We start from the raw sequence: 225820 nt of genomic DNA on the forward strand, positions 1-225820 counted from the left end.
ACGGAGCGGTTCTCGTTCCGTCCACCAGCGGAGGTACGAAGACCTCAATCCACATCACTCCAGACCGCCAACTCGTAGCCATCCAGATCGCGGAACTGGAAGCGGCGGCCACCAGGGAACGCGAACACCGCCTGCACCACCTCGCCCCCAGCGGCAGTCACACGCTGCTGTGCATCGGCCAGGTCCGCGCAGTAGAGGATCACCAGCGGCCCGCCGTGGGCACGCACCGGCGCGTCGGCCACGAAGCCGCCTTTCAGGCGGCCATCGTCGAACTCGGTGTAGGCCGGCCCGTAGTCGGTGAAGTGCCAACCGAACACCTCGCCGTAGAAGCGTTTGCTGCGGGCAATGTCGGCGACGTTGAATTCGATGTTGTCGATGCGGCATTCGGCATCGTGGGGTGCGACGTGGCTCATGGCGTGGCTCCGTGGTGGGAGCCCCAGCTTCAATCAGCGCGGTATCGAGGTCTTGAACGAAACGGCCATCATTGACCCCACTCCAGACGCAGTTCGCGTGCGGTCATGCCACCCAGCTCACGCGCCTCGCGACTGAGATGGGCCTGGTCGGCATAGCCGGCCTCGGCGGCCAGCATCGCCAGCGAGTGCTGTGGCAGCGCGCGGCTGTGGCGAAGAAAACGTTGCAGGCGCAGGATCCGCTCCAGCGTCTTCGCCCCATAGCCGAACTGCGACTGGCTGAAGCGCCGCAGGCTGCGCGGACTCAGGCTCAGGCGTGCCGCCAGCGTATCCAGCGTGGCGTCACCAATGGCGAGCGCCTGAAACAGGGCATGTGCACGCTGCGCCGGGGTATCGAGCGCGGACGCACCCATATGCAGTTGCAGGCAGTGCGCCATCCGCTGCAGGCGCTGTGCAGGCGCGGTGTCACCAATGGAGGCCGCCGCCTTGCTCGCCCACGCGCCCTTCAGATCGGCCAGTGGCACGGCCTGGCCGATGATCTCGGCCAGGGGCAGGCCCAGCGCGGCCAATGCCTGGCCGGGACGGAAGCGTGCCCCCAGCACCTGCGCACCGGGTGCCAGCGCCGGGTGCGCGGCCACGCGGTCCGGGCCGACCACGAACAACGCACCGTCGCGCCAGAGGATATCCACGCAACCATCGGGCAGTACGGTGATGTGCCCATCGGCATCGTCACGAAGCTGGCTCTGCCACAGCTGACCAAAGTGGCCGCGCAGCGGCGCAGGCGCCGGATGCTCCTGGTAGGCCGTGCCAGTACCTGCGAGGGGGGAAGAGTCGCCCATGCCGCATTGTCGCGCTACAGGGCCCATAAAAGTGAAGCCCGGCGCGAGGCCGGGCTTCGGTTGGCGTGTGGGAGAGAGAGAGAGTCACACGCCAGCACAACACGCACTAACGACAGGCGTTTGTTACCAGGTGAAGCGCGGGCCCACGAACCACTCGCGGTCGCCAGCCTTGGCCAGCTTCACTTCGCCGCTCAGGCCCCAGTTCTGGTTGAACTTGGCGGTGGCGCCGACACGGCCGTAGAACTCGCCGTCCGGGTTGTAACCGTGCTTCTTGCTGAAATCTTCGTAGCCGGCCATCACGTAGCCTTCCACGTACGGGTTGAACGCGGTGCGCACGCCCACTTCAGTGGAGTAGCCGTTGAAGTCCAGGCCGCGCTTCTCGTCGTACTTCTGGTACGCAACACGGGCCACCAGATCGGTGTTCGGTGCGATGCCGTAGTTGTAGCCGACACCCAGGCGCCACTGGTCGACGTCATTCTTGAACTTGTCGGTTTCCTGGGCGCTGTAGTCGCCAAAGACGTGGAAGTTCGGGTGCACCGCAACGGAACCCTTCACCTTCCAGCCATCGGCGTCGCCGCCCTTGGCATCGGTGTTCACGTAGCCGCCTTCAACGTAGTTGTACGACAGGCCATCGGTTGCCGATGCAGCGAACGGCAGGGCAGCCAGAAGACCCAGGGCAAGCAGCGAATTCTTGTTCATCGGGACACACCTTTAATTATTTTGGTTTCGTCGACCGCCTCCCGGGAGGGGGAGAGAAAGGAGGCGGTCGACAGGTGTGAATTATCCGTTAGGGGGTCTAATCAACCCTGAATATTGAACTGACTGGTGTATAAATAAGGCTGGCGTTCAGGGAACTCTGCATGGCACCGCTGCCGGCTTCTTATACGCACCACGCTCGATGCTTGATGTGGGCACTGATCCTGATCGCCTCGCCGGTCGCGCTGCTGCAGGCACAGGCGGCTGAGCGCATCGTTTCTGCCGGGCACATCGTCGTGCAGACAGACGATGTCACGCGCTTCTTCAAGGTGATGGACGCCAACCAAGGGCGCCCAAGCGCCGATGAACTGCAACACGGCTATCTGGATGCGGGTACGGATGCCCTGCGCAGCTTCACCGACAGCCGTATCGGCTCGATGGAGCGGCTGGCCAGTGCCATCCAGGACAAGTCGGCATTGTTTGCGAAAGCGGGAACCTGCGCGACAGCATTGCCATCGATCCGCACGCGCGTCGCCGCTGCCGTCGATCAGCTGGGCGCCTTGTTGCCGTCTGCGCGCTTTCCCCCGGTCACCGTACTGGTGGGCCGCGGCAACAGTGGTGGCGTTACCACCGAAGCAGGCGTGGTCATCGGCCTGGAAGCGCTGTGCAACGCCGACTGGATGCAGGCCGATGTGAGTGACCGCTTCGTGCATCTGATCGCCCATGAGTATGTGCACGTGCAACAGCCTGGTGCACGCGTGGAGGTCGAGCAGCCCACCCTGCTCTATCAGACGCTGCTGGAAGGCGGCGCCGAGTACGTGGCCGAACGGATCTCCGGGCAACCGGCCAACGCGCATCTGCAGCGTTGGACGCAGGGTCGTGAGTGTGCGCTGGAGCGCGCGTTCCTGCAGGACAGCATGGGCACCGATCTTTCGAGGTGGCTGTACAACGGCCCCGGCGACGATGCGCGCCGTGGAGATCTCGGCTACTGGATCGGCTACCGCATTGCCCATGCCTACGTTGCGCGCGCGCCCGACACGCGCAACGCCATCGCCGAACTGCTGAATGTCCAGCCTGGAAACGCTGCAGCGCTGCTGGAAGCAAGTGGATGGCAGCCTGCGTGCGGAGCAGGCGAAAGCGCGCAGGCGCAGATACCGTGATGCCGGCTTCATGCTGGTGAATGGGTGATATTGAACAGGCACAAGGCGCTTGACCGGCGCAGATCAGCTCGCCTGATCCCGCTTGTTAAGGTTTGTTGATTTACAGGCCTTCACAGCCCATCCACGTACTCAAATTCCAGCTGAAAGCGCTTGGTAGCGACGGGAACAAACGCCGCTATATTCCAGCTTCCCCAGACGAAGGAGGGAGTGCAATGAACCTGAACCCGCAACACATGAAGACGGCCCGCGCACTTGCTGTAGCGCTCATCGCCACCGTCAGCCTTGGCGCCTGCGCCTCTTACAAGAACGAGTTTGCAACCATCAACTCGCGTCTCGATCAGCTCGACGTCAAGGTGCAGGGTGCTGCGCAGAGTGCGGAATCCGCCAACCAGTCCGCACAGCAGGCCAACCAGCGTCTGGACCAGATCGAAGGCCGCGTGCAGCAGCTTGAAAGGGCACCGGCCGGCCGCAAGCCGCGCGGGTAATCGCTCCCTCACTGCTTGAATTGATCCATCTCTGTATCGGGAACCAGTGGCCTTCGCCGGCCACTGGCGTCCTTCCACCCAAGACTGCATTGCAAGGAGCCGTCCCATTCGTACCTACTCCTCCCCTGCACGCCGTGCCCTCCATGCCGCACTGGCCATGGCACTGGTCGTTGCGTGCAGCGGCGTAGCCAACGCCAGGGACAAGGACGCACCTGCATCACCGGTAGCCGCCGTTGATGAACTTCCGGCTGACCAGAGCGTGTCCGAAACGGTGATCGAACTGGCCGGCTGGGTCGTCGCCAGCAAGGACAACCAGGGCTATCCGTTTGCAGTCATGGACAAGGCGGCGGCGCAGGTTCTGATCTTCAGCGGTGACGGCAAGCTGCGTGGCGCGGCACCGGCGCTGTTCGGTTCGGCTATCGGCGATCATTCCGCACCCGGCGTCGCCAAGCTCGCACTGAGCGCGATTCCCGGCCACGACCGCACCACGCCGGCCGGCCGCTTCATCGGTGGCTACGGCCCCTCCGACGATGCCGGGCGCGTGCTGTGGGTGGATTACGATTCCGCGGTTTCAATGCACCCGCTGCCGCCGGGCAGCCCGAAGGAAAAGCGTGCCGAACGACTGGCATCGCCCACGCCGGACGACAACCGCGTCACCCACGGTTGCATCAATGTCTCGCCCGCGTTCTACGGGCAGATCGTGCAGCCCATGTTCGAGAAGGGCGGCGTGTTCTACATCCTGCCGGACAAGGATTCGATCGCGAAGACCTTCCCGGAGTTCGCGCAGAGCCGCGGGGATGCGAAGGACGAAGATGAGAAGGGCGCGCGGCGCGCAAGCAAGTAATACGCTCGTCGGCAGATTGGAATTCAGGAAGCCGCAGCCCCTGCGGCCCGCGCCAATACCGCGGCATGCGCGTCGCCCTTCCGCTCGCTGTAGCGGTCCACCAGGTAGTCCGACCGCCCTCGCGTCAGCAGCGTGAACTTCACAAGCTCCTCCATCACATCCACCACGCGGTCGTAGTACGGCGAGGGCTTCATGCGCCCATCGTCATCGAATTCCTGCCAGGCCTTGGCCACCGATGACTGGTTGGGGATGGTCAGCATGCGCATCCACCGGCCGAGCACGCGTAGCGTATTGACGGTGTTGAACGACTGCGAGCCGCCGCTCACCTGCATCACCGCCAGCGTCCTGCCCTGCGTGGGCCGCACGCTGCCATCTTCCAGCGGCAACCAGTCGATCTGGTTCTTGAACACGCCGGTGACCGTGCCATGCCGCTCGGGGCTGACCCAGACCTGGCCTTCCGACCACTGCGACCACGCACGCAACCGCTGCACTTCGGGGTGGCTCGTGTCCACGCTGTCCAGCATGGGCAGCGCATGCGGATCGAACATGCGGGTTTCGCACCCCAGGTGGCGCAGCAATCGCTCGGCTTCCAGCGCCAGCTTGCGGCTGAACGACTGCGGCCGCAGCGAGCCGTAGAGCAGGAGGATGCGTGGTGGCCCCAGATCTGCGGCGGCAAGCTGGCGGTGATCGGGCTGGGGCAGCGAGGCGTCTACCAGGTTCGGCAGGTGGGCACTTGTGATTGGCTTATTCATTCGACTATTCTAGAAATATGAAAACGTCGAATGCAATCGCCGCCCTCACCGCCCTCGGCCATGCCACCCGCCTGGCTGCCTTCCGCCTGCTGGTGGAGGCTGGCCCGGCAGGGCGCATGGCAGGCGACATCGCCACGGCCCTGCGCGTGCCGCCGGCCACGCTCAGCTTCCACCTGAAGGAGCTGGTGCAGGCCGGGCTGGTGGAGAGTGAAAGCCAGGGCCGCCATGTCTGCTATCGGGCCAACTTCGATGCCATGAACGGCTTGATCGAGTACCTGACGCACAACTGCTGCGCGGGCTCGCCGGACGAGCGGTGCGCGGTGAGCGAACCGGCATGCAGGTGCTGAGATGAAGCCAGACCCCGTGATTCGTGCCGGCACACGCGACGACCTGTCCTCCATCCGGGACCTTCTGCAGCAGGCGCAGTTACCCGTGGCCGATCTGGAAAGCAGCAAGGTCGTGTTTTTCGTCGCAGACCTCGACGGCGTCCCCGTGGGCGCCGTTGGATTGCAGGTTTTCGGCGCCTCGGCGCTGCTCCGCTCCCTGGTGGTGTCTGATGACCGACGCAATACCGGCCTTGGGCGCGCATTGCTGGCAGCGGCCGAAGAGGTGGCCTGCCGTATGCAGGTCAGGGAACTGGTGCTGCTGACAACATCGGCAGGCACGTGGTTCGCGCGGCACGGCTATGCCGGATGTGATCGCGCGCAGATAGCGGAGGCGATCCGCAGCTCTGCCGAGTTCACTCGTCTCTGCCCGGCCAGCGCGCTTTGCATGTCCAAACCGCTCACTGACCATGGAAGCCACATGACCCGCAATGTCCTCTTCCTCTGCACCGGCAACAGCGCCCGCAGCGTGCTTGCTGAAGCCACCCTGCGCGCCTGGGGCGGCGATCGCTTCAGCGCATTCAGTGCGGGCAGCCAGCCCACTGGCCAGATCAACCCCTTCGCGCTGGCCCAGTTGCAGGCCGAAGGAATGCCCATTGAAGGGCTGCGCAGCAAGTCGTGGGATGAGTTCGTGGATGCAGCCCCGATGGACCTGGTGATCACCGTATGCGATTCAGCCGCAGCGGAGGCCTGCCCGGTGGTGTTCGGTGACTTCATCCGCAGCCACTGGGGCCTGCCCGATCCGGCGGCCGTCGCGGGTAGCGATGCCGACAAGGCCGCAGCATTCGCGCAGGCCCATGCCATCGTGAAGCTGCGACTGCGTGCATTGCTCGCGCTGCCCGAATCGTTGTGGTCCGACCGCACGACGCTGCAGCACGCGCTGGACCGGATCGGCCGGCTGCTGCCGACCGACGGCGCGCAGTGACGGTGCCACTGCCATGAGCCTGTTCGAGCGACACCTGACGCTGTGGGTTGTGCTGTGCATCGCGGCTGGCACCCTGCTGGGCCACTTCCTGCCCGGCGCTTTTGCCGCGCTGGCATCCGCAGAGATCGCCAAGGTCAACCTGCCGGTTGCGGTACTGATCTGGCTGATGATCATCCCGATGCTGCTGAAGGTCGACTTCACTGCGATGCGCCAGTTGCAGCAGCACTGGAAGGGCATCGGCGTAACGCTGTTCATCAACTGGGCGGTGAAGCCATTCTCGATGGCACTGCTGGGCTGGCTGTTCCTGCGCCACGCCTTCGCCGACTGGTTGCCCGCAGCACAGATCGACAGCTACATCGCCGGGCTGATCCTGCTGGCGGCCGCGCCCTGCACCGCCATGGTGTTCGTGTGGAGCAACCTGTGCCGTGGCGATGCCAACTTCACCCTGAGCCAGGTGGCGTTGAACGACGCGATCATGGTGGTGGCCTACGCGCCGGTGGTTGCACTGCTGCTGGGCTTGTCGGCGATCACCGTGCCGTGGGATACCCTGCTGCTGTCGGTGGGCCTCTACATCGCGGTGCCGGTGCTGGTGGCGGCGTTGCTGCGGCGCTGGATACTGATGCGTCGTGGCGAGGCGGCGTTGCAGCGGGTGCTTCGCAAGCTTGGGCCCGTCTCGCTGTGTGCGCTGCTGCTCACACTGGTCCTGCTGTTCGGCTTCCAGGGCCAGCAGATCGTGAAGCAGCCGCTGGTGATCGCACTGATTGCGGTGCCGATCCTGATCCAGGTCTATTTCACTTCCGGCCTGGCCTACCTGCTCAATCGTCGTTTTGGCGTAGCACATTGCGTGGCCGGCCCTTCAGCGCTGATTGGCGCCAGCAATTTCTTCGAACTGGCGGTGGCGACAGCGGTGGGGCTGTTCGGCGTGCAGTCGGGGGCGGCGCTGGCGACCGTGGTAGGCGTGCTGATCGAGGTGCCGGTCATGTTGTCCGTGGTGCGGATCGTGAACCGTACTCAAGCCTGGTACGAGAGACGCGAAGAGCACTGACAGACCGGAGTGCGTCGAAGTCGATTTACGTTCTTCGCCCCGCACTGTCGTCATCGGCCTGGCGGGGTACCCGTACGCCTCGTCATCAACTTCGACCCATGATGGAAAGGACGAAGACGAGAAAGGTGCGCGGCGCGCGAGCAGGTAACGGCGCCGGCGTACACTCTAAACTGGGAAACCCTCTTTGCGGGCTGGCTTGGTTCAGGTGTTACGTCTGCATGTCCGTTTTCGAATTCAAAGCACGGTGGAAGGAAGAGCTGGTCTGCACAGGCCCGCATGGCTCGTTCGTTCTTGAGCTGCCAATGGGCAGGTTAACGGCCTACCTGCCTTCCGAAGAAGCATTCCGAAGCAACGCCCCCTCGTGGGCGGCCGATCTCTGGCCTCAACTCAGAGACGAGCTTGAACTGTGGTGCGTGAACCATCAGGCAGCGTTGGTCGTGGATCCCACGGCCCGGATCTACTGACTGAAGGCAGTCGCTCGAGCAGTCCGAAACATCACTGCCGTCTCCTTGGCATAGGCAGTGGCGCCGGGCATGCGGATTTTTCTCAGATAGTTTCTTAGATCTGGGCCCTCGCCACGGTGCAACCAGTACTCGATCAGATGACCGATGGGCATGTGCAGGTTTGCGGGCTCATTGACAATATTGTCTGGGCCTCCTTCCGCTTCCATGTATGCGGTAAGTTTCTGCGCAATGTATCTGAAGGTCTGAATGCGTTCCGCTTCAATCAAGCCTAGCAGCGCTTCAGGTGTTACCTCGGCGTACCCCATCCATTCTTCATGCAAGCGGACAACAACAGCCCTAATGGGCGCGTCTTGGTTGAAAGGGTGGCCGATCAGATGCGATTCCAGTTCAGATAAGTAGTCGCGATAGGCAGCAGAGACCAACAGATCCCTCAGATTCATGGTGCGCAGTCGTGGAGAGGAAGAGACGCTTATAGCGAACAGACTCTTACTCCGCAAAGTGCGAATTGCGACACCATTGCGATAGAAGCGTATTCCACCGCTGTGCTCCAGTAGGCACAACACCGTCTGCGCCTGCTCCGAAAGCAGGCAGCCCTTCTGCTGAAGCGCAATTTTGTGGACGATCAGGGTCGTTCAATAGTCCACCATGGCGATCTTCCTGCCTCCCCCCTACCTTGTCGTCATCGGCCCGCTGACGTGGCAGAGCGGAGCACCCTCAACTTCGATCCGTGTCGCATATTGCCAAAGCCGCTGCGACCATTGCGGCGCCTCGATCTGCGGCTGCTTAACAACATGCAAGAATGCTGAAAGCGTCTTCGATCGAACGCTGTTTGCAACTTGTCTGATTGGCGTTGCGCAGCGACGGCGGTACAGATGACGTGCCACCGGAAAAGGGTGGCCGGGACTCGAAAACCCGTCAGATCACGAACGTTGTTTTGCGCTTGCCGGCCGGCGTCACCTTGTGTGGCGCCGGTCGGTAATCCGTCTGCCGGCTATGGCGGGCGGAGCGTGGAGGCCTTGCGCCTGCCGGTCTTGTTCGTGATCTCCCGGTTTTCGAGCCACGTCTCCGCCCGCCACCTCTATGTGGCGGTTACCGTCTGTCCTGCACGGAGCCCTTGCCATGAGCACACCCGAATCCTCCCGCCTGCGCGCGCAGTACGTGCCCGCCAACGCGGACGCGCCCTCGGAAGCACTGCACCCGCACGATCCGCACGGTTTCATCGCCACGCTCGACCGCATCGGCAAGGGCGCGGCCGCCGACGGCCAGCCCTGGCCCGAACGTCATCAGATGCCAGGGCGCCGCATGGCGCTGGCCGACGCGGACTGTGCGTTGGCCGGGCTGCGCGTGGCGCTGGAAATGCTGCTGGCTGCCGAGCGCGTACGCCAGAACGGGCCCGAGGAGGAATACGTGGGCGACCGCGTGATGGAGGGCCTGATGATGGCCAGTCTGTCGCTGGCCGCACAGGTCAGCGCACGCATGCGGCCGGAAGGGTGATACGGGGAACAACGCTCACTGCAGCGCCGGGCACGGCCCGGCGCTGCAGAGCGCGCCACATCACTCGCAGAGCACGCTGTCTTCCTTCAACGCGGCATCCTGCAGTGGCTGGCGCTGTTCGATCTGCGCACGCTGTTCCACCGTCGGCTCGCCCAGCCACCACACACGGCAGCGCGCGGTAAGACGGCCGACCAGCTTCGACTGATCGGGCGAGTACAACATCGCCAACGCGGTGCCGGGGCAATCGTGGGCCTGGCAGGCGGTGTAGAACCACCACGGCTCGCCCTGCAGCACCAGCAGCTCGCCAGGGCCACTGGGTCCGCTCAACAGGCGCTTGCGCAGCGACGGAATGTCCTTGTCGCTGGATTCGGCGTCCTGCGTGCCCTTCATCAGCGCATCGAACGCGGCCAGCACCTTCGGGTCCTTGCGGCCGCAGTCATCCACGGTGTTGCCGCCCACCAGAGTAAAGAAGTGGGTCGCCAGCGGATTGTCCGCGCAGGTGAGCTCGCCGCCGGCGGCCGGGTCTTCCGGTTCGCCTTCGTTGTCCCATACCGCGGGATCCACGCCGTCTTCGACGGAGGATTCCTTCTCGACCACGGTGGCCGTGGCGGCCGGTGCTTCGGTGGTCGGCGCTGGCGCCGCAGCAGGTGCAGCCCCGCCAGTCTTCTCCGGTGCCTGTCCGCAGGCTGCCAACAGCGCGGCCATCATCGCCATCCCTGTGATTCGCATCTTCATTCCGTGTCCTTGTCTGATCTGCGCTGCATCCGCCGAATCTGCGGCCGCGTGATTCTAACCAGCACCGCGCTAGGATGCGTTCGCAGCTTCCCGTCATCGCCTGGAGCCGGACGCATGCGCCGTAGACCACTCGCCATGATCTTCTGCAGTGCCCTGCTGCTGGCAACGCCGGCAATTGCCCACGATGCAGAAGGCACGACGTCTGCGCGCCTGCCCGATACCCCCCTGCCCGCACCGCTGGATCGCGTATTGCGCGACTACGAGCAGGCGTGGCGCACCGGTGATGCCAAGGCACTGGCTGCACTGTTCGCCGAAGATGGCTTTGTGCTGCAGAGCAACCAGCCGCCGGTGCGCGGCCGCAGCGTGATCGAGGCGGCGTATGCCGGCCAGGGCGGCAGCCCATTGCGGCTGCGTGCGTTGGCGTACGCGGTGGAGGGGAACACGGGCTACGTCATCGGTGCGTACAGCTACGGCAACAAGGTGGGGGATACCGGCAAGTTCACGCTCACGTTGAAGCGCGTGGGTGATGGGCCGTGGTTGATCTTCTCGGACATGGACAACAGCAACGCGCGGCCGCGCGCGGTGATGAATGCCGCCGGGCATGGCCCGGCGCTACCGGGCACCAACCAAGGTTGGCAGCTACCAGAAGCGGGTTCCGTCCTAGATCCACGCTATGCGTGGATGGGGCGCGCACAAAAAACCCCGGCGCGTGGCCGGGGTTTTCGATTCACTTGAACAGCGTGTCCGGGTATTCCGGTTTCTGTTCCCGCGCCAGCAGTGCGCGCAGGCCTTCCTCCGGCGTCTGCTCGCCGTGCAGCACGGCGCGCACGCGGTCGGAGATCGGCAGGTCGATGCCATGGCGGCGTGCCTGTCGCATCACTTCGTCGGCGGTCTGCACCGACTCGACCACCTGGCCGATTTCGCGCACGGCATCCTGCAGCGTCTGGCCACGGCCCAGGGCCAGGCCCAGGCGGCGGTTGCGCGACAGGTCGCCGGTGCAGGTCAGCACCAGATCGCCCAGGCCAGCCAGGCCCATCAGCGTTTCCGGCTTGGCGCCGATGGCAGCGGCCAGGCGCAGCATCTCGTTGAGGCCACGCGTGATCAGGCCGGCACGAGCGTTCAGGCCCAGCTGCATGCCATCGGCCACGCCGGTGGCAACGGCCAGCACGTTCTTCATCGCACCGCCCAGCTCGGCACCGACCATGTCGTCGCCGGTGTAGGCGCGGAACGCTGGGCCATGCATCGCTTCGGCCACCGTCTGCGCGAACTCGGGCACGTCGCCGTGCACGGTGATCGCGGTCGGCAGGCCCTGGGTCACTTCCTTGGCGAACGACGGGCCGGTGACCACGGCCAGCGGCACGTCCTCACCCAGCACTTCGCGCGCTACTTCATGCAGGAAGCGGCCCGAACCGGGCTCGAAGCCCTTGGTGGCCCAGGCCACGCCGGCACCGGCCGGGCGCAGCGGCGCCAGCGCACGCACGGTTTCACCGAAGGCGTGCGACGGGGTCACCACCAGGATCCAGGCCGCGCCCTCCACCGCCGACGCCAGGTCGGTGGTGGCACGCAGGCTGTCCGGCAACGGGATGCCCGGCAGGTAACGCGGGTTCTCGTGGCGCTGGTCGATGGCTTCGACCACGGCAGCGTCGCGCCCCCACAGCACGGTCGGGTGACCGTGCCGTGCGAGCAGGCTGGCCAGTGCGGTTCCCCAGGAACCGGCGCCAAGCACGGCGATCTTGTCAGCGGGAGTGCTCATCCGTGACGTCGCGGCAGGAATCAGGCGTTGCCAGCCGGCTCGGAGTCAGCCAGCGACGGTGCGTCGCCCTGCTCCTGGCGCTGGCGCAGGGTTTCTGCGTACAGGCCTTCGAAGTTGATCGGCTGCAGGAAGAACGGCGGGAAGCCGCCGGCCTGGATCAGGTCGCTGACCAGCTGGCGCACGTACGGGAACAGGATGTTCGGGCACTGGGTGCCGAGCAGCACGTCGATCGACTGCGGGTCCAGGCCGACCAGGCCGAACACGCCGGCCTGCTTCACTTCGGCCACGTAGGCGGTGCGCTCACCGGCCTGGCAGGTCAGGGTCACGGCCAGCACGACTTCGAAGGCGTTCTCACCCAGGCGCTGCACCTGCTGGTTCAGGTTCAGCTGCAGCTCCGGCTGCACCTGGTCATTGAAGATGGTCGGAGCGTTCGGCGACTCGAAGGAGACGTCCTTGACGTAGATCTTCTCGACGGTGAAAGCGGGGCCGGTGGCGGCATCGACCGGCGCAGCGGCGCCGTTGGTGATCTCTTCGGACATTTCCAGTAACTCCAATGAATGCAATGAAAACGATGGTCGAACTACTGCGATGGGGGCGGGATCAGGCCCATACAAGGCCGGATCCGCCACCTGCGGCAATCAGTTGCGGCCCTTGACCAGCGGCAGCTCGGCCTGCTGCCAGGCGGGAATGCCGCCGTCGAGCACGTAGACCTTCTCGAAACCGGCCTTCTTCAGCGCCTTGGCGGCGGTTTCCGAAGCGTTGCCGCTGCGGCACACCAGCACCACCGGCGACTGCTTGGCGTTGGCCACCAGCTTGTTGTCCGGGCCGAAGGCACTGGCCTGGGCGTTGCGGCTGCCGGCAATGTGGCCCTTCTCGAAGTCACCGCTGGCCGACAGGTCGACCACCACCGTGCCGCCCGCGTTCATCAGCTGGGTCAGTTCGGCGGGCTTGATGCCCTTGAAGCCCCGGAACAGGCGGCGGATCTCGGTGACGATGATGGCCACGGTCAGGCCGACCAGGGCCGCGGACAGCATCGGGTTTCGGCCTGCAAAGGCCAGCAACTCTTCGTAATTCACTCAGGTCACGGGTCGATTAAGCGGGCGCCGATTGTCGCACAAGCCGGACGCGGCCCGTCACTGCCCCTTCCACAGGTCCGGCAGGCCGGCCGTCTGCCACCAGCGCTTGGCCTCTGCATCCCAGCGCCAGCGCTCGACCACCACCACGGTGCGTTCGGCCTGGGTGTTCTGGTTGATCACCCCGATTTCGACCCGGCGCTCGACCAGGCCACCGTCCAGCGAGGCGCTGCTGCGCTCGCGGTAGGACGACACGCGCAGCTGCGCGTAGCGGTTGAGCTCGAACTCGGTGGGCGGCTTTTCCTTGCGCAGCTTGGGGTCCAGATAGCCGATCGCATCGTCCATGCTGCCCCAGCGGATGGTGGCGCCGTAGGCGATCTGGGTCTCTTCCAGCAGCTTGCGCTGCTTGCGGCTGAGGTCGTCGGCCGACGCCACGGCGCTGACCAGCAGCAGGGAACACATCAGGAACTGGATGAGGCGGCGCATCGGTGGTTTCCCCAGAACGTCAGCCTGCCATCCTACCCTTTGGCGAAGGCAACGAAGCGACCGCTGAACTCTGCGGCAGGCTTGCCATCGGCACCGGGCTGGGTGGCGATGATGCTGATGCGGGCCTTGCGGCGCTGCCGGAAGGTGTTCAGGAAAGCATCCCAGCCGGTAACCTCGGCCGCTTCGGCATGGGCGTGCAGGTCTTCGTAGACCGGCGCCAGGTAGCGCAGGTTGCTGTCGGCCACGTAGACCTCGGCATCGTGGCCGGCCAGGCGCAGGCGCAGGCTGACCAGCGCCCAGCCAGACAGGGTCAGCACCGAGGCCAGGCTGCCACCGAAGGCGTTGCCCTTGTCGTTGACGTTGGCGGCCAGCGGCGCGGTGATGCGCAGCACGCCATCGGCATAGCCGTCGAGCTGGATCTGCATGGCGCGGACCGCCGGCATGCAGTCCAGCACGTCCTGCAGGGCGGCCAGCGAGGAAGTCAGAGCATCAACGGACATCGGAGCAGAGACCACGACAACGAAGGGCCCGCATAATGCAGGCAATGGCCGACCATACGATACCCACTGGCGCCGCCGGTTCCGAGCCGGGCTGGACCTTCATTTCGCTGCGACCGCAGGGCCAGAATTCCGCGCTGCGCCGCGCCGTTGCTGGGCTGGGCGGGCATGTGGTGGCCCTGCCGCCCTGGCGTCTGCAGCGCCTGAACGGCACGCCAGTGGTGCGTCAGCTGCAACGCACGCTGAACTGCGATCGGGTGGTGTTTACCAGTCCGGCCGCCGTTACTGCGGCCGCCACCCTGCTGCCACTGGCCGAAGCACAACGCAGCCCGTGGCTGACCGTGGGCGAAGGCACCGCGCGCGCGCTGCGGGCGCAGGGCGTCGCCGAGGTGCATGCACCGCAGCGGATGGACAGCGAGGGGCTGCTGGCGCTGCCGGTGCTGGCCAACGTACAGGGCCTGTGCGTCGGCCTGGTCACCGCCCCTGGCGGGCGCGGCCTGATTGCCGCGCAACTGCAGGCGGCGGGCGCCACGATCGAACGCGCCGACGTCTACCAGCGCCGATTGCTGCGCCTGCCGCCCCGCACATTGGCTCGATTGGCGCATTCAGCGCAGCCGTGGGTGCTGGCGGTGAGCAGTGGCGAAGCGCTGCAGCATTTCTGGCAGCAGCTTCCGCCGGCATTGCAGCAACGCTTTCAGGCGCACGCCACCGTCGTCGTGGCCAGCGAACGGCTCGGCGAACAGGCGCACGCATTGGGGCTGCAACGCGTGGTGCGCGCGGCCGGGCCCACCACGGCACAACTGGTGGCCGCTGCACACGCCACGCTCACCGTCCCGGCAGCGACCTGAACAGGGACGTGGGTCACGCTTGCCGCTGTGGTCGGCAACAGTGATGCTGTGCACAACGCGGCCTGCCGGAACCTGACCGGCGACGTTGCCGACAAGGAAGCCCCATGAACGAGACTCCGCCCGTTTCCCCGCCCCGTCGACCTGTGCGCTGGCTGTTGCCGCTGGCCGGGGTGGTCGTGCTTGGCGTGGGCGGCTATGCCGGTTGGTACGTCTGGCAACAGCAACAGCACGAACAGGAAGCGCAGGCACAGACCACGGCCGTGCAGCTGCAGGGCCTGCAGGCGACGCTGGATGCATTGCGCCGCGACCAGCGCGCGACCAGCCAGCGCCTGCAGGATGCGGCGACCACCAACCGCGTGCTGCGCGACGAGATGCTGGGCCTTTCGCAGCGCAGTGCATTGCTGGAAGAGAACCTGGCCAAGCTGGCCGACAGCGCCAACCAGGGCCGCCAGGCGGTACAGCGCGATGAGGCCGAGCTGCTGTTGACCCAGGCGGCACAGCGACTGAACTACGCCGACGACGTGGAAGGCGCACGCCGCCTGTATGCACAGGCCGCCACCGCGTTGGCCGATCTGCCCGACAGCGACGGCCTGAATCTGCGCCAGGCCCTGGTGCAGGAGCGCGATGCACTGGATTCCCTTGGTGCCGGCCCGCGCGCGCAATCGCTGCAGCGCCTGGATAGCCTGGCCAAAGCCCTGCAGGGCCTGCCCTCGCAGGTAACAGGCGACAGCGCGCCCGGCGCCGGCAAGACCTGGTGGCAGGCCACGCTGGCCCCGTTCGTGGACATCAGCCCCAGCCGCCAGAACGGTCCGCTGACCGCCGCCGAGCGCCGCAATGCAGACGATGCACTGCAACTGGAACTGACCCTGGCGCGCGCCGCGATCGAACGTGGCGACCGCACCGGCCGCGATACTGCGCTGGCACGCGTGGAGCATTGGGCGCAACGGCGCTGGCCGGATTCACCGGCCCTGCGCGCGCAACGTGCTGAACTGAAGGCCTTGCGCGAGCTTCCGCTGCAGGCCAGCAACGCTGTTCTTGGCAGCACCCTGCAGCAGCTGCGTACCCAGACCGACCGGAGGTAATCCCACATGAAACCCCTGCAATCCCTGGTCGTGCTGTTGCTGGCCGTGGCCATCGGCGTGGTTGCCGCGCAATGGCTCGGCGCCGATGACCTCAACCGCTTCGGCGAAGTGACTCTGCGCTACGGCGGCTACGACTACCACAGCAACCTGCCCAAGGTGGCGCTGCTGTCGGTGATCGCGGTGCTGGTACTGTGGCTGCTGTGGAGCCTGATCGCTGCACCGTTCCGCGCCTGGGGCCGCTACCGCCGCAAGCAGGGCCGGGTGCGCCTGATCGACGGCCTGCAGGCCTATGAGCACGGCCAGTGGCAGCGTGCCGAGAAGCTGCTGGACGGCGCCGCCAAGGATCCGGAAGTGAGCGCGGTGGCGCTGGCCAACGCCGTGCGCAGTGCGCAGGCGCGTGCCGACGGCCCCGCCGGTGAAGCGCTGCTGCAGCGCCTGGGCGAAAGCGATGCCACCCTGCAGGCGCTGCTGCGCGCCGAACAGCTGCTGGCGCGCGATCTGCCGGTGGATGCAATCAACGCATTGGACGTGGCGGCGATCCAGCCGCTGCCGCCGCGCGGCCTGTGGCTGCGCACCGAAGCACTGGCACAGGCGGGCCGCGCCCACGAGGCGTATGGCCAGCTGGGTGCACTGCGCCAGAGCAAGGTGCTGCCGGCCGACGCCAACAGCGAACTGGAAGCACGCCTGGCCGCACAGGCGCTGCTGGAAGCGGCCGACGTCAACGCGCTGGCCGCGCAGTGGGAAGCCACGCCGAAGGCGCTGCGCCCCACCCCGGACGTGGTCGGCGCGTATGCCAGCCGCGCGGTGGCCCTGAACTGGGATGAGCCGGCGCTGCTGGCGCTGGAACAGGCCCTGGACCATCGCTGGGACGACGAACTGGTGGCGCTGTATGGCCGCCTGCCGGCCGAGCGCCTGGCCACCCGCCAGAGCAACCTGGCGCGCTGGCGCAACGTGCATGACGAGTCGGCCGCGCTGCGCCTGGCACAGGGCCGCGTGGCCCTGGCCCAGCAGCAGTGGGATGCCGCCGATGCGTTCATGCATGAGGCCATCGCCGCCGGCGCTGGTGCTCCTGCGTGGGAAGCACTGGGTGAGCTGTTCGCGCAGCGTGGCGAGCACGCGCTGGCCGCGCAATGCCTGGCCAATGCGCTGCGACTGCAGCGCGGCGAGGACAGCGTGGAGCTGGTGCGCGGCATTGAAGCACCTGCACGGGCCACGGTGGAAGAGCAGCCCATCACGGTGCAGCCGCCGGTGTATGACGCCAACGAAGAGCGCGACGAATTCGGTAATCCGCGGTTGCCGTGAAGCGTGCCGACCAACGGTCGGCACTCACCAGAGCAAGAAAAAACGCCGCCCATTGGGCGACGTTTTCATGTGTGGAACCCGGTAGTCGCCAACCTTGGTTGGCGTGCGGTCGCAACAATCAGCGTTCGACGATCGCCACCACGCCCATGCCGCCGGCGGTGCAGATGGACACCAGCGCGCGGCCGCCGCCGCGTTCGGCCAGCTGCTTGGCGGCCGTAGCAATCACGCGGGCACCGGTGGCAGCGAACGGGTGGCCGGTGGCCAGCGACGAACCCAGCAGGTTGATCTTGTCCGGGTCGATGCGGCCCATCGGTGCATCCAGGCCCAGGCGGTTGCGGCAGTAATCCTCGCTCTCCCACGCACGCAGGGTGCACAGCACCTGCGCGGCGAAGGCTTCGTGGATCTCGTAGATGTCGAAGTCCTGCAGGGTCAGGCCATTGCGCTTGAGCATCTCCGGCACAGCCACGGTCGGTGCCATCAGCAGGCCTTCACCATGCACGAAATCAACGGCCGAGACGTGGGCATCACGCAGGTACGCCTGCGGTTCGTGGCCGTGTGCGCGGGCCCATTCCTCGCTGGCCAGCAGCACCGCGGCAGCGCCATCGGTGAGCGGGGTGGAATTGGCTGCGGTCAGGGTGCCGCGGCCGGAGACCTTGTCGAAGGCCGGCTTCAGCGTGGCGAGCTTTTCCAGCGAGGTATCCGGGCGCAGGATGTTGTCGCGCTCGACGCCACGGAACGGTGCGATCAGGTCGTTGAAGAAGCCACGCTCATAGGCGGCAGCCAGCTTCTTGTGCGACGACACCGCCCACTCGTCCTGCGAGTCGCGCGAGATGTTCCATTCCTTGGCCATGTCCTCGCAATGGTCACCCATGCTCTTGCCGGTGCGCGGCTCGGCCACGCCCGGGAACTCGGGCTTCAGTTCGGAGAACTTGAAGCCGGCGGTCAACGCGCGGATCTTGTCGCCGGTGCTCTTGGCACGGTTGGCGGCCAGCAGGCGCGCGCGCAGCTTCTTGCCGTAGACGATCGGCACGTCGGAGGTGGTGTCCGAACCACCGCCGATGCCCGATTCGATCTGGCCCAGCGCGATCTTGTTGGCGACGGTGATGATGCTGTCCAGCGAGGTGCCGCAGGCGCGCTGCAGGGTGATGCCCGGGGTCAGCGGCGACAGGCCGGAGGACAGCGTGGCTTCGCGGCCCAGGTTCCAGTCGCTGGAGTGCTTGATCACCGCACCCATCGCCACTTCACCCAGCTGCTGGCCGTGCAGGCCGAACCGTTCGACCAGCGCGCCCAGCGTACGGACCGACATGCCGAGGTTGCCGACATCCGAATACGCGGTGTTCTGGCGGCAGAACGGAATGCGGACGCCACCGAGGATGGCGACGGGACGAGCGTTGGGCATGGAGATACCTGGCATGGATGAGGGTGTCTGCAACATGGCCTGCACGACGGAGCAGGCATAATGGAGCCAAGTGTAGCTGCCGCCCTGTGATGGGCCAACCGTGGAACCATGAGCAAACCCGACCCCGCGATGAATGCCCTTGGCGTGCTGGCCCTGGAACTGGCCGGCGGCGAAATCCCCCGCCAGGCGGTGCTCAGCGCTGAACAGGCCGGTGAACTGGCCGATCGCGTCGGCCGCGACCTGTCCAAGCTGGTGCCGCAGGTGGCCGAGCTGGACCTGGTGTTCGCCGCCGCCCATTTCGACCCGGCCGAAGTGCTGCGCCCGGGCTGGCCGATCCATCGCCGGCTGGAAGAACTGCAGATGCGTGCACCGGGCCGCAACCAGGGCCCGCGCCTGCTGGCCTTCGGTACCGACGCCCAGGGTGACGTGCCACTGCCGTTCCAGGCCGATGCCAGCCTGGTGGGCGGTGGCCTGCGTGTGGTGCCGTTCCTGCTGACCGGCAGTGACGTGGCCACCACCAATGCGGTGGCCGAGGCGCTGGAAGAGACGCTGCTGGCCAACGGCATGGCGCATGCCGACACCGCGTTGATGGCGCAGAACACCTTCGGTGCGCGCATCGAGCACGCGCGCTATTTCACCGTGAACGACCTGGCCGCGATGATGTCGATGCAGTACGACAACCAGGGCCTGGCCGCGCTGTGGCCGCTGATCGAGACCGCGATCATGGCGCCGGGTGAGGACGAGTGGCTCAACGCCGCACCCGAGCCGCTGCTGCGCTATACCCATGGCGAAGCACGCATGGCGCTGTTCGACCCGGCCGGCTGGTGCGCGCACTACGATCATGGCAAGAACGACTGCGACCGCCTGAAGGGCATCTACGAGCAGTTCCTGATGCGCCAGCGGCAGATGGCCGCCGTGCTGGAAGCGCACGGCGTGCCGGTGTTGTTCGTGCACTGCGAGGCCGGGCAGGACGCGCGCGAGCTGCTGGCGCGCTGACAGGAAACGGGCGCCGCGTGTTGTAGAGCCGAGCGTGGGCTCGGCTCTACAGAAAGCGATGCAAAGAAAAACGCCGGCTTGCGCCGGCGTTTTCCGTTCCCAGCAGGATCGCAATTACGGGGCCTTCTGGATCACCGCACATGCCAGGCGCGCGCCGGCGTTGCCGGTCGGCTGGGTCTTGTAGTCGTCCGCGTCGGCGTGGACGATCAGGCCACGGCCGATGATGTCGAAGTCATCACCCTTGCCGATGTTGACGTTGCTCGACACCGGGCCGTCGATGGTGGCCACGCCCTTGTCGTCGGCCTTGATGTTGGGCATGTCGCCACCGTGGTGCGGATCAGCGGACACGCTGCCGTGATCCTGCTTGCCCGGGTTGAAGTGGCCACCGGCGCTCATGCCGTCCGGGGCGCTGCAGTCGCCCTTCTCGTGGATGTGGAAGCCGTGCTCGCTGCCCGGCTTCAGGCCGCTGATCTGGCCGGTCACGTGGACCTTGCCGTCAACCACCTTGAAGGTGACGCTGCCCTTGGTCTCGTTACCCTGGGTCGGTGCCAGTTCGGCGGTGGCGGTGGCATCGGTGGCCGCTGCAGCGGCCGGCGCCGGCGTTGCGGCCGGTTCGGTGGTGGCGCCGTCGGCCGGTGCGGCCGGCGGGGTTTCAGCCTGCGGCGCGGCCGGCTGCTGGCTGCAGGCCGCCAGGCCCAGTGCAGCAATGGCTGCGAACAGCGACGTGTGGATCAAACGCATGGAATCTCTCCCTGGATGATGCCTGCAGTGATCAGCGGACAACCCGGATCACGCCACAGGCGATGCGGACGCCGGCATTGCCGGCGGGCTGGCTGCGATAGTCGTCGGCGTTGGCATGCACGACCAGTGCACGTCCGGCGATATCGGTGGCGGCGCCTCCGCCAAGGGTAACGCCCTTGAGGTGGATATCGACGTTGGCGCGGCCCTGGGCGTCGGCACGCAGATTGTCCATGTCGCCCAGGTGGTGCTTGCCGGTGCCGGCGCGGCCATGCGCAGCGCCACCGGGATTGAAGTGATTGCCGGCACTGCTGGCATCCACCGCGCTGCAGTCGCCACGCTCATGGATGTGGAAGCCGGCCTGCTGCATCGGCTGCAGGCCACCGATCAGGCCGGTGATGTGGAGGCCACCGGGCTCCACCATCAGCGCGATGCGACCACTGACGATACTGGCCGAGGCCGGCGAGAGATTGGCCTCGGCCTGTTTCGCGGCGCTGACCACGGTCGGTGGTGGCGGGGTGGGCTCGGCCTTCTTCGGCGCGCTGCCACAGGCAGACAGCAGCACGGCGGCGGACAACGGCAGGATGGCAAAGGACAGACGCATCGAAGACTCCTTGCAGGTGACACTACGGACGGCATCGTCCATGAACGATCAACGGTTCGGCAAGCGGGCGCGAGGATCGCGTGCAGGGACCGTTCAATGGCCCCCGCGGCGGCGGCCAGCGCCCAGCTTGCGGGTAAGGGTATTGCGGCCCAGGCCCAGGCGGGCAGCGGCTTCGGCACGACGGCCATGGGTGATCTGGAGCGCGGCCTCCAGCAGGGCATGGTCGACCCGCTCACGCACCTGCGCGTGCAACCCTTCCACGCCTTCGGCCAGCTGACGGCGTGCCCATTCGGCCAGCAGCGCTTCCCACTGGCCGGGATCGGCACCGCTGGTGCTGCCGCGACGGCCGCGCGTGCGGTTCAGCGCGGTATCGACGTCGGCCACGCCGATGGTGTCGGCGGCGGCCAACGCCGCCATCCGCCAGCACACGTTTTCCAGTTCGCGCACGTTGCCCGGCCAGTCGTGTTCGCGCAGCGCCTGCAGTGCGGCAGCGGTCAGGCGCTTCGGCGGCGTATCCAGCTTGCGCGCGGCGGCGGCCAGGAAGGTGCTGGCCAGTTGCGCGATGTCCTCGCGGCGCTCACGCAGCGGCGGCAGCTGCAGGCGCACCACGTCCAGGCGGTGCAGCAGGTCGGCGCGGAACTTTCCCTGTGCAACCAGGCCTTCCAGATCCTGGTGGGTGGCGGCGACCACGCGCACATCGACGCGGATCAGTTCGCGGCCACCCACGCGGAAGAACTCGCCCTGCGCCAGCACGCGCAGCAGGCGCGTCTGCAGCGGCAGCGGCATGTCGCCGATCTCATCGAGGAACAGCGTGCCGCCGTCGGCCTGTTCGAAGCGGCCGATATGGCGGCGCTGCGCGCCGGTGAAGGCACCAGCCTCGTGGCCGAACAACTCGCTTTCCAGCAGCTCGGACGGGATTGCAGCGGTATTGAGCGCGACGAACGGCCCCTGCGCGCGCGGCGATTCGCGATGCAGCGCATTGGCCACCAGCTCCTTGCCGGTGCCGGTCTCGCCGGTGATCAGCACCGCCAGCGGCGCCTGCGCCAGGCGGCCGATGGCACGGAACAGCGCGCGCATCGGCGGGGTATCGCCCACCAGTTGCGGCGGTTGGTCGCTATGCGCTTCCGCCGCAGGTGTGGGCGCCGCCAGTGCCGGCGCAATTGCCGGCAGCACACGCTGCGCCAGCGCCACCGCGTCGTCCAGGTCGAACGGTTTGGACAGGAATTCATGCGCGCCACCACGGAACGCACCGGCCGTGCTGGCCACATCGGTATAGGCCGACATCACCACCACCGGCAGCTGCGGCAATGCGGCTTTCAGCTTGTCCAGCAGCACCAGGCCGTCGTCGCCGGGCATGCGCACGTCGGTGAACAGCAGCGCCGGCGGTGGGCCCTCGTTCAACGCCTGCAACGCGGGCGCAGCGCTGTCGAAATCGACGACCTGGTAGCCCGCCTCGCGCAGCGCGGTGCACAGCACGAAGCGCACGGCACGATCGTCATCGACCACCCAGATGCGCTGCGGGGACGAAGAAGACTCAGACATCGCGCGGGGCCTCCTCGGCCGGGGCGGTGCCACTGACGATCGGCAGCAGCAGGGTGAACACGGTATGGCCCGGGCGCGAGCGGTAGGTCAGCGTGCCGCGGTGCTCGCGCGCCACCTGCTGGGCCAGCGCCAGGCCCAGGCCAGTGCCTTCGGCACGGCCACTGACCAGCGGCAGGAACAGGTGCTCGGCCAGTTCCTCGGGTACACCACGGCCGTCGTCGGCAATTTCCAGGCGCAACGCCAGCGTGTGCAGCTGCTCGGCGATGCGCACGCCATGCTCCACGCGGGTACGCAGGGTGATGTTGCCGGCACCGGCCTGGATCGCGTTGCGCACCAGGTTCCACACCGCCTGGGTGAGGCGGTCGGCGTCGCCATGGAATTCGGGAATGCTGGGGTCGTAGTCGCGCTGCAGGCGTACCGCCCAGCCGGCCTCGTTCTCGGCCAGTCGCAGCACGCGCTCAAGCGCGGCATGGATGTTCAGTTCGGCATGCGGCGCGGCCGGGGCCGGCGACAGCAGCTGGTCGAGCAGGCCGTTGAGGCGCTCGATCTCCGAGCCGATCAGTTCGATCAGCTCGCGTTCGCTGGCATCGCGCTGGGCCGCGCGGCGGGCCAGCAGCTGGGCCGCGCCCTTCAGCCCGGCCAGCGGGTTGCGCAGCTCGTGGGCCAGCCCCTTCAGCGCTGCACTGAGCGCGCTGGGCAGGGCCTGGGTCGGGTCCAGCCCGGGGAATTCATCGACCGGATGCGCCTCCAGCAGCCAGCCGCCATCGTCGCGGCGGCTCATCCAGCCCTCGGCGAAGCGCGGGGCCTCGCCGGGCACCGCCAGCGCCAGCCGGTTAAGGCGCAGGCTGTCGCGTTCATCGCGGGCCAGGAAATGGGCCAGTGCCTCGCCCTGCACTTCCAGTGCGGCCAGCGGCCGACCCAACAGGCGCCGGACGCTGACGCCCAGCCAGCGGGCGAACGCCGGATTGCAGCCGGCAATGCAGCCATCGGCCCCGGCCCAGGCCAGCGGCGTGCCGAGGGCATCGAGGGACGGCGGGGGTGCGGGGTCGGACATTGCACCAATGTAGTGCAAAACGTGGGTTCGGGGTCGAGCAGGCTCGACCACTACCGGGTGCGTGGCCGATTACAGCTTCATGTTCAGGCCGACGAACACGCTGCGGCCCGGGGCAGGCGAGAACATCGGGCGGGCGCTGTCCCAGAAGAAGCTGTCGTACCAGGCGTAGGCGTACTCGCGGCCGGTGACGTTCTTCAGCTGCAGGTCCATGCTCCAGCGCGGGTTGATCTGGTACGCGGCGCTGAGGTCGAGCACGGCGAAGCCTCCGAACTTGCCGGCCGCGTTGCGCTCTTCCAGGTAGTAATCGCCCTGTGCACGCGCCTGCAGGCCCAGCCGCAGCGCATCAGTGGCGCGGTAGTCCACGCCCAGATTGCTGATGTGGCGCGGGGTGGCGGCCACTTCGCGGCCCTGCAGGGAAACGCTGGCATCGCGGTCGTCGCGGGTGATCTTCGCTTCCTGGTAGGCATGCGAGGCCCAGACCGTCCAGTCGTCGCCCATCTGCAGGCTCAGCTGCGCATCCACGCCGCGTCGGCGGGTCTTGCCCAAGGTGACCGTCGTACCGGTAGCCGGCATGTTGGATACCTCGTTCTCCGCATCCTGCTGCCACACCGCCAGGCGTGCCTGGCTGCCGGCAAACGGCTGGAATTTCAGGCCCAGCTCCGTGCCGGTGTTGGTGGACGGCTGCATCGGCGCCTGCCCCGGGGTGAGGTAGGCCGGTGCGGTGGAGCCGGTCAGTACCTGGAAGGTGCGGCCCCAGTTCGCGTAGACGTGGGTGGTCTGGCCCAGGCTGTGGATGACGCTCAGCTTGGGCTGGCCGATCGTGCCGTAGTCCTGCAGGCGGGCGCTGATCCCGCTCATCAGGTGCGTGCTACCACTGAAGCGGTCGATACGGTAGGCCGGCACGATCTTCCACGCCTCGCCGGGCTGGTAGATGGCCTGCACGTAGGCACCCCAGTTGTCGAAGCTGTGGCGGTCGTTGTTCTGCACGCGCGCCGGTGCCTGGCTGAAATCGGTGGGTTCGGCGTAGGCGTAGCGCTCGCGGACGTAGCCGTTGTCCTGCTGCTCGTAGTTCAGGCCGCCTTCGACGGTAAGCGAGGGGCTGGCCTGCCAGGTGAGCGTGCTGAGCAGGCCGGTCTGGCGCTCATCCCACACGCGGCGCTGGCGCGGCAGGTTGCCGGTGGGCAGGTCGCTGAATGTCACGCGGCGGTCGTCTTCGTAGCGGTTGTAGTACAGCCGCGTGCCGAAGGTGAGCGCGTCGGACAGCTTCAGGTCCACGTGCGCGGCGATCTGCCGCATGTCGCGGTCATCGCCATCGTTGCCGTTGCGCAGGTCGCTGCCACGTCGATGCGTGCGCAGTTCGTCGGCCGTCATGAAGCCGGGTTCGTCCGCTTCGTGGTGGTAGGCGCGCGCGCTCAGGCCCACGCGCAGGCCGTCGTCCAGCGACCCGTAGAACCATTTGCCACCCAGCGAATACTTCTTCGAGGTGTCGTGGTCGCGGTACCCATCGCTGGCCTGGGTGCCGACGAAGTAGTTCTGCGCGAAGCCATTGCTTTCGCGGCCGATCGCCAGCTGCGCATCGCGGGTGTTGTAGCTGCCGTAGGCCAGCCGCGCATCGGTGTAGTCGCCGCCCTGGCGCGTACCGAAGTTCACGTTGCCGCCGATGTTGTGCAGGCCGTAGCGCGGGTCGTTGGTTCCGCGCACCACTTCGATGTAGCTGATCTCCAGCGGGAACAGCATGTCGATGAAGCGCTGGTTGCCGCTGTTGACGTTGCTGGGGATGCCGTCGATGAGGGTCTTGATGGCGTTGAGGTAGCCCTCGCCGTTGAAGGCGCGGAAGCTGACCTTGCCCGATTCGGCCCCCTGCCGGGTTTCGGTGAGCTGGATGCCGGGCATCTGCCCCAGCAGTTCCCAGCTGTGCGAGACGTTGCGGTCTTCGATCTGGTCCGCGCCCAGCACGTCCACCGAGGTCAGCACCTGGTGTGCGCTGAGCTGGCCTTCGCCATGCTGGTGCACCTGCACCTTGCCGAGGGTGAGCGCGGCATCGGCGGACTGTGCGAAAGCTTCAGGGGCGAACGGAGCGGCCGCGAGGGCGGCCACCAGCGTGGAGGTCTTCATGGGGGGGAAGGGCGCGGATGAAATGTAATCATATAACATTTCACGCGCCTGCCATGTAGAGTCCAGCCATGCTCGGCGGCTACTGGCAAACAGCAGTCGAGCATGGCTCGACTCTACACAGCGGGGTGGAGCGGTGCTTACACCGGGTAGCCGGTGGCTTCCCTGGCCTTCTTCCAGGCGCTTTCGAATTCGCGCGCGGAGATTTCGTCGTCCTCGTCGAAATCCAGGAACGACACCGGCTGCTCGGCCAGCAGGAAGCGGTCGTCGCTGTGGGCATGCTCGTCGGCCCAGACCATCTTGGTGCCGTAGATTTCCACCTGGCGCACGATCTTCTCGCCGCGTGCTTCCATCAGCACGTTGCCCTTGCCCAGGCCCGATTCGGCCCAGTGCTTGTAGTACTTCTTTGCGGCGGATTTCGCGCCGGATCTTGCGTTGTGCTTTGCGTAGGTCATTGCGGAGGTCCTGGCCGCAGACGCGGCCGGAAAGTTCGGAATGGCGCCATTATCGCCCGACCTTGCAGCACGCAGGTGAGCGCTTCATTGGGCCGGCGCCGGCAACGCCACGCCCTTCGGCCACAGCATCCAGATGTTGCCCTTCTGCTTCATGTCACCGGCCAGCTTGCCGGCGGCATCGCCGCTGCCCCAGTACAGGTCGGCGCGCACTTCACCGGCGATGGCACCGCCGGTGTCCTGCGCGGCCACCGGGCGCACCACCGGGCTGCCGTCCGGGCGCGTGGTGGACAGCCACAGCAGGCTGCCCAGCGGCACCACGGTGCGGTCCACTGCCACGCTGTAACCGGCGGTGAGCGGCACGTTCAGTGAACCGCGTGGACCTTCCGGGCTGTCCGGGTTGCGCACGAAAAACACGTAGCTGGGATTGCTGCGCAGCAGTTCCGGCACGCGTGCGGGATTGGCTCGGGCCCAGGTGCGGATGGCGTCCATGGTGACGTCTTCCTTCTTCAGCTGGCCCTGGTCCACCAGCCAGCGACCGATGGCGCGGTACGGGTGGCCATTCTGTTCTGCATAGGCCAGCCGCACCTGCGTGCCATCGCCCAGTCGCACCCGGCCGGATCCCTGGATCTGCAGCAGCTGCAGGTCCATCGGATCAGTCAGCCAGGCCAGCACCGGCGCCTTGGCGCCCTTGGCCGCGATGGTACCGGCGTCGTCATAGGGCTTGAGCACCTTGCCTTCGACGCGCCCGCGCAAACGCTTGCCCTTCAGTTCCGGGTAGAGGCTCTCCAGCTGCACCACCACCAGATCATCCGGCGTGCCGTACACCGGCACCGTGGCAGTGGCCGTGCGGGTGAGGCTGCCGGGATAGATCGGTTCGTAGTAGCCGGTAATGAGCCCGTCGGCCTGGTGGCCGCCGGCACGCAGTGCATAGACATCCAAATCGCGCTGCAGGAACTGGCGGATCGCGGCCGGGTCCTTGTCCGCCACCGTCGCGGCGGTGGCGCAGGGTCTGGCCCAGACTGCATCGTTCTTCAGGCGGGTGCAGCTGCTGCGCCAGGCAACGAAGCCGGCCTGCAGATCGCTGTCGGAGACCGGCGGCAGTGCGCTCCATGCGACCTTGGCGTAGGTGGCCGCCGGCGGTGTGACGGCCGTCGGCACTTCGGATCCGGTGCGGGGGGCGGTGGTGGAGCAGCCGGCGAGCACGGCCGCTGCCAGCAGGATGCAGTGCTTGCGCTTGAAGAAGGTGGCGGAATCGATCATGCCGCCATGGTGGAGTGCCGGCCGCTGGGCGGCAACCCAGCGCGGGGTCAAGCGTTCATGCGCGGGGTCACGGCATCTGCAGCAGCAGCGAATGCAGGATGCGGGCGTCCTCGGCATCCAGCGTCTTCGGCAGGTCGTCGCGGCCACGGAAACGGCGATGGAAGGCGGCGACGGTGGCCTCGCGGTTGTCCAGCGGATAGCCGAAGCGGGCCAGCGCATTCCACGCATCGAAGCCTTCCGGTGCGGCACCATCGGCGGCGCGCGGCCACGCCCCGAAGCCGGCTTCGGCCAGCTGCTGCCACGGGAAGAAGCGGCTCGGATCCTGCTTGCGCGTCGGTGCCAGGTCGGCGTGGGCGATCACCTGGCGCGGCGGGATGTTCAGGCGCGTGGTGAGGTCACGCAGCAGCACGATCAGCGATTCGATCTGCGCCGCACTGAACGGGCTGCGGCCATCGTTGTCGAGTTCGATGCCGATCGAGGCCGAATTGAGATCGGTGATGGTGCCCCAGCGTCCGGCCCCCGCATGCCAGGCGCGGCGCACATCGGCCACCAGCTGGTAGCGATGGCCATCGGCGCCGATCAGGTAGTGCGCGCTGACCGGTCCACCACTGTTGGCCGTGCGCAGCGTGTGCAGGCTCTGCTGCACCGATTTCTGCTCGGTGTGGTGGATGACGATGATGACCGGCGTGCGCGCGTTCTGGTTGGGCGACGGCACCCAGGTGGCGAGCGGGTTGTGCGTCTCCCGTGGCGCGGAGGCACAGGCGGCCAGCAACAGGCAGGCCGAGAGCATGAAGGCAGTGCGGATCGGGCGCATGGCCTGATTGTGCGTGATCGGGCGCGATGATGCATGCCGCCGTGCCGAGCAAGCTTGGCACCCACCAGAGAGGATGCGGTAGATCCACGCCATGCGTGGATGGGCTACCGGCTGTGCCGACCAACGGTCGGCACCCACCAGAGCAGACCCAGACCCCGTGCCAAGCAAGCTTGGCACCTACCAGAACGAGGACAGTGGAAGTGCCGACCAACGGTCGGCACCCACCCCGTCCATGCACCGCTACTTCAGGCCTCGTAGGCCGATTCGCCGTGCGAGGTCACATCCAGGCCGGTGCGCTCTGCCTCTTCGGTCACGCGCAGGCCGACCACGACCTTGACCACCAGCAGGATGACCGCGGTCACCACGGCCGACCACACCACGGTGAGACCGACACTGACCACCTGCACCCAGACCTGGTGCGCGATATCCAGATCGGCCTTGGTGCCACCCAGCGACTGTGCACTGAACACGCCGGTAAGGATCGCGCCGACGATGCCGCCGACGCCATGCACACCGAACACGTCGGCGGTGTCGTCCACCTTCAGCAGGCGCTTGAGGCCGGTCACGCCCCACACGCAGACCACGCCGGCGACGAAGCCGATGACGATCGCGCCGAGCGGACCGACGGTGCCGCAGGCCGGGGTGATGCCGACCAGGCCGGCCACCGCGCCCGAGGCGGCGCCCAGTGCCGACGGCTTGCCCTTGCTGATCGCTTCCACCAGCGTCCAGCCGAGTACAGCCGCAGCCGTGGCCAGCACGGTGTTGAGGAAGGCCAGTGAAGCTACGGTATCGGCCGCGGCGGCGGAGCCGGCGTTGAAGCCGAACCAACCCACCCACAGCAGCATCGCGCCGATATAGGTGAACGGCACGTTGTGCGGCTTCAGCGCGGTCTGGCCATAGCCCAGGCGCTTGCCGACGAACCATGCGGCCACCAGGCCGGCAACGCCTGCGTTGATGTGGACCACGGTGCCACCGGCGAAATCGATCGCGCCCATCTCACCCAGGTAGCCGCCCCCCCAGACGATGTGCGCCATCGGGATGTAGCTGAGGGTGAACCACAGCGCCGAGAACAGCAGCACCGCACGGAACTTGATGCGTTCGGCGAAGGCACCGACGATCAGCGCAGTGGTGATGCCCGCGAAGGTCGACTGGAAGGCGACGAACAGGTAATCCGGCAGGCCCTTGATCGGCGTGTTGCCGACCGACTCCGGAGTGAAGCCCTTGAGGAAGGCGAATTCGGTGAACGAGCCGAAGAATGGGTTGCCGGCGCTGAATACCGCACTGTAGCCGTACGCCACCCACAGCAGCAGCACCAGCGAGAACACCACCAGGATCTGGCTGAGTACCGACAGCACGTTCTTCGAACGCACCAGGCCGCCGTAGAACAGGGCAAGGCCCGGCACCACCATCAGCAGCACCAGCAGGGTGGAAGTGAGCATCCAGGCCACGTCACCGTGGTCGAACGCCGGGGCCGTTGCTTCGGCAGCGGCAGGTGCTGCGGCCACCGGGGCCTGCAACGGTTCAACCGCTACGGTTTCGCTCGGCAGCGGCGACACCTGTGCCTGGGCATGGGCGCTGCCCGGCCACGCACCGGCGGCGAACGCGCTGAGCAGCATCAACAGCCACACGACATGGAACCGGGCTTGCCACCCGGTGAGAAGGCGCATCTTCATGGGGGAGTCTCCGGAAGGGGGTTACAGCGCGTCGGCACCGATTTCGCCGGTGCGGATGCGGATGACCTGTTCGACGGCGGTGACGAAGATCTTGCCGTCACCGATCTTGCCGGTGCCTGCCGACGACTGGATCGCTTCGATCACCGCGTCGGCACGCTCGTCGGTGACCACGGTTTCGATCTTGATCTTGGGCAGGAAATCGACGACGTACTCGGCGCCGCGATACAGCTCGGTGTGGCCCTTCTGGCGACCGAAGCCTTTCACTTCGGTCACGGTGATGCCCGACACGCCTGCGTCGGACAGGGCCTCGCGGACCTCGTCGAGCTTGAACGGCCGGATGATGGCGGAGATCAGTTTCATGCGCATGTCCCGATGGTGGATGGGGCCAGCGCGCAGACGCGCGTTGGCATCAGGCAACCCGCGGCCATCAGATGATGGCCGTGGCTGTTGCACCGGACACATACAGGGCCGGGACGGCCGTGCCTCTCTCCTTGCACGACCGACGCGGGAGGGAGGGCGGCCCTGGTCGCGTATCCGGTCTTTCTCTTGCCCCTGGATAAGCGGGCCAAAGGCCCGCGTTCCAATGCAGCGGACCGACAGTCCGCTCTACAACGGCGGGCCTGCGCCCGCCTTGCGGCTCCCCAGCCGCGAGAACGGAAGCGATGGCGGCGGGTGGGAGGGGAAGCCCACCGCCATCGCATCCGGTCAGCTGGCGTAGTACAGCTGGTATTCCAGCGGGTGGGTGGCCGCGCGGAACTTGGTCACTTCCTGCATCTTCAGCGCGATGTAGCCGTCGATGAAGTCATCGCTCATCACGCCACCGGCCTTCAGGAACTCGCGGTCCTTGTCCAGCGCTTCCAGCGCCTGGTCCAGCGAGGAGCAGACCTGCGGGATCAGCTTCTCTTCTTCCGGCGGCAGGTCGTACAGGTCCTTGTCGCTCGGTGCGCCCGGGTCGATCTGGTTCTTGATGCCGTCCAGGCCGGCCATCATCAGCGCGGTGAAGGTCAGGTAGCCGGACTGGATCGGATCCGGGAAGCGCATTTCGATGCGGCGCGCCTTCGGGTTGGAGACCCACGGAATGCGGCACGAGGCCGAACGGTTGCGGGCCGAGTAGGCCAGCATCACCGGCGCTTCGAAGCCCGGCACCAGGCGCTTGTAGCTGTTGGTGCCCGAGTTGGCGAAGGCATTGATGGCCTTGGCGTGCTTGAAGATGCCGCCGATGTACCACAGCGCCAGCTGGCTCAGGCCACCGTAGCCGTCACCGGAGAACAGGTTGGTGCCGCCCTTGGACAGCGACTGGTGCACGTGCATGCCGCTGCCGTTGTCGCCGACGATCGGCTTGGGCATGAAGGTGACGGTCTTGCCATTGCGGTGCGCGACGTTCTTGATGACGTACTTCATGCGCAGCAGTTCGTCGGCCTTCTGCACCAGGGTGCTGAACTTGGTGCCGATCTCGCACTGGCCTGCGGTGGCCACTTCGTGGTGCTGCACTTCCACTTCGATGCCGACCTGTTCCAGGGTCTTGCACATCTCGGCGCGCAGGTCGTGCAGGGTGTCGGTCGGCGGCACGGGGAAGTAGCCACCCTTCACGCCCGGACGGTAGCCGCTGTTGGCGCCGTCGTACTTGGCACCGCTGTTCCAGGCGGCTTCTTCGGAATCGACCTTGAAGAAGGTATTGCCCATTTCATTGGCGAAACGGACCGAGTCGAAGATGAAGAATTCCGGCTCCGGGCCGAAGAACGCGGTTTCGGCGATGCCGGAGGACTTCAGGTAAGCCTCGGCGCGCTTGGCGATGCCGCGCGGGCAACGACCATACGGCTGCATGGTGGCCGGGTCCAGGATGTCGCAGCTGATCACGATGGTCGGATCGGCGTAGAACGGGTCGACGTAGGCGCTGGCAGTATCCGGCAGCAGCACCATGTCCGACTCGTTGATGCCCTTCCAGCCGGCGATCGAGCTGCCGTCGAACATCTTGCCTTCTTCGAACAGCGACGGCTCGATGATGCTGACCGGGAAGGTCACGTGCTGCTCGACACCACGCATGTCGACAAAGCGCAGATCGACGAACTCGATCTGGTTGTCCTTGATCAGCTTCTCAACGTTTTCCACGGACATCGGTACGACCTCGGATGGGGATGAATGCCTGCTGAGGTAGAGCAACGACCGTGCCAACTTTTCGCAGGCTGCAAGTCATTGATTTCAAAAAGGGTGCTCTGGACCGGTGCAAATCGGTGCGCACCAATTGGGTGCATCCAGCACCAGACGCACCCGTTTGGTGCAGCAGGGATCGTCTATCCTCTCGACCTTCTTCCTTCCTGCCGCGCGTGCCCGCACTGTCCATGTCCGACCTGCTCTCCGCCCTGCTGCTGGGCATCCTCGAAGGCTTGACCGAATTCCTGCCGATCTCCAGCACCGGCCACCTGCTCATCGCCCAGCACTGGCTGGGTGCCCGCTCGGACTTCTTCAACATCGTCATCCAGGCCGGCGCGATCGTGGCCGTGGTGCTGGTGTTCCGCCAGCGCCTGCTGCAGCTGGCCACCGGCTTGAACCAGCGCGAGAACCGCGAGTACGTGTTCAAGCTGGGCGCGGCCTTCCTGGTCACCGCCGTGGTCGGCCTGGTGGTGCGCAAGGCCGGCTGGTCGCTGCCGGAGACGGTCAGCCCGGTGGCCTGGGCACTGATCATCGGTGGCCTCTGGATGCTGCTGGTGGAGGCCTATACCGCGCGCCTGCCCGACCGCGACCAGGTGACCTGGACAGTGGCGATCGGTGTGGGCCTGGCGCAGGTGGTGGCCGGCGTGTTCCCCGGCACCTCGCGCTCGGCCTCGGCGATCTTCCTGGCCATGCTGCTAGGCCTGAGCCGCCGCGCCGCCGCCGCCGAGTTCGTGTTCCTGGTCGGCATTCCCACCATGTTCGCCGCCAGCGCCTACACCTTCCTGGAGATGGCCAAGGCCGGGCAGCTGGGCAGCGAGAACTGGGCCGACGTGGGCGTGGCCTTCCTTGCCGCGGCCGTCACCGGCTTCGTCGTAGTGAAGTGGCTGATGGGCTACATCAAGTCGCACCGGTTCACCGCCTTCGCCATTTACCGCATCGCGCTGGGCGCGGCGCTGCTGCTGTGGTTGCCGTCCGGCAGCTGAACAGCGCCGGGGCACGGTAACCCCGATGCCGGCCCCACCCCGTTTCCCCCACGGTTCCCCAAGGAGAATCACCATGAACCGCAAGCTCACCCTGCTCCTCCCGCTGGCCCTGATGGCCGCCTGCAGCCAGACCCCGGCCCCGGCCGGCACCGGCGGCGACGACGTGGCCCCGGCCGCGGCAAAGGCAGCAGACCAGCAGACGCTGGCGCACCTGGACGCGCAGCGCCTGCAGAGCCAGCACTGGCGGCTGCAGCAGGCCACCGCCGCCGACGGCAAGCGCATCGACGCGCTGTTCGCCCGCGAAGACAAGCCGGTCACCCTGGACTTCGCTGATGGCCGCCTGTCGGTCAGCAACGCCTGCAACCACATGGGTGGCGGCTACACACTGGCCGACGGCAAGCTGACGGTCAGTGCGATGGCCTCGACCATGATGGCCTGCACCGACAAGGCGCTGATGGCGCTGGACGAGGCCGTGTCGAGCCGCCTGCAGGGCGAGCTGAAGGCCGAGCAGGATGCCGATGGCAAGCTGACCCTGACCACCGCCAAGGGCGACGTGCTGGTGTTCAACCCGGAACCGACCGCTGAAACCCGCTATGGCGGCGCCGGCGAAACCGTGTTCCTGGAAGTGGCCGCGAAGACCGAGAAGTGCTCGCACCCGCTGATCCCGGACTACCAGTGCCTGCAGGTGCGTGAGGTCAAGTTCGACGACAAGGGCCTGAAGCAGGGTGAGCCGGGCAAGTTCGAGAACTTCTACGGCAACATCGAGGGCTACACCCACGAAGACGGCGTGCGCAACGTGGTGCGCGTGAAGCGCTACGAAGTGAAGAACCCGCCGGCTGATGCGCCGTCGCAGGCGTACGTGCTGGACATGGTGGTCGAGTCGGCCATCGAGAAGAAGTAAAACGACAGAAGGGCGGCCGAAAGGCCGCCCTTCTTCATTGTGCGTTGTAGAGCCGAGCTCATGCTCGGCTGCTGTCTATCGGGAAAAGCAGCCGAGCATGGGCTCGGCTCTACAACGCACATTGCCCGCTCAGGCCAATGCGGGGTTCAAGGTGTAGGTACCGTGCAGCGTCGCTTCGGCCAGCACGTGGCCGTGCATGGCGCGATACGCGTCTGCGGCGGTGAAGCGTGCCGGAAGCTCCAACGAGGCCACGTCCAGCGCAAACACGCGGAAGAAGTAGCGGTGCACGCGTTCGTCGTTGAACGGCGGATACGGGCCGTCGTAGCCCAGATAGTCACCGGCCATGTCCGGATTGCCGGCAAACCAGCCGGTGAAGTCGTTCAGGCCCTGGCGGCTGCCGGCCGGGCCCGCCGGTGCGGTCTTGCCCTTCACCACGAAGCCATCGCTGCAGCTGCCGGCGGCGATCTCCTGCACCGAGGCCGGGATATCGGCCATCACCCAATGCACGAAGTCGCAGCGCGGCTGGTCGCGCGGCACGGTCATGTCGCTGCGGCCGACCATTTCCGCAACGGTCGGCACATCCGGGTCCACGCACACCAGCAGGAACGAACGCGTGCCTTCCGGCGCGCCGTTCCAGGCCAGGTGAGGGTTGCGGTCCGGCGCGAAGCCGGCGGCATCGCCGGCGGCGAACTCGCGGTCGATCGGCGCGCCGTTGGTCAGGCTGTGGCTGCTCAGTTGCATCGGCTTCTCCTTACTCTTCCGGGTAACCCAGGCGCACCGCAATCGGGGTGAGCTTGGCAAAGGCGGCGCTCATCACGTCGCGATAGTTGCGCCAGTGGCCCGGCGGGAAGCGCGGTGCGCCCAGCTGTGCGGCCGGCGGCATCTGCCGCTCGAACAGGCGTCCCAGCAGCTCGGCCATCGCATGCGGATCGTTGCCGATCTGGTCGATGCGCAGCAGCACGTGCGGGTACAGATCTTCCTCGTGCAGGGTGGCAACCTGCGCCAGCGCGCGTGCCAGCCATTCGCTGGCTTCAGCCAGCGAGGTCATCGCCAGCGGTGCGGCGGCGCCGTAGGCCACCCAGTCCAGCAGCATGTCGCGCGGATCACGCAGCACCAGCACCAGGCGCCCCTGTGGCAGCTGCGGGCGCAGCGCCCACAGCAGTGCATTGTCCCACCACAGCAGCCAGTCGATGACGGCATCACCCTGCACGCCGCGCACGGGCAGCTGCTCGCGCCAGCGCTGCACCAGGCGCTCCGGGGTCAGCACGCCGGAGGCGAGGTCCTGCAGCGTGTGGTAGTTCTGGAATGCATCATCCGGCGGATTGCTGGTGTAACGGTCGCTGCGCAGCACCGGGCTGGCGGCGGCCAGGCCGGTCGCAACCCGCTCCACGCCCGAACCCGGCGCGCCCCACAGGAAGATCGGCGCGGAGCTGGCATCAGCGTCGATCTCGCCCTTGTCCGGCCAGCTCGGCGGCGCCTTGGCCTGCGGCGGCAGCGGCAGGCGCTGCGGCGCCTGGTCGGCCTGCAGCGCCATCCACGTCTGCAACGCCTGTTCCGGCTGGCCAGCGCGATCCTGGATTTCACCCAGCCAGGTACGCAGGTCGGCGCGATGGCCGTCCGGCGCCCTGTCGATCAGCGCCTGCACGCGGGCGATCGCGGCGACCGGATCACGCTGCAACAGGCCTTCAACCAGGCGGGTTTCGCCGCTGACGCGGCCCGGTTCGAGGCTGACGATACGCCCGGCAATGGCTTCAGCCTGTTCGTGTTCGCCCACCATGTCATGCAGGCGCAGGCGCGCTTCCAGGGCCGGCAGATGACCCGGCATCGCGTCCATCCAGCGTTCCACGGTCGCGGCGGCGGTCGGGCTGCCCACTTCTTCCACGGCCAGGCGCGCCAGCCACAGGTCGTGCAGCTGCGGGTGCTGCTCCAGGGCAGCGTCCAGGCGCGCGCGCGCCTCGTCTTCGCGGCCCAGGCGCTGCCAGGACATCAGCAGCAGCTGCAGCACCTGGCGGTCGTCGGGGATCGATTCCAGCAACGGCAGCAGGTGGTCCAGCGCCTGCAGCGGCTGGCCACCACGCAGCGACAGTTCACCGGCCAGGCGGCGCATCGACGGCGTATCCATGCCTTCCTGCTGCAGGGCGATCTGCATCGCTTCGGCAGCCGCCTCCAGGTTGCCCTGGCGCAGCGCCAGCTGCACCACCAGGCCATGCAGCGAGCTGATGGCCGGGTTCAGTTCCAGCACGCGGCGGAACGCCTGCTCGGCGAAGGCCAGCATGTCCTTGCCCAGATAGGCGAAGCCGAGTGCGTACAGCACGCGGGTGTCGTTGGGCTGCGCCTGGTTGGCCGCCGACAGCAGCGTCAGCGCACGATCCGGATCGTCACGGCGCAGCGCGATCATGCCGTCGATGGTCAGCAGTTCCGGGTGATCCGGCTCAACGCGCGAGGCCAGCGTGGACAGGCGCTGGGCTTCATCGAAGTCGTTGCGGCCGATCGCCAGGTGCGCCTGCATCAGGTAGGCGGAGAAGGAGTTCGGGTCGAGCCCGGTGGTGCGCGCCAGCGCTTCGTCGGCGCCTTCGTACTGGCGCAGGGCCAGCAGCAGGCCAGCATGCTGCAGGTGCAGCTGGGCGTCGTCCGGTGCCAGCTGCAACGCCTGCTGCAGGGCTTCCATGGCATCTTCGGCCTTGCCCTGCTGCTGCAGCGCAAGCGCCAGCCAGCGGTGGGCGCCGGCCTGGCCGGGTTCATCACGGGTCCATGCCTGGGCCAGCTGCACGGCCTGGTCAGCCTGGTTCTGGCGCAACGCTTGGATGATCTGGTCTTGCATGGCGGTCCGGTTCAAGTGCAAACCCGCATTGTAGCGGTCCACGCACCGGTGCCGGTTCAGCCCGCCAGCACCCGCTGCAGGCGCTGCGCCACCCAGCGCTCGGAGAAGCCGTCACCCCGCCAGTTTTCCAGGAAGCCGCAGTGGCCTCCCCAGCAGGCGGTTTCCAGGTGCGCCTGGCGCGGCAGCTGCCAATCGCTGAAGGTCGCGTACGGGATCACCGGGTCGTCCTGCGCCATCAGGATGTCGGCCGGCACCTGCAGGGTGGACAGGCGGTCACCGGCAATCGAGTAGCCATCGAAATAGGCCTGCAGCGAGCCGAAGGTGGTGTGCCGTTCGACCAGCCAGGCGGTCAGTGCACGGATGTCCAGTTTCAGCACGCGGTCGTCGCAGTCGCTCAGCTCGGGGAACAGATCGCGCTTGCGGCGCAGCGAGCCGGCCCACTTGCGGCGGAAGTACCAGTCGTACATCGCCGGGCCGTTCTCGATGTTCTCCATGGTCAACGCCGGATCCAGCACCGGGCACACCGAGGCCACGCGCAGCAGCGGCACGCCGGCGGCCGGTGCACGCAGAGCCAGGCGCAGCACGAAGTTGCCACCCAGCGAATAGCCGGCGGCCACCAGCGGCAGCTGCGGCCAGCGCTGGGCGATGTCGCCTGCGGCGTGCACCACTTCATCGATGAGATTGGAGTGGAAGATGCCGGGATTGAGATGATGGGTGTTGCCGTGGTCGCGGAAGTTCAGCCGCACCACGTCGAAACCCTGCTCGATCATGCGCGCGGCGGCCATGCGCATGTAACTGGATTCGGCACTGCCTTCCCAGCCATGCAGCAGCAGCGCGACACCCTTCGGCTCGCGGCCTTCGACATGACTGTGCCAGCCCTGCAGGCGCACGCCATCACCGCCATCGAGGATCAGCTCTTCGCTGACTGCACCGGTGGCCGCCAGCAGCAGCAGGCCGCGCTGCAGGCGCATGCGGCTGGAACTGAGCATCGACTGCAGGTGCGGATTGCGCAGCCAACGCGGCGGCTGATAGTCAGCCGCATGCAGCGTCGGCGTACCGGCGTCCAGGACAGGTGGCGGTATCAGGGCCACCGCACCCTCACTGCGTGCTCATGGCCGCCACGATGCGCGCGCGCGAGGTTTCCGCGATGCGTCGACGGCCTTCCAGGTCCTGGGTACCGATCGGCTCCAGGAAATGCACTTCGGTATGCCGCGCCGGCTCACCCAGCAGGCGCAGGAAATTGGCGGCGAAACTCTCGCCCGGGCCGAACGCGACGATGGTCTGTGCGTCGCCCTTCATCCCGTACACCAGCGCCACCGGCTGCACCGGCACGCCGGTTTCAACCGCGGCCTGGAAGATGCGGGCATGGAACGGCCCCACTTCGTGGCCACCGCGGGTGCGCCCTTCCGGGAACACACCGACCGCCTTGCCGGCACGCAGGCGATCGGCCATCACCTGCATCACCCCACCGAGCGATTCGGTGTTGCCACGCTGATGGAAGATGGTCTGGCCGCGCGCGGCGAGCCAACCCACCAACGGCCAGCTGGCGATCTCGCGCTTGGCAACGAAGCCCATCATGCGCTGGCTGTGCAGGATGGAGATGTCGACCCAGCTGACGTGGTTGGCGACGAACAGAACGGCACCGGGCAAGGGCTGGCCCACCCGTGACAGGCGGAAGCCGAAGATCCACATCAGCCCGCCCTGCCACCAGTTCACCACCTTCGCGCCGAAGGTATCCTCGCCCACGCGCAGCTCGCCCCACGGCGGAAGCATGCCGATCAGGATCAGCGGCAGGAACACGGTGATGTGGACCAACAGCAGCGGTACGCGGTACAGGTAACGGCACACACGCGCCACGCCGCCACGGGGGGCCGGAGTGGGGGAAGTCATCCGCGCACGATACCGGAGCGCCGCGGCAGCTGCCAGCCGATTTAGGCCATAACCGCCATTGACCGGGGCAATCGGCGGGGAACGCTGGGTTCTGCCGCCGTCAACACGCCCGACGGGGGCTCAACCGTGGCCGGCGGCCACCACCGCCAGGGTCAGCCGCGAGATGCACACCAGCCGGCCCTGCTCGTCCTCGATGCGGATTTCCCACAACTGGGTACTGCGGCCCACGTGCAGCGCGCGCGCGGTGCCGGTGACAGTCCCCGAGCGCACCGCACGCACATGGTTGGCGTTGATTTCCAGGCCCACGCAGATCTGCTTTGCGGTATCCACGCACAGGTTGCCGGCGCTGCTGCCCAGGGTCTCGGCCAGCACCACCGAGGCACCGCCGTGCAGGATGCCGTAGGGCTGCCGGGTGCGCTCGTCCACCGGCATGGTGGCCTGCAGCCAGTCTTCGCCCGCGGCGCTGAAGACGATGCCCAGCGACTCGATCGCCGTGTTGCGGCTGAGCGCATTGAGCTGCTCGATGGAAACAGCTTCGCGGAACACCTGGGTCATGCGGGCACCTTCAGAGAATGGGAACGAGGCCGGCACCGAATGCGGTCAGCATGCGCACCAGCAGCCACTTCGGGCCGACGTTGACTTCGGGGAAGTCGCCGACGGCAACGTAGCAGCGATGGAAATCCGGGTCCTGCCGTGGCAGCGGCTGCGGGCAGTCCGGGCCGGGCTTGAACTCGTAGTCGGTGGCATAGCGCCACGGCCAGAAGTCGAGAATCGGCAGCGCTTCGGAGGCCTTGCCGACGCTGTAGTTCAGGCCCGACAGCACCGGCGGCTTGGCCCGCGGCGCCACCGTCCACGAGTTCTGCGGATGGGTATCGCGCAGGATGCTCTCGGCCAGCTGCTCGGCGAAGACCGGATCGTCGATGATCACCGCGCCTTCGGTGTTGTAGTTCTCGCTGCGCGGATCGAAGTTGTGGGTGCCGACCACGCCGATGCGGCGGTCGACCACCAGCGACTTGGCGTGCAGGCCCATGCGGGCACCCTTGCGGGTGACCGGCAACGGCTTGTTGACCGCCTTGCTGCCCAGGAACGACGGACGCGTCTCGGTACGCAGCAGGCGCGTTTCCACTTCGCTGCCAGCGGCACGACGGCGTTCGCGGGCGTTCTGGTAGGCGCTGCCGGTACGCGGATGGTTCACCGGTACCTGCCTACGGGTCGCGGCCAGATCCCCATCGCTGCCACCGCCGGCATTGCTGCCAGCGGCGCTGCCGCCAATCAGCGGATTGCGCCCGCCGTCGTCGTCGCCCGCGGGCGCGGCGACCGGATCAGGCAGCAGGTTGCGGTAGTCGACCGGTGCATCCAGCGGGAACGGCTTGTATTCGAAGATGTTGAAGCCCAGTTCGCGCATGTTGCGCCGCTTGTACTTGTACGACAGCGCATACACGATCGGGTTGTCGGTGGCCGCCAGGCTGTTGCTCGACACCACCACGCGCGGCGGCTGCGGGCGCTTGCGCAGCTCACGGAACAGCTTCTGCGCCGGCTTGGACAGCACCAGGTACGGGGTCTGCAGGATCACTTCCTTCTGCGCACCGGCAATGAGCGCATCCAGCTGTGGCTCGGTCACGTGCTGGCCGGCCAGCGGGGTATCGGCTTTCTCGCGGCGGTGCTTGCGCGGCAGGTCGGCGACGTAGCGCACCGAAGCCACCGGCAGCGCGGTATCCACGAAGGAACGGGTGACGAAGTCCATGTCATTGGCTTCGGCGCTGACCCGCTGCACCCGCTCGGGGCGGCGGAAGGTGGCCGGTGGCAGCACCGGCACGCCCTCGCGCAGCAGGGTGCGGCCCACGTCATTCAGGCGCTCGGCTGGCACGCTGCGGTGGGCGCGCCAGAACGCATCGAAGTTGGCCGCCATCGCGCGCGCTTCCGGGCCGGCGATCATGACGTCGCGGTCGCGGAAGTTGTACTCGCGGTCCCAGTCGTAATAGTCGTCCTGGTAGTTGCGGCCGCCGACCACACCGATCGCATCGTCGATCACCAGCAGCTTGTTGTGCATGCGCTGGTTGAACCGGCGGAAGCAGCACAGCACGCTGCCGGCGTAGTCGAAGTAGTTCAGCCGGGCCTTGCCGAAGGTCGGGTTGTAGACCCGCAGCTGGAAGTTCTGGTGGGCACCGGACAACGCGCCAAGGATCTGCAGGTCGGAAATCGCCGAGAGCTGGTCGATCAGCACCCGCACCTTCACCCCGCGCCGCGACGCGGCCAGCAGTTCGTCGATGACCAGCCGTGCGCTGTCGTCCTTGTCGAAGATGTAGGTCTGCAGGTCGATGCTGCGGGTGGCACTGCGCAGCAGGTTCAGGCGCGCCACCAGGGCGCCCTCCCCCTCATCCAGCAGGGTGGCGTAGTGGCGCGGCTGCTCCGGGGTGGATTCGGTGAACGCCCGGCCGGCCAGCGCACGCAGCGGCGAGTCCTGCGCGCAGCGGTCGGCGCGCTGGCAGTCGACCTGGGTCGATCGCGCCTGCACGGCGATGGCCTCGGCACGGTCGCGCTCGGCAGTGGACAGCGATGCACAACCGCTGCCCAGCAACACGGTTGCCAGCGCCAGTACACGCAGCAGGAGGTTCACGGTTTCGGCGCCTCGCTCAGGCGCGCTCGCAATACGAAGGTCACTCGGTCACTCAAGGCAAGCTGCCAGCTGTCCATTCCATACCGGCCTCGCTGCACGGTACCGCGGCTGACGACGTCGCAATCATAGCCGGGTCGGGCGCACTCCGCCTTCTCGACCTTCAGTGTCTCGGGGTGGCTGATCCCGCGCAGGGTCAGCCGCCCGTTGATGTCGCCCCCGTCTTCCACGGTCTCCGGCCAGTACGGCAGCGAGTCGAACTCGACCACCGGGTGGCGGCCCGCGTCGAAGAACTCCTCGCCGCGCATCCAGCCGGTGTAGCGCGCCTTGCCGGGGATTTCGACCGAGCGCGTGAACATCTTCAGGTGCACCTGGTGGCGGCCATCGGAGAGGACCTCGATGCGACCTTCGAAGTGCGGGAACAGGCCTTCGATGCGCTGCCCGAAGCGGGTGCGCACCTCGAAACCGATCTGCGAGCGTTGGGTATCCAGGCGCAGGACCCGGTGCGCCTCGGCGACCACCGGCGGCAGGGGCGTTGGCGGTGGCGCGGCAGCCCAGGCCGCGCCGGAAACCAGCAGCACGGGCAGCAGAAAGCGGCTGCGCCGCGCCAGGCTCATTGGATCACGGCCACCAGAACGCGTTCAGGCTGGCCACGCCCGGCTCGATCGAGGCCTCGCGCGGGAACCCGAGCACGGCAATGCCAGCCGGCGGCATGCCGCGATAGTCGCTGCTGGTGCCTTCCGTCATCAACGCCACCAGGCGCTCCAGGCCGGGGTTATGGCCGACGATCAGCACCCGGTCGAGATCACGGCGGTCGTCCACCAGCGCAGCGAGGGTGCCGGGGGTAGCCTCGTAGATACGGTCTTCCAGGCGCTTCTCGACGTAGCCGATGGTGCCGAGCACGGCTTCCAGGGTTTCCCGGGTGCGCCGCGCCGGTGAGCACAGCACGCAGTCCGGCAGCAGGTTGTTCTCCTTCAGCCACTTGCCGGCGGCTTCGGCTTCGGCGAGCCCCACCGGCGACAACGGCCGGTCGAGGTCGGCCTGGCCGGGGGTCGCCGGTTCGGCATGGGCATGGCGCAGCAGGATCAATTCACGCATCGCGGGTTTCCATGAAGAAGAGGATGCAGCAGAAAGAGTGATGCAGGCATCAAAGCTTGAGCCAGGACAGCAGCGGCTCCCAGTCGGCCTGGTGCTCGCGCACCTGGGCCGAGCGGTAGTCGAACAGGCTGCGGCCAAGGCCGGTCATGACCACGTAGCTCTGGCTGTCGCGCAGCTGCGCGACCACCGGGTACGGCCATTCACCCAGCATCTGCAGCGCCTGCTGCGAGGTCTGGGTCCATGGCTTGGTACGGTTGAGCACCAGCCCCACCGGCAGCTTGCGGCTGTGCACGCGCGGGTTCTGGGCCAGGCTGTTGAGGAAGCCGACGATCGCTTCGATGTCCAGCGCCGAGGGCAGCACCGGTACCACCACCGCGTCGGCAGCGTCGAGGAAATGGGGAATATCGTCAGCCAGGGCACCGGCCGGCGCGTCGATGATGACGGTGTCGGTGCCATCGGGCAGCTTCTGCGCCCACTGCTTCTTCCGATACACATCGATCGGCAGCACCGCGCTTTCCAGCCCGGCACGGCGTTGTGCCCAGCGGGTGCTGGAGCCCTGCGGGTCGGCATCGGCAATCACCGTGGCCTTGCCCTGCAATGCCGCGTACGCGGCCAGGTGGGTGGCGACGGTGGTCTTGCCCACCCCGCCCTTGGAACCGGCCACCAGGATCGTCTTCATGCCAGCCTCGCTTCCGGGTACGTGCCCCGAGCGTACACCGGCGATGGTGACGGGAGGTAGCGTCGTGCTGAACCAGCGGCCATCGCCTTTGCTATCGTGGCGCCCCCGAAGGATCGAACCGGCATGAGCGAACTGCAGGATCTGAGCGCGTTGATCCGCGCCAACACCCCACTGATCGTCATCGAGACCCAGGACGAGGGTCGCATCGTCGAGCTGTTCCGGCAGACGCTGATGCACGTATGGCGGGCGCTGCACCGCTGGTCGATCACCGAGGGCCTGCGCCGGATCGACCTGGACAGCGAAGACCCCCCGGTCGGGCCGCCCGACGCCAGCGCGGCCCTGCAGATGATCCGCCAGGCGGAGCAGCGCGGGGTCTACCTGCTGCTCGATTTCCATCCCTACCTGGGCTATGCCAGTCACCAGCGCGCCCTGCGCGACCTGATCCAGCGCCGCCACAGCGAGCCGCATGTGCTGGTGCTGATTGGTGCCAAGGTGGAGCTGCCGGCCGAGCTGGAAGCACTGGCGGTGCGCTTCAACCCGCGCCTGCCCGATGCCAACGCCCTGTTGAAGATGCTGCGCGAAGAGGCCGACGCCTATGCGCGTGAGCATGGCGGCCGCCGGGTTGAAGTCGACAGCGAGGCGGTGAAGAAGATCCTGAAGAACCTGCAGGGCCTGAGCCTGGTCGATGCCCGGCGCATCGCCCGCCAGCTGATCTACGCCGATGGCGCGCTGCGCGACGACGACCTGCCACAGCTGGCACGGCTGAAGTTCGAGCTGCTCAACCGCAGCGGCCACCTGTTCTTCGAGCACGACAGCGCGCGCTTCGGCGATGTGGCCGGTGCCAACCGGCTCAAGCGCTGGATCAACCAGCGCCGCGTGGCCTTCATTGCCGGTTCGGCCCCGGCCGGGCTGGACCCGCCGCGCGGCATGCTGCTGCTGGGCGTACAGGGCTGCGGCAAGTCGATGCTGGCCAAGGCCACCGCCGCCGGCTTCGGCGTACCACTGCTGCGCCTGGACGTGGGCGCGCTGTACAACAAGTACCACGGCGAGACCGAGGCGAACCTGCGCCAGGCGCTGGCCTCGGCCGAGCAGCTGGCGCCCTGCGTGCTGTGGATGGACGAGATCGAGAAGGGCCTGGCCAGCGGTGGCGAGGACGGCGGCGTGTCACGCCGCGTGCTCGGTTACCTGCTGACCTGGATGGCCGAGCGCAAGGCGCCGGTGTTCATCGTCGCCACTGCCAACCAGGTGCACGAGCTGCCTGCCGAACTGCTGCGCAAGGGCCGCTTCGACGAGATCTTCTTCGTCGACCTGCCCTCGCCTGACGTGCGCGTGGAACTGCTGCGGCTGCACCTGGGCCGGCGCCAGCTCAACGCCGACGACTTCGCACTGCCCGCGCTGGCGGCGGCCGCCAATGGGTTCTCCGGCGCCGAGATCGAGCAGGCGATCGTCGCCGGCCTGTATGCGGCGCATGCCGAGGGCCGGCCGCTGGACACCGAGCTGCTGATGAACGAGATCCGTGCGACGCGGCCGCTGTCGGTGCTGATGGCCGAGCAGGTGGAGGCACTACGGGCGTGGGCGTCGGGGCGGACAGTTTCCGCGGACGATTGAGTTTCCAGCGAACGGCGCAGCCCCTCGTGGTTGTTCGCTGAAGGCGAATGCCGGGTGGGGCCGGGCGGGCAGGCCGCGCAGGGGACGCTGCAAGTACGTCCATGTAAGCTCGATCGCCGCATCCATGCGGCTCACGCCCCTGCGCAGCCTACCCACCCGGCCTCTGCCAGTTTCCGTTGGCGATCAGCCACGTAGAAGAAAGAAGAAGAGCAAAAGTAAAAGCGCTTGGCCGGCCGCTCTTTGTAGAGCCGAGCCCACGCTCGGCTGCATTTCGATCAGATTTCGAATATTCGATTCCGATGCAGATTCATCCACGCATGGCGTGGATCTACCGTGTCGACCAAGGTCGACACCTACCCACAGCTGCGAAAATCTGTCGAAGGCGGGGCACTGTGGGTTTGCGGGGTGTGAGCCGCATGGATGCGGCGACCAAGCCCCCATGGATGGGTTTACGGCGTCCCCGCAAACCCACAGTGCCCCGCCATCCCACCGGAAGACCGCTGTTGCTGTTGCTGTTGCTTTGGCTTTGGCTGTTGCCTCTGCGGGTGCCGGGTGCAACCCGGCCGAACCGCTCCCTCAGGGCCAGGCAGGCGGCGCGGCAACCCACGCCTGCTGCACTTCGGCCAGCGATGCGCGCTCGTCCTCCCGCCACTGCGGCAGCAATTGCGCATGGTGGGCACTGGTACTCCACTGCGTCGGCTCGGTACGCACAGCAGCGGCATACCACTGCACCGCTTCCTGTTTCTGCCCCATCCGCCACAGCGCCAGCGCATAGGTCGGCGGTACCCAGCTGGGCTTGCTGCGCGCATTGCCGGCCGAAGCCAGCCACTGTTCCAGCGCTGCCTCCGGCTTGCCCTGGCGCAGCAGGTCCCAGCCGTAGTTCCAGCGCACGCTGCGGCCACTGCTGCTCTGCGCCGGGGCCTCTTTCAGAGCTTCGCCGTACAGCTGCTCGGCCAGTTCACCGCGACCCTGCGCCCCGGCCACCGATGCCAGCTGTACCGTCGCCTCGACCGCGCGGCGGCCGCGTTCACGCAGCTTGACCAGCTGGGCCACCAGGTCATCGCCCTCGCCGTGCACCGCCACCATCGGCGTGGCCGCCGGGTCGTTGTCGAAGTAGAACTCCTGTGGTGCCGGCACGACCGGCGCGGCCCACGCAGTGACCACTCCCGAGGCCAGCAGCATGCTGGCCAGGATCTTTCCTGGAACTGACATCCCTTCTCCCCAGGCCGCAACTGCAGCCTCCCTCTCTCTTCCCGATCCTAACCCCAGCACCGCCACGGGCGCGAGTGCCGGGGCCTGCGCGGCCCCGCTGCTACAATTCGCGCCTTTCCCGCCGCGTGCCTGCACGCGGCCGGTGCCAGCCGATCCTACCGGGCCAGCCATGACCAGTACCGCGCAACTCACTTCGCCCTCTTCCGCCGACCTGATCGACCGTGACTACACGCTCGACCACAAGTACACCCGCAACGAGGGGCGGATCTACCTGAGTGGCGTGCAGGCGCTGGTGCGGCTGCCGCTGATGCAGCGCCTGCGCGATGCCGCCGAAGGCATCGACAGCGCCGGCTTCGTCAGCGGCTATCGTGGCAGCCCGCTGGGTGGCTTCGATCTGGAGCTGTGGCGCGCGCGCAAGCATCTTGAGGCCGCCAAGGTGAAGTTCACCCCCGGCCTGAACGAGGACCTGGGCGCCACCATGGTGTGGGGCACGCAGCAGACCAACCTGTTCCCCGGCGCCAACGTGCAGGGCGTGTTCGGCATGTGGTACGGCAAGGGCCCGGGCGTGGACCGCTGCGGCGACGTGTTCAAGCATGCCAATGCTGCGGGTACCTCGCGCTACGGCGGCGTGCTGGCGCTGGCCGCCGATGACCATGCCTGCCGCAGTTCGACCCTGCCGCACGGCAGCGAAGACGAATTCGTCAGCGCGATGATGCCGGTGCTGAACCCGGCCGGCGTGCAGGACATCCTGGACATGGGCCTGCTGGGCTGGGCGATGAGCCGTTACACCGGCCGTTGGGTCGGCTTCAAGACGATCGCCGAGACGGTGGAATCGTCGGCCTCGGTGGAGGTCGATCCGCTGGCACGCCGCATCGTGCTGCCGGAAGACTTCGAGATGCCCTCGGGCGGCCTCAACATCCGCTGGCCGGACCCGCCGCTGGACCAGGAAATGCGCCTGCACCGCTACGCGGTGAAGGCCGCGCAGGCCTTCGCCCGCGCCAACGCCGTCGACAAGGTGGTGATGGACGCGCCGCGCGCGCGGCTGGGCATCGTCACCACCGGCAAGAGCTACCTGGACGTGCTGCAGGCGCTGGAATACCTGGGCCTGGATGAAGCCGCATGCGCTGACATCGGCATCCGCGTGTACAAGGTCGGCATGACCTGGCCGCTGGAGCCGGAAGGCATCGCCCGCTTCGCGCAGGGCCTGGAAGACATCATCGTTGTGGAGGAGAAGCGTGCCTTCATCGAGCGCCAGATGAAGGAACAGTTCTTCAACTGGCCGGCCAGCTGGGGCCAGCGCCCGTCCATCGTTGGCAAGTACGACGAGAGCGGCGAATGGATCCTGCCGTCCACCGGTGAACTGACGCCGGCCACCATCGCCGGCGTGATCGGCCGCCGCATCCAGAAGTTCTTCAACAACGAATCGATCGAGCAGCGCCTGCAGTGGATGCAGGAGAAGGAAGCCGAGCTTGCGCTGCCGCGCGCCAGCTTCCCACGCGTACCGCATTACTGCTCGGGCTGCCCGCACAACACCTCCACCCAGGTGCCGGAAGGCTCGCGTGCGCTGGCCGGCATCGGTTGCCATTACATGGTGACCTGGATGGACCGCAGCACCGATACCTTCACCCACATGGGCGGCGAAGGCGTGACCTGGGCCGGGCAGGCGCCGTTTACCGACACCCCTCACGTGTTCCAGAACCTGGGCGACGGCACCTACTTCCACAGCGGTTCGCTGGCGATCCGCCAGGCGGTCGCCGCCGGCGTCAACATCACCTACAAGATCCTCTACAACGATGCGGTGGCGATGACCGGCGGCCAGCCGGTGGACGGCCCGCTGAGCGTGCCGGACATCGCAAAGCAGATGCGCGCCGAAGGCATCCACACCATCGTGGTGCTGTCGGACAACATCGGCAAGTGGACCGGCCAGCGCGAGCACTTCCCCAGCGATGTCGAGTTCCACGACCGCAGCGAACTGGACGAAGTGCAGAAGCGCCTGCGTGAAGTGAAGGGTGTTTCGATCCTGATCTACGAACAGACCTGCGCCACCGAGAAGCGCCGCCGCCGCAAGCGCGGCAAGCTGGAAGACCCGCAGAAGCGCGTGCTGATCAACTCGCTGGTCTGCGAAGGCTGCGGCGACTGCGGCAAGAAGAGCTTCTGCGTGTCGGTGCTGCCGAAGGAAACCGAGTTCGGGCGCAAGCGCGAGATCGACCAGTCCAACTGCAACAAGGACTATTCCTGCGTGAACGGGTTCTGCCCGAGCTTCGTCACCGTGCACGGTGGCCAGCCGCGCAAGGGCAGCAAGCGCGATGCCTCCACCCTGCTGGACAACCTGCCGGCGCCGACCATCCGCGGCACCCTGGAACAGCCCTGGAACATCCTGATCACCGGCGTGGGCGGTACCGGCGTGGTGACTATCGGCGCGCTGCTGGGCATGGCCGGCCACCTGGAAGGCAAGGGCGCGACCGTGCTCGACCAGACCGGCCTGGCGCAGAAGGGTGGCGCGGTGACCACGCACATCCGCATCGCCCGCCGACCGGACGACATCCACGCCGTGCGCATCGCCGCCGGTGAAGCCGACCTGGTGCTGGGCTGCGACATGGTGGTGGTCAACGACTACTGGGCGCTGTCGAAGGTGCGTGCCGGCCGTTCGCAGGTGGTGCTGAACACCTACGAAGCGATGCCGGGCACCTTCACCACCCGCCCGGACATGCAGTTCCCCGCCGCCGACATCGTGGCCGGTGTGCGCGTGGCGCTGGGGGGCGAGGAACCGCTGCTGCTCGATGCCACCCAATTGGCCACCGCGCTCCTGGGCGACGCCATCGCCGCCAATCTGTTCATCCTCGGCTATGCGTGGCAGCAGGGCCTGGTACCGTTGTCGTTCGAGTCGCTGATGCGCGCCATCGAACTCAACGGCGCCGCCGTGGCGATGAACCAGCAGGCCTTCGCCTGGGGTCGCCTGGCCGTGGTCGACCCGCAGGCCGTGCAGCAGGCGGCCGGCCTGGTGCGCAACCGCCACACCGATACCGAATCCACCCCGGGCCCGCTGCACCCGCTGCCGCCGGGCGAGTGGGAAGGCAACGAATGGGGTGCCACCGCCGCACCGCGCAACACCGGCGACGAACGCGAACTGCGTGGCCTGCCCTCGCATGGCGGCGACGTGGCCTTCCTGCCGCTGGACGACGCGCGCCTGTCGCGTTCGCTGGACGAAATGATCGAGCGTCGCGCCGCCTTCCTGGTCGAGTACCAGGATGCCGCCTATGCCAACCGCTACCGCAGCCTGGTCGAGCGCGTGCGCGCCGCCGAAGCCGACCGCATCGGTGGCTCCACCGCGCTGACCGAAACCGTGGCCCGCTACCTGTTCAAGCTGATGGCCTACAAGGACGAGTACGAAGTTGCCCGCCTGTACACCAGCGGCGACTTCCAGCGCCGCCTGCAGCAGCAGTTCGAGGGCGACTACCAGCTGCGTTTCCACTTGGCACCGCCGCTGTTCGCCAAGAAGGACGAGCAGGGCCGGTTGCTGAAGAAGGAATACGGCCCGTGGATGTTCAAGGCCTTCGGGCTGCTGGCGAAGCTGAAGTTCCTGCGTGGCGGCCGACTCGACGTGTTCGGCCGCACCGAGGAACGCCGCATGGAGCGCAAACTGATCGGGGATTACGAGGCGACCGTGCAGCTGCTGCTGGATGGCCTCGATGACGACCGCCTGGCGCTGGCGGTGGAGATCGCCAGCGTGCCCGAGCACATCCGCGGCTTCGGCCACGTCAAGGAAGCGCATTTCGCGCAGGCCAAGGCACGGGAAGCGGCGCTGCTGGCGCAGTGGCGCAATCCGAAGGCGCTGCATATCGTGCAGGTGGCTTGACGCGGCACTGCGTAACGTAAAGGCAACCCATAGGTTGCATAACGGAATTGCAATCGATAGGTTGCCTCCCCAACAAGAAAGCGATAGGTTGCTTGTCGTAAAGCAACCTATCCTTTGCGTACGCGTTGGCGTACGGTCATCTTTCCTGGGGGACTGCCGGTATGGACAGGCCGCTGCACACAGTGAGGACAGCCCAACAACTTGCGCCCCTGATGCGTGCTTTCCGGCGTCAAGCGGGCCTGAGCCAGGCTCAGTTGGCGGAGCAACTTGGCATCAGCCGCCAGGCAGTGGGCGCGCTGGAACGCGACCCTGCATCAGCAAGCTTTGAACGCCTGATGCGGATCTGGGCTGTGCTGGGTCTGGAGGTCAGCCTGCAACAACGAAGTCCCCAGGAGAACCTGTCGTCATTGGAGTGGTGAGCCATGGGTACGCTGCAGGTCTGGATGAATGGTGTAGAGGTCGCACTATGGGATGACGTCCGGAATGGGTCATCCCGGTTGTCGTACGTCAGCCAATGGGTCAGCTCGCCCCAGTCCCGACCGTTGTCGCTCTCGCTCCCCCTACTCCCAGAGGGCGAGAGCCATCGGGGCAACGTCGTCAACGACTACTTCGATAACCTTCTCCCCGACAACGTCACCATACGCAACCGGATCCGCGACCGGTTCGCCACGCGCAGCAGCGATACGTTCGATCTTCTTGAAGCCATTGGTCGGGATTGTGTGGGCGCAGTGCAATTGCTGCCGCCTGCGCATCCACCCGGGGACGTCCAGCAGATTCCAGCGGTTTGACCGTCGATTGTCTGCGGATCGCCGGTGGTGGCTGCGCCTGCCACAGGAAGACATGTGCCAGGTCTTTGGTCTGCCCGCTGCCAGAAAGTATGAATCCGATGGCGGCCCTGGCATCGTCCCGATCATGGATCTGCTTCGACAGTCCGAACACCCCGAGGATCGCGCGATCTTCTTCAAGACGCAGATTCTTTTCTGGATGCTGGCCGCAACCGACGGCCACGCCAAGAATTTCAGTGTTCACCTGGAAGCCGGCGGACGCTTCCGACTGACGCCCGTCTACGACGTGCTGTCGGTGTATCCCATCCTCGGTAGAGGACCCAATCAACTCGACCCACGAAACGCACAGCTCGCCATGGCCGTGCAGGGCAAGAACCGCCACCGGAAACTGCACCTTGTGCGACGCCGGCACTGGAACGAAACCGCGCGCGCCTGCGGTGTTGCCGATGGTGCAGAACCGTGGATCGAAGCACTGATTGCAGCCGTCGAACCCGCCATCGAGCACGTCACCCATCAGCTCCCAAGCAACTTCCCAGCGAGCGTGTCCGAACCGATTTTCAACGGACTACGTGCTGCAGCCGCTCGACTTTCCAGCATGGCCTCCGACGCATGATCACCCCAGCCGCCACAGCAGCAGCCGGTTGTTGGCCGGCATCGCCACGTCGCGCAGGCGGGTGAAGCCATTGTCCGCAGCCAGCGCATGCACGGCTTCCACATCGCGGATGCCGCTACGCGGATCACGCGCCTTCAGCCAGGCATCGAACTGCGCATTGCTGTCACTGGTGTAGCGGCCACCGTAGTTGAACGGCCCGTAGACCGCCAGCAGCGCACCGTGACGCAACAGTGGCGGCAGCGCGCCGAACAGTACCTGCACGTACTCCCAGCCCATGATGTGCAACGTGTTGGCGCTGAATGCGGCATCGAACGAGCTGCCCTCCGGCAGGGTCAGGCCCGCTGCCGGCGGCAGTTCCACCTGCAGCGCCACGGGCGGCAGCAGGTTGAGCAGCGCCGCCTCGGCGCGCCACGCCTCGATGCCAGGCAGATGGTCCGGATGATCGCTGGGCTGCCAGCGCAGCCACGGCCAGCGCTCGGCGAAGAAGGCGGCGTGCTGGCCGGTGCCGCTGCCGATCTCCAGCACCCGGTGCCGGTCGCCCATCCAGGGGTCGAGTGCGGTGGCGATCGGTTCGCGGTTGCGCTCGCAGGCTTCTGAATACGGCTTGTTCGACATCAGGGACGGTGTCCAGGCGGGGTCAGCCCCATTGTGCACGAGGGGGTGTTGCTCGACAGGGCGGCGCCCTGCACCCGCCGAAGCAACGGCAACAGCAACAGCGGGCTTCCTGTGGGATTGCGGGGTGGGTCCGGTTGCGGGGGACGCCGTAAATCCGTCCATGGAGGCTCGGTCGCCGCATCCATGCGGCTCACGCCCCCGCAACCGGACCCACCCCGCCTTCGACGGTTTCCTGCGGTCTGTTGGAACGGCTCTTGGGGTCAGATCCGTTTTCCACAGGAAAACGGATCTGACCCCGGATACATTTCGATATCTGACAGATTGTGTCGACCAAGGTCGACACCCACCAACAGCACACGAAATCTGTCGAAGGTGGGGCGGTGTCGGAGTGCGGGGTGTCAGCCGCATGGATGCGGCTGCCAAGCCTCCATGGACGGATTCACGGCGTCCCCGCACTCCGACACCGCCCCACCCACCCACGGAATGCCCGCTTTTGACGTTGACGTTGCCCTGGCTTGAAGCAGGTGCAGGGCTGCAAGCCCTGCCGAAACCCCCACCAACCATGACTGCAGTCACTTGCCCGGACGCGCCGCGCTGGCGAAAGTCGAGGAGTTGACGTGATCGGTCCGGCCCGTTGCCAACCGCACGCAAGCGAGAGAGAGAAACGCTGTGCAACGACGTGAGTTCCTGGCTTTTTCCGGTCTGGGCCTGGCGGGCCTGCTGCTGCCGCATTCCCGTGCCATCGCCGCCGAGCAGCTGCTCGCACCGGTCGATACCGCCCAGCGCCGGCGCCTGGCGGACGTGGCGCTCGCCGCCGCGCGCACCGCCAAGGCCAGCTACTGCGATGTCCGCATCGGCCGCTATCTCAACCAGTCGGTCATCACCCGCGAACACCAGGTCGGCAACGTGACCAACCGCGAATCGTCCGGCGTGGGCGTGCGGGTGATCGTCAACGGCGCCTGGGGCTTCGCTGCAACCCATCAGCAGACCGAGGCCGCCGTGCGCGCTGCGGTCGAGCAGGCGGCGGCGATCGCCCGCGCCAACGCCGGCATCCAGACCCGGCCGGTGCAGCTGGCGCCGACGCCGTCGGTGGGTGAGGTCCGCTGGCAGACGCCGGTCCGCAGGAACGCGATGGCGGTGCCGATCCAGGACAAGGTCGAGCTGCTGCTGGCGCTCAACGCCGCCGCGCTGAATGCGGGCGCCGACTACATCAATTCCACCCTGTTCCTGGTCAACGAACAGAAGTACTTCGCCTCCAGCGACGGTTCTTTCATCGACCAGGATATCCATCGCATCTGGCTGCCATTCACCGCCACTGCCATCGACAAGGCCAGCGGCAGGTTCCGTACCCGCGCCGGCCTCTCCTCGCCGATGGGCATGGGCTACGAGTTCCTGGATGGCGATGCGAGTGGCAAGGTCCAGCTGCCCGGCGGCATCACCGCCTACCGCGATTCCTACGACCCGGTCGAAGACGCCATCGCCGCCGCACGCCACGCGCGCGAGAAACTGAAGGCGCCGTCGGTGAAGCCCGGCAAGTACGACCTGGTGCTGGACCCGTCCAACCTGTTCCTGACCATCCACGAGAACGTCGGCCACCCGTTGGAGCTGGACCGCGTGCTCGGCTACGAAGCCAACTACGCCGGCACCAGCTTCGCCACGCTGGACAAGCGCGATGCCGGCTTCCGCTGGGGCAGCGACATTGTCACTTTCTTCGCCGACAAGACCCAGCCGGGCAGCCTCGGTGCGGTCGGCTACGACGATGAAGGGGTGAAGACCCAGCGCTGGGACCTGGTGCGCGACGGCATCCTGGTCGATTACCAGGCCACCCGCGATGAAGCCCACATCCTCGGACGCGATGCGTCGCACGGCTGCAGCTATGCCGATTCCTGGTCCAGCGTGCAGTTCCAGCGCATGGCCAATGTCTCGCTGGCGCCGGGCAAACAGCCACTCAGCGTCGAGGACATGGTCAAGGACGTGGAGAACGGCATCTACATCCACGGCCGTGGCTCCTATTCCATCGACCAGCAGCGCTACAACGCACAGTTCGGCGGCCAGCTGTACTACCAGATCAGGAACGGAAAGATCACCGGCATGGTCGAGGATGCGGCCTACCAGATCCGCACGCCGGAGTTCTGGAACGCCTGCACCGCCATCTGCGATGAACGCGATTTCCGCCTCGGCGGTTCGTTCTTCGACGGCAAGGGCCAGCCCGGCCAGGTGTCAGCGGTCTCGCACGGTTCGTCCACCACCCGTTTCAACGGCATCAACATCATCAACACCGCGCGCAGTCTCGGCGCTTGAGCCACCCGTCCTTCATGGAGAGCAGCCTTGCACAGACGTGACTTCCTGGCCCTGACCGGGCTTACCGCTGGCGGCCTGATCGTGCCGTCGTTCTTCGGCAAGGCGATCGCCGCCGAGCAACTGCAGTCCAGCCTCGACCCTGCGCTGAAAAAGCGCCTGGCCGACGCCGCCCTGCAGGCCGCACGCAGCGCCGGCGCCACCTACTGCGACGTGCGCATCGGCCGCTACCTGCGGCAGTTCGTGATCACCCGCGAAGACAAGGTGCAGAACGTGGTCAACACCGAGTCCACCGGTGTGGGCATCCGCGTGATCGTCAACGGCGCCTGGGGCTTTGCCGCCACCAATGCGCTCAGCACTGCCGACGTAGCCCGTGCCGCGCAGCAGGCGGCGGCCATCGCCAAGGCCAACGCGGGCGTGCAGACCGCGCCGGTGCAGCTGGCCAAGGCGCCGGGCGTGGGCGAAGTCAGTTGGAAGACGCCGATCCGCAAGAATGCGATGGAGGTGCCGATCAAGGAGAAGGTCGACCTGCTGCTGGACGTCAACGCTGCGGCGATGGGCGCTGGCGCCAGCTTCGTCAATTCGATGCTGTTCCTGGTGAACGAGCAGAAGTACTTCGCCTCCACCGATGGCTCCTACATCGACCAGGACGTGCACCGCATCTGGGCACCGATGACGATCACCGCCATCGACAAGGCCAGCGGCAAGTTCCGCACCCGCGAAGGGCTGTCCGCGCCGATGGGCCTGGGCTATGAGTATCTGGATGGCGCCGCTGCCGGCAAGGTGCTGACGCCCAACGGCGTGGTCAACTACGGCTCGTCCTACGACATGAAGGAAGATGCCATCGCAGCGGCCAAGCAGGCGCAGGAGAAGCTGAAGGCGCCGTCGGTGAAGCCTGGCAAGTACGACCTGGTCCTGGATCCGTCGCACACCTGGCTGACCATCCACGAGTCGATCGGCCATCCGCTGGAACTGGACCGCGTGCTCGGCTACGAAGCCAACTATGCCGGTACCAGCTTCGCCACCCTGGACAAGCGCGAGCAGCACTTCCAGTACGGCAGCGAACACGTGAACATCTTCGCCGACAAGACCCAGCCGGGCAGCCTCGGCGCGGTGGCGTACGACGATGAAGGCGTGAAGTGCAAGCGCTGGGACCTGATCAGCAACGGCAAGCTGGTGGACTACCAGACCATCCGTGACCAGGCCCACATCCTCGGCAAGACCGAATCCGATGGCTGCTGCTACGCCGACTCGTGGTCCAGCGTGCAGTTCCAGCGCATGGCCAACGTGTCGATGGCGCCGGGCAAGTCGCCGCTGAGCGTGTCGGACATGATCAAGGACGTGGAGAACGGCATCTACATCATCGGTGACGGTTCGTTCTCGATCGACCAGCAGCGCTACAACGCGCAGTTCGGCGGCCAGCTGTTCTACGAGATCAAGAACGGCAAGATCACCCGCATGCTTGAGGACGTGGCCTACCAGATCCGCACACCGGAGTTCTGGAATGCCTGCAGCGCCGTCGCCGACGAGCGCGATTACCGCCTGGGCGGTTCGTTCTTCGACGGCAAGGGCCAGCCCGGCCAGGTCTCGGCGGTCTCGCACGGGTCTTCGACCGCGCGCTTCAACGGCATCAACGTCATCAACACCGCACGCAGCCTCGGCTGATCGGTCAGGAGCCCTTACACCATGAGTATCTTCACCGAAGCCCAGGCCAAGGCCATCCTCGACAAGGTCATCGCCCTGTCCAAGGCCGACGAGTGCACCGCCGTACTGGCCGGGTCGATCAACGGCAACATCCGTTTTGCCCTGAACAATGTGTCCACCAGCGGCATCGTCGACAACACCGAACTGGCCGTTACCGTGGCCTTCGGCAAGCGCGTGGGTACCGCTTCGATCAACGAGTTCGACGACGCCGCGCTGCAGCGCGTGGTCCGCCGCGCCGAAGACCTGGCCCGGCTTGCCCCGGAGAACCCGGAGTTCATGCCGGCCATCGGCAAGCAGAGCTATCGCGCCAGCCCGACCTTCAGCGAATCCACTGCCGCCATCGATCCGGCCTTCCGCGCCAAGGTCGCCGCCGATTCGATCGCGCCGTGCCGAGGCAACGGGCTGATCGCTGCAGGCTTCCTCGAAGACGGCCAGGGCTTCTACGCTACGGCCAACAGCAACGGCAACTTCGGCTACCAGCGCACCACCAACTTCGACTACACCTGCACCGTGCGCACCGAAGACGGCCGTGGTTCGGGCTGGGTGGGTCGCAACCTGAAGGACGCGGCCGACTTCAAGGCCGACCAGGACATCCGCATCGCGATGCGCAAGGCGACCGAGTCGCAGGAAGCCAAAGCACTGGAACCCGGCAAGTACACGGTGATCCTGGAGCCGGCCGCGGCCGCGGGCCTGATCAGCTTCATGATGAACTTCTTCAGCGCGCGCTCGGCCGATGAAGGCCGCAGTTTCCTGTCGAAGAAGGGCGGCGGCAACAAGCTGGGCGAGCAGGTCTACGATCCGCGCGTGAACATGCATGCCGACCCGTGGCACCCGGAAGCGCCGGTGCTGCCGTGGGATGGCGAAGGCATGCCGCGCGACCGCATCGCCATCATCGAGAACGGCAAGATCGCCAACCTCGACTATTCGCGCTTCTGGGCGCAGAAGCAGGGCAAGACCGCGAAGGCCACGCCCGGCAACCTGCTGATGAGCGGTGGCGAGAAGAACACCGCCGAGCTGGTGCGCGGTACCCAGAAGGGCATCCTGGTCACCCGCACCTGGTACATCCGCATGGTCGATCCGCAGACCGTGCTGCTGACCGGCCTGACCCGCGATGGCACCTTCTACATCGAGAACGGGCAGATCAAGTACCCGGTGAAGAACTTCCGCTTCAACGAATCGCCGGTGATCATGCTCAACAACATCGAAGAGCTGGGCAAGCCGGTGCGCGTGGCCGGTGACGAATCCAGCTTCGTGATGATGATCCCGCCGATGAGGCTGCGCGATTTCACCTTTACCTCGTTGTCCGACGCGGTCTGATGGATCGCCGGGCCTGCCTGCGCTGGTTGGCCGCTGCCGCTTCGGCGGCAGCGCTGCCGGCCTTCGCGCAGGCGGGCCCGCGCAGTTCGCGCTACGACTTCTGGTTCACCCGCCTGCAGTACGACTCCGGTGACTGGGACGTGGACGCGCGCATGCCGTCCAACCTGATCACCTCACTGATCGACTACACCTCGCTGCGCGTGGACCCGCAGGAACACGTGGTGGCGCTGGCCGACCCGCGCATGCTGGAGGCGCCGTTCTGCTACCTGGCGGGGCACACGCTGGTGGAGTTCAACGCCGCCGAACGGCAGAACTTCGTGCGCTATGTTCGCAATGGCGGCTTCGTCTTCGTCGACGACTGCAACCATGACATCGACGGCCTGTTCGCCACCTCATTCGAGGCGCAGATGGGTCGCCTGTTTGGTCCGAAGGCACTGCAGAAGCTGCCCAACAGCCACGCGCTGTACCGTAGCTTCTTCCGCTTCCCCGATGGCCCGCCCGCCACCAGCTTCGAACTCAACGGCTGGGGCGACGACCTGGTGCACGACTACCTGAAGGGCATCGAGGTCGATGGCCGCCTGGGGCTGCTCTACAGCAACAAGGACTACGGCTGCGAGTGGGACTACGACTGGCGCAACAAGCGCTTCCTGGCCGAGGACAACACCCGCTTCGGCGTCAACATCGTGATGTACGCGTTGAACAATTGATAGGACCTGCACGCCCATGACCTCCCCCGACCTCGATTCCCTGCTGCCGCGCCTGGATGCGCTGCGCGCCGCGCTTGCACGCGCGGTGGTTGGCCAGAACACCGTGGTCGAACAGCTGCTGATCGGCCTGCTGGCCGGCGGCCATTGCCTGCTGGAAGGTGCGCCCGGGCTCGGCAAGACCCTGCTGGTGCGCTCCCTGGGCCAGGCGCTGGAACTGCAGTTCCGGCGCGTGCAGTTCACCCCGGACCTGATGCCCAGCGACATCCTCGGCACCGAGCTGCTGGAAGAAGACCACGGCACCGGCCATCGCCATTTCCGTTTCCAGCAGGGCCCGATCTTCACCCACCTGCTGCTGGCCGACGAGCTCAACCGTACCCCGCCCAAGACCCAGGCCGCGCTGCTGGAAGCCATGCAGGAACGCACGGTCAGCTACGCCGGCACCACCTACGCGCTGCCGGCGCCGTTCTTCGTGCTGGCCACGCAGAATCCGATCGAGCAGGCCGGCACCTACCCGCTGCCGGAAGCACAGCTGGACCGCTTCCTGCTGCACGTGCTGGTGGATTACCCCAGCGAAGACGAGGAGCGGCAGATCCTGGAACAGACCACCGGCGGTGCCACCGACGCGGTGCCGAGGGTGATGGATGCCGAAGCGGTCATCGCACTGCAGGCCGCGGTGCGCCAGGTGCACGTCAGCCCCGATGTGCTGGCCTGGATCACCCGCCTGGTACGCGCCAGCCGTCCGGGCGACGGCGCGCCGGCCGCCATCAACCAATGGGTGAAATGGGGCGCCGGCCCGCGTGCCGGGCAGTCGCTGGTGCTGGCCGCCAAGGCCCGTGCGCTGCTGCAGGGCCGGTTTGCCGCCACCCGTGAGGATGTGCAGGCGCTGGCCGCACCGGTGATGCGCCATCGCCTGCTGCTGTCGTTCGCCGCCGAGGCCGAGCAGAAGCGTGCCGACGACGTGGTCGCTGCGCTGCTGCAGGCCGTGCCGTTCCCGGGTTGAGCCACGCGTGAACGCAGGTACACCGTTGACCCTGCCACCGGAACTGCGTGCGCGCCTGCGCCTGCTGCGGTTGCGGCCGCGCCTGGCCAGCGGGGCGAGCGGCATCGGCCAGCACGCCAGCCGCAGCCGCGGTGCCGGTCTCGAATTCGCTCAGTACCGAGCCTACGAGCCCGGGGACGAACTGCGCCAGATCGACTGGAAGCTGTACGCGCGCTCGGACCGCTTTTTCGTGCGCGAATCCGAACGCGAAAGCCCGATCACGGTCTGGCTGCTGCTCGATGCCACCGCCTCGGCCGGCCAGGCCGATCGCGCGGCGCCGCAACGCACGCGCCTGGACCACATGTGCGGCGTGGCCGCATGCCTGGTCGAACTGGCCCTGCAACAGGGCGACCGCTTTGGCCTGCTGGCAATCAGTGGCGATGGCCTGCAGCTGGTACCCGCAGCGAACGGCGCGCGCCAGCGCGACCGTGTGCATCTGCAACTGAACGCCCTACAGGCCCGCGGTGGGTGGCCTGCGGCCGAACGCCTGCGCCCGCTGTGGGAACGCGTGCGCCCGGGCGACCTGCTGCTGGCAATCGGTGATGGCTTCGACGACGCCGGCATCGTGTTGCTCGAACAGCTGGCCAGCGCACGCCGCGAAGTGGCACTGCTGCAGATCCTGACCGCCGACGAGCGCGACTTCCCGTTCGACGCCGGCCACCGCTTCCGCGACCCGGAAACCGGCGAGGAACTGTTGGGCGACGGCGCGGCGATCCGCGCCGATTACCTGCAGCGCTTCGCTGACGCACGCAGCGCATTACGTGCGCGCCTGCAGGCCAGCGGCATCGCCAGTGCCACCGGCTGGCTCGACCAACCGTTGGACCAACCGCTGCAGGCGCTGTTCGGCCGTGGGGGCGCTGCATGACCCTGCTGTTCCCGCTCGGCCTGGCCGCGCTCGCCGCAGGGCTGCTGCCGCTGCTGATCCACCTGGCCCGGCGCCATCCGTACACGCCACTGGATTTCGCTGCACTGCGCTGGCTGCGTGCACAGATCCGGCCGCGCCAGCGCATCCGCTTCGATGACTGGCCGTTGCTGCTGGTGCGTCTGCTGCTGCTGGCCGCCCTGGCCCTGCTGTTGGCACGACCTGCGTTGACCGGCCCCTCTCCCGCCTCCGATGCGTGGACGGTGGTGGCCCCTGGGCTGGACGCTGCTGCACTGCGTGGTACCGCTGCGGACCGCAACTGGCACTGGCTGGCACCTGGCTTCCCCGCCATCGAACAGGCGCCACCCGCAGCCAGGGCCTCCCTGCCCAGCCTGTTGCGCGAACTGGACGCACAGCTGCCCGCGGGCACCGCGTTGGTCGTGCACGTTCCCGATCCCCTGCCCGGCCTGGATGGCGCCCGCCTGCAGCTGTCGCGCGACGTGCAATGGCACACGCAGCCGATGCCGGTCACACCGCCGCAGACTGCAGCGGCATCGCCGCAGCTGCGCGCGCACGGCGAGGCATCCGCCACTGCCCAGCACTGGTTGAACGCACTGCAGCGCGCGTGGGGCGTGCAGGCACCGCTCGCTCCGCTGTCGGTGGATGCCCTGCCCGAACGCGGCGAGATCGGCGTGTGGAGCCGCAGCGATGCACTGCCGGCGAACTGGCAGGCGTGGCTGCGCGACGGCGGTCGTGTCATCACCGCCGGCAAGCCCGCTGCCGACGCCCGCATCCTGCTGCGCGACGCGGAGGGCGCACCGCTGCTGTGGCAACAACGCGTCGGCCACGGCTATCTGCTGGCGCTGCCGGGCGACTGGAATACCACGAGCAACGCCGCGCTGCGCGATCCGAAGTTGCCGCGTGCCCTGCTGCTGGCGCTGCAGCCACCCACGGCTCCGCGCCTGGGCGATGCACGTGACCAGGCACCGCAGCGGGCCGCATTGCCTGCTGCAACACCACCGCTGCGTGAGCCGACGCCTTGGCTGTTGCTGGCTATCGTGCTGCTGTTCGCGCTGGAACGCTGGATGGCCAGCAGCGCCCGCCGCAGGGTGGCCGCATGAATACCTTGCAGCACGCCTGGCAACGTGCGCGCCGGCGCCGTGCGCTCATCACCCTGCTGCTGGGCCTGCCATGGGCGCTGGCTGCGGCGGTGCTGGCCCTGCGTCTGGCAGGTTTCGATATCGCCTGCGTCGTCGGTACGATCAGCCTGCTCGCGTGTGCGGGCTTCGCCACTGCGCATGCCCGCCAACTGGACCGGCAGTGGCTGCAACGCCACCTTGATGGCAGCGGTGCCAGCGAGGACAGTGCCGATCTGCTGTTCGCCGATGCCGCCACGCTCAATCCGCTGCAGCAGCGCCAGCGTGCGCATGTGCTGGCCACGCTGGAACGCGCGATGCCGGAGCTGCGTCCGCGCTGGCCACGTGGTGCATTGGCGCTGTGCTGGATCGCAGGGCTGGCCATTGTTGTGCTGGCACTGGGCTGGCCACGTTCGAACCCCGGTTCCGCGCCTACCCGCACGTCGGCGCCAGGCAGCACGGCCGCCGCAGGCCCGCTACGCCTGCAGTCCACCCGCCTGCGCATCGACGCACCGGTCTATACCGGCCAGGCCACGCTTACCCAGAATGCGCTGGACGCCAAGGTCGCCGCCGACAGCCGGCTGTCCTGGTCGCTACGCTTCGACCGTGCACCGGACAAGGCATGGCTGCAGTTCCACGATGGTCGCAGGTTGCCGCTGAGCGAGCACGAAGGACAGTGGCAGGCGCAGGATGTGGCACGCGCGCCGGTGCTGTACCGCGTGGTGAGCGAACCGGCACTGGCAGAGACCCGCCTGCATCGGCTGGATGTGGTGGCCGACCGTGCACCCCGCGTGCGCGTACTGGAGCCCACGGCCAGCCTGGTGCTGGGCACGCCGGGGCAACGACAGTGGGCACTGCGCTTCGAAGCCAACGACGATTACGGTGTCGCGGCGCAGGCAACGCTGTCGATCACCACTACCCAGGGCAGCGGTGAGAACATCACCTTCGTGAAGCGCAGCGTCACGCTTGCCGGCAGCGGCGAAGCCACCGCGCGGCGTTTCGCCCACACCCTGGATCTGGCGTCACTGGGCGCGCAGCCCGGCAACGATGTGATCGCCCAGCTGGAGGTGCGCGATAATCATGCACCCACGCCGCAGACCGGGCGCAGCAGCAGCGTGATCCTGCGCCTGCCCAGCGCCGAAGTCGCGCTTGGTGCAGAGCTCGAGGGCCGCATCAAGAAGACCCTGCCTGCGTACTTCCGCAGCCAGCGGCAGATCATCATCGATGCCGAAGCCCTGATCCGGCAGCGACGCAGCCTGGCCGCCGAGGACTTCGTGAAGCGCAGCGATGCGATCGGTGTCGACCAGCGCATCCTGCGCCTGCGCTACGGCCAGTTCCTGGGCGAGGAAAGCGAAGGTGCACCGAAGCCACCGCCGACCAGCGACCTGCCCACCAGCGATACGCCGGCCGCAGACGACCACGACCACGACCATGACGACGAGCACGATCACGACCATGGCGCCGATGCAGGCGCGCACGACGCGCATGGCCACGACCACGGCGGCAAGCCGGCCAATGCCGATACGCCACCGGTGTTCGGCAGCGACACCGACGTGCTCTCCGAGTATGGCCACACCCATGACCACGCCGAGGCGGCGACTCTGCTCGATCCGCAGACCCGCGCCACGTTGAAGGCCGCGCTGGACCAGATGTGGTCGGCCGAAGGCGAGCTGCGCCAGGGCCGTCCGGAACAGGCATTGCCCTTCGCGTACAAGGCGCTGGGCTTCATCAAGCAGGTGCAGCAGGCCGAACGCATTTATCTGGCCCGGGTCGGGCCGGAGCTGCCACCGATTGATGAAGGCCGTCGACTCGGCGGTGATCGCGCCGGACTGGCCAGTCGTGAACTGCCGTTGGCCGCGCGCACGCCGCCGGACCCGGCCATTGTTGAAGCCTGGCAACGCCTCGGCGATGACAACGGCGCACCGGATCTCGATGCGCTCGCGACCTGGCAGCAGCGCAACGCCGCCTACCTGCCCGATGCACTGGATCTGGCCGCCGCCATCGAGCAGCTGCGCATCGAGCCCGGTTGCCACGACTGCCGCCTGCGCCTGCGCGCACAGCTGTGGCGGGCACTGCAACGTCCACTGCCGCAGACGATGCGGCGCAGTGCGGCCGATGCGATGGGCCAGCGCTACCTCGACGCGCTGGAGGCGCAGCCATGACCCCCTCCAGCCCGAACCTGTGGATTGCGCTGGCACTTGCTGTGGTCGTGATCATCGCCAGCGTGCGCCAGTTGCGTGGAAGCACAGCGCACCGAGGTCGCCGCTGGATCGGCATCGCACTGCAGATCGCCGCTGCCATGCTGCTGTATGTCTGCCTCGTACCCCCCAATCGCCAGCAGCCCGCAGGCGGGTTGGTCGTGCTGGGAATCGATGCCGACCGGGCTGGCGCACTCCCGGCCAGCGAAGGCCCACTGCTGCTGTTACCCGAAGCTGCCGATGTGCCCGGCGCACAGCGCGTACCCGACCTGGCCACCGCGCTGCGCCAGCATCCAGCCTCCACGCTGACGCTGGTCGGTGCGGGCCTGGCCGCACGGGACCGCGACGCGCTGCTGCCACCGGATGTACGTTGGCAGGCTGCACCGGAGCCGCGCGGCTGGATCGCGCTGCAACCACCGGCCGATGTGGCTCCCGGTGCACGCTTCGAAGTAGTGGCCCAGGCGCGTGGCGCGGCAAAGGCGAAAGCAGAACTGCTCGACCCGGCCGACAGCGTGGTCGATCGCACGGACGTTGCCGACGACGGCCGCGTGCAGCTGAGCGGCATCGCCCGCGCCGAAGGCCGCAGCGTGTTCAAGCTGCGCCTGCTCGATGCCGACGGCCATGTGGTGGACAGCGTACCGGTGCCGCAGCAGACCCTGCCGGCCGCACCGCTGCGCCTGCTGGTGCGCGCCAGTGCGCCGGGCCCAGAGCTGAAGTACCTGCGCCGCTGGGCGGCCGATGCCGGCATCCGTGTGCAGGTGCAGGCGGATACCGGGGCCGGACTCAGCGTTGGCGATGGCCCGGTGTTGATCGATGCAGCATCGCTGACGCGCAGCGATCTGCTGCTGCTGGACGAACGCAGCCTGGCGGCATTGAGTGCGGGCCAGCTGGCCGCCGTGCGCCAGGCCCTGCGCGATGGATTGGGCGTGCTGGTCCGCAGCGCGGGCGCACCTTCGGCCAGTGCGCGCCAGCGTCTCCGCGATCTGGGCCTGCCCGTGCAGGGCGATGGCAGCAGCCGCACCCTCGAGCTTCCCGGCGATGGCGAAAGCGCGATCCTCGCCGCACGACGTGGCCCGCTTGCCGCCGGCACGTTGCCGACCGGCTACGGCGAAGAGGCCGATCGCAGCTCGCACAGTGCCGCGCTGCCTTCGCTGGAAGCACTGGCGTTGCAGCCGCCGGGCAGCAGCGCGCTGCTGCACGATCGTGCCGGCAATGCCATCGGTGGCTGGCGCGCGGTTGGCAGGGGCCGCATTGGCCTGCTGCCGCTGACCGACAGCTGGCGCTGGGTGCTGGCCGGGCGCGAAGACCGCCATGGCGAACTCTGGAGCAGCGTGGTGGCCACGCTGGCGCGCGCACAGAGCAGCGATGATGCGCTGTGGTCACCGCAGCCGATCAGCTGGGCAGGCGAACGGCAGGCGCTGTGTGGCGTGCAAGCGCCGCTGCAGGTCTTCAACAAACGTGGTGACGCTGTACCCCTGATTGTCGATGGCGCGACATCGGCGCTGCGCTGCGCCGGCTGGTGGCCCCGTGAGGCAGGCTGGCAGCGCCTGCCGCATGGCGACAGCGTTGTCTGGCGCTATGTGTTCGACCCGAAGGATGCACCGACGCTGCATCGGCAGGCGATGATCGATGCGACCACGCAGGCGTTGGCTGCCAGCACGCCTGCAGACGCGTCGGTGATGCACCCCGTGCCCGGCTCGCGCTGGCCGTGGTGGCTGGCGTTCGTGCTGTGCGCATCGCTACTGTGGTGGCTGGAGCGACGGCGCTGAGCCTGGGGTCGGATCCCCTTCGTTCGCGAAAGGGCTCTGACCCCACCGATTGGATCGCGAGCCCGCACCCACGCGTGGCGTGGATCTACTGGCCCCATCCCTCATGCGCCCTTCAACGTTTTCCGGCGCGCCGGTACACACCGTTGAAACGCACGTTCATGCCACCGCATTCGCTGTTGTCGGCCACGATCAGCACCTCACCCAGCGAATGCACTCGCACCCTGCAGGTGTCCTCGACGAATTCCACATCAGCACCACGCGGCGTCGCCCGCGCTTCCACCTGGCCCATGTTCGGCCCGTAGGGACGCTGTTCCGGTGTGGGGTTGGCTGAGGGCCAGTAGGCGTCACCCTCCACATGAAGTTGCCCGCCCTGCACGCGGATCTTCAGGCCGTTGTCGCCATCCTTCCACTCGCCCGCCCAATCCTGCAGCGCTGGCACGACCACCGGCAACGCCTGCAGCTTGCTGCGGTCGACCCAACCGGCGCTGCCACCCACCTTGTTCGGGAAGAACGCGCAGCGATAGCGGCCCAGGTCGCGCCCGGTCACCACGGTATCGCCATTGACCACATAGCTGCGCTGGCGGCAGGCCGGCTCGCCCTTGGCCGGGCAGCCATCCATGTCGCCAAGCAGGTACAGACGTGGTGCATCGACCACCCGCGCCAGGGCGAACCGGCTCTGTTCGGAGGGAAACGCGCCATTGCGGCAGGCGCCATCATCGGCAATGCCATCCGCGAAGGCGGAGACCGGCAGCAATGCGGCCAACAGGCAGATCGAACGCAGGAACATGGCAGCCCTACCGGTGGGGGAGCCAGCAGGATATACCGGTCTACTTCACCGGCGGTGCATCACCGGCATCCTGCTCCTGGGAGAACCGCAGCGCACGCTGCTGCTGCTCGGCACTGAGCTCGGGCGGTGGCCGCGCCACGGCGGCCTGGATCTGCGCAGGTCCGCCGGTGAGTTTGTTGATCCCCTTGGCCGCCGCCATCACCCCCTTGACCACGCCCATCATGATGTAGCCGCCGCCCATGCTGACCTGCTCCGGCGAGGGCGGTTCGCTCCAGTCGCGGCTGAAGCGGTTGTCGCCGAACTTCACCGGATTCTTGAAGCGGTACAGGTCCAGCGGCTCGTCTTCCGGCTTGAGCGCACGCACTTCGCCGAGGGTGGTGACATTGTCCTGCGGCAGGGTGGTGGAGATCGGCGCGGCAGGTGCTGCCGGGGCATCAGCAGGGGGAGCGGGCACAGGATCGGACACCGCTACCGGCGCTGCCTGCTGCGCCTGCGCGACGCCCGCCAGCAACAGGCTGGCCAGCAGTACTCCCTGCGTTCCACGTCGTGCCACAGCCATCCACCCTGTTGGTTGCGTCCAGTGAACAAGGATACGGATGCGGGCTTCAGATTTCGTTGGCATCGGAGGGGGCATTCAGGGTGTGTCACGCATCATCGCTGCGCGGCCTGGGCGCCGAAGTTTGCAACGAACTTCATTCCCCTCGGGGCGCGGGGACGGCATCCTGCGATTTTCCCGGTAAGGCCCATCCCTGATGACAGCTCCCTCCACACGCCCGCCGCGTCGGCCAGTCGCCTGCTGATGTCGCGCGCGGCAGTACTGGTGGGTCTGGCGGTCGTGTGCCTGGTGGTCACCGCGACCGCCGCCGAATGGACATCGCGTGTCCGCGCCGGCATCGCCTCGCTGCGCCGCAGCAGCACGCTGCGGACGCTGGGCGCGGACGAACACATGGCACTGGCACCGGTGCGCGCGTTGACCGGCTGCGACCACGACGACCAGGTAAAGCGGCTGCATGGCGCCTTCACCGGTGGGGCGTGGCGGAACAGCTTCCCGGTCGGTGACGGCTTCCTGGGTGGCATTCCCGTGCTGGTGCCAAGACAGGCATGGCCCTACCTCTCGGAAGACAATGAAGCTGACGTGGTACTGGGTGATCACGTGGCCATGGTGGTGCGTCTCAATGGCTTCAGCATCGCTGCTGCACGGCCGGATGCAGCCACCAGCCGCGTCTGTGGCGAGCGCCTGGAGACACCCGAAGAAGTCTCGATGCGACGGGGTCCCGGCCTGCGCCCGTCCCCGCTGCTGATTGCCGCACTGGCGCTGTGGGCCGCCACCGGCGTCCCGGGCCTGCTCGCCATGCCTTTGCTCGCCATCGCCGGTCTTGCGGCCTGGCTGGGCTTCCCTCGCCGCAACGGCCCTGCGACAGCGCAGCGCGTGCTGCGGGTACGCGGGCGCCTGCGCGCGTACCAGCGTACTGCCCAGACATCACGGGTGTGGTTGCTGGGCAATGACCGGCGTGTGCAGCTTCCAGAGAATTGGGAGCATGCTGCGGCATTCTCCCGCGGGCGCTCGATGCTGCTGGATGTGCGCGCCTGTGACGGCGCAGTGCTGGGCGCTGGCACGGCGTGGTGCCTGGCCAGCGACCGACGGCGCTATCCGCGCACGGGAGCGTTCTGGCAACTGGCGTGGCTGGGCCTGCTGTTGTGCGTGCTGGTCTTCGGCGCCGCCTGGATGCCGTGGTCGCAGCGCCTGGAGCCGGGCTGGCCGCTTGCGTCTGGCTGGCAGGCGGTGGCATTGCTGGCGTTGGGCTGGCACGCGGTGCGGTTTGTGGTCTGCATGGTGCAGTTCCTCCGCCGCAGCGAGGCGCTTGACGCGGACATCGCGCAGCGTCCGGACCCGTGGCACTGAACGGTTCACGCCCTTCGCGCGCGATGTCTCACATCCTGAGACGTGGATGTGGTGCCATGTGACCCCTCGCAATCCGTCCCGGCTCCACTTTCCATGGCCTACGAACTCGCCAAGCGCACCGCCGACGCCGAGCAGAAGCTCGCTACCCGCGACGGCCTGCCCGCCCGCGACGGCGCCCTGCTCAGCGCGCGCCTGCAGCGCCGCTACCAGGACCGCATCACCGGCAGCTTCGCCATTCCCGGCCGCGAAGGCCGCTACGCGCCCATTCCCGGGTCGGTGCCGCCGGCGCTGGCCGCCGCGCTGAAGGCACGTGGCATCGAGCAGCTTTACAGCCACCAGGCCGAAGCGTGGGAGGCCAGCCAGCGCGGCGAACACGTCGCCATCGTCACCCCCACCGCCAGCGGCAAGTCGCTGTGCTACACCCTGCCGGTGGTCAGTGCGGCCATGCAGGACAAAGCCAAGGCGCTGTACCTGTTCCCGACCAAGGCACTGGCCCAGGACCAGGTGGCCGAGCTGCTGGAACTCAACCGCGCTGGCGACCTCGGGGTGAAGGCCTTCACCTTCGACGGCGACACCCCCGGCGATGCACGCCAGGCCATCCGCCTGCACGGCGACATCGTGGTCTCCAACCCGGACATGCTGCACCAGGCGATCCTGCCGCATCACACCAAGTGGGCGCAGTTCTTCGAGAACCTGCGCTACATCGTCATCGACGAAGTGCACACCTACCGCGGCGTGTTCGGCAGCCATGTCAGCAATGTACTGCGGCGGCTCAAGCGCATCTGCGCGTTCTATGGTGTGCAACCGCAGTTCATCCTGTGCTCGGCCACCATCGGCAACCCGCAGGCACATGCCGAGGCGCTGATCGAAGCGCCGGTCACCGCCATCACCGAATCCGGTGCGCCCAGCGGGCCGAAGCAGGTGCTGCTGTGGAACCCGCCGGTGATCAATCCGGACCTGGGCCTGCGCGCCTCGGCGCGATCGCAGAGCAACCGCATCGCGCGCATCGCGATCAAGTCCGGGCTGAAGACCCTGGTGTTCGCGCAGACACGCCTGATGGTGGAAGTGCTGACCAAGTACCTGAAGGATATTTTCGACCACGACCCGCGCAAGCCGCCGCGCATCCGCGCCTACCGCGGTGGCTACCTGCCCACCGAGCGGCGTGAGACCGAGCGCGCGATGCGTGCCGGCAACATCGACGGCATCGTCAGCACCTCGGCGCTGGAACTGGGCGTGGATATCGGCAGCCTGGACGTGGTCATCCTCAACGGCTACCCCGGCAGCGTGGCCGCCACCTGGCAGCGCTTCGGCCGCGCCGGTCGCCGCCAGCAGCCCGCGCTGGGGGTGATGGTGGCCAGTTCGCAGCCGCTGGACCAGTACGTGGTGCGCCATCCGGACTTCTTCGCCGAGGCCTCGCCCGAGCACGCGCGCATCGCGCCGGACCAGCCGCTGATCCTGTTCGACCACATCCGCTGCGCGGCGTTCGAGCTGCCGTTCCGCGTAGGTGATGGCTTCGGCCCGATCGACCCGGAAGTGTTCCTGGAAGCGCTGGCCGAAACCGAAGTCATCCACCGCGAAGGCGAGCGCTGGGAATGGATCGCCGACAGTTATCCGGCCAACGCGGTCAGCCTGCGTGCGGTGGCCGACGGCAACTTCGTGGTGGTCGACCGCAGCGATGGCCGCCAGCAGATCATCGCCGAAGTCGACTATTCCGCCGCCGCGCTCACCTTGTACGAAGGCGCCATCCACATGGTGCAGTCCACCCCCTACCAGGTGGAGACGCTGGACTGGGACGGCCGCAAGGCCTATGTCACCCGCACGCATGTGGATTACTACACCGACAGCATCGACTTCACCAAGCTCAAGGTGCTCGACCGTTTCGACGGTGGCGTGGCCGGCCGTGGCGATTCGCATCATGGCGAAGTGCACGTGGTGCGTCGCGTGGCCGGCTACAAGAAGATCCGCTACTACACCCACGAGAACATCGGCTACGGGCCGGTGAACCTGCCCGACCAGGAACTGCACACCACGGCGGTGTGGTGGCAGCTGCCGCAGGCACTGCTGCTGCGCGCGTTCGCCAGCAAGCAGGATGCGCTGGATGGCTTCCTCGGCGCAGCGTATGCGCTGCACATCGTCGCCACCGTGGCGGTGATGGCCGATGCGCGCGACCTGCAGAAGTCGGTCGGCAACGGCGATGGTTCCTGGTTCGCGATCGCCGACCAGAGCGGCCGTGGCCAGCTGCGTGGCAGCGAGGGTGATCCTGGCGTTGTCGAGCTATTGCAGGAGTTCGTGCCCACCGTGTACCTGTACGACAACTTCCCCGGTGGCGTGGGCCTCAGCGAACCGCTGTGGCAGCGCCAGGCCGAACTGGTGCAGCGCGCGCGCGAACTGGTGCAGCGCTGCGACTGCAAGGCCGGCTGCCCGGCCTGTGTCGGCCCCGTCCTGGCCGCGCAGGAAGAGGATGAGACTTCGCCGCGCGCGCTGGCACTGCGCGTGCTCGACCTGTTCGATGCCGATGCCTGCCAGCATGTACCCGACGTGGTGGTGCCCGTGCGCGATCCGATGGAGCTGCTGGCGCCGTGAGCCTGAGCCTGGACAAGCTGCGCCTGCTGCGCAGGCAGGCCGGCGACCCGAAGGCGAGCACACCGGCTGCGGCCGACGTGCCCCCTGCGCCACCGGCACCCGTGGCCGCCAACGATGCGCGGCAACCACCGGCCGAGCGTTCGGTGTTCGCCTGGGTCGAGCAGGAGATCCGCCACAAGCCGACCGGCGCTGCGGCACCTGCCACGGCGCCGTCCGCGCTGCGTCGGCCCGAAGTGGGCAGCCTGCATCGCCTGCTCGGCCTGCGCACGCGCGGCGGCCCCGCACCTGCTCGCGCCAGCGCACAGGACCGTCAGTTGCCAGGTGAGGAGATCGCACCGGGCCTGTTCCTGATCGAATCGCTGCAGCCGCAGGCGATCCCGGCACAGCCGCTGTCGCTGGATTTCGCCCGTCGCGACGGCGAGCACGTGGCCGCGCGCGACCTGCTGTTCTTCGATACCGAGACCACCGGCCTGGCCGGCGGCACCGGCACCCGCGCCTTCATGATCGGCGCTGCGGACTGGCATGTGTGCCCACAGCGTGGCGAAGGCCTGCGCATCCGCCAGCTGCTGATGGCCACGATGGCCGCCGAGGACGCGATGCTGGCCACTTTCGCCGGCTGGCTGCAACCGTCCACCGTGTTCTGCAGCTACAACGGCCGCAGCTATGACGCACCGCTGCTGAAAGCGCGTTACCGGCTGGCCCGGCAACGTTGCCCGATCACCGCACTGGATCACGTCGACCTGCTCTATCCCACGCGCCGCCGCTATCGCGGCACGTGGGAGAACTGCAAGCTGTCCACCATCGAACGCCAGCTCCTGCGCGTGGTGCGCGAGGACGACCTGCCGGGCTCGGAAGCCCCGGGCGCATGGCTGCGTTTCCTGCGTGGCGGCGATGCGGTGAACCTGCGGCGGGTCGCCGACCACAATCACCAGGACGTGGTGACGCTGGCCCTGCTGCTGCAGCGGCTGGTGCGCGAGGAACAACGCGAACGCGAGACGCTGGCGCTGGTCGGGCAGTAGGCGTTGACGCGGCCTGACGGTGGCAGCGGTGACACTGCCGCCACCATCCACGCTTGGAGCCCGACCATGCGCCTCAGTCCCCTCGCCCTGCTCGCCATCCTGCCGCTGGCCGCCTGCAGCCATGCCGGCAGCAGCACCGCACACGAGAGCACACCACCGCCCGCTGCCGAGGGCGGGCACGAGTGCAAGCCGGACACGCTGGACGCTTTCACCGGCAAGACCGCCGACGAAGCCACCGTGAAGCAGCTGGTGAGCGCCAGCGGCGCGCGCAATGCGCGGGTGGTCAAACCGGGCATGGCGGTGACCATGGACTTCCGCCAGGACCGCGTGACCGTGCAGGTGGACGCGCAGAACAGGATCGAGCGCGCCAGCTGCGGTTGATGTTCCGCCGGGCAGCGCCGGGCCATGCCCGGCGCCTTCCCTCTTCAGGTGTGCCGCTGCGCTCGCCGGGCATGGCCCGGCGCTGCCGCCGTTTTCAGAGGCGCTCGGCCTTGCCGCTGGCCAATGCGCGGGCGATCACCAGCTGCGCCTGCTGTGCCGCCCGCGCGTGCACCTGCGCCTGGCGTTCGCCCAGCGCGGCCTGCTGGCTGCCCAGCGCCGCCTGGCGGCTGGCCAGTTCGGCCTGCTGGCTGGCCAAGCGGTTCATGTCGCGGGTGCGGCTGGACTGTGCGGCCTGGCTGCGGGCTTCCTGCATCGCGCGACGTGCCTCGGCGGCCGCCTCACGGGCGGCTTCACGCGCAACTTCGGCGTCGCTGGTCGCCCCGCGTGCCGCCTTCGCGGCTTCGGCGGCGGCTTCGCGATTGATGTCGTGCGCGCTCATCGCACTGCGCGCAGCCTCGACCGCCACCAACGCGATACGGCGCGCCTCCTCACCCTGCAGCCGGCCCATCTCGCCCATCTGCTTGTGGAGTGCGCTCTGCTGGCGACCAAGCGCGCTCTGCTGGCGGCCCAGTGCGCTCTGCTGCTGCCCCAGGTCGGACGCACCCGCGTAGGCACGCTGCAACGACTGGATCAGCATTGGGTCACGCACGATGTAGCGCTCACTGCCCTGGCGGAACCACAGCGCCGGTCCCTTGCCGAGCTGCTTGCGGGCCAGCGTCACGTCGTCGATGCCGCCGTTGGCAAAGGTTGAATCACCATCGACCAGCACGAACGCCTGCGGCGGCGACGTGCCCAGATCCAGCCGCCCGTAGGTGGTGATGGAGGAACTGCGCGAGGTGCTGCGGCCGCCGTCGATGCCGGGGTCGACGTCGACATCCACGTCGACTGCCACATCCGCATCGTCCGGGCCGGACAGCTCCTCGACGTCGGCGGGCTCGGCGGGCGGTGCAGGGGCCACCGGCACCGCCGGCGCGCGCGCCGACATCGGCGGTGCAGGCGGAACCTTCGGCGCCGGCGGCGTGGGCACCACGGCCTTCGGCGCAGCCGGCGGCGCGGACGGTGCAGGCGGCACCGGCGCTGCGACCAGCCGCATCGGCGCCACGCCCACCACCACCACGATGGCCGTCAGGGCCACCGCCAACAGGCGCGGGCAGGACCGGCGCGACTGCAGCGAGAGCAGGCGACGCTTGAGGCTGGTGGCGCTCGGTGCGGCACTGGCCACACCCAGGTGCGGCTGCGGGGCCACGCCCAGCTGCAGCAGCAGGCGGCCATAAGCCTGGCGGCTCGCGCCGTGCTGGCCGACCACGGCCGCATCCACCGCTTCCTCGCGGGCCTGTGCGTATTCGCGCACCGACAGGCGCAGCAGCGGGTGGAAGAAGAACAGGTGCTGCGCCAACGCGGGCAGCAGGCCCCACTGCAGGTCACGCCGCTGCAGGTGCTGCAGTTCGTGGGTCAGGGCCAGGTCCAGCGCGTCACCCTGCAGGGCGTTGTCGCCGGCCGGCAGCAGCAGCACCGGGCGGAACGGCCCGACCAGCTGGGGCGAGTCCACCTGCGTGCTCATCCACAACCGCGGTGCCGGGCGCACGCCGTGCGCATCGGAGGCCAACTGCAGCGCCTGCACCAGCGCCTCGTCGTTGCAGGGATGGGCCGCAGCGAGCAACGCGCGGCAGCGGCGCCACTCACCGAAGGTACGCAGCGCCATCAGCAGCACACCCGAAGCCCACAGCGCGGCCAGGGCAACCGCCCACCACGCCACTGCCGGCACGTCCGGTGCAGTCATCGGCATTGTCGCCAGCAGCTGCGCCGAGGCTTCCGGCGCCAGCGGGTAGACCAGATCAGCGGCAACGTCGGTGGCGGTCATCGCCACCGCCTGCGGTGCCGGCAGCCAGGCCAGCTGCAGCGGCTGGCTCCAGAACAGGCCGAGCACGGCCTGCAGCGAGACCAGCCACCACAGGCGGCAGCGGGTGGCCGCCGACAGCGACGGCAGCGCGCGGCACAGGCCATACACCAGGGCCACCAGCAGCACGGTCTGCAGGCTGGTCCAGCCCAGCCGTTCCAGCATCGGGATCAGCATCGTGGTGTCCATGGCTCAGCCCTCGTGGCGACGCGATTGGAGTTGGGCAACCAGCGCTTCCAGCTCGGCCAGCTCGTTGTCGCTGACCTGCTGGCGCTGCGACAGGTAGGCCACGAACGGCGACACCGACCCCTGCAGGGTGTTGTCGACGAACTGGGCCACGGCACCCTGCAGCACGCTCTGCGGGCCCCGGGTGGCCTGGTAGCGGTAGACGCCGTCCTGCTGCCAGCGCTGAAGATACCCCTTCGCCCGCAGCCGCTCCATCATCGTCAGCACGGTAGAGCGGGCCAGGCCACGGGCCTCGCCGTAGCCGCTGGCGACCTCGCCGACGCTGGCCGGCGCATGTTCATCGATGTACTGCAGCAGGGCCAGTTCCTGGTCCCCGATGGTCTTGCCACGCATGACACCACTCCCTTGACTACACGTGTCGTCACTGTCAGCTTGACGACAACTGTAGTCAACCCCCCGGAAGTCATGGGCCGACGAACGGTAGGACCATCCGGGGCGGCTAAACCTTTTCCGCCGCCGGTGCATCCGACCCTCGACGCCTTTCCGGAATCCCGCATGTTCCGCCCAACGCTTCGAGTCGTGCTCATGCTCATCAGTGCCCTGCCCTTCGCCGCGGTGTCTGCCAACCAGGACCAGGCCAACGACCAGACCCGCCGGCTGATCCGCCAGATCATGCTGGACGAGCGCATCCCCGGGCTGCAGCTGGCCGTGGTCAAGGACGGCCAGATCGTGCTCTCCGAAACCTATGGCTTGGCCAACGTGGAGAACGGCGTGCTCGCCTCGCGTGACACCCGCTTCCCGCTCAATTCAGCCACCAAGGCTTTCACCGGAGTCGCCATCGCACAGCTGGCGGAGCAGGGGCGACTGGAACTGGATGCACCCGCCTCGCGCTACCTGCACGATCTTCCAGCGGCATGGAAGGATGTACGCGTGCGCCAGCTGCTCGACCATACCTCGGGCCTGCCGGACATCCTCGATGCGAATGGCCTGCTGGGCGGTGGGTCCGAAGCGCAGGCATGGGCGGCGGTCACCGTGCGCCCTGTCGAAGCGCCACCCGGGCAGCGCTTTGCCTACAACCAGACCAACTACGTGCTGCTGGCGCGGATCATCGCGCAGCAATCGGGCATGTCCTACGAGCGCTTCCTCACCACGGGCCAGTTCAGCGGCGCACGCATGGCGCGCACGACCTTCGGCGACAGCTACGACCTGATTCCGGATGTGGCGACGATGTACAGCCTGGCGCCGCGCGCGACCGATGCCGCCGACGCTGCGCCGCGCCTGTCGCACTGGTTCTACGACATCCCGCCGAGCCTATGGGCCGGCGGCGGCATCCTCACCACCGCCGACGACACCGCACGCTGGCTGGTCGCGCTGACCGAAGGCCGCCTGCTGCAGGACCACTCACGGCGGCGGATGTGGTCGGTCGAGCCTCTGGCCGATGGCCGCGCCGGTCCGTGGGCCGGCGGCTGGCCGGTGCTGCAGGCAGCGCCCGACCTGCAGGTGGCCGGCATCGGCGGCGCGCGCTCGGCCTTCGTGGTCTACCCCGCGCGAGGCGTGGCGGTGGTGGTGCTGACCAACCTGGTCGGTGCCAATCCGCAGCGCTTCATTCCACGCATCGCCGATTTCTACACGCCTGCCGCAACGGCTGCGGGCCTCATCCCCGCGGCCCGCCCATCACCGGCAGGATCACCCCGCTGATGTAACTGGCACAGACCGGCGAAGCCAGGAACACATAGGCGGGCGACAGTTCTTCGGGCTGTGCGGGCCGCCCCATGTCACTGTCCTTGCCGAACTCCGCAACATCTTCGGCCTGCTTGTCGGCGGGGTTCAACGGCGTCCACACCGGCCCCGGCGCCACGCAGTTGACCCGGATGCCACGTGGCAGCAGCTGGCTGGCCAGCGCCTTGGTGAACGCATGGATCGCGCCCTTGGTGGCCGAGTAGTCGATCAGCGCCTTGCTGCCGAAGATTCCCGTTTCCGATCCTGTGTTGATGATGCTGGCACCCTCGCCCAAGTGCGGCAGCACCGCGCGCGCCATCTGGATGTAACCGCCGATGTTGGTCTGCAGGGTTTCCTGCAGATGCGCGTCTTCCAGGTCTTCCAGCCGCTCGCAATGCAGCTGGAACGCGGCGTTGTTGACCAGGATGTCGATGCCGCCGAACGCCTTGGCCACCTGCTTGACCGCCTTGTTGCAGAAGCGCGGATCGCGCACGTCACCGGCGATCACCACGCAGCGGCCGCCTTCGCGCTCCACGTGCTGGCGGGTGATGTTCGCGTCCTCGGCCTCGTCCAGGTGCAGTACCGCCACATCGGCGCCTTCGCGGGCGAACAGTACTGCCACCGCACGGCCGATACCAGAATCGCCACCGGTGATGATCGCGCGCATCCCCTGCAGCTTGCCGCTGCCGGCGTAGTCCGGTGCAAGGAAACGCGGCGCCAGCACCAGTTCGTGTTCATGCCCAGGCTTGGCCAGCTGCTGCGCCGGCATCGCCTCCGGTTGCCGGCGCGCACCGGCCTGGGTCGCGGTCTTCTTCGTTGCTTTTTTTGCCGCGCGCACGTCCTTGGCCTTTTCTTGATCCTGCAGGCGCCGCTGCCGGGCCGCGACGCGCGCTGCGCGTGGATCGCTGGCGGCCGCCTTGCGGGTGGCAGTCTTCACCACGCGCGGGCGATCGGGGGCGGCGACAGTCTTGCTTGCGGTGCTGCCTTTGCGCACCTTGGGCGAGGCTTTGCGGCGGACGGGGGCTTTCTTGGTGGTGGCCATGCAGGTCTCCTCGGGAGGGAAAGGGGCTGCCGGCCAGCGGCCGGCACTACCGGGGGCGGCCCTTGCCGCTCCTGCAGTGTCTCCACCCACGCTGTTGGCGGCGGTGAGCGCGCCGTGTCCACGATGTGCACGGCATTCATTCCGCCACCACGTCTGACGTCGCACCCTGCACGCAATCAAACAAGGAACGCCTCCATGAAACTTGCCATCGCCACCGCCGCCGCCTGCTTTGCCCTTGCCGCCTGCAGCAGCACGCCAATGGCCCAGGTGCAGCCGATCGACGGCGTCATTTCCGGGCAGTGCCACAGCGACATGGTGCGCGGCGCACTCGGCCTGGCCGCTTCGGACGCCACCGTGGCCCGCGCACGCGTGGACAGCGACAGCCTGCACGTGCGGGTGCTGCGCCATGATGGTCCGCGGGTGCCGCCGGCCAGCGAAGGCGGCGACCGCCTGACCATCGAGAAGGGCCGCACCAACAACATCACCGCGATCTACTGCGGCTGAGCCGGCGCGCCCTGCGCAGCACGCGCAGGGTAGCCTGTTCCCACTGGCGCGGCCCGCGCAGGCCGGCCAGTTTCGCCAGTTCACCGCGCTCCCAGCCGGCAAACACGCAAGGGTCGATGTAGGCCTTGCGGCACACCGCAGGCGTGTTGCCCAGCAGCGCTGCCACCTCGCACACCACCGCGCGCTGCGCCTGCGCCAGCGCGCGCTGGCTGGCCGGTTCCGGCAGCTCGGTCGCGGCAAACGCCTGCACCGCCGCCACCGTGCCGCCCCAGGTGCGGAAGTCCTTGGCAGTGAAGTCCTCGCCCATCACCTCGCGCAGGTAGTCGTTCACCGCGCCGGAATCCACCGGCTGCAGCGCACCGTCGTCATCGCGGTACTGGAACAGCGCCTGCCCCGGCAACTGCTGCAGGCGCCGCACCAGCAGCCCCAGCCTGCGGTCGCCCACGGTCACCTCCTGCAGCTGCCCGGACTTGCCGCGGAAGCGCATGCGCACCCGGCCCCCCTGCAGCAGCTCCAGATGGCGGTTGCGCAGTGTGGTCAGACCAAACGAACGGTTCTGCTGCGCATAGGTTTCATTGCCGACCCGCACCAGCGTGTCGGCCAACAGCGCGACCACCATGGCCAGCACTTTTTCCTTCGGGAACCCCGGCCGTTTCAGATCCCGCGACAACCGCCGCCGCAGCGTGGGCAAGGCCTCGCCAAAGGCGATGATGCGGTCGAACTTGCCGGCATCGCGCTCCTTCGCCCAGTCGGGGTGGTAGCGGTACTGCTTGCGCCCGCGTGCATCGCGGCCGGTGGCCTGCAGGTGGCCGTTGGCGTGGGCGCAGATCCACACCGCAGTGTAGGCCGGTGGAATCGCCAGTGCGCGGATGCGTTGCAGAGTGGTGGCATCGCGTATCGCGTGGCCATCAGCATCGCGGTAACTGAAACCCTTGCCGGCGCGGCGCCGGCTGATGCCCGGCTGGGTGTCGTCGACATAGCGCAGGCCGGCCGCGCGCGCGGCCTGTCGTTCGGGGGTGGAGGGGGTTGGCATGCCTGGAGTGTCGCCGTCGCCATGCCGCGATCCTGTCGATAACACAAGACAAACACGTGAGGGCCGGTTCGCCGCTATGCTCGGGTCTTCACAACCCCTTCCGGAGTCATGATGTCGTTCCCGATTCGCGCCCGTTCGCTCTCCGCCCTGTTGCTGCCGGCCGTGCTGGCCCTGACCGCCTGCCAGGCACCGGCGCTGGATGAACAGGATTCGGCCACGGCCCATGCCCAGCAGGCCGCCGAAGCCGCCAAGGCGCCGGCCGACGAAGCTGGCAAGGCCACCGAGGCGCCGCCGGTCGGCACCTGCGATGCCAGCCAGGTGCAGAGCCTGGTCGGCCAGGCCTACACCGATGCACTGGGCAAGCAGGCACAGGAAGATGCAGGTGCCAGCCAGGTGCGCGTACTGAAGCCCAACGACATGGCCACGATGGAGTTCCTCGGCGACCGCCTGAACATCGAAGTGGACGCCAAGGGCGCCGTCAGCGGCGCGCGCTGCGGCTGACTCCGGCCCCGCGCCGGCACTGGGTTGCCGGCGCGTTCTGTTGCACCTGCAACCGTGTATTGCGGCGTTGCAGCAACCTGTGATCTAGTCGAGGCATCCGGTGGCCTCACGATGCGCTCCAGGGAATGAGCGGGGACGAGTGTCGCCGCCAACCCTATACGCATCGAGGTAGAGATGGCCCCCCGCAACCGCCAAGGGCTTTACGACCCGCGCTCCGAGCGCGATGCCTGTGGATTTGGCATGGTCGCCCAACTCGACGATCAACCATCGCGCCTGTTGGTTGATACCGCCATCGCCGCGCTTTCGCGCATGACCCACCGTGGCGGTGTCGCCGCCGATGGCCTGACCGGTGATGGCTGTGGCCTGCTGCTGCGCCGCCCCGATGCCTTCCTGAAACTGCTGGCCAGCGAAGCCGGTATCGCGGTCTCCGCACGCTTCGCCGCCGGCCTGGTCTTCCTGCCGCACGACGCCGACGCGGCGCAGGCCTGCCGCGCGCAGCTGCAGGCGCAGGTGGAAGCGGTGGGCTGCAAGGTTGCCGGCTGGCGCGAGGTACCGACCGACGACAGCGTCTGCGGCCAGCTGGCGCGCGACACGCTGCCGCGCATCGAACAGGTGTTCGTCGACGCCGGCGTCGGCCAGGATGATGCCGGCTTCGCGCTGGCGCTGTTCCTGGCCCGTCGCCGCAGCGAGCAGCTGCTGCGCGAACACACCGACTTCTACGTCACCACCCTCACCCCGGATGCGATCAGCTACAAGGGCATGGTGCTGCCGGACAAGCTCAGCCGCTTCTTCCCGGACCTGCAGCGCCGCGAACTGGCCTCCAGCGCCATCGTGTTCCACCAGCGCTTCTCCACCAACACGCTGCCGCGCTGGCCGCTGGCCCACCCGTTCCGCATGCTCGCCCACAACGGCGAGATCAACACCATCGAAGGCAACCGGCGCTGGGCGCAGGCGCGCAGCAAGGTGTGGAAGACCCCGCGCTTCGACATCGCCGAATTCGATCCGGTCATCTCCATGCACGGTTCGGATTCGCAGAGCCTGGACAACATGCTGGAGCTGATGGTCGCCGGTGGCATGGAGCTGATCCAGGCGCTGCGCATCCTGGTGCCGCCGGCCACGCAGTCGCTGGAATTCAAGGACCCGGACCTGGCCGCGTTCTACGAATTCCATGGCCTCAACAGCGAGCCGTGGGACGGCCCGGCCGGCATCGTCGCCTGCGACAGCCGCTACGCCGTGTGTACCCTCGACCGCAACGGCCTGCGTCCGGCGCGCTGGATGCTGACCGCCGACCGCCACTTCCTGGTCGCCTCCGAAGCGGGCGTGTGGGAAGTGCCGACCGAGCGCGTGGTGCGCAAGGGCAAGCTCGGCCCAGGCGAAATGGTGGCCATCGACCTCAAGCGTGGTGACCTGCTCGACTCCGACGCGGTGGACCGCATCAACCGTGGTCGCGCGCCGTACAAGCAGTGGTTGCAGCAGGGCGTGACCTACCTGCAGACCGAACTGATCGACCCCTCGCTTGTGGAAGAGCCCTTCGACGAAGGCACCCTGCGCAGCTACCACAAGCTGTACCAGCTCAGCAGCGAGGAAGTGGAACAGGTACTGCGGCCGCTGGCCGAGACCGAGCAGGAAGCCACCGGCTCGATGGGCGACGACACGCCAATGGCGGTGCTGAGCCAGCGCAGCCGACCGCTGTACGACTATTTCCGCCAGGCCTTCGCGCAGGTCACCAACCCGCCGATCGATCCGCTGCGCGAAGACTGCGCGATGTCCCTGTCCACCCAGCTCGGCAAGGAGACCAACATCTTCCATGCCGGCCCGGAGACGGTGAACCACGTCATCCTCAACTCGCCGGTGCTGAGCCAGCGCAAGCTGCGCCAGCTGCTGAAGATGGACCAGTACGTGCAGGCCAATCGCCTGCTCGACCTGTCCTACAGCGAAGACGAGGGCCTGCGTGCCGGCATCGAGCGCATCTGCGCCGAAGCCGAGCAGGCCGCACGCGACGGCATGGTGATGCTGTTGCTGTCCGACCGCTACCCGGTGGCCGGGCGGCCGATGGTGCATGCCCTGCTCGCCACCAGCGCCATCCACCACCACCTCTCGCGCCTGGGCCTGCGCTGCGACGTGAACTTGATCGTCGAGACCGGCACCGCGCGCGACCCGCACCACATGGCCTGCCTGCTCGGCTTCGGCGCCACCGCGGTGTATCCGTACCTGGCCTACCAGACCCTGTTCGATCTGGGCCGCCGCGGCATCCTCAAGCTGAGCAAGGGCGGTGAGCAGTCGCAGATCGGCCGCCGTTACCGCAAGGGCGTCTACAAGGGCCTGTCGAAGATCATCTCGAAGATGGGCATCTGCACCGTGGCCAGCTACCGCGGCGCGCAGCTGTTCGAGATCATCGGCCTGGAACCGGACGTGGTGGACCTGTGCTTCCCGGATACCGCCTCGCGCATTGGCGGCGCCGGCTTCGCCCGCCTGGACGCCGACGCGCGTGAGCTGTGCGCGCAGGCCTGGGACGCACAGCAGGACGTGGATGTTGGCGGCCTGCTGAAGTACGTGCACGGCGGCGAGTACCACATGTACAACCCGGACGTGGTGACCACCCTGCAGCGCGCGGCGCGCAGCGGCGACCCGCGTGCGTGGCAGCAGTACTGCGATGCCGTGCATGCACGGCCGCCGTCGGCGCTGCGCGACCTGCTGGAACTGGTTCCAGCGGCCACGCCCGTGCCGCTGGACGAGGTCGCCCCGGCCAGTACCCTGTTCCCGCGCTTCGATACTGCTGCGATCAGCCTGGGCGCACTGTCGCCGGAAGCGCACGAGGCGCTGGCCATTGCCATGAACCGCCTCGGTGGCCGCAGCAATTCCGGCGAAGGCGGTGAGGATCCCGCCCGCTATGGCACCGCAAAGCGCAGCAAGATCAAGCAGGTGGCCTCGGGCCGCTTCGGTGTCACCGCTGAGTACCTGGTCAACGCCGAGGTGCTGCAGATCAAGGTCGCGCAGGGCGCCAAGCCCGGCGAAGGCGGCCAGCTGCCCGGCCACAAGGTCAACGAGCTGATCGCCCGCCTGCGCTATGCCAGGCCGGGCATCGGCCTGATCTCACCGCCGCCGCACCACGACATCTATTCCATCGAAGACCTGGCCCAGCTGATCTACGACCTCAAGCAGGTCAACCCAACCGCGCTGGTCTCGGTGAAGCTGGTCAGCCATGCCGGCGTCGGCACGATTGCCGCGGGCGTGGTCAAGGCCGGCGCGGACCTGATCACCATTTCCGGCCATGACGGCGGCACCGGTGCCTCGCCGGTCAGCTCCATCCGCTATGCCGGCGTGCCGTGGGAACTGGGCGTGGCCGAAGCGCACCAGGCGCTGCTGGCCAACGACCTGCGTGGGCGCACCCTGCTGCAGACCGACGGCGGCCTGAAGACAGGCCTGGACGTGGTCAAGGCCGCACTGCTGGGTGCCGACAGCTTCGGCTTCGGCACTGCGCCGATGATCGTGCTGGGCTGCAAGTACCTGCGCATCTGCCACCTCAACAACTGCGCCACCGGCGTGGCCACCCAGGACGAACGCCTGCGCGAGAACCACTTCACCGGCCAGCCCGAGCGCGTGGAGAACTTCTTCCGCCTGCTGGCCGAAGAAGTGCGCGGCTGGCTGTCGTACCTGGGCGCGCGTTCGCTGGAAGAAGTCGTCGGCCGCACCGACCTGCTGCGGCAGATCGAGGCAGCGCCCCGTGATGGCGTGCGCGTGGACCTGTCACGCCTGCTGGCCGACAGCCGCTACGAGGGCAGCCATTGCGCCGCGCAGCGGCTGTACGAATCGCCGGACAGCCTGGCCACGCAGATGGATGGCCTGCTGGCCCCGGCCATCGAGCACAAGCGCGGCGGCGAACACCGCTTCCTGATCCACAACACCGACCGCAGCATCGGCACCCGCCTGGCCGGTGCAGTGGCGCGCGCGCACGGCAACCAGGGCATGGCCGAGGCGCCGCTGGAACTGCGCTTCCGCGGCAGCGCCGGGCAGAGCTTTGGCGCGTTCAACGTCGGTGGCCTGCACCTGGAAGTGGAAGGCGAAGCCAACGACTACGTCGGCAAGGGCATGGCCGGTGGCCGCCTGGTGGTGCGCCCGCCACGTGGCGCCCGCTTCGAGGCACGCAGCACCGCGATCATCGGCAACACCTGCCTGTATGGCGCCACCGGTGGCGAGCTGTTCGCCGCCGGCCGCGCGGGCGAGCGCTTCGCGGTGCGCAATTCCGGCGCGCTGGCGGTGGTCGAGGGCGCCGGTGATCACTGCTGCGAGTACATGACCGACGGCGTGGTGCTGGTGCTGGGCAAGGTCGGCCTGAACTTCGGTGCCGGCTTCACCGGCGGCCTGGCCTACGTGCTGGACGTGGACCGCGATTTCGTCGATCGCTACAACCACGAGCTGATCGACATCCATCGCGTCTCCGCCGAGGGCTTCGAGAACTACCGCCAGCATCTGCATCGCCTGATCGGCCGCCATCGCGAGCTGACCGGCAGCATCTGGGCGCAGCAGATCCTGGACGAGTTCCGCGATTACATCGGCAAGTTCTGGCTGGTCAAACCGAAGGCCGCCAGCATCGAGTCGCTGACCGAAACCCTGCGACGCGCTGCGTGATGTTTTCCGGTAGTGCCGGCCGCTGGCCGGCAACGTTCCCCCTCGCATTCCAGAGCCCGCCATGAGCCGCAAGCACGCCTTCCAGTTCCTCGACCTGCCCCGCACCATGCCGCAGCGCATTCCGGTGGAACTGCGCACGTCCGGCGACTGGGGCGAGCTGTACGGCAAGTTCGGCAAGGAAGATGCCCAGTACCAGGCCGGCCGCTGCCTGGACTGCGGCAATCCTTACTGCAGCTGGAAGTGCCCGGTGCACAACGCCATTCCGCAGTGGCTGCAGCTGGTGCAGGAAAACCGCATCCACGAGGCGGCCACGCTGTGCCACAGCACCAATCCGCTGCCGGAAGTGTGCGGCCGGGTGTGCCCGCAGGACCGGCTGTGCGAAGGCAGCTGCACGCTGGAAGAGTTCGGTGCGGTGACCATTGGCGCGGTGGAGAAGTACATCGTCGATACCGCGCTGGCCAGCGGCTGGCGCCCGGACCTGGGCGCGGTACAGCCGACCGGCCACAGCGTGGCGGTGATCGGCGCCGGCCCGGCCGGGCTGGCCTGTGCCGACCGCCTGGCACGCGCTGGCATCACCGCCGTGGTCTACGACCGCTACGAACAGATCGGCGGCCTGCTGCAGTTCGGCATTCCCAGCTTCAAGCTGGACAAGGACGTGATCCATCGCCGCCGCGAAGTGCTCGAAGGCATGGGCGTGCAGTTCCGCCTCGGCGTGGAGATCGGCCGCGATGTCAGCGTGCAGCAGCTGCTGGACAGCCACGACGCCGTGTTCGTCGGCACCGGCGCCTACCGCTACACCGATGGCGGCCTCGACGGCCAGGACCTGAAGGGCGTGCTGCCGGCGCTGCCGTTCCTGGTGCAGAACAGCCGCATCGTCAGTGGCGATGACCCTGAGGGCCGGCCGATCGCCGGCTGGGAAGACACCATCGCCCTGCCCGATCTCAACGGCAAGCGCGTGGTGGTGCTCGGTGGCGGCGATACCGGCATGGACTGCGTGCGCAGCGCCGTGCGGCTGGGCGCAGCCAAGGTCACCTGCGCCTACCGCCGTGACGAAGCGAACATGCCGGGCAGCGCGCGCGAAGTGGCCAATGCACGCGAGGAAGGCGTGCGCTTCCTGTTCAACCGCCAGCCGCTGTCGATCGAGGCCGGTGCTGATGACGAAGTGATCGGCGTGACCGTGGTCGAGACCCGGCTGGGCGAACCGGATGCCAACGGCCGCCAGAACGCGGTGCCGATCGAGGGCAGCGAATCGCTGCTGGAAGCGGACGTGGTGATCATCGCCTTCGGCTTCTCGCCGACCTTGCCGGCATGGCTGTCCGAGCATGGCGTGGAAGGCCAGTCCAACGGCCGCATCGTGGCCGGCGGCAAGGACCGCCTGCCGTTCCAGACCGCGCATCCGCGCCTGTTCGCCGGTGGTGATGCAGTGCGCGGTGCCGATCTGGTAGTGACCGCCGTGGCCGAGGGCCGCGACGCCGCCGCCAGCATCGTGCGGCTACTGGCCCACTGAGTCCGGCACCAGCAGTACCGCCAGCAGCGCACGCAATACGTGCGGCTCCACCGGCTTGGCCAGGAAGTGGTCGATGCCAGCCACACGACAGGCTTCGCGGGTGCTTTCCATCACGCTGGCCGTGAGCGCGATGATCGGCACCTGCGCGCGCGCCGGGCAGGCATCGGCGCGGATCGCCCGCGCCAGCGCAAAGCCGTCCATGCCCGGCATGTGGCAGTCGGTAATCACCAGCTCGAACGGCTGCGCCTGCCATGCTGCAAGCGCCGACCGTCCGTCGGTACAGGCGTGGACCTGCAGCCCGAGCGCACACAGGCGTTGCTCCAGCAGATGCAGGTTGGTGGGATGGTCTTCAGCCACCAGCACGCGCGACGCCGGCAATGGACGCTCGTCCGCAACCGCCGCCGAAGGTGCAGCCACGGGTGCCTCGCAGGCATCCAGGTCCAGATCCAGCCAGACCGTGGTGCCTTTCCCGGGTGAGCTGCGCAGCTGCAGCTCCGCGCCCATCGAGGTCGCCAGCTCGCGGCAGATCGCCAGGCCCAGCCCACTGCCGCCAAAGCGCCGTGTGGTCGAGCGCTCCGCCTGGGTATAGGCGGCGAACACCGCCTGCTGGCGTTCCTCGCTGATGCCCACGCCGCTGTCGCTCACCTGCAGGCGCAGCCGCTGGCCGCCGTCACGCTGCTGCAGTACCTGCACCTGCAGTTCCACGTGGCCCTGCCGGGTGAACTTCAATGCGTTGCCGGCCAGGTTGAACAGGATCTGGCGCAGGCGCAGGCCGTCGGCCAGCGATCCCGGCTGCATCTCCGGATCCAGCACCACCTGCAGGTGCAGGCCGCGGCTGGCGGCCACCGGCATCAGCAGTTGCTGCACCGCGCGCACCAGTGCCGCCAGATCGATGGGCCGCAGCTGCAGTGGTGCGCCCTGCAGGCGCTGGCTGTGCAGGACATCGTCGAGGATCTGCCGCAACATCCGCGCGGCATCATCGACCGTGGCCAGCACCTGCTGCTGGCGCGCCTCCAGCCTGCTGCCCGCCAGCCGTTCGAGCATGCCCAGCAAGGTGCTCATCGGGGTGCGGATCTCGTGGCTCATCGTTGCCAGGAAGTGCGCCTTGGCCTGTGCTGCCTGTTCGGCCTGGCGGCGCGCGTCGGCCAGCGCGCGGGTACGTGACTGCACCTCGCTGACGTCGATCCAATAGCCGCTCCACTCGACGTCGCTGTCGTCGCAGGGCAACGGCCGCCCATGCGAACGCACCCATCGCCACCCTTGTGGCGAACGGGTGCGGAAAGTGACGTCGATCGGGCCACGCGCCAATGCAGCCGTCTCGACACAGGCCATCACCTGGCTGCGGTCATCCGGATGGACCGCGGCCAACAACCGCTGGTGATCGATCCGCGCGGTCTCCACGCTGATTCCGAACAGGGCCTGCACGTCACCGGCGATCTGCGGAAAGCTGTAATGGCCGCCCGCCGACCGACGCGCCTGGTAGACCACCGCCGGCAGGTTCGCAGTCACCTCCTGCAGGCGCTGCTCCACTACTCGGCGGCGCACGCTTTCGCGATGCACCCGCCAGTAACCGTAGGCATGTACCAGCGCCAGGGCGAGCAGGATCAACGAGGCCGGCACCAGCCAGCGCAGGGGCGACGATGACGGGGAATTACGCGGCCGGTCCGGCAGCCAGTCCGCGCGGATCTGTTCGCGCTCGGTATCGGTCAGCTGCGACAGCGCGTGCTCGAAGCCGACGATGACATCGGCGCAGGCGGGCGTGGTCGCCAGCACCAGGGCATCATCGAAACCGGCCGGCGCAGCGATCAGCAGTGCATCGCCCTGGTAGCGGCGCAACGCGGCCTCGACGTCGCCGAGGTTGGCGACGACCGCATCGATCAATCCGGTGCCCAGCAGCGGGAGCGCATCGTCCAGCGCTGCCGGTGGCAGCAGCTGTGCACCCGCTGCCTGCTCGGCCAGCAGCCCCTGCAGCGGCATCCGGCTGGGGCTGGCCACGGTGCGTCCACGCAGATCTTCCAGGCCCAGCACCGGCGGCGTACCCTCCCGGCGGACGATCACCTGTGGCAGCTGCAGGTAGGGCGTGCTGGCCACCCACCCGGCGGGCAGCTGCGAGCGTGGCCACCCCAGCAGCGCCTGGGTGCCGGCCGGCAGCTCATCCCGGTCCACGCTGGCGGCCGGCACGGGCAGCAGCTGCAGTGGCCGTTGCCGGCCCAACAGCTCCAGGTACACCGCGCCGAGCCCCCGTGCCTCACCCTGTTCGCTGGACGACAAGGGTGCGCGGTCGGAAGGCCAGGCGATGCGCAGCGGTGTCCTGCAGCCCGTGGCGGAGGCCGTGGCAGGCAGCAGCAGGCTGGCCATGACAGCAATGGCTGCCGGGAAGCCGGCGACATTCACGGTAGGCATCCTCATCTCGCGGGCGGAAGGAACGGCCGCGCTGCGGTACCGCTGCCTGCCACGCTATCGACGTGCGGACCGACGGCAATGAAGAAAGTTGTAAAAGCATCCAGATAGGGGAATGCCGACATACACTGCCGCCTTCACCCGTAACTGCGGAGCGTTCGATGCGCATCGGCCTGGCTGCCAACCGTCTTCATCACCACGACGCGCGCGCCGCGCTGTTCCGTTGGCTGCGCAGCAGCGAGGCCGGCCTGCGCGAGCTGGGCGTGTCGCTGCATGCGGTCGGTCGCACCCATGACGCGATCGAACGACAGGGCTTCCTGGCCGGGTACGCGGGCCTGCACCGTTATCCCTACGGTCGCGAGGGTGGGCTGATGAAGCTGGTCGCCGAAGTCGTTGGCATGGGTCCGGATCGGACACTGGATGGCGCGATCTACCTGATCGACCCGGTCGATCCGTCCTCGGTATTTCCGGAAGCCACGGCGCTGAAGCGCCAGTGCGTGATTCACGGCAAGCCGTTCATTTCGACCGTGGCCACCGCACGCGACTGGGTCGAAGTGGAGCGCGTCCACGCCGGGCTGGCGGCAGACGGCGGCGCCGACGACCTGCATGCGTTCGAAGGCCAGACGCTGGCGCTGATCGCGCACGATGCGATGAAGCCGGCGATGCTGGCCTTCGCCGATGAGCACTTCGATGTGCTGGTCCGGTTCGGTGAGCGGGTGGCGACGGGCACCACCGGCCAGCGTTTGAACGAACTGGCCTGGAGCCGGGGCTGGCCACGTGATACGCCGTGGGTGACGCGCTACCAGAGCGGCCCGATGGGCGGTGATGCGCAGATTGCCGACCGGGTGCTGGAGGGGCGCTGCCAGCGTGCGATTTTCTTCGAGGATCCGCACGTGGCCCGCCAACATGAGGCGGATATCCAGCTGCTGGAGCGCGCGGTGACGACGGTGACCGATCAGGCGGTGTGCATTACGGCGCCGCGGGTGGCGGCGCGGTGGGCGACGGCGGCGGCGCTGCGGGCGGGGTAAGGGTTTCGGCCAACGGCTGAGCCCTTCGTGGTCGGTGGGGTCTGCACGATCATGAGGTTGGCCGGGATGGGTGGAATTGCGGGGGACGCCGTAAACCCGTCCCTGGGGGCTTGGCCGCGGCATCCATGCCGCGGACACCCCCGCAATCCCACCCATCCCGTCCTTCGACAGTTTCCGGTGTGCCCACCACGGAAGAAAGAAAGAAGAGCAGGAGCGGGGCGCGCGCTGCGCGAGCTCCATGGCGCGTTGCAGAAGAATGCGTGGGCAACTGCTGTAGCGCTGGCGCTACAGCAGTTGCCTGAGCATGGCCTTCAGGCGTCGCCCTTCCAGCTGGAAGTAGTCGCGCTGCTCGCGCCAGGCGGGGAAGCGTTGTTCCACTTCGTGCCAGAACGCGGGCGAGTGGTTGGGCTGGATCAGGTGGCAGAGTTCATGCACCAGCACGTATTCGAACGCTTCCGAGCGGCCCAGCACCAAGGCCAGGTCCAGTGCCATGCTGCCGTCGGGGGCCAGTGAGCCCCATTGCGAGGACATCACCTTCAGCCGCAGGCGGCTGGGTGCGCGCGGCAGGGTGGGCAGGTACTTCGGCAGCCAGCGCCCGACGTCGGCGCGGGTCTGGGCTTCGTAGAACTCGCGCAGCAGACGGCGCAGGGTGGCGTCACCACCACGGGTGGGCCACTGCACGCAGGCGCCGTGCGCGTCGATCTCCAGGCGCGCATAGCGGCCTTCCTGCCAGCGCAGTGGCAGCAGTTCGCCGCGCAGGGGCAGCACGCCGTCTTCGCCGGGCTGCAGCGGCGCCGGCAGGCCCTGGCCCTGGTACTGGCGCAGCTGCAGTGCAAGCCAGTCGCGGTGCTGTTCCAGGAAGCGTTCGCCCATCACCAGGCTTGCGCGCGGCGGCAGGGTCAGGCGCGCGCCGCGCTCGTCCACGCTCAGCTTGATGCGCCGTGCACGCGGATCACGCACGCGCAGTACCTCGATCTCGGCATCCTCCAGGCGCAGGCGAACGGTGTCGCGCTGTACGGTGGCGGGCGGGGTCGGGCTGATCAGGCGGCGCAACAGACGGCTCATGCACCCAGCATAGCGCTGCTTCGGGCCGCCGGATGACCGGCGGCCGTCGGGCTGCCTGTTCAGTCAGCCTTGCTGAGCTTGAAGGCTTCTTCCAGCAACAGGAACAGGCGGCGGATCTCGGCGCTCTGCAGGGCGAAGCGGGCGTCGAACTCGGCGCGGCGGCCATCTTCGTCGGCATGCTCCAGCTGGTCCAGGGCACCGTCGAGGAACTTCAGCTTGCGCACGATCAGGTCGTCGCCGATCACGAAGGACAGGTTGTCCTCGAAGATCAGCGCCAGCTTGGTCACCTGCTTGCCGGCGTCCAGGTGCTTGTCGATCTCGTCGCAGCGCAGCTCCTGGTGCTGGCACTTGACCACCGCGCCACCTTCCACCGGGTCCTTCATCTCGCACTCTTCGCCCAGGCTCAGCCCGGTCGGCAGCGGCTCGCCGGCGATCCAGCCGGTCAGGATCGAGCGCGGCGCGACTTCGGCGTTCAGCGGCATCGCCGGGAAGCTGCCGAGCAGGCCGCGGATGTCGGACATGAAGTATTCGCCGGTCTTGCGGCTGGAGGTATCCACTGCCACGTAGCCGTGCTGCAGGTCGATGAAGGCGTCGTTGCGCGAGGACTTCACGAAGGCGCGCGGCAGCAGTTCATGCAGCAGGTCGTCCTTCATGCGCTTGCGCTCGCGGCCACCCGGGCGGCGGCCTTCCTTCTCCTCGATCTCCTCCAGCTTGCGCTCGAGCAGGTCGTTGACCACCGCCGCCGGCAGGATCTTGTCCTCCCCGCCCACGGTCAGCCACAGGTGCTCGGCGATGCGGTGGGAGAGCAGCTCCTTCTCCTCGCGGCCGAACGGTGAGATGAAACCGCGCGAGTTCATTTCCAGCGCGCCGACCGGCTTCAGCAGGGCGTGCGGCAGCAGGGTGTCGACTTCGGAAAAATCGGTGGTGGTCGGGAAACGGAAGAACGTCAGGTTGCGAAAGAACATGGAATTCCGGATGGCAAAGAGGAAGGGCGGCCGACCTTAAACGGCGGGCGTCTCGGGATCTGCGTCGGCGTCGGCCGGGGAACCGGCCAGCCAGGCATGGGCGTCGGGCAGCGGCGCGTCGTCGCGACGGCCCAGCGCCATGAAATCGAACAGGGTGGTGTCAGCCAGCTGCGAGGGCCGGACTTCGCCCATGGCACGCGCGATCTGCTCGATGCGGCCCGGGTGGTCCTTTTCCCATTGCTTCAGCATCAGGCCGACCTGGCGGCGCTGCAGGTTCTCCTGGCTGCCGCACAGGTTGCAGGGAATGATCGGGAACTGGCGCGCCTGCGCGTACTCGACGATGTCACTCTCGCGCACGTAGGCCAGCGGCCGGATCACCACATGCTTGCCATCATCGCTGCGCAGCTTCGGCGGCATGCCCGACAGCTTGGCGTGGTGGAACAGGTTCATGAAGAACGTGGCCACCATGTCGTCGCGGTGGTGGCCCAGCGCGATCTTGGTGAAGCCATGGATTTCGGCGTAGTTGTACAGCGCACCACGACGCAGCCGCGAGCACAGCGAGCACATCGTCTTGCCTTCCGGAATGACCCGGCTGACCACCGAATAGGTGTCCTGCTCGATGATGTGGTACGGCACGCCCAGCCCTGCCAGGTACTCCGGCAGCACGTGCTCGGGGAAGTCCGGCTGCTTCTGGTCCAGGTTCACCGCCACCAGCTCGAACGGCACCGGCGCCTTCTTCTGCAGCTGCAGCAGCACGTCCAGCAGGGTGTAGCTGTCCTTGCCGCCGGACAGGCAGACCATGACCTTGTCGCCGGCCTCGATCATGCCGAAGTCGGCAATCGCCTCACCGACCTGGCGGCGCAGGCGCTTGGCCAGCTTGTGCTGCTCGCGCTCGGCCACGCGCGGATCGCGGGCGGCGCGCGGCTGGGAACGCGGCAGGGGATCGGGAAGGGAAATCACGGCACTCATGGGTTCCATTCTAACGGCTCGGAGCGGCCACGGCCGGGGGTCGGGATTCCCCTCTCCCGGCAGTCATCAACGCTGTGTATGCTCGGAGGCTGTGGACACCTACAGCCCCGCCGAGATCGTCGAGCACCTCGCCGCCCTGCGCGCCGAGCATCGCCTGCTGGATGAACAGATCACCCGCATGGCCGCCAATGGCGAGGACGAACTGGAAGCCAAGCGCCTGAAGCGGCGCAAGCTGCAGTTGAAGGACTGCATCGCCAGGCTGGAAAGCCTGCAGATTCCCGACGAGCCGGCCTGAGCGGTGGCCCATCCACGCATGGCGTGGATCTACTGCTTCGCCCTTGGTAGATGCCAACCTTGGTTGGCATGCCGTTCGCCGGGCATGGCCATGCCCGGCGCTACCTTCAATCCTGCGGCGCCGGCTCGTCCGGGCGTGCCGCTTCCGGGCTGACCCGTTCGATGGTGTGGCGCAGCTCGCGGCCGAGGATGAACTTGGCGTCCTTGGCCCAGGCATCCAGGCGCTCGTCGAACAGCAGCTTGCTGTTCTCGTCCGGCCACACCAGGCGCAGCTCGCGCAGCTTCTGGATGAAGCCACGGAACAGGGTGCGGTCGAAGAACTCCGGCGCGGCCGGTGCATAGAGCAGGCTCAGACGCTGCGCCGCCTGCTGGCACAGGCTTTCCAGCTCGGCCGCACCCAGCACGCCCGGGCCGTTCTTCACCAGCACCGAAATGGCGATGTAGTAGCGCTCGAATGCCTGCTGTAGTGAATGGCCAATCGCACGCAGGCGGAACACCTCGTCGGTCTGCCCGGTGTTGCGCGCCAGGATTCCACCGTCGTCATCGTTGACGTTCTGCAGCAGGCCCTCGCGCACGAACACGTCGATGGTCTGGTCGATGCGCTGGGCGAACTCGTCCTCGCTCCACGGCAGGAACAGTTCGGCCTGCAGGAACGGGTACACCGTGCGGCCCAGCTGGACCAGGCCGGTGCGGCTCATGCGGCGGTTGTTCTGGAAGCAGCAGGCCACCCACGACGAGGCGGTGAACAGGTGCAGCACGTTGTTGCGGAAGTAGCTCAGCAGCACCGCGGTATCGCCGCTGACGCTGAGCACATCGCCCAGGGGGTGCTTGACGCGGGTGAGGACGTTGATTTCCTCGGCATGGGCGATGATCCGCTCCGGCGAATGCGGGGTCACCGTCACCCGGTCCGAATACGGCATCTCGACCAGCAGCGTCTTGCACAGCTCGATCTGCGCGATCAGGTCGGCCTCACCCATCGCGTGCTTCGGCGTGGACAGCAGGGCCAGCGCCAGCAGGTTGATCGGGTTGACGTCGGCGGCGCCGTTGATGCGCACCTGGATGCGTTCGGCCAGCGTATCCACCGTGGTCGACAGCCACGCCGGCTTCTCGTCCTCGGACACCGCCTCGCCCTTCCACTCCGGGGCCTTCTCGGCCAGCACGTCGTTCAGCGCGATCGGCTCGCCGAAGTTCACCACCACCTGGCCGTAGTTCTGCTTGAGCACCTTGGGGATGCCCCACAGCAGCGACCAGATCGATTCCTTCTCCTTCGGCCGGCCGGACAGTTCGTCCAGGTAGCTGCCGCCCTCCATCAGCTTCTCGTAGCCGATGTAGATGGGCTGGAACAGCACCGGCTTGCGCGGCTGGCGCAGGAACGCACGCAGCGTCATCGAGATCATGCCGCCCTTGGGCTGCAGCAGGCGGCCGGTACGCGAGCGGCCGCCTTCGACGAAGTACTCCAGCGAGTAGCCGCCGGCCACCAGCTGCGCGACGTACTCACTGAGCACGGCCGAGTACAGCGCGTTGCCGCGGATCGAGCGGCGGATGAAGAACGCACCGCCCTTGCGCAGCAGGGTGCCGACCACCGGCAGGTTCAGGTTGATGCCGGCCACGATGTGCGGCGGCACGATGCCACGGTCGTACAGCAGGTAGGACAGCAGCAGGTAGTCCATGTGGCTGCGGTGGCTGGGCACGTAGACCACTTCGTGGCCCGGCGCGGCGGCCTTGAACTTGTCCAGGTGGTGCACCAGCACGCCCGCATAGATGCGGTTCCACACGTGGCTGAGCATGAAGCTGGCCGAGCGCACCACCGGGCTGGAGTAGTCCGCGGCGATTTCCCAGGCGTAGGCATGCGCCTTCTTCCAGGCGTCGGCCGGCTTCGAGTTGTCGCGCTTGGCCTGCGAGGCGATCGCTTCGCGCACCGGTTCGGCCGCCAGCACCTGGTCCACCAGCAGGCGGCGGGTCGACAGGTCAGGGCCGATCACCGATTCACGGATGCGGCGGAAGTGCGTACGCAGCACGCGCTGCAGCTTGCGTACCGTGCGCTCCGGCTCCAGGCCTTCGTCCACGGTGCTGCGCAGCGAGATCGGCGGGGCGAAGCGGACGATGGTACTGCGGCCGTTGAGCAGCACCGCCAGCAGGCGGCGGAAGCGGCCCACCAGCGCCCAGTTTTCCGAGAACAGCACCGCGAACCAGCCGCTCTGCTTGTCCGGCGCGCGGCCGACGAAGATCGATACCGGCACCAGATGCACGTCCAGGTCATCGCGCACGCGATGGGCCTGCAGCACCTTGGCCAGCGAATCGGAATGGGTCTTGGCGCCGCGCTGCTCGGGGATCAGCGAGTTGCTGGAGCTGCGCCGCGACAGCGCCAGGTAGGCGCGCTTGCGGCCGGTCGGATCACCGGCCAGCGGCACCAGCGGCGACGGCAGCCCAGCCTGGCGGCAGGCCTTGTCCAGGATCAGCGCGTTGGACAGGCCGTAGTCTTCCAGCACATACATGACCGGGCGGCCATCGTTGTACTGGCCCGGGTCTTCCGGCTCGATCTTCAGCGACAGCCACGGCTCGACCAGGCGGCCCAGCAACCGTGCCCACAGCGGGCGGCGGCCGGCCGGACGCGCATGCGCGGGCGGCGGTACCGGGTTCGGGCCGGTACCGGTCGAGGGGGACGCCGGCACCGTATCGGCGGGCGTCGACTGGGATTCTTCGCCGGGGAACGGCAGCGGGTTCTGTTTCGACATCGGCGCCATTATGGCTTAGGCGGCGGCGTTGCCGCTTCCCCACCCTCGGCGGGGGCTTCAACCGGGGCGGGGGCCGCCGCAGCGCGGGCCGCATCGGCCTTGCGCAGCAACGCGTCGGTGTCGGCCAGGGTGCGGGTCAGGTACCAGTGGCCCTCGCGACGGCTCAGCGGTAGCTGCAGGGTCATTTCGCGGCCAGCCAGGTCGTAGTGCAGGCGTACCAGCGCATTGTCACCCTCCACCGAGAGCAGCTCACCGCGCACGCTGCGCAGCGCATCGTCCACGCCCAGCCCGTAGCTGCCCAGCACCGCCTTGAGGGTGTGGATGAACGGCGCGAGCTGCTGCAGGCTGCCTTCCATGCCCGCGGCCTGCATGTCGGCCTCATCCTCGAAGCCGACCTTGCTGGCTGCGCCGACCAGCGCGGCGATGGTGCTGCGCGCGCGGGCGCGGTCACTGATCGGTGCCCCCTGCGCCCAGCTGGCGAGGGTTTCGACGAGGGCGATGTAATGCGCCTGCTGGCCCGGTGTGTAGCCCTTCTGATGGCGCAGGTACTGCACACCGAAGTTGCCCATCGACTGCGCGGCCTGGCGCACGGCACCGGCCTGGCCTGCCAGCTGGCGGTCGAAGCTGCGTTGCAGTTCGGCGCTGGCATTGGGCGCGCGCAGCGCGGCCAGCATCGGCAGCAGCTGGTCACCCAGCGGCAGCTCGGTCAGCGGCCACTGGCTGCGGCCCTCGGCCCAAGCCTGCTGCAGGCGCTGGTACTGGCTCGGCGGTACCGACAGCTTTGCATAGCCGACCAGATCGTCTTCGGCCAGGCGCAGGGCCATCGCCTGCACCGCCGCAACCGGTTCGGCCGCCGGCCTGGCCGGATCGTTGGCCGATTCACGACACGCGGCCACCGCCAGCAGCAGCATGGCTGCCAGCCCCCATCCACGCGCAGACCTTCCTCGCACTGCCACGCTCATGCACTCGGACTCCCCGGACCGGTCCGCATCTTGCGGCCTGCGACGTGACAGCGGCAAGCCGGGACGTCACGGTTTCCGCTGTTGCTTGTGCAAGTCACTGATCAGAATAAAAAAAGAGCCGGGATCACGGGGATCACAGGCTCTTCAAGCCGGCGCGGGGCCGGTGGACAGTGTTGTGGCACATGTCCGGTCCGAGGACCGGATGGCGGCGATCCTACGCTGCCGCTCAAGTTAAGGCAACACTTCACGTAGTTACGTATAAATCATTGATTTTATTGATCAAACCGACGCTTCGCATGGAGGCCATGAAATCTACGGCAGGTTTTGCGGCGATTCGGGCACAACCGCTGGTGGACGGATGCAAAAACGCCATCCCGCGCGGGTCGGGATGGCGTTCGGGCCTGCAGCCTGCGCAGCGGAATCTCAGCGCGCAGCCAGCGCCGAGGTGATTTCCTGCTGGATGGCCCGGGCCGCGGCCTGCGGATCGGCCGCCAGGCGGATCGGGCGACCGACCACGATGGCATCGGCGCCATCGGCAAAGGCCTGGGCCACGCCAACGGTACGCTTCTGGTCATCGCCGACCGGGCCACCGGGGCGGATGCCCGGGCAGACGATCGAGAACCCGGCGCCGGTAGCGGCACGGATCGGGCCGGCTTCCTGGCCCGAGGCGATCACGCCATCGATGCCGGCCGCCTGCGCGGCCAGCGCGCGCTCGACCACCACGTCCACCGGCTCACGGTCGATGCCCATCTGGGCCAGGTCCGGGCGGCCCATCGAGGTCAGCACGGTCACCGCCAGCAGGCGCATGTCGCTGCTGTTGGCGGCGGCGCAGGCTTCCATCATCGCCGGGTGCCAGCCATGGATGGTGGCGTAGCTGACCGGCCACTGCGACAGGCGCTTGATCACCGCCGCGGCGGTGGCCGGGATGTCGAAGAACTTCAGGTCGACGAACACGCGCTTGTCGCGGCGGGCCAGCTCGTCCAGCACCTGGAAGTACTCGCCGGAGGCGAGCAGTTCCATGCCGATCTTGTAGAACGCCACGCTGTCGCCAAGGCGGTCGACCCACTCAAGCGCCTGCACGCGGTCAGGCACGTCCAGCGCGAAGATCAGGCGCTCGTCGTCGCGCAGCGGCAGCGGCGCGCGGCTCACGGTGCGTAGTCCAGGGCAGCGCGCTTGGCGTCGTGGCGGGCCTGGCGCGACTGGCTGTAGTCGTTGTTGAACTGCGCCGGCTCGAAGCCACCGTAGGTCGGGTTCGGCAGCATCCACCAGCGCTCGCCGAACCAGTCGTGGTACTGCTGCAGCAGCGCGTCACGGCCGTCGTTGGTGTTGGCGGTCACTTCGACGAAATCGCCCAGCTGGTCGCCGAACTGCATCAGCACGCGGTATTTCTGCCCGGCCAGGCGGCGGCGGCAGTTCTTCTCGCTGCCGGCCTGCTCGCAGCCTTCGACCACGGTGCCCAGGCCGAGGAACACGCTGTCGTCGGCCACCGGCAGGCCCTGCTCGCGCAGGTTGGCCAAGGTCGCGTCCTTCAGGTGCACGGCGCGGTTGGAGATGTACAGCAGGGTCACGCCCTTGGCGTTGGCGGCCTTGGCGAAATCGACCACGCCCGGAATGGCCTTGGCCTTCTTCTCGGCCACCCACTGGTCCCAGCTCAGCTCGTCGTACTCCTTGCCATCGCGCACCAGGCGCGCCTGGTAGGGCGAGTTGTCCAGCACGGTCTCGTCCACGTCCAGCACCACGGCCGGCTTCAGGCCCTTGGCCTCGTTGCCGCGTTCTTCCGGCACCAGCGCATCCCAGTGGGCTTCCTTCAGCGCGGCGTCCAGGTGGTCGGCGGCGGCGCGGTAGGTCTGCTCGGTGATCGCCTTGTACTCCTGCGCGCGCTGCATCCACAGCACTGCATTGAGGTTGTCATTGGCAGTGGCATCGAGCGCACCGTCGGCCTTGGCAGCGGCGGCCGGGGCCTCCGGCGCAACGGCTTCAGCGGCAGGCGCATCCACGCGCTTGCAGGCGGACAGGCCCAGCGCCGCAGTGGCGAGCAGGGTCAGGGACAGGGAAACGGGACGACGCATGGATTCACCGGCAATCAGATATACCCGCGCATTTTACCGGCAAAGGCGGTCCCGGGACGGCTATGCTTGGCGGTTGACCCGTTGCCCTTCCGGAGGCCGCCATGACCGATTCCACCCAGACCCCCGACGTCCCCCTGCTCGACGCCGTGCAGGCCCGCCTGCTGGGCTGCCTGGTGGAGAAGGAGGCGACCACCCCGGACACCTATCCACTGACCGTCAATGCCGCCCAATCGGGTGCCAACCAGAAGACTGCCCGCGAGCCGGTGATGAACATCGACGCCGGCAGCGTGCAGCACGCGCTGCGCCAGCTGGAGGCGTTGGGCCTGGCCCGCCAGCACTTCTCCTCGCGCGCGGACCGCTACGAGCACCGCCTGCAGGCCGCGCTGGACCTGACCCGGCAGCAGACCGTGCTGCTGGCGCTGCTGCTGCTGCGTGGGCCGCAGACCCTGGGCGAACTGATCACGCGCAGCGAACGCCTGCACCGCTTCGCCGACACCGACGAGGCCCGCCACGCCATCGATCGCCTGCAGCAGCGCGCGCTGCTGGTGGTGCTGCCGCGCGCCAGCGGCCAGCGCGAAGACCGCTACATGCACCTGCTGTGCGGCGAAGTGGACGGCGCGGCGCTGGCGGCGAAGTACGCCAGCAGCGGCGGTGGCAGCAGCGATGCGGCCGACCCGGGCCTGGCCGAGCGCGTGGCCCAGCTGGAAGCGGCGGTGGCCGAACTGCAGGCACAGTTGGCCGAACTGCGCGGTTGAGGGGGTGGGTGCCGACCGTTGGTCGGCACTGCATCTGAATAGTGCCGACCAACGGTCGGCACCCACCTTCAGCCGCTACTGTGCCGGCCAGCGGCCGGCACCTACCAACATGAGGGGTCAGACCTGCGCCGCACCGGGCGTTGCATACAACCGGCTCGGGCTGTCCACGCCCGGCAACTGGATCACCCCGCGCGTCTGCATACCCAGGCCCTGCAGGATCTTCCCGGACACCACGTTGTCCAGATCGGTGATGCCATACAGATCGTGCAGGCCCAGCGCTCCACGCGCATGCGCGAACACCGCGCGTGCCGCCTCACCGGCATAGCCCTGCCCGGCGAATTCCGACAGCACCGCATAGCCGATGTCCGGCCCCGGCAGGCCATCCCGCCGCACCAGCCCGGCGTTGCCCAGCCAGGCACCATCGGACAACCGCTCGATGGCATACATGCCGAAGCCATTCAACGCATAGCTGTGCAGCACCCGCAGCGCAATGTACTCGCGTGCCTGTTCTTCGTCGCGCACGTTGCGGTCACCGATGAAACGCACGAAGCCCGGATCGTTGAGCAGGGCCAGCATCGGTGCCGCATCACGGTCCGGTTCAATGGCCCGCAGCCGCAGGCGCTCACTCTCGATCGGTTGCACAGGCAGACCTCCAGCCGAAACCCCGATTCTGCCTCAACCGCCGGCTGTTGCTTTTGATTTCCTCTGCATTGCCGTGGAAGGAAGCGCCCGGAATCTGTCAGAGGCCGGTCGGGGTGGGTTCGCGGGGGTATCCGCGCCATGGATGGCGCGGCTAAGCCCCCAAGGACGGGTTCACGGCGTCCCCCGCGAACCCACCCCGACCGGCCACACTGCGGAACCAACGCGCGCTCCACCACGGAGGGGCGGCGCCGTTGGAGCGCCCTAGTCGAACAGCGCCTCAATCGCCGCCAACCCCGCGCTCGCCCGTTCCTTCTTGCGCGCCGCATCGGCCACCGGGTCCGCGCCATCGCGCTGGATCTCCTCGGCCGGAATCTCCTCGAAGAACCGGCTCGGCTTCAACCGCACATGTTCGCCAAACTTGCGCGTCAGCTTGCTGTAGCTCATCCACAGCTGGATCTTGGCGCGGGTGATGCCCACGTACAGCAGGCGACGTTCTTCCTGCAGGTTGCCCTCGTCCAGGCTGACCTGGTGCGGCAGCACGCCGTCCTCGCAGCCGACGATGAAGACATAGGGGAATTCCAGGCCCTTGGACGCATGCAGGGTCATCATGCGCACCTGATTGCCGCCCTCGTCCTTGTCGCTGCGCGACAGCAGCGCCAGCTGGCCGGCCAGGTCGGCGGCGGTGGCACCGCGCGGGCCGCCCTCGAACCACTGCGCCAGTTCCTCGATGTTGTTCGCCCGGCGCTGGTAGCTGGCCTCTTCCTTGGCCTGCTGGCGCAGCTCGCTGAGCAAGCCCGATTCCTTGGCCACCTTGCGGATCATGTCGCCGGACGTCACCTGGCGCATCTGCGCCCGCAGGTCGCGCAGGATGTCGGTGAAGCGCGCCAGGCTGTTGGCCGCGCGCGGCGGCAACTGCTGCAGGGCGCCGATGGTCTCGGCCACATGCGCCATCGGCATGTCCTTTTCCTGCGCCAGCTCGGCCAGCCTGGCCAGCGTACCGGCACCCACGTCGCGCTTGGGCGACTGCACCGCCCGCATGAACGCGGTGTCGTCGTCCGGGTTCACCAGCAGGCGCAGCCAGGCCAGCGTGTCCTTCACTTCCTGGCGTTCCAGGAACATGGTGCCGCCGGTCAGGTGGTAGGGAATGCGCAGCAGCTGCATCGCCTTTTCCAGCGGGCGCGACTGGAAGTTGCCACGGAACAGGATGCAGAAATCACTCCACGGCACGTTGCGCGACTGCGCCACGAAGGCGATTTCGGCGGCGACCTTTTCCGCTTCGTGTTCGCTGTTGCGGCATTCCCACACGCGGATGCGTTCGCCGTCGGCCTGGTCGCTCCACAGCTTCTTCAGGTGTTCGTGCGGGTTGTTGGCGATCAGCGCGTTGGCCGCGCGCAGCACGCGGTTGGAGCAGCGGTAGTTCTGCTCCAGCTTGATGATTTCCAGCGTGGGGTAATCGCGCCCCATCTGCTGCAGGTTTTCCGGGTTGGCGCCGCGCCAGGCGTAGATCGACTGATCGTCATCGCCCACGCAGGTGAAGTTGCCCTTGTCACCGGCCAACTGCTTGAGCAGCCGGTACTGCGCGTCGTTGGTGTCCTGGCATTCGTCCACCAGCAGGTAGCCGATGCGCTCACGCCAGGCCAGCGCGATCTCCGGATTTTCCTCCAGGATCTGCACCGGCAAACGGATCAGGTCATCGAAGTCGACCGCGTTGAACGCCGTCAGGCGCAGCTGGTAACGCTCGTAGACACTGGCCGCTTCTTTCTCGCGGTTGCTGCGCGCGGCGGCCATCGCCTGTTCGGGCGACAGGCCGGCGTTCTTGGCGCGCGACACCAGGTTCTTCATGTCCTCGATGTCGTCGGGCTTGGCCCCGTACATCAGGTCCTTGATCTGCGCAGCAGCATCGTCGGCATCGAAGATCGAGAATCCACGCTTCAGGCCCACGGCGGCGTGTTCGATCTGCAGGAACTTCAGGCCCAGGGCGTGGAAGGTGCAGATGGTCACCTCGTCGGCATCCTGCTCGCGCAGGCGCTTGGCGACGCGCTCGCGCATTTCCTTGGCCGACTTGTTGGTGAAGGTGATCGCCGCAATGCGGCGCGCGGGATAGCGCCCGCAGCCGATAAGGTGAGCGATCTTCTCGACGATCACGCGCGTCTTGCCACTGCCTGCACCGGCGAGCACCAGCAGGGGGCCCTCGATGTGCAGGACGGCGGCGGCTTGGGGAGGATTGAGACCGTGCATTGGAGGGGGATTGTAGCGGGCCCGGGTGACGGCCACAGCCGCCGGCCGATGGGGATGCTGAACGGCTTCGGCGGAGCGGAGCTGCGGCGTACAATCCGTCGATGGCCAAGCTCTACTTCTACTATTCGGCGATGAACGCCGGCAAGACCACCACCCTGCTGCAGAGCGCTCACAACTACCGCGAGCGCGGCATGCGGGTGGCGATCCTGACCCCGCGCCTGGACGATCGTGCCGGCGCCGGCGTGGTCGCCTCGCGGATCGGCCTGCGCGCCGAGGGCATGGCCTTCGATCGTGACACCGACCTGCAACGCTGGGTCGAGCAGGACCTGGCGACGAACGGGCCGATGGGCTGTGTGCTGGTGGACGAGGCGCAGTTCCTGACCCGCGCCCAGGTCTGGCAGCTCAGCGAGGTGGTCGACCAGCTGCGCATTCCGGTGCTGTGCTACGGCCTGCGCACCGACTTCCGCGGCGAGCTGTTCGAAGGCAGCCAGTACCTGCTGGCCTGGGCCGACGAGATGCAGGAGATCAAGACCATCTGCCACAGCGGCAAGAAGGCGACGATGACCGTGCGCGTGGACGAGCATGGCCACGCGGTACAGGACGGCCCGCAGGTGGAGATCGGCGGCAACGACCGCTACGTGTCGGTCAGTCGCGCCGAGTTCAAGAAGATCACCCGCGGTGAAGGGCGTATCGATCCGGCGCAGGCCCCGCTGCCGTTGTAGCAGGCGCGCCGGTGCGCCATGACCTCCAGCGGTTTACAAGCAAGCGCTGTCGCGCCTAGGCTGCGGCACTCCTGCTGCCGAACTGGAAGTCCGACATGCGTTCCGCCCTCCTGCTGCTGCCGCTGCTGCTCCTGCTGCCTCCGCTGGTCATCGCGGCCGAACGCCCGTCCGGTGAAGACGATGCGGCGGTGATCGGCGCCGGTTTCATGGACAGCCACCCGGACATGATGTACCGGCAATGGGGCGTCAACGCGCTGCGTCGCAACGATGTCAACGGCGCGATGGACAACTTCCGGCTGGCCGCGCGGTACGCGGACAAGCCTGCCCAGGGCTACCTCGGCGAGATGTACTGGTACGGGGTAGAGCAGCCGCGCAATCCGGTCATGGCTTATGCCTGGATGGAGGTGGCCGCCGAACGTGGCTATCCGTTGTTCGTCGAGCTGCGCAACGAGTACTGGGCCACGCTGCCGCTGGAGCAGCATGATGCGGCGCGTGCGCAGGCAAGCGCGCTGCGCGCCGAGTATGGCGACGAGGTCGCGCGCCCACGCATGGCCGAAGTGCTCAGAAAGGGGCGCCGCGAGATGACCGGCAGCCGCGTCGGCTCGATGTCCAACAACGTCGACATCGTATACATGGACGGCGGAATCTCCCGCACCATCAAGGCCGACCGTCTGTACGACCCCAAGTACTGGGATCCGAAGCAGTACGAGCGCTGGCAGGACGAAACCTGGATGAAGATCCGCCGGGGCACGGTGGAAGTGGGTGTGCCGACCCAGTCGCACGCCACCGACAGCAAGCCTTGAAGCAACGGTGCCGGCGTGTGGCCGGCACCGAGCCGCATCCATTCAGTACAGCGTGCGCTCCGGCGCGCCCGCCGGCGGCGGGGTGTACTGGTACAGCCAGGTCTCGGTGAGGGTCTTGCCGCCACTGCGCAGGAACAGGCGGATGTCGATCTGCTCGGTGCTGCCTTCCGGCGGCACCAGGTCGAACATCGCGCGGTAGCCGTTGATCTCGCGCAGCGGGCGCGCCGACACGATCTCGACCCGGCCACGGCTGGCTTCCACCACCGCCTCGACCTCGCCCTTGTCGATCAGCTTGGCCAGTTCGCCGCCTTCGAAGTCCACCGCAAAGCGCCAGCTGAAGTACTCGCGCTTCTTGCCGACCACGCCGCCCAGGCCGGTGCGGCTGGCCACGCAGTGCGCCAGCGGCGGCCGTGCCGGCGGTTCGGCGCCCCAGTACAGGCGATAGCCGACCAGCAGCTCCTGGCCCGGCTGCGGCTTTTCCTTCGGGTTCCAGAACGCCACGATGTTGTCGAAGGTCTCGTCCACGGTGGGAATCTCCACCAACTGCACCGAGCCCTCGCCCCACTCGCCCTTCGGCTCCACCCACAGGCACGGGCGCTTCTCGTAGAACACGCCGTCGTCCTGGTAGTGGTCGAAGTTGCGGTCACGCTGCAGCAGGCCAAAGCCGCGCGGGTTGCGGTCCACGAACATGTTGAAACGCAGATTGCGCGGGTTCAGCAGCGGCCGCCAGATCCACTCGCCGGCACCTGTCCACAGCGACAGGCCGTCGGTATCGTGGATCTCCGGGCGCCAGTCCCATGCCATGCGACGGTCGTTCTCACCCACCTGGTACATGCTGGTGCACGGGGCGATGCCCAACCGCTCGATCGCCTTGCGCGGGTACAGCGCACTGTCGATGTCCATCAGCAGCACGTCGCCATTGGTGATCGCGAAGCGGTAGGCGCCGGCCACGCTGGGCGAATCCAGCAGGCCGTAGACCACGATCGTCTCCGAATCGGCCGACGGCTGCTCCAGGTAATAGGCGATGAAGTCCGGGAATTCCTCCGGCTTGCCCATGCCGGTGTCGATCGCCAGGCCACGCGCGGACTGGCCGTACTGGCCTTCCTTGCCGACGGCGCGGAAGTAGCTGGCGCCGAGGAAGGCAGCGAAGTCGCGGTCGGTGTCCTTGCGCGTGTTCAGGCGGAACCCGGCGAAGCCCAGATCGGCCGGCAGCTCGCCGTCCTTGATGCCGCTCTTGCCGTAGTTGAACGCCGCGCCGTCATAGGCCAGCTCCTGCGCCTTGCCGTCGACCACGTCGAACATGCGCACCGGCGAGTGGAAGTACAGGCCCAGATGGAAGAACTTGGCCTGGAACTTGCCCGGCTGGTCGGCCCACAGCGCATGGTCCTGGCGGTAACCGATCGACTGGTACTGGTCCCAGTCCAGGCCTTCCAGGCGGCCCGGCAGCACCCGCTTGTGGCTCTTGTAGGGCGCCTGTGCCAGCGCGCGCGCCTGGCCCTTCAGGGTGGCGAAGTCGAACGGCTGCGGCTGGCCGAGCCGGCGCAGGCCCATCTGGCCGCTCCTGCTGGCCGCGCACGCGGGCAGGGACGGCAGGCCGAATGCAGCCAGGGCGAGGGAGGCATTGCGGATGAAGTCGCGTCGTTGCATGCAGGCGCGTCAGGCACAGAGGGAAGGTCGGCCATCATAGGCAGACAAACGTTAACGGGCAGCGGAGACGTCCCCTGCCCGTTCAGCTGCCGCTGGCCGCCCGGCTCAGCGCTGGCAGTGGCTGCACCAGACACTGGCGCGCTGGCCGATGGTGGCGTGCTTCAGCGCGCGGCCACAGTTCGGGCACGGCAGGCCATCGCGGCCGTATACCAGCAGCTCCTGCTCGAAGTAGCCCGGCGCGCCATCCGGGCTGATGAAGTCGCGCAGCGTGGTGCCACCACGGGTGATGGCGTAGCCGAGGATCTCCTTCACCGCGTCGGCCAGCCGCTGGTAGCGCTCGCGCGAGACCTTCCCGGCCTCGCGCAGCGGGCTGATACCGGCCTTGAACAGGCTTTCGGCGGCGTAGATGTTGCCCACGCCCACCACCACCGCCTGGTCCATCAGGAAGGTTTTCACCGGCGCACTGCGGCCCCGGCTGCGGGCGAACAGGTAGTCGCCGTCAAACACGTCGTCCAGCGGTTCCGGGCCCAGCCCCTGCAGCAGCGGGTGGACTTCGCCGGCCGGCTGCCAGAGCAGGCTGCCGAACCGACGCGGGTCGTTGAAGCGCAGCAGGCGGCCGTTGTCCAGGCTGATGTCGACGTGGTCGTGGGCGCGCAGCGGGGTATCTCCAGGCAGCACGCGCAGGCTGCCGGACATGCCCAGGTGCAGCACCGCGCTGCCGACGGCGGTGTCCAGCAGCAGGTACTTGGCGCGGCGACGGATCTCCTCGATGCGCTGGCCCGGCAGCAGCTCGGCCACTTCCGGCGGAATCGGCCAGCGCAGATCGGCCCGGCGCAGGATCACGCCATGCACGCGACGACCCTGCAGGTGCGGCGCCAGGCCGCGGCGGGTGGTTTCTACTTCGGGCAGTTCAGGCATGAGCCGATTCTACGCCCGCTCAGCGTGGCGGCGCCGCCAGTTCACGGGCATCCAGGACGCCATCACCGTTGGCATCCTGCGTGTGGAAGCGCTTCACGATCACCTGCCGCTGCTGCTCGCGGCTGATCGCCCTGCCCTTGCCACCGGGCAGCTCCTCGGCCGTCAGCACGCCATCACCATTGCGGTCCATGCGGTCGAAGGCATACAGCATCCACTGCACGTACTCGGATTCACTCACCCGGCCGTCGCCATCGCTGTCCATCCGCTGCAGATAGCTGGCGGTATCGGTGACCTGGGCCAGCGCCGCACCCGGCAACAGCGCCACCAGCAGAAGTCGGTACCTTGCCCTCACGCGCCCACCAGGCTGTAGCCCTTCAATCGCGCGGCGTAGGCCTGCAGCGCGGCAATGCCACTTTCCTCGGCCTCGCGGCACCAGGCCTGCAGCTGATGCAGGCGCTCGGCCGCATCGTGGCCGCGCGCTTCCAGCAGCGCGGCCAGGCGCCCCCGGTACTCGACCAGGGTGCGGATGCGCGGCCGTTGTGCCACCCATGCGCTGAGCTGGGCGCGGCTGTCCGGCTTCAACCAGCGGCCATCATTGACCAGGCCACGGCGCAGACGGCGCGGCAGCAGGCGGCGCAGCTTGGCCCCGGCGTGAGCGGCTTCCTCGCGCAGGGCCGGCATGAACACATTGCGCTGGTAATCGGTCATCGCCTGGAAGCGGTGCGACAGCAGCGCCTTCAGGGTTTCGGCATCGGGCACCGCGATGTTCGGGCGTACGTCCATGGCCGGTGCAACGCGAAGCACCTTGGCCAGGCGCAGCGCCTGCAGCAGGCGGATCGCGCTCCAGCCAATGTCGAACTCCCAGCGCCGCATCGCGAAGCGCGCCGAACTGGGGAAGGCATGGTGATTGTTGTGCAGCTCCTCGCCACCGATCCAGAACCCCCACGGCGTGAGATTGGTGGAGGTATCGGCGGACTCGTAGTTGCGGTAGCCCCACCAGTGGCCCAGGCCATTGACCACGCCGGCTGCCCAGAACGGGATCCACGCCATCTGGACCGCCCACAGGGCCACGCCGGGCAGGCCAAACAACACGGTATTGATCGCGAACAACAGCACCGGCCCCAGCGTGGCATGCGGGGTATACAGGCGGCGCTCGATCGCATCATCCGGGGTGCCGCGCCCGTACTGCTCGATGTCCGCGCGCTGGCCGCGCGCTTCGCGGTACAGCTCCACGCCATGCCAGAACACCTTACCGATGCCACGGGTGACCGGGCTGTGCGGATCGTCCTCGGTCTCCACCTTGGCGTGGTGCTTGCGGTGGATGGCCACCCATTCGCGGGTGATCATCGAGGTGGTCAGCCACAGCCAGAAACGGAACACATGGGCCAGCGCCGGGTGGAAGTCGACCCCGCGATGGGCCTGGCTGCGATGCAGGTACAGGGTCACCGAGAAGATGGTGATCTGGGTGAAGACCAGCAGCACCGCCAGCATCGCCCACCAGCCCAGGCCGAGCATACCACCGGTCAACAGGGACATCAGGGCATCAGGCATGGCGGCTCTCCGGATCGACGCGGGGATGGCAGACATCATGGGCGCTTGCGTTGCAAACTGCATCCCTGCGGCGGTGCTTCGCATCGCCATCCGTGGCACCGTTCACAGTTGGGGACCTGAGTTGTCGAGCCTTGATCCACGCGCCAGCACCATGACTGCGGCCCCGCCCATCGCGGAGCTGCCCCCGTTGATCGAACTGGACCGCGCCACCGTGGTGCGCGGCCAGGTGAAGGTGCTGCACGGGCTCAGCCTGCGCATTGCACAGGGCCAGCACACCGCCCTGCTCGGCCCCAACGGCTGCGGCAAGTCGACCTTCATCAAACTGATCACCCGCGAGCTGTACCCGCTGGCGCAGGGCGACGGCTCGGTGGCAGTGAAGGTGCTGGGCCAGAACCGCTGGCAGGTGGACCGGCTGCGCTCGCAGCTGGGCATCGTCACCGGCGACCTCAGCAGCAACCTCGCCGACATGCCGGGGCTGACCGTGGAGCAGGCCGTGCTGTCCGGCTTCTTTGCCAGCTACGTGGTGCCCGCCTTCCGCGAGGTGACCGCCGACATGCGTGCACGCGTCGGCGAGACACTGGCGATGACCGGCGCGCTATCCTTGCGTGAACGTGCCTACGCCGAGCTGTCGGCCGGCGAGACCCGCCGCGTGCTGATCGCCCGCGCGCTGGTCAATCGGCCACAGGCACTGCTGCTGGACGAACCGTCCACCGGGCTGGACCTGGTCGCTCGCGAACAACTGGTGGCGACCATGCGGGTGCTGGCGCAGCAGGGCATCACCCTGGTGCTGGTGACCCACCACATCGAAGAGATCATTCCCGAAATCGAGCGGGTGGTGCTGCTGCGCGATGGCCGTGTGCTGGCCGATGGCACCCGCGCCGAGCTGCTGCGCAACGAACCGCTGTCGGCGGTGTTCGGCGGCGCGATCACCGTCTGCGAGCAGGAAGGCCGGCTGACCGCGTACGCGGGATAATCGACATGCCACTGTAGAGCCGAGCCTAGGCTCGGCTGCTCCTGGCCGCGGGGAACGGCAGCCGAGCATAGGCTCGGCTCTACAGAAAACGGTACAGCGGGCCGGAACCCGGCCCGCTGCACCCTTGCTCAGAACTTCAACGCCAGCGCGCGCGACTCGATCGGTGCCATCCGGCTCTGGTCCTGCAGCTGCAGGTCGCGCAGCTCGTACGGCGCACCAAAACCAGCCGGCAATGCGGCCTGGCCGAACGGCAGCACCAGCTGGCCTGCGCCCGGGCCATCGAACCACGCCGCCGCGTGCGCCTGTGCAACCGGCTTCAGCTGGCCATCGCGGGCAGTGGCATACAGCGTGCCACGCGCTTCGTAGCGGCCCGCTGCAGCCACCTGCAGCGGCAGCGCCACCTGGCGGTTGACCGCATCCGGTGCCGCTTGGCCGCTGAAGCGCGCGGTCGGCCGTGCCACCGCGAAGGCCACCTTGCCATCGCGCAGCACGCCATCGGCCTGGGCGAACACCTGCAGTTCCCACAGCCCCTGCACGGTGCCGACGTCTGCGGGGATCCGCACCTGCGCGCGCAGCGCGCCGTCGGTGGTACGCAGCAGTCGCTGCGGCCAGCTGCGTCCATCGGGTGCGACCAGCAGGGCTTCACCGCCCAGGCTGCCGCGGCGCGAGGCCATCTGCGCGGTGGTGGCACCGTCTTCCAGCAAGCGTGCCTGCAGCTGCACGTTGCCACCGGCCAGCACCTGCGCCTGGTTGGCCTGCACTTCCAGCCGCAGCGGGCTGTTCGGCTCCAGCACCTGCACCACGTAGCGGCCCTGCGCCTGCGCGCTCTGCAGGGTGTAAGCACCGGCCGCACTGGTCGCGCCGGTGCGCAGCATGCTGCTGCCATCACCCACCGGCATGCCGGCATCCTGCAGCGCGCGCGCATCGACACTGCGCGCCACGCTGCTGCGGCCGGCCGGGTCGCGCAGCTGCAGGGTGTTGGCTGGCACTGCACGCGCGCCTTCGGCCGGGCTCAGTTGGATCACCGCGTCGGCAGCCGTCAGCGGTAGATCGACGCCACGTTGCAGCTGCGCGCCATCGACCTGCTGCCAGTAGCTGCGGCTGACCGAGGCATACGGCGTGGCCGCCTGCAGCCGTTGTGCCGGGTCCAACGCCCAGGCAAAGGACAGCGGCGCGTGTTCGCTTTCATCGGCGGGCAGCGGCGCGGCCACCAGGGCGGCAGGCACCTGGTCGCCTGCACGGGCGGCCTGCAGCGGCTGCGCGGCCTGCGCTGCGGAAAGGGACAGCACTGCCAGGACGGCGCCGGCCAGCAGGGTGGATTGAATCGTCATGGTCGTCTCCCTCACTGGGTCAGGTCGTTGCGCAGCAGGGTGCCGAGGCCGAAGCACTCGCGGCGGCTCTGGTTGTGGCTGAGCGGTTCCGCGCCCTGGGTACGCGCCTTGTCGGTGAACCAGGTGGTGCCGGCGGCCTTCTGGCTGCTGCACTCCAGGAAGCCGTCGGAGCAGGACGACAGCCAGTTCTGGGTGAACTCCAGGCCGACATTGGCGGCGTAGCCGCCGCAATAGCTGTTGCTGTCCCACACCGCCGATTCCACGTCGCTGCCGACCACCGCACGGAACGGCTTGGGCAGGGCGGGACGGCCTGCGGTGCCGTACAGGTTCTGCGCGTTGTAGGTGGCCATGCTCGCCACCTGCTGCTGGCGCACCGCGTCGTTCTTGTAGCCCAGCAGCCAGCCCAGCGAGGTTTCGAAGGTGTTGCCGTTGAGCACCGCATCGGCCAGCGGCGTGCCGGCCGAGGACGGCGCCAGCGCGGTGACCTTGCGCACCGTGCGGATGATCTTCGGGTAGCGGCTGTCGTAGGTCGGGTTGGACAGGATCCAGCGCACCACGTTGCCGCCGTTGGAATGGGTGATCACCACCAGCTGGGTGATGCCGCGGCTGTCGATGAAGCGGGTCAGCTGGTTGGCCAGGCAGCCGGCGGCCTCCGGCTTCCACATGTACTGGGTGAAGTCGCAGTTGATGACCACATAGTTGCTGCTGTTCGGCAGGCCCTGGCGCACGGTGTCGATGATCGCCGGCTGCCAGTAGTCCTGGGTGGCGTTGGTCTGCGCGCCGGTGCCATGCACGAAGGCCACGCCGACCACGTCGGCGGCCTGCGCCGGGGCGGCTGCCAGCCCGAGGAGCAGGGCCAGGACGGTACTTCCTGTTGCGGTGCTGCGCATCGCTTCTCTCCCTCTGTCTGCGGATCCCCCCGACCCGGCTGGAACTGGACGGCTCCTGGTGCGTGCCGTTGTGCCGATGCTCGCGGCGCAGCCGCGTGAAAGTCCGTGCGCTGCGCCCGGATTCAGGAGACTGACCTCCATCGATGACGCTTTCCCTATCGCCGCAATGACCATGCCGGGTCTGGCCATATGACCGATGGCCACTGCGGTGTCGTATTCGGGCTGCGATCATGGCGCGTTGTTTTCTCTCCCGGAGCCTGTCCATGTCGCTGATTTCCCACCCTGCCCGCCCGCTGCTCGGCCTTGCCGTCATCGCGGCCCTGGCCGGTTGTGCCGCCACCGCCGCCAAGCCGACCGCCGTCGAAGCCAACATCACCACCAAGGCGGTGGGCTATCTGGACAAGAGCGCGGTACCGGCCAGCCTCGACCTGGTGCCGGCACCGCCGGTGGCCGGTTCGGCCGCCCTCGCCCTGGACGAACAGGTCAGCCGTGAAGCCCGCGCGCTGCGTGGCAGCCCGCGCTTCGCCCAGGCCGGTGTCGATGCGGAACTCGGCTTCCCCGAAGGCGCCAACCACTTCTCCTGCGCCGCCGACATCGACGTCGATGCGGTGAAGACTCCGGCGCTGTACCGACTGCTGGAGCGCAGCCGGATCGACGCCAGCGCGGCGACCAAGGCTGCCAAGAATCACTACCAGCGCCCGCGCCCATTCATGGTCAATGGTGAGCCGACCTGCTCGCCGAAGGACGAGGACGGCCTGCGCAAGAACGGCTCCTACCCGTCCGGCCATACTTCGATCGGCTGGGCCTGGGCCCTGATCCTGTCGGAGATCGCACCGGACCACGCCGATGCCATCCAGGCCCGCGGCCGCAACTACGGCGAGAGCCGCCTGGTGTGCAACGTGCACTGGCAGAGCGACATCCTCGAAGGCCGCTTCATGGGCGCCGCCGCCGTGGCCCGCCTGCACGACAACGCTGCGTTCAACAAGGACCTGCTGGCCGCACGCAAGGAGATCGAAGCGGCGCGCAAGGCTGGTCGGCACTCCAGCCGCGACTGCGCCACCGAGAATGCGGTGCTGAAGGTGCGCCCGCAGAGCGCGCTGTAAGCCATTGTAGAGCCGAGCCATGCTCGGCTCAGAGCAGCCGAGCGCAGGCTCGGCTCTACATGAAGCAGGAAACAGAAGGGCCGGCATTGCGCCGGCCCTTCTTCATTGCATTACCGCAGTCACCGCATCAGAACTTCGCGGTGAACTCCACGCCCCAGGTCCGCGGCTCGTTGAGGAAGCCGGTCAGGTTGTTGAAGTCGATCGCACCGACCACGCGGGTCTGGTTGGTCAGGTTGCGGCCGAACACCGCAACGTCGTACTGGCCGTAATCCCAGTTGTAGCCCAGGCGCAGGCCGCCTTCCAGCGAACTACGGCCGCGGAACTCCGGCGACTCGTAGATGAAGAAGTTCACCGCGCTGCGGTAGGCCCAGTCGGTGTAGGCATACAGCTCACTGCCATCGCTGAGCGGGAAGCCCACGCGCAGGGTCGCGTTGTGGATCCACTTCGGCGCCTGCGGCAGCGGATTGCCGTTCACCAGCGCATAGGGCTTGCCGCCGATCATGGTGATCGGGTCGGTAACAGTGCAGCCACCACCACAGACCGCCACCGCCAGATCCTTGTCCTTGATCTCGGTGTCGTTGTAGCTGCTGCCGAAGGTCAGCAGGACGTTGTCGGCCAGGTAGGCTTCCAGGTCCAGTTCCACGCCCTGGCCGATGGTCTTGTCGGCGTTGAGCAGGGTGGCGGTGTTGTTGGTGCCGCCCACGGCGATCAGCTGCTGGCCGTCAACGTTGTAGCGGAACACGCTCAGGCCCAGGCGCGCGCGCCGCTCGAACAGGTCGGCCTTGATGCCGGCTTCATACGAGATCACCTTCTCCGAATCGGCCTGCGACAGGCCGGGCGCGAAGGCCAGGCGGCCCTGGATCGACGGCGCGCGGAAGCCCTTGGCCACGCGGGCGTAGGCATTCACGTTGTCGGTCAGCTTGTAGACGCCGCTGACATCCCAGCTGACGTCGTTGACGTCGGTGTTGGCCACATACGGGCCACTGACCGGGGTACCGAACGGCACGGCCTGCAGCACGCTGGCGTTGAAGTCCTTCTTGTCCTGGGTGTAGCGCACACCGGCACGCAGCTTGAAGCGGTCGGTGACATCGAAGTCACCCGAGGCAAACACCGCCCATGCCTTGTTGCGCTGGTTCTGCACCACATGGCCGGTCTGCGGGTTGCCCGGCTTCAGCGAGTTGTAGTTGAAGTTGTTGATGGTCACGTCTTCGTCGAAGTAGAAGACACCGGCCTGCCAGTCGAAGCGGCCCCATTCGTTGGATTCGACGCGGAACTCCTGCGTCCACTGGCGGTGGTGCGGCAGGCCGTCGGCCGACTCGGACGAGAACGGGATGAAGCCCGGCCCATAGTTGCCAGCGCCCAGTGATGCCTCGCCGTAGCCACCGTCAATGTCGCCGCGGTTGAGCGATTCAGCGGTTTCATAACCGGTGATCGAATGCAGGGTCACCGAACCGAGGTTCCACTGCAGGCGCGCGCTGCCGCCCCAGGTTTCCAGATCGGAGAAGTTGACGCCGTCGTTGGCCACCTTGTCGCGGTCGAAGTTCTCGACCAGGCCGTTGCCACCCTTCTGGATGATGTTGGCGCGGAACAGGCGGGCGGTACCGTTGAGCTTGCGCTTGTGCAGGTTGAACAGCGCTTCGAAGTCATCGCCTTCGTACAGGAACTGCACGCGGCCGGCGGCTTCGTCATAGCCTTCGAAACCGCTGTTCGGCGCACCGGCGCGGGTGTTGTCGACCCAGTCATCGCGGCGCTGGTAGATGGCCGAGACGCGTGCCGACCAGCGATCGGTCAGCGGGCCGCCGTAGGCACCCTGCACGTTCCAGCTGTTGTAGCTGCCATAGCCCACGCGCACGTAACCGTCGGCATCCTGCGACGGGCGCGCCGAATCGAACTTGACCACGCCGGCCGGGGTATTGCGGCCGAACAGCGTGCCCTGCGGGCCGCGCAGCACTTCCACGTTGGCCAGGTCGAACAGCGGGAAGCCCTTCAGCAGCGGGCTTTCCTGCACCACGTCGTCGTACACCAGCGACACCGGCTGCGACGCATTGAGGTCGAAATCGGTGTTGCCCAGGCCGCGGATGTAGAAGCGCGGGAAGGCACGGCCGTAGGACGACTCGATGTTGAGGCTGGGCACGCGCGCGGCCAGGAAGCGGATGTCATCGCCCGCAGAACCCAACACATCGAGCTTCTCGCCCTGGATCGCGCTGATCGCGACCGGCACGTCCTTGGCGTTCTCAACGCGCCGCTGCGCGGTCACCTGCAGGGCATCGAGGGCAACCGGATCCTTGGCAGCGGGAGTTTCCTGGGCGGCTGCTACCAGCGGCAACAGGGCGGAAAGAGCGGCAACGAGGGGGCGCGCGACCGGAAGGCGGCCACGGGAAGTGCGGGTCGGGGACATGGCGGTAGGCTGTGTTTGGAGGGGTGGTAAAACGGCGCTACCAGATAATTGTTGCAATACAGCACCTGCCCCGCAAATGCCTGCCGTTCATGGCCCCGTCGCCCCGGCCCCCGCGCCCTCGCTAGACTCGGGGTTTTCCAGCCCTGCGGAGCCGCCGCGATGACCCAGTGGTACTTCCATGCCTCCGCCCAGGCCGAGCGTATCGGCCCGCTTGATGACGAGGCCGCGCGCCGTTATGCGCAGGCCAACCCGCGCGCCCTGGCCTGGTGCCAGGGCATGAGCGGGTGGACCTCGATCGCCGAGGTGCCCGAACTGCAGTCCGCGGCCCCGGGCATGCCGAACACCCCGCCGCCGGTCCCCGCCGCTGCCAGCAGCCGCGCCGACGACATCGAGTTCCGCATCGTCGGCCATGAAATGCAGTTCGTGGAAATCGAGCTCGACCCCGGTGAGAGCGCCATTGCCGAGGCTGGCGCATTGATGTTCAAGGACGCCACCGTGCAGATGGATACGGTGTTCGGCGCCGCCAACGGCGACCAGGGCAGCGGCTTCATGGGCAAGGTGATGGCCGCCGGCAAGCGCGTGCTGACCGGCGAGAGCCTGTTTGCCACCGTCTACACCCAGAGCGGCCACGGCAAGGGCAAGGTCGCCTTCGCCGCCCCCTACCCCGGAACCGTACTGGCAATGAAGCTGGACCAGCATGGCGGCCGCCTGATCTGCCAGAAGGACAGCTTCCTGGCCGGCGCGCGCGGCGTGCAGATCGGCGTGCAGTTCCAGCGCAAGATCATGACCGGCCTGTTCGGTGGCGAAGGCTTCATCATGCAGAAGCTGGAGGGGGACGGCTGGGTGTTCATCCACGCCGGTGGCTGCGTGGTCGAGCGCGAGCTGGCCGCAGGTGAGCGACTGGACGTGGATACCGGCTGCGTGGTGGCCTACCACCCGACCGTGGACATGGACGTACGCCGGGTCACCGGCATCAAGAGCATGCTGTTCGGAGGCGAGGGCGTGTTCCTGGCCACGCTGACCGGCCCGGGCAAGGTCTGGCTGCAGTCGCTGCCGTTCTCGCGCCTGGCCGGGCGCATGTGGATGGCGGCGCCGCAGGGCGGCGGCCAGAGCCGCGGCGAAGGCTCGGTGCTGGGCGGCCTGGGCCGGATGCTGGACGGCGACAACCGGTTCTGAGCCCCTCGCCCGGGCGGTGCCGACCAAGGTCGGCACCGCCCGCGCTCCTTTTCCTGAATAGGCCACTCCCCCACCCTGCCCGCCCCGCCACCGCTTCGGTATGCTGGCGCCCTTTCCTGAATCCGGCGCCGCGAGCGCACTGCTGATGAGCCTGTTCCGCCCCCGCATGCTGCTGTCCGTCGCCCTGATCGGCCTGCTGGCCGGCTGCGGCGGCGATCCGGTTCGCCCCACGCCGCCGCCGGCCCCCACCGTGGTGCCGCAGGCCAAGCCGGTGAAGATCGGTATCGCGCTCGGCGGTGGCGCGGCCAAGGGCTTCGCCCACATCGGCGTGATCAAGATGCTGGAGGCCAATGGCTTCGAACCGGCCGTGGTGTCCGGCACCAGTGCCGGCAGCGTGGTCGGCGCGCTGTATGCCAGCGGCATGGATGCCTTCCAGATGCAGAGCAAGGCAGTGGCGCTGGATGAAGCCAGCATCCGCGACGTGCGCCTGTTCTCCGGTGGCCTGGTGCAGGGCCAGAAGCTGCAGGACTACGTCAACGAGCAGGTCGCCAACCGCCCCGCCGAGCGCCTGAAGAAGCCGTTCGCCGCCGTCGCGACCCAGCTGGAAACAGGCGAGCGCGCGATCTTCGTGCGCGGCAACGTCGGCCAGGCGGTGCGCGCATCGAGCAGCATTCCCGGTGTGTTCGAGCCGGTGAAGATCGGCGGTCGCAACTACATTGATGGCGGTGTGGTCAGCCCGGTGCCGGTGGATGCCGCACGCCAGCTCGGCGCCGACTTCGTGATCGCCGTGGACATCTCCAGCAAGGCCAGCGGCAAGGCGCCGACTGACATGCTGGGCATCGTCAACCAGTCCATCTCGATCATGGGCCAGCGCCTGGGCGAGCAGGAACTGGCACGCGCCGACATCGTCATCCGCCCGAAGGTGCTGGACATCGGCGCCGCCGATTTCAGCCAGCGTGGCACCGCGATCCTGGAGGGCGAAAAGGCCGCAATGGCCGCGATGCCACAGATCCGCGCCAAGATCCAGCAGCTGCAGCGTGCACGCGCCGCGGCCGCCGCACCGGCACCTGTGGCCGCGCCGAAGTGCGAGGAAGCCTCGCGCCTGGGCAAGCTGATGGGCCGCAAGGACAAGTGCTGACCTGAGCCAGCGTGTCGCTGCCAGACAGCGGCGCGCGCGTTCTAGCGCGCAGGCCGGTAACCGCTGGCCTGCTGCCGCTCGTGCCTGCGCGCCTGACGGGCCTGCTCCTGCAGTGTCGCCGTGTGCTGCAGCTGTTCCATGCCATCGGCCGGCACATGCAGCTGGCGTCGCGCACGGGTGAGTGCCAGATAGACCGCGCGCACCGGGTTGTGCCAGATGCGCCCGCCCTGCCCCGCACTGAAGCAACCGGGTGACAGTGAGACCACGTCGAACTGCAGGTTCTTCGCGTGTTCGGCCAGGCACAGCGCCACCCGCCCTTCAGCAGGCGTGTCCTGGTCGTCGAGCGCCTGCAGCAGTGACTGCACCCGATCGGCAGACGCAAACAGTTCCACCAGCGCGCCCTGCCCTTCGTGGGCCTGCGTGGCCAGGAAGCGCTCCTGTGCCGGGTCCGAGGCGCTGTCGCGGCGCCGGCGCCACGCATCCAGCGGCCGCTGCAGCACGCTGCGCAGCGCGCGCAGCGATGCCGGATGCAGATAGGGCCGCAGCCCGAGCGCGTGCAGCTGCGCCGCATCCAGGGCCAGATCGGCGACGCTGCCATGGATGCGCAGGCCCTCGCTCGGCACCTGCGCCCAGTGGCGGTAATGCAGCACACCGGTGGCGCGGTCGGCGGCACCGACGAACGGCCCACTGTCCTGCCCCAGTCCGTCCAGTGCCAGGGTCTGGTTGACCAGGCCCTCGACCTGGTTGCCCTGGCGCACCGACTGGTGCATTTCCAGCACCTTCGACGCGGCCCAGCGCGGCACCGTACCGGTCAGGCACTGGTGCGGATCACCCAGGCTGACCACGCCAGGCGCATGGCCGGCCAGCAACTGCTTCCACGACGGGCTCAGGTCATGCGCCTCGTCCACCAGCAGCATGCCCATGTCCAGCGGCGGGGTAACGCTGCGCAGTGCCAGCCACTTGCCGATGTGCGCCGGGCTGAGGCTCAGCAGCGTGCCCCGCTGCAGGTCGGCGTCGAACATGCAGCGCCAGACGTGCTCGGCGGCCGCCATGTACGGCGACACGTCGAGCATCGCGGCGGGCACCGAACGGTGGAAATGCTGGAACGCCAAGCCCGGTGCCGACGACGCGCACCAACGGTTGATGGCCTCGAACGCAGTCAGCAGCACCTGCTCCGGGCTGCGCCCACCGATGCCCTGCAGGCCGATGCGGCCGGCAATCTCGCGCGGCGTGCGGGTGCTGCGCCGGTAGCTGGCAACGAAGCCCCCGGTGTGGCCGCTGCGCGCGGCATGCTGCGCCACGCGGTTGGCGAACTCGATCTGGGTCAGCAGGCGCACCGCGGTGCTGGCCGGCACGCGGCTGCGGAAGGCTTCCACCTGCCCACGCGAGGGCGCCACGTAGGTGTAGCGGCCGGGCCGCGCCTCCATCAGCGCCAGCACCAGGTGGCCCTTGCCGGTGCCGGCATAGCCATCGAGGTCGATCAGCTCATCGGGGTTGGCGGCGATGGCGCGCAGCACGCGGGCCTGCTCGGAGGTGTACAGGCCATGGTGTTCGACCGCACGCGCGTCGCTGGCAACTGCCTCGTCCTGGTCGTCGTCCTCATCGTCGCTGGCGAAGGCGGGCGGGAAGCGGATCTCGTGTTCGGCCAGGGTTTCCTGGCAGGCCTGCTGCAGGGCCAGGCCGGGGTACTCGCTGGGCGACTGCACGATGAAGTCCTGCAGGATCTCCGCCGGTGCCAGCAGCACGCCATGGGCGGCCAGCGCGGCCAGCCAGGCATCGAGTTCCGGCTGGCCACCGCCGCCGGCGCCGGCAAGCTGCGCGGCCGCGCCGTCATGGCTGGCGAACAGCGCGCAGGCTTCGTGCAGCAGGCGCTCGATTTCCGCTGGTGTGTGCAGGCGCGCGCGGCACAGCTGCGCAGCCATCAACCCGGCCTGTTCCAGCGCGGTCTGCGGCGGCGTGCCATGGGCGATGAAGCGCGCCAGCGACTTGCGCTGCAGCGGCAGGAAGGTGGTGGTAAGCACCGGGTGCTGGAGTTCGGACATGCGTGGAACCGGAAAGGTACGCTGCGGCGGGCGCAGGGCGGTGATGCTCAGCTACCCGCCCGGCTGCGTCAAATCGCGGCGGCGCTTATTCCAGCTGTGAAAGCGGCAATGCCTGGAATCCCTTGACCGTGCGCAGCACGAAGCTGGAATTGGCATCGGCCACGCCACCGGCATTGAGCAGCCGGTCCAGCAGGAAGTGCGAGAAGTGCTCCAGGTCGCGCACGTAGACGTGCAGCAGATAGTCCATGTCGCCGGTCAGTGCATGGCAGGCCACCACTTCATCCCAGCCCTGCACGCTGTCCACGAAGTGGCCGATCGCGGCCTGGTCGTGCTTTTCCAGCTGCACGCGCACGAAGGCCTGCAGGCCCAGCCGCAGCTGCCGTGGCTCCAGCCGCGCGCCATAGCCGACGATCACGCCCTCGCTTTCCAGCCGCTGCAGGCGGCGCAGGCAGGCCGAGGGTGAGAGGTTCACCCGCGTCGCCAGCTCGGCGTTGGTGGCGCGCCCATCCCGCTGGATTTCAGCCAGCAGGCGTATATCCGTGCGATCGAACTGGACTTCTCCGGCCATTGTTGCCCCGCAACATGGTGAGTACGCAAGGATATTGCGCCAACAAGGCCAATCGGCGCAACTTTTGCAACCCTGTTGCGCGCACCCTGCCCTAGCATCGTGGGTATCCCATCCAGGAGTGCCCATGGACCTCGCCCAGCCCCGCCGCGTCGAACACCAGCAGACCGACAAGGGCTACGTGCCGGTGTACACCACCGCGCTCGTCGAGCAGCCGTGGGACACCTACAGCGCCGACGACCACGCCACCTGGAGCACGCTGTACCAGCGCCAGCGCGAGCTGCTGGTCGGCCGTGCCTGCCAGGAATTCCTGGACGCGCAGGACGAGATGGGCATGAACGCGCACATGATTCCGCGCTTCGACCAGCTCAACGAAGTGCTGGGCGCGGCCACCGGCTGGACCCTGGTCGGCGTCGAAGGCCTGCTGCCGGAACTGGATTTCTTCGACCACCTGGCCAACCGCCGCTTTCCCGTGACCTGGTGGATCCGTCGCCCGGACCAGATCGACTACATCGCCGAGCCGGACCTGTTCCACGACCTGTTCGGCCACGTGCCGCTGCTGATGAACCCGGTGTTCGCCGACTACATGGAGGCCTATGGCCGTGGCGGCGTCAAAGCCCACGCGATCGGCCCGGACGCGCTGCAGAACCTCACCCGCCTGTACTGGTACACGGTGGAGTTCGGCCTGATCGACACGCCCGACGGCCTGCGCATCTACGGTGCCGGCATCGTGTCGTCCAAGGGCGAGTCGCTGTACTCGCTGGAATCGGCCGCACCCAACCGCATCGGTTTCGACCTGCAGCGGATCATGCGAACGAAGTACCGCATCGACACCTTCCAGAAGACCTACTTCGTCATCGACAGCTTTGAACAGCTGATGCAGGCGACGTCGCCGGACTTCACCCCAATCTACGCGGCACTGGCCGACCAGGCGCACCTGCCTGCCGGTGACGTGCAGGCTGACGATCACGTGTTCCAGGCCGGCACGGGTGAAGGCTGGGCGGACGGCGGCGACGTGTGATGCGCTGTCCGACGAAGACCAGCAGCTGGTGGCGCTGTGGCGCATGGAGGCCGACATCAACAACGGCGGCTTCATGCAGTTCCTGTGCAACTGGGGCGACCCGACCTGCCAGCTGGCGTTACGTGCGCTGCAGGCGATGGGCGCGGCGAAGACCCACGCGATCCTGGCCGGCATGCGCGGGCTGGTCGACCGGCTGGAAGATGACCCGGCGGTCAAGCAACTGACCGACCTGTACGGCGCGATGACCGAACAGGAGCAGGAGGCGCTGCACGCCTTCGACGAAGCCTATTTCGAGCGACCGGAAGACCTGGCCAGGTTGGGGCTGAAGCACTTCGGCCCGGAGCCTGTCGAACGACGATGACCATGCACGCCGGCGCTGTTCTGTAAAGCCGAGCCCATGCTCGGCTACGTTTCAATCAGCGCGGGTACACCAGCAGCACCACCAGATCCTCCTCACCCACCTGCTGCAGCGCATGGTGGCTGCCCTTGCGGGTCAGCAGCGCGTGCCCGGCGTGCACGTCGTACTGCCTGCCATCCAGCACATAACTGCCCTGCCCACTGACGATGTAATAGATCTCGTCCTTGTGCTGCGGATGCAGGCCGATGCCCGCGCCTTTGTGCAGCACACGCTTGCGCAGCACGAACGGCAGCCCTTCGGCATCGGCGAAGAACGGATACGCCGTGGTCGGGCCGGCACCGCCGTGCGGGCCTGCTTGCGTGCGCACAACACTGTCTTCGTGCACCACCTGCGAGGGCAGGGCTGGGTCGCTACCCTGCCCTTCCGCCACCACGTCGCAGTCGATATCCCGCACCAGCGCCGGCTGCAGCGCGGGTAGCAGCGGCACCGCCTCGCGCAATACCAGGCAGGCCACCGCATGTGCGCCGGCCACGCTGAAATGGGTGCCGTCGGCCTTGTTCTGTTCGGGCACGAACAGGAAGTAGGGTCGCGCGCCCTCCTCACCCAGCGCGCGGACCCAGCGCATGCTGCGGTCATTCAGATCAATCAGCGCAATCTGCTCGCGCGCGGCCAACGCCTTCATCGACTGCGTGTAGCGGCCATGCGTATCCAGCAGTGAACCGAAGTCGTACAGCAGCCGCGCCACCGGCGTGACCAGCACCGGCGTGGCGCCCTTTGCGCGGGCCACCTGTACGTAACGCATCAGCAGGCGTGGGTAGTCGCTGTCCGGATCGGTGTAGCGCGTGCGGTCTTCGAACTTCGCATCGTTGTGGCCGAACTGGATCAGCAGCACGTCGCCTTGGCGCAGCTCGGCGGCGATGGCCTCCAGGCGCCCTTCCTCGATGAAACTGCGCGTGCTGCGCCCGCCCTTGGCGTGGTTGTGCACCTCCAAGCGCGCCGGGTCCAGGTAGCTCTGCAGCGCCTGGCCCCAGCCGGCCTGCGGCGCGCGCTCGGGGCCGTATGCGGCCGCAGTGGAGTCACCGGCAATGAAGACCCGCACGGGCGCCGCCTGCGCGGTGGTGCACGACAGCAGCAACAACAAAGGCAACAGGGTGCGCATGTCCGGTCTCCGGTAGTGCCGGCCGCTGCCCGGCAACCTCATGAACGGCGGAAGCATTGCCAGGACGCCGGCCAGCGGCCGGCACTACCGCGGATCACGCGTCAGCGCGCCAGCCAGCCACCATCGACCGGCAGCACGGCGCCGTTGATGTAATCCGACGCCGACGAGGCCAGGAACACCGCCGCACCGGCCAGGTCATCCGGCGTGCCCCAGCGACCGGCCGGGATGCGCTCCAGGATCGCCTTGTTGCGCGCTTCGTCGGCGCGCAGCTGGGCGGTGTTGTCGGTCGCCATGTAGCCCGGGGCGATGGCATTGATGTTGATGCCCTTGCCCGCCCACTCGTTGGCCAGCAGCCGGGTGATGCCGGCGATGCCGCTCTTGCTGGCGGTGTACGACGGCACGCGGATACCGCCCTGGAAGGACAGCATCGAAGCGATGTTGATGATCTTGCCGTGGCCCTGTTCGATGAAGTGGCGGCCGGCGGCCTGCGAAATGAAGAACGCGGACTTGAGATTGACGTTCATCACGTCGTCCCAGTCCTGCTCGCTGAAGTCCACCGCATCGGCGCGGCGGATCAGGCCGGCGTTGTTGACCAGGATGTCCAACCCGCCCAGGCCTTCGATGGTCTCGCGGACCACGCGCGCCACCGGCTCGATGCTGATCAGGTTGGCTTCGATGGCCAGGCAGCGGCGGCCCAGCGCGGTGATCTTTTCGATGGTATCGGTGGGCGGGGCGATGCCGGCCACGGCGACGTCGGCACCAGCGGCGGCCAGTGCCACGGCGATGCCCTGGCCCAGACCGGTATTGCCACCGGTTACCAGAGCGACCTTGCCTTCCAGGCTGAAGGGATTAGCCATTGCGTATGCGTTCCTTGATAGAGACGAGCGGTGTCGACGGCCGGCACACGGTGCGCGGCGGCCAGGCGGGCTTACTTGAGCTGGCAGATGTCCAGCACGTGCATGTCGGTGTAGTCCAGGTTCTCGCCACCCATCGCCCAGATGAAGGCGTAGTTGCTGGTGCCGGCGCCCATGTGGATCGACCACGGCGGCGACACTACCGCTTCGTTGTTCTGGATCACGATGTGACGCTGCGCGGCCGGCTCGCCCATGAAGTGGTAGACGCGGTCGCTGTCACCCAGGTCGAAGTAGAAGTAGACCTCGCTGCGACGGTCGTGCAGGTGCGGCGGCATGGTGTTCCACACGCTGCCCGGCTTGAGCACGGTCAGGCCCAGCAGCAGCTGCGAGGACTGGCAGGTGGCCGGCACGATGTACTGGTAGATGGTGCGCTCGTTGCTGGTTTCCAGCGCGCCGCGGTCCAGTGCAACGGCGTCCTTGATGGACAGCTGCCTGGTTTCGAAGCGGGCATGGGCCGGGGTCGAGGCCAGATAGAACTGGGCGGGGTTGGCGGCGTCCTGCGAGGCGAACACGACCTCCTTGCTGCCCATGGCCACGTACAGACCGTCCTTCGGACCCAGCGTGTAGCCGGTGCCATCCACGGTGACCGTACCAGTGCCGCTGCCGACGTTGATCACGCCCAGTTCCCGGCGCTCCAGGAACGGGTGGCCTGCGGCCGAAGCGGGTTCGGTCTGGGTCGGCAGCGCAAGCGGTGCGTCCACCGGGGCGGCGCCACCAATCACGAAGCGCTCGTAGTGGGTGTACTTGAGGGTCACCGCACCGGCGTTGAACAGGCCATCGAGCAGGTACAGGTCACGCAGCTGGTCGTTGCTGGCACCGTGGATGGCATCGGGATGGGTGGCGTAATGGGTCTTGCTGTACATGGCGTCTCCAGAGCGGGGGGCGGGCCGACGGGTCGGCCCCGGCGCGGTTCACGGTCGATTCTAGCCAGACAGGAAACCGGTGTCATTTTGCGTCGCACGATGCCGGGATGGCCCGGGCAGGGCGCGGTGGATCGGGTGGATGGGGCAGGGGCGTGTCACGACCAGAGGTCGTGACCTGCAGGATTGATCCTTGGGGATCAATCCTCCGGCGGCTGGCAGGAATCGCGGACGATCAGGTGCGGCCGCACGCTGGCAATGGGCAGCGCGGCCTGGCCTTCGGGCTGGATCAGCATCGCCGCGGCGGTGCGTCCGGTATCGCGCGTGTGCCGGCGCACCGAGGTCAGCGAGGGCCACAGGCGCGAGGCAAGCGGGCTGTCGTCATAGCCGACAATGGACAGCTGGCGCGGAATGTTGATGCCCGCGCGCAGCGCCACCTTGTAGATACCGGCGGCCATTTCATCGTTGCCGGTGAAGATGGCGGTCGGGCGGCGCTTGCCCAGCAGCAGTTTCTCGGCAGCGGCGACACCGGATTCGAAGGTGTAGCCGGCCTCGATGATGCGGTCCTTCGGCAGCTCGATACCGCGTTGCGACAGTGCGTCGATGAAGCCGGCGGTACGTTCATGGGCCGAACGGTAGGCGCTGGGACCGGTCACCAGGGCAATGTCACGGTGGCCGAGCGAGAGCAGGTAGTCGGCGGCTTCGGCCGCACCATCGCGGTCATGGGTAACCACCATCTGCGAGCTTTCGTCCAGCGGCAGCGCTGCCACGCGGGTAAACCGGCAGCCGATCTCATCGAGCATGTCCGCCAGCGCCTGGTCTTCCGAGGCACGCGGCACTAGGATGACGCCGTGCAGCTTCTGCTGCTGCACGAAGCGACGCACGCCTTCGATGTAGCCGGGGCTGCGGCTGTCACAGGGATGCACCACCAGCTCGAAACTGGATCCACGCAATGCATCCAGCGCGCCGTACTGCATGTCCACGATGTACTGCGCGGTGGGGTTGTCGTAGACCATGCCGATCAGGAAGGAGCGGCGGAACGCCAGCCCGCGGGCCAGTGGATCGGGCGTGTAGCCCACTTCACGCATCAACGCTTCCACCTTGTCGCGCGTGTCCTTGCGCACCAGTGGCGAGTTGTTGATGATTCTTGAAACCGTTTTCTTGGATACACCCGACAGTCGCGCGATGTCGTTGATGGTGGCTGCCTTGCCCTTCGCCAATGCCGGCGTAGCGGCATCGTTCTTGTTGCGCACTGACATGTTTTGAACCCGGTAAGTCTGGGGATTCCGGCTCCGCGCTCAGTCCAGCGCGCGGTAGCGGAAGTTGCGGAAGGTTACCGCACCGTCGCCGGCCGCATACAGCGCCGGCTTCAACGCCAGGAACCTGCCCGCGACATTGTGATGGTAACCGGACACTTCCATCTGAACCGGATACTTCTGCCAAGTGTGCCCGTCGGTGCTGGAGTGGAAGGTGACGATGTGGCGGTTGTTGGTCACCCGCAACCACAGCCGGCCGCCGCGGCCCGGGGCCGGTCGGGCAGGGCGCTCCTCGCCGTAGCGATGCATGATGAACGACTCGCCGTTGCTGCCCACGCCCGCGTACAGCCGGTCGCTGTAGAACAGCAGCGCGCCGCCCACGGCACCGGGGGCGATCTCCATCTCCACCTCGAACTGATAGGCCCGGTCGCCGGCGATGGTGGTCAGCGGCGAGGCGTCGCGCGGCGTGCTGCCCTTGCCCTGCAGGACAAGGCCGTTGCCACTGAAACCCAGCCGGCGGTACTCATCCTGCGCCGGGTTGAAGAACGCCCACTGCGGGCCAAGCGTGCTGCCGCGGAAATCATCCGACAGCGCCATGCCATGCGGCGACAGCGCCTGTCCGGCCGGCTTGCGCAGTGGCTGACCAAGGTCTCCGCCCGTGGCCCGGAACCAGCCGTCAGCGGTCCATTCGATCGGTTCGAGCAGGGCCTGCCGACCCAGCGTCCAGAAGCCGTTCTCGTACCCGTGGTACATCATCCACCAGCGTCCATCGGTCCCTTCGATCACCGTCGCGTGGCCGCGTGACCACCAGGGCTCGGCCGCCGACTGCGTGCGCGTGATCGGGTTGTTGGGCGCGTTCTCCCATGGTCCGTGGATCGAACGCGAGCGCGCGGTGATCACCATGTGCCCGGTCGGCGGACCGGCGGTGCCGCCCACTGCCGTGGTCATGTAGTACCAGCCGTCGCGGACGTGGATCTTCGGGCCTTCCTGCGCGTAGGCCTCAACGTCCCAGTCCTGCGGGTAGCGCCAGCCGTCATAGACGTGTTTCGGCGTGCCGACCACGCTCAACCCGTCGTCGGCCAGCTGCACGTAATCACCGCCACTGAGGAACAGGTAGCGCTTGCCGTCTTCACCCACTGCATGGCCGGGATCGATGTAGCCACCCAGGCCGATGTCGATCGGCGCGCTCCACGGGCCCTTGATGTCATCGGCCCAGACCACGAAGTTGCTGCGGCGCTCGCCGGTGCGGGCCGGGAAGTAGATGAAGTAGCGCCCCCGATGCTTGACGATGTCCGGCGCCCAGATCGCCCCCACGTTGCGGGTGACCGCATGTCCCAGCGGCTGCCAGTTCACCAGGTCGCGCGAGTGCCAGATCGGGAGCCCGGGGTAGGCGTCGAACGACGACAGCGTGAGGTAGTAATCGTCCCCGTCCTTGAGCACCGAGGGATCCGGATGGTCACCGGCCAGCACCGGATTGAGGAACGTGCCATCGCCCCGGTCCGCCTGGCGCTGGTGTTCCAGCCCCCGCGCCCACTGCGCCGGGGCGCGCGCGGGCTCCGCCGCGGGTGCAGGCCGTGCCGGCAGCAACAGCACGAGCAGAGTGATGGTGGCGGCGATACACAGTGCACGCATGGCAGTCTCCTTGTGGCTCAGCCGCGCAGCGCGGCGGGCAGCCACAACGACAGTGAGGGGAAGAAGGCCACGACCAGCAGCACGGCGAGCGCGGCGAACCAGAACGGCCAGATCGTGCGCATGCTCTGGCCCACGCTGATCTTGCCGATGGCCGTGCCGATGAACAGCACCGAGCCCACCGGGGGCGTGACCAGACCCAGGCCACCGGTGAGCACCAGCACCAGGCCGAAGTGGATCGGATCGATGCCGTAGGCGCGGGCCACCGGCAGGAAGATCGGCGTGCAGATCAGGATCATCGGCGCCAGGTCCATGAAGGTGCCCAGCAGCAGCAGCATCACCACGATCATCAGCAGCACCATGAACTGGCTGTGCGCGAACGACTGCAGGAACTCGACGGCGGCCGCGGGCACCTGCAGGTAGGCCAGCAGCCAGCCAAACACGGCGGCGGTGGCGATCACGAACAGGATCACGCCCGTGCTGCGCGCCGCGTGGATGACGGTGTCGAAGAACTCGCGCCAGCGCAGTTGCCGGTACAGCACGGTGGTCACCAGCAAGGCGTAGACCACGGCGATGGCTGCGCTTTCCACTGCGGTGAAGATGCCGGCACGGATACCGATGAAGATCAGCGCGACCAGGCCCAGGCCGGGCAGGGCGGAGACGATGCGCAGGGCCACGGCGCGCCAGCCGGGAAAGACCTCCACGCCATAGCCGCGGCGGCGCGCCACCGCATAGCCGGTGACCATCAGCGCCAACGTCATCAGCAGCGCGGGGACAATGCCGGCGGCGAACAGATCGGCGATGGACAGGCCCCCACCGGCAGCGGCCGAGAACAGGATCAGGTTGTGCGACGGCGGCACCAGCAGCGCCACCAGCGCGGCGGTGATGCTGACGTTGACGGCGAAATCGCGGTCGTAGCCGCGCTTGACCATCTGCGGGATCATCGTGCCGCCGACCGCCGAAACGTCGGCAATGGCCGAGCCGGACACGCCGCCGAAGAACAGCGAGGACAGGATCGAGACCTGGCCGAGGCCACCGCGCAAGCGCCCCACCAGCGACGAGGCCAAGGCGATCAGGCGCTCGGAGATGCCGCCGCGCATCATGATCTCGCCCGCGAAGATGAACAACGGAATGGCGATCAGCGAGGCCGAGCCGGTACCGGCCGAGATCTGCTGCACCAGCACGATGCTGGGGATATCCAGGTAGAGCAGGGTGGCCAGCGCGGCAGCGGCCAGCGCGTAGGCCACCGGCACGCCGAGCAGCAGCAGCACGGCAAACACGGAGAACAGGATGGTGATACCCATGGATCAACGATCTCCTTCAGCGTCTTCGGCGCCGGTGGCGCGGGCCTGCAGCGCGTTCCACGCACGGTTCAGCGCGAACAGCAGCATCAGCCCGCCGCCCACCGCCAGTGGCAGGTAGTTGATGCTCTGCGGCAGATCGGCGCCGGCGGTCTTGATGTCCAGGCCGTCGAGCAGCAGATCACCCGACCAGAAGGCGATGAAGCCTCCCAGCACCGCCACCACCAGCTGCACCAGCACGTCCACCGCACGGCGCAGGCCGGGGCCCAGGTAGGCATGCAGCAGGAAGAAGCCGAAGTGGCGGTTGGTGTGCACACCGCAGGCGGCACCCAGGCTCATCGCCGTGGCCAGCAGCAGCAGCGTGACCGGCTCAGTCCAGCTGGGCGAATCGTTGATCACGTAGCGCGCGAACACCTGCCAGCCCTGCACCACCACCAGCCCCAGCAGGGCAGCAACGGCGCCGTAGATGGCGATGTCGGCGATGCGGTCCAGCAGGCGCTGGCCAGGCCCGGTGGCGGGCGTCGTCGTCTCGATCATGGCAGTGTCCTCAGGCGGCGCGGATGCGGTCGACCAGCGCGGCGATCTCCGGCTGCTGCAGGTACTGCTGCAGCAGCGGCTGGGCGGCGGTGCGGAAGGCGGGCATGTCCACCTCGTTGGCTTTCACCCCATAGGCCAGCACGGCGCGGCGTGCGGCGTCCTCCGACGCATCCCACTGCTCGCGCATCACCTTCACCGACGCGCGCGCGATCTGCAGCAGCAGCTGGCGGTCGTCAGGCGACAGGCGTTCGAAACTGGCACGCGACATCAGCAACACATCCGGCGCGTACGAATGGTCGCTCTGCGACCAGTAGTGCGCCGCTTCGAAGTGGCGGCTGGAATGGAAGCTGCGCATGTTGTTCTCGGCGCCGTCGATCATGTGGGTTTCCATCCCGGAGAACGTGTCGCCCAGCGACATCGGCGTCGGGTTGGCGCCGAGCAGGCGCATCAGCTGGATGAAGATGTCCGATGAGGCGACGCGCAGCTTCAGGCCGTGCAGGTCCTTGGGCGAAACGATGGGGTGCTTGGTGTTGTAGAAGCAGCGTGCACCGGAATCGTAGATCGCCAGGCCGACCAGGCCGCGGCCCTGGAAGCCGCGCAGCACGGCTTCGGCCACGCCGTCATCCAACGCGGCACGCTGGTGCGCCACCGACGTGAACACGTAGGGCAGGCACAGCGCCTGGGTCAGCGGAAAGGCATTGTTCAGCGCACCGGCATACACGCGGGTGATATCGATGGCACCGAAGCGCGCCATGTCGATCGCCTCGGATTCGCGGCCCAGCTGGCCGGAGTGGTACTGGCGCAGGCGCAGGCGACCGTTGGTTTCGCGCTGCAGCGTTTCGCCGATCCACTTCACCGCGGTGACGGTAGGGTAGTCGGCCACATGCACGTCGGTGGCGGTCAACAGCGCGCCACCGGCCATATCGCCGCCCGGCCCGCGGCCACAGGCGGCGAGCATCGGGGTGGCCAGGGCAGCAGCGCCCCCGGCCAGGAAGTTACGTCGTGTGATCATCTGCGCCCTCCCGCGCGTGTTCACCAGGGCAGCCCCGCGGTCATCCCGCGGGCACGGCCCGGCAGGCAATGTCACCGAAGCCGGCAAAGCGCACCAGCGCCGTTTGTCCTGCCTCGATATCGTGGATGCCGGTGGCATTGCCGGTGGCGATCAGGTCGCCCTTGCGCAGCGGCCGGCCACGCAGGGCCGAACGGGACAGCGCAAAGGCATAGGCCGCGCGCAGGCCACCGGGCAGGCGGGTGGCGCCACCGGTGCCGACCACCTCACCTTCGATCAGTGTCTCGGCACGCAGCGAGTTTTCGTCGCGTGCGGTCCAGTCGACGATCTCCGGGCCCAGCACCAGGCCGTTGTTGTTGCCAAAGTCGGACACCACCACGCGCGGACCAAGTTCGTTGATGGTGGCCAGCGGGCTGCTGGCCACTTCCACGCCGATATAGAGGCGCGCAGGCAGCGCTTCGGCCTGTTCCGGGGACCAGTCCAGCTGTCCGGCCGGCGCGTCCTCCAACAGCTCCAGCACGTACTCTGCTTCGACTGCGCCGAAGCCCCCGACGAAGACCGGGATGTCGGTTGTTCCACCGGTATCATTCCAGAGCTGACGTTTGAAGATCGGCCCCAGCAGGCGCTCATCGCCGGAGCCGTCGCGGCGCTCGGCAGCGATGTAACCCACCTTCCAGCCGACCACTGTATCGCTCCACAGGCCAATGGCCTGGTCCTGCACGTGGTAGGCAGCCACCAGATCGACGGGGATCTCTCCGGGGAACGCGGGCAGGGCCTTGCCTGCGCGGCGTGCATCGGTGAAGGCGCGGGCGATGGCGGCTGCACCGTCCGGCGCCGGCCTCTGCCCCTGTGTGCCGTGTTCGTTGCTCAAGAACGGTCTCCCTCTGCGTTGTTGCACTGCCCATCGACAGCGTCTGCAGGAGGTGTATATGGTAAACCGGTGTCATCACGCAAGCCGCAGCGCATCACACCCGCTTCCGGGGCGCCTGCGGCACGCTGCCCACCCTTCGCTGGAGCCCGGTCCGCCATGCGTCTGCCCCCTCTTGTGCTGTTCCTGTGCGTTCTGTTGACGCTTGCCCCGGCACGTGCCAGCGACGTCCCGCTGCGCGACGGCCAGCGGCTTGCCGGGGAGGTGGCGGGCGAACGCCTGCCGCTGTGGCCGGACGGCCAGGTACCTGGCCAGAGCGCTCCGGCGCGGAAGGCGCGGGTGGTTGAGCGCAGCCCCGATCCGGCCCATCCGGACCGGTTCGTGGACGGGATCGATGCGCCATACATGATCGTGCACGCGCCGCCACGTCCGAACGGGCAGGCGGTGCTGGTCATTCCGGGCGGCGGCTACCAGCGGGTGGTAATCGACAAGGAGGGCAGCGCGCTGGTGCCGGACTGGGTGCAGCGGGCAGGCTTCACCCTGTTCGTGCTTCGCTACCGCCTGCCGCAGCCGGGCAGGGACCGCCAGGCGGCGCTGGCCGATGCCCAGCGTGCGCTGCGGGTCGTGCGCGACCAGGCCGCGCGCCGCGGCCTGGAGGCGGACAATGTGGCGGTCATGGGCTTTTCCGCCGGCGGCCACGTGGCTGCGCGGCTGGCCACCGGCTTCGATGCGCCGGTCTATCCCGCACGCGATGCGATCGATCAGCTGAGCGCGCGCCCGGCACGGGCGGTGCTGGTCTACCCGGTCATCGACATGGGCGCGCATGCGCACAGTGGTTCGCGCGGGCGATTGCTGGGCGAGCGCCCTGACCCCGCATTGGCGACGCAGTACTCGGTGCAGGAGCACGTGCATGCGGACATGCCGCCGACGATGCTGATCCATGCCAACGACGATCGCGTGGTCAGCGTGCACAACAGCGAGGTGATGGCGCAGGCGCTGGCCAGGGCGGGTGTCGAGCACGAACTGCATGTGTTCGCCCATGGCGGCCACGGCTTCGGCATGCGCCTGCAGCCCGGCTCCACCCTGTCGCAGTGGCCAGCGCTGGCGCAGGCATGGCTGACAGCAGGAAAGGATGCGGAGGGCAGCCGATGACGAGAGCACCCGACGATCTGCAGCGCCGCCGTTTCCTGCGCGACAGCGCGCGCTGGGCGCTGGCCACGGCCACGCTGGTGGCACTGCCGGCAGCCGCGATGCCCGGTGCACGCGACGAACGCCTGCCGATCGTCCGCGTGCGCGGGGGGCGCCTGCGCGGCCAGCATGAACAAGGCGTGCTGGTATTCCGCGGCGTGCGCTACGGCGCCGATACCGGCACCCATCGCTTCCAGCCACCACGCCGGGAAGCGGCATGGAACGGGATCGCCGATGCACTGGACTATGGCGCGGCCGCACCGCAGGGCGGCGCGGAAGGCCCCGGCAGCGAAGACTGCCTGTTCCTCAACGTCTGGACCCCCGCACTGGGGGATGGCGGCCGCCGCCCGGTGCTGGTCTACATACACGGGGGTGGGTTCAACAACGGCTCCGGCAGCGATCCGCTGTACGACGGCAGTGCGCTGTGCCGCCGCGGCGATGTGGTGGTGGTGACCCTCAATCATCGGCTGAACACCTTCGGTTACCTGTACCTGGGCGCACTTGGCGACGCACGCTACGCCGCGTCGGGGAATGTCGGCCAGCTCGACCTGGTACAGGCGCTGCAGTGGGTGCGCGAGCACGCGGCGATCTTCGGCGGTGACGCTGGAAACATCACCGTGTTCGGCCAGTCCGGGGGCGGCGCCAAGATCGCCACGCTGATGGCGATGCCGGCGGCACGCGGCCTGTTCCAGCGCGCGTGGACGATGAGCGGGCAGCAGGTCACCGCGGCCGGCCCGCGTGCCGCCGCGCAGCGCGCTGCCATCGCAATGGAGGCAGTGGGTGCAAAGGACCTGTCTGCCCTGCTGCGGCTCCCGGCCACGGATCTGCTTGCAGCCACCCGTGCCCGCGATCCATCGCGGGTGGAAAGCACGTCGCTGTACTTCGGGCCGGTACTGGACGAAGTCTCCCTCCCGGTGCATCCGTTCTGGCCGCAGGCGCCGCGGCAGTCGGCCAGCATTCCGATGGTCATCGGCAATACGCGCGACGAGACCCGTGCCTTCCTCGGCAACGATCCGGCCAACTTCACCTTGACCTGGGAGACGCTGCCGGCACAGCTGCAACGCCAGCAGTTCGTGGATCTGCTGCCGCAGACGGTGATCGCCGAGTACCGGCGCCTGTACCCGCATTACACGCCTTCGGAGGTGTTCTTCGCGGCCACTACCGCAGGACGTTCCTGGCGCGGCGCAGTGGAGGAGCTGGAAGCGCGTGCGCGCCAGCCCAGCGGGGCCGCGCCCACCTGGGCCTACCAGCTGGACTGGGGCTCACCGGTGGAGCAAGGCCGGCTGCGCGCCTTCCACACGCTCGACATCCCGCTGGTGTTCGACAACGCCGGCCTGCCCGGCGCACGCACCGGTGGCGGCGCGGACGCGCATACGCTGGCGGCGACAATGAGCGACGCACTGATCGCCTTCGCGCGCAACGGCGACCCCAATCATCGCGGAATGCCGCAATGGCCCCCCTACGCGCTGCCCCGGCGGCAGACCATGCTGTTTGATCGCCAGAGCGGCGTGGTGGACGATCCTCGTGCCGGCGAACGTGCGCTGTACGCGAAAGTACCGTTCGTGCAGCGCGGCACGCAGTGATGACACCGCGGTGCAAACATTCTGTTAACCCCTCTCGGCTAGAGTCGGGGCATGGGAACGATGTCCTTGCCACCGTCATTCACCGGCCGGGAGCGGCTGTTCGCTGCGATCGATGCCGCGGTGATGCTGGGCACGCCGGAGGCCATCACCGGTGCGCTGCAGCAGGTGCTGCGCGAGGCCATCGTCGATCCGTCCATCCAGCTGCCCCCCTGCGTGCGGCGCCCGGTCGAAGGGCATTACGCACGCCGTGAACTGCACCGCAGCCCGACCTTGGGCTACAGCGTCATCGCCATGTGCTGGGGCCCGGGCCAGGGCACGCCGCTGCACGACCACGATGCGATGTGGTGCGTGGAAGGCGTCTGGCAGGGCGAACTCATCGTCACTCCCTATGCGCTGATTGAACAGGATGGCGAACGTCATCGCTTTGCCGCCCAGCCCACGCTGTACGGCCACCGCGGTAGTGCCGGCAGCCTGATTCCGCCGCACGAGTACCACACGCTGTGCAACGCCAGCGAAGCGGACGTGGCCGTGTCGCTGCATGTCTACGAGGGCGTGATGGAACGCAGCGCGGTGTTCGAGCCGTTGGATGATGGCTGGTACCAGCGCCGGATGAAACGGCTGGAGACCGAGGCGTCCTGACCCACGCCGGATCACGCCCGGCGTAATGCAGGCATCATCGCGGCACGCCGACCACGTTGTTGAGCCGGGTCACTTCCTCGCCACCGTCGGCCAGCGCCACGCGCACGCGCAGGCCGCTGCGGTCACCGGCCGGCAACGGCAGCCAGACCTGCACGGTCTTCGGCTGCAGGTCACTGGGTGCCCCCAGCGCCGGCACGTCCGTGCGGGCGATCTCGCGACCGCGCGCGTCTTCCAGCATTGCTACGGCCACGCCGGTGCCGACATGGCCCAGGCTGTGCACGGTCACCTGCAGCTGGCTGCCGTCGATGCGTACGTCGCCGCGACCCACGCCCAGGTCCGGCCGTGTTTCCACCGGTGTTCCCTCGGACACGCGTTCGAACTCGAACACCTCGGTACGCCCGGGACGGAACTGCAGCGCCACCGAAGCGCTGGTTTCCAGCTGTACGCGGCGTTCGGCGGGCGTGCCGTCGATGTGGCCATCGCCATCGGCATCCACGCCGCTGCGTATCCGCCAGGTCCCGCTGGCCACGTTCCAGCCGGTCATGTCGGCGCCGATGGTGCGCGTGCCCAGGTTGTAGCTGGTAACGGTGAAACGTTCACGCGACGGCGCATGCACCAGCAGGGCGACCTGTTCGGCCGCTCCATCGCGGTCGAAGCGCCAGCTGACGGTGTGGCCGGGCCAACTCTGGTTGCGCTTCAGCGCGATCCCACCCAGGCGTGCGCGCTGGAGGAATTCACTGGGCGCTTCCACGCGGTCGGACCACCAGTGGCCCTCGGTGTTCATGTACGCGCGCTGCACTTTCGCCTGCAGGCCGTCGGCATGCAGGGCGGCGATGTATGACCTGTCGCCGCTGGCCTGCCAGGCCATCAGGCTGGCGAAGCCGGTTTTTCCCGCGTCAGCCTCGGCGCGCAGCAGCGGATACCAGTCCTGTTGCCGGCCCAGTACGTCCACGACGTTCTCGCCCAGGTTGGCCAGTGCGCCCGGACCGCCACGGGCCACGCGGTAGTCCAGTGCCTGCAGGTACTTCGCATCGCCGCTCCAGCGCCACGCCGCCCAGAAGGTGTGCATCGTGTCGCCACTGCCGGAGCCGTTGTTCAACTCGCCGCCGCGGGTGGCACCGCTGGCCCAGTTGATCTCGTTGGGCAGGGTGAAGCGTCCCTTGTCGTCCTTGCCTGCGTGGGCCAGATAGCCATCGGCCAGGCCGATCACCAGCCCGCGGCCGGTGGGGTCGGCGTTGTACTGGCCCAGCAGGAACGCCGGGTGCAGCACCGGGAACGAATACGGCTTCTGCCACTGCCAGTTCGGTTCGCGGTAGACCTTGTTGCCACCGAACCAGTTGCTGGAGAACAGCAGGTGGCCCTGCGGGTTGCGCAGGATGATGCGCTCGTCGAAGGCCTTCACCGTTTCCATCAGGCGTTCCAGCGTCAGCGGATCGCCCCAGTTGAGGTAGAGCATGGCGCTGTTGGTGTTGATGCCTTCCTCATAGGAATGCAGCTCGTCGGTCTCGATGGTACTCAAGCCGTTGCTGAACATGCCGTTGCGGTACACCGCGTCGGACAGCGCGGTCAGCGAGGCGTTCAATCGATCCGGCTGCACGCCCATCAGGGCCAGCCCCGGCCACTGCTGGGTCAGGTCGGAATCGTCCGAAATGCCACCACCGAAGTCACCGTAGGCCCCCTGCCGTTCGTCGATCCACCAGTCGACGAACTGCCGCACCTGCGCCAGGTCCTGCACCTGGTTGAATGCCCACGCCGGCACGCCCCTGGGCACGGCAGGCGCCGTGTAGGGCGGGCGGCCCTGGCTGTTGTAGCTGATGTAGTTCCAGTACAGGCGGCCGAGTTCATGGTCCGGGTCCACCCGCAGCAGGTCGCTCAGGTCCGCGTACACGCGCGCGTACAGGCGCTGGCGCTTGGACGTGGTGTGCTCTTCCACCAGGAAGCCCCAGTTGTCGCGGACTTGGTTGAAGCGGTCGGCCACGTGCTCCTTCAGCGCGTCGGCACGCGGCTTGAACACCAGCCGGACCTGCGCACCGTCGAGGGCATCGGCATCGAAGCCTGGTGCGGCCGAGGCGATGCTCAGCCACAGGCTGTCCGGGGTGAGGATGCGATCGCGCAGGTCCAGCCACAGCGTGCGCGCCTGCCGTGGCGGCACCGACACCGATACATCGATCATGTCGCGCGCCGGCCAGATCGGATCCTTGATGCGGATGTTCAGCGGGATCAGTCCATCGTGGGTGGGCGGCAGGTCCAGCGCGGGAAGGTCGATGGCCACGCCGTCCAGGCCGTCGTGCATGTTCTCCCAGCTGTAGGCCCAGCTGCGGATCAGCGGCTGGTTGGCCGGCGCGTCACCCACCCCGGAAGGAATCAGCACGTGCACGATCGGCTGCGGATGTGCGGGCAGGGTGCCGGCATCCCGGCGGCGGGAACCGGCGCCCTTCGGCAGCGCCATCACCGTGCTGCGTTCGGCGGCCGGGAAACGTCCGTCGATGTAGCGGCGCAATGCGTCCAGGTTGGTGTAGTCGGGCAGCGCCCGGCTGTCGATGATGTAGGTCTGCTTCACCGTGCCTTCCGGCTCGGTGCCCTTGCTCACGTGGTAGGCCCAGATTTCCTGGATCGGTGTTTCCTGCTCGACGTTGCTGAAACGCAGCACGCCGCCGCGCTGCGCGGCAATGTCGTCGACGCTGCGCACCACGCCGCGCGGGCGCGTGACCAGCACGTCGGTGGCATGTTCGGCGTCGGGCCCGTGGGAAAGGGTGCCGAAGGCCGCACCACGGATCTCCACCCGGTTCACCGTTTCGGTGGCCGGCAGGGTCAGGTCCAGGTGCTGGCCGCCTTCCACATAGGTGTTCCAGTCCGGAAGCTGGAAGTAGTCATTGCGGCCGGGCAGGCGCGAGCGGTTGTACACGCCCGGCCAGGTGGTTTCGGCGATGCCATCGGTGGCCTTCCACATCCACGCCTTCAGGTCGCGGGTGTCGGCGAATTCGATCTTGCGGATGCGGGTGCCGGCCGACGCCAGCGCAGGCGGTGCCGCGCCTTCCCACCCGAAGCGATGGCGCCACGCGCGCTCGTCGCTGGCCGGCGCCACCGCGCTGGCCGGCGCCTTGCCGCCTGCCAGTGCCTGCACGGCGGGGGCGTCGAGCATGCGGTCGTACACCCGGATGTGCTGGAAGTCGCTGCCACGCAGGAAGTTGTAGCGGCTCTGCACCTGGTAGGGCGCCATCACCCGCCCGGCCAGGCCGAGCTGGTCCAGCGCCGCATCGTAATCGCCTGTGGCTTGTGCACGCGCCACTTCGCGGCCATCGATGAACAGGCGCACGCCGTGGTCCTCATCCCAGGCGAAGGCCAGGTGCAACCACTGGTCGGGACGCGGCAGTGCATCCATGCGGAACGACACGCGTGTGCGTGCCAAGTTGGCATCGGTGACGAAGGCATCGAAGCCGTGCCCGTTCCAGTCGATGCGCAGCCAGGCCATGTCCCAGCTGCTGTGGTCGGCGTAGCCGACGCGGAAGATCACGAACGGCGCTTCACCCACCGCATAGCGTGAACGCCAGTCGAAGGCCAGCGTGCCGCGCTGGGCCAGGATGTTGCCCGGCGCGTCCCAGGCAAGCACGCCGTCGTCTTCCCATTGGATGGCCTTGCCATGCTCGCCGTCGTCGACCACCGCGACCTTGTCGCGAAAGTTCGCTACGGCCTCACCGTGAGCGGTCACGGCCTGCAGGCCGTGATTGGCATCCACATCGAAGAGCAGGGTGGGGACATCGGCGGCGGCCGTCGCGGGGCCTGCAGCCAGGGCCACTGCCAGCAGCAGGCAGCGGGACACGGTCGTGCGGTGCGGCATGGAGACATTTCCTTTCAACGGGCGACGGCCGGCGGCGGGCCGCCGGACCGTAGCAAGGCCACGCCGCAGCGGCACCTTGCGGCGCAGCAGCGGTCATGGCGAACCGCGGCGCGTATCGGTACGCGCCGCCGGCGTTGCTCAGAACTTGTAGCGCACGCCCAGCAGGAACTGGCGGCCGGTTTCGGTGTACTGGAGTGGCAGGCGGCCGGTGGCGGGCGAGTACACCCATTCATCCGAGGCTTCGTTGGTCAGGTTGATGCCTTCCAGGCTCAGTTCCAGCTGGTCGCTGATCTTGTAGCGGATGGACGCATCAATGACCGTGGTGCCGGTCATGCCGTGGTAGCCGTCCAGGTTGAAGCCGGTTTCCTGACCGGGCACCTGGGTGAGGTAGTCATCGCGGTTGGTGGCGGAGACGCGGCCAGCGAAGGTCTCGCCTTCGTAGAACAGCGTTGCGTTCCATGACGATTTGGACAGGCCCAGCAGATCGTTCTTCATCACCGGCTGGCCAGCCGAGTTGATGTACTGGATCTTCGATTCGACCCAGGTGTAGTTCAGCTGCACGCCCAGGTTCGACCACTTGCCCGGCAGGAAAGTGAAGGGCTGGGTGTAGTTCGCCTCGGCGCCGTACAGCTCACCGCCGGGGGTATTGACTGGCCGGGTGAAGGTGAAGTCGTCGGTGGGCGAGGCGCCGGTACCGGTCAGCAGTTCGGCAGGCAGGCCGCTGTCGGTGTACGGGCGGTTCTCGCGCAGGGTCTGGACCGAGGTCTCGATGTCCTTGTAGAACAGGCCCAGGCCCGCCATCGCGCCTTCGGCGAAGTACCACTCGAAGCCCAGGTCGACATTGGTGGCGCGCGTCGGGTCCAGGTTGGGATTGCCGCTGGAGATGGTGCGCGCACCACCGGCCACGGCCACGGTTGCACCTGGCGTCAGGCTGCCCAGGCCCGGGCGGGTCATGACCTTGGCCGCACCCAGGCGGATCAGGAAATCGGGCGTGACCTCGGCCACCAGGTTGAACGAGGGCAGGGTGTCATCGTAGGTGCGGGTGGCGGTGGTGGAGGTGGTACCACTGGCCAGCGTCGACAGCCCGGTGGAGGTCTGCCTGGTGCGCACGTAGCGCACGCCGAAGTTGCCCGACAGCGGCAGCGAGCCGATTTCGGTGCTGAACTCGCCCATCAGGTAGGCACCACGGTCCTTCTCTTCCACGCTGCGCACGTTGTTGGCGCGCGGCGCGACGGCATAGATGCCGCTGTTGCTGTAGATGTCGAACTGGTCGGCGATTGCATCCAGGTTCGGCACCACCCAGTTGGACGGATTGCCATTGATGCCCTTCAGGCCGGCCTGGTTGATCATGTCCACGGGCACGATCCTGCTGCCGCTGGCGAAGGTCGGCACGGCCAGTTCGCTGGCACGGCGCAGTTCGGTGGTCTTGAACGTGTAGTCCTTGGCAAGCACGCCGCCCTTCAGGCGGAAGCCGGGGCTGATGTTCCAGTTGAAGTCGATCTGGCCGGTATCGAAGTCGTTGTCCACGTACTGCGGGCGCAGGCGGATTTCCGCCAGTTCCCAACCGTTGGGGTCGGTCGGGTCGATGCCGTAGTTGAGGATCGGGAAGCGGCTGTTGCCACGGTAGTCGTAGCTGTAGCCCTTGACGTCGTACTTGTCCATGATGACGGTGGTCTGCACTGGATTCTCGTGCCTGGAGCGCGAGATGCCCAGCTTGCCGGACACGGTGAAGTCGTCGCCGAAACGGTGCTGGCCGTTCAGGCTGATCTGCTTGAACTCGGTGCTCCACTCGTCGTGGCGGTTCTCGGTACGGATGTCGACGTTGTCGAATTCACCGTACAGCAGCGCGCCGTTGCGGATCTCGCCGTTCCTGACGATGGTGCTCGGCTTGCCGACCAGGCGCGGGGTGCTGCTGCTGCCACGGCTGAAGGAAATCGCTTCGATGTACTGCTCGTCGCGGGTGGCATCGATCTTCGAGTACAGCATGTCCAGCGATACTTCACTGGCATCGCTGGGCTTCCACTGCAGCGAGCCGGTCACGCCCAGGCGCTTCTGCTCGTGTTCCATCTGCACGTAGCGCGGGAAGCGCGGGTGGAATACATCAGCGGCGCGTGCGGCGGCGAACGGCGATGACGCAGCGAAGTTGCCATTGCTCGGGCCGTTGGCCCAGCGGCCGGTGTTGGAGCCTTCCTCCAGTGCCTGGCGCTCGGAGTAGGCCACCGACAGGAGGGCGCCGAAGGTACCATCGGCGAAGGTGTTGGAGACCAGCGCGGCCAGCCGCGGGTCGGCCTTTTCGGCCATCTGGTTGTAGCCGGCCTGGCCGCTTGCGGCGAAGGTGAAGCCGTCGTAGTCGAACGGGCGCGCGGTGCGCAGGTCGACAGTGGCACCCAGCGAGCCTTCCTCGACGTCGGCCGAGGCGGTCTTGCGCACCACCAGCTGCGAGAACAGGTCCGAGGCAAACACGTTGAAGTCGAAACCGCGGCCGCGGTTGGTACCACCGCTCTGGTCACCGGCGCCGACGGTGGTCAGCGCTTCCATCCCATTGATGCGCACGCGGGTGAAATCCGGGCCCAGGCCGCGCACCGAGATGTTGCGGCCTTCGCCGGCTTCGCGTGTGATCACCACGCCCGGAATGCGCTGCAGCGATTCAGCCAGATTGAGGTCGGGAAACTTGCCGATGTCTTCGGCGACGATGGCATCGACCACGCCGGCCTCGCCGCGCTTGATGTCCAGCGCCTTTTCGACACTGGCGCGATAGCCTGTGACGTTCACCGTGTCCAGGTCGGTAGCGGTCTGCTGCTGGGCGGCCGCGCTGGTGGACAGGGCGAGTCCCACCCCCAGGGCCAGCAAGGTAACCGGTGTCTTTTTTCCATGGATCCGAGATTGCATGCCTTTCCCCTCTCCCAAAGGTCTGGTATCGCAGCTGCGCGGCGAAATGACACCGCTAGTCAAAACCGACGTTAGCAGCACCACCGGGATCGGGCATCTTGCACCGCAACAGATTTGCAATGTCTCCAAGACGCTTGCAGGACAAAGGTTTCGACATATAGCCCAAGCGCTCTCAAGGCGTCTTCGGTCTAGAATGACACCGCTAGCCAATCGCCACGCCCCTCGCGTGGTCCACTTACACGCCATGCAGTGTCCCATGCTGGTGGCACGCGTGAAGGAGCTGAGATGGGTCGTATCGTGTGTTTTGGAGAGTTGTTGCTGCGCCTGGGTGCCCCCGGCAACGAACTGCTGCTGCAGTCGCCGCAACTCCAGGTCCATGTGGGAGGGGCCGAAGCCAACGTGGGTGTCTCGCTGTCCCGGCTTGGACATCAGGTGGCCATGGTCAGCACCGTGGCCGGCAATGCGCTGGGGGCGCATGTACTGGGTGAACTGCGGCGGCACGGCGTGGATACGCGCGGTGTGCGCGAGGACGCCGAGGGCCGCATGGGCCTGTACTTCCTCACCACCGGCGCGGTACAGCGCGCGAGCGAAGTGGTCTACGACCGCGCGGATTCGGCGTTCGCGCGCAGCACTGCAGCCGACTACGACTGGCCAGCGCTGCTGCAGGACGCGCAGTGGCTGCACGTCTCCGGGGTCAGCCCGGCGTTGGGCCCGCACGTGGCGGCGGCCACGCTGGCGGCGGCGCGCGCGGCAAGACAGGCCGGTGTCCGCGTCTCCTTCGACGGCAATTTCCGGCCCCGCCTCTGGCAGCGCTGGGGAGGCGATGCGCAGGCGGTATTGCGCGAACTGTTCGCGCAGGCCGACATCGTGTTCGCCGACTACCGCGACATGGAGGTCGTACTGGGCACCCGCTTCACCCAGCCGGACCTGATGGAGCGGATCGACGCGGCCGCTGCCGCCGCGTTCGGTGCCTTTCCGCAACTGCAGTGGATGGCCTGCACGCAGCGGCAGGTGCTGAGCGTGGACCACCATGTGCTGGGCGCTGTGTTGCTGGGTTGCGACGGAACCCGCGCACAGGCCCCACTGCGTCATCTGCAGGGCATCGTCGACCGCATCGGTGGCGGTGATGCCTTCGCGGCCGGCATCCTGCATGGCATCCTGTCCGGCCTTGATGCCGACGCCACCGTGCGGTTCGGCCTGGCCGCCGGGGCGCTGAAGCACTCCATCCCCGGCGATTTCAATCCTGTCAGCGAAGCTGACGTGCTGGCCCTGATGGGCGAGGAGCGATTCGATGTCCGCCGCTGATCCGCGCGTACGCGCGGTCCTGAAACTGGCACCGGTGATTCCGGTGTACACCCCCGAAGACGTGAATGACGCGGTCGAAGTGGCCCAGGCCCTGTTCCGCGGCGGCCTGCCGGTGATCGAAGTGACCCTGCGCACGCCGCAGGCGCTGGACGCGATCACGGCCATGGTCGAGGCCGTACCGGACGCGGTGATCGGTGCCGGCACCGTGCTTACCCCGGCGCAGATGCAGGCGGCGAAGCAGGCCGGAGCGCGTTTCGCGGTGTCCCCCGGCGCCACGCCGGCACTGTACGCGGCCGCGCGCGATGCCGACCTGCCGTACCTGCCCGGTGCCGCCACCGCCTCGGACCTCATCCTGGGCCTGGAGCACGGCCACGACACCTTCAAGTTCTTCCCGGCGGTGCAGGCCGGTGGCGCCGCACTGCTGGCGGCCTGGCACGGCCCGTTCGCCGATGTACGCTTCTGCCCGACCGGTGGCATCAGCGCGCAGACCGCGCCGCAGTTCCTGCACCTGCCCAACGTGCTGTGCGTGGGCGGCTCGTGGCTGACCACGCCGGCACTGCTGCAGACCCGTGACTGGGACGCCATCGAGCGCCTCGCCCGCGAGGCGTCGGTGCTGGCCAGCTGAACCTGCTGCACGAATCGTCAAAGGTTTGATCGTGATCAAAGCGCCGGCCTCGAGCCGGCGTCATTCTGTGGGCAAGCGCACTACGGAGATCCGAACATGAATTCGACCATGAAGGCCGCTGTAGTGCGTGAGTTCGGCAAGCCACTGGTGATCGAGGAAGTCTCGGTACCACGCCCGGGGGCGGGCGAAGTACTGGTCAAGATCGAGGCCTGTGGCGTCTGCCACACCGACCTGCACGCCGCCGAGGGCGACTGGCCGGTGAAACCGAACCCGCCATTCATCCCCGGTCACGAGGGCGTGGGGCACATCGTGGCCGTGGGAGGCGGGGTAGGGCACGTCAAGGAAGGCGACAGGGTCGGCATCCCCTGGTTGTACTCGGCGTGTGGCCATTGCGAACACTGCCTGGGCGGCTGGGAAACGCTGTGCGAGACGCAGCGCAACACCGGCTACTCGGTCAACGGCGGCTTCGCCGAGTACGCACTGGCCGATGCCAACTATGTCGGCCTGCTTCCGAAGGACGTGGGCTTTGTCGAGATCGCGCCGGTGCTGTGCGCCGGCGTGACCGTCTACAAGGGCCTGAAGGTGACCGACACCAAGCCAGGGGACTGGGTGGTGATTTCCGGCATCGGCGGCCTGGGCCACATGGCCGTGCAGTACGCCCGCGCAATGGGCCTGAACGTGGCGGCGGTGGACGTGGACGACAACAAGCTGGCGTTGGCCCGGCAGCTCGGCGCGCAGATCACCGTCAACGCGCGCACCACCGACCCCGCTGCCTTCCTGAAGAAGGAAATCGGCGGCGCGCACGGCGCCCTGGTCACGGCGGTGTCGCCGAAAGCGTTCGAGCAGGCGCTGGGCATGGTCCGCCGTGGCGGTACCGTTTCGCTCAACGGTCTGCCGCCGGGCAACTTCCCGCTGGACATCTTCGGCATGGTGCTCAACGGCATCACCGTGCGCGGCTCGATCGTCGGCACCCGGCTGGACCTGCAGGAGTCGTTGCAGTTCGCTGCCGAAGGCAAGGTTGCCGCCACGGTCAGCACCGATCGCCTGGAAAACATCAACGAGGTGTTCGCGCGCATGCACGCGGGCACCATCGAAGGCCGCGTGGTGCTCGACTTCGCCGCCTGACCGCCTGTGCATGGCCGCCGTCGCTCCGTCCCCCTCTCCCACGGACGCGGCGGCCATGCCGATCCATCGGTAGTACCGGCCGCAGGCCAGCAACCCCAGGCACTTCGCGCAGCCTTACAATGCGCGCATGCCCGCCCTGCTCAAGACCCTGTTCCTGTCCTTCGTCGCCCTGATCGGCGGCGTGCTGTCGCTTGCGCTGGTCAGCAGCGTCGCCAGCTGGCTGCCCCCGCTGGTGGGCATGTCGCCGGACAACAACAGCGTGCAGCTGGGGTGGGACCTGGCCTTCAGCGTGCTCGGTGGCGTCGCCGGCATTTCCTTCGCCACCTACTACGCGCCCTGCTGGCCGCGTTCGCATGGTTTTTCCATCTGGTCACTGATCGCGCTGGGCTGCGGCTACGCGGTGTGGGCCGCAGGCGCTGATTTCCCGCTCTGGTTCGTCATTTCGCTGCTGGCATCGCTGCCGTTGCAGCTGCTGGCCGGCTGGTGGTTCGGCCGCCGCGCGTCGCGCGACGCAAGGTAACGCCGCCCCTGTAGAGCCGAGCCCATGCTCGGCTGCCTGTGTCGATGTGCATGCAAGCCGAGCATGGGCTCGGCTCTACAGGTCCATGCGCGGCAGCGTCTGCTTCAACCGCGCGATGCCCTGCCATGGGTCACCCTTCAGCCGCTTCGCGCGCGCCAGTGCCTTGGCCATCGGAAACGCGTCGGCCGCACTGACGCGTGCAAGCTCTTCCCAGCGCAGCGGCACCGCCACGCCGGCACTGTCGCGCGCGCGCAGCGACCACGAGCACACGCTGGTAGCACCCCTTGTGTTGCGCAGCCAGTCGATGAAGATCACCCCGCCGCGCTTGGCCTTGCTCATCGTCGCCACATAGCGATCAGGCTGCTCCAGCGCCATTGCCTGCGCGAACGCCTCGCAGAACGCCTTCGCCTCGTCCCAGCCTGCCTTGGGCTGCAGCGGCACCACCACGTGCACGCCCTTGCCACCGGACAGGCGTACGAAGCTCTTCAGGCCCACCTGCTGCAGGCGGTCGCGCACATCGCGTGCACCGGCTTTCACCTGTGCCCAGCTGACACCTTCGCCGGGGTCGAGATCGAACACCAGACGATCCGGATGTTCGGGATCGGCCACGGTCGCGCCCCAGGGATGCAGCTCCAGGGTGTTCATCTGCACCAGCTGCAGCAGGCCGCGCGTGTCGTCGATGTAGACGTAATCCTCGCGGCCGCTCTTCTGCTGCAGGGGCACCGCATGTACCGCATCGCCCAGGCCGGGACCATGGTGCTTCTGGAAGAAGCAAGCCTTGCCTACGCCGTCCGGGCAGCGCAGCAGTGACAGTGGACGTCCGGCGATTTCGGGCAGGATCCAGCGCGCCATGCGCTGATAGTAGTCGGCCACGTCGCCCTTGCGCAGTTTCTGCTTTGGAAACACCACCCGCTCCGGATGAGTGATCTGGACCTCACCTCCGGCTTCGGCATCTGCGGTGCTCATTCCCAGGTCCTCCTTCTGCTTGTCGCTGCGCAGCCGCTTGAAACTGGCCTGGCGCAGCAGGCCTTCCTTGCCCCAGCCACGGAACGCCACCTCCGCCACCGCCACTGGTGTCACCCAGCGTACGCTGGCAGCGCGAAACGGCACATGCACCGGCAGCTGCAGCACGGGCGTCTTCACTGCCAACGGCCGCAGTGCCTTGAGCAGCGCGCGCAGGCTTTCATCGTCGAAGCCGGTGCCAACGCGGCCGACATAGCGCAGGCCGGCCTTGTCCGGCGTGGCCAGAAGCAGCGAACCGAATCCCACCCGGGAACCCTTGGGTGCCGTGTAGCCGACAATCACGAACTCGTCGGTGTCTTCGTGCTTCACCTTCACCCAGCTGCGCGCGCGGGTATTCACGTACGGCGCATCCACCTGCTTGCTGACGATGCCTTCAAAGCCGGCCTCGCCGCTGGCATCGAATACCTGCGGCCCATGGTTGATCACGTGTTCGCTGAAGGCCAGGGTGCCGGGCGCTGGCCCGATGAGGTCCTTCAGCAGCGCCTTGCGCTCCACCAGCGGTGCACGACTGATGTCCACGCCGGCCACACCCGGAAGATCGAACACGATGTAGCGCAGTGGTTGTTTCGAACTGCCGTCGATCACGCGCTGCAACGCTGCGAAGTCACTGCGTCCTTTCTTGTCCAGCACCACCAGCTCACCGTCCAGTCGCGCATCACGCACCGGCAGCGCCCGCACGGCCTGCACGACCTCGGGAAAATCGGCCGTCCAGTCCAGGCCGTTGCGCGAGCGGAGTTTCACCTCGCCATCGTGCAGGTCGGCCAGCAGCCGATAGCCATCCCACTTGATCTCATGCAGCCAGCGCTCGCCGTCCGGGGCACTGTCGCGATGATCGGTCAACTGCGGTTTGAACCCGCGGGGATAGGGCGTATCACGTGCGCCGTGCAGCTGCAGTGCGCATGCATGCCAGCGCGCATCGGCCTTGCGTGTGGTCGTCCGTGCGGCGGGGACCGAGCGCACCGCCTTCCCTGCGGAACGCTTCTTCGCCGCAGGTGCTCGTTTCGGCATCGGTGCCGTCAGCAGGTCATCCGCCTCGGCGTCGCGCGCTTCACCATCGTCGCGCTTGATCAGCAGCCATTGCACCTGGCGTCCTTTCATCGCGGTGCGCACCAGCTTCCAGCCACCGGCCAGGCGTTGCCCATGCAGCACGAAGTCGATCTTTCCTGCCGCCAGTGCCTGCAGAGGATCACCTTCGCAGGCCCAGGTACCCTGATCAAACACCTCGACGTGGCCCGCGCCGTAGTGGCCTTCGGGAATGTCTCCCTCGAAGGTGGCGTAGGACAGCGGGTGATCTTCCACTTCCACGGCCAACCGCTTCTCACCGACGCGAAGCGAAGGACCTTTCGGCACCGCCCAGCTCTTCAGCACGCCGTCCATCTCAAGGCGGAAGTCGTAGTGGCGCGAGCTGGCATGGTGCAGCTGGATGACGAAGGTCGGCCGCCGCCTCGGATCACCGCGGACGCGCGTGTCGTCAGGCTCCGGTGTCTGCCCGGCGCCACCGCCAAGTCGGCGTTTGCGCCGGTACTGGTGCAGCGGCATGGTTCAACCTACCTTGCGCCGGGTGGTTTTCTTCACGGCCTTTTTGGCGGTCTTCTTCGCAGCCTTCTTCGCCGGTGCCTTCCGCGTCGCCGTCTTCTTCGCCGGCGTGCGCGTGTTCGCATCCAGGCTCTTCTGCAGCAGCGCCATGAAATCGACCACGTTGGTACTGGCGTCCTCGCGCGGTGCCGGCTCATCGTCCACCCGCGTGGTGCCGCCCCTGGACTTGATGCGCTTGTTCAGCACCTGCTGGAGGCGCTCGCGGAACTCATCGTGGTACTGCGACGGGTCCCAATCACCGGACATCGACTCGATCAACTGCTCGGCCATCGCCGTTTCCTTGCTGGTGATGCGGTAGTCGGCGAGCTTCCCGGTGGGCAGCTTGTAGTCCTCGGGATCCACCAGTTCCTGCGGATAGCGCAGGATCATCAGCACCAGCGCGTCCTCATGCGGCATCACCGCACACAGGTATTCCCGTGTGCGCACCACTACCCGTGCGATGCCCACCTTGCCGGTACTGCGCAATGTCTCGCGCAGCAGCACGTAGCCCTTTTCGGCCTTCTTGCCGGGTACCAGCAGATAGGGTTTCTCGTAGTAGCGCGGGTCGATCTGCGCCGCATCCACGAACGATTCCACCTCCACCGCTTCGTGGCTTTCCGGCGCGGCCGACCGGATATCACCTTCCTCCAGCACGACGTAGCTGCCCTTGTCGTACTCGTAGGCTTTGACGATGTCCTTCCAGGGCACTTCCTCACCGGTGTCGGCGTTGACCCGTTCGAAACGGATCGGCTTGCGATCGCGGGAGTCGAGCATGCGGAACTGCAGATCGACCTTGCGTTCGCCGGACATCAGCGACACGGGCACATTGAGCAGGCCAAACGACAGCGTGCCGGTCCAGATCGGGCGGGCCATGGGCGTACCTTTGGCGGGGCAGGGTGCCCAGCGTGGGCCGGAGGGCGTAAACCAACCGTGTCCGTGCCGTGCACGTCAGGTGGCGCGACCACTTTGCTGTAGAGCCGAGCCCGCGCTCGGCTGCTTCAAGCGCCCGCCACTACTGCAGCAACGGCCTCACCGCCGCCGCCGGAATATGGTCCAGTGCGCGCCAGGCGTCCTCCACCACCGGCCGTGCCTGCGACCAGCTCAACCGCGACTGCCCGCGCATCTGCTCCCAGTGCTCGGCCAGTTCCTCGCAGGTATCGGCGGCATCAGCACGTGGCCAATCCGCGGCATGGGTGGTCAGCGCGAAGGCATACACCGGGCACAGATCACGCCAGTTGCGGTGGCTCTGGCCACGCCTCTCCTCGTAATCGCTGAGCATGTACTGCAGGTAATCCTGCGCCACCGCCTGCGGATCTTCCTGGCGGCGCGTGCGGCGCTGGGCGGTGCGCTGGCCAAGCGGATCGAGCAGGGCGTTGAACACGGACGGTGCGGGTCGTTCAAGACGGGGCATGGCCGGCTCCTGCAGCGGGGCGGGTGGGCAGGAATACGCGCGGTGCCGTTACCGGGGGGTGAGCGAGATGTTCATGACGCCAGGTTCGCAGTGGCTTTACCTGCAGGGCGGTGTAGTGGGAGCCCCGAGTGCAGGTACCAGACCATGAGCCGAGAGACCTCACGAGACCCGATGCGGGAAAACCACCCGCCCCTTCCCGGTGAACAGCGCGGCAAGCGCGATGCCGACAACGCCGACTACCGCGGCACCGGTGCGCCGTTCTTCGATGCCGAGCACGGTGACGACCATCTGCCGGTGAGACATGTGGCTGAACAGGCGGCCCAGGACCGCAAGGATGGCGGTGACCGCCATCGCGGTGGCCAAGAGAGCCCGCTCAAGCGCCGCGAGCGCAAGCAGCGCGCCAGCGACAACCAGGACGAGGCGCTGGAGGAAACCTTCCCCGCCAGCGACCCGACCTCGCCGTTCGTACCGGCCAAGGCCCCCGATTGACGGTAGCGCCGGGCCCTGCCCGGCGCGCGCAGCGGTCCCGCGCTAGCGCCACGACCACTGCACACCCACGCTGGCCCGCCGTCCCGGCCCGGGCTCGTAGTAGCGGCCATTGCCATCGTTGACGATCACCGAGCCGATGTAGGCCTGGTCCAGCACGTTCTCCAGCCGCGCGAAGGCACGCAGTTCACCGCCGGGCAGGGTCCAGCGGCGTCCGCCCTCCACGTGCAACAGGGCAAAGCCCGGCGCCCGTTCGGTGGCGACGTCGTTGACCACGGTATCGCTGCTGGCCGTGGCCTCCAGTGCCCATTGCCAGTCGGCGGGGCTCCACTGCAGGCGGGCGAACGCCTGCTGGCGCGGCACACCCGGCAAGCGACTGCCCGCCGCGACCACGTTGTTCGAGGTCAGGTAAGGCGAGCGCACCTGCGCCTGCAGCCAGGTCCAGGCCAACTGCAGTTCCAATTGCTCGGCCAGCGGCTGTCGGTACTGCAGTTCCACGCCCTGGCGGCGGGTGCGGCCAATGTTGCGATAGGTGCTGCGCCCTCCGGTGTTGCTGGCAACGGCCAGCTCATTGTCGGTATCTGCACGGAACAGGCTGATATCGAGCTGGATTCCGCCCTGCGCGTGCCACTTGCTGCCAATCTCCAGATTGCGGCTGCGGGCGGCCGCCAGATCCAGTGCCAATCCCGCCTGCCCGTCGGCGCGATAGCCCAGTTCGTTGAAGGTGGGGGTTTCGAAACCGCGGCCGACCGCAGCATGCAGCCGCCACTGCGGGCTGGCCTCAAAGCTGATCCCGGCCACCGGCGTGGTGGCCTGGTAGCGCCGGCGGCCACTGTCATCCGGGTTGCGGCCGATGATGTAGCGGTCGTCGGATTCGAAGCGCACGGTGCTGTGGCGCAGGCCAGCCAGCAATGACCAGCGTGGACTCCACTGCCACCACGCCTGCGCGAACTGATCGACGTTATGCACGGTGTCGATCTGGTCTCTGCGCAGGCGCCCCCGTACGCCCAGCGTGCTGCCGAGGAAGTTCTCGTAGCCGGTCCGATGCTGGCGCTGGCGGTCGGCGCTGAGCCCGGCCACCAGGTCCAGCGGTCGCCCGGCCAGATCGCCGTGCCAGCCCCAGCGCGCGTCCAGCCCGCCGTAGCCGGCGTCCAGATCGATCACGCCGCCGGCATGCAGCGGATTGGCCTGCGCCGTGGGCGGAATGGGCAGGAACTGGGTCACCGCGCGCTGCCCGGCATAGCCCATCAACTGCCAGCGCTGCGCTCCCGTTTCACGGGTCCAGCGCAGGCCGGCCTGCTGCTGGCGCACCGATTTGCGGGTGTTGTACGGGTGCGCCACCGCCGTGGCCTGGCGCGGATCAGCCGCCACCTGGGCACGGGTCAGGCCCAGCGGATCCTGTGCATCGGGGGCATCGAGCGCATTGAGCAACAGCTCCAGCCGCCCACCGCCCAGCGCACCACCGATGCGTGCGTTGAGCGATTCACGGCGCGCACGGCTGTGGTCCCGCCAGCCATCGGTGCGGAGGTGATTGGCGGCGATGTTGTAGTCCAGCAGTTGGCCGGCACCCTTCAGCTGCGCGCCGACACTGAGCGTGTTGTCGGCACCAGCGTTGAGCCGCAACCGCCACGGGTCGCCGGCCTGGCCCTGCGCGCTCCAGACCTGCAGCACGCCACCGGAGGAGTTGCCGTACAGCGCCGAGAACGGCCCGCGCAGCACGTCGATGCGCTCGGCGCCCAGCAGGCTGGCGTGTGACAGCTGGCCCTGGCCATCGGGCATGGTGGCCGGCACGCCGTCGATCAACACCCGCACCCCGCGCACACCGAAGGTCGAGCGCGCGCCGAAGCCACGGATCGACAGCTGCGTGTCCTGCGCGAAGTTCTGCCGGTCGCGCGCCAGCAGCCCCGGTACCCCGGCCAGCGCCTCGGACAGCTGCGCGCCGGTGCCAGCGCGGCTGGCATCGATCCAGACCGTGTCCTGGCTGGCCGGCAGCGCGAACGGGTCGATGCCCGGCACCCGTGCGGCCTGTACCTGCACCGCAGGCAGGGCGGTGGGCGCAGGCTCGGCCACCGCTGTCCAGGGCGACAGCAGCAGGGCAGACAGCGGAAGGCAACAGCGTCGTGCGGCGGGATTCATGATTCAGGTTGATGGATCGGGCGGCAACGCACGCCATGGTACGGGGCCGCGGATGACGATGGCGGCGGCCAGCCCCGGCAGGCTTTGTTACGATGGGCTGTTTCCGGCCGAAAAGCCGCGAACCGCGTGGCGCAATTCCTCCCCCTTTCCGTCTACCGAACGAGTACCGCCGTGTCCTTCTTTGCAAACGTGGAACTGGTCCCAGGCGACCCGATCCTGGGCCTGACCGAGGCGTACAACGCCGACAGCCGCCCGACCAAGGTCAACCTGGGTGTGGGCATCTACTACGACGAGAGCGGCCGCATTCCGCTGCTGCGCGCCGTCAAGCAGATCGAGCAGCAGCTCGCCGCTGAAGCCAAACCGCGCGGCTATCTGCCGATCGATGGCCTGCCGGCGTACACGCAGGCCACGCGTGAGCTGGTGTTCGGCAAGGACTCGCCGCTGCTGGCCGCCGGCCGCGTCACCACCGCACAGACCGTTGGTGGCAGCGGTGCGCTGCGCGTCGGCGCCGACGTGCTGAAGAAGCTGCTGCCGCACGCCACCGTTGCGCTGAGCAACCCGAGCTGGGAAAACCACCGCGCCGTGTTCAGCGCGGCCGGTTTCGAGGTGCTGGACTACACCTACTTCGACCCGACCACCCATGGGGTTGATTTCGACGGCATGCTGGCCGACCTGGGCAAGCTGGAAGCCGGCACCGTGGTGCTGCTGCATGCCTGCTGCCACAACCCCACCGGTGCCGACCTCACGGTCAGCCAGTGGAAGCAGGTCGCGCAGCTGCTGAAGGACCGCCAGCTGTTCCCCTTCATCGACATGGCCTACCAGGGCTTCGACAAGGGCATCGAACAGGACGGCGCCGCGGTGCGCATCATCGCCGAAGCAGGCATCGACAGCTTCATCGTCGCCAACTCGTACTCCAAGTCGTTCTCGCTGTACGGCGAGCGCGTGGGTGCGCTGTCGATGGTGGCGCCGACCGCCGTTGACGCCAAGGCCGTGCAGTCGCAGGTCAAGCGCGTGATCCGCACCATCTACTCCAGCCCGTCCACCCACGGTGCCGCGCTGGTGGCCGGCGTGCTGACCAACCCGGAACTGCGTGCGATGTGGGAGCAGGAGCTGACCGAGATGCGCGAGCGCATCCACGCCCTGCGCCAGGGCCTGGTCGAGAAGCTGGCTGCCGCTGGCGCACCGCAGTTCGGTTTCATCAACGAACAGGCCGGCATGTTCTCCTACTCCGGCCTGAGCCGCGAGCAGGTCGAACGCCTGCGCGACGAGTTCGGCATCTACGCCGTCGGCACCGGCCGCATCTGCGTGGCCGCGCTGAACCAGAACAACCTGGAGTACGTCGCCAAGGCCGTGGCCACCGTCGCCAAGGGCTGAAGCAACGCTCCAGTGGCTTGAAGACAAAGGCGCCGAAAGGCGCCTTTGTTTTTGCTCCTGCTTTGCCTTTGCCACACTCTCCGCGCTCGCGGCGAACCCTGAAGCGCAGGGCGAGGCACACCGTGGCCAGGACCGTGAGGCGCATGGATGCGCCGATCGAGCCCCCATGGATGGGTTTACGGCGTGTCCTGGCCACGGTGTGCCTCGCCCTGCGCCTCCATGAAGGAAGGCGCCACGAGCGCAACGCATCTGGAAACGATTACGCCTTCCCGCGCTCACGCACGGCCCCGCCATACGGGCGACAATAGGCGTTTTCCCGCTGCCGAGACCTGCCCGACCATGTCCCGTACTTCGTTGACCCGCTTCCTGATCCAGGAACAGCACGCCGGCCGCATCAATGCCGACCTGCGCCAGCTGATCGCCGTGGTCGCCCGCGCCTGCACCAGCATCTCCATCGCCGTCAGCAAGGGCGCCCTCGGTGGCGTGCTCGGCGACGCCGGTACCGGCAACGTGCAGGGCGAAGCGCAGAAGAAGCTGGATGTGATCAGCAACGAGATCCTGCTTGAAGCCAACGCCTGGGGTGGCCACCTCGCCGCCTGCGCCTCCGAAGAAATGGACCACAGCCAGCCGGTGCCGGACATCTACCCGCGTGGTGATTTCCTGCTGCTGTTCGATCCCCTCGACGGCAGCTCCAACATCGACGTCAACGTCTCCGTCGGCACCATCTTCTCGGTACTGCGCTGCCCGACCAACGTCGAACTTCCGGGCGATGACGCCTTCCTGCAGCCGGGCAGCAAGCAGATCGCCGCCGGCTACTGCATTTACGGGCCCAGCACCCAGCTGGTGCTGACCGTCGGCCACGGTACCCATGCCTTCACCCTGGACCGCGAGAAGGGCGAGTTCGTGCTGACCACCGAGAACATGCAGATCCCGGCGGCAACCCAGGAGTTCGCCATCAACATGTCCAACCAGCGTCACTGGGAAGCGCCGATGCAGGCCTACGTCGGCGACCTGCTGGCGGGCAAGGAAGGCGCGCGCGGCAAGAACTTCAACATGCGCTGGATCGCCAGCATGGTGGCCGACGTGCATCGCATCCTGACCCGCGGCGGCATCTTCATCTACCCGTGGGACAAGAAGGATCCGTCCAAGGCCGGCAAGCTGCGCCTGATGTACGAAGCCAACCCGATGGGCCTGCTGGTCGAACAGGCCGGCGGCGCCGCCTGGACCGGCCGCGAGCGCATCCTCGACATCCAGCCCGACCAGCTGCACCAGCGCGTACCGGTGTTCCTCGGTTCGCGCGAGGAAGTGGCTGAAGCCGTGCGCTACCACAACGCGCACGACGACGCACAGGGCTGAGGGCCTATCGCCTGACAGCGGTCATGGCAGTTCGATGACATGACCGTGGGGTGACACCGAGGGCGGCAAACGGCACCATCAAGCCGTTGCCGCCTAAGGAATGCACGCATGCACGAGCAGGGCCCGGTCGATTTCATCGAAGTCATCCACAACGCCGTCCCCAGCGAGGTCTGCGCGGCCATCGTTGAACGCCTGCGCGCCACGCGTGGCCTGCAGCCCGGTGCCGTGGGCAGTGGCGTGTTCCCGGAACTCAAGCACAGCAAGGATCTGCGTATCAGTGGCCTGGACGGCTGGCAGGATGTCGACCAGCAGCTGCAGATCGCGGTGTTCAACGGCCTGCTGACTTATCTACGCCGTTATCCACAGGCTTTGATCGCCCCGCTGATGTTGCAGATCCAGGACAGCAACGGCCAACCGCGACGCCTGTCTGCCGAGGACTTCCCTGACATGCCACCGCAGCAGCTGGCCGACCTGGCTCGCACCTGCCTGCGTCCGGGTGCGATCAACCTGCAGTGGTATGCGGCAGGCGAGGGCGGCTATCCGTACTGGCACTGCGAGCTGTACCCCAAGGATGCGCAGGCCGAGACCCTGCATCGGCACGTGTTGTGGACGCTGTACCTCAACGACGACTTTGACGAAGGCGAGACCGAGTTCCTGTTCCAGGGGCGGAAGATCGCACCTCGTACCGGCAGCCTGCTGATTGCGCCGACTGCGTTCACTCATACCCATCGTGGCAATCGCCCGCAGGGTGGGGACAAGTTCATCGCGACCAGCTGGATCCTGTTCCAGAGTGCGCAGAAGTTGTTCGGGGGGTGACGCCGAGCGGCTCGTCGGCCTCGGATGTAGAGTCGAGCCATGCTCGACGGATGGACTCAGAACAACGACCCCTGCGGCGAATCCTTCTTCGGCGGCAACGGCTTCAGGAACCGGCTGCAATCCAGCTTCGGCCAATGACTGTTCTGCGCGTTGAAGCCGAGGCGCTTGCGCGCCAGCTTGAAGCGGTTGTTCAACAGATCCGCATACACACCCTGGCCCCGCATGCGGGTTCCGAACTGGCTGTCGTAGTCCTTGCCGCCACGCAGCTGCTGGATGGTGCTCATCACATGCGCGGCACGATCGGGATGATGGGTGTCCAGCCAGTCGCGGAACAACGGCGCCACTTCAAGCGGCAAGCGCAGCAGCACGTAACCAGCGGTACTGGCGCCAGCGTCGTGCGCAGCCTCCAGCACGGCCTCCAGCTCGCTGTCGTTGATCCATGGGATCACCGGCGCCACCATCACACCGACCGGAATGCCCGCTTCATGCAGACGCTTCATCGCGCGCAGCCGTGCATGCGGCGCCGATGCGCGCGGTTCCAGCTTTGCGGAAAGATGCGGGTCCAGCGTGGTCACCGAGAAGTGCACGCTGACCAGGTTCTCCGCCGCCAGCGGTGCAAGCAGATCGATATCGCGCTCGACCAGTGCGTTCTTGGTGATCAGCGAAAAAGGATGCTTGGTCTCCAGCATCACTTCGATCAGCTGGCGGGTCAGCTTGAACTTGCGCTCGATCGGCTGGTACGCATCGGTATTGATGCCCAGTGCGATCGGCTGCGGCACGTAACCCGGCTTCGACAGCTCCTTGCGCAGCAGCTGGGGGGCATTGGTCTTGGCGAACAGCTTGGTCTCGAAGTCCAGGCCCGGCGACAGGTTCAGATAGGCATGCGAGGGGCGCGCGAAGCAGTAGGAGCAGCCATGCTCGCAGCCGCGGTAGGGATTTACCGACTGGCTGAAGCCGACGTCCGGCGAGGTGTTGCGGGTGATGATGCTACGCGCGGTCTCGGCACGCACCTCGGTGCGGAGGCGCGGGGCAAGGAACTCCTCGCTCTCGTCCACCGCCCAGCCGTCGTCCACCGCCTCGCTGACGGTGCTTTCAAAGCGCCCGGCAAGGTGGGACGTGGAACCTCGGCCCTTGATCGCAATACCCATTGTGGCAGCGTACATCGTGGCCGTCTCAATGGCTGCGACGGCCGCCTGAAGGGTTCAGGGCGGTGCTGAGCCGAGCATGGGCTCGGCTCTACAGTTGATGCAGAGACCTTGTAGAGCCGAGCCTACGCTCGGCTGCAATGCATCAGAGCAGCGCCAGGTAGCCGCGCACCGTAGCATCCAGCCCGTCATACAGCGCTTCGCCGATCAGCGCGTGGCCGATCGATACTTCCAGCACGTCCGGCACGTTCGCCAGGAAGTCACGCAGGTTGTCCTGCGACAGGTCGTGGCCGGCGTTGACGCCCAGCCCAACCGCCTGTGCGCGGCGTGCGGCGGTGGCAAACAGCGCCAGCATCGCCTCGGCATCACCGGCGGCGTGCGCTTCGGCGTAGGGGCCGGTGTACAGCTCGATGCGATCGGCGCCGACGTCGGCCGCCTGCTCCAGCAGCGGATTACCGGCGTCAACGAACAGGCTGACCCGGCAACCCATCGCCTTCAGTTCGGCCACCAGTGGTCGCAACCGCTCGCCGTCACGCTCGAAGTCGAAACCGTGATCGGACGTGATCTGCCCATCGCCATCCGGCACCAGCGTGGCCTGCGCCGGGCGGGTCTGTTCGCACAGCGGCAGCAGCCCGGGGTAGCCCTCGCGCGGCGGCGCGAACGGGTTGCCTTCGATGTTGAATTCGACGCCACGCGCGCGGGTCAGCGTCGACAGCGCCAGCACGTCCTCGGCGGTGATGTGTCGGCGGTCCGGCCGCGGGTGCACGGTGATGCCATGCGCACCGGCGTCCAGGCAGGCCTGGGCGGCACGCACCACGTCCGGTTCGGCACCGCCGCGCGAATTGCGCAGGACGGCGATCTTGTTGACGTTGACGCTGAGCTGGGTCATGGAACGGAACTACTGGGAAAGAGGGGACGGATCGTGGTCGTTGTGGTCGTCACCAGGGCGGGCCTGGGCCCGCTCGCGCAGGCGGCGCAGTTCCTCGGCATCGACCAGGGTGGCAGGGTCGCGCTGCAGATCGCCGAAGCGGGCCACGTAGCGGCCTCGCACCCAGGCCAGCAGGAAGGCGAGGGCGGCCAGCAGGCACAGAGTCATCAGCCCGGCGCTGGGGGTCTTCAGCGCGAAGGCGAAACAGCCCAGCGCCAGCAGCAGGTACAACCAGTACATAGTGGGGCTCCCCGGGTGATCGCCGCAGTGTAGCGCTGCGTCAGAGCAGCGGCGAGGCCAGCCGGGCGAAGGCCTCGGGCAGGCGGTGCAGCCACAACGAGCGGCCGGCCTGGTCGCGCACCCGCGTGGAACGGTCGAACTCACCCTGCAGCAGTTCGGCCAGGGCAGCCACCCGGTCACGGTCACTGATCATCATCGACAGCTCGAAGTTCAGCCGGAAGCTGCGGTGATCGAAGTTGGCACTGCCAACGATGCAGACATCGTCGTCGGCGATGAAGGCCTTGGTATGCAGCATGCGCGGGCCGTACTCGTAGATCTTCACCCCGGCATGCAGCAGCTCGTCGAAGTAGGAGCGGGCGGCCTGGGTGACGAACCAGGAATCGCTCATCTTCGGTACCAGCAGGCGCACGTCCAGGCCGCCCAGCGCGGCCGAGGTCAACGCCATCCGCGCCGCTTCGCCCGGCACGAAGTAGGGCGTGACCAGCCAGACACGCTCATGCGCTTCCTGGATCGCCGCCACGTGCAGGCGATGGATCGTTTCCCAGCCCGAGTCCGGACCGGAGACCAGCACCTGGGCGTTGATCGCACCATCGCCGCGCAGCGGCATGTCGGCCGGCCACAGACGGGCGATGTCCATGCGCGAGGGATCCTGCCCACTTGCGTAGAGCCAGTCCTCGGCAAACACCAGCTGCAGGCTGCGCACCACGTGGCCGCGGATGCGCATGTGCAGGTCGCGGTAGGCATCCGCCCTGCGGCTTTCATCCTCGTCGTCGGTGATGTTGATGCCACCGGTGAAGGCGAGGCGCCCATCGACGATCACCAGCTTGCGGTGGGTACGCAGGTTCAACCACGGGCGCTTGAACGGCTTCAGCAGCTGCCGTGGGTGGAACCAGATCGCTTCGCCACCGGCGTCGAGCAGCGGCTGCAGGAAGCGGCTGGGCAGGGCGGAAGAGCCTACGGCATCGAGCAGCAGGCGCACCTGCACGCCGGCCTGTGCACGTTCCACCAGCGCGTCACGCAGGGCGGTTCCGGCATGGTCCGGGTTGAAGATGTAGTACTCCAGATGCACGTGGTCGCGTGCCTGTGCGACGGCCTCAAGCAGCGCGGCGTAGGTCGCCGCGCCGTCCACCAGCCAGGTCACTTCGGTGGCGCTGCTCGGCGCAAGCCCGGTCGTGGCCTGGGCGATCTTGGCCAGCTCGGTGCAGTCGGCGTCGGGTGGGCAGACGTCGCTGTAGTGCTCCATGCCCGACCGCGCGCGGCCACGGCGCAAACGCTGCCGCTTCACCTTCTGCGGGCCCAGCAGGTAGTAGATGAAGAGGCCCAGGTACGGCAGCAGCGCCAGCGACAGGATCCAGCTCAGCGTCGCCACCGGCTCGCGCTTCTGCAGCATGATCCAGCCGGTCAGCGCGAGCAGGTACAGCAGATAGGCCACCGCCAGGATGGTACCGAGGTGGGCAATGCCGTCCAGCCAGTGGCGCAGGGAGTCGAAGAGGGCGAGCATCCGCCGATCATAGCGGCGCATGCCACCCGATGGGATCCAACCTCGACCCGTGTGCCAGGATGAGAACAAAAAAAGACGCCCCTGTTTCCAGGGGCGTCTGCAGTCGCGTCATGACTGTTGTGTTGCGGTGTAGCGATTACTGCTGCACAAAACCGATCTTCTTCATCTGAGCGTTCTTCGCAGCGGCCAGAACCTTGGCCATCACGTCGTACTCGGAATCCGGGCTGGCGTCGATGCGCAGTTCCGGCTGGTTGGTCGGGTCACGCTGGACCTCCTGCTCCATCCGCTGCTGCAGCTCGCTGGTATTGATCGGGCTGTTGTTCCACGAGACCTGGTTGCTGGCGTCGATCTTCAGTTCGATCGGCGGCGGCGGTTCGACCAGCTGCGGCGGTGGGTTGAGCACGCGCTGCGGCAGGTCCACGGCGATCGGGTACGTCATGATCGGCGCGGTCACGATGAAGATGATCAGCAGAACCAGCATCACGTCCACGAGGGGCGTGACGTTGATGTCTGCCATGGGGCCCTTGCCACCACCACTACTGAATGCCATGGCTTATTGCCCCTTTTCTTTGGTCGCGACGAAGCCGACGTCAAGCATGCCCTGCTCCTGCGCGACCTTGGTCAGGTCGTTGATGACACGCATCTTGGTGGTGCGGTCACCACGCAGGTTCAGCGGCGGCTGCGGGGTCTGCTGGGCGGCGGTCGCCAAGCGCGACTCGAGAGTCTGCTTGTTGATTTCTTCGTCGTTCCAGTAGATCGAGCCGTCTTCCTTGACTGCCAGGGTGATCGGTCCGGAACGCTTTTCAGCGTCTTCCGGCTTCTGGATCAGGTTGGCTTCCGGCAGATCCACCTTGACCTTGTGGGACATCAGGGGCGCCGTGATGATGAAGATGATCAGCAGCACCAGCATCACGTCCACGAGGGGCGTAACGTTGATGTCGGCCATGGGGCCGCCGCTGTTACCACTACTGAAAGCCATAACGGGCTCCGTCTAGATCTTGGTGACTACTTACGTTCGTCGCTGGGTGACGCGCGCCGCAATTAGCGGACGCGCGAGCCGGTGGCGAAGAAGTCGTGCAGGTCGTGCGCGAAGGTATCGAACTTGCTGATGGTCGCGCTGTTGATCTTGCTGAAGAAGTTGAAGGCGAACACGGCCGGGATCGCGACGAACAGACCGATCGCGGTCATGATCAGCGCTTCACCCACCGGGCCGGCAACGGCGTCGATCGAAGCGGAGCCGGTGGCACCGATCTTGATCAGCGCGCCGTAGATGCCCCACACGGTACCCAGCAGACCGACGAACGGAGCGGTTGCGCCGACGGTGGCCAGCAGGGTCATGCCCGACTGCAGCTTGTTGCTTTCGCGGGTCACGGCCTGACGCAGGGCGCGGTCGACGAACTCCGAACGGCTCAGGTTCTCACCCACGCCGCCGGTGGCGCCGCCTTCAGCGCGCTGGTGGTGGGCAGCCGCCTGGGCAGCGTCCAGGGCGATCTTCGAGAACGGCTCGGAAGCCGGCTGTTCTTCCATCGCACGGATGGCGTCCTGCGCGTTCGGGGTGTCCCAGAACAGGCTGACGACGCGATCGGCGGCGCTCTTCAGGCGGGTAGCACGGAAGATGTTGATGACGGTCCAGTACCAGGACATGGCCGACATGACGACCAGGGTCAGCAGCACGACCCAGGAAACCGCGAAATCACCCGGCTTGGTGGTCATTTCGTGGATCAGGTGCTCGAAGCCCATCTGCGACAGGGCGTTGGACGGATTGCCCCCGGCAGCAGCGGCGATGAAAATTTCCTGCAGCATGACGCTTACCTTTGTTGTGTGTGGTGATAAAGGGTGTAGCTAAGCTAAACAATCGAACCGGGAGCGGGGGTGGCCGGCGGCCACCCGGGCGCATCAGTTCAGCGCAAAGTTGACCGGAACGCGAACGCGACCTGCCGTCTTCTTACCGCCTGCTTCAGCGGCGTTGAAGCGCCACTTGCGAGCCGCTTCCATCGCAGCACGGTCCAGGTCGCGGTTACGGCTGGACTTTTCCACCGTGACATTGGTGACGTTGCCGCTGGCATCGACATCAATGATCAGGATCACTTCGCCTTGGATACCCGCGCGGAAGGCTGCCGGCGGGTAGCGCGGCGGATTCATGGCCTTCGACGAGATGTCCACGCTGGCCTCGATCGAGGTCGGCGGTGCCGGCGGCGCCGGAGGCGACGGCGGGGTGACGATGTCGTTCGGGCGCGGTTCCGGCACGTCCACGACCGGCGCCTGCGGCGGCGGCGGGACCGGCGACGGCTTCGGCGGCGACAGATTCTTCACCGGCGGCGGCGGAGTATCGGTCGGCGGCGGCGGCGGCGGCGGGGGCGGCGGCGGCGGGGCGTCGACGATCGTCACCATGACGTTGCGCTCCTTCTCAGCCACGGCCTTGGGAGCCACGGCGGGGATCAGGAGCATCATGAACGCGGCCAGATGCAGGGCAATTACAAACGCGATGCCGACGATGCGAGGCCAGCTCAGCCCCTTGTCATCGGGTTGTTCGTACCGGTGAACGACTAGTTGTTCCGTCATGCGCCAAGAGCTCAATAGTGGGGCCGGGATGCCGGGGGCGGAATCCCTGATCAGCGGTGCATGACACCGCAGGAACCTCCAAGCTTATACCAATCCTGAGCGCCTGCGCATCAACTGTGCAGGCATTCAGGCGTTATTCCTACTTACTTCAGGTTGATGATTTTTTTGGCATCAGCCTGGTTCTTCACACCCTTCGCCAGCGCCTGCTGGGCGGCCTGCTTGGCCTCCGGGATGCGACCTTCGGCATGCAGGACGCGTGCCAGGTTCAGGTAGGTCTCACCGTCCTTGGACAGCGGGGCGGCCTTCTGCCACGCATCGATCGCCTGCGGCACCTGGTCGGAGTAGTAGTAGGACTGGGCCAGCGCCAGGTAGACCTGGTAATCCGGCTTCAGGATGCCCTTCTGCAACCCTTCGTTGATGACCGCGATGACGTCCTTTTCCTTGTGTTCGGTGTTGGCATAGATCGAGTACAGCTGCTTGTACTCGCGCTCTTCGGTGAGCTGGCCGCTGCTGCGCAGCTTGTCCATCACCGCGGCAGCCTTTTCCATCTGGTCGGCCTGCATGTACATGCTGGCCAGGTTCAGCTGGGCCTTCTTGTCGTTCGGGTTCTTGGCGGCCAGCGCCTCGGCTTCCTTCACCGCTTCGCCGGACTGACCGGCTTCAGCGAGGGCCGCCATCAGCAGCTGGTTCCAGTTGTCCTTCGGTTCGGTGGCACCGGCGATGGCCTGCTTGAGCACCGGGATCGCTTCCTGGTAGCGCTCCAGCTGGTACAGCGCCTGGCCCTTGGCGATCAGTTCTTCCGGCTTGGTCGACTTGCTCTCGGCGAAGTACTTGTCCAGGGTCGCCAGGCCTTCGGCGGTCTGGTCTTCCTGCAGCTGCAGCTGGCCCAGCATCAGCATCGACTGGAAGTGGCCGTTGTTGTCCAGGCCGTTGAACTGCAGGACCTGCTTCAGGTAGGCAACGGCAGCCGGCGTGTCGTCGGTCTGGTAGGCGGCCTGCGAGGCCAGCTGCGCGGCCAGCGACTTGTCGTACTCGTTCGCGGCGCTGTCAGCGAGGATCGCGTCGGCCTGCGTGCGCGTCTCCGGGAACTTTTCCTTGTTGTAGCTGTCGATCATCTTCTGCAGCTTGCTGCCCAGCTTGGCCGATGCCTTGACGGTCGGCTCCTCGCGGGTCGCGTTCGGGTACAGCGCTTCGGCCTTGGCCTGCTTGCCGCCGCGGTTGCCACGCTCGGAGGAACGCGAGGACTGCGCGAAGGCATCGGTGACCACGGCGCCGGTCAGGGCGGTCGCGACGAGGACGGAAAGCACAGCTTTGTGGTTACGGAAAATCATCGTTCACCTCGATCGAACCGCCGGTTAGCGGCAAAGTCGGACTGTCAGAAAAATCTGAGCCGCCAAACGTATCAGAAACAGATGGCGTGAGAAATCGTTTTATGTGCTGCAATACAGCATAGAAATGCGCACTCATCCGCACTTTGGCCGCAGCCCGGCCGCCTGCGCCTGCTGATAGACCGGCGTCAGAGCCGGTGCATCGCGTCGCAGTTCCTGGATCCGGTTGGCTGGGTCGGGGTGGGTGGACAGCCATTGTGGGCTGCGACCGCCACTGGCAGCCATCATGTTCTGCCACAGGTCGACCGCCTGCGCCGGGTTGAAGCCGGCCTGGGCCATCAGTCGCTGGCCGATCACGTCGGCCTCGCTTTCCTGGGTGCGTGAACCGGGCAGCAGGAAGGCGGTCTGCGCGCCCATGCCACCAAGCTGGTTGACGGTGCTGGCAGCGCCTTCGCCGTAGGCCGCGCCGGCCAGCGCACCGAGCACGGCCAGCCCGGTCTGCGCGCCCATCTGCCGGGTGATGCGCTCCTCGTGGTGGCGGGCGATGACGTGGCCGATTTCATGGCCGATTACGGCAGCCAGCTGATCCTGGTTCTTGGCGACGGTGAAGATGCCAGTGTTCACGCCGACCTTGCCGCCGGGCAGGGCGAAGGCGTTGGGCTCCTTGTCGACGAACACCGCCGTCTCCCACCGTACGCCACGGTATTGAGGCGGCAACTGCGCGACCAGGGCATTGACCACGCACTGCACATAACCGTTCTGGCGGCCGTCGGTGCTGATCTTTTCCTTCTGCTTGGTTTCGGCGAACGCCTGAGCGCCGAGCTGATCCAGCTGCGCCTGCGACACCCCGCCCACCATCTGCCGGCGGCCGGTAGGGGAGGTCGTGGTCGCGCAGGCGCTGACCAGGGTGGTGATGACAAGGGCCAGCAGCAGTTGTTTCATGGATCCACCCCCGTGTTCATATGCGCAGTGTGTAGCGTAGCGGCTTAATCTTTCGTCAAGCGGACACGGCGTTACGTTGCCCCGAAGAACACAAGTGCGGCAAGCGCCACACCGTTGTTCAGCGCGTGCGCGGCGATCGCGGCCCAGAGCGTACCGGTGCGCTGGTACAACCAGCAGAACGCAGCCCCCATGCCGCCATAGACCAGCCACAGCTGCGCGATCTCGGCCGGGCCGTTGGCGCTGGTGCCAGGGATTTCATGGATGAGGGCAAAAGCAAGGCTGCTCAGTACCACGCCCAGCCACGGACGCCCGGCTTTCCACAGGCGGCCAAACAGCACGCGGCGGAACAGCAGCTCCTCGTAGGCCGGTGCCAGTACCACCGCGAACAGCACCAGGAACAATGGGAAGCGCGCGATCGCGCTCTGCATCAGCGCCAGGTTGGTGGGAACCGGCTCGATACCGAACTGCTTGGCCAGGAAGGCGATGCCATTGCTGCCGAGCACGATCAGGGTCGCCACCAGCAGGGTCCAGCCCCAGGTGGAGGGACGGCGCAGCGCCTGGCGCGACGCGTGGCGCTCGGCCGTGTTGGCCGGACGTCGCCAGAAGTACAGCAGCAGCGCGGCGCCGCCGGTGGCAAACAGCGCCATGAGAATCTGCGCAAGCGCGCCGGGCTGGCCCAGTGACGCCGCTACCGAACTGGCCTCGGGTGCGCCAGCGCCGGCCTGTGCGTTCGCGTAACCGACCACCACGCCACGGTACAGGCCCCACAGCAGGCCGCTGATCAGGCTCAGGCCGAACAGGGTGACGGCGGCGATGCCCAGGTCGATGAAGAACCCCGCCAACGGCGAAACGGCACGCGGCGCGGCAGAAGCCGGCGGAACCGGGGGCGGAGCGGAAACCGGGGCGGATGCGGACATCAGGTACCTGTGTTCAAGAGTCGAAGGCCGGCGCGCCTCCCCGCGCACCGGCCGTGTCCCGATTGTGTCAGATATCCAGGTTTGCGACCTTCAGCGCGTTGTCTTCGATGAAGTCGCGACGCGGTTCGACGACATCGCCCATCAGCGTGCTGAATATCTGGTCAGCAGCGACAGCGTCTTCGATGCGCACCTGCAGCAGTCGACGGGTTTCCGGATTCACCGTGGTGTCCCACAGCTGCTCCGGATTCATTTCACCCAGGCCCTTGAATCGCTGGATCTGGCGGCCGCGCTTGGCCTCCTCGAGCAGCCAGTTCTGTGCCTTGGCAAAGCTGTCGACTTCGATCGACTTGGCACCGCGGGAAATGGTCGCGCCTTCGCGGACCAGACCGTGCAGCAGCTTCGATGCCTGGTGGATTGCGCGCAGTTCGCCGCTTTCGAAGGCCGACATCGGCAGCACCTGGATGTGCTGTTCACCCATGTGGCGACGGGTCACCAGCACGGCGGCCGGGCGCTCGTCGTTGGCTTCCTGCAGTTCCAGCGTGAAGCGCGGGCTGCCCAGGCTACCCTGGTTGAGGCGCTTGGCCAGTGCGTCCAGTCCTTCACCTTCGCCGGCAGCGCGCAGGCTTTCCAGGTCCATCGGTACGAAGTCGACCAGCGCTTCAAGCAGGTTGCGGTCGTAGCGATGTGCGTTGCGCTCGATCGAATCCAGCGCGGCCGCGTAGGCCAGCAGCAGCTTCTCCAGCGCAAGGCCTTCGATGCCGGGCTCGCCGGTGGCCGGCACCAGTGCAGCGTTTTCCACTGCGCTGCTGGCCAGGTAGCTGTCCAGCGCCGGGTCGTCCTTCAGGTACAGCTCCTGCTTGCCCTGCTTGATCTTGTACAGCGGCGGCAGGCCGATGTAGACGTAACCGCGCTCGATCAGCTCCGGCATCTGACGGTAGAAGAACGTCAGCAGCAGGGTGCGGATGTGGGCGCCGTCGACGTCGGCGTCGGTCATGATGATGATCTTGTGGTACCGCAGCTTGTCCGGGTTGTACTCGTCACGGCCGATGCCGGTGCCCAGCGCGGTGATCAGCGTACCGACCTGGTCGGAGGACAGCATGCGGTCGAAGCGCGCGCGTTCCACGTTGAGGATCTTGCCGCGCAGCGGCAGCACCGCCTGGTTCTTGCGGTTGCGGCCCTGCTTGGCCGAGCCACCTGCCGAGTCACCCTCGACGATGAACAGTTCGGACAGTGCCGGATCCTTTTCCTGGCAGTCGGCCAGCTTGCCCGGCAGGCCAGCGATATCCAGCGCACCCTTGCGGCGGGTCAGGTCGCGGGCCTTGCGCGCAGCTTCACGTGCACGGGCGGCATCGACGATCTTGCCGGCGATCGCCTTGGCTTCGTTCGGGTTTTCCTGCAGGAACTCTTCCAGGCGCGCACCGAAGGCATTTTCCACCGCCGGACGCACGTCGGAGCTGACCAGCTTTTCCTTGGTCTGGCTGGAGAAGCTCGGGTCCGGCACCTTCACCGACAGCACCGCGATCATGCCTTCGCGCATGTCGTCGCCGGTCAGGTTGATCTTGGCCTGCTTGGCGATGCCGTTCTGCTCGATGTAGTTGTTGAGCACCCGGGTCAACGCACCGCGGAAACCGGCCAGGTGGGTACCGCCGTCCTTCTGCGGAATGTTGTTGGTGAAGCAGTACATCGTCTCCTGATAGGAGTCGGTCCACTGCAGCGCCACGTCCACCACGATGCCGTTGTGCTCGCCGGTGACCGAGATGACGTTCGGGTGCAGCGGAGTCTTCAGCTGGGCCAGATGCTCCACGAAGCTGCGGATGCCGCCCTCGTAGTGGAAATCATCGCGACGGCCATCACCACGCTCGTCGGCAAGGACGATCTTGACGCCGGAGTTCAGGAACGACAGCTCGCGCAGGCGGCGGGCCAGGATGTCGTAGTGGAACTCCACGTTGTCGTGGAAGGCGACGGTGGACGGCCAGAAACGCACGGTGGTGCCACGCTTGGTGGTGGCTTCCAGCTTGGCCAGCGCGGTCACGGCTGCGCCGTTGCTGAATTCCTGCTGGTAGTGGGAACCGTTCTGGAACACGTCCACCAGCAGCTTCTGCGACAACGCGTTGACCACGCTGACGCCGACGCCGTGCAGGCCGCCCGAAACCTTGTAGCTGTTGTCGTCGAACTTGCCGCCCGCGTGCAGGACGGTCATGACCACTTCGGCCGCAGACACTTCGCGGCCGAGCTTGGCGCTCATCTGCTCGTGCTTGCCGGTCGGAATGCCGCGGCCGTTGTCGGACACCGAAACCGAGCCGTCGGCGTGGATCGTCACTGCAACATGGTCGGCGTGGCCGGCCAGCGCTTCGTCGATCGAGTTGTCGACGACCTCGAACACCATGTGGTGCAGACCGGTACCGTCATGCACGTCGCCGATGTACATGCCTGGACGCTTGCGGACAGCCTCCAGGCCTTCCAGGGCGGTAATGCTGTTGGCGTCGTAATTGCCGTTGTTTGCCGGGGTGTTCTGTTCGTCGCTCATTGCGCTTGCCGTAGGCTCCGCAGGTCGGCCACCGCTTGGGGCGATGTGCCGAGAATGAAAGGATTCCAACCCGAATTATACCAGCCGGGGTCGAGCGGCCCTGGTGTGCCCACTATGGCACAGCCACGATCTGTGCATGTTCCACGTGGAACCGGGCGATGTGGGTCAGTTCCTGCAGCGCCGCCGGGGTTTCGGTGGCGGTGATGAAGATCTGTGCCGGGCCATTGAGCAGGCGCTCCAATACCCGCGCCTGGTGGGTGCGATCCAGTTCCGAAGCCAGATCATCCAGCGCGATCACCGGCCATTCGCCGCGCTGTTCCGCATAGTCCTCGGCCTGTGCCAGCAGGCACGCCAATGCCGTCAGCTTGGCCTGGCCGCGGGACAGTGCATCACGCCCCGGAATGCTGTCGAAATCCACACTCCAGTCCGCCCGGTGCGGGCCGACCGAGGTATACCCGGCCTGCCGGTCACGTTCCCGGGCCAGAAGCAAGGCATCGGCCAAGGGAAGCTCATGCCGCCGCCATCCAGGACTCAGGTCCAGTCCGTGGATGCCCAGTTGCGGCGCCAGGCTGGCGGCCAAAGCCACAGTGCGCTGCTGCAGACGCTCCAGGTAGTGCTGGCGGCGGCTGGTCAGCGGTTCTCCGGCCTCGGCCAGCTCGTGATCCCAGGTATCGAGCATCCGCGACGGCCCGCCCTGCTTGAGCAGGGCGTTGCGCTGCTTCAGCGCCCGGGAGTAGCGGCGCCACAAGGACAGAAAATCCGGTTCCACGTGGAACAAGCCCCAATCGAGGAAGCGGCGGCGGGGTTCGCCACCACCACTGACCAGTGCATGGCTCCCGGGCTCGAACGTCACCACGGCCAGTGCTGCGCAGAGATTACCCAGCTGCGCGACATCTTCGCCGTCCAATCGCCCCTTCCAGTCCTGGCCACTGTGGCGCAGCCCGGCTTTTCGGCGGTGCGGCGGGTGATTGGCACGCTGTTCGTCCCATTCCACGAAGATTTCCAGCGCTTCCTGGCCCTGACGCACCAGACCGTCGCGCACTCGACCACGGAAGCTGCGCCCATAGGCCATCAGGTGCAGGGCTTCGAGCACGCTGGTCTTGCCGGCACCGTTGTCGCCGGTCAGCAGGTTCAATCCTGGCTGGGGCGACAGGTCCACCGCACTGAAGCGACGCAGTTGATGCAAGGCGAGGCGGCGGATCTGCATGGGGCGCGAAAGACCATCCGCACGAGGCGGTAGAGGGGCAGGGAATCCATCAGCTTACTGCATCGGTCAAGCCGGGCGCGCTGGCAGGCCGGTCGAGCCGAAGGTGCAGCTTCTGCACCCATCGATGGACGCGTTCCACGTGGAATGCGGGTGACGCGCCCGTTCGTTCCGGGCAGGAACGGCCCGAAATTTCTTCAAATCTGCGCGGGGTTCCAAGGCCCATACCCTCAGATTTCGCCAATCTCGCGAGCGCTGCAGGGCCATCGCGGGACACCTCGCGGGTGGTTCCGACGGATGACCCCGCCGATTCCTTCAAATCTGCGATCCGATGCCCTGGAGGGTTCCACAGATTTCAAGAAAATCAGGACGCTAGTTCCACACTGTCCACAGGAGGCATGTATGACTTATACACAAGGTATGGGCAATCTGTGGATAAAAAAGCCCTTTTGCTCAGCGCTGAAAACTATCCACAGGTTCCCCCCCAGCCCGAGGGCCCTCTATACAGGGGGTTTCAGGCTCATAAATCCCTTTAAAAACAAACAGATAATGCATTTCTCCACGAAATCTGGCTCTACCATCACCACCATGCTTTAGATTTATACCCAGATTTAGAAGCTAGGATTGCCCAAGTGTGCCCCCGAGCCGACCAGTGGATAGTGCCGTTTGCAGAAGCGAAGGACCTCCTCCCGGGGAAGATGATCTGCTGCTTCCACCATTGAAGATCAGGACAACGAAGTGGGACATGCGAAGCGCTCGCTGCCAGAACCCAGATCGCATGGAGCCCGACGAGCACTGCAAGAAGAATTCCCCACGTCCTGGATTCCGAGTTGCTTCGAGCAAGCGAGATCGAGTTGGTGTGGGGCCGAGCAGGGCACGTCCAGGAGTTCTACGATCCGTTTCGACAATGCTCCACGTGGAACATAAAAAAACGCCCGGGAGGTCCCGGGCGCTTCTGGGTTCCACGTGAAACAGCGTTTCCGTCAGAGACGCAGCGGCATCACCACGTGGCGCGACTTCTCGCTGCTGGATTCACGCACCAGAGCCGAGGAGTTGGAGTCGCGTAGCTGGATGATCACTTCCTCGTCGCGCAGGGCGGAGAGGGCATCCAACAGGTAGTTCACGTTGAAGCCGATGGCCAGATCGCTGACCGTGGTGTCGGCCTCGATCTCTTCCTGGGCTTCTTCCTGTTCCGGGTTGTGCGCGCTGATCTTCAGGTTGCCCGGCGAGACTTCCACGCGAATGCCGCGGTACTTCTCGTTGGACAGGATCGCGGCGCGCTGCAGCGAGGCACGCAGTGCTTCACGATCCACCTTCACTTCGCGGTCGGCACCGATCGGGATCACCGCTTCGTAGTCCGGGAAACGGCCATCGATCAGCTTCGACGTGAAGGTGACATCGTCGCGCTTGACGCGGACGTGGCTGCGGCCGACTTCCAGCTCGATTTCGCGATCGCCGCTTTCCAGCAGGCGCTGCAGCTCGGTCACGCCCTTGCGCGGCACGATGATCTGGCGCTTCGAACCGCTGGGCTTGGCCAGGTCGGTTTCGCAAAGGGCCAGACGGTGGCCGTCGGTGGCAACGGTGCGCAGTGCATCGCCACGCAGGTCGAACAGCAGACCGTTGAGGTAGTAGCGCACGTCCTGCTGGGCCATCGCGAACGCGGTGCGCTCGATCAGCTCCTTCAGGGTCGCTTCGCCGATGGCCACGCGCTCGGTGGCTTCCACTTCGTCCACCGACGGGAAGTCATTGGACGGCAGGGTGGCCAGGGTGAAGCGGCTGCGACCGGCCTGCACGGTGATCTTGTCACCGGTCTGCGAGACGGTAATCCGGCTGCCGTCGGGCAGGGCGCGGATGATCTCGAACAGCTTGCGGGCGGGAATGGTGGTTTCGCCGTCCTGGGCGTCTTCAACCGCGATCCGCGACACCATCTCCACTTCCAGGTCGGTACCGGTCAGCGACAGCTGGCCGTTCTGCACCTGGACCAGGAAATTGGCCAGAACCGGAAGGGTCTGGCGGCGTTCGACCACGTTGACGACCTGTGCCAACGGCTTGAGAAAGGCTTCGCGCTGCAGTGTGAAACGCATGTGGTTCCGTGCCCCTATGCTTTAAAAAATGTGGAATAAATCAAAAGCTTGGTGGTGCTGGTAGAGACAGAATCGCTGGAAAACAACGCTAAGTCTTTGTAAATAAAAGAATTTCAGACCTCGAAACTCTCTGTATTACCGACCCCCAAGGGGTGGGGAAAGCTGTGGATAAATTCGGAGCGATTTCAAACGCCATTTTTATCCACAACGTGTCCCGCGCTTGCTACCGGATTCTGCACCGTTTTGTGCGATGACGCCTCATCGGCATCCGTGCATCATTCGCTCAGCTTCCGGATCAGCTTGTCCCAGTCCTCGCGGAGCTTGCCGTCGGTTTCCATCAGGGTCCGGATCTGGCGGCAGGCATGCAGCACCGTGGTGTGATCGCGACCGGCAAAGGCGTCGCCGATCTCGGGCAGGCTGTGCTCGGTCAGTTCCTTGGTCAGGGCCATGGCGACCTGGCGGGGCCGGGCCAGCGAACGGGTCCGACGCTTCGACAGCAGATCCTTGATCTGCAGCCCGTAGTAGTCGGCCACGGTTTTCTGGATGTTGGGAATGCTGATCGCCTGCTGCTGGGCGCGCAGCAGGTCGCGCAGGGTTTCCTGGGCGAATTCGGTGGTGATCGCGCGGCCGGTGAAATTGGCGCGGGCGGTCAGGGTATTCAGCGCACCCTCGAGGTCGCGCACGTTGGAGCGCATCTTCTTGGCGATCAGGAACGCAACATCATCGGGAATCTCGGCACCGCGTTCGCGTGCCTTGGCCAGCACGATCGCGGCGCGGGTCTCGAAGTCCGGCGGTTCGATCGCGACCGACAGGCCCCAGGCAAGCCGCGACTTCAGGCGCGCTTCCAGGCCCTCGACTTCGCGCGGATAGCGGTCACAGGTCAGGATGATCTGCTGCTTGCCATCGAACAACGCGTTGAAGGTGTGGAAGAACTCTTCCTGGGTGCGGTCCTTGCCGGCGAAGAACTGGATGTCATCGATCAGCAGCGCGTCGACCTGCTGGAACTGGCGCTTGAACTGATCCATGGTCTTTTCCTGCAGGGCCCGGATCATCGCGCTGAAGAACTGTTCAGAACGCAGGTACAGCACCTTCGCGCCCGGATTGGCCTGGCGCATGGCGTTGCCGGCAGCGAACATCAGGTGGGTCTTGCCCAGGCCGGTGCCTCCGTACAGCAGCAGCGGATTGTGCGCGCGGTCGCCCGGCTTCTGCGCTGCCTGGAAGGCGGCGGCCAGGCCCAGCTGGTTGCTGCGGCCTTCCACGAAGTTGGCGAACGTGTAGTGATTGTCCAGGTTGCCGGCGAAGGGCACCTGCGGTTCGCTGGACACATGCGCCGATGACGCGGAAACCGGCGCGTTCTGCGCCTCCACAGGGCGCGGGCGCGAGCCGATTTCAAGAAAAACGTCGCTGAAGCCGGCGAAATGCGCCAGCAGTTCGCGGATCCGGGCCAGATACAGCTCGCGGACCTGGTCGACGATGAAGGCATTCGGTGCATACAGCACCAGGCTGTCCACGCGCAGATCGGCCTGCAGCGGCTTCAACCAGGTATGAACGTCTTCCGGCGGGAACTCCGCTTCGAGGCGCTCGAGACTACGGGACCAAGCATCCATCAGCAATAATCGTCCGGTGGCCGGGGCATGGACGCGACAAGGCGCCCAAACACAGGCCGGAAAGGGGGGAAATGGATGGCTCAGACTACCACCGAGCGCCCGCCTTCGGAATGCTTGTCCCCTACTTATTCACAAAAACATCCACAGCTATTGCACAGCCCAGTGAATTCGCGTAGCTGCCAGGGGTTGACTTGGGGCGGGGTACCTCTCTAGAATTTCCGGTTCTTTCCGTCCCATTCATACGAGAGGCCCCCAATGGCCACGAAGCGCACCTACCAGCCCAGCAACCTCAAGCGTAAGCGCGACCACGGCTTCCGTGCCCGTATGAAGACCGCTGACGGCCGCAAGATCCTGTCGCGTCGCCGCGCCAAGGGCCGCAAAGTCCTGAGCGCCTGATTGCCATGCCGCACATCGCGGCAGACGCAATCCCTTCGACAGTGAATACTGCAGACCCGCGCAAGCGATTCCCTCGCTCTGCGCGGGTTCGCACGCGTGCCGAATACTCAACGGTCTTCAACGGCGCCCGCCGTGTGTCCGATCCGCTGATGACCCTGCACTGGCTGCCGGCTGACCGGCCGGCCAGGCTGGGTCTGGCGGTTTCCCGCAAGGTTGATCCGAACGCCGTCGGGCGTAACCGGATCAAGCGCGTCCTGCGCGACATCCTGCGTCAGACACGTACCGACATCCAGCCAGGCGACTTTGTCGTCGTGGCTCGTAGTGCTGCGCGTTCCGCCAGCAACGACGAGATCCGCCAGGCCTTCCTGCGCCTGCTGCGTCGCCTGCGTGCATTGCCCACGCCGGGCGTGGACGGCACAATGCCGCCGCCTGATGGCATCGCAACTCCTTCTTTGACCGAGCCGGCATCGCGTCCCGGCCCCGCCGAGCCTGTCCGCTGATGAACCAGACCCGCGTATTCCTCATTTTTGCCTGGCTGATGGTGGCCGTGCTGCTGTGGATGGAGTGGAGCCGTGAAAAGGCTGCTCCGACCCCGGCACCGACGACCACGTCGGCCCCGGCCGCTGCACAGAGCGTTCCGGGCGCAACCCCGGGCGCCATCCCCAGCGCCCAGGTTCCGGGTGCGCCCGGCCAGGCCGCCGTGCAGGCGCAGGCCAGCGCCACCCCCGCCAGCCAGCGCGTGACCGTCACCACCGACGTCCTGCGCCTGGTGCTCGATGGCGGCCGCGTGCTCGACGCCGAGCTGCTGCAGTTCCCGCAGACCAAGGACGAAGGCAGCCCGCCGGTCCGCCTGCTGACCGAAGACCCCGCGCATCCGTACAGCGCGATCAGTGGCTGGGCCAGCGAAGACAAGAACACCCCGGTCCCCGGCGCTGACGGCTTCAAGCTGGTGGGTGACACCAAGGACTTCGTGCTGGCCAAGGGCCAGAATGAGCTGCAGATCCCGTTTGTGTGGACCGCCGACAACGGCGTGACCATCAAGCGCACCCTGACCGTCTCGCGTAACGAGTACGCCGTGCGCTTCAAGGACGAAGTCAGCAACACTGGTGCCGCTCCCTGGAACGGCTACGTCTACCGCACCCTGGACCGCACCCCGACCATCCTGTCGCGGAGCATGACCAACCCGGATTCCTTCAGCTTCAACGGTGCCACCTGGTACGACAACGACAAGAAGTACCAGCGTCGTGCGTTCAAGGACTACCTGGAAGACGGCACGCTGAACCAGAACATCACCGGCGGCTGGCTGGCGATGCTGCAGCACCACTTCTTCACTGCCTGGATCCCGCAGAAGGACCAGACCGCACACTACGTGCTGTCGCAGGTGGCCGGTCGTGACCTGATCGAAGCGCGTGGCCCGGCCTTCACCGTGGCACCGGGCCAGTCCACGAGCACCGAAGCCCGCCTGTGGGTCGGCCCGAAGCTGGTCAACCTGATCGCCAAGGAAGATGTGCCGGGCCTGGACCGCGTGGTCGACTACAGCCGCTTCTCGATGATGGCGGTGATCGGCCAGGGCCTGTTCTGGGTGTTGAACCAGGTGCACAAGCTGGTGGGCAACTGGGGCTGGGCGATCGTCGGCCTGGTGGTGCTGCTGAAGCTGGTGCTGTACCCGCTGTCGGCGACCCAGTACAAGAGCGGTGCGAAGATGCGTCGCTTCCAGCCGCGCATCGCGCAGCTGAAGGAACGCTATGGCGATGACCGCCAGAAGTTCCAGACCGCGATGATGGAGCTGTACAAGAAGGAAAAGATCAATCCGATGGGCGGCTGCCTGCCGATTCTCATCCAGATGCCGATCTTCTTCGCCCTGTACTGGGTGCTGGTGGAATCGGTCGAACTGCGCCAGGCGCCCTGGTTCGGCTGGATCCAGGACCTGACCGCACGCGACCCGTACTTCATCCTGCCGGTGATCAACGTGGCGGTGATGTGGTTCACCCAGAAGCTGACCCCGGCACCGGGCATGGACCCGATGCAGCAGAAGATGATGCAGTTCATGCCGCTGGTGTTCGGCGTCATGATGGCCTTCATGCCGTCCGGCCTGGTCCTGTACTGGGTGGTCAACGGCGGCCTGGGCCTGCTGCAGCAGTGGTGGATGACCAAGCGCCATGGCGGCGAGCCGGTCCCGGCCACCACCGCGCCGGCCCCGGTCAAAAAGAAGTAATCGGTAGAGCCGGCCGCTGGCCGGCTGACCCCAGCAGAAGCCCGCCGCAAGGCGGGCTTTTCGCATCCGGCGTTAGAATCGCCGGCACACCGATCCTGCATCCATCGAGTCCGCCATGCCGCGTGCGTCGTCGTTCCGCCTGTTCCTGCCCTCGCTGTTGTTGACCCTGGTCGTTGCCGGTTGTGGCGATAAGGATGCGAAGGCACCGGCGACCACCGTCACCCAGCCCAGCGCGCAGGCCGCGGCCGCCGCCGATCCGGCCGCGGCGCCGGTGCTGGCCGCGCTGCAGAAGCAGCTCGATGGCTATCGCCGGATCGTCGTGCTGCTGGCCGATGAGGAACAGCAGACCGCGGCCGATCGCAGCACCTCCACCCGCATCGGCCAGCAGCTGTTCCACGACGGCCTGGAACAGCGCAGCGCCATTGCCGCGCAGTTCGACACGCTGCTGCGTGGTAGCAGCCCGCAGCGCTTCGCCACCCTCGGCACCGTGCTGGACTACATCGAGTCGGCGCCGGAGCTGTTCGACGCCGACCGCTTGGCCTTCCGAGAAGTGCTGCGCGATCTGCATGAGCGCGTCGGCGCCGATTCGTCGCTGCCGGCAGTGAAGCTGCACCAGCGCATCGGCGAAGACCTGGAGGCGCTGGACGAGATCGAGCGCAACTACAACCAGGAACTGACCCGCATCTTCAGCCGCTTCGAGCGCACCCGTGCCATCGAACTGAAGCGCGAGAAGTGGGACGACTACATCGCGCACCTGCACAAGGACTACAGCCGCGAAGCGATCCTGCGCGACTACGGGGTGATCGAGCCGTACCCGATGTCGATGAAGGACAGCGACCGCGAGATCTTCGGCCGCGACCTGCCGCCGAAGACGGTGGTGCTGACCTTCGACGATGGCCCGCACAAGGCCTATACCGATGAAGTGGTGGCCATCCTCAAGCGCTACGACGTACCGGCCGTGTTCTTCGAGGTCGGCCGCAACCTCGGCAAGGTCGAGACCGACGGCAAGGTCAGCCTCGGGCCGATGGCGAAGATCAGCCGCAACCTGATGGAAGAGGGCTACGCCGTCGGCAACCACAGCCTGACCCATGCGCAGCTGTCGCGTACCACCGGCGATGCGCTGCGCCAGCAGGTGCTGGACACCGACACGCTGCTGAAGGATGTCGACAGCAAGCGCGCGCCGCTGTTCCGCTTCCCCTATGGCGCGCGTAATGCCGAAGGCCTGCAGCTGCTCAACGAAGCCGGGTTGAAGTCGATCATGTGGAACATCGATTCGATGGACTGGGCCGACCCAGTGCCGGAATCGATCGTGCAGCGCGTGCTCGACCAGGTGAACAAGGAACAGCGCGGCATCATCCTGTTCCATGACATCCACGACCGTGCGGTGAAGGCGTTGCCGCAGATCCTCGACCGGCTGATCGCTGATGGCTACCAGTTCGCCGGGTGGAATGGCCGCGACTTCACCGTCGCCCGCGCGCGCAAGGGTGACACCAGCCCCGCCACCGTCACCACCGGCTACGAGAAGTCGTGGGCGATCGTGGTCGGCATCGACAACTACGCCAAGTGGCCAAAGCTGGAATACGCCAGCCACGATGCGCAGGCGGTGGCCGATACCCTGACCGGGCAGTTCGGCTTCCCGTCTTCGCAGGTGATCGTACTGAAGAACGAGCAGGCCACGCGCAACAACATCCTGGCCGCCTTCCACGACCGCCTGGCCGATGACCGCACCGGAAAGAACGACCGCGTGTTCGTGTTCTTTGCCGGCCACGGCGCCACCCGCCAACTCGCCTCCGGGCGTGACCTGGGCTACATCATTCCGGTCGATTCGGACCCGAAGGAGTTCGCCACCGACGCCATCGCAATGACCGACATCCAGAACATTGCCGAGAGCATGCAGGCCAAGCACGTGATGTTCGTGATGGATGCCTGCTACAGCGGCCTGGGCCTGACCCGTGGTGGCCCTTCGTCGTCGTCGTTCCTGCGCGAGAACGCTCGTCGCAGCGCACGGCAGATGCTGACCGCCGGCGGCGCCGACCAGCAGGTGGCCGATGCCGGCCCGAACGGCCACTCGGTGTTCACCTGGGTGCTGTTGCAGGCGCTGGCTGGCAAGGGCGATCTCAACGGCGATGGCCTGATCACCGGTACCGAACTGGCCGCCTACGTGGCGCCGGCCGTCTCAGCCGTTTCGCACCAGACCCCGGCCTTCGGCAGCCTGCCGGGTTCGCAGGGCGGCGAGTTCGTGTTCCAGGTGCCCGACAGCCAGGAATTCCTCAACGCCGATACGCGCCAGCTGACCGCCGATGCAATCGCACTGAACAACAAGGTTGAAGCCGCCAGCGAAGCCAAGGGCAGCCAGGCGCCGGTGACGGTGGCCGACCTGCAGGGCGGCAAGGCCAAGCTGGTGGTGCCCACCGCCGGCCCGGCCTCCGACCGCCAGCGCGCGCAGCAGGCCAATGACCGCGGCCTGCAGCTGTACCGCGAGAAGCAGTACGACGAAGCGGTAGCCCAGTTCACCGAGGCACTGAAGCTGCGTCCGGACTTCGCCCAGGCCGCCAACAACCTCGGCTTCGTCTACTACCGCCAGCAGCGCTATGCCGAAGCGGCGCGCTGGCTGGAGAACACACTGAAGATCGACCCCTCGCGCGCCGTGGCCTATCTCAACCTGGGCGATGCCTACTTCAACGCAGGCGACAAGGCGAAGGCGAAGCAGGCCTACACCACCTACCTGGCGCTGCAGCCGCAGGGCAGTGGTGCCGCGCAGGCACGGGCGCAGCTGGAGAAACTCTGAGCCATGAATGATGCAATCCGCGCCGATACCATCGTGGCCATCGCCAGTGCCCCCGGCGCGGGCGGTGTCGGCCTGCTGCGCCTGTCCGGTCCGCGCGCAGCGGCCATCGCCAACGCGTTGGGTGCGCCTGCACTGCGCCCGCGCCATGCGCACTACGCACGCCTGCGCGACGCCGATGGCGAGGTCATCGACGATGGCATCGTGCTGTGGTTCCCGGCACCGAACAGCTTCACCGGCGAAGAGGTGGTGGAACTGCAGGGCCACGGCAGTCCGGTCCTGCTGCAGCAACTGGTCGCGCGCTGCATCGCGCTCGGTGCGCGCCAGGCGCGGCCGGGCGAGTTCAGCGAACGCGCGTTCCTCAACGGCAAGCTCGACCTGGCCCAGGCCGAAGCCATCGCCGACCTGATCGCGGCCGGCGACAACCGCGCGGCGCGCGCGGCACGTCGCTCGCTGGACGGCGTGTTCTCGCGCCGCATCGACGCCGTGGTCGAGCAGCTGGTGCTGCTGCGCATCCATGTGGAAGCGGCCATCGACTTCGCCGACGAACCGCTGGATACCCTCGGCGGCGCGCAGGTGCGGCGTGGCCTGGAACAGGCGCGCAGCGACCTGGCCCTGCTGCGCCGCGACGCCGAACGTGGCCGCCGCCTGCGCGATGGCCTGCATGCCGTGCTGATCGGTCCGCCGAATGCCGGCAAGAGCTCACTGCTGAACGCACTGGCCGGCAGCGAACGCGCCATCGTTACCGACATCGCCGGCACCACCCGCGACACCCTGCGCGAGACCATCCGCCTGGATGGCCTGGAACTGACCCTGGTCGACACCGCCGGCCTGCGCGACGGCGGTGACGCCATCGAACGCGAAGGCATGCGCCGCGCCCATGTGGAGATCGAGCGCACCGACCTGGCCCTGATCGTGCTGGATGCGCGCGATCCGGCGGCGGGTGAAGCCGCGCTGGGCGAGGCCGTGGCAGCGGTGCCGCACAAGGTCTACATCCACAACAAATCGGATCTGCTCGATGTGCTGCCGGCGCTGGACGATCCGGACCGCGTGTTCGTCTCCGCTGCGACCGGTGCCGGCCTGGAGGATCTGCACGCGCGCCTGCGTTCGATCGCATCGGCCGGGGCAGGGGAGCAGGTGGATGGCGAGTTCTCGGCGCGCACGCGGCATGTGGATGCAATCGAGCGTGCGCAGGAACACGCGCAGCGCGCCGATGGCGAGCTGGCGCATGAGCACCTGGAACTGGCTGCTGAGGAACTACGGCTGGCGCATGACGCGCTGGGCGAGATCACCGGGCAGATGAGTGCCGATGACCTGCTTGGAAGGATCTTCTCCAGTTTCTGCATCGGCAAGTAACTGTAGAGCCGAGCCCATGCTCGGCTGCTTTAGGTCTCAGCAACTCGGGGTAAGATCCGCGAAGGGCCTCTGACCCCGTGAAATAACGTGATCAGCTCCAATACTCCGGAGTCTTGTCCGGTACGTCTTGAGTACCGGCGCCGACCGAGCTAGCGTGCAGGAAATTCAGGCAAAGGAATTGCGGATGCATCCGGACCATGTTTCCTACGTTCACTTCACAAGCCCGGCGCAGCTCACTCGTGCGTTGAACTCACTGGCGGGCATCATCGAAGGGATCTCCATTGACAGAGAGATCAACGCCGATGAGCGTCGCTTCTTGGCGCACTGGATCCAAGATCATTTGCATCAGCGCCAGCAGCATCCGTTCACTGAACTGATGCCTGTGCTCGAGCGCTCACTTGGCGAAGGTCGCATGGATGAAGATGCGGCGGAGGATCTGCGATGGTTGATCGACCGGATGTGCTCAAGTGATCGGGTCAATGCCACCACAGCAGATCTCCAGCGACTTCATGCCGTACTGGGCGGAATAATCGCTGATGGCCAGATTTCAGAGGCCGAGCTGCGTGGTCTTTCGGACTGGATGGATGAGCATTCCCATCTACAGGGATGCTGGCCGTACGACGAAATCGGACACCTCGTAGCCAAGGTACTGGCTGATGGTGTGGTGGATGCGCAGGAACAAGATCTGCTTCGCCAGTTCTTCAGCGAGTTCGTCGTCCTCGGCGATGACCGCACCTTGACCGATCCGTCGTTGCAGATCGCCGGTAGTCTGGTCGGGCTTTGTGCGGTGGCTCCCGAGATCCATTTCGAGGAGAGGGGATTCTGCTTTACGGGTGCATCGTCCCGAGGGTCGCGTGCCGATATCCAGGCGCTGGTAACGGCGCGAGGAGGGCGGGTGCACAGTGCACCTTCGAAAAAGGTTGACTACCTGGTGATTGGCGCTGAGGGAAACCCTTGCTGGAGCTACGCCTGCTACGGCCGCAAGGTGGAACGCGCAGTGGAACTGCGCAAGGAAGAACTGCGGATCATGATCGTTCACGAACGCGATTTCCATGACGCCTTGGTCGATTGAAGACGCGGGATCGGAGCCCCTTCGGGGATCCGATCCCAGGTCCCCCACCTGTCACATTGCCGCCGCATACTGACGCCCATCACATACCGCTTGGGGAAGTCGCAGTGAAGTCGTGGGGTTGTGCGTTGCTGTTGTCGCTGGCCGTGGCACCATCGGTGGCCATGAGTGCTGAATCCTCCACCCCGGCCGCGCACAAGGTGTCGGTCTACGGCCATCGCGGCGCAAGCGCGCTGTTGCCGGAGCACACCCTGGCGGCCTACGCCCAGGCGATCGCCGATGGCGCCGACTACATCGAACCGGACCTGGTGATGACGAAGGACGGGGTGATGGTGGCCCGCCACGAGAACGAGATCGGTGGCACCACCGACGTCGCCTCGCATCCGGAGTTCGCCAGCCGCCGCACCAGCAAGGTCATCGACGGGCAGAAGGTCGACGGCTGGTTCACCGAAGACTTCACCCTGGCCGAGCTGAAGACCCTGTACGCGCGCGAGCGCCTGCCGGAGCTGCGCAGCACCGCCTACGACGGCCAGTTCCGCATCGCCAGCCTGGACGAGATCCTGGCCTTCCTGGTCCAGCAGGCCGGCCGCGCCAACCGCGGCATCGGCCTGGTGCCGGAGATCAAGCACCCGACCTACTTCCAGTCGATCGGCCTGCCGATGGAAGACAAGCTGCTGGCCGCGCTGCGCGGCAACGCCTATACCAACGTCGGCCCGGTCACCATCCAGTCGTTCGAGACCGCCAACCTGCGTTACCTGCGCGGCAAGATCCCGCGTGGCAGCAACATCCGCCTGCTGCAGCTGCTGTGGAAGGGCGACACCCAGCCGGCCGACATCGCCAAGGCCGGTGGCACGCTGACCTACGCGCAGATGATGACGCCGGCCGGATTGAAGGATATCGCCAGCTACGCCGACAGCATCGGCCCGGAGCTGCGCTCGATCATTCCGCTGGATGACAAGGGCGCACTGGGCACGCCGACCACGCTGGTGCGCGATGCGCATGCGGTGGGCCTGATGGTGATTCCGTACACCTTCCGCCCGGAGAACCACTTCCAGGCCAGCAACCTGCGCAAGGGTGCCGACAACGCGCGCAATGCAGAGGGATCGATCGCCGAAATGCGTGCCTACCTGGCGACCGGCATCGATGCGTTCTTCACCGATGACCCGGCACTGGGCCGGCAGGCGGTGGATGGGATGGGTGCGGCCGGGAATGCGGCGAACTGACGGGCTCTGGTAGATGCCAACCTTGGTTGGCACACAACAACCGCGCCGACCAAGGTCGGCCACTACTGGGTCATGAGGTTGCCGGCCAGCGGCCGGCACTACCGTCACCTAGCTGCGCGGCTCGTCCGGCCGGCGGAACGGGATCACCACGTAGTCCTGGCCTTCGCGCGGCTGCCACAGCACCGGCACGCGCTGCGGTGACGGCGGCTCCAGCTCGTCGTCGGGCAGCGGTTCGATGTCTTCTTCCTCGTCTTCCCAGCTGTAGCGCGGGCGCGGCGGTAGCGGGTCGGCATTGCGGAACAGCAGCGCGGCGATGATGCCGGCGAAGGCGCCGCCCATGTGCGACTGCCAGGACACGCCGTCGGCGTGCGGCAGGATGGTCATCAGCATGCCGCCGTAGAACAGCATGCCGATCAGGCCGGTGGCAATCGCCGCGCGATCGCGGCGCAGCAGGCCCAGGCTGGCCAGCAGGAACATCAGGCCATGGGTCACGCCACTGGCGCCCAGGTGCACGCTGCCCGGATTGCCAAGCATCCACGCGCCGATGCCCGAGCCCAGCCACAGCAGGGGCAGCGCGCGAACGGTGGCTTTCGGGTAGACGCTGCCGGCCAGCGTGCCGAGGATCAGGATCGCAATGCTGTTGGCGACGATGTGCTCGACCGAGGCATGCAGCATCGGGCCGCCGATCAGGCCAAGCAGGCCCTTGGCTTCCAGCGGCGCGACCGCCCACGGTCGCCAGTCGAACGTGCCCTGCAGCGCGAACACGGCCACCAGCACCAGCACGGCGGCCAGGCTGGCATTGAACGCCCGCAGGATGCGCGAGCGGTCATTGCGGGGGGCCGGCACGTCGCCAGCGGGCAGGGGCGCGTTGTTGTTCATACCTCAGCAATGGCGGTGGTTGGCGCGAAACCAAGGCCACCGCGGCGGGAGAGTGGAAACGGCCGGCGGGACAATCCCACCGGCCGCGCCATCCAGCGGGTCGGGCTCAGGCCTGGCCTTCGCCTTCCTTCGGCGGGTACTTCAGGCTCAGCACCACGGTGGCGGCGATGATCACCGCCACCACGCCCAGCGACACCGGGGTCGGGATCTTGAACAGGTCGATGATCATCATCTTGATGCCGATGAAGCCCAGCACCAGTGCCAGGCCATACGGCAGCAGGTGGAAGCGGTCGGCCATGCCGGCCAGCAGGAAGAACATCGCACGCAGGCCCAGCACCGCGAACACGTTGGAGGTGAGCACGATGAACGGGTCGGTGGTGATCGCGAAGATCGCCGGGATGCTGTCCACCGCGAAGATCACGTCGGTGACCGCGATCAGGATCAGCACCGCGAACAGCGGGGTGAACCAGCGCACGCCATCACGCTTCACGCTCAGCGCGTTGCCCGCGTAGTCCGGCAGCAGGCGCAGGTGCTTGCGCATCCAGCGCAGGGCCGGGTTGGTCTCCAGGTCGGGCTCCTGGCCGGCGGCGAACCACATCTTCCAGCCGGTGAACAGCAGGAAGGCACCGAACACGTAGAGCAGCCAATGGAACTGGCTGATCAGCACACTACCGGCGAAGATCATGATCGTACGCAGCACGATCGCGCCCAGGATGCCGATGATCAGCACCTTCTGGCGCTGTTCCTCCGGCACCGCGAAGTAGCTCATGATCATCAGGAAGACAAAGATGTTGTCGACCGCCAGCGCCTTTTCGACCAGGTAGCCGGTCAGGAACTCGAGGCCGACCTTGTTGGCCACTACCTGGCCGGCAGTCTCATTCAGGTAGTACCAGAGGCCCGCATTGAACAGCAGGGCCAGCGCAACCCAGCCGATGGACCACCACAGGGCCTCCTTGAAGGTGACCTTGTGCGGTCCACCATGGCGCATCAACACGAGGTCGACCAGCAGGGCGATGACCACCACCGCTGCGAAGCCGCCCCACAACCACACGTTACCGATCGTCTGCATTGGGAATGTCCGTTGGAAAGATGAATGCCAGGCCGGACGGCGAGGATCTGCAACGGAGGATCGGGAGGGGGATCCAGGGACAGAGCTTCGCCAGTACGGCGAAGGTCTCGCTCGCAGTTCCAGTCGGCTGGAACTGCCGTTGCACCGGAGCCTGCGGGCTCGAAATGACGGCGACAACGTCTGGGAGCTACTCCCCTTCTGACGCCGATTCTGCGGCCTGGCCGGGCCGCCGTCAAATGCCCCTGCACTGGGGTCGAGTCCCCAACCGGGCTCCGCACCCCCGCTCTGGTAGATGCCAACCTTGGTTGGCATACCGGCCGGGGGCAGAGCCCCTACGGGAATCTGACCCCGGCGCCCGGTTTACAATAGGTGGATGAATACCCCCCTTCCGATTGTCCGCCTCAAGAATGCGTGGCGTTCCAGCCACCCGTGGATCTTCCAGAAACTGGTCGAGAAGCCGACCGTCCGGCCCAAGCCCGGTTCCATCGTCGACGTGGTCGGCATCGATGGTGAGTTCATTGGCCGCGGGTTCTACAACGGGCACTCGCGCATCGCCGTGCGCATCCTCGAAACCGATCAGAACGTGCCGGTCGATGCCGGCTGGTTCTCGCGCAAGATCGCCCAGGCGGTGTCGCTGCGCCGTGAGGTGCTCAAGCTCGATGCGGTCTCCGATGCCTGGCGCGTGGTGCACAGCGAAGGCGACGGCCTGTCCGGCCTGGTGGTCGATCGCTATGGCGATCTGGTGGTGGTCGAGTTCTTCGCCGCCGGCATGTTCCGCCATCGCGAGTGGATCTACGACGCCCTGCGCGAGCAGTTCCCGGGTTGCCGCTTCCACAGCTTCGCCGACGAGCACGTGCAGAAGCAGGAAAGTTTCGACTTCCACGGCAACACCACCACCGAAGCGTCGGTGATCACCGAGTACGGCATCAAGTTCCGCGCCGACCCGGCCGGTGCGCACAAGACCGGTTTCTTTGCCGACCAGCGCGAGAACCGCGAATGGCTGAGCCAGCAGGTGGAAGGCAAGAGCGTGCTGGACCTGTGCTGCAACACCGGCGGTTTCGCCGTGTATGCGGCGGCGCGTGGCGCTTCGGAAGTGGTCGGCATCGACATCGATGAAGACGTCATCCAGATCGCCAAGGGCAATTCGCGCCTGAACAACGTGCGCCCGAAGTTCGTCCAGTCCGACATCTTCCCGTGGCTGCGCGATGCCGCCAACCGCGGCGAGCAGTACGACGTGGTGATCCTGGACCCGGCGAAGATGACCCGCGACCGCGACCAGGTCATCACCGCGCTGAAGAAGTACCTGGACATGAACAAGCTGGCGCTGGGCGTGGTGAAGCCGGGCGGCCTGTTCGCCACGTTCTCGTGCACCGGCCTGGTGGCCGAGGACCAGTTCCTCGACATGCTGCGCCGCGCGGCCTACTTCTCTGGCCGCACGATCCAGATCCTGAAGGTCGCTGGTGCGGGTCCGGACCATCCGTTCATGGCCCACGTGCAGGAATCGCGCTACCTGAAGGCTGTGTTCTGCCGCGTGGTGGATTGACCGCGGGACGCTGTAGAGCCGAGCCCATGCTCGGCTGATCTGCCTGACAGCCTCAAGATCCGCCGGGCGTGGCCCGGCGCTACCCAATGCGCGGCCGCAGCGCTATGGTCGGGCTCTTCCCATTGCCGGTGAGAGCCCATGCCATCGTTGCGCCACCTGTCCGTCGTGCTTGCCCTGGCGCTCTGCGCGCCGCTGTCGGCTCATGCCATCGAGTTCAGCGCACAGGAACTGGCCCGCGCCAAGGCCCTGCAGCAGCGCCTGGTCACCCTCGACAGCCATCTGGATACGCCGGCCAATTTCGGCCGCAGCGGCTTCGACATCGAGCAGCGCCACGACCGCAACGCGCTCTCGCAGGTGGACTACCCGCGCATGGTCGAAGGCGCGCTGGACGGCGGTTTCTGGGCGATCTACACCGACCAGGGCGACCGCACCGCCGCCGCCCATCTGGCCGAGCGTGACCACGGCCTGCAGCGGCTGCTGGAGATCCGCGAAATGCTGGCCGCCAATCCCGAGCGTTTCGCGCTGGCATTGACCGCCGATGACGCGGCGCGGATCAAGGCTGCCGGCAAGCGCGTGGTCTACATCAGCATGGAAAATGCCAGCCCGCTGGTTGCCGATTCCAGCCTGCTCTCGTTCTACCACCGCGCCGGCCTGCGCCTGCTCAGCACCGTGCATTTCGCCAACAACGAGTTCGCCGATTCGGCCACCGACCCCAAGGGCGCGGAATGGAAAGGACTTAGCCCGGCCGGCAAGGAGCTGGTGCGGCAGGCGGTGAAGCTGGGCATCGTGATCGACCAGTCACATGCGTCGGACGCGGTGTTCGATGACCTGCTGGCAATGATGCCGGTACCGTTCGTGCTGTCGCACAGCTCGGCCAAGGCGGTCTACGACCACCCGCGCAATCTCGACGACGCGCGCCTGCGCAAGCTGGCCAAGGCCGGCGGCGTGATCCAGGTGAATGCCTATGGCGGTTACCTGATCGACACCGCAAAGACGCCCGAGCGCAAGCAGGCCGAGGAAGCGCTGAGCAAACAGCTGGGTGGCTGGGAAGGCATGGGCATCGAGCAGGGCGTTGCCCTGCTGAAGGCCGAGCAGGCGCTGGACCACGAGCATCCAGTGCGCCATGCCAGCCTGGACGATTTCTTCGCCCACTTCGAGCACATCCTCAAGGTGGTCGGCCCCGAGCACGTGGGCATTGGCCTGGACTGGGATGGCGGCGGTGGCCTGAGTGACCTGCCCGATGTCAGCCAGCTGCCGAAGATCACCGCGTGGCTGCTGCGCAAGGGCTATACCGAGAAGCAGATTGCCGGCATCTGGGGCGGCAACCTGCTGCGGGTGATGCGCCAGGCGCAGGAGTACGCCGCTGCTCCGTAGAGTCGAGTGGTGCTCGACTCTACAGAGGGGCGCCGGGCCATGCCCGGCGGCGCCCTTATTTCGCGATCAACGCATGGCGACGGCTGTACAGGAAGTACAGCACCAGGCCGGCCACGTTCCACAGCAGGAAGTACAGCTGGGTGGTATGCGGCAGGCTGATGAACAGGTAGATGCAGCCCAGCGCGGCCAGCGGGCCGACCACGAAGGCCAGCGGCGTACGGAACGTGCGTTCGCGGTTGGGCTCGCGCAGGCGCAGCACCACCAGGCAGATGCCTACCGCAGTGAACGCGGCCAGGGTACCGGCGTTGGCCAGTGCGGCGATCTCGTCCAGGCGGGCGACACCGGCCAGCGCCGACACCACCACCGCAGTGAACAGCGTGGTCGCCACCGGCGTGCCGGTACGTGCGTTCACCTTGGACAGGCGACGCGGCAGCAGGCCATCGCGGCTCATCACGAAGAAGATGCGGCTCTGGCCGTACAGGAAGGCCAACAGCACGGTCGGCAGGGCGATGATCGCAATCACGCCGATCACCATCGCCGCGGTCGGATGGCCCAGCTGGCGCATGATCAGGGCCAGCGGCTCGGCGCTGTGGCCGAACACCGCGTAGCTCATCGCACCCACGGCGGCCAGCGCCACCAGCACGTAGACGATGGTGCAGCCGATCATCGAACCGATGATGCCGATCGACAGGTCGCGGCCCGGGTTCTTGGTTTCCTCGGCGGCGGTGGAGATCGCATCGAAGCCGTAGAAGGCGAAGAAGATGATGGCCGCTGCCGCCATCACGCCGTGCTCGACGCCATCAGGGCCCATCGACTTGGCGAAACCGTAGGGCATGAACGGCTGCAGGTTGGCGCTGTCGAACGCAGGCAGGGCCACGGCCACGAAGATGGCCAGCGCGATCAGCTTGAACACCACCAGGATGGCGTTGAGCGTCGCGCTCTCCTTGGTGCCGGCCATCAGCATGCCGGCCACCAGCCAGGTGATGATGATCGCCGGCAGATTGATCATGCCGCCTTCCACATGCGGGCCGGCCGCCAGCCAGGCCGGCAGGTGCACGTTCCAGCCGAACTGGGTATGGACCCATTCGAGGAAGCCGACGAAGTAGCCGGACCAGCCCACCGCCACCGTACTCACCACCAGCGAGTACTCCAGGATCAGGCTCCAGCCCACCACCCAGGCAAACACCTCGCCCAGCGCGCTGTAGCTGTAGGTGTAGGCACTGCCGGCGGCCGGCATCATCGTCGACAGCTCGGCGTAGGACAGCGCCGCACAGGCGCAGACCGCACCGGCGATGGCGAAGGAGATCAGCACGGCCGGGCCGGCCAGGTTGGCACCCACGCCGATCAGCGTATAGATGCCGGTACCGACGATGGCGCCGATGCCCAGCGCGATCAGGTGCGGCCAGCTGAGCGTGGGGATCAGGCGCCTGCCGGCTTCGTGGACGGTGACGGAATCTAGGGACTTGCGCCGGAACAGGGACATGCAGGCCTCGGAAGGGGTGACTAAGAACGACAAGTTCCCGAGTGTGACCGAACGCAGCGCAGCATTACCACTGACGGGGGTCATGCATAGCGGGGCGCGCGCTGCGCCCCGGCCAGGCTGCCGGAATCGGCACAATCCGGCGGCAGCCACCGGTGTGCAATGGTCCCGGCCGCTGCTACGACTGGATGTTAGCCATGCCGCTGACCGAATAGCGCTCACCGGCCGCGGCATGCGGCGGGAAGGCCGCATCCAGTGCGTCCAGCGTGGCCGCATCCAGTTCCACCTGCAGCGCACCGAGGTTCTCGTCCAGCCGTACCCGCCGCGTCGTGCCCGGAATCGGCACGATGTGCTCGCCGCGCGACAGCACCCAGGCCAGCGCCAGCTGCGAGGCGGCGATGCCGCGCTCGGCGGCCAGCGTCTGTACGGTGTCCACCAGTGCAAGGTTGCGCTGGAAGTTTTCGCCTTCGAAGCGGGGCGAGGTGCGCCGGTAATCGTCGGCGTCGAAGTCGTCCGGGCTGCGGATGGCGCCGGTCAGGAAGCCACGGCCCAGCGGCGAATACGGCACGAAGCCGATGCCCAGTTCCGCCGTGGTGGCCAGCACTCCGTTCTGCTCCGGATCGCGCGACCACAGCGAGTACTCGCTCTGCACCGCCGTGATCGGGTGGACCGCATGGGCACGGCGGAGGGTGGCCGCCGAGGCCTCGGACAGGCCCAGCCAGCGCACCTTGCCCTGTTCCACCAGGCGTGCCATCGCACCTACGGTGTCCTCAATCGGCACGGTCGGGTCGACGCGGTGCTGGTAGTACAGGTCGATGTGGTCCACGCCCAGGCGGCGCAGGCTGGCCTCGCAGGCGGCCTGCACATAGTCCGGGTGGCCGTTGACCGGCCGCCCCTTCGGGTCGGTCGGGTCCAGGCCGATACCGAACTTGCTGGCCAGGAACACCTGGTTGCGGTGGCCGGCAATCGCGCGGCCGACCAGCACCTCGTTGGTGTGCGGGCCATACACATCGGCGGTGTCGAGCAGGGTCACGCCCCGGTCCAGCGCGTGCCGGATGACGGCAATGCCGTCATCGTCACTGCCGCGGCCGCCGTAGTAGGCGCTCATGCCCATGCAGCCCAGGCCGAGGGTGGACACGGTGGGGCCGGCGCGGCCGAGAGTACGGGTCTTCATGCGGATCTCCTTGGGGAAGGCGCCACGCCTGGATGGGCAGTGACGAGGGGCACAGCATCCTCCACGTCATCATGTGGATAAACTGCGTGCCACCGGACTTACCTTGAAGACTGGCTTCACAATGGATGCCTCCGTCCCCCTCACCGCTGTGGTCGCCTTCGTCCACGTGGCCGAGCACGCCAGCTTTACCCGCGCCGCCGATGCCCTGGGCGTGTCGACCTCGGCGCTGTCACAGAGCGTGCGCGCGCTGGAAGCGCGGATGGGCGTGCGCCTGCTGCAGCGGACCACACGGCGGGTCAGCCTGACCGAACACGGCGCGCGCTTCCTGCAGCGCGTGCGCGGCGGCCTGGATCAGATCGACCAGGCCTTTGCCGAACTGGACAGCGCGCGCTCGGTGCCTGCCGGGCGGCTGCGTGTGACCCTGCCGCGCATCGTCGCCGATCGCATGGTCCTGCCGCGGCTGCCCGATTTCCTTGCGCGCTACCCGCAGGTGCAGGTGGAACTGTGCGTCGACCCGGCGCTGACCGATCTGGTGGCCGAGGGCTTCGACGCCGGCATCCGCCTCGGCGAATCACTCGCACAGGGCATGATCGCGGTGCCGGTCGGGCCACCTGAGCGCCAGGTGGTGGTGGCCACGCCGGCCTATTTCGAACGCCATGGCGTGCCGCAGACCCCGCATGACCTGCAGCGCCACGCCTGCATCGTGCACCGCCTGGCCAATGGCCGGCTGATGCCCTGGGAGTTCAGCCGCGAAGGCCACGACCTGGACGTGGAAGTGAGCGGGCGGCTGGTGTTCAACGATGCCGGTGTCGCCCATCACGCTGTGCTGGCGGGGCTGGGCATGGCCCAAGGCTTCGCTTCGCTGATGGCCGACGACATCGCCGCTGGGCGACTGCAGAGTGTGTTGCAGGACTGGCAGCCGCCGTTCCCCGGGTTCCACCTGTACTACCCCGCGCGCGAGCAGATGGCGCCCAAGCTGCGGGTGTTCATCGATCACCTGCGCGCGGAGATGCAGGACCGGTAGATGCCAACCTTGGTTGGCATGCTTCAATCGACCACGCGCGCCGCTACGCCTCCCGGCCAATGGCAGCCATCCTCGTGCCACGCCTCGACGTCCTCGTTGAACTCGGTACGTCGCCCGTCGCGGGCGCGCTCGTAGCTGAAACCGTAGACGTGCGCGCCCTGGGTGCTCAGGTAGTAGCGCCCATTGAGGCGGCCACCGATGCGTTCTTCCCAGACGCTGTCGAACTGGTATGGGCGGTCTTCGTCCAGCACCGTCGTTTCCTGCGACACCTGTTGCACCTGCAGGCGGCCGCGCTGCCCAGCGTACTGCACGTCGGCGCTGCCATCGTCCAGCCAGCGCCACAGCAGGTGGATGCCGTCGTTGCGGCCCCCGGTGAGGCAGCGATGGTGCTGCGCGCTGGCCGCTGCGGTGTCGGCCAGCAGACCGATGAACCCCACCACCAGCAGCCACCGGATCATCCGTTCAGCCCCAACCGGATGCCGAAGCCCACCAGGAACAGGCCGGCCACGCGGCGCAATGCATCACTGACGCGTGGATGCTGGATCAACCGGCGACGGGCCAGGTTGCCCACGCCGATCAGCATCGAGCAGTAGGCGATGCTGACCACCAGGATGATGCCGGCCAGTGCCGCGAAGGTGGCGATGCCCTGGTGTGCCTTCGGGTCGATGAACAGCGGCAGGAAGGCCATGTAGAACAGGATCGCCTTCGGGTTGAGCAGGCTGACCAGGATCGCCTGCTGGAAGTAGCGGCCCGGCTGCATGCGGATCGGGCCGGCGTCATCACCCTCGTGCTTCGGCGTGCGCAGCAGGCTGATCCCCACCCACACCAGGTAGGCCGCACCCAGGTACTGCACGGCGTGGAACACCAGCGGGTTGGCCTTCAGCAATGCGGCCACACCGGCCAGCGCCAGCCACATCAGGATCTGGTCGCCGACCAGCAGGCCGGCCAGCGCGGTGTAGCCGCCACGCACGCCGCCACGGCCGGTGGCGGTCAGCAGGGTGAAGGTGCCGGGGCCGGGCAGGGCGAGAAACACCAGCACAGCGACCAGAAACGTCCACAGGTCCTGGATGCCCATCCACGGCATGGCAGTGTTCTCTCTTACGGGGGGCCGCCATTGTCGGCCAGCGCCGGGACTGGCGACAGGGGGCCGGCAGGACCTTCGGGCATGCCAGACAGCAGAGGTTGCAGGTGCTGGCGCAGCTGCGCGTGCAGCTGCCGCACCGCCGGCGAGAACTGCTTGCGGTGTGGGCACACCAGATGCAGTGGAATGTGGCTGCCGACGCCGTCGAGCAGCAGCTGCAGGCGCCCGGCCAGCACGTCTTCGCGCAGGTCCAGCCAGGATTTGTAGGTGATGCCTTCGCCGGCCACGGCCCAGCGCCGCACCACATCGGCGTCATCGCAGACCAGCGGACCGCGCACCGGAATCACGCTGCGGCGCCCGTCGACCTCGAACGACCAGCGATCGTAGGCGCGGCCACTGAGCTGGTAGACCAGGCAGTCGTGCTCACGCAGTTCGTCCAGGCGCGTGGGCGTACCGCGCCGCTGCAGGTAGCCGGGCGAGGCCGCGAGTACGCGCCGATTGCCTTCCAGCAGGGGCAGGGCGACGTAGTTGGCGTCGTCGAAGTGGCCGATGCGGATGGCCACGTCGACCGGGTCGCGGAACACATCAGCCACTTCGTCGGACAGGCGCAGGTGGAGGCGCAGCCGCGGGTGCGCGGCGCGGAAGGCGCTCAGCCAGGGCAGCAGCAGGTTGCGGCCGAGGTCCGAGGGCGCCGACAGCTGCAGGGTGCCGTGCAGCTCGGTGTCCTCGCCCTGCACGCGCGCCTGGCCCTCGCGCAGGGTGGCCAGCACCTCCTGCGCGTACGGCAGGTACAGCGCGCCCTCGCCGGTCAGGCGCAGGCTGCGGGTGGTGCGCACGAACAGGCGCAGGTCCAGCTCGCGTTCCAGCCGCGCCACTGCCGCGGCAACCTGCCCCGGCAGCAGGTCGGCCTCGCGCGCCGCCTGCGAGAAGCTGCCCAGCGCGGCAGTGCGGACGAACAGCTGCAGATCGTCGAAGCGGATCATCTTCATTGCCAGAGTGAAAGTGCTGCCCGATTCTGCGCCTTTCTGCGGGAGCGCGCGCGGCGCAACCTGTCGCCTCCTTCCCCACTGGACCGCTGCCATGCGCGCCATTGCCTACACCCAAGCCGGCCTGCCGATCGATGATGCCCAGGCCCTGATCGACATCGAACTGGAGCTGCCGCAGCCCGGCCCGCGTGACCTGCGCGTGGCGGTGCGCGCGGTGGCGGTGAACCCGGTCGACACCAAGGTCCGCCGTGGCGTGGCCACCGACGGCCCGCGCGTGCTGGGCTGGGATGCGGTCGGCATCGTCGATGCGGTGGGAAGCGAGGTGACCCTGTTCCAGCCCGGCGACGCGGTCTACTACGCCGGCGTCATCGACCGCCCGGGCAGCAATGCCGAGTACCAGCTGGTGGACGAGCGCAGCGTCGGCCGCAAGCCGGCCAGTCTCGACGATGCGGCCGCCGCCGCGTTGCCACTGACAGCAATCACTGCCTGGGAGCTGCTGTTCGACCGTCTGCGTATTCCCGAGGGCGGTGGCGAGGGCCAGGCCCTGCTGGTGATCGGTGCTGCCGGTGGTGTCGGTTCGATCCTGGTGCAGCTGGCGCGGAAGCTGACCAAGCTGACCGTGATCGGCACCGCTTCGCGTCCGGATACCCAGGACTGGGTCTACGCGATGGGCGCGCACCACGTGATCGACCACAGCCTGCCGCTGGCCGAGGGCCTGGCACGGCTCGGCATCAGCGAGGTGCAGCACGTGGCCAGCCTGACCCACTCCGACCAGCACTACGCGCAGATCGTGGAGCTGCTGGCGCCGCAGGGCCAGCTCGGCCTGATCGATGACCCGGGCCAGGTGGATGTGATGGCGCTCAAGCGCAAGGCGCTGTCACTGCACTGGGAATCGATGTTCACCCGGCCGCTGTACCGCACCGCCGACATGCAGCGCCAGCACGATCTGTTGAACCGGGTGGCCGAGCTGATCGACACGGGCGTGCTGCAGACCACCCTGGGCGAGCATTTCGGACGCATCGACGCAGCCAACCTGCGCCGTGCCCATGCGCTGCTGGAGAGCCATCGCGCCAAGGGCAAGATCGTGCTGGAAGGCTGGTAGGAGCAGACGCTGTCTGTAGAGCCGGGCCCACGCTCGGCTGCCGTTCGCGCGTGGGCGTCAGCCGAGCATAGGCTCGGCTCTACGGAGCTTCATCCACGCATGGCGTGGATCAGCCGTGTCGACCAGGGGCGACACCTACCAACAGCTGCGGGAACCACGGCTCACGCCACGCCGTTGTCGACGTGTTCGGCGAAACCGGGCTGCTCTCGCAGGCGCTCGAACCATGCGACGAGGTGGGGCAGCGCGGGCTTGCTGCCCGGCGTGCTGCGCCAGCGTTGGGTCGACAGCCCCAGCACGATATCTGCAAGGGTGAAGGTGCTGCCTGCCACGTAGGCATCGGTGGCGGCCAGCTGGGCTTCAAGCACACCCATCAGCCGGTTCCACTGCGCCAGGCTGGCCTCGGCGCGGGCATCGTCCGGGTAGTCCGGATGCTGGCGTACGCGCGCCATGAACACGTGGCGCCAGGCGCTGTTGAGGTCGCTGGCCTGCCAGTCCATCCACTGCTCCACCCGGGCCCGGTCCTTCGCTGCAGGTGGCAGCAGATCCTCGCGACCGGCGCGTGCGGCCAGGTAGCGGCAGATGCTGTTGGATTCCCACAGCACGAAGTCGCCATCGCGCAGCACCGGCACCTGCCGGTTGGGGTTCAGCGCGGCCAGCAGGTCCGGCGGGGGGGCCGGTTCGTGGTGCAGGGGCAAGTCCAGACCGGCGCACAGCCACAGCACCTTGCGCACATTGATGGAGGTGGGCTTTCCGTACAGAGCGAGCATGGTCCTGACGCAGCAGCTGAGACTCGGCCAGCCTACACTTGCCCCATGCAAACCGAATATCTGCTCATTGGCGGTCTTCTATTGGCCGTGCTCATCCTGCAGCTGGTCGCCCTGCTGCGCCGCCCGCCGCACGACCGCCTGGAGCAGGCGGTGCGGGAGGAGGCGCGCGCCGGGCGCAGCGAACTGCGCGAACAGCTCGATGGCTTCGCCCGCGCGCTGACCGATCTGTCCACCCGCACCGACCAGCGCCTGGACCTGCTGCGCGAAGCGCTGGGCGAAGATGCCCGCAAGGCGCGCGCCGAAGCGGCCGAGAGCCAGCAGAGGGGCGCGGCGTTGATGGGACAGCGGCTGCAGGAACTGCGGGGCCAGCTGGAGACCTTCGGCCAGCAGCAGGAAGCGCGCATCCATGCGTTTGGCCAGCAGCTGCAGGAGCTCACCGGGCGTACCGATACCCAGCTCGGCGCGCTGCGCCAGACCCTGGTGGACGATGCACGCAAGGGCCGCGAGGAGGGCGCGCAGTCGCAGCAGCGCCTGACCGAAAGCCTTGGCCTGCGCCTGCAGGAACTGACCCAGCGCAACGAGCAGCGCATCGCCGAGATGCGCACGACGCTGGAAGAACAGCTGCGCGCGCTGCAGAACGACAACGCGCAGAAGCTGGAGCAGATGCGCCACACCGTGGACGAGAAGCTGCAGTCCACGCTGGAAACGCGGCTGGGCAATTCCTTCAAGCTGGTCTCCGAGCGCCTGGAACAGGTGCAGCGTGGCCTCGGCGAAATGCAGCAGCTGGCCACCGGCGTCGGCGACCTCAAGCGCGTGCTGACCAACGTCAAGAACCGTGGCAGCTGGGGTGAAGTGCAGCTGGAGAACATCCTCGAGCAGACGCTCACCCAGGAGCAGTACGCGCGTGCGGTGAAGGTGCGCCCGGATAGTGGCGAGATGGTCGATATCGCCGTGCGCCTGCCGGGCCGCAGCAGCGACGATACGCCGGTGTGGCTGCCGATCGACTCCAAGTTCCCGCGCGAGGACTACGAGCGCCTACTGGACGCGCAGGAACAGGGAGACGCCGAGGGTGTGCGCCTGCAGGGCATCCAGCTTGAACGCGCGGTGCGCGTGCAGGCCAAGTCGATCTGCGACAAGTACATCGCGCCGCCGCACACCACCGACTTCGCGGTGATGTTCCTGCCCACCGAGGGCCTGTATGCCGAAGTGATCCGGCGCCCGGGCCTGGTCGACCTGCTGCAGCGCGAGCACCGCGTGGTGGTGGCCGGCCCGACCACGGTCACCGCGCTGCTCAACAGCCTGCAGATGGGCTTCCGCACGCTGGCCATCGAGCAGCGTTCCAGCGAGGTGTGGAGCCTGCTGGGTGCGGTGAAGAGCGAGTTCGGCAAGTTCGCCGGCATCCTCGAAAAGGCCGAGAAGCAGATCACCACGGTGGGTCGCAGCATCGGCGAAGCCAGCCGCAAGACCCGCACCATCGAACGGCGCCTGCGTGGCGTGGAGTCGCTGGCGTCCGAACAGGCACAGTCGTTGCTCGGCGATCTGGCCGAGGGTGATGCGGCCGTCGAGGACGAGGGCAGTGAAGGCGACGGCGACGAGGCCTGAGCCACGCTGACACGCCGCCTGCATCGCCGATGCGTATGCTGGCGGCCTGTCCGCTTCGATCAGGTATCGTCATGCGCCTGCGCCGCTTCACCAGCCTAGTCCTGACCGCGCTGCTTGCCGCCTGCAGCAGCACACCACCGGCTGCCGATACAGCGGCGGCATCCGCCGCAGCCACCAGCCCCGAAGCGGCCGAGGCGTACCGCGAAGCGCGCGACGTCGACTGCCAGGCCGCTGGCGGCACCCTGCAGCGGCTGGGCCGGCTGCAGCGCGAACAGTGCGTGATTCCTTACGCCGACGCCGGCAAGGCCTGCAGCCGCAAGAGCGACTGCATGGGCCAGTGCCTGGCCGGCGGCGAGGTGACTGTCGGCAGCGTCGCCACCGGGACCTGCCAGCGCGATGTGCGCCAGAACTTCGGATGCCGCCAGCGCATTGATGAGGGCAAGGCGCAGGGCACGATCTGCGTGGATTGAATCCTGCCTGTAGCGCCGAGCCCACGCTCGGCTGCTGTGGCATCAGCCGAGCGTGGGTTCGGCTCTACAAGAGCGCGCGCGGCGCTATGCTGGTGGGCCATTCCCCGCTGTTGCCGGAGCCCCCGCGTGAGCACCCCGATCCAGGACATTTCCCTCACCACCATCGACGGCAAGCCGTCCTCGCTTGCCGACTACCAGGGCAAGGTGCTGCTGCTGGTCAACGTCGCCTCCAAGTGCGGCCTCACTCCGCAGTACGAAGGCCTGCAGGCGCTGTATGCGGAAAAGCACGCGCAGGGCCTGGAAGTGCTGGGCTTCCCCGCCAACAACTTCCTCGGCCAGGAGCCGGGCAGCGAGGCGGAGATCCAGCAGTTCTGCCAGCTCACCTACGACGTCAGTTTCCCGATGTTCTCCAAGATCAGTGTGGCCGGTGATGACACCCACCCGCTGTACCAGCAGCTGACCGCCGCCCAGCCGCAGTCGATCGGCGAAGGCCCGCTGCGTGAGCGCCTGGCGAGCAAGGAGATTCCGATCCACGCAGCACCGGCGGTGCTGTGGAACTTCGAGAAGTTCCTGGTTGGCCGCGACGGCAAGGTCATCGCGCGCTTCGCCCCGGACGTGGCTGCCGATGACGCGCGCCTGCGCGAAGCCATCGAGGCCGCGCTGGCGGCCTGAGGAAAGCGTGCCAACCGAGGTTGGCACCTACCGGAAAAGAAAAACCCCGCCGAGGCGGGGTTTTTTCATGCACGGGCTGCAGCGATCAGTTGCTCCAGTTCGGCATCGGCATGGCATCGACCGGGATCGGCGAATTGGCATCGTCGTGGCCACGGTCGCGCTTGCTGCGCAGATCGTTCTCGATCTGGTAGTTGCGGCGCTGCATCCACGCATCGCGTACCAGCGAGTACTCGTCCACGGCGGTGTCACGCAGGTTGTCGATCGCCAGCAGCTGCGCGCGGGTATCGACCAGCTGCAGGCCCTGCAGGCCGATGCGGATCTTGTCCTCTTCGATACGGCGGATCGGCGACAGCGGAATGTCACCGGCCAGGCCGAACACATCACGCACGGTACGCGGGCCGAAGAACGGCAGTTCCACGTAGCGCGAACGCCGCCAGCCCCAGGCACCCAGGGTCTGGCCGAAGTCTTCATTGCGACGCGGTACCATCGCCTTGCTGGCCGGATCGAACAGGCCGCCGATACCCAGCGTGCTGTTCATCAGGAAGCGGCCGAGGCTGTCCCACGCATCGGCGCCGCGGCCCTGCAGCAGCTGGTTGGTGATGGTCACCGGTGCGCGCAGGTTGCTGAAGAAGTTGCTGACGCCGGTGCGGGCGAAGCGCGGCACCACGTGGGTGTAGGCGGTGGCCAGCGGGCGCGCGATGCCGCGGTCAACCGCGTTGTTGAAGGTGTGCACCTTGCGGTTGAACGGTTCCCACGGATCGTAGGCCGCCGCGCTGCCGGTGTTGCCGGCACCACCATAGAGGGCATCGAAGTCGTCATCACCACCGGGGGCGGTCGCCGCTGCGGCCCTGGCCGCATCGGTGTCGGCGCTGCGGGCCGGTGCCGATGGCGGCGTGGCCGGCGCAGGTGCGGCAACCACGGCTGCGGCCGGTGCGGCATCGACCGCAGCGGCATCGGCGGTGGGGGCGGAGGCCTCGGCGATGGTACTGGCCGGGACCACGGTGCTGGCCGCCGGCGCATCGCTGCGTGCGGGCTTGCCGGCGCAGGCGGTCAGGGCGGTGGCCAGGACGATCAGGGGGAAAGTGCGTACGACGTTCATGTCAGCTCGCAGCAGAAGTAGCGTTGAAATCCAGGTCGGGCGACAGCCGGTAGGCTGCGCTCAGCTCGTTGTAGCCGGCCGGCGCGCCGGAGACTGCCAGCGGGTGACCGCTCTTGCGCGCGCGTGCGGCAAGTTCGGCCAGCAGCGCCAGGCCGGCGCTGTCCACGCGTTCGACCTCACCCAGCTCCAGCCGTGACAGCTTCGCCGGCAGGGCCTGCAGCTGCGGCCACAGCGCGATCACCGCGGCACGGTCGAGCACCCCGCGCAGGCGCAGGGTGTCGCCTTCCAGCAGCGCCAGTGCGTTACTTGCCATTGCCCGCGGGCCCGGCCTGCATGCTGCCGCTGTGCAGTTCGTTGGCCACCTGCTTGATGCCCTTCTGGCGCAGCGGGGTATCGAACTGGTTGCGGAAGGTCTGCACGTAGGAAATGCCTTCGATGTTGACGTCGAAGATCTTCCACTGGCCATTCACGTTGCGCATCCAGTACTCGACCGGGGTCGGCTCGTTGCCGGCACGCACCAGTTCGGTGCTCACGCGCACGCCACGATTGCCCGGCAGCGGGCTTTCACCCTTCAGGCGGAAGCTCGGCTTGCCCTGGATGTTGAGCAGGGTCGAGCCGTAGCGCTGCATCAGGCTGTCGGCCATGGCATCGGCAAACAGCTTGATGTCGGCGTCGGAGGCGCCGCGGGCGTGCGGGCCCAGCACCAGGCGCGCGGCGTAGTCGCGGTCGAAGGTGCGGGTCAGCTCGCTGTCAATGTAGCTGCGCAGGCTGGCCGGGTTGCTGGTGAACTCGCTCTTGCGCTGCTGCAGCGTGGACAGGATGCGGCTGCTGGCATCGATCACCACCTTGCCGGCCTGGCTCTGCGTTGCGGCAGCGGCAGGCGCGGCGGCCTGGGCCTGGGCCAGGAACGGGGTGGCTGCCAGCAGCGCCGAGGCGAGCAGGGCCGGGATCAGTTTCATCTTCATGGTTGCGGTTCCGTTGCAGGCGCCTGCGCGCCATCGTTGGGCTTCTGAGCAGCGCCGCCACCGGCGCCGCCACTGAACATGTACTTGCCGACCAGCTGGATCAGGTCCACTGCCGGCTGGGTGAAGACGATCTCGTCGCCGGCCTTCAGCACGTCCGGATCACCGCCCGGCTGCAGACCGATATAGCTCTCGCCGAGCAAACCACTGGTGAAGATGCCGGCCGAGGTGTCCGCCGGCAGGTCCTTGACCTTGCTGTCCATGCGCAGGGTCACGATCGATTCGAACTTCACCGGGTCCAGATCGATCGACGCGACCTGGCCGACGGTGACGCCGCCGATCTTCACCGGCGCCTGCTTGCGCAGCTGGCCGACCTGGGAGAAGCGCGCCTTCAGGTCATAGCCTTCACTGCCCCAGCTCCAGCGCTGGTTGGTCGAGGCCACGGCCAGCACCATCAGCGAGGCCAGGGCCAGCAGCAGGAAAGCGCCGACGGAGAATTCGAGTCTGGGACCGCGGATGGCCATGTGGATTACCTGATCGAGTCGTGGTGGCCGCGCGCGCCTGCGCACCGCCGGTGGAGGGGTTAGGTGAACAACATTGCCGACAGCACGAAGTTGAACATCAGTACCAGCAGCGAGGCGTTGACCACCGCACGGGTGGTCGCCACCGAAGTGCCTTCAATGGTCGGCTCGGCATGGAAACCAACGTAGGCGGCGACCAGCGCGGCAGTGCCGCCAAAGATCGCCGACTTCAGCATTGCCACGCCGAAGTCGTCCCAGAAGTCCACGCTGTTGCGCAGCGCCGACCAGAACACGCCGTTGTCCAGGCCCAGCACGTGCACGGCTTCGAAGTAGCTGGCGCTGATCGCCAGCGAACAGAAGATGCCGGTCAGCAACGGCACAGTCAGCACCGCCGCCCAGAAGCGCGGCGCCACCGCCTTGGCTACCGGATCGATCGCCATCAGCTCCAGCGCCTTGATCTGGTCGGTGGCACGCATCAGGCCCAGTTCGGCGGCGATCGAACTGCCGGCGCGGCCGATGAACAGCAACGCGGTCAGCACCGGTGCCAGCTCGCGGTACAGCGAAAGGCCGAGCAGGGTCGACAGCGCGTCGGCCGCGCCGAAGGTGGTCAGCGTGCGGTAGCCCTGCAGGGTCAGCACCAGGCCGACGAAGGCACCGCCGACGGCGATGATCGGCAGCGAGCGTGCGCCGATCTTGTAGATCTCGCGGGTCAGCTCGGCCAGGAAATCACGCGTGGGCAGCGAACCGCGCAGCACGGTCAGCGAGAACAGGCCGGCGCGGCCAAGCGAGCGGGTGGCTTGGACGAACGGCATCAGGCAACCCTCGCGCGTGGCGCGGCATCGAACGGAATCGGGCCATCGGGCTGGCCGTGCAGGAACTGCCGCAGCAGCGGGTCCTGGCTGGACTGCAGTGCCTCGGGCGTGCCCTGGAACACGATGCCGCCATTGGCGATCGCGATCACCTGGTCGCAGATCGGCAGGGTCTCGTGCACGTGGTGGCTGACGATGATGCTGGTCAGGCCCAGGCTGTGGTTGAGGCGCTGGATCAGGCTCATGATCACCCCCGAGGCGATCGGGTCCAGCCCGGTCAGCGGCTCGTCGTAGATCATCAGCGGCGGGTCCAGCGCCAGTGCACGGGCCAGCGCCACACGGCGCGCCATGCCACCGGACAGCTCGCGCGGCCAGGCATCGGCGGCGGCCAGCAGGCCCACCGCATGCAGCTTCATCTGCACCAGCCGGCGCAGCACGGCGGTCGGCAGGCGGGTGTGCGTACGCAGCGGCAGGGCGACGTTCTCGGCCACGGTGAGGTCGGTCAGCAGGCCGTTGCCCTGCAACAGCACGCCCACGCTCTTGCGCATTTCCAGCAGCGCGCCGCTGTCATGCGGGATCGGCTTGCCGAACAGGGTGACCTCGCCGGCGACCGGGCGCAGTTCGCCGGTCAGCGCCGCCAGCAGGGTCGACTTGCCGCTGCCGGACGGACCGAGCACCGCGGTGATGCTGCCCTTGGGCACCTGCAGCGACACGTCGCGCAGGATCGTGCGTCCGCTCCGGTCGATGCGGACGTTGGATAACTGCACCAGACTGGAGGAGGAAGCCGACATGGGCACCATTAACGTTTTTTAGACATCGAAGGATCGGGCCCGTCGGCTGAACATAAGCAGACTGGACGGTCCAGTATTGTTGCACGGCAAGGCCTCGCACAGGCCGGGACAATCGCCCGGCAGCCCGGAACAATCCGTACCGGCGATGGGCTGACCATTGAATACTGCCTGCCGTCCTGCACACTGTGCATGATGAGTGACCCAGGCAGCGATTTCCGCCTCTACCATTCCAACTCCCTGGACGTGCTGGCCGCGCTGCTGGCGCGCAACGTGCGTGCGCCGGTACCGGGCCAGCCGCTGCTGGCGCCGGAAGTGGTGCTGATCCCGCAGGTGGCGATGCGGCGTTGGCTGCAGGCGACACTGGCGGCCGAGTTCGGCGTTGCTGCCAACCTCGAGTTCCTGACCCCGGGCGAGTTCGTGGCGCGCGCGCTGAAGGCCAACGTCAGCGGTGAGCAGGACGATCTGGACGCCGCCGGCCTGCACTGGAAGCTGTACCAGGCGCTGCGCGATCCGTCGCTGCTGGCGCAGCCACCGATGCGCGCGCTGCAGTCGTATCTTGCCGGCGATGATGCTCTGAAGCCGTGGGCGCTGGCCGGCGAGCTGGCCTCGGTGTTCGAAAAGTACCAGGCCTGGCGGCGTGACTGGCTGCTGCGCTGGGCGGCCGGCGCCGATCCGGCCGATCCACAGGCAATCCTGTGGCGCACCATCACCCGGGGCCACGACTATCGCGCCCGCCGCATCCAGGAGTACCTGGACCGCTTCGAAGGCGCCGGCCAGCCGCTGCCGCAAGGCCTGCCGCCGCGCATGTCTGCGTTCGCGACGCTCAACATCTCGCCCGACGTGCTGCGGGTGATGGCCACCCAGGCCCGGGTGGGCGAGCTGCACTTCTACATGCCCACCCCGGTTCAGTCGTACTGGGGCGACCTGCAGACGCTGGCTGAGCGCCTGCGCAGCGGCGCGCCCGATCCCTTCGGTGAAGCGGCCGGCGAGAACCGCCTGCTGGAAGCCTGGGGTGCGGCCGGCCGCGACTTCATGGCGGTGCTGGGCAGTTACGAGGTGGTGCATCCGGCCGGCGAGATCGCCGCCTATTCCGATCCGGAGGAGGACACCCGGCCGACCCTGGACGAAGGCGGCCTGTCCGACAGCCTGCTGCATCGCCTGCAGCGCGATCTGTTCCACCGCCGCGCACTGCCCTCGGGCGAGCTGCGCGAAGGCCTGCGCAGTGACGACCCCAGCCTGCAGGTGCACGCCTGCCATACCCGGCTGCGCGAGCTGCAGGTGCTGCACGACCAGCTGCGCAGCCTGCTGCAGGATCCGCGCTTCGACCCGCCGCTGCAGGCGCGCGAGATCGCGGTGCTTGCACCGGACATCGATCCCTATGTGCCGTACCTGGAAGCCGTGTTCGGCGGTCGCGGCGGCGAGGAGGAGCACATTCCGTATGCGCTGGCCGACAGCAGTCCACTGGCGGGCGAGCCGCTGGCCGATGTGTTCGTGCATCTGCTGGGCCTGCCGGTCTCGCGCTTTGGCTTGAACGAAGTGCTGGACCTGCTGGCCAGCGCGCCGCTGGCCGAAGCGGCCGGGCTGGAAGCGGTGGACTTCGATCGCCTGCATGGCTGGCTGCAGCAGGCCGGTGCACGCTGGGGCCTGGATGCGAAGCATCGCAACCAGCACCAGGCACCGGCCGACGACGCCTACACCTGGCAGTTCGCGCTGGATCGCCTGGTACTCGGCCATGCCACCGGCAGTGAGGCTGACCTGGCCGGCGTGGCGCCGTGGATCGAACTGGAAGGCGGCGCGTTGGACGCGCTGGACCGGCTGCTGCGCCTGTTGCGCGTGCTGGCGATCTATCAGCGTCGCCTCGGCGAGCTGCTGACCCCGGCGCAGTGGCGGCAGCGCCTGCTGTCGCTGCTGGATGCACTGCTGCCCACCGCGCCCAGCTCGCCCAACAGCCAGCGCGCGCTGGAGCGCCTGCGCAAGCTGCTCAACCAGTTCGCCGACGATGCCGCCAAGGCCGGTTTCGAAGACGGCGTGCCGTCGGAGGTGGTGCGTTCGCACTTCGCCGGCGTACTGGGGGAGGCCGATACGCGCGCACCGCTGCTGACCGGTGGCATCAGTTTCGGCCGCATGGTGCCGATGCGGCTGCTGCCGTTCCGGGTGATCTGCGTGCTCGGTCTCAATGATGGCGATTTCCCCCGCCGTGACCCTGCCGCCGGTCTCAACCAGCTCACCGCCGAGCTGGATACGCCGCGCCGCCGTCCGGGCGACCGCTCCACCCGCGAGGATGACCGCTTCCTGTTCCTGCAGCTGTTCGCGGCCGCGCAGGAGGTGTTCTATCTCAGCTATCTCGGCGCCGATCCGCGCGATGGCAGCGTGCGTGAGCCGTCGGTACTGGTCAGCGAACTGATCGATGCCGCCGCCGCGTATCACCTCGATCCGACTGCGGCGGTCCGCGACTTCACCGTGCGTCACGCCTTGCAGCCGTTCTCGCCAGCCGCGTTCGGTGATGGCGATCCACGCCGCTTCAGCTATCGCCGCCAGTGGCATCCGGCCGCCGGTCGCCTGACCGGCCAGCGCGGTGGCCTGCAACCATGGTTCGATGCACCGTTGCCGCCGCCGCTCGACGATGCGGTGGAAGAGGAGGTCGCGCTCGATACCCTGCGCCGCTTCCTGTGCGACCCGGCCGGGCAGTTCCTCGCACAGTCGCTGGGCCTGCGCCTGGCCGACGATGTCGAGGAGGTCGATGACCTGGAACCGCTGGTGCTGTCGTCGCGCGGGCCGGAAAAGCGCAGCGTGCAGGCGGCGGTGGTACGCGCCACGCTCAGCGGCGATACCGAGCCCTTGTACCCGCGGCTGCGCGCGCGTGGCCTGCTGCCGTCAGGTCCATTGGGCCAGCGCCAGTTCGAGGTGGAGCAGTTGAAGACACGCCCGTATGCCAGTGCGCTGCTGGGCTGGATGCAGGGCGATCCACTGGAAAGCCGCCGCTACGAAGTGGACATCGATGGCGTGCGCCTGCATGGCCGCGTGGCCGATCGGCATCCCGAAGGGCTGGTGCGCCTGCGTGCCGGCACGCTCAATGGCAATGCAGTGATCCGCCAGGGCCTGGACTGGCTGCTGGCCAACGCCGCTGGCGACGCGCTGCCCCTCGTGCAGTTCCACGATGGCGGCGATGCCGGCCCCGGCCCGCATGTGCTGCCGGCATTGAGCGTTCCGGCGGCGCGCGCGGCGCTGCGTGCGCTGCTGCAGCTGCGCCAGCGTGGCCTGCGCGAGCCGCTGCGCTTTGCCCCGTATACCGGCTGGGTGCTGTACAACGCGCCGACAGAAAAACAGCGCAGCGAAGGCTGGAAGCAATGGCACGGCAGCGACCGCACCTGGGGTGAATCCAGCAGCGACGCCTGGCAGCTGCTGCTGCGCGGCGCAGACCCGTTCGCCACCGATGCCAGTTATGCCGACCTGCTGCGTAACAGCCAGGTGGTCTTCAGCGCGGTGCGCGAAGGCCGCACTCTCGGCGCCGAAGCACGCCAGGAGGGCAACGCATGAGCACCGCCATCGCCGAAGACGGCATCGAATCCCTCAGCCGTGATCCCTACCTGACCCTGCCGCTGGACGGCATCCGCCTCATCGAAGCCAGCGCCGGCACCGGCAAGACCTTCACCCTGGCCACGCTGTTCACCCGCCTGGTGGTGGAGCAGGGCCTGCGCATCGGCCAGATCCTGGCAGTGACCTTCACCGACGCCGCTACCCAGGAACTGCGCAAGCGCATCCGCGAGCGCCTGGCGCTGGCCGCACGCCTGGTCGATCTGGAACCGGCCGAGGGCGAAGCGCCGGACGTGCGCCTCACCCGCGAGGTGCTGCAGCGTCATCTGCACGAGGGCAGCGAAAGCGCCGCCGCATTGAAACGCCGCCTGCAGGTGGCCGCAGACGAGATCGATCTGGCGTCCATCTTCACCATCCACGGCTTCTGCACCCGCGTGCTGCGCGAGCATGCGCTGGAGAGCGGCCATACCTTCGATCCGCCGGAACTGCTGGCCAGTGACCGCGAGCTGCTGGAGGAGCTGGCGGCCGACCTGTGGCGGGTGCACGCCAACGACCCGGTCACGCTGGAGCCGCTGACCTGGCTGTGGTCCAACCCGGACGCGCTGGCCGCCGATCTGCGCGCGTTGCTGGGCACGCCACCGCTGCATCCGCTGCCACAGCCGGTGACACTGGCCGATCCACACCCGGCATTGCAGAGCGCGGCAGAAGCACTGTCCGCAAGCGTGCGCGAGCATGGCGAGCAGTTCTTCATCGACCTCTGCGATGCGGTCGACAACAAGTGGCTCAACGGCGTGTCCTACAAGTTGGGTTGGCTGCATCCGCTGGGCCGGCAGCTGCTGGCCTGGGCCGAGCGCGCCGACCCGCGCGAGCTGCTGATAAGCGAACGCCTGCCGGCGCTGCTGCCGGAGGCGTTGGCCGCCAAGACCAACAAGAAATTCGCCGAGCGCACGCCGTCGTCGCCATTGCAGGCACCGCTGGCGCGCTATGTCGTGCTGCTGGCCGAACGCGATGCCTGGTTGCGTGCCACCGCATTGAATTTCCTGCACGCGCTTCGCGCCGACGCCACGCAGCGGCTGCTGGCACTGAAGCGCATCCGCCGGGTGCAGACCTACGACGATCTGATCGATGGCGTAGCGCTCGCCCTGGAAGGCCCGCAGCGACTGACGCTGGTCAGGCAGCTGCGCGCGCAGTACCGCATCGCGCTGGTTGATGAGTTCCAGGATACCGACGATCGCCAGTGGGGCATCTTCCACACCGTGTTCGGTGATTCGCCGGAGGTGCGCGAGCTGGGCCTGGCACCGGCGTTGTTCCTGATTGGCGACCCCAAGCAGGCGATCTACGGTTTCCGCGGCGGTGATATCCACACTTACCTGAAGGCCAAGCAGGTGGCGCAGCAGGCGCCGGTGCTGGACCAGAACTTCCGCTCGCGACCCGCTGTGCTGCGCGCGCTGCAGGCGCTGTACGACAACGCCGGCGAAGACGCCTTCCTCGAACGCGACATCCAGTTCGAGCCGGTGCGGCCCGGTGGCGTGCGCAGCGATGCGGACTACCAGCGCGACGGCCATGCCGCCGCGGCGCTCACCCTGCGCGTGCTGCGCAGTGGCGGTGACAAGGCGATGAGCGCCGATGCCTCGCGCGATGCGGCGACCCAGGCCTGCGTGGCCGCGATTCACCAGATCCTGGTCGAGGCGCGTGCGGGCAATGCCGTGTTGCGTGGGCGCCCGGTGCAGCCCGGTGACATCGCGGTGCTGGTGCGCTCGCATCGCGAGGCCACCCTGGTGCAGCGCGCACTGGCCGCGGTCGGCATTCCGGCAGTGGCAGCCGGCAAACAGAGCCTGTTTTCCACGCCTGAAGCGCGTGATCTGCGTGCGCTGCTGCTGGCACTGCTGCAACCGGCCGACGAGGGCCGCCTGCGCGCAGCGCTGGCCACGGTACTGCTCGGCCAGCGCGCAAGTGCGATTGCGGCGATGGAACGCGAGGGCGACCTGCAACGCGGGTTCCAGGCGCAGCTGCTGCACTGGCGAGAGCGCTGGCAGCGCGGCGGGCCGTTCGCGGTGATCGCCGATGTCTGTGCCGCGCAGGGCGAGCGTCTGCTGGCGCTGATCGATGGCGAGCGCCGCCTCACCAATTACCTGCAGCTGGGTGAACTGCTGCAGGAAGCCTCCGCGCAGGCGCTGGGCATGCACGGGCTGCTGGACTGGTTGCAGGGGCAGATGGCCAGCGCCGACCAGGATGACGAGCAGCAGCTGCTGCGCCTGGAATCGGACGCGCGCCGCGTGCAGATCATCACCCTGCACAAGAGCAAGGGCCTGGAGTATCCGCTGGTGTTTCTGCCCTTCGTCGGCATCGACGGCGGCGCACCGAACACGGCCTCGCACTGCACCGTGCACGTCGGCGGCCAGCGCCAGTTGCACTGGAAGCTGGACAAGGACGAGGCCTGGGAAGTGGCCACCGCGCAGCGCGAACGCGAGCAGCGCGCCGAGGATGCGCGCCTGCTGTATGTGGGACTGACCCGCGCCGAGCATGCGCTGTGGATCGCCGTGGGTGATCTGGCCGGGCTCGGCAAGACGCGGCTGGCGCCGCTGCTGGGTGACCTGCAGGCGCTGCGCGCGCTCGCCGATGTGCACATCGATGACAGCGAGGCGCCGGCCACGCTGCCGCAGCTGGCGGCCGAAGTGGAAGGTGAGCTTCCAGCCGTGCGTGCACTGACCCGGCGCGTGCCGCACGACTGGTGGGTGTACAGCTTTACCCAGCTGGCCCACGCAGATGCAGGCGTTGGCAGCGATATCGAAGCGGCCGCGACCGAGCTGCCGGCACCGGCCGCCGACGAACCGGCCGGCCCGGAACTGCCATTGGAACCGGCGCTGCCTGAACCCACCGCGGCCGCCGAGGACAACGCCCCGCTCGATCCGCGCTTCATGGGCAGTCGCTTCGGCAACGTGCTGCATGAGGCGATGGAGAACGTCGACTTTGCTGCCTGGGCTGACTGGCAGCCGGGCCTGGAAGCCCCTGAGGGGCAGGCCGAGGTGCTGCGCAAGGCGCTGCACGACGAAGGCTATGCCGATGTCGATCTGGACGACGGCGTGGCCGTGCTGGTGCCGCTGGTTGGCCACACGCTGACCGTGCCGCTACCTGAAGGCGGTGCGCTGCACAGCCTGGGTGAAGGCGAGCGCCGCGCAGAAATCGACTTCCATTTCGCCATCGAACCGACCACGGTGCCGGCGCTGCTGCAGGTCCTTCATGCGCACGGCGTTTCCAGTGGTCGTCGAGGCTTCGGCCAGCGTCGCCGCCTGGAAGGGCTGATGACCGGCATGATCGACCTGACCTACGTGCGCGACGGGCGCTGGTACGTGCTCGACTACAAGTCCAACCGCCTGCCCGGCTACAGCCCGGACCTGCTGGCCATTGCCATGCGGCACAGCGAGTACGACCTGCAGGCGCTGATCTACACCGTGGCCCTGCATCGCTGGTTGCGCTTCCGCCTGGGCGCGGCCTACGACTACGAACGTGACATGGGCGGCATCCGCTACCTGTTCTGCCGCGGCCTGGATGGCACCGGCAATGGCGTGCATGTGGACCGTTTCCCGCTGGCGTTGGTGGATGCCCTGGATGCGTTGTTCGCCGGTGGCGAGCAGGCCCAGGCCGAACTGGCCGCACGTGCGCGGGGGGCCAGCGCATGAGCCTGCTGAAGGAACTGCACCAGAAGGGCCAGCTGCGCACTCTTGATCACGCGTTGGCGACCAGCCTGCAGCGGCTGCGCGACGACACGCCCGAGAGTGTGGCGCTGGCGGCGGCGCTGGCCTCGCTGGCGGTATCGCAGGGCCACGCCGCGTTCGATCCGGCACAGCCGCAGCGGTTGCTGGAAGGCGTGCCCGAGTGGCCTGCCGCGCAGGACTGGCTGGCGCAGCTGCGCGCATCGCCCTGGGTAGCGACGCCGGAGCAGGCCGATGCCATCGCCGAGGATGCGCCGCTGGTGCTGGAGAACGGCCTGCTCTACCTGCGCCGCTATCGCGAGTACGAGCGTCAGTTGGCGGCCGGGCTGCAGCGCATCGGCCGGCATCCGCTGCCGGCGCCGGACATGACGGCGTTGGCGCCGCTGTTCGCGCAGCTGTTCCCGCAGGCATTGAACAGTGAAGATCACCAGGCACGCGCAGCCGGCGTGACCCTGCGCCATCCGCTGGCACTGGTCACCGGCGGCCCCGGCACCGGCAAGACCACCACCATCGCGCGCCTGTTGCTGCTGCTGGCGGCGCAGGCCCGGCATGCCGGCCAGCCGCTGCCCGAGGTGGCGTTGGCCGCCCCGACCGGTCGCGCTGCCGAGCGCATGGCCGAGAGCCTGCGCATGGCCGTGCAACGCTTGCAGGAACAGGGACTGGATCCGACGCTGTGCGCGGCACTGCCCAGCAGCGGCACCACCCTGCATCGACTGCTCGGCGTGATTCCGGATTCGCCGCGCTTCCGCCACCACGCCGACAATCCGCTGGCGGTGGACGTGGTGGTGGTCGACGAAGCGTCGATGATCGATCTGCCAATGATGGCCAAGCTGGTCGATGCGATTGCCAGCGGCACCCGCCTGATCCTGCTCGGCGATCCCGATCAGTTGCCGTCGGTCGAAGCCGGTGATGTGCTCAGCGCGATCCTGCGCGCCAGCGGCGATGGCATCGGCACCCGCGCCGACGACGCGCAGGCACTGCATGGACTGCTGGCGCCGGCCACCTTGCAGCCGCAGGCGGCACCACGCGCCTTTGCTGGCCGCCGCGTGCAGCTGCAGCGCGGTTACCGTCAGAGTGATGCGCTGGACCTGGCGCCGCTGGCGCATGCCGTGCGCGAAGGCGACAGCAGCACCGCATTGCAGCTGCTGCGTGGCGGTTCACTGGCTGGCGTGCATTTCCATGAAGGCGAAGCCGATCCATTGCGTGGCCAACGCGAGCATCTGCTCGGCCACTGGCGCGCGCTGGCCGAGGCCGCTGATCCGGTAAGTGCCCTGCAGCAGGCCGGGCGCCTGCGCGTGCTGACCGCATTGCGCGAAGGCCCGCAGGGCGCGCGCGGGCTCAACAGCCGTATCGAACAGCTGCTGGCAGGCAACACCCCGGGCTACTTCCAGGGCCGCCTGCTGCTGGTCACCGAGAACAGCTACCGGCACCGCCTGTTCAACGGCGATATCGGCATCTGCCTGCGCGATGGCAGCGGCGCGATGGTGGCCTGGTTCCCCGGCGATACCGTCGAGCAGCCACGCGCCTTCCACCCGGCCGCGTTGCCCACGCACGAAAGCGCGTTCGCGATGACCGTACACAAGGCACAGGGCTCGGAGTTCGACGAAGTGTGGTTGCAGCTGCCACGCCAGGACGGCCGCGTGCTGTCGCGCGAGCTGGTCTACACCGGCCTGACCCGTGCCCGCCAACGCCTGTACGTAGCAGGCAGCGCAGAGGTGCTGCAGGCCGCATTGAAACGCCACGCCAGTCGATTGGGTGGCCTGGCCTGGCGCTTGGGTGCGGAAGACGTGATCGAAGCACCATCGATACCGATCGAAGAACCGACGGTGCAGGGCCAGCTGTTCTGACCTCAGTCCTTCCAATTCCTCCAATCACAACGCGCACCTTCATCCACGCAGGGCGTGGATCTACCGTGTCGACCAAGGTCGACACCCACCAGAAGCAAGCCATGCCATTCCGACAGATCGCGGGAAACTGTCGAAGGCGGGGTGGGCCCGGTTGTGGGGGCGTGAGCCGCATGATGCGGCGACCGAGCTTACAGAGATGTACTTGCAGTGTCCCCCGCAACCGGACCGCCCCCGCCAACCCACGGATAGCACGCATCTGACGTTGCCGTTGCTGTTGATTCGGCAGGTGCAGGGCGCAGCCCTGCCGCCATACCTACTCCGGCATCAGCACCAGGCCATCGGGGAACACGATCGCCGCTTCATCGGCGCTCACATCGAAGAACCCCACGCCGTGCTTCTCGGCCAGGTCCTGCACGCGACCATGCGCGCGCTCGGCCACCGAATAGGCGAATGCGCCATAGATCACCTCGCGGCCGATGCTGTACTCGGTCACTTCGGCACGATCGTCATCGTCGTTGCTCAATGGGCCGTTCAACGGCGGGAAGTCCTGCGCCATCTCCGTGAACCACGCCTGCAGCGCCGGGCTGCTGACGGCCGGGTCGTCATACTCGTGGCGCTCGTTCCACTGCGTCTGCTTTTCGAACCAGGCGATGAAAGCCGCCGCCTCACGTGGGGCGGCGCTGGCCTCGAACACCATCATGTCGTAACTCATTGAACCGTCCTGTGGGGATCGCGAGTGGCCGCCGGGCATGGCCCGGCGCTACCGAACCACGATGGTAGCGCCGGGCCGCGCCTGGCGGATCGCATTACACGGACGGCGATTCGGCGCCTTCCCATCCCGGCGCCAACGCCTTCGCCTCCGGGAACAGCGCGAAGCGCAGGCCGATCAGGCCCATCAGCGCCTCGTCGCGGGCCTTGCAGGCGCCCACGCTGCCGACCCGGCCCAGCGAAGTATCCAGCCGCTCACGCAGCGCCTCGCCCGCCACAATGGGTTTGCGCGCGGCGATCTGACGGCGGTAATGCACGGCGATCTCTTCCAGGATGTGCTCGACCGCTTCGCGGCTGCGCTCGGGCAGCTCCAGCCGCGCACGGCGCAGCTGCAGGATGTTCAGGCCGATGCGCGCCTCATTGAGCATGTCCACCGAAGCGATGTCACTGCCCTCGGGCGTCGCCGCCAGGCGCGGTGCGAGCAGGCCCAGCAGGTCGAGCATGCGCGCGGCGAAGCGCTGGCGGTCCTGCTGGCCACGTCCTTCGGCGGCTTCGGCCAGCGTGGTCCAGCCCTGCCGCACCAGCCGGCGCGCGGTCCATTCGGCACCCACCGAACGGAACAGGCGGGTCATCACCACCGCAAAGCCAATGCCGATGAACATTGCGATGGACGAGTTGAGGAAGGTCTGGATGTTGGCGCTGTAGGTGTTCTGCAGGCTCAGCAGCGCGGCCAGGTTCACTGTCAGCGGCAGCGCGAACAACGCGCTCTTGGGGTGGTGCAGCATCAGCCCCAGGGGCAGGAACGCCACCGCCAGCACCAGTGCCAGCAGGCCAAAGTCGTGCACGGCCGGGAACACGCCGAACAGGTACACGCCGGCCACCACCGAGGCGACCATCGCCCACACCAGGAACGACACCATGCTCGGTGCCGGATCGTCCTGTGCGGCGAAGAACGCGGCGGTCACCGCGGCCATCATCGCGCCGTTGCCGCCGCCTTCCCATCCCAGCGCGATCCACAGCACGCAGTAGCTCATCAGCGCCACGCCGGCACTGAGCGCGGAGAACAGCGCCATGCCGTAGTCGACGTGCTTGTCGGCGGCCACCCGTTCGGTGCGGATGCGGTAGTGCGCGCGGTCCAGCGGCGCGGTGCCGTGGTCGATGGCATGCTGCAGGGTGCGGCAGTCCTGCCACAGGTCCACCAGTTCTTCCAGGCGCAGCAGCAGGCTGGCCAGCTGCAGGTGCTGCAGGTCGCGGTCCACCTGCGGCTTCAGCGCGCTGATGCGCGCGCGCAGGCGGGCGTATTCACTGGCGTTGGTCGGGCCATCCAGCCAATCGTGGATGTCATCGACCAGCGCCGGCAGCCCTTCGGGCAGGGCCTGGCCGTCGCTGCGCAGCGCACTCAGGCGATCGGCAATCGAGGACAGCACTGGCAACAGCAGCAGCATGCGCTCACGCAGGCGCTCCATCGACACCGCAGACCCGGCATGGCGCGGATCATCGCGGCGCAGGAACTCGATCAGTGCCTCGAACTGCACCAGGTCGGCGGCCAGCCGGTTGCGCGGCGCGTGCGCGCGTCCACGTTCAAGGATCTGCCGGCACCACTGCGCGGCGTCCTCCATCCAGTTGCCGATGCGCGCGCGCAGCATCGGGCGTACCGAAGCCGGGAACAGCAGCGAGGCGAACAGCACCGCCACCACCGTGCCGAGGATGATCTCCTCGCTGCGCGCCACCACCGTGTCGAAGATGGTTTCCGGCGAGGTCACTGCGGGGAAGCCGATGAAGGCGGTGGTGTAGCCGGCCAACAGGAACGCGTAGCCGCGCGGCCCGCGGTTGAGCAGGGCCATGAACAGGCAGCCGGCCAGCCAGATCGACATCGCCGCGCTCAGGACCAGCGGCGTTTCCACCAGTGCCGGCAGCACCAGCAGGGTGGCCAGGCCGGCCACCAGGGTGCCGACGATGCGGTACACGCCCTTGGCACGGGTCGGGCCCAGCAGCGGCTGGCTGACGATGTACACCGTGCCCATCGCCCAGTACGGGCGCGACAGGTTGCCGGCCATGGCGATGTACAGCGCGGCCACCGCGGCCAGGTAGGTCTTGATCGAGAACAGCCAGGCCTGGCGGTCGGTCAGCGCGTTCATGGCTTACTTCGCTGCGGTCGGGGTGCCGGCCGCAGCGGTGCTGGCTTGCCAGCCGCCGCCCAGCACCAGGAACAGATGGATCTGGTCGCGTGAGACCTGCGCTTCGGCGGCGGCCAGGGTGGCATCGCTGGTGGCCAGGCTGCGGTCGGCATCCAGGCTGGACAGGTACGGCGTGCGGCCACCCTGGTACAGCCGGCGGTTCTGCTCGGCAGCCAGTGCGGCCTGCTCCTGCGCGATGCGCAGCGACTGCAGCCGGCGCAGGTCCTGCGCATAGCGGTCCAGCGCGGTCTGGGTCTCGCGCAGCGCCTGCAGGACCGTGTGGTCGAACTCGGCCAGCGCCGCGTCGGCACCGGCTTCGGCGGCGTGGATGCGCGCGTGCGTGCCCGACGACGGCAACGTCCACGAGATCAGCGGGCCGATCGACCATTGCTGGGTCATCGGCGTGCCGAAGTCTTCCAGCAGGCCGGCGGCACCCACCGAGGCACCCAGGCGGATGTCCGGATACAGCTCGGCGGTGGCCACGCCAATGCGCGCGGTGGCCGAGGCCAACTTGCGTTCGGCCTGGCGCACGTCCGGGCGGCGCTGCAGCAGCGCGCGGCCATCACCGACCGGCAGCGGCTGCGCCAGGCCGGGGGCGTGTGCACAGTCGATCACGCCAGCCGGCAGCTGGCCCGGGGTCTGCCCGAGCAGGGCGGCCAGCGAATAGGCGGCCGCCGAGCGCTGCGCATGCAGCGGCGGCAGTGCAGCTTCCAGCAGCGCCACCTGGGCATTGGCGCGGGCCAGCTCCGGCGGCGTGCCACGGCCAGCCGCGATCAGGCGCTCGGTAACGGTGCGGCTGCGCTGTTGCAGCTGCAGCGAATGCTCGGCCACGTGCAGTTCGTGGTTGGCATGGCAGATTTCCAGGTAGCTGTCGGCCACCTGGGCGACCACACTGACCTGGGCCAGATCGCGTGCCGCCGCCACCGACTGCTCGTCGGCACGCGCCGCTTCGGCGCCGCGCTTGAGCTTGCCGAACAGGTCGAACTGGTAGCTGACCGCGAACTTGCCATCGGCCAGGTTGATCACCGGCAGCTCGTGCTCCTGCAGGAACGATTCGGCCGACAGCTGCGCGCGGCTGACGCCGGCCTCGGCCTCGTACTCGAAGCCGCCGGCGTCCAGCGCCTGTTCGTACACGGCGGCGGCGCGGCGCAGGTGCGCATCGGCGGCCTTCAGTTCCACGTTGTCACGCAGCGCCTGGGTGATCAGCCCGTCCAGCACCGGGTCGTTGTACAACGACCACCAGCGGTCGGGCAGCGCCTGGTTGGCGGCCACCTGCGGGTTCTGCGTATCGATGAAGGCCGCATTGGCCTCCGGGCGCTTGAACGCCGAGCCTTCCGGCAGCGCGTAGTCCGGGCCGACGGTCCTGCACGCGGCCAGGCTGGCCAGCGCGACGATCAGGCCGAGACGGGGCAGGGTGGCGTTCACAGGCCCGCCTGTGTCGGCGCGGTGCCGACCTTGTCTGCATGCTTGGTGCTGTTGGTCTGTACGGTCACCGTGGCGGTACGGCCGGCAATCAGCTCAACGCCCTTTGGCACTTCGTCGATGGCGATGCGCACCGGAATGCGCTGCGCCAGCCGCACCCAGTCGAAGGCCGGGGTCACGTTCGGCAGCAGGGTGCTGCCGTTGCTGCGGTAGCGATCCTCGATGCCGGCGGCGATGCTCTCGACATGGCCGCGCAGCGGCGCCGATTCGCCCATCAGGCGGATGTCCACGCGCTGCCCCGGGGCCACGCCGCGCAGGCGGGTTTCCTCGAAGTAGCCGTCGATGCGGAACGAGCCGGTGTCCAGCAGCGCCAGCACCGGCTTGCCGGCCATCACGTAGTCGCCCACGCGCATGGTGCGGTCGTTGACCCGGCCATCGGCCGGTGCGCGCACCTCGGTGCGGCCCAGGTTGAGCTCGGCCAGGTCGACCGCCGCCTGTGCGGTGCCCAGCGCAGCCTGTGCAGCCTGCAGCTTGGCGCGGCGCACTTCGGCGTCCTCGGCGGCGACCAGATCCTGCAGGCTGCGGTCACGGCCGATTTCGCGGCGCAGCTGCGCCACCGAGGCCTGGCGCTCGGCCAGGCTGGCCTGGGCCTGTTCCAGCGCGATGCGGTAGCGCGCGCGGTCGATCACGAACAGCACGTCGCCCTTCTTCACCGCCTGGTTGTCGGCCACGTTCACCGTTTCCACCAGCCCGGACACGTCCGGTGCCACCTGCACCACGTCGGCACCGACATGGGCGTCGCGGGTCCACGGCTCATCCATGTAATAGACCCACAGCTGGCGCAGCACCAGCAGGGCGACGATCACGGCTGCGCTGGTCAGCAGTATGGGCAGGGTCTTCTTCACGATCTTGTTCACGATTGCATCCAACGCAGGAGGTGGAACAGCAGGCCAAGCACGATCCCGTACAGCGCCAGGTTGAACAGCGCCGGGTGCCATACATGGCGATAGGCGCCGGCACGCTGCAGCAGCGCGTGCAGGCCGCTGTTGACCAAGTAGGCCAACAACATCAACCCGAGCAGGGTCGGGACGAACACTCCATGGAGACTGAATTCACCGGGCATCGGAAGGGGCGGGGGCGAGGTGGGGGAGGGGAGGGACAACAGAACAACGGCAACGGGCAAAAGCCGCTGGCGTATGCACGGCAGCGGCGGTGTTCGGGGGCAGCGCTCTTACGTGATGCGGTCGGCGGCCTCGGCCAGCAGGCGCCAGGCCTTCAGCACGGCGTGCAGTTCATCCATGGAAAGCTCGCCGAACACGTCCTGGCGCAGGCCGATCAGCTGGTCTTCCAGCTCGCTGACCAGCGCCTGCCCGGCGTCGGTCAGCCACAGCAGGTTGGCGCGGCGGTCGCTGGCATCGCTTTCGCGGCGGACCAGGTCGCTGGCGCACAGCTTGTCCAGCAGGCGCACCAGGGAGGGCCCTTCCATGCCCAGCTGCTGGGCCAGTGCCACCTGGCGGATGCCACCGCCGGAGCGGCCGATCATCAACAGGGGCATGGTGCAGGCGGTGGAGATGCCGTAGCTGCCGAGCCGACTGTCGGCCAGGCGCTGCCACTGCCGCCCTGCGTACAGCAGGCCGGAGCTGAGCTGCATCTGCAGCACGGTGCGCTCGTCGAGGGGTCGGTCCATAAGAGATAGATAGGATACTACTAATTTCATTCCTATCAATGGTTTTTGCTGAATGGGTGGGTGGGTTGAGGAAAGCGTTGCGCCTGCCTGGTGCCGGGTGGGGCGGCGGGGGCCGGACGGGGCAGGACACGCCGTAAACCCGTCCCTGGGGGCTCGGCCGCGGCATCCATGCCGCGGACGGTCCTGCCCCGCCCGGCCCCCGCTGCCCGCCCAACACCCCGCGAGCGCGGTGGGTTGGCTCTTAGAAGCAAGAGCGGAAGCAGTGCGGACCAACGGTCCGCACCCACCAGGGCGGCGGCGGGCCGCCTCCGAGGCCATGAACCCCCGCTTTTGACCCCGCTTTCGGGCGGTCCGGCCGCGCCCGCAGGAAATTGTCGGAGAGGGGGAGGGGCAGGCCGGGCAGGACCGTCCACGGCATGGATGCCGTGGCCGAGCCTACAGGGACGTACTTGCGGCGTGTCCTGCCTGGCCTGCCCCTCCCCCTCTCGCTCAGCTGCAACGAGGCGCTGCAAGAGACCCCCGATGAACCGTCCCAACAGGACGACCCACCCCCCGGTCGGGTACGATGCTCGCCCCCCGTTCGGGACGCTGTACGCAATGAGCAAGAACAACGAAAAGGCCGCCCCGCAGGGCGACGTGACCCAGGACCAGGCCGAGGATGCCGTGCGCACCCTGCTGCGCTGGGCCGGTGAGGACCCGTCCCGTGAAGGCCTGCTGGATACCCCCCGCCGTGTCGCCGAAGCCTATGGCGACTGGTTCAGCGGTTACCGCGACGACCCGCGCGCCTACATGGAGCGGACCTTCGAGGAAGTGGCCGGCTACGACGAACTGATCGTCCTGCGGGACATCGAGTACGAAAGCCACTGCGAGCACCACATGGCGCCGATCATCGGCCGCGTGCACGTCGGCTACCTGCCGGCCGGCAAGGTGGTGGGCATCAGCAAGCTGGCCCGCGTCGTCGAAGCCTACGCCCGTCGTTTCCAGGTGCAGGAGAAAATGACCGCGCAGATCGCCCAGTGCATCCAGGATGTGCTGCAGCCGATCGGTGTCGGCGTGGTCGTCGAAGGCGCCCACGAGTGCATGACCACGCGCGGCATCCACAAGCGCGGCGTCAGCATGGTCACCTCCAAGATGCTGGGCAGCTTCCGCGACGACGCGCGCACCCGCGCCGAGTTCCTGCGCTTCATCGAAGTGGGCGGCAAGCGCTGAGCCGCTTGCCCGCACCGCGCCGGCCCCTGCAGGCCGGCATGCCCACGGCTGCCCCCGCGGCAGCCGTGCATGGCGGCTCGTCCCTGTCAGCCCTACAGACTTCTTTCGCTGCATGAAGCATCGCGAACGCATTGCCCGTTACCGCCACCTGCGCGAACAGCCCCAGTGGAAGCTGCTTGCCGCCGACCACGCCCCGGAAATCATCGGCCTGTTGCAGGGCCTGCTGATGGACGGCGAGCGCACGTTGCCTTCGTCGGTGCTCAACGAGCGCCTGCAGCGCGCGCTGGACCAGCTGGCCGGCGATGAACTCTCGCGCGAGCTGCCGCGTACCGCGCAGGCCTACATCGCGCACTGGCTGGCCCAGGGCTGGCTGGAACGCCGTTTGCCCGAAGGCGCCGACCAGGAGCAGTACGAGCTGTCCACCGCCGCACTGCAGGCGATCCGCTTCGCCGACGGCCTCGAGCAGGCCCGCGTGGCCGCCACCGAAAGCCGCCTGGCGCTGGTCATTGAGCAGCTCTCGGCGCTGGCTGCGCAGACCGAAGCCGATCCTGATGCGCGCCTGTCCGCGCTGCACGACGAGCGCGACCGCATCGATGCCGAAATCGCCCGGGTCGGCACTGGCCGCGTGGTTGCGCTGGACGGCAAGCGCGCGCTGGAACGCACCCGCCAGATCATCGGCCTGGCCGACGAGCTGACCGAGGACTTCCGCCGTGTGCGCGATGACTTCGAGCAGCTCAATCGCGATTTCCGCGAACGCATCATCGACGACGAGGGCGAGCGCGGCGATGTGTTGTCGCAGCTGTTCGAAGGTGTGGACGTCATCGGCGAGAGCGATGCCGGGCGCAGTTTCCAGGCGTTCTGGCGCCTGCTCAACGACGCCGAGCAGAGCGCCCAGCTCGATGCCGCGCTGGAAGCGGTGCTGGCGCGTGGCTTTGCGCGCCGCCTGGACCGCAACGAACGCAACTTCCTGCGCAGCTTCACCAGCACCATGCTCGAACGCGGTGGCCAGGTGCACGACGTGCTGCAGAACTTCGCGCGCAGCCTGCGCGGCTTCGTGCAGAGCCGTGGCTACCTGGAACAGCGTCGCCTCAACCAGCTGCTGAAGCAGGCGCAGTCCGAAGCACTGGCTCTGCGCGACGAATTCCCCGCACAGCGTGGCATCGGCCGTGACCTGCAGTTGACCACCAGCCGCCTGCGCTCGTGGTCGCAGTGGAGGCTGCACGATCCGCGCAGTGCCCAGGTCGATGGCAATGTCGAGTACAACGACGCCGCGGCCATCAGCCTGGAAAGCGTCGGTGATCTGGTCGCTTCGTCCGAAATCGATTTCCGTACCCTGCGCCGCGACCTGCACGACCTGCTCGATGCACAGCCGCGGCTCAGCATCGCCCAGGCCCTGTCGCAGCGCGAAGCGCCGCAGGGCCTCGGCAGTGTCATCGGCTACCTGTCGCTGGGCACGCGCTTCGGCAACGTGGTTGCCGGCGAGCAGGAGCTTGCGCAATGGCGTGGTGGCGACGGCCAGATCCGTCGCGCCCGCATCCCGCTGGTTTGGTTCACTCAGGAGAGACGCCATGAGCTGGCATGAAGATCCCATCGACGCACCGCAGGCCGACGTGGCGGAAGACGCCTACGAGGCCGAGCCGGTGGCGGCCATGGCGCAGCCCCGCCGTGGCAACGACGTGTATTACCTCGGCGATACCGGGCGCCTGCCGCTGGATGCACGCCGCGCGCTGTGCCAGCTGCTGATCGGCCCCAGCATCGACCAGCTGCGCCACGCCAAACTGTGGCCGGCGCTGATCCGCAGCGAGGCGGCCATCCGCTCGTCGCTGGCGGACCTGTTCCTGGAACTGGTGCTCGATCGTGACAGCGGCGTGGCGTTCACCCGCCAGGCCGATACCGAAGACGTCGATGCGCCGGTGCTGCTGCGCACCTCGCCGCTGACCTTCATCGACTCGGTGCTGCTGCTGTACCTTCGCCAGCAGCTGGCCGAGGCCGATGCGCGCGGCAACCGCGCGGTGGTCGCCGATGCCGAGATGGCCGAAGCGCTGGCCATCTACGAAAAGAACCTGTCCACCGACCGCGCCGGCTTCAACCGCCGTGTCGCTTCGGCGGTGCAGAAGATGAAGGACAACCACATCCTGACCCGCCTCAGCGGCCAGGAAGACCGCCACGAAGTCTCGCCGGCGCTGAAGCTGCTGTTCTCCGCCGAAGACGTGTCCCAGCTCTCGGCGGTCTACCGCCAGCTGCGCGAAACCCCGGCCGCCGAGGCCTGAGAGACCCGACCATCGCATGGCTATCTCCAAGCACACTCCCGCCCTGTTCAACGAAGGCCTGCCGGACCCGCGCCTGCAGCAGTTCCGCATGCGCCGCCTGCAGGTGCACAACTGGGGCACCTTCAACGGCCTGACCGAAGTGCCGATCGCCGAGCGCGGCTTCCTGTTCGTCGGCCGTTCCGGCTCGGGCAAGTCGACCCTGCTCGATGCCATGTCCGCGCTGCTGACGCCGCCGGCCATCGTTGACTTCAACGCCGCCGCGCGTGAAGCCGAGCGCAGTGGCCGCGACCGCAACCTGGTGTCCTACGTGCGTGGCGCGTGGGCCGACCAGCAGGACAGCGGTACCGGCGAAATCGCCACCCAGTACCTGCGCAAGGGCGCCACCTGGACCGCGCTGGTGCTGGAATACCGCGCCGGCGATGGCCGCGTGGTCAGCCTGGTGCGCCTGCTGTGGATCTCCGGCAACGGCACCTCGGCTGGCGATGTGCGCAAGCACTACATGATCGCCGAGCGCCCGTTCGACATCGCCAAGGATCTTGGTGGTTTCGACCTGGACCTGCGCAAGCTCAAGCAGAAGCTGTCCGACCTGCACCACTTCGACACCTTCTCCGGTTACGCCGAGCGCTTCCGCGACCTGCTCGGCATCGACAACGAGATGGCGCTGCGCCTGCTGCACAAGACGCAGTCGGCGAAGAACCTGGGCGACCTCAATGTCTTCCTGCGCGACTTCATGCTCGACACGCCGAAGACCTTCGACGCCGCCGAGCGCCTGGTCAGCGACTTCGCCGAGCTTGATGGCGCGCACCAGGCGGTGGTCACTGCCCGCCGCCAGGTGGAAACCCTGTTGCCGGCGCGCGCCTACTACAACGACCTGAAGGAAATGCATCGCCGGCGTGGCGACGACGAAGCGCTGAAGCTCGGTGTTGACAGCTTCCGCGAAAGCCGGCGCCAGGCGCTGATCGAGGCGCGCCTGCGCGAGATGGACGTGCGTGACCGCGGCCTGCTTGGCGAAGAAGCCCAGCGCCGTGCCGCACTGGACAACCACACCGAGCGCCTGGCCGAACTGGAGCTGCAGCGCCGCCAGCAGGGCGGTGAGCGCATCGAGGAACTGGAACGCGAGCAGGGTCGTGCCGAAGCTGAGCGCGACCGCCGCCAGGCCAAGCGCGAGCAGGCACGCCAGGCGGCGCAGCAGCTGCAGGCGGAACTGCCGGACGACGCCCACGGCTTCGCCGAGCTGGTCGAGCGCGCGCAGAACGAGCTGCAGGACCGCCAGCGTGCCTCTTCGGCGCTGGACGACGCGATCAGCGATCGCCTGGGTGGCAAGCGCGATGACGAGCGCCGCTTCGGCGAAGTCCGTGCGGAACTCGAAGCGATGCAGCGCACGCCGTCCAACATCCCTGCGCCGATGCAGAAGCTGCGCGCGCGCCTGGCCGAGGAAACGGGCATCGCCGAAGCAGCGCTGCCGTTCGTTGGCGAACTGATCCAGGTCCGCTCCGAAGAGCAGGGCTGGCAGGGTGCCATCGAGCGCGTGCTGGGCGGTTTCGCGCTGTCGCTGCTGGTCGATGACAAGCATTACAACGACGTCGCCGAGTGGGTGAACCGCACCCACCTGGGCATGCGCTTCACCTACTACCGCGTGCGCCGCAACGATGATGCGTTCGCGCGCGAGCCGTCGGCGAAGTCCCTGCTGCACAAGCTGGAACTGCGCGAGCACGTGTTCGAAAGCTGGCTGCGCCGTGAGCTTGGCAAGCGCTTCGACTACGAGTGCGTCGATGCCAAGCAGCTGCGCAACGTCGATCGCGGCATCACCCGCGAAGGCCAGGTCAAGCATCCGGGCGACCGCTTCGAGAAGGACGACCGCAGTGCCGTGGGTGACCGCCGTCGCTGGATTCTCGGCTTCAACAACCACGACAAGGTCGGCGCCTTCGAGCGTGAAGCACAGGAGCTGGCCAAGCGCATCGCCAGCTGCGAGACCGACATCGCGCGCCTGCGTGGCCAGCGTGATCGCGACAACGAACGCCGCCTGGCCTGCCACGAGCTGGTCAGCATCAGCTGGAACGAGATCGATATCGCCGCCCCGCAGCAGCGCCTCAGCGATATCGAAGCGACGCTGCGCGACCTGCGCGAAGGCAATGCCGACCTCGCCAAGCTGGCCAAGCAGATCGACGCGGTGCGCGCGGACATCGAACAGTCGCGCCGCACCTATGAAGACGTGCGTGTCGAGCGCGGCCAGCTGGTCAAGGAGCGCGATCGCCTTGACCGCGCACGCCAGCAGAGCCGTGCGCTGGTGCTGCCGAGCCTGGCCCAGGAGCAGGAAGCCGGCCTCGCCGAGCGCCTTCAGGAGCAGGGCCCGCTCAGTCTGGAAACGCTGGAAGCGCACATGCGCCAGGTCAGCAACGCGCTGAACGAGCAGCTGTCTTCCTCGCAGCAGGACCTCAACCGCATCGAGAACCAGCTGATCGGCTGCTTCCGTCGCTTCATCCAGCAGTGGCCGGAGGAATCGGGCGACTTCACCGTCTCGGTGGCCTCGGCCGAGGACTTCCTCGCGCGCCTCGAACGCCTGGAACGCGATGGCCTGCCGCAGCACGAAGAGCGCTTCTTCGATCTGCTGCAGAACCAGAGCAAGAACAACCTGCTGGCCCTGCAGCGGCACAGCGCCGAGGCCCGCAAGTCGATCGGCCAGCGCCTGGACGAAGTGAACGCCAGCCTGGAACAGGTGCCGTTCAACCGAGGCACGCTGCTGACCATCGAACTGAACGACCGACGCCTGCCGGAAGTCGGCGAGTTCCACCTGCAGCTGCGCGAAGTGCTGTCGCAGCAGCAGACCGAGCAGCGCGAGCTGGCCGAATCGCAGTTCACCGTGCTGCGCCAGCTGGTCAACCGCCTGGGCTCGCAGGAAGGCGAGGACAAGCGTTGGCGCGAGCTGGTGCTGGACGTGCGCATGCACGTGGAGTTCATCGGCGTCGAGCTGGATGCGGAAACGCGCCAGCAGGTCGAGATCTACCGCAGCGGCGCCGGCAAGTCCGGTGGCCAGCGCCAGAAGCTGGCCACGACCTGCCTGGCGGCCGCGCTGCGCTACCAGCTCGGTGGTGCCGACAGCCAGCTGCCCAGCTACGCCGCAGTGGTGCTCGACGAAGCCTTCGACAAGGCCGATAACGAGTTCACCGCGCTGGCGATGAACATCTTCGACAACTTCGGCTTCCAGATGGTGGTCGCCACCCCGCTGAAGTCGGTGATGACGCTGGAACCGTTCATCGGCGGCGCCTGCTTCGTCGAGATCAGCGGCCGCCACGACTCCGGCGTGCTGCTGATCGAGTACGACGAAGAAGGCAAGCGCCTGAAGCTGCCCGAGCGCAGCCGCCAGCAGGCCAACGAACCGGAAGAAGCCGAGGCCTGAGCGCCTCGGGCAATCCACCTGTAGGGCCGAGCCATGCTCGGCTGCTCTTCGCGACCTGAAACAATGTGCCAACGAAGGTTGGCACCTGCCATTTCATAACGTCCCTCACGCACCGCGGAACGTATCCCACGCCATCCGCGCGATCAGCACCACCACCAGCCCCACGAACAGCTTGCGGATGAACGGCGTGCCGCCCTTCAGCGCCAGTCGCGTGCCCACCACCGAACCGATGATGTTGGCCGCTGCCATCGGCAGCGCGAATAGCCACAGGATGTTGCCGGTCGGCACAAAGAACGAGATCGCCGCCACATTCGTCGCCAGGTTCACCACCTTCGATGCCGCTGACGCGCGCAGGAAATCCAGCCCGAAGAAGCGCACGAACAGGAAGATCAGGAAGCTGCCGGTGCCCGGCCCGAAGAAGCCGTCGTAGAACCCGATCGCCGCACCGATCGCCAGCGCGATCGCCAGCTCGCGGCGACCGATCTCCTGCGGGCGGTGCAGCGCGCCGAAGTCCTTCTTCCACAGTGTGTAGCCCAGCATCGCGATCAGCAGCACCAGCACCAGTGGGCGCACCGCGTCCTTGGGCAGCAGGCTTACCGCCGTGGCCCCGGCGAAGGAGAAGATGAAGGCCGTACCGGCCGCGAACAGCACCGGCTTCCACGGGAAGCGCACATTGCGCGCATAGCGCCAGGCCGCCGCACCGGTACCGAACATCGAACTGAACTTGTTGGTACCAAACAGCATCGCCGGCGTTTGCTGCGGCAGCACCGTGAACAGTCCAGGCAGCTGCACCAGGCCACCGCCACCCACGGCGGCATCCACAAGACCGGCGATGAAGGCGATCACCACCAGCCACCACAACTCGGGGGGAACCAGTTCCAGCACGGCGATCAATCAAGGTGGGGGCGCGACAGCATACGCCTGTCCTGTACCCGGCGACCTGTGCCGTGCGTGGATCAATCCGCGCAACCCGGCGACAATGCTGATATGAGCCGAAAACCTGCCGATCCCTGTCCCTGCGGCCTGCCCGCCGACTATGCCGCCTGCTGCGGCCGCTACCACGCCGGTGAAGCCGCGCCGGATGCCGAGCGCTTGATGCGTTCGCGCTACAGCGCCTATGTGCGGGGCGTGGCCGACTACCTGCGCCAGAGCTGGCACCCGGACACGCGTCCGGCCGAGTTGTCGCTGGATGATGCGCCCGGTCAGCGTACGCATTGGCTGGGCCTGACCGTGCACGAGCACACCGTCACCGGCGCCGACAGCGCTGAGGTCCGGTTCACCGCGCGCTACCGGGTGGGCGGCGGCAGCGCGGTGAAGATGACCGAGCACAGCCGCTTCCTGCGCATCGAAGGCCGCTGGTATTACCTCGACGCGCTCTGAGCCTCAGCCACCGCGTACTGCCAGCACGCCCTGCCCGGCATAGGCGCGCACCTGGTTGCGGCCGCCGTCCTTGGCGACGTACAGCGCCTGGTCGGCAGCCTTGACCACGGCCGTCGGCCGCGGACCGACGCGGGTGTCGGCCAGACCGATGCTTACCGTTACCTGCACTACCTGTCCGCTGCCGCCGCGCCCGCGCTGCTGGCGCCCGGCGTCATCGTCGCGGCTGCGGGTGCTGCGGTCACGCAGCTGCATGCGCGTGTCCTCGATGCTCTGCCGCAAGGCTTCCACGGCATCGACACAGGCCATTGCCGGGCGGTCCAGGAACACCACCGCGAACTCCTCGCCGCCATAGCGGAACGCACGTCCACCATCACCGACCCGCGCCAGCCGCGAGGCCACCAGGCGCAGCACGTCGTCGCCGGTGTCGTGGCCGTGGGTATCGTTGAACGATTTGAAGTGGTCCACGTCCACCATCGCGATGCTGTAGGTGCCGCGTGCCCGCTGCAGGGTCTCGTTGAACGCGCGGCGCCCGGGCAGGCCGGTCAGCTCATCGCGGAAGGCCATGTGGAAGGACTCCTGCAGCATCGCACCCAGCATCAGCAGCAGGGCAGCGCTGCTCAGCGCTGGCAGCAGCACCGGCTGCAGGAATACCCGTGGCAGCATCCACCACAGGCACAGCAGGGCCAGCAGCATCGCCGTGTGCAGCGGCCGCGGATGCCGCCAGGCCTGCCAGCCCAGCGCCGCCGTGGCCAGCAGGAACAGCAGCGCCGGCAGCTGCGCCAGCGCGTTCCAGTCGGCCGGGATCCACGCCCAGTGACGGTTCGACAGCAGATCGTGCATGCCGCGCGGCTGCTGCGTGGCCAGCAGCAGGAAGATCAGCAATGCCGTACCGCTGGCGACGGAGCGCAACAGCAGGTCGTGGCGGCGACGCCCGCGCTCCGGCCACAACGACAGGCCGGCGAACAGCAATGGCAGCCACGCCGAGATGGCATGGAAGCGCAGGGGTGTCAGCGCGCCGACATGGCCGCTGCGCAGGTAGCCGCCCACGTCCTGGTGCAGCAGCGCGAACATGACCGCCACCACCAGCAGCAGGCAGAGCGGACGTACCTGGTGGTAGAGCAGGGCCAGGCCGGCACCGAGGCAGGCCAGCAGCCAGGGCAGGATGCGCTGCGCCGGGCTGGCCACGTCTGCGGTATCCAATGCGGTCCATACCACTACGGCAACCAGCAGGACGGGCAGCACGAACAGGTAGTGCGCAGGCTGGCGGAGCGGATGCAGGGGCAAGCAGGAATTCCAGCGCGGTGACGACGCGGCGCAGCATTGCCGTTAGCGGCGTTCGGGGTGGCTTCTTGAATGCGGCAGGCTCATCCATGTGAACGAAGTGACGCTGAACCATGACATTGCACTCACCGTCCAGCGCCGATGCTGCCCACATGGACAGCGTACCCGCCGCCGTCGCTGCCCCGCAGCACGATCTCGCCCACCAGTTCGCACGGGTGCGTGCGCGCAGCATGCAACTGGCCGCGCCGCTCAGCGCCGAGGACGCCATGCTGCAGAGCATGGCCGATGCCAGCCCGAGCAAATGGCACCTGGCCCACACCACCTGGTTCTTCGAACGCTTCGTGCTGGCGGGTTTCACCGCTGCACCGGCGCATGACCCGGCCTGGGATTACCTGTTCAACAGCTACTACAAGAGCATCGGGCCGGCGCATGCCCGGCCGCAGCGTGGGCTGCTGTCGCGGCCATCGCTGCAGCAGGTGCGCGACTACCGCCAGCAGGTCGATGCACAGGTGCAATCGCGGCTGGCGGCAGGCGACCTTGATGAGCAGGCACTGCAGCATCTGCAGTTGGGCCTGCAGCACGAACAGCAGCACCAGGAACTGCTGCTCACCGACATCAAGCATGCGTTCTGGTGCAACCCGTTGCAGCCCGCCTACCGCGAGGACCTGCAGCCTGCCGCCAGCGCTGCCAGTGCGCAGGGCTGGATCGAATCACCCGAGCGCATCGTCACCGTCGGTGCCGCAGCCTGGCCGCAGCACGCCGCCTTCGCCTACGACAACGAATCGCCGGCGCATCGCGTGCTGCTCCCCGCGCATGCGCTCGCTGAGCGTCCCGTCAGCAATGCCGAGTACCGCGCCTTCATCGACGCCGGCGGCTACCGCGAGCCGCGCTGGTGGCTCAGTGAAGGCTGGGCAATGCGTGAAGCCGAGGACTGGCGGCATCCGCTGTACTGGGATGACGCCCTGCAGCGCGAGTACACCCTGGGCGGTTGGCGCGGACTGGATCCGCACGCGCCGGTCTGCCACCTCAGCTACTACGAGGCCGACGCCTTCGCCCGCTGGGCCGGCGCGCGCCTGCCCAGCGAGTTCGAGTGGGAGGCCGCTGCCGCGTTGCAGCCGCTGCGCGGCCATTTCGCCGATGATGATCGGCTGCACCCGCAGGCAGCGCAGGGCCGTGGACTGCGGCAGCTGTTCGGCGATGTATGGGAATGGACCCACAGCGCGTATGGCGCCTACCCGGGCTTCCGCCCCTTCGCCGGCAACCTCGGTGAATACAACGGCAAGTTCATGTGCGGGCAATGGGTACTGCGCGGCGGCAGCTGCGTGACGCCCCGCGGCCATGTGCGCGCCAGCTACCGCAACTTCTTCATGCCACCGGCGCGCTGGCAGTTCTCCGGGCTGCGTCTGGCCAGGGACCTCGCATGAGTACGGTGCAGGATGCGCTGCAGGCGTTGACCGATCTCACCCCCGGCCGCCAGCAGGTCCTCACCGACGTGGTGGCCGGGTTGTCGCGCACGCCCCGCCAGCTGCCGTCCAAATACTTCTACGATGCACGCGGCTCGCGCCTGTTCGAGCAGATCACGCAGACCCCCGAGTACTACCCCACGCGCACCGAGCTGGCCCTGCTGGCGCGCGTGCTGCCGGACATCGCCCGCACCGCTGGCCCGCGCCTGCACGTGGTGGAGCTGGGCAGCGGCAGCGGACGCAAGACCGCGCTGCTGCTGGCCGCGCTGCAGAACCCCGTGGCCTACACCCCGATCGAGATCTCGCGCGCCGCGCTGCTGTCCAGCATCGACCATCTGGCACCGGCGCTGCCCGAGGTGGAGATGCTGCCGGTCTGTGCCGACTTCACCCATCCCGTGGCCGTGCCCCTGCCCGAACGCGAGCCCGCGCGACGACTGCTGTTCTTCCCCGGTTCCACGCTGGGCAACTTTGAAGGCGAAGACGCCGTCGCCCTGCTGCGGGCGATGCGCCAGACGATGGGGCGCGACGGCCTGGCCCTGGTCGGGATCGATCTGCACAAGGACCCGGCCCTGATCGAGGCGGCCTACAACGACGCGCAGGGCCTCACCGCCGCATTCACCCTCAACCTGCTGGCGCGCCTCAACCGCGAGATCGGCAGCGACTTCGATCTCGATGGCTTCCGTCATCGTGCCCGCTACAGCGTCGCGCGGCTGCGCATCGAGACCGATCTGGTCAGCCAGCGGGCACAGGACGTCCATCTGGATGGCCGCACCTTCCATTTCGAGGCCAACGAACCGATCCGCGTCGAATACAGCCACAAGTACACCGACGACAGCTTCGAAGCGCTGCTGCAGCCCGCTGGCCTGCAGGTCATGCAGCGCTGGGATGCTGAAGGCCCGGCCTATGGCCTGCGCCTGTTGCGCGGCATATAGGCGCCGGCAGCCGGCGCCGCTTCAGGTTCGATGGCGACGCTCCGCCTAAGATGGCCCTGCAACGGCAACACGGAGGACGCCATGCCCATTCTGACCACGCTCGGCCTGGCGGCCGCTCTTGCCTCGGCACCGACAGCGCCTGCCGCGCCTGCCGCCGGCATCGATCCGGCGTTCAGCCGCTGCCTGTCGGGCCTGCAGGCCACTGCTGCGACACAAGGCATCAGTCCCGACCGCTTCAATGAGATCACCGCCGGCGTCTCGCCCGACCCCAGCGTGCTCGGCCTGCTCGACGCACAGCCCGAATTCACCACGCCGATCTGGGACTACCTGGCCGCGTTGGTCGATCGCCAGCGCGTGGACGATGGGCGCGCCCTGCTGCAGCAGCACCGCGACCTGCTCGATCGCGTGTCGGCGCAGTACGGCGTCGATCCGGCCACCATCGTCGCGGTCTGGGGCGTGGAGAGCGACTACGGCCGCGTGTTCGGCAAGCGCCCGCTGCTGCAGTCATTGGCTACGCTGTCCTGTGCCGGCCGCCGCCAGCCCTTCTTCCGCGGTGAGCTGCTGGCCCTGCTCAAGCTGATCGACCGCGGCGACCTGCAGGCGCAGGGGCTTACCGGTTCCTGGGCCGGTGCCTTCGGGCACACGCAGTTCATGCCCAGCACCTATGCACGCATCGCCGTGGATGGTGATGGCGATGGCCGCCGCGACCTGGTCGGCAG

194 protein-coding genes and 3 pseudogenes (1 of these 197 running past the window's edge) are annotated in these 225820 nt (G+C 67.4%); 86 read left to right on the forward strand and 111 right to left on the reverse strand.

Going from position 1 to position 225820, the window contains the following annotated elements:
• Positions 1–44: 44 nt before the first annotated feature.
• The 3 genes from AC5QAH_RS17780 to AC5QAH_RS17790 all read right to left on the reverse strand — a co-directional run bounded on the left by AC5QAH_RS17780 (position 45) and on the right by AC5QAH_RS17790 (position 1948).
• Positions 45–413 (reverse strand): VOC family protein, encoded by a 369-nt coding sequence (locus AC5QAH_RS17780; RefSeq protein WP_043034959.1) that lies wholly within the window; start codon positions 411–413, stop codon positions 45–47.
• 68 nt (positions 414–481) lie between these two features.
• Positions 482–1249 (reverse strand): helix-turn-helix transcriptional regulator, encoded by a 768-nt coding sequence (locus AC5QAH_RS17785; RefSeq protein WP_241874484.1) that lies wholly within the window; start codon positions 1247–1249, stop codon positions 482–484.
• A 123-nt stretch (positions 1250–1372) separates the two neighbouring features.
• Positions 1373–1948, reverse strand: a complete 576-nt coding sequence (locus AC5QAH_RS17790; protein ID WP_004134798.1) for an OmpO family porin — start codon at positions 1946–1948, stop codon at positions 1373–1375.
• 206 nt (positions 1949–2154) lie between these two features.
• Here AC5QAH_RS17790 and AC5QAH_RS17795 point away from each other — a divergent pair, with 206 nt between their 5' ends.
• From AC5QAH_RS17795 to AC5QAH_RS17805, 3 genes are all read left to right on the forward strand, one after another.
• The gene (locus AC5QAH_RS17795) at positions 2155–3105 is read left to right on the forward strand and encodes a DUF2268 domain-containing putative Zn-dependent protease (RefSeq protein WP_313311447.1); all 951 of its coding nucleotides are present in this window, start codon (positions 2155–2157) and stop codon (positions 3103–3105) included.
• A gap of 212 nt (positions 3106–3317) precedes the next feature.
• A complete protein-coding gene (locus AC5QAH_RS17800; protein ID WP_010487149.1) occupies positions 3318–3590 on the forward strand; it encodes a hypothetical protein in 273 nt (90 codons plus the stop codon).
• Positions 3591–3747: 157 nt separating this feature from the next.
• Positions 3748–4434, forward strand: a complete 687-nt coding sequence (locus AC5QAH_RS17805; RefSeq protein WP_043034949.1) for a L,D-transpeptidase family protein — start codon at positions 3748–3750, stop codon at positions 4432–4434.
• Between the two features lie 23 nt (positions 4435–4457).
• On the opposite strand, the gene arsH is transcribed toward AC5QAH_RS17805, so the two are convergent.
• A complete protein-coding gene (gene arsH, locus AC5QAH_RS17810; RefSeq protein WP_049410050.1) occupies positions 4458–5186 on the reverse strand; it encodes an arsenical resistance protein ArsH in 729 nt (242 codons plus the stop codon).
• Positions 5187–5203: 17 nt separating this feature from the next.
• Between arsH and AC5QAH_RS17815 the strand changes: the two genes are divergently transcribed.
• From AC5QAH_RS17815 to AC5QAH_RS17835, 5 genes and pseudogenes are all read left to right on the forward strand, one after another.
• Positions 5204–5533 (forward strand): metalloregulator ArsR/SmtB family transcription factor, encoded by a 330-nt coding sequence (locus AC5QAH_RS17815; RefSeq protein WP_171954768.1) that lies wholly within the window; start codon positions 5204–5206, stop codon positions 5531–5533.
• A gap of 1 nt (position 5534) precedes the next feature.
• Positions 5535–5954: pseudogene (arsN2, locus tag AC5QAH_RS17820) on the forward strand (arsenic resistance N-acetyltransferase ArsN2); the annotation flags it as partial.
• 36 nt (positions 5955–5990) lie between these two features.
• Positions 5991–6494, forward strand: coding sequence for an arsenate reductase ArsC (locus AC5QAH_RS17825; RefSeq protein ID WP_029380129.1), 504 nt, complete (start codon positions 5991–5993; stop codon positions 6492–6494).
• Between the two features lie 13 nt (positions 6495–6507).
• Entirely contained in the window at positions 6508–7539 is a 1032-nt protein-coding gene (arsB, locus tag AC5QAH_RS17830; RefSeq protein WP_495232475.1) for an ACR3 family arsenite efflux transporter, read from the forward strand.
• A gap of 218 nt (positions 7540–7757) precedes the next feature.
• Complete coding sequence (locus AC5QAH_RS17835; RefSeq protein WP_071306498.1) at positions 7758–8003, forward strand: hypothetical protein; 246 nt, start codon at positions 7758–7760, stop codon at positions 8001–8003.
• On the opposite strand, the gene AC5QAH_RS17840 is transcribed toward AC5QAH_RS17835, so the two are convergent.
• Positions 7997–8443 (reverse strand): hypothetical protein, encoded by a 447-nt coding sequence (locus AC5QAH_RS17840; protein WP_125438125.1) that lies wholly within the window; start codon positions 8441–8443, stop codon positions 7997–7999. The two genes, AC5QAH_RS17835 and AC5QAH_RS17840, sit on opposite strands and share 7 nt — an antisense overlap.
• Before the next feature lie 679 nt (positions 8444–9122).
• Between AC5QAH_RS17840 and AC5QAH_RS17845 the strand changes: the two genes are divergently transcribed.
• Complete coding sequence (locus AC5QAH_RS17845; RefSeq protein ID WP_010487161.1) at positions 9123–9497, forward strand: hypothetical protein; 375 nt, start codon at positions 9123–9125, stop codon at positions 9495–9497.
• 60 nt (positions 9498–9557) lie between these two features.
• Here AC5QAH_RS17845 and AC5QAH_RS17850 read toward each other — a convergent pair whose 3' ends face one another.
• Entirely contained in the window at positions 9558–10232 is a 675-nt protein-coding gene (locus tag AC5QAH_RS17850) for an Ivy family c-type lysozyme inhibitor (RefSeq protein WP_235651258.1), read from the reverse strand.
• Positions 10233–10367: 135 nt separating this feature from the next.
• Here AC5QAH_RS17850 and AC5QAH_RS17855 point away from each other — a divergent pair.
• Positions 10368–10814, forward strand: a pseudogene (locus tag AC5QAH_RS17855) (YybH family protein); the annotation flags it as partial.
• Positions 10815–10959: 145 nt separating this feature from the next.
• Here AC5QAH_RS17855 and AC5QAH_RS17860 read toward each other — a convergent pair.
• From AC5QAH_RS17860 to AC5QAH_RS17880, 5 genes are all read right to left on the reverse strand, one after another.
• Positions 10960–11985, reverse strand: a complete 1026-nt coding sequence (locus AC5QAH_RS17860) for an NAD(P)H-dependent glycerol-3-phosphate dehydrogenase (RefSeq protein WP_010487166.1) — start codon at positions 11983–11985, stop codon at positions 10960–10962.
• 20 nt (positions 11986–12005) lie between these two features.
• The gene (secB, locus tag AC5QAH_RS17865; protein ID WP_004153553.1) at positions 12006–12524 is read right to left on the reverse strand and encodes a protein-export chaperone SecB; all 519 of its coding nucleotides are present in this window, start codon (positions 12522–12524) and stop codon (positions 12006–12008) included.
• A 99-nt stretch (positions 12525–12623) separates the two neighbouring features.
• Entirely contained in the window at positions 12624–13061 is a 438-nt protein-coding gene (locus AC5QAH_RS17870; protein ID WP_004153552.1) for a rhodanese-like domain-containing protein, read from the reverse strand.
• A gap of 57 nt (positions 13062–13118) precedes the next feature.
• Positions 13119–13544: a hypothetical protein gene (locus tag AC5QAH_RS17875; RefSeq protein WP_019338209.1), complete on the reverse strand. Its 426-nt coding sequence runs from the start codon at positions 13542–13544 to the stop codon at positions 13119–13121.
• Between the two features lie 32 nt (positions 13545–13576).
• Positions 13577–14044 (reverse strand): YiiD C-terminal domain-containing protein, encoded by a 468-nt coding sequence (locus AC5QAH_RS17880; RefSeq protein ID WP_043400743.1) that lies wholly within the window; start codon positions 14042–14044, stop codon positions 13577–13579.
• Between the two features lie 35 nt (positions 14045–14079).
• On the opposite strand from AC5QAH_RS17880, the gene AC5QAH_RS17885 reads away from it, so the two are divergent.
• The 3 genes from AC5QAH_RS17885 to AC5QAH_RS17895 all read left to right on the forward strand — a co-directional run bounded on the left by AC5QAH_RS17885 (position 14080) and on the right by AC5QAH_RS17895 (position 17273).
• Complete coding sequence (locus AC5QAH_RS17885) at positions 14080–14889, forward strand: uroporphyrinogen-III synthase (RefSeq protein ID WP_049454272.1); 810 nt, start codon at positions 14080–14082, stop codon at positions 14887–14889.
• 104 nt (positions 14890–14993) lie between these two features.
• On the forward strand, positions 14994–15971 hold the full coding sequence (locus AC5QAH_RS17890; protein ID WP_029380131.1) for a uroporphyrinogen-III C-methyltransferase: 978 nt from the start codon (positions 14994–14996) through the stop codon (positions 15969–15971).
• A 6-nt stretch (positions 15972–15977) separates the two neighbouring features.
• On the forward strand, positions 15978–17273 hold the full coding sequence (locus AC5QAH_RS17895) for a heme biosynthesis HemY N-terminal domain-containing protein (protein WP_049454270.1): 1296 nt from the start codon (positions 15978–15980) through the stop codon (positions 17271–17273).
• Between the two features lie 118 nt (positions 17274–17391).
• Here the strand turns inward: AC5QAH_RS17895 and AC5QAH_RS17900 are convergent, their stop codons facing one another.
• A complete protein-coding gene (locus tag AC5QAH_RS17900) occupies positions 17392–18687 on the reverse strand; it encodes an acetyl-CoA C-acetyltransferase (RefSeq protein ID WP_029550824.1) in 1296 nt (431 codons plus the stop codon).
• 93 nt (positions 18688–18780) lie between these two features.
• Between AC5QAH_RS17900 and AC5QAH_RS17905 the strand changes: the two genes are divergently transcribed.
• Entirely contained in the window at positions 18781–19668 is an 888-nt protein-coding gene (locus AC5QAH_RS17905; protein WP_049435410.1) for a hypothetical protein, read from the forward strand.
• 114 nt (positions 19669–19782) lie between these two features.
• Here the strand turns inward: AC5QAH_RS17905 and AC5QAH_RS17910 are convergent, their stop codons facing one another.
• The 11 genes from AC5QAH_RS17910 to glnA all read right to left on the reverse strand — a co-directional run bounded on the left by AC5QAH_RS17910 (position 19783) and on the right by glnA (position 32035).
• The gene (locus AC5QAH_RS17910; RefSeq protein ID WP_010487187.1) at positions 19783–20409 is read right to left on the reverse strand and encodes a superoxide dismutase family protein; all 627 of its coding nucleotides are present in this window, start codon (positions 20407–20409) and stop codon (positions 19783–19785) included.
• 31 nt (positions 20410–20440) lie between these two features.
• Complete coding sequence (locus AC5QAH_RS17915) at positions 20441–21010, reverse strand: superoxide dismutase family protein (protein WP_010487189.1); 570 nt, start codon at positions 21008–21010, stop codon at positions 20441–20443.
• Between the two features lie 93 nt (positions 21011–21103).
• Positions 21104–22552, reverse strand: coding sequence for a nitrogen regulation protein NR(I) (gene ntrC, locus AC5QAH_RS17920; protein WP_043400755.1), 1449 nt, complete (start codon positions 22550–22552; stop codon positions 21104–21106).
• Positions 22545–23606 (reverse strand): two-component system sensor histidine kinase NtrB, encoded by a 1062-nt coding sequence (locus tag AC5QAH_RS17925; RefSeq protein WP_029380135.1) that lies wholly within the window; start codon positions 23604–23606, stop codon positions 22545–22547. Before AC5QAH_RS17925 ends, ntrC begins: the two co-directional genes overlap by 8 nt.
• Before the next feature lie 69 nt (positions 23607–23675).
• Positions 23676–25721: a TonB-dependent receptor gene (locus AC5QAH_RS17930; RefSeq protein ID WP_049454267.1), complete on the reverse strand. Its 2046-nt coding sequence runs from the start codon at positions 25719–25721 to the stop codon at positions 23676–23678.
• Between the two features lie 137 nt (positions 25722–25858).
• Positions 25859–26173: a hypothetical protein gene (locus AC5QAH_RS17935; protein ID WP_043400761.1), complete on the reverse strand. Its 315-nt coding sequence runs from the start codon at positions 26171–26173 to the stop codon at positions 25859–25861.
• 84 nt (positions 26174–26257) lie between these two features.
• On the reverse strand, positions 26258–27433 hold the full coding sequence (mltA, locus tag AC5QAH_RS17940; protein ID WP_049454360.1) for a murein transglycosylase A: 1176 nt from the start codon (positions 27431–27433) through the stop codon (positions 26258–26260).
• Between the two features lie 67 nt (positions 27434–27500).
• Positions 27501–28247, reverse strand: coding sequence for an N-acetylmuramoyl-L-alanine amidase (locus AC5QAH_RS17945; RefSeq protein ID WP_049454265.1), 747 nt, complete (start codon positions 28245–28247; stop codon positions 27501–27503).
• A 245-nt stretch (positions 28248–28492) separates the two neighbouring features.
• The gene (amt, locus tag AC5QAH_RS17950; protein WP_043400789.1) at positions 28493–29920 is read right to left on the reverse strand and encodes an ammonium transporter; all 1428 of its coding nucleotides are present in this window, start codon (positions 29918–29920) and stop codon (positions 28493–28495) included.
• A gap of 21 nt (positions 29921–29941) precedes the next feature.
• Positions 29942–30280, reverse strand: coding sequence for a P-II family nitrogen regulator (locus AC5QAH_RS17955; protein ID WP_004134334.1), 339 nt, complete (start codon positions 30278–30280; stop codon positions 29942–29944).
• A gap of 345 nt (positions 30281–30625) precedes the next feature.
• On the reverse strand, positions 30626–32035 hold the full coding sequence (gene glnA, locus AC5QAH_RS17960) for a type I glutamate--ammonia ligase (protein ID WP_010487206.1): 1410 nt from the start codon (positions 32033–32035) through the stop codon (positions 30626–30628).
• Between the two features lie 224 nt (positions 32036–32259).
• Between glnA and AC5QAH_RS17965 the strand changes: the two genes are divergently transcribed.
• Together AC5QAH_RS17965 and AC5QAH_RS17970 are read left to right on the forward strand one after the other, a co-directional pair.
• Positions 32260–33054, forward strand: coding sequence for an undecaprenyl-diphosphate phosphatase (locus tag AC5QAH_RS17965; RefSeq protein ID WP_049454262.1), 795 nt, complete (start codon positions 32260–32262; stop codon positions 33052–33054).
• 73 nt (positions 33055–33127) lie between these two features.
• Positions 33128–33955 carry an META domain-containing protein gene (locus tag AC5QAH_RS17970; RefSeq protein WP_049454260.1) on the forward strand — a complete coding sequence of 276 codons (828 nt, stop codon included), beginning with the start codon at positions 33128–33130 and terminating at the stop codon, positions 33953–33955.
• Positions 33956–34084: 129 nt separating this feature from the next.
• On the opposite strand, the gene AC5QAH_RS17975 is transcribed toward AC5QAH_RS17970, so the two are convergent.
• The 9 genes from AC5QAH_RS17975 to AC5QAH_RS18015 all read right to left on the reverse strand — a co-directional run bounded on the left by AC5QAH_RS17975 (position 34085) and on the right by AC5QAH_RS18015 (position 43057).
• Entirely contained in the window at positions 34085–34696 is a 612-nt protein-coding gene (locus tag AC5QAH_RS17975; RefSeq protein ID WP_049454258.1) for a YbhB/YbcL family Raf kinase inhibitor-like protein, read from the reverse strand.
• A 10-nt stretch (positions 34697–34706) separates the two neighbouring features.
• Positions 34707–36776 carry a tetratricopeptide repeat protein gene (locus tag AC5QAH_RS17980; RefSeq protein WP_262088579.1) on the reverse strand — a complete coding sequence of 690 codons (2070 nt, stop codon included), beginning with the start codon at positions 36774–36776 and terminating at the stop codon, positions 34707–34709.
• Between the two features lie 56 nt (positions 36777–36832).
• On the reverse strand, positions 36833–37822 hold the full coding sequence (locus AC5QAH_RS17985; RefSeq protein WP_029380138.1) for a YheT family hydrolase: 990 nt from the start codon (positions 37820–37822) through the stop codon (positions 36833–36835).
• Between the two features lie 52 nt (positions 37823–37874).
• Positions 37875–38666, reverse strand: a complete 792-nt coding sequence (locus AC5QAH_RS17990; protein WP_019337597.1) for a lysophospholipid acyltransferase family protein — start codon at positions 38664–38666, stop codon at positions 37875–37877.
• 120 nt (positions 38667–38786) lie between these two features.
• Positions 38787–39221 (reverse strand): hotdog fold thioesterase, encoded by a 435-nt coding sequence (locus AC5QAH_RS17995; protein ID WP_010487227.1) that lies wholly within the window; start codon positions 39219–39221, stop codon positions 38787–38789.
• Positions 39222–39231: 10 nt separating this feature from the next.
• Positions 39232–41283 (reverse strand): phospholipase D family protein, encoded by a 2052-nt coding sequence (locus tag AC5QAH_RS18000; RefSeq protein WP_329763253.1) that lies wholly within the window; start codon positions 41281–41283, stop codon positions 39232–39234.
• On the reverse strand, positions 41280–41897 hold the full coding sequence (locus AC5QAH_RS18005; protein ID WP_043400783.1) for a YceI family protein: 618 nt from the start codon (positions 41895–41897) through the stop codon (positions 41280–41282). Before AC5QAH_RS18005 ends, AC5QAH_RS18000 begins: the two co-directional genes overlap by 4 nt.
• 4 nt (positions 41898–41901) lie before the next feature.
• The gene (locus AC5QAH_RS18010; RefSeq protein ID WP_005407539.1) at positions 41902–42378 is read right to left on the reverse strand and encodes a SixA phosphatase family protein; all 477 of its coding nucleotides are present in this window, start codon (positions 42376–42378) and stop codon (positions 41902–41904) included.
• A 49-nt stretch (positions 42379–42427) separates the two neighbouring features.
• Complete coding sequence (locus AC5QAH_RS18015) at positions 42428–43057, reverse strand: nucleotide-binding protein (protein WP_010487235.1); 630 nt, start codon at positions 43055–43057, stop codon at positions 42428–42430.
• A gap of 123 nt (positions 43058–43180) precedes the next feature.
• Here AC5QAH_RS18015 and AC5QAH_RS18020 point away from each other — a divergent pair, with 123 nt between their 5' ends.
• The gene (locus AC5QAH_RS18020) at positions 43181–44665 is read left to right on the forward strand and encodes an AAA family ATPase (RefSeq protein ID WP_010487236.1); all 1485 of its coding nucleotides are present in this window, start codon (positions 43181–43183) and stop codon (positions 44663–44665) included.
• Positions 44666–45241: 576 nt separating this feature from the next.
• On the opposite strand, the gene AC5QAH_RS18025 is transcribed toward AC5QAH_RS18020, so the two are convergent.
• The gene (locus tag AC5QAH_RS18025; protein WP_019337591.1) at positions 45242–45877 is read right to left on the reverse strand and encodes a tetratricopeptide repeat protein; all 636 of its coding nucleotides are present in this window, start codon (positions 45875–45877) and stop codon (positions 45242–45244) included.
• A gap of 169 nt (positions 45878–46046) precedes the next feature.
• Here AC5QAH_RS18025 and AC5QAH_RS18030 point away from each other — a divergent pair, with 169 nt between their 5' ends.
• The 4 genes from AC5QAH_RS18030 (at position 46047) to AC5QAH_RS18045 (ending at position 51131) form a co-directional block, all read left to right on the forward strand.
• Entirely contained in the window at positions 46047–49733 is a 3687-nt protein-coding gene (locus AC5QAH_RS18030) for an indolepyruvate ferredoxin oxidoreductase family protein (RefSeq protein ID WP_495232476.1), read from the forward strand.
• 161 nt (positions 49734–49894) lie between these two features.
• The gene (locus AC5QAH_RS18035) at positions 49895–50152 is read left to right on the forward strand and encodes a helix-turn-helix transcriptional regulator (protein WP_010487243.1); all 258 of its coding nucleotides are present in this window, start codon (positions 49895–49897) and stop codon (positions 50150–50152) included.
• A 3-nt stretch (positions 50153–50155) separates the two neighbouring features.
• Positions 50156–50521 carry a HipA N-terminal domain-containing protein gene (locus AC5QAH_RS18040; RefSeq protein WP_235652456.1) on the forward strand — a complete coding sequence of 122 codons (366 nt, stop codon included), beginning with the start codon at positions 50156–50158 and terminating at the stop codon, positions 50519–50521.
• The gene (locus AC5QAH_RS18045) at positions 50451–51131 is read left to right on the forward strand and encodes a HipA domain-containing protein (protein WP_313412693.1); all 681 of its coding nucleotides are present in this window, start codon (positions 50451–50453) and stop codon (positions 51129–51131) included. Before AC5QAH_RS18040 ends, AC5QAH_RS18045 begins: the two co-directional genes overlap by 71 nt.
• Here the strand turns inward: AC5QAH_RS18045 and AC5QAH_RS18050 are convergent, their stop codons facing one another.
• Positions 51132–51746, reverse strand: a complete 615-nt coding sequence (locus AC5QAH_RS18050) for a DUF938 domain-containing protein (protein ID WP_313412687.1) — start codon at positions 51744–51746, stop codon at positions 51132–51134. It abuts the gene before it with no gap.
• Positions 51747–52415: 669 nt separating this feature from the next.
• Here AC5QAH_RS18050 and AC5QAH_RS18055 point away from each other — a divergent pair.
• From AC5QAH_RS18055 to AC5QAH_RS18095, 9 genes are read left to right on the forward strand one after another with little or no spacing between them, the layout of a single operon-like run.
• The gene (locus tag AC5QAH_RS18055; RefSeq protein ID WP_495232477.1) at positions 52416–54047 is read left to right on the forward strand and encodes a TldD/PmbA family protein; all 1632 of its coding nucleotides are present in this window, start codon (positions 52416–52418) and stop codon (positions 54045–54047) included.
• Positions 54048–54074: 27 nt separating this feature from the next.
• Positions 54075–55709 (forward strand): TldD/PmbA family protein, encoded by a 1635-nt coding sequence (locus AC5QAH_RS18060; RefSeq protein WP_495232478.1) that lies wholly within the window; start codon positions 54075–54077, stop codon positions 55707–55709.
• Between the two features lie 21 nt (positions 55710–55730).
• Entirely contained in the window at positions 55731–57065 is a 1335-nt protein-coding gene (locus AC5QAH_RS18065; RefSeq protein ID WP_495232479.1) for a TldD/PmbA family protein, read from the forward strand.
• Positions 57065–57772 (forward strand): DUF4159 domain-containing protein, encoded by a 708-nt coding sequence (locus AC5QAH_RS18070; RefSeq protein ID WP_012509667.1) that lies wholly within the window; start codon positions 57065–57067, stop codon positions 57770–57772. Before AC5QAH_RS18065 ends, AC5QAH_RS18070 begins: the two co-directional genes overlap by 1 nt.
• A 16-nt stretch (positions 57773–57788) precedes the next feature.
• Positions 57789–58772, forward strand: coding sequence for an AAA family ATPase (locus AC5QAH_RS18075; protein WP_495232480.1), 984 nt, complete (start codon positions 57789–57791; stop codon positions 58770–58772).
• 7 nt (positions 58773–58779) lie between these two features.
• Positions 58780–59676, forward strand: a complete 897-nt coding sequence (locus AC5QAH_RS18080; RefSeq protein ID WP_049408922.1) for a DUF58 domain-containing protein — start codon at positions 58780–58782, stop codon at positions 59674–59676.
• Entirely contained in the window at positions 59673–60794 is a 1122-nt protein-coding gene (locus AC5QAH_RS18085; RefSeq protein WP_100447325.1) for a BatA domain-containing protein, read from the forward strand. Before AC5QAH_RS18080 ends, AC5QAH_RS18085 begins: the two co-directional genes overlap by 4 nt.
• Positions 60791–62971 carry a hypothetical protein gene (locus AC5QAH_RS18090; RefSeq protein ID WP_495232481.1) on the forward strand — a complete coding sequence of 727 codons (2181 nt, stop codon included), beginning with the start codon at positions 60791–60793 and terminating at the stop codon, positions 62969–62971. The genes AC5QAH_RS18085 and AC5QAH_RS18090 overlap by 4 nt, the downstream gene beginning before the upstream one ends.
• A complete protein-coding gene (locus tag AC5QAH_RS18095; protein WP_495232482.1) occupies positions 62968–64776 on the forward strand; it encodes a hypothetical protein in 1809 nt (602 codons plus the stop codon). The genes AC5QAH_RS18090 and AC5QAH_RS18095 overlap by 4 nt, the downstream gene beginning before the upstream one ends.
• Positions 64777–64888: 112 nt before the next feature.
• Here the strand turns inward: AC5QAH_RS18095 and AC5QAH_RS18100 are convergent, their stop codons facing one another.
• Together AC5QAH_RS18100 and AC5QAH_RS18105 are read right to left on the reverse strand one after the other, a co-directional pair.
• Complete coding sequence (locus AC5QAH_RS18100) at positions 64889–65563, reverse strand: hypothetical protein (RefSeq protein ID WP_010487281.1); 675 nt, start codon at positions 65561–65563, stop codon at positions 64889–64891.
• A gap of 40 nt (positions 65564–65603) precedes the next feature.
• Complete coding sequence (locus tag AC5QAH_RS18105; protein ID WP_019337489.1) at positions 65604–66122, reverse strand: hypothetical protein; 519 nt, start codon at positions 66120–66122, stop codon at positions 65604–65606.
• A gap of 240 nt (positions 66123–66362) precedes the next feature.
• On the opposite strand from AC5QAH_RS18105, the gene AC5QAH_RS18110 reads away from it, so the two are divergent.
• From AC5QAH_RS18110 to AC5QAH_RS18125, 4 genes are all read left to right on the forward strand, one after another.
• The gene (locus AC5QAH_RS18110) at positions 66363–67466 is read left to right on the forward strand and encodes a hypothetical protein (protein WP_143994394.1); all 1104 of its coding nucleotides are present in this window, start codon (positions 66363–66365) and stop codon (positions 67464–67466) included.
• Between the two features lie 93 nt (positions 67467–67559).
• The gene (locus AC5QAH_RS18115) at positions 67560–70049 is read left to right on the forward strand and encodes a DEAD/DEAH box helicase (protein ID WP_049408927.1); all 2490 of its coding nucleotides are present in this window, start codon (positions 67560–67562) and stop codon (positions 70047–70049) included.
• Positions 70046–71068 carry a ribonuclease H-like domain-containing protein gene (locus AC5QAH_RS18120; protein ID WP_049408928.1) on the forward strand — a complete coding sequence of 341 codons (1023 nt, stop codon included), beginning with the start codon at positions 70046–70048 and terminating at the stop codon, positions 71066–71068. The genes AC5QAH_RS18115 and AC5QAH_RS18120 overlap by 4 nt, the downstream gene beginning before the upstream one ends.
• A 66-nt stretch (positions 71069–71134) precedes the next feature.
• The gene (locus AC5QAH_RS18125; RefSeq protein ID WP_043400842.1) at positions 71135–71449 is read left to right on the forward strand and encodes an I78 family peptidase inhibitor; all 315 of its coding nucleotides are present in this window, start codon (positions 71135–71137) and stop codon (positions 71447–71449) included.
• A gap of 94 nt (positions 71450–71543) precedes the next feature.
• Here the strand turns inward: AC5QAH_RS18125 and AC5QAH_RS18130 are convergent, their stop codons facing one another.
• Together AC5QAH_RS18130 and AC5QAH_RS18135 are read right to left on the reverse strand one after the other, a co-directional pair.
• Positions 71544–73535 (reverse strand): M56 family metallopeptidase, encoded by a 1992-nt coding sequence (locus AC5QAH_RS18130; RefSeq protein WP_495232483.1) that lies wholly within the window; start codon positions 73533–73535, stop codon positions 71544–71546.
• Positions 73536–73538: 3 nt separating this feature from the next.
• Complete coding sequence (locus AC5QAH_RS18135) at positions 73539–73925, reverse strand: BlaI/MecI/CopY family transcriptional regulator (RefSeq protein ID WP_010487297.1); 387 nt, start codon at positions 73923–73925, stop codon at positions 73539–73541.
• 192 nt (positions 73926–74117) lie between these two features.
• On the opposite strand from AC5QAH_RS18135, the gene AC5QAH_RS18140 reads away from it, so the two are divergent.
• The gene (locus tag AC5QAH_RS18140; protein WP_010487298.1) at positions 74118–75230 is read left to right on the forward strand and encodes a serine hydrolase domain-containing protein; all 1113 of its coding nucleotides are present in this window, start codon (positions 74118–74120) and stop codon (positions 75228–75230) included.
• On the opposite strand, the gene AC5QAH_RS18145 is transcribed toward AC5QAH_RS18140, so the two are convergent.
• On the reverse strand, positions 75187–76293 hold the full coding sequence (locus AC5QAH_RS18145; RefSeq protein ID WP_495232484.1) for an SDR family oxidoreductase: 1107 nt from the start codon (positions 76291–76293) through the stop codon (positions 75187–75189). The two genes, AC5QAH_RS18140 and AC5QAH_RS18145, sit on opposite strands and share 44 nt — an antisense overlap.
• Positions 76294–76488: 195 nt before the next feature.
• On the opposite strand from AC5QAH_RS18145, the gene AC5QAH_RS18150 reads away from it, so the two are divergent.
• Positions 76489–76797 carry a hypothetical protein gene (locus tag AC5QAH_RS18150; RefSeq protein WP_010487302.1) on the forward strand — a complete coding sequence of 103 codons (309 nt, stop codon included), beginning with the start codon at positions 76489–76491 and terminating at the stop codon, positions 76795–76797.
• Here AC5QAH_RS18150 and AC5QAH_RS18155 read toward each other — a convergent pair.
• Positions 76775–77830 (reverse strand): DNA topoisomerase IB, encoded by a 1056-nt coding sequence (locus AC5QAH_RS18155; RefSeq protein WP_099559746.1) that lies wholly within the window; start codon positions 77828–77830, stop codon positions 76775–76777. The genes AC5QAH_RS18150 and AC5QAH_RS18155 overlap by 23 nt on opposite strands.
• A 111-nt stretch (positions 77831–77941) precedes the next feature.
• Here AC5QAH_RS18155 and AC5QAH_RS18160 point away from each other — a divergent pair, with 111 nt between their 5' ends.
• From AC5QAH_RS18160 to AC5QAH_RS18170, 3 genes are all read left to right on the forward strand, one after another.
• On the forward strand, positions 77942–78331 hold the full coding sequence (locus AC5QAH_RS18160; protein WP_495232485.1) for an I78 family peptidase inhibitor: 390 nt from the start codon (positions 77942–77944) through the stop codon (positions 78329–78331).
• Between the two features lie 174 nt (positions 78332–78505).
• On the forward strand, positions 78506–82960 hold the full coding sequence (gene gltB, locus AC5QAH_RS18165; RefSeq protein ID WP_495232486.1) for a glutamate synthase large subunit: 4455 nt from the start codon (positions 78506–78508) through the stop codon (positions 82958–82960).
• A gap of 61 nt (positions 82961–83021) precedes the next feature.
• On the forward strand, positions 83022–84467 hold the full coding sequence (locus tag AC5QAH_RS18170; RefSeq protein WP_010487309.1) for an FAD-dependent oxidoreductase: 1446 nt from the start codon (positions 83022–83024) through the stop codon (positions 84465–84467).
• On the opposite strand, the gene AC5QAH_RS18175 is transcribed toward AC5QAH_RS18170, so the two are convergent.
• Entirely contained in the window at positions 84453–86861 is a 2409-nt protein-coding gene (locus AC5QAH_RS18175) for an ATP-binding protein (RefSeq protein ID WP_043397826.1), read from the reverse strand. The genes AC5QAH_RS18170 and AC5QAH_RS18175 overlap by 15 nt on opposite strands.
• 167 nt (positions 86862–87028) lie before the next feature.
• Between AC5QAH_RS18175 and AC5QAH_RS18180 the strand changes: the two genes are divergently transcribed.
• Positions 87029–87895 (forward strand): hypothetical protein, encoded by an 867-nt coding sequence (locus AC5QAH_RS18180; RefSeq protein ID WP_049453915.1) that lies wholly within the window; start codon positions 87029–87031, stop codon positions 87893–87895.
• 285 nt (positions 87896–88180) lie between these two features.
• On the opposite strand, the gene AC5QAH_RS18185 is transcribed toward AC5QAH_RS18180, so the two are convergent.
• From AC5QAH_RS18185 to ttcA, 3 genes are read right to left on the reverse strand one after another with little or no spacing between them, the layout of a single operon-like run.
• Positions 88181–88960, reverse strand: coding sequence for a M48 family metallopeptidase (locus tag AC5QAH_RS18185; RefSeq protein WP_032128692.1), 780 nt, complete (start codon positions 88958–88960; stop codon positions 88181–88183).
• A gap of 59 nt (positions 88961–89019) precedes the next feature.
• Positions 89020–89925, reverse strand: coding sequence for a recombination-associated protein RdgC (locus AC5QAH_RS18190; protein ID WP_005411825.1), 906 nt, complete (start codon positions 89923–89925; stop codon positions 89020–89022).
• A 36-nt stretch (positions 89926–89961) separates the two neighbouring features.
• On the reverse strand, positions 89962–90894 hold the full coding sequence (gene ttcA, locus AC5QAH_RS18195; protein ID WP_180836268.1) for a tRNA 2-thiocytidine(32) synthetase TtcA: 933 nt from the start codon (positions 90892–90894) through the stop codon (positions 89962–89964).
• A 91-nt stretch (positions 90895–90985) separates the two neighbouring features.
• Between ttcA and AC5QAH_RS18200 the strand changes: the two genes are divergently transcribed.
• On the forward strand, positions 90986–91189 hold the full coding sequence (locus AC5QAH_RS18200) for a YdcH family protein (protein WP_005421068.1): 204 nt from the start codon (positions 90986–90988) through the stop codon (positions 91187–91189).
• A gap of 106 nt (positions 91190–91295) precedes the next feature.
• On the opposite strand, the gene plsB is transcribed toward AC5QAH_RS18200, so the two are convergent.
• The 4 genes from plsB to AC5QAH_RS18220 all read right to left on the reverse strand — a co-directional run bounded on the left by plsB (position 91296) and on the right by AC5QAH_RS18220 (position 96954).
• Complete coding sequence (plsB, locus tag AC5QAH_RS18205; protein ID WP_029380147.1) at positions 91296–93932, reverse strand: glycerol-3-phosphate 1-O-acyltransferase PlsB; 2637 nt, start codon at positions 93930–93932, stop codon at positions 91296–91298.
• On the reverse strand, positions 93932–94885 hold the full coding sequence (locus AC5QAH_RS18210; RefSeq protein WP_495232487.1) for a hypothetical protein: 954 nt from the start codon (positions 94883–94885) through the stop codon (positions 93932–93934). The genes plsB and AC5QAH_RS18210 overlap by 1 nt, the downstream gene beginning before the upstream one ends.
• A gap of 423 nt (positions 94886–95308) precedes the next feature.
• Positions 95309–96034: an orotidine-5'-phosphate decarboxylase gene (pyrF, locus tag AC5QAH_RS18215; RefSeq protein WP_049453913.1), complete on the reverse strand. Its 726-nt coding sequence runs from the start codon at positions 96032–96034 to the stop codon at positions 95309–95311.
• Entirely contained in the window at positions 96031–96954 is a 924-nt protein-coding gene (locus tag AC5QAH_RS18220) for a 5'-nucleotidase, lipoprotein e(P4) family (RefSeq protein ID WP_049453911.1), read from the reverse strand. The genes pyrF and AC5QAH_RS18220 overlap by 4 nt, the downstream gene beginning before the upstream one ends.
• A gap of 101 nt (positions 96955–97055) precedes the next feature.
• Here AC5QAH_RS18220 and AC5QAH_RS18225 point away from each other — a divergent pair, with 101 nt between their 5' ends.
• On the forward strand, positions 97056–97709 hold the full coding sequence (locus AC5QAH_RS18225) for a YceH family protein (protein ID WP_495232488.1): 654 nt from the start codon (positions 97056–97058) through the stop codon (positions 97707–97709).
• Positions 97710–97826: 117 nt separating this feature from the next.
• On the opposite strand, the gene AC5QAH_RS18230 is transcribed toward AC5QAH_RS18225, so the two are convergent.
• Together AC5QAH_RS18230 and AC5QAH_RS18235 are read right to left on the reverse strand one after the other, a co-directional pair.
• Positions 97827–98351: a GNAT family N-acetyltransferase gene (locus AC5QAH_RS18230; RefSeq protein ID WP_043397785.1), complete on the reverse strand. Its 525-nt coding sequence runs from the start codon at positions 98349–98351 to the stop codon at positions 97827–97829.
• A 261-nt stretch (positions 98352–98612) separates the two neighbouring features.
• A complete protein-coding gene (locus AC5QAH_RS18235; protein WP_049453908.1) occupies positions 98613–100589 on the reverse strand; it encodes a UvrD-helicase domain-containing protein in 1977 nt (658 codons plus the stop codon).
• Positions 100590–100690: 101 nt separating this feature from the next.
• On the opposite strand from AC5QAH_RS18235, the gene AC5QAH_RS18240 reads away from it, so the two are divergent.
• Entirely contained in the window at positions 100691–101311 is a 621-nt protein-coding gene (locus AC5QAH_RS18240) for a thymidine kinase (protein ID WP_010487338.1), read from the forward strand.
• A gap of 95 nt (positions 101312–101406) precedes the next feature.
• Positions 101407–102114, forward strand: a complete 708-nt coding sequence (locus AC5QAH_RS18245) for an SEL1-like repeat protein (protein WP_010487340.1) — start codon at positions 101407–101409, stop codon at positions 102112–102114.
• A 42-nt stretch (positions 102115–102156) separates the two neighbouring features.
• On the opposite strand, the gene AC5QAH_RS18250 is transcribed toward AC5QAH_RS18245, so the two are convergent.
• The 4 genes from AC5QAH_RS18250 to AC5QAH_RS18265 all read right to left on the reverse strand — a co-directional run bounded on the left by AC5QAH_RS18250 (position 102157) and on the right by AC5QAH_RS18265 (position 106230).
• The gene (locus tag AC5QAH_RS18250) at positions 102157–103761 is read right to left on the reverse strand and encodes an OpgD/OpgG family glucan biosynthesis protein (RefSeq protein WP_019338126.1); all 1605 of its coding nucleotides are present in this window, start codon (positions 103759–103761) and stop codon (positions 102157–102159) included.
• A 105-nt stretch (positions 103762–103866) separates the two neighbouring features.
• A complete protein-coding gene (mutM, locus tag AC5QAH_RS18255; RefSeq protein ID WP_010487344.1) occupies positions 103867–104679 on the reverse strand; it encodes a bifunctional DNA-formamidopyrimidine glycosylase/DNA-(apurinic or apyrimidinic site) lyase in 813 nt (270 codons plus the stop codon).
• A 19-nt stretch (positions 104680–104698) separates the two neighbouring features.
• Entirely contained in the window at positions 104699–105031 is a 333-nt protein-coding gene (locus tag AC5QAH_RS18260) for an EF-hand domain-containing protein (RefSeq protein ID WP_019338125.1), read from the reverse strand.
• A complete protein-coding gene (locus AC5QAH_RS18265; RefSeq protein WP_049453905.1) occupies positions 105028–106230 on the reverse strand; it encodes a DesA family fatty acid desaturase in 1203 nt (400 codons plus the stop codon). The genes AC5QAH_RS18260 and AC5QAH_RS18265 overlap by 4 nt, the downstream gene beginning before the upstream one ends.
• 151 nt (positions 106231–106381) lie before the next feature.
• Between AC5QAH_RS18265 and AC5QAH_RS18270 the strand changes: the two genes are divergently transcribed.
• Positions 106382–107203, forward strand: a complete 822-nt coding sequence (locus AC5QAH_RS18270; RefSeq protein ID WP_019338123.1) for an ABC transporter ATP-binding protein — start codon at positions 106382–106384, stop codon at positions 107201–107203.
• A gap of 128 nt (positions 107204–107331) precedes the next feature.
• On the opposite strand, the gene AC5QAH_RS18275 is transcribed toward AC5QAH_RS18270, so the two are convergent.
• Together AC5QAH_RS18275 and AC5QAH_RS18280 are read right to left on the reverse strand one after the other, a co-directional pair.
• The gene (locus AC5QAH_RS18275; RefSeq protein ID WP_049453903.1) at positions 107332–108534 is read right to left on the reverse strand and encodes a DUF4785 domain-containing protein; all 1203 of its coding nucleotides are present in this window, start codon (positions 108532–108534) and stop codon (positions 107332–107334) included.
• Positions 108535–108545: 11 nt separating this feature from the next.
• Positions 108546–109424, reverse strand: coding sequence for a lipase family protein (locus tag AC5QAH_RS18280; protein WP_049453901.1), 879 nt, complete (start codon positions 109422–109424; stop codon positions 108546–108548).
• 263 nt (positions 109425–109687) lie between these two features.
• On the opposite strand from AC5QAH_RS18280, the gene AC5QAH_RS18285 reads away from it, so the two are divergent.
• Positions 109688–110527, forward strand: coding sequence for an acid phosphatase (locus tag AC5QAH_RS18285; protein ID WP_010487359.1), 840 nt, complete (start codon positions 109688–109690; stop codon positions 110525–110527).
• 127 nt (positions 110528–110654) lie between these two features.
• Here AC5QAH_RS18285 and AC5QAH_RS18290 read toward each other — a convergent pair whose 3' ends face one another.
• Positions 110655–112925, reverse strand: a complete 2271-nt coding sequence (locus tag AC5QAH_RS18290; RefSeq protein ID WP_019338119.1) for a TonB-dependent receptor — start codon at positions 112923–112925, stop codon at positions 110655–110657.
• Positions 112926–113084: 159 nt separating this feature from the next.
• Here AC5QAH_RS18290 and AC5QAH_RS18295 point away from each other — a divergent pair, with 159 nt between their 5' ends.
• Complete coding sequence (locus AC5QAH_RS18295) at positions 113085–114101, forward strand: TIGR00266 family protein (RefSeq protein WP_049453899.1); 1017 nt, start codon at positions 113085–113087, stop codon at positions 114099–114101.
• Between the two features lie 145 nt (positions 114102–114246).
• The gene (locus AC5QAH_RS18300) at positions 114247–115239 is read left to right on the forward strand and encodes a patatin-like phospholipase family protein (RefSeq protein ID WP_019337382.1); all 993 of its coding nucleotides are present in this window, start codon (positions 114247–114249) and stop codon (positions 115237–115239) included.
• Between the two features lie 41 nt (positions 115240–115280).
• Here the strand turns inward: AC5QAH_RS18300 and AC5QAH_RS18305 are convergent, their stop codons facing one another.
• Positions 115281–117281 carry a hypothetical protein gene (locus AC5QAH_RS18305; protein WP_495232489.1) on the reverse strand — a complete coding sequence of 667 codons (2001 nt, stop codon included), beginning with the start codon at positions 117279–117281 and terminating at the stop codon, positions 115281–115283.
• A gap of 85 nt (positions 117282–117366) precedes the next feature.
• Complete coding sequence (locus tag AC5QAH_RS18310) at positions 117367–117849, reverse strand: Lrp/AsnC family transcriptional regulator (RefSeq protein ID WP_004153377.1); 483 nt, start codon at positions 117847–117849, stop codon at positions 117367–117369.
• Between the two features lie 118 nt (positions 117850–117967).
• Here AC5QAH_RS18310 and phhA point away from each other — a divergent pair, with 118 nt between their 5' ends.
• Together phhA and AC5QAH_RS18320 are read left to right on the forward strand one after the other, a co-directional pair.
• The gene (gene phhA, locus AC5QAH_RS18315; protein WP_256202455.1) at positions 117968–118867 is read left to right on the forward strand and encodes a phenylalanine 4-monooxygenase; all 900 of its coding nucleotides are present in this window, start codon (positions 117968–117970) and stop codon (positions 118865–118867) included.
• Positions 118836–119228: a DMP19 family protein gene (locus tag AC5QAH_RS18320; RefSeq protein WP_019337385.1), complete on the forward strand. Its 393-nt coding sequence runs from the start codon at positions 118836–118838 to the stop codon at positions 119226–119228. The genes phhA and AC5QAH_RS18320 overlap by 32 nt, the downstream gene beginning before the upstream one ends.
• 55 nt (positions 119229–119283) lie before the next feature.
• Here AC5QAH_RS18320 and AC5QAH_RS18325 read toward each other — a convergent pair whose 3' ends face one another.
• From AC5QAH_RS18325 to AC5QAH_RS18365, 9 genes are all read right to left on the reverse strand, one after another.
• Entirely contained in the window at positions 119284–120384 is a 1101-nt protein-coding gene (locus AC5QAH_RS18325) for a GDSL-type esterase/lipase family protein (protein WP_019337386.1), read from the reverse strand.
• 101 nt (positions 120385–120485) lie between these two features.
• Entirely contained in the window at positions 120486–121241 is a 756-nt protein-coding gene (kduD, locus tag AC5QAH_RS18330) for a 2-dehydro-3-deoxy-D-gluconate 5-dehydrogenase KduD (protein ID WP_005421125.1), read from the reverse strand.
• Between the two features lie 71 nt (positions 121242–121312).
• Positions 121313–122161 (reverse strand): 5-dehydro-4-deoxy-D-glucuronate isomerase, encoded by an 849-nt coding sequence (gene kduI, locus AC5QAH_RS18335; protein ID WP_019337387.1) that lies wholly within the window; start codon positions 122159–122161, stop codon positions 121313–121315.
• Between the two features lie 197 nt (positions 122162–122358).
• Positions 122359–123417, reverse strand: a complete 1059-nt coding sequence (locus tag AC5QAH_RS18340; protein WP_019337388.1) for a LacI family DNA-binding transcriptional regulator — start codon at positions 123415–123417, stop codon at positions 122359–122361.
• Between the two features lie 39 nt (positions 123418–123456).
• Positions 123457–125046 (reverse strand): family 43 glycosylhydrolase, encoded by a 1590-nt coding sequence (locus AC5QAH_RS18345; protein ID WP_019337389.1) that lies wholly within the window; start codon positions 125044–125046, stop codon positions 123457–123459.
• Positions 125047–125063: 17 nt separating this feature from the next.
• On the reverse strand, positions 125064–126347 hold the full coding sequence (locus tag AC5QAH_RS18350) for a TRAP transporter large permease (RefSeq protein WP_005421133.1): 1284 nt from the start codon (positions 126345–126347) through the stop codon (positions 125064–125066).
• 3 nt (positions 126348–126350) lie between these two features.
• Positions 126351–126881, reverse strand: a complete 531-nt coding sequence (locus AC5QAH_RS18355; RefSeq protein WP_019658831.1) for a TRAP transporter small permease — start codon at positions 126879–126881, stop codon at positions 126351–126353.
• A 10-nt stretch (positions 126882–126891) separates the two neighbouring features.
• Positions 126892–127893 (reverse strand): TRAP transporter substrate-binding protein, encoded by a 1002-nt coding sequence (locus tag AC5QAH_RS18360; RefSeq protein ID WP_019337391.1) that lies wholly within the window; start codon positions 127891–127893, stop codon positions 126892–126894.
• Between the two features lie 40 nt (positions 127894–127933).
• Positions 127934–128761 carry a 2-keto-4-pentenoate hydratase gene (locus tag AC5QAH_RS18365; RefSeq protein WP_019337392.1) on the reverse strand — a complete coding sequence of 276 codons (828 nt, stop codon included), beginning with the start codon at positions 128759–128761 and terminating at the stop codon, positions 127934–127936.
• Between the two features lie 174 nt (positions 128762–128935).
• Between AC5QAH_RS18365 and AC5QAH_RS18370 the strand changes: the two genes are divergently transcribed.
• The 3 genes from AC5QAH_RS18370 to AC5QAH_RS18380 are packed head-to-tail and all read left to right on the forward strand — an operon-like array spanning position 128936 to position 132168.
• The gene (locus AC5QAH_RS18370) at positions 128936–129910 is read left to right on the forward strand and encodes an alpha/beta hydrolase (protein ID WP_049453892.1); all 975 of its coding nucleotides are present in this window, start codon (positions 128936–128938) and stop codon (positions 129908–129910) included.
• Complete coding sequence (locus AC5QAH_RS18375; RefSeq protein ID WP_019337394.1) at positions 129907–131529, forward strand: carboxylesterase/lipase family protein; 1623 nt, start codon at positions 129907–129909, stop codon at positions 131527–131529. The genes AC5QAH_RS18370 and AC5QAH_RS18375 overlap by 4 nt, the downstream gene beginning before the upstream one ends.
• A 51-nt stretch (positions 131530–131580) precedes the next feature.
• A complete protein-coding gene (locus tag AC5QAH_RS18380) occupies positions 131581–132168 on the forward strand; it encodes a cysteine dioxygenase family protein (RefSeq protein WP_019337395.1) in 588 nt (195 codons plus the stop codon).
• 34 nt (positions 132169–132202) lie between these two features.
• Here the strand turns inward: AC5QAH_RS18380 and AC5QAH_RS18385 are convergent, their stop codons facing one another.
• Positions 132203–136006: a LamG-like jellyroll fold domain-containing protein gene (locus tag AC5QAH_RS18385; RefSeq protein ID WP_019337396.1), complete on the reverse strand. Its 3804-nt coding sequence runs from the start codon at positions 136004–136006 to the stop codon at positions 132203–132205.
• 138 nt (positions 136007–136144) lie between these two features.
• The gene (locus AC5QAH_RS18390; RefSeq protein ID WP_029550752.1) at positions 136145–138895 is read right to left on the reverse strand and encodes a TonB-dependent receptor; all 2751 of its coding nucleotides are present in this window, start codon (positions 138893–138895) and stop codon (positions 136145–136147) included.
• Between the two features lie 285 nt (positions 138896–139180).
• Here AC5QAH_RS18390 and AC5QAH_RS18395 point away from each other — a divergent pair, with 285 nt between their 5' ends.
• The 4 genes from AC5QAH_RS18395 (at position 139181) to AC5QAH_RS18410 (ending at position 142470) form a co-directional block, all read left to right on the forward strand.
• The gene (locus tag AC5QAH_RS18395) at positions 139181–140200 is read left to right on the forward strand and encodes a sugar kinase (protein WP_026346897.1); all 1020 of its coding nucleotides are present in this window, start codon (positions 139181–139183) and stop codon (positions 140198–140200) included.
• Positions 140187–140825 carry a bifunctional 4-hydroxy-2-oxoglutarate aldolase/2-dehydro-3-deoxy-phosphogluconate aldolase gene (gene eda / locus AC5QAH_RS18400; protein ID WP_049412757.1) on the forward strand — a complete coding sequence of 213 codons (639 nt, stop codon included), beginning with the start codon at positions 140187–140189 and terminating at the stop codon, positions 140823–140825. The genes AC5QAH_RS18395 and eda overlap by 14 nt, the downstream gene beginning before the upstream one ends.
• Before the next feature lie 96 nt (positions 140826–140921).
• On the forward strand, positions 140922–141950 hold the full coding sequence (gene adhP / locus AC5QAH_RS18405) for an alcohol dehydrogenase AdhP (RefSeq protein ID WP_010487377.1): 1029 nt from the start codon (positions 140922–140924) through the stop codon (positions 141948–141950).
• Between the two features lie 127 nt (positions 141951–142077).
• The gene (locus tag AC5QAH_RS18410; RefSeq protein ID WP_019338569.1) at positions 142078–142470 is read left to right on the forward strand and encodes a hypothetical protein; all 393 of its coding nucleotides are present in this window, start codon (positions 142078–142080) and stop codon (positions 142468–142470) included.
• Positions 142471–142545: 75 nt separating this feature from the next.
• On the opposite strand, the gene ligD is transcribed toward AC5QAH_RS18410, so the two are convergent.
• The 3 genes from ligD to AC5QAH_RS18425 form a co-directional block, all read right to left on the reverse strand.
• On the reverse strand, positions 142546–145032 hold the full coding sequence (ligD, locus tag AC5QAH_RS18415) for a DNA ligase D (RefSeq protein WP_049453888.1): 2487 nt from the start codon (positions 145030–145032) through the stop codon (positions 142546–142548).
• Between the two features lie 3 nt (positions 145033–145035).
• Entirely contained in the window at positions 145036–145941 is a 906-nt protein-coding gene (gene ku, locus AC5QAH_RS18420) for a non-homologous end joining protein Ku (RefSeq protein ID WP_049453886.1), read from the reverse strand.
• Positions 145942–146080: 139 nt separating this feature from the next.
• Complete coding sequence (locus AC5QAH_RS18425) at positions 146081–146479, reverse strand: hypothetical protein (RefSeq protein ID WP_049453885.1); 399 nt, start codon at positions 146477–146479, stop codon at positions 146081–146083.
• A 144-nt stretch (positions 146480–146623) separates the two neighbouring features.
• On the opposite strand from AC5QAH_RS18425, the gene AC5QAH_RS18430 reads away from it, so the two are divergent.
• The gene (locus AC5QAH_RS18430) at positions 146624–146968 is read left to right on the forward strand and encodes a hypothetical protein (protein WP_029380149.1); all 345 of its coding nucleotides are present in this window, start codon (positions 146624–146626) and stop codon (positions 146966–146968) included.
• 42 nt (positions 146969–147010) lie between these two features.
• Here the strand turns inward: AC5QAH_RS18430 and AC5QAH_RS18435 are convergent, their stop codons facing one another.
• The gene (locus tag AC5QAH_RS18435) at positions 147011–149101 is read right to left on the reverse strand and encodes a TonB-dependent receptor family protein (protein WP_049453883.1); all 2091 of its coding nucleotides are present in this window, start codon (positions 149099–149101) and stop codon (positions 147011–147013) included.
• Between the two features lie 171 nt (positions 149102–149272).
• On the opposite strand from AC5QAH_RS18435, the gene AC5QAH_RS18440 reads away from it, so the two are divergent.
• The 3 genes from AC5QAH_RS18440 to AC5QAH_RS18450 all read left to right on the forward strand — a co-directional run bounded on the left by AC5QAH_RS18440 (position 149273) and on the right by AC5QAH_RS18450 (position 152647).
• A complete protein-coding gene (locus tag AC5QAH_RS18440) occupies positions 149273–150475 on the forward strand; it encodes an amino acid aminotransferase (protein ID WP_049453882.1) in 1203 nt (400 codons plus the stop codon).
• A gap of 339 nt (positions 150476–150814) precedes the next feature.
• A complete protein-coding gene (locus AC5QAH_RS18445) occupies positions 150815–151831 on the forward strand; it encodes a class 1 fructose-bisphosphatase (RefSeq protein ID WP_049436134.1) in 1017 nt (338 codons plus the stop codon).
• 108 nt (positions 151832–151939) lie between these two features.
• A complete protein-coding gene (locus AC5QAH_RS18450; RefSeq protein ID WP_019337497.1) occupies positions 151940–152647 on the forward strand; it encodes a 2OG-Fe(II) oxygenase in 708 nt (235 codons plus the stop codon).
• Between the two features lie 56 nt (positions 152648–152703).
• Here the strand turns inward: AC5QAH_RS18450 and AC5QAH_RS18455 are convergent, their stop codons facing one another.
• The 15 genes from AC5QAH_RS18455 to dnaA all read right to left on the reverse strand — a co-directional run bounded on the left by AC5QAH_RS18455 (position 152704) and on the right by dnaA (position 169632).
• Entirely contained in the window at positions 152704–153795 is a 1092-nt protein-coding gene (locus AC5QAH_RS18455; protein WP_043397720.1) for a PA0069 family radical SAM protein, read from the reverse strand.
• Between the two features lie 142 nt (positions 153796–153937).
• Positions 153938–154681 (reverse strand): pyridoxine 5'-phosphate synthase, encoded by a 744-nt coding sequence (locus AC5QAH_RS18460; protein WP_043397717.1) that lies wholly within the window; start codon positions 154679–154681, stop codon positions 153938–153940.
• Positions 154682–154690: 9 nt separating this feature from the next.
• Entirely contained in the window at positions 154691–154960 is a 270-nt protein-coding gene (locus AC5QAH_RS18465; protein WP_049453878.1) for a membrane protein, read from the reverse strand.
• A 40-nt stretch (positions 154961–155000) separates the two neighbouring features.
• Complete coding sequence (gene cls, locus AC5QAH_RS18470; RefSeq protein WP_049453946.1) at positions 155001–156461, reverse strand: cardiolipin synthase; 1461 nt, start codon at positions 156459–156461, stop codon at positions 155001–155003.
• A 136-nt stretch (positions 156462–156597) separates the two neighbouring features.
• Positions 156598–157011, reverse strand: coding sequence for an ExbD/TolR family protein (locus AC5QAH_RS18475; protein ID WP_005411740.1), 414 nt, complete (start codon positions 157009–157011; stop codon positions 156598–156600).
• 3 nt (positions 157012–157014) lie between these two features.
• Positions 157015–157440, reverse strand: coding sequence for an ExbD/TolR family protein (locus AC5QAH_RS18480; protein ID WP_005411739.1), 426 nt, complete (start codon positions 157438–157440; stop codon positions 157015–157017).
• Positions 157441–157502: 62 nt separating this feature from the next.
• Positions 157503–158264: a TonB-system energizer ExbB gene (exbB, locus tag AC5QAH_RS18485; RefSeq protein ID WP_004132614.1), complete on the reverse strand. Its 762-nt coding sequence runs from the start codon at positions 158262–158264 to the stop codon at positions 157503–157505.
• 93 nt (positions 158265–158357) lie between these two features.
• Positions 158358–159023: an energy transducer TonB gene (locus AC5QAH_RS18490; RefSeq protein ID WP_495219163.1), complete on the reverse strand. Its 666-nt coding sequence runs from the start codon at positions 159021–159023 to the stop codon at positions 158358–158360.
• Between the two features lie 143 nt (positions 159024–159166).
• Positions 159167–160354 carry a tetratricopeptide repeat protein gene (locus AC5QAH_RS18495; RefSeq protein ID WP_010487420.1) on the reverse strand — a complete coding sequence of 396 codons (1188 nt, stop codon included), beginning with the start codon at positions 160352–160354 and terminating at the stop codon, positions 159167–159169.
• 132 nt (positions 160355–160486) lie between these two features.
• On the reverse strand, positions 160487–161293 hold the full coding sequence (locus tag AC5QAH_RS18500; protein ID WP_010487422.1) for a M48 family metallopeptidase: 807 nt from the start codon (positions 161291–161293) through the stop codon (positions 160487–160489).
• A 71-nt stretch (positions 161294–161364) separates the two neighbouring features.
• Positions 161365–162210, reverse strand: a complete 846-nt coding sequence (locus AC5QAH_RS18505) for a CPBP family intramembrane glutamic endopeptidase (protein WP_010487423.1) — start codon at positions 162208–162210, stop codon at positions 161365–161367.
• A gap of 67 nt (positions 162211–162277) precedes the next feature.
• On the reverse strand, positions 162278–164737 hold the full coding sequence (gyrB, locus tag AC5QAH_RS18510; protein WP_010487426.1) for a DNA topoisomerase (ATP-hydrolyzing) subunit B: 2460 nt from the start codon (positions 164735–164737) through the stop codon (positions 162278–162280).
• A gap of 112 nt (positions 164738–164849) precedes the next feature.
• Positions 164850–165944, reverse strand: coding sequence for a DNA replication/repair protein RecF (recF, locus tag AC5QAH_RS18515; RefSeq protein ID WP_049453874.1), 1095 nt, complete (start codon positions 165942–165944; stop codon positions 164850–164852).
• 980 nt (positions 165945–166924) lie between these two features.
• Positions 166925–168025 carry a DNA polymerase III subunit beta gene (dnaN, locus tag AC5QAH_RS18520; protein ID WP_005411731.1) on the reverse strand — a complete coding sequence of 367 codons (1101 nt, stop codon included), beginning with the start codon at positions 168023–168025 and terminating at the stop codon, positions 166925–166927.
• 275 nt (positions 168026–168300) lie between these two features.
• Positions 168301–169632 carry a chromosomal replication initiator protein DnaA gene (dnaA, locus tag AC5QAH_RS18525; protein WP_049453872.1) on the reverse strand — a complete coding sequence of 444 codons (1332 nt, stop codon included), beginning with the start codon at positions 169630–169632 and terminating at the stop codon, positions 168301–168303.
• A 255-nt stretch (positions 169633–169887) separates the two neighbouring features.
• Between dnaA and rpmH the strand changes: the two genes are divergently transcribed.
• The 7 genes from rpmH to AC5QAH_RS18560 all read left to right on the forward strand — a co-directional run bounded on the left by rpmH (position 169888) and on the right by AC5QAH_RS18560 (position 178676).
• Positions 169888–170028, forward strand: coding sequence for a 50S ribosomal protein L34 (rpmH, locus tag AC5QAH_RS18530; RefSeq protein ID WP_005411729.1), 141 nt, complete (start codon positions 169888–169890; stop codon positions 170026–170028).
• 5 nt (positions 170029–170033) lie between these two features.
• On the forward strand, positions 170034–170528 hold the full coding sequence (gene rnpA, locus AC5QAH_RS18535) for a ribonuclease P protein component (protein ID WP_021203275.1): 495 nt from the start codon (positions 170034–170036) through the stop codon (positions 170526–170528).
• On the forward strand, positions 170528–172243 hold the full coding sequence (yidC, locus tag AC5QAH_RS18540; RefSeq protein WP_043397705.1) for a membrane protein insertase YidC: 1716 nt from the start codon (positions 170528–170530) through the stop codon (positions 172241–172243). Before rnpA ends, yidC begins: the two co-directional genes overlap by 1 nt.
• A 115-nt stretch (positions 172244–172358) precedes the next feature.
• Complete coding sequence (locus AC5QAH_RS18545) at positions 172359–175031, forward strand: polysaccharide deacetylase family protein (protein ID WP_495232490.1); 2673 nt, start codon at positions 172359–172361, stop codon at positions 175029–175031.
• 3 nt (positions 175032–175034) lie between these two features.
• Positions 175035–176384: a tRNA uridine-5-carboxymethylaminomethyl(34) synthesis GTPase MnmE gene (mnmE, locus tag AC5QAH_RS18550; protein WP_010487439.1), complete on the forward strand. Its 1350-nt coding sequence runs from the start codon at positions 175035–175037 to the stop codon at positions 176382–176384.
• Positions 176385–176538: 154 nt separating this feature from the next.
• Entirely contained in the window at positions 176539–177456 is a 918-nt protein-coding gene (locus tag AC5QAH_RS18555; RefSeq protein WP_241874155.1) for a BRCT domain-containing protein, read from the forward strand.
• Positions 177457–177560: 104 nt separating this feature from the next.
• Positions 177561–178676 carry a glycerophosphodiester phosphodiesterase gene (locus tag AC5QAH_RS18560; RefSeq protein WP_100447235.1) on the forward strand — a complete coding sequence of 372 codons (1116 nt, stop codon included), beginning with the start codon at positions 177561–177563 and terminating at the stop codon, positions 178674–178676.
• Positions 178677–178784: 108 nt separating this feature from the next.
• Here the strand turns inward: AC5QAH_RS18560 and AC5QAH_RS18565 are convergent, their stop codons facing one another.
• Entirely contained in the window at positions 178785–179555 is a 771-nt protein-coding gene (locus tag AC5QAH_RS18565; protein ID WP_010487444.1) for a rhomboid family intramembrane serine protease, read from the reverse strand.
• A 106-nt stretch (positions 179556–179661) separates the two neighbouring features.
• Positions 179662–180624, reverse strand: coding sequence for a TerC family protein (locus AC5QAH_RS18570; RefSeq protein ID WP_010487446.1), 963 nt, complete (start codon positions 180622–180624; stop codon positions 179662–179664).
• 373 nt (positions 180625–180997) lie between these two features.
• On the opposite strand from AC5QAH_RS18570, the gene AC5QAH_RS18575 reads away from it, so the two are divergent.
• On the forward strand, positions 180998–182167 hold the full coding sequence (locus tag AC5QAH_RS18575) for a class I SAM-dependent rRNA methyltransferase (RefSeq protein WP_010487449.1): 1170 nt from the start codon (positions 180998–181000) through the stop codon (positions 182165–182167).
• Positions 182168–182305: 138 nt separating this feature from the next.
• Positions 182306–183541: a dipeptidase gene (locus AC5QAH_RS18580; protein ID WP_019336826.1), complete on the forward strand. Its 1236-nt coding sequence runs from the start codon at positions 182306–182308 to the stop codon at positions 183539–183541.
• 55 nt (positions 183542–183596) lie between these two features.
• Here the strand turns inward: AC5QAH_RS18580 and AC5QAH_RS18585 are convergent, their stop codons facing one another.
• Both AC5QAH_RS18585 and AC5QAH_RS18590 read right to left on the reverse strand, forming a co-directional pair.
• Positions 183597–185024, reverse strand: a complete 1428-nt coding sequence (locus AC5QAH_RS18585) for an amino acid permease (protein ID WP_010487453.1) — start codon at positions 185022–185024, stop codon at positions 183597–183599.
• Positions 185025–185199: 175 nt separating this feature from the next.
• A complete protein-coding gene (locus AC5QAH_RS18590) occupies positions 185200–186195 on the reverse strand; it encodes an aldo/keto reductase (RefSeq protein WP_109814690.1) in 996 nt (331 codons plus the stop codon).
• Positions 186196–186316: 121 nt separating this feature from the next.
• Here AC5QAH_RS18590 and AC5QAH_RS18595 point away from each other — a divergent pair, with 121 nt between their 5' ends.
• Complete coding sequence (locus AC5QAH_RS18595) at positions 186317–187219, forward strand: LysR family transcriptional regulator (RefSeq protein ID WP_433897203.1); 903 nt, start codon at positions 186317–186319, stop codon at positions 187217–187219.
• Positions 187220–187242: 23 nt separating this feature from the next.
• On the opposite strand, the gene AC5QAH_RS18600 is transcribed toward AC5QAH_RS18595, so the two are convergent.
• Genes AC5QAH_RS18600 through AC5QAH_RS18610 form a run of 3 tightly spaced genes read right to left on the reverse strand, consistent with a single transcriptional unit; the run spans position 187243 to position 189289 of the window.
• Positions 187243–187677 (reverse strand): hypothetical protein, encoded by a 435-nt coding sequence (locus AC5QAH_RS18600; RefSeq protein ID WP_433897202.1) that lies wholly within the window; start codon positions 187675–187677, stop codon positions 187243–187245.
• Positions 187674–188303, reverse strand: coding sequence for a leucine efflux protein LeuE (gene leuE / locus AC5QAH_RS18605; RefSeq protein ID WP_313208644.1), 630 nt, complete (start codon positions 188301–188303; stop codon positions 187674–187676). Before leuE ends, AC5QAH_RS18600 begins: the two co-directional genes overlap by 4 nt.
• Positions 188304–188317: 14 nt before the next feature.
• A complete protein-coding gene (locus AC5QAH_RS18610; RefSeq protein WP_049412868.1) occupies positions 188318–189289 on the reverse strand; it encodes a LysR family transcriptional regulator in 972 nt (323 codons plus the stop codon).
• Positions 189290–189380: 91 nt separating this feature from the next.
• On the opposite strand from AC5QAH_RS18610, the gene AC5QAH_RS18615 reads away from it, so the two are divergent.
• Positions 189381–190388 (forward strand): zinc-binding alcohol dehydrogenase family protein, encoded by a 1008-nt coding sequence (locus AC5QAH_RS18615; RefSeq protein ID WP_049412871.1) that lies wholly within the window; start codon positions 189381–189383, stop codon positions 190386–190388.
• A gap of 161 nt (positions 190389–190549) precedes the next feature.
• Here the strand turns inward: AC5QAH_RS18615 and AC5QAH_RS18620 are convergent, their stop codons facing one another.
• Entirely contained in the window at positions 190550–191155 is a 606-nt protein-coding gene (locus tag AC5QAH_RS18620) for a glutathione S-transferase family protein (protein WP_010487466.1), read from the reverse strand.
• A 45-nt stretch (positions 191156–191200) separates the two neighbouring features.
• Between AC5QAH_RS18620 and AC5QAH_RS18625 the strand changes: the two genes are divergently transcribed.
• From AC5QAH_RS18625 to AC5QAH_RS18635, 3 genes are all read left to right on the forward strand, one after another.
• Positions 191201–192757: a DNA recombination protein RmuC gene (locus tag AC5QAH_RS18625; RefSeq protein ID WP_495232491.1), complete on the forward strand. Its 1557-nt coding sequence runs from the start codon at positions 191201–191203 to the stop codon at positions 192755–192757.
• A gap of 71 nt (positions 192758–192828) precedes the next feature.
• Positions 192829–193227 (forward strand): hypothetical protein, encoded by a 399-nt coding sequence (locus AC5QAH_RS18630; protein WP_053443764.1) that lies wholly within the window; start codon positions 192829–192831, stop codon positions 193225–193227.
• A 126-nt stretch (positions 193228–193353) separates the two neighbouring features.
• Positions 193354–193899 carry a glutathione peroxidase gene (locus AC5QAH_RS18635; RefSeq protein ID WP_053443763.1) on the forward strand — a complete coding sequence of 182 codons (546 nt, stop codon included), beginning with the start codon at positions 193354–193356 and terminating at the stop codon, positions 193897–193899.
• Positions 193900–193984: 85 nt separating this feature from the next.
• Here the strand turns inward: AC5QAH_RS18635 and AC5QAH_RS18640 are convergent, their stop codons facing one another.
• The 6 genes from AC5QAH_RS18640 to AC5QAH_RS18665 are packed head-to-tail and all read right to left on the reverse strand — an operon-like array spanning position 193985 to position 198081.
• Positions 193985–194998: an MlaA family lipoprotein gene (locus AC5QAH_RS18640; RefSeq protein ID WP_053443762.1), complete on the reverse strand. Its 1014-nt coding sequence runs from the start codon at positions 194996–194998 to the stop codon at positions 193985–193987.
• 1 nt (position 194999) lies between these two features.
• Positions 195000–195311 (reverse strand): STAS domain-containing protein, encoded by a 312-nt coding sequence (locus tag AC5QAH_RS18645; RefSeq protein WP_032128488.1) that lies wholly within the window; start codon positions 195309–195311, stop codon positions 195000–195002.
• The gene (locus AC5QAH_RS18650; protein WP_010487479.1) at positions 195301–195963 is read right to left on the reverse strand and encodes an MlaC/ttg2D family ABC transporter substrate-binding protein; all 663 of its coding nucleotides are present in this window, start codon (positions 195961–195963) and stop codon (positions 195301–195303) included. Before AC5QAH_RS18650 ends, AC5QAH_RS18645 begins: the two co-directional genes overlap by 11 nt.
• Positions 195960–196484, reverse strand: a complete 525-nt coding sequence (gene mlaD / locus AC5QAH_RS18655; RefSeq protein WP_010487482.1) for an outer membrane lipid asymmetry maintenance protein MlaD — start codon at positions 196482–196484, stop codon at positions 195960–195962. Before mlaD ends, AC5QAH_RS18650 begins: the two co-directional genes overlap by 4 nt.
• Positions 196485–196543: 59 nt before the next feature.
• Positions 196544–197293 carry an MlaE family lipid ABC transporter permease subunit gene (locus AC5QAH_RS18660; RefSeq protein WP_005414955.1) on the reverse strand — a complete coding sequence of 250 codons (750 nt, stop codon included), beginning with the start codon at positions 197291–197293 and terminating at the stop codon, positions 196544–196546.
• On the reverse strand, positions 197293–198081 hold the full coding sequence (locus AC5QAH_RS18665) for an ABC transporter ATP-binding protein (protein ID WP_049412875.1): 789 nt from the start codon (positions 198079–198081) through the stop codon (positions 197293–197295). The genes AC5QAH_RS18660 and AC5QAH_RS18665 overlap by 1 nt, the downstream gene beginning before the upstream one ends.
• A gap of 189 nt (positions 198082–198270) precedes the next feature.
• Here AC5QAH_RS18665 and recC point away from each other — a divergent pair, with 189 nt between their 5' ends.
• The 3 genes from recC to recD are packed head-to-tail and all read left to right on the forward strand — an operon-like array spanning position 198271 to position 207175.
• The gene (recC, locus tag AC5QAH_RS18670; protein WP_049412878.1) at positions 198271–201618 is read left to right on the forward strand and encodes an exodeoxyribonuclease V subunit gamma; all 3348 of its coding nucleotides are present in this window, start codon (positions 198271–198273) and stop codon (positions 201616–201618) included.
• The gene (recB, locus tag AC5QAH_RS18675; protein WP_049453850.1) at positions 201615–205295 is read left to right on the forward strand and encodes an exodeoxyribonuclease V subunit beta; all 3681 of its coding nucleotides are present in this window, start codon (positions 201615–201617) and stop codon (positions 205293–205295) included. Before recC ends, recB begins: the two co-directional genes overlap by 4 nt.
• Entirely contained in the window at positions 205292–207175 is a 1884-nt protein-coding gene (gene recD / locus AC5QAH_RS18680) for an exodeoxyribonuclease V subunit alpha (protein ID WP_049453848.1), read from the forward strand. The genes recB and recD overlap by 4 nt, the downstream gene beginning before the upstream one ends.
• Positions 207176–207488: 313 nt before the next feature.
• Here the strand turns inward: recD and AC5QAH_RS18685 are convergent, their stop codons facing one another.
• The 6 genes from AC5QAH_RS18685 to AC5QAH_RS18710 all read right to left on the reverse strand — a co-directional run bounded on the left by AC5QAH_RS18685 (position 207489) and on the right by AC5QAH_RS18710 (position 213169).
• Complete coding sequence (locus AC5QAH_RS18685; protein WP_010487495.1) at positions 207489–207887, reverse strand: hypothetical protein; 399 nt, start codon at positions 207885–207887, stop codon at positions 207489–207491.
• A gap of 94 nt (positions 207888–207981) precedes the next feature.
• Positions 207982–210021 carry an FUSC family protein gene (locus tag AC5QAH_RS18690; RefSeq protein WP_049412886.1) on the reverse strand — a complete coding sequence of 680 codons (2040 nt, stop codon included), beginning with the start codon at positions 210019–210021 and terminating at the stop codon, positions 207982–207984.
• Positions 210022–210024: 3 nt separating this feature from the next.
• On the reverse strand, positions 210025–211485 hold the full coding sequence (locus AC5QAH_RS18695; RefSeq protein WP_010487499.1) for an efflux transporter outer membrane subunit: 1461 nt from the start codon (positions 211483–211485) through the stop codon (positions 210025–210027).
• Positions 211482–212399: an efflux RND transporter periplasmic adaptor subunit gene (locus AC5QAH_RS18700; protein WP_049412888.1), complete on the reverse strand. Its 918-nt coding sequence runs from the start codon at positions 212397–212399 to the stop codon at positions 211482–211484. Before AC5QAH_RS18700 ends, AC5QAH_RS18695 begins: the two co-directional genes overlap by 4 nt.
• Positions 212396–212605, reverse strand: a complete 210-nt coding sequence (locus tag AC5QAH_RS18705) for a DUF1656 domain-containing protein (RefSeq protein WP_010487502.1) — start codon at positions 212603–212605, stop codon at positions 212396–212398. Before AC5QAH_RS18705 ends, AC5QAH_RS18700 begins: the two co-directional genes overlap by 4 nt.
• 108 nt (positions 212606–212713) lie before the next feature.
• Positions 212714–213169 carry a MarR family winged helix-turn-helix transcriptional regulator gene (locus AC5QAH_RS18710; protein WP_008265191.1) on the reverse strand — a complete coding sequence of 152 codons (456 nt, stop codon included), beginning with the start codon at positions 213167–213169 and terminating at the stop codon, positions 212714–212716.
• Between the two features lie 597 nt (positions 213170–213766).
• Here AC5QAH_RS18710 and folE point away from each other — a divergent pair.
• The 4 genes from folE (at position 213767) to AC5QAH_RS18730 (ending at position 220045) form a co-directional block, all read left to right on the forward strand.
• Positions 213767–214378 (forward strand): GTP cyclohydrolase I FolE, encoded by a 612-nt coding sequence (gene folE, locus AC5QAH_RS18715; protein ID WP_004141296.1) that lies wholly within the window; start codon positions 213767–213769, stop codon positions 214376–214378.
• A 112-nt stretch (positions 214379–214490) separates the two neighbouring features.
• Positions 214491–215960 (forward strand): DUF3375 domain-containing protein, encoded by a 1470-nt coding sequence (locus AC5QAH_RS18720; protein WP_010487509.1) that lies wholly within the window; start codon positions 214491–214493, stop codon positions 215958–215960.
• Positions 215947–216648: a DUF4194 domain-containing protein gene (locus tag AC5QAH_RS18725; RefSeq protein WP_049412890.1), complete on the forward strand. Its 702-nt coding sequence runs from the start codon at positions 215947–215949 to the stop codon at positions 216646–216648. Before AC5QAH_RS18720 ends, AC5QAH_RS18725 begins: the two co-directional genes overlap by 14 nt.
• A 16-nt stretch (positions 216649–216664) precedes the next feature.
• Entirely contained in the window at positions 216665–220045 is a 3381-nt protein-coding gene (locus AC5QAH_RS18730; RefSeq protein WP_495232492.1) for an ATP-binding protein, read from the forward strand.
• Positions 220046–220150: 105 nt separating this feature from the next.
• Here AC5QAH_RS18730 and AC5QAH_RS18735 read toward each other — a convergent pair whose 3' ends face one another.
• Positions 220151–220930, reverse strand: a complete 780-nt coding sequence (locus AC5QAH_RS18735) for a sulfite exporter TauE/SafE family protein (protein WP_049452707.1) — start codon at positions 220928–220930, stop codon at positions 220151–220153.
• A 102-nt stretch (positions 220931–221032) separates the two neighbouring features.
• On the opposite strand from AC5QAH_RS18735, the gene AC5QAH_RS18740 reads away from it, so the two are divergent.
• Entirely contained in the window at positions 221033–221425 is a 393-nt protein-coding gene (locus tag AC5QAH_RS18740) for a YchJ family protein (protein ID WP_049452705.1), read from the forward strand.
• Between the two features lie 3 nt (positions 221426–221428).
• Here the strand turns inward: AC5QAH_RS18740 and AC5QAH_RS18745 are convergent, their stop codons facing one another.
• Complete coding sequence (locus AC5QAH_RS18745; RefSeq protein WP_049452704.1) at positions 221429–222709, reverse strand: GGDEF domain-containing protein; 1281 nt, start codon at positions 222707–222709, stop codon at positions 221429–221431.
• A gap of 149 nt (positions 222710–222858) precedes the next feature.
• Between AC5QAH_RS18745 and egtB the strand changes: the two genes are divergently transcribed.
• The 3 genes and pseudogenes from egtB to AC5QAH_RS18760 all read left to right on the forward strand — a co-directional run.
• On the forward strand, positions 222859–224130 hold the full coding sequence (gene egtB / locus AC5QAH_RS18750) for an ergothioneine biosynthesis protein EgtB (protein ID WP_341925698.1): 1272 nt from the start codon (positions 222859–222861) through the stop codon (positions 224128–224130).
• The gene (egtD, locus tag AC5QAH_RS18755) at positions 224127–225101 is read left to right on the forward strand and encodes an L-histidine N(alpha)-methyltransferase (RefSeq protein ID WP_495232493.1); all 975 of its coding nucleotides are present in this window, start codon (positions 224127–224129) and stop codon (positions 225099–225101) included. The genes egtB and egtD overlap by 4 nt, the downstream gene beginning before the upstream one ends.
• Before the next feature lie 162 nt (positions 225102–225263).
• Positions 225264–225820: pseudogene (locus AC5QAH_RS18760) on the forward strand (lytic murein transglycosylase); its annotated part runs 1549 nt beyond the window's last position; the annotation flags it as partial.

Source organism: Stenotrophomonas sp. YJH_SMC_43 (assembly GCF_059372535.1).

What these genes read in the sequence shown, in the direction of transcription:
- AC5QAH_RS17780 (WP_043034959.1), bottom strand. Translation starts at nt 413, where the DNA reads ATGAGCCACGTCGCACCCCACGATGCCGAATGCCGCATCGACAACATC.
- AC5QAH_RS17785 (WP_241874484.1), bottom strand. Translation starts at nt 1,249, where the DNA reads ATGGGCGACTCTTCCCCCCTCGCAGGTACTGGCACGGCCTACCAGGAG.
- AC5QAH_RS17790 (WP_004134798.1), bottom strand. Translation starts at nt 1,948, where the DNA reads ATGAACAAGAATTCGCTGCTTGCCCTGGGTCTTCTGGCTGCCCTGCCG.
- AC5QAH_RS17795 (WP_313311447.1), top strand. Translation starts at nt 2,155, where the DNA reads ATGTGGGCACTGATCCTGATCGCCTCGCCGGTCGCGCTGCTGCAGGCA.
- AC5QAH_RS17800 (WP_010487149.1), top strand. Translation starts at nt 3,318, where the DNA reads ATGAACCTGAACCCGCAACACATGAAGACGGCCCGCGCACTTGCTGTA.
- AC5QAH_RS17805 (WP_043034949.1), top strand. Translation starts at nt 3,748, where the DNA reads ATGGCACTGGTCGTTGCGTGCAGCGGCGTAGCCAACGCCAGGGACAAG.
- arsH (WP_049410050.1), bottom strand. Translation starts at nt 5,186, where the DNA reads ATGAATAAGCCAATCACAAGTGCCCACCTGCCGAACCTGGTAGACGCC.
- AC5QAH_RS17815 (WP_171954768.1), top strand. Translation starts at nt 5,204, where the DNA reads ATGAAAACGTCGAATGCAATCGCCGCCCTCACCGCCCTCGGCCATGCC.
- AC5QAH_RS17825 (WP_029380129.1), top strand. Translation starts at nt 5,991, where the DNA reads ATGACCCGCAATGTCCTCTTCCTCTGCACCGGCAACAGCGCCCGCAGC.
- arsB (WP_495232475.1), top strand. Translation starts at nt 6,508, where the DNA reads ATGAGCCTGTTCGAGCGACACCTGACGCTGTGGGTTGTGCTGTGCATC.
- AC5QAH_RS17835 (WP_071306498.1), top strand. Translation starts at nt 7,758, where the DNA reads ATGTCCGTTTTCGAATTCAAAGCACGGTGGAAGGAAGAGCTGGTCTGC.
- AC5QAH_RS17840 (WP_125438125.1), bottom strand. Translation starts at nt 8,443, where the DNA reads ATGAATCTGAGGGATCTGTTGGTCTCTGCTGCCTATCGCGACTACTTA.
- AC5QAH_RS17845 (WP_010487161.1), top strand. Translation starts at nt 9,123, where the DNA reads ATGAGCACACCCGAATCCTCCCGCCTGCGCGCGCAGTACGTGCCCGCC.
- AC5QAH_RS17850 (WP_235651258.1), bottom strand. Translation starts at nt 10,232, where the DNA reads ATGAAGATGCGAATCACAGGGATGGCGATGATGGCCGCGCTGTTGGCA.
- AC5QAH_RS17860 (WP_010487166.1), bottom strand. Translation starts at nt 11,985, where the DNA reads ATGAGCACTCCCGCTGACAAGATCGCCGTGCTTGGCGCCGGTTCCTGG.
- secB (WP_004153553.1), bottom strand. Translation starts at nt 12,524, where the DNA reads ATGTCCGAAGAGATCACCAACGGCGCCGCTGCGCCGGTCGATGCCGCC.
- AC5QAH_RS17875 (WP_019338209.1), bottom strand. Translation starts at nt 13,544, where the DNA reads ATGCGCCGCCTCATCCAGTTCCTGATGTGTTCCCTGCTGCTGGTCAGC.
- AC5QAH_RS17880 (WP_043400743.1), bottom strand. Translation starts at nt 14,044, where the DNA reads ATGTCCGTTGATGCTCTGACTTCCTCGCTGGCCGCCCTGCAGGACGTG.
- AC5QAH_RS17885 (WP_049454272.1), top strand. Translation starts at nt 14,080, where the DNA reads ATGCAGGCAATGGCCGACCATACGATACCCACTGGCGCCGCCGGTTCC.
- AC5QAH_RS17890 (WP_029380131.1), top strand. Translation starts at nt 14,994, where the DNA reads ATGAACGAGACTCCGCCCGTTTCCCCGCCCCGTCGACCTGTGCGCTGG.
- AC5QAH_RS17895 (WP_049454270.1), top strand. Translation starts at nt 15,978, where the DNA reads ATGAAACCCCTGCAATCCCTGGTCGTGCTGTTGCTGGCCGTGGCCATC.
- AC5QAH_RS17900 (WP_029550824.1), bottom strand. Translation starts at nt 18,687, where the DNA reads ATGCCAGGTATCTCCATGCCCAACGCTCGTCCCGTCGCCATCCTCGGT.
- AC5QAH_RS17905 (WP_049435410.1), top strand. Translation starts at nt 18,781, where the DNA reads ATGAGCAAACCCGACCCCGCGATGAATGCCCTTGGCGTGCTGGCCCTG.
- AC5QAH_RS17910 (WP_010487187.1), bottom strand. Translation starts at nt 20,409, where the DNA reads ATGCGTTTGATCCACACGTCGCTGTTCGCAGCCATTGCTGCACTGGGC.
- AC5QAH_RS17915 (WP_010487189.1), bottom strand. Translation starts at nt 21,010, where the DNA reads ATGCGTCTGTCCTTTGCCATCCTGCCGTTGTCCGCCGCCGTGCTGCTG.
- ntrC (WP_043400755.1), bottom strand. Translation starts at nt 22,552, where the DNA reads ATGTCTGAGTCTTCTTCGTCCCCGCAGCGCATCTGGGTGGTCGATGAC.
- AC5QAH_RS17925 (WP_029380135.1), bottom strand. Translation starts at nt 23,606, where the DNA reads ATGTCCGACCCCGCACCCCCGCCGTCCCTCGATGCCCTCGGCACGCCG.
- AC5QAH_RS17930 (WP_049454267.1), bottom strand. Translation starts at nt 25,721, where the DNA reads ATGAAGACCTCCACGCTGGTGGCCGCCCTCGCGGCCGCTCCGTTCGCC.
- AC5QAH_RS17935 (WP_043400761.1), bottom strand. Translation starts at nt 26,173, where the DNA reads ATGACCTACGCAAAGCACAACGCAAGATCCGGCGCGAAATCCGCCGCA.
- mltA (WP_049454360.1), bottom strand. Translation starts at nt 27,433, where the DNA reads ATGATCGATTCCGCCACCTTCTTCAAGCGCAAGCACTGCATCCTGCTG.
- AC5QAH_RS17945 (WP_049454265.1), bottom strand. Translation starts at nt 28,247, where the DNA reads ATGCGCCCGATCCGCACTGCCTTCATGCTCTCGGCCTGCCTGTTGCTG.
- amt (WP_043400789.1), bottom strand. Translation starts at nt 29,920, where the DNA reads ATGAAGATGCGCCTTCTCACCGGGTGGCAAGCCCGGTTCCATGTCGTG.
- AC5QAH_RS17955 (WP_004134334.1), bottom strand. Translation starts at nt 30,280, where the DNA reads ATGAAACTGATCTCCGCCATCATCCGGCCGTTCAAGCTCGACGAGGTC.
- glnA (WP_010487206.1), bottom strand. Translation starts at nt 32,035, where the DNA reads ATGTCCGTGGAAAACGTTGAGAAGCTGATCAAGGACAACCAGATCGAG.
- AC5QAH_RS17965 (WP_049454262.1), top strand. Translation starts at nt 32,260, where the DNA reads ATGTCCGACCTGCTCTCCGCCCTGCTGCTGGGCATCCTCGAAGGCTTG.
- AC5QAH_RS17970 (WP_049454260.1), top strand. Translation starts at nt 33,128, where the DNA reads ATGAACCGCAAGCTCACCCTGCTCCTCCCGCTGGCCCTGATGGCCGCC.
- AC5QAH_RS17975 (WP_049454258.1), bottom strand. Translation starts at nt 34,696, where the DNA reads ATGCAACTGAGCAGCCACAGCCTGACCAACGGCGCGCCGATCGACCGC.
- AC5QAH_RS17980 (WP_262088579.1), bottom strand. Translation starts at nt 36,776, where the DNA reads ATGCAAGACCAGATCATCCAAGCGTTGCGCCAGAACCAGGCTGACCAG.
- AC5QAH_RS17990 (WP_019337597.1), bottom strand. Translation starts at nt 38,666, where the DNA reads ATGACTTCCCCCACTCCGGCCCCCCGTGGCGGCGTGGCGCGTGTGTGC.
- AC5QAH_RS17995 (WP_010487227.1), bottom strand. Translation starts at nt 39,221, where the DNA reads ATGACCCAGGTGTTCCGCGAAGCTGTTTCCATCGAGCAGCTCAATGCG.
- AC5QAH_RS18005 (WP_043400783.1), bottom strand. Translation starts at nt 41,897, where the DNA reads ATGAGCCTGGCGCGGCGCAGCCGCTTTCTGCTGCCCGTGCTGCTGGTT.
- AC5QAH_RS18010 (WP_005407539.1), bottom strand. Translation starts at nt 42,378, where the DNA reads ATGCGTGAATTGATCCTGCTGCGCCATGCCCATGCCGAACCGGCGACC.
- AC5QAH_RS18015 (WP_010487235.1), bottom strand. Translation starts at nt 43,057, where the DNA reads ATGAAGACGATCCTGGTGGCCGGTTCCAAGGGCGGGGTGGGCAAGACC.
- AC5QAH_RS18020 (WP_010487236.1), top strand. Translation starts at nt 43,181, where the DNA reads ATGAGCGAACTGCAGGATCTGAGCGCGTTGATCCGCGCCAACACCCCA.
- AC5QAH_RS18025 (WP_019337591.1), bottom strand. Translation starts at nt 45,877, where the DNA reads ATGTCAGTTCCAGGAAAGATCCTGGCCAGCATGCTGCTGGCCTCGGGA.
- AC5QAH_RS18030 (WP_495232476.1), top strand. Translation starts at nt 46,047, where the DNA reads ATGACCAGTACCGCGCAACTCACTTCGCCCTCTTCCGCCGACCTGATC.
- AC5QAH_RS18035 (WP_010487243.1), top strand. Translation starts at nt 49,895, where the DNA reads ATGGACAGGCCGCTGCACACAGTGAGGACAGCCCAACAACTTGCGCCC.
- AC5QAH_RS18040 (WP_235652456.1), top strand. Translation starts at nt 50,156, where the DNA reads ATGGGTACGCTGCAGGTCTGGATGAATGGTGTAGAGGTCGCACTATGG.
- AC5QAH_RS18050 (WP_313412687.1), bottom strand. Translation starts at nt 51,746, where the DNA reads ATGTCGAACAAGCCGTATTCAGAAGCCTGCGAGCGCAACCGCGAACCG.
- AC5QAH_RS18065 (WP_495232479.1), top strand. Translation starts at nt 55,731, where the DNA reads ATGAGTATCTTCACCGAAGCCCAGGCCAAGGCCATCCTCGACAAGGTC.
- AC5QAH_RS18070 (WP_012509667.1), top strand. Translation starts at nt 57,065, where the DNA reads ATGGATCGCCGGGCCTGCCTGCGCTGGTTGGCCGCTGCCGCTTCGGCG.
- AC5QAH_RS18075 (WP_495232480.1), top strand. Translation starts at nt 57,789, where the DNA reads ATGACCTCCCCCGACCTCGATTCCCTGCTGCCGCGCCTGGATGCGCTG.
- AC5QAH_RS18085 (WP_100447325.1), top strand. Translation starts at nt 59,673, where the DNA reads ATGACCCTGCTGTTCCCGCTCGGCCTGGCCGCGCTCGCCGCAGGGCTG.
- AC5QAH_RS18090 (WP_495232481.1), top strand. Translation starts at nt 60,791, where the DNA reads ATGAATACCTTGCAGCACGCCTGGCAACGTGCGCGCCGGCGCCGTGCG.
- AC5QAH_RS18095 (WP_495232482.1), top strand. Translation starts at nt 62,968, where the DNA reads ATGACCCCCTCCAGCCCGAACCTGTGGATTGCGCTGGCACTTGCTGTG.
- AC5QAH_RS18100 (WP_010487281.1), bottom strand. Translation starts at nt 65,563, where the DNA reads ATGTTCCTGCGTTCGATCTGCCTGTTGGCCGCATTGCTGCCGGTCTCC.
- AC5QAH_RS18105 (WP_019337489.1), bottom strand. Translation starts at nt 66,122, where the DNA reads ATGGCTGTGGCACGACGTGGAACGCAGGGAGTACTGCTGGCCAGCCTG.
- AC5QAH_RS18110 (WP_143994394.1), top strand. Translation starts at nt 66,363, where the DNA reads ATGTCGCGCGCGGCAGTACTGGTGGGTCTGGCGGTCGTGTGCCTGGTG.
- AC5QAH_RS18115 (WP_049408927.1), top strand. Translation starts at nt 67,560, where the DNA reads ATGGCCTACGAACTCGCCAAGCGCACCGCCGACGCCGAGCAGAAGCTC.
- AC5QAH_RS18125 (WP_043400842.1), top strand. Translation starts at nt 71,135, where the DNA reads ATGCGCCTCAGTCCCCTCGCCCTGCTCGCCATCCTGCCGCTGGCCGCC.
- AC5QAH_RS18130 (WP_495232483.1), bottom strand. Translation starts at nt 73,535, where the DNA reads ATGGACACCACGATGCTGATCCCGATGCTGGAACGGCTGGGCTGGACC.
- AC5QAH_RS18135 (WP_010487297.1), bottom strand. Translation starts at nt 73,925, where the DNA reads ATGCGTGGCAAGACCATCGGGGACCAGGAACTGGCCCTGCTGCAGTAC.
- AC5QAH_RS18140 (WP_010487298.1), top strand. Translation starts at nt 74,118, where the DNA reads ATGCTCATCAGTGCCCTGCCCTTCGCCGCGGTGTCTGCCAACCAGGAC.
- AC5QAH_RS18145 (WP_495232484.1), bottom strand. Translation starts at nt 76,293, where the DNA reads ATGGCCACCACCAAGAAAGCCCCCGTCCGCCGCAAAGCCTCGCCCAAG.
- AC5QAH_RS18150 (WP_010487302.1), top strand. Translation starts at nt 76,489, where the DNA reads ATGAAACTTGCCATCGCCACCGCCGCCGCCTGCTTTGCCCTTGCCGCC.
- AC5QAH_RS18155 (WP_099559746.1), bottom strand. Translation starts at nt 77,830, where the DNA reads ATGCCAACCCCCTCCACCCCCGAACGACAGGCCGCGCGCGCGGCCGGC.
- AC5QAH_RS18160 (WP_495232485.1), top strand. Translation starts at nt 77,942, where the DNA reads ATGTCGTTCCCGATTCGCGCCCGTTCGCTCTCCGCCCTGTTGCTGCCG.
- gltB (WP_495232486.1), top strand. Translation starts at nt 78,506, where the DNA reads ATGGCCCCCCGCAACCGCCAAGGGCTTTACGACCCGCGCTCCGAGCGC.
- AC5QAH_RS18170 (WP_010487309.1), top strand. Translation starts at nt 83,022, where the DNA reads ATGAGCCGCAAGCACGCCTTCCAGTTCCTCGACCTGCCCCGCACCATG.
- AC5QAH_RS18180 (WP_049453915.1), top strand. Translation starts at nt 87,029, where the DNA reads ATGCGCATCGGCCTGGCTGCCAACCGTCTTCATCACCACGACGCGCGC.
- AC5QAH_RS18185 (WP_032128692.1), bottom strand. Translation starts at nt 88,960, where the DNA reads ATGAGCCGTCTGTTGCGCCGCCTGATCAGCCCGACCCCGCCCGCCACC.
- AC5QAH_RS18190 (WP_005411825.1), bottom strand. Translation starts at nt 89,925, where the DNA reads ATGTTCTTTCGCAACCTGACGTTCTTCCGTTTCCCGACCACCACCGAT.
- ttcA (WP_180836268.1), bottom strand. Translation starts at nt 90,894, where the DNA reads ATGAGTGCCGTGATTTCCCTTCCCGATCCCCTGCCGCGTTCCCAGCCG.
- plsB (WP_029380147.1), bottom strand. Translation starts at nt 93,932, where the DNA reads ATGGCGCCGATGTCGAAACAGAACCCGCTGCCGTTCCCCGGCGAAGAA.
- AC5QAH_RS18210 (WP_495232487.1), bottom strand. Translation starts at nt 94,885, where the DNA reads ATGAGCGTGGCAGTGCGAGGAAGGTCTGCGCGTGGATGGGGGCTGGCA.
- AC5QAH_RS18220 (WP_049453911.1), bottom strand. Translation starts at nt 96,954, where the DNA reads ATGCGTCGTCCCGTTTCCCTGTCCCTGACCCTGCTCGCCACTGCGGCG.
- AC5QAH_RS18225 (WP_495232488.1), top strand. Translation starts at nt 97,056, where the DNA reads ATGACCGATTCCACCCAGACCCCCGACGTCCCCCTGCTCGACGCCGTG.
- AC5QAH_RS18235 (WP_049453908.1), bottom strand. Translation starts at nt 100,589, where the DNA reads ATGCACGGTCTCAATCCTCCCCAAGCCGCCGCCGTCCTGCACATCGAG.
- AC5QAH_RS18240 (WP_010487338.1), top strand. Translation starts at nt 100,691, where the DNA reads ATGGCCAAGCTCTACTTCTACTATTCGGCGATGAACGCCGGCAAGACC.
- AC5QAH_RS18245 (WP_010487340.1), top strand. Translation starts at nt 101,407, where the DNA reads ATGCGTTCCGCCCTCCTGCTGCTGCCGCTGCTGCTCCTGCTGCCTCCG.
- AC5QAH_RS18250 (WP_019338126.1), bottom strand. Translation starts at nt 103,761, where the DNA reads ATGCAACGACGCGACTTCATCCGCAATGCCTCCCTCGCCCTGGCTGCA.
- mutM (WP_010487344.1), bottom strand. Translation starts at nt 104,679, where the DNA reads ATGCCTGAACTGCCCGAAGTAGAAACCACCCGCCGCGGCCTGGCGCCG.
- AC5QAH_RS18265 (WP_049453905.1), bottom strand. Translation starts at nt 106,230, where the DNA reads ATGCCTGATGCCCTGATGTCCCTGTTGACCGGTGGTATGCTCGGCCTG.
- AC5QAH_RS18270 (WP_019338123.1), top strand. Translation starts at nt 106,382, where the DNA reads ATGACTGCGGCCCCGCCCATCGCGGAGCTGCCCCCGTTGATCGAACTG.
- AC5QAH_RS18275 (WP_049453903.1), bottom strand. Translation starts at nt 108,534, where the DNA reads ATGACGATTCAATCCACCCTGCTGGCCGGCGCCGTCCTGGCAGTGCTG.
- AC5QAH_RS18280 (WP_049453901.1), bottom strand. Translation starts at nt 109,424, where the DNA reads ATGCGCAGCACCGCAACAGGAAGTACCGTCCTGGCCCTGCTCCTCGGG.
- AC5QAH_RS18285 (WP_010487359.1), top strand. Translation starts at nt 109,688, where the DNA reads ATGTCGCTGATTTCCCACCCTGCCCGCCCGCTGCTCGGCCTTGCCGTC.
- AC5QAH_RS18290 (WP_019338119.1), bottom strand. Translation starts at nt 112,925, where the DNA reads ATGTCCCCGACCCGCACTTCCCGTGGCCGCCTTCCGGTCGCGCGCCCC.
- AC5QAH_RS18295 (WP_049453899.1), top strand. Translation starts at nt 113,085, where the DNA reads ATGACCCAGTGGTACTTCCATGCCTCCGCCCAGGCCGAGCGTATCGGC.
- AC5QAH_RS18300 (WP_019337382.1), top strand. Translation starts at nt 114,247, where the DNA reads ATGAGCCTGTTCCGCCCCCGCATGCTGCTGTCCGTCGCCCTGATCGGC.
- AC5QAH_RS18305 (WP_495232489.1), bottom strand. Translation starts at nt 117,281, where the DNA reads ATGTCCGAACTCCAGCACCCGGTGCTTACCACCACCTTCCTGCCGCTG.
- AC5QAH_RS18310 (WP_004153377.1), bottom strand. Translation starts at nt 117,849, where the DNA reads ATGGCCGGAGAAGTCCAGTTCGATCGCACGGATATACGCCTGCTGGCT.
- AC5QAH_RS18325 (WP_019337386.1), bottom strand. Translation starts at nt 120,384, where the DNA reads ATGCGCACCCTGTTGCCTTTGTTGTTGCTGCTGTCGTGCACCACCGCG.
- kduD (WP_005421125.1), bottom strand. Translation starts at nt 121,241, where the DNA reads ATGGCTAATCCCTTCAGCCTGGAAGGCAAGGTCGCTCTGGTAACCGGT.
- kduI (WP_019337387.1), bottom strand. Translation starts at nt 122,161, where the DNA reads ATGTACAGCAAGACCCATTACGCCACCCATCCCGATGCCATCCACGGT.
- AC5QAH_RS18340 (WP_019337388.1), bottom strand. Translation starts at nt 123,417, where the DNA reads ATGTCAGTGCGCAACAAGAACGATGCCGCTACGCCGGCATTGGCGAAG.
- AC5QAH_RS18345 (WP_019337389.1), bottom strand. Translation starts at nt 125,046, where the DNA reads ATGCGTGCACTGTGTATCGCCGCCACCATCACTCTGCTCGTGCTGTTG.
- AC5QAH_RS18350 (WP_005421133.1), bottom strand. Translation starts at nt 126,347, where the DNA reads ATGGGTATCACCATCCTGTTCTCCGTGTTTGCCGTGCTGCTGCTGCTC.
- AC5QAH_RS18355 (WP_019658831.1), bottom strand. Translation starts at nt 126,881, where the DNA reads ATGATCGAGACGACGACGCCCGCCACCGGGCCTGGCCAGCGCCTGCTG.
- AC5QAH_RS18360 (WP_019337391.1), bottom strand. Translation starts at nt 127,893, where the DNA reads ATGATCACACGACGTAACTTCCTGGCCGGGGGCGCTGCTGCCCTGGCC.
- AC5QAH_RS18375 (WP_019337394.1), top strand. Translation starts at nt 129,907, where the DNA reads ATGACGAGAGCACCCGACGATCTGCAGCGCCGCCGTTTCCTGCGCGAC.
- AC5QAH_RS18380 (WP_019337395.1), top strand. Translation starts at nt 131,581, where the DNA reads ATGGGAACGATGTCCTTGCCACCGTCATTCACCGGCCGGGAGCGGCTG.
- AC5QAH_RS18385 (WP_019337396.1), bottom strand. Translation starts at nt 136,006, where the DNA reads ATGCCGCACCGCACGACCGTGTCCCGCTGCCTGCTGCTGGCAGTGGCC.
- AC5QAH_RS18390 (WP_029550752.1), bottom strand. Translation starts at nt 138,895, where the DNA reads ATGCAATCTCGGATCCATGGAAAAAAGACACCGGTTACCTTGCTGGCC.
- AC5QAH_RS18395 (WP_026346897.1), top strand. Translation starts at nt 139,181, where the DNA reads ATGGGTCGTATCGTGTGTTTTGGAGAGTTGTTGCTGCGCCTGGGTGCC.
- eda (WP_049412757.1), top strand. Translation starts at nt 140,187, where the DNA reads ATGTCCGCCGCTGATCCGCGCGTACGCGCGGTCCTGAAACTGGCACCG.
- adhP (WP_010487377.1), top strand. Translation starts at nt 140,922, where the DNA reads ATGAATTCGACCATGAAGGCCGCTGTAGTGCGTGAGTTCGGCAAGCCA.
- AC5QAH_RS18410 (WP_019338569.1), top strand. Translation starts at nt 142,078, where the DNA reads ATGCCCGCCCTGCTCAAGACCCTGTTCCTGTCCTTCGTCGCCCTGATC.
- ligD (WP_049453888.1), bottom strand. Translation starts at nt 145,032, where the DNA reads ATGCCGCTGCACCAGTACCGGCGCAAACGCCGACTTGGCGGTGGCGCC.
- ku (WP_049453886.1), bottom strand. Translation starts at nt 145,941, where the DNA reads ATGGCCCGCCCGATCTGGACCGGCACGCTGTCGTTTGGCCTGCTCAAT.
- AC5QAH_RS18425 (WP_049453885.1), bottom strand. Translation starts at nt 146,479, where the DNA reads ATGCCCCGTCTTGAACGACCCGCACCGTCCGTGTTCAACGCCCTGCTC.
- AC5QAH_RS18430 (WP_029380149.1), top strand. Translation starts at nt 146,624, where the DNA reads ATGAGCCGAGAGACCTCACGAGACCCGATGCGGGAAAACCACCCGCCC.
- AC5QAH_RS18435 (WP_049453883.1), bottom strand. Translation starts at nt 149,101, where the DNA reads ATGAATCCCGCCGCACGACGCTGTTGCCTTCCGCTGTCTGCCCTGCTG.
- AC5QAH_RS18445 (WP_049436134.1), top strand. Translation starts at nt 150,815, where the DNA reads ATGTCCCGTACTTCGTTGACCCGCTTCCTGATCCAGGAACAGCACGCC.
- AC5QAH_RS18450 (WP_019337497.1), top strand. Translation starts at nt 151,940, where the DNA reads ATGCACGAGCAGGGCCCGGTCGATTTCATCGAAGTCATCCACAACGCC.
- AC5QAH_RS18455 (WP_043397720.1), bottom strand. Translation starts at nt 153,795, where the DNA reads ATGGGTATTGCGATCAAGGGCCGAGGTTCCACGTCCCACCTTGCCGGG.
- AC5QAH_RS18460 (WP_043397717.1), bottom strand. Translation starts at nt 154,681, where the DNA reads ATGACCCAGCTCAGCGTCAACGTCAACAAGATCGCCGTCCTGCGCAAT.
- AC5QAH_RS18465 (WP_049453878.1), bottom strand. Translation starts at nt 154,960, where the DNA reads ATGTACTGGTTGTACCTGCTGCTGGCGCTGGGCTGTTTCGCCTTCGCG.
- cls (WP_049453946.1), bottom strand. Translation starts at nt 156,461, where the DNA reads ATGCTCGCCCTCTTCGACTCCCTGCGCCACTGGCTGGACGGCATTGCC.
- AC5QAH_RS18475 (WP_005411740.1), bottom strand. Translation starts at nt 157,011, where the DNA reads ATGGCATTCAGTAGTGGTGGTGGCAAGGGCCCCATGGCAGACATCAAC.
- AC5QAH_RS18480 (WP_005411739.1), bottom strand. Translation starts at nt 157,440, where the DNA reads ATGGCTTTCAGTAGTGGTAACAGCGGCGGCCCCATGGCCGACATCAAC.
- exbB (WP_004132614.1), bottom strand. Translation starts at nt 158,264, where the DNA reads ATGCTGCAGGAAATTTTCATCGCCGCTGCTGCCGGGGGCAATCCGTCC.
- AC5QAH_RS18490 (WP_495219163.1), bottom strand. Translation starts at nt 159,023, where the DNA reads ATGACGGAACAACTAGTCGTTCACCGGTACGAACAACCCGATGACAAG.
- AC5QAH_RS18495 (WP_010487420.1), bottom strand. Translation starts at nt 160,354, where the DNA reads ATGATTTTCCGTAACCACAAAGCTGTGCTTTCCGTCCTCGTCGCGACC.
- AC5QAH_RS18500 (WP_010487422.1), bottom strand. Translation starts at nt 161,293, where the DNA reads ATGAAACAACTGCTGCTGGCCCTTGTCATCACCACCCTGGTCAGCGCC.
- AC5QAH_RS18505 (WP_010487423.1), bottom strand. Translation starts at nt 162,210, where the DNA reads ATGTCCGCATCCGCCCCGGTTTCCGCTCCGCCCCCGGTTCCGCCGGCT.
- gyrB (WP_010487426.1), bottom strand. Translation starts at nt 164,737, where the DNA reads ATGAGCGACGAACAGAACACCCCGGCAAACAACGGCAATTACGACGCC.
- recF (WP_049453874.1), bottom strand. Translation starts at nt 165,944, where the DNA reads ATGCAGATCCGCCGCCTCGCCTTGCATCAACTGCGTCGCTTCAGTGCG.
- dnaN (WP_005411731.1), bottom strand. Translation starts at nt 168,025, where the DNA reads ATGCGTTTCACACTGCAGCGCGAAGCCTTTCTCAAGCCGTTGGCACAG.
- dnaA (WP_049453872.1), bottom strand. Translation starts at nt 169,632, where the DNA reads ATGGATGCTTGGTCCCGTAGTCTCGAGCGCCTCGAAGCGGAGTTCCCG.
- rpmH (WP_005411729.1), top strand. Translation starts at nt 169,888, where the DNA reads ATGGCCACGAAGCGCACCTACCAGCCCAGCAACCTCAAGCGTAAGCGC.
- rnpA (WP_021203275.1), top strand. Translation starts at nt 170,034, where the DNA reads ATGCCGCACATCGCGGCAGACGCAATCCCTTCGACAGTGAATACTGCA.
- yidC (WP_043397705.1), top strand. Translation starts at nt 170,528, where the DNA reads ATGAACCAGACCCGCGTATTCCTCATTTTTGCCTGGCTGATGGTGGCC.
- AC5QAH_RS18545 (WP_495232490.1), top strand. Translation starts at nt 172,359, where the DNA reads ATGCCGCGTGCGTCGTCGTTCCGCCTGTTCCTGCCCTCGCTGTTGTTG.
- mnmE (WP_010487439.1), top strand. Translation starts at nt 175,035, where the DNA reads ATGAATGATGCAATCCGCGCCGATACCATCGTGGCCATCGCCAGTGCC.
- AC5QAH_RS18565 (WP_010487444.1), bottom strand. Translation starts at nt 179,555, where the DNA reads ATGAACAACAACGCGCCCCTGCCCGCTGGCGACGTGCCGGCCCCCCGC.
- AC5QAH_RS18570 (WP_010487446.1), bottom strand. Translation starts at nt 180,624, where the DNA reads ATGCAGACGATCGGTAACGTGTGGTTGTGGGGCGGCTTCGCAGCGGTG.
- AC5QAH_RS18575 (WP_010487449.1), top strand. Translation starts at nt 180,998, where the DNA reads ATGAATACCCCCCTTCCGATTGTCCGCCTCAAGAATGCGTGGCGTTCC.
- AC5QAH_RS18580 (WP_019336826.1), top strand. Translation starts at nt 182,306, where the DNA reads ATGCCATCGTTGCGCCACCTGTCCGTCGTGCTTGCCCTGGCGCTCTGC.
- AC5QAH_RS18585 (WP_010487453.1), bottom strand. Translation starts at nt 185,024, where the DNA reads ATGTCCCTGTTCCGGCGCAAGTCCCTAGATTCCGTCACCGTCCACGAA.
- AC5QAH_RS18590 (WP_109814690.1), bottom strand. Translation starts at nt 186,195, where the DNA reads ATGAAGACCCGTACTCTCGGCCGCGCCGGCCCCACCGTGTCCACCCTC.
- AC5QAH_RS18595 (WP_433897203.1), top strand. Translation starts at nt 186,317, where the DNA reads ATGGATGCCTCCGTCCCCCTCACCGCTGTGGTCGCCTTCGTCCACGTG.
- AC5QAH_RS18600 (WP_433897202.1), bottom strand. Translation starts at nt 187,677, where the DNA reads ATGATCCGGTGGCTGCTGGTGGTGGGGTTCATCGGTCTGCTGGCCGAC.
- leuE (WP_313208644.1), bottom strand. Translation starts at nt 188,303, where the DNA reads ATGCCGTGGATGGGCATCCAGGACCTGTGGACGTTTCTGGTCGCTGTG.
- AC5QAH_RS18610 (WP_049412868.1), bottom strand. Translation starts at nt 189,289, where the DNA reads ATGAAGATGATCCGCTTCGACGATCTGCAGCTGTTCGTCCGCACTGCC.
- AC5QAH_RS18615 (WP_049412871.1), top strand. Translation starts at nt 189,381, where the DNA reads ATGCGCGCCATTGCCTACACCCAAGCCGGCCTGCCGATCGATGATGCC.
- AC5QAH_RS18620 (WP_010487466.1), bottom strand. Translation starts at nt 191,155, where the DNA reads ATGCTCGCTCTGTACGGAAAGCCCACCTCCATCAATGTGCGCAAGGTG.
- AC5QAH_RS18625 (WP_495232491.1), top strand. Translation starts at nt 191,201, where the DNA reads ATGCAAACCGAATATCTGCTCATTGGCGGTCTTCTATTGGCCGTGCTC.
- AC5QAH_RS18630 (WP_053443764.1), top strand. Translation starts at nt 192,829, where the DNA reads ATGCGCCTGCGCCGCTTCACCAGCCTAGTCCTGACCGCGCTGCTTGCC.
- AC5QAH_RS18640 (WP_053443762.1), bottom strand. Translation starts at nt 194,998, where the DNA reads ATGAACGTCGTACGCACTTTCCCCCTGATCGTCCTGGCCACCGCCCTG.
- AC5QAH_RS18645 (WP_032128488.1), bottom strand. Translation starts at nt 195,311, where the DNA reads ATGGCAAGTAACGCACTGGCGCTGCTGGAAGGCGACACCCTGCGCCTG.
- AC5QAH_RS18650 (WP_010487479.1), bottom strand. Translation starts at nt 195,963, where the DNA reads ATGAAGATGAAACTGATCCCGGCCCTGCTCGCCTCGGCGCTGCTGGCA.
- mlaD (WP_010487482.1), bottom strand. Translation starts at nt 196,484, where the DNA reads ATGGCCATCCGCGGTCCCAGACTCGAATTCTCCGTCGGCGCTTTCCTG.
- AC5QAH_RS18660 (WP_005414955.1), bottom strand. Translation starts at nt 197,293, where the DNA reads ATGCCGTTCGTCCAAGCCACCCGCTCGCTTGGCCGCGCCGGCCTGTTC.
- AC5QAH_RS18665 (WP_049412875.1), bottom strand. Translation starts at nt 198,081, where the DNA reads ATGTCGGCTTCCTCCTCCAGTCTGGTGCAGTTATCCAACGTCCGCATC.
- recC (WP_049412878.1), top strand. Translation starts at nt 198,271, where the DNA reads ATGATGAGTGACCCAGGCAGCGATTTCCGCCTCTACCATTCCAACTCC.
- recB (WP_049453850.1), top strand. Translation starts at nt 201,615, where the DNA reads ATGAGCACCGCCATCGCCGAAGACGGCATCGAATCCCTCAGCCGTGAT.
- recD (WP_049453848.1), top strand. Translation starts at nt 205,292, where the DNA reads ATGAGCCTGCTGAAGGAACTGCACCAGAAGGGCCAGCTGCGCACTCTT.
- AC5QAH_RS18685 (WP_010487495.1), bottom strand. Translation starts at nt 207,887, where the DNA reads ATGAGTTACGACATGATGGTGTTCGAGGCCAGCGCCGCCCCACGTGAG.
- AC5QAH_RS18690 (WP_049412886.1), bottom strand. Translation starts at nt 210,021, where the DNA reads ATGAACGCGCTGACCGACCGCCAGGCCTGGCTGTTCTCGATCAAGACC.
- AC5QAH_RS18705 (WP_010487502.1), bottom strand. Translation starts at nt 212,605, where the DNA reads ATGCCCGGTGAATTCAGTCTCCATGGAGTGTTCGTCCCGACCCTGCTC.
- AC5QAH_RS18710 (WP_008265191.1), bottom strand. Translation starts at nt 213,169, where the DNA reads ATGGACCGACCCCTCGACGAGCGCACCGTGCTGCAGATGCAGCTCAGC.
- folE (WP_004141296.1), top strand. Translation starts at nt 213,767, where the DNA reads ATGAGCAAGAACAACGAAAAGGCCGCCCCGCAGGGCGACGTGACCCAG.
- AC5QAH_RS18720 (WP_010487509.1), top strand. Translation starts at nt 214,491, where the DNA reads ATGAAGCATCGCGAACGCATTGCCCGTTACCGCCACCTGCGCGAACAG.
- AC5QAH_RS18725 (WP_049412890.1), top strand. Translation starts at nt 215,947, where the DNA reads ATGAGCTGGCATGAAGATCCCATCGACGCACCGCAGGCCGACGTGGCG.
- AC5QAH_RS18730 (WP_495232492.1), top strand. Translation starts at nt 216,665, where the DNA reads ATGGCTATCTCCAAGCACACTCCCGCCCTGTTCAACGAAGGCCTGCCG.
- AC5QAH_RS18740 (WP_049452705.1), top strand. Translation starts at nt 221,033, where the DNA reads ATGAGCCGAAAACCTGCCGATCCCTGTCCCTGCGGCCTGCCCGCCGAC.
- egtB (WP_341925698.1), top strand. Translation starts at nt 222,859, where the DNA reads ATGGACAGCGTACCCGCCGCCGTCGCTGCCCCGCAGCACGATCTCGCC.
- egtD (WP_495232493.1), top strand. Translation starts at nt 224,127, where the DNA reads ATGAGTACGGTGCAGGATGCGCTGCAGGCGTTGACCGATCTCACCCCC.